At 48.2% G+C, this 230,686-nt stretch carries 206 protein-coding genes, 2 tRNA genes, 1 pseudogene and 1 riboswitch (1 of these 210 cut by a window edge); of the genes and pseudogenes, 131 read left to right on the top strand and 78 right to left on the bottom strand.

Annotated features, from left to right (window positions below; genetic code table 11):
• Both B5P39_RS13315 and B5P39_RS13310 read left to right on the top strand, forming a co-directional pair.
• Window positions 1-1,936 carry the 3' portion of an efflux RND transporter permease subunit gene (locus tag B5P39_RS13315; RefSeq protein WP_088211839.1) on the top strand. Its footprint begins 1,277 nt before the window's first position, so only the last 1,936 of its 3,213 coding nucleotides appear in the window; the start codon falls outside the window, past its left edge; it ends in the stop codon at window positions 1,934-1,936.
• Window positions 1,937-2,065: 129 nt separating this feature from the next.
• Complete coding sequence (locus B5P39_RS13310; protein WP_088211838.1) at window positions 2,066-2,389, top strand: antibiotic biosynthesis monooxygenase family protein; 324 nt, start codon at window positions 2,066-2,068, stop codon at window positions 2,387-2,389.
• Window positions 2,390-2,471: 82 nt separating this feature from the next.
• Here the strand turns inward: B5P39_RS13310 and mscL are convergent, their stop codons facing one another.
• Together mscL and B5P39_RS13300 are read right to left on the bottom strand one after the other, a co-directional pair.
• On the bottom strand, window positions 2,472-2,882 hold the full coding sequence (gene mscL / locus B5P39_RS13305) for a large-conductance mechanosensitive channel protein MscL (RefSeq protein ID WP_011621323.1): 411 nt from the start codon (window positions 2,880-2,882) through the stop codon (window positions 2,472-2,474).
• 184 nt (window positions 2,883-3,066) lie between these two features.
• Window positions 3,067-4,020 (bottom strand): LysR family transcriptional regulator, encoded by a 954-nt coding sequence (locus B5P39_RS13300; RefSeq protein WP_011621324.1) that lies wholly within the window; start codon window positions 4,018-4,020, stop codon window positions 3,067-3,069.
• A gap of 97 nt (window positions 4,021-4,117) precedes the next feature.
• On the opposite strand from B5P39_RS13300, the gene B5P39_RS13295 reads away from it, so the two are divergent.
• From B5P39_RS13295 to B5P39_RS13270, 6 genes are all read left to right on the top strand, one after another.
• Window positions 4,118-5,173, top strand: coding sequence for an HlyD family secretion protein (locus B5P39_RS13295; RefSeq protein WP_088211837.1), 1,056 nt, complete (start codon window positions 4,118-4,120; stop codon window positions 5,171-5,173).
• A 13-nt stretch (window positions 5,174-5,186) separates the two neighbouring features.
• Window positions 5,187-6,794, top strand: coding sequence for a DHA2 family efflux MFS transporter permease subunit (locus B5P39_RS13290; RefSeq protein ID WP_088211836.1), 1,608 nt, complete (start codon window positions 5,187-5,189; stop codon window positions 6,792-6,794).
• Between the two features lie 127 nt (window positions 6,795-6,921).
• Window positions 6,922-7,395 (top strand): GNAT family N-acetyltransferase, encoded by a 474-nt coding sequence (locus B5P39_RS13285; protein WP_088211835.1) that lies wholly within the window; start codon window positions 6,922-6,924, stop codon window positions 7,393-7,395.
• Window positions 7,396-7,438: 43 nt separating this feature from the next.
• Entirely contained in the window at window positions 7,439-7,765 is a 327-nt protein-coding gene (locus tag B5P39_RS13280) for a putative quinol monooxygenase (RefSeq protein WP_088211834.1), read from the top strand.
• Between the two features lie 431 nt (window positions 7,766-8,196).
• Complete coding sequence (locus B5P39_RS13275; protein WP_254915784.1) at window positions 8,197-9,510, top strand: sigma-54-dependent transcriptional regulator; 1,314 nt, start codon at window positions 8,197-8,199, stop codon at window positions 9,508-9,510.
• 199 nt (window positions 9,511-9,709) lie between these two features.
• A complete protein-coding gene (locus tag B5P39_RS13270) occupies window positions 9,710-11,425 on the top strand; it encodes a hypothetical protein (RefSeq protein WP_088211832.1) in 1,716 nt (571 codons plus the stop codon).
• Between the two features lie 60 nt (window positions 11,426-11,485).
• Here B5P39_RS13270 and B5P39_RS13265 read toward each other — a convergent pair whose 3' ends face one another.
• The gene (locus tag B5P39_RS13265) at window positions 11,486-13,447 is read right to left on the bottom strand and encodes an Ig-like domain-containing protein (RefSeq protein WP_088211831.1); all 1,962 of its coding nucleotides are present in this window, start codon (window positions 13,445-13,447) and stop codon (window positions 11,486-11,488) included.
• A gap of 456 nt (window positions 13,448-13,903) precedes the next feature.
• Between B5P39_RS13265 and B5P39_RS25175 the strand changes: the two are divergent.
• Window positions 13,904-14,141: pseudogene (locus B5P39_RS25175) on the top strand (hypothetical protein); the annotation flags it as partial.
• A 66-nt stretch (window positions 14,142-14,207) separates the two neighbouring features.
• Here B5P39_RS25175 and B5P39_RS13255 read toward each other — a convergent pair.
• Window positions 14,208-16,316 carry a TonB-dependent siderophore receptor gene (locus B5P39_RS13255; RefSeq protein WP_088211830.1) on the bottom strand — a complete coding sequence of 703 codons (2,109 nt, stop codon included), beginning with the start codon at window positions 16,314-16,316 and terminating at the stop codon, window positions 14,208-14,210.
• Window positions 16,317-16,624: 308 nt separating this feature from the next.
• Between B5P39_RS13255 and B5P39_RS13250 the strand changes: the two genes are divergently transcribed.
• From B5P39_RS13250 to B5P39_RS13225, 6 genes are all read left to right on the top strand, one after another.
• Window positions 16,625-16,969, top strand: coding sequence for a metalloregulator ArsR/SmtB family transcription factor (locus B5P39_RS13250; protein ID WP_011715734.1), 345 nt, complete (start codon window positions 16,625-16,627; stop codon window positions 16,967-16,969).
• Window positions 16,970-17,008: 39 nt separating this feature from the next.
• Entirely contained in the window at window positions 17,009-18,028 is a 1,020-nt protein-coding gene (gene arsB, locus B5P39_RS13245) for an ACR3 family arsenite efflux transporter (RefSeq protein WP_088211829.1), read from the top strand.
• A gap of 65 nt (window positions 18,029-18,093) precedes the next feature.
• Window positions 18,094-19,107 (top strand): ArsJ-associated glyceraldehyde-3-phosphate dehydrogenase, encoded by a 1,014-nt coding sequence (locus tag B5P39_RS13240; protein ID WP_088211828.1) that lies wholly within the window; start codon window positions 18,094-18,096, stop codon window positions 19,105-19,107.
• A 39-nt stretch (window positions 19,108-19,146) separates the two neighbouring features.
• Window positions 19,147-20,385: an organoarsenical effux MFS transporter ArsJ gene (gene arsJ, locus B5P39_RS13235; RefSeq protein WP_408733575.1), complete on the top strand. Its 1,239-nt coding sequence runs from the start codon at window positions 19,147-19,149 to the stop codon at window positions 20,383-20,385.
• A 4-nt stretch (window positions 20,386-20,389) separates the two neighbouring features.
• Window positions 20,390-21,253 (top strand): DUF2927 domain-containing protein, encoded by an 864-nt coding sequence (locus tag B5P39_RS13230; RefSeq protein ID WP_088211826.1) that lies wholly within the window; start codon window positions 20,390-20,392, stop codon window positions 21,251-21,253.
• 118 nt (window positions 21,254-21,371) lie between these two features.
• Window positions 21,372-22,814 carry an MBL fold metallo-hydrolase RNA specificity domain-containing protein gene (locus B5P39_RS13225; protein WP_088211825.1) on the top strand — a complete coding sequence of 481 codons (1,443 nt, stop codon included), beginning with the start codon at window positions 21,372-21,374 and terminating at the stop codon, window positions 22,812-22,814.
• A gap of 43 nt (window positions 22,815-22,857) precedes the next feature.
• Here B5P39_RS13225 and B5P39_RS13220 read toward each other — a convergent pair whose 3' ends face one another.
• The gene (locus tag B5P39_RS13220; RefSeq protein ID WP_088211824.1) at window positions 22,858-24,213 is read right to left on the bottom strand and encodes a flavohemoglobin expression-modulating QEGLA motif protein; all 1,356 of its coding nucleotides are present in this window, start codon (window positions 24,211-24,213) and stop codon (window positions 22,858-22,860) included.
• Window positions 24,214-24,493: 280 nt separating this feature from the next.
• Between B5P39_RS13220 and B5P39_RS13215 the strand changes: the two genes are divergently transcribed.
• On the top strand, window positions 24,494-25,456 hold the full coding sequence (locus B5P39_RS13215) for a PDC sensor domain-containing protein (RefSeq protein WP_011715742.1): 963 nt from the start codon (window positions 24,494-24,496) through the stop codon (window positions 25,454-25,456).
• A 104-nt stretch (window positions 25,457-25,560) separates the two neighbouring features.
• On the opposite strand, the gene B5P39_RS13210 is transcribed toward B5P39_RS13215, so the two are convergent.
• Window positions 25,561-25,737, bottom strand: a complete 177-nt coding sequence (locus tag B5P39_RS13210; protein ID WP_011070882.1) for a PA3496 family putative envelope integrity protein — start codon at window positions 25,735-25,737, stop codon at window positions 25,561-25,563.
• Window positions 25,738-26,052: 315 nt separating this feature from the next.
• Between B5P39_RS13210 and B5P39_RS13205 the strand changes: the two genes are divergently transcribed.
• The 4 genes from B5P39_RS13205 (at window position 26,053) to rimK (ending at window position 31,443) form a co-directional block, all read left to right on the top strand.
• The gene (locus tag B5P39_RS13205; RefSeq protein WP_088211823.1) at window positions 26,053-28,212 is read left to right on the top strand and encodes a CHASE domain-containing sensor histidine kinase; all 2,160 of its coding nucleotides are present in this window, start codon (window positions 26,053-26,055) and stop codon (window positions 28,210-28,212) included.
• Window positions 28,209-28,643, top strand: coding sequence for a response regulator (locus B5P39_RS13200; protein WP_011715744.1), 435 nt, complete (start codon window positions 28,209-28,211; stop codon window positions 28,641-28,643). The genes B5P39_RS13205 and B5P39_RS13200 overlap by 4 nt, the downstream gene beginning before the upstream one ends.
• A gap of 9 nt (window positions 28,644-28,652) precedes the next feature.
• Window positions 28,653-30,371, top strand: a complete 1,719-nt coding sequence (locus B5P39_RS13195) for a putative bifunctional diguanylate cyclase/phosphodiesterase (RefSeq protein WP_088211822.1) — start codon at window positions 28,653-28,655, stop codon at window positions 30,369-30,371.
• 166 nt (window positions 30,372-30,537) lie between these two features.
• Window positions 30,538-31,443: a 30S ribosomal protein S6--L-glutamate ligase gene (gene rimK, locus B5P39_RS13190; protein WP_088211821.1), complete on the top strand. Its 906-nt coding sequence runs from the start codon at window positions 30,538-30,540 to the stop codon at window positions 31,441-31,443.
• 62 nt (window positions 31,444-31,505) lie between these two features.
• On the opposite strand, the gene B5P39_RS13185 is transcribed toward rimK, so the two are convergent.
• The 4 genes from B5P39_RS13185 to B5P39_RS13170 form a co-directional block, all read right to left on the bottom strand.
• Window positions 31,506-32,198, bottom strand: coding sequence for a TorF family putative porin (locus tag B5P39_RS13185; RefSeq protein WP_088211820.1), 693 nt, complete (start codon window positions 32,196-32,198; stop codon window positions 31,506-31,508).
• A gap of 289 nt (window positions 32,199-32,487) precedes the next feature.
• Window positions 32,488-32,760: an HU family DNA-binding protein gene (locus tag B5P39_RS13180; RefSeq protein ID WP_011715748.1), complete on the bottom strand. Its 273-nt coding sequence runs from the start codon at window positions 32,758-32,760 to the stop codon at window positions 32,488-32,490.
• 146 nt (window positions 32,761-32,906) lie between these two features.
• Window positions 32,907-33,704: a response regulator gene (locus tag B5P39_RS13175; protein WP_088211819.1), complete on the bottom strand. Its 798-nt coding sequence runs from the start codon at window positions 33,702-33,704 to the stop codon at window positions 32,907-32,909.
• A 74-nt stretch (window positions 33,705-33,778) separates the two neighbouring features.
• Window positions 33,779-34,162, bottom strand: a complete 384-nt coding sequence (locus B5P39_RS13170) for a hypothetical protein (RefSeq protein ID WP_088211818.1) — start codon at window positions 34,160-34,162, stop codon at window positions 33,779-33,781.
• A gap of 124 nt (window positions 34,163-34,286) precedes the next feature.
• On the opposite strand from B5P39_RS13170, the gene B5P39_RS13165 reads away from it, so the two are divergent.
• Window positions 34,287-34,796, top strand: coding sequence for a DUF4240 domain-containing protein (locus B5P39_RS13165; protein ID WP_088211817.1), 510 nt, complete (start codon window positions 34,287-34,289; stop codon window positions 34,794-34,796).
• Between the two features lie 6 nt (window positions 34,797-34,802).
• Here B5P39_RS13165 and B5P39_RS13160 read toward each other — a convergent pair whose 3' ends face one another.
• Both B5P39_RS13160 and B5P39_RS13155 read right to left on the bottom strand, forming a co-directional pair.
• Window positions 34,803-35,117 (bottom strand): hypothetical protein, encoded by a 315-nt coding sequence (locus B5P39_RS13160; protein ID WP_011715751.1) that lies wholly within the window; start codon window positions 35,115-35,117, stop codon window positions 34,803-34,805.
• 149 nt (window positions 35,118-35,266) lie between these two features.
• A complete protein-coding gene (locus tag B5P39_RS13155) occupies window positions 35,267-35,575 on the bottom strand; it encodes a hypothetical protein (RefSeq protein WP_011715752.1) in 309 nt (102 codons plus the stop codon).
• Window positions 35,576-35,847: 272 nt separating this feature from the next.
• Here B5P39_RS13155 and B5P39_RS13150 point away from each other — a divergent pair, with 272 nt between their 5' ends.
• Window positions 35,848-36,372: a DUF3016 domain-containing protein gene (locus tag B5P39_RS13150; RefSeq protein ID WP_088211816.1), complete on the top strand. Its 525-nt coding sequence runs from the start codon at window positions 35,848-35,850 to the stop codon at window positions 36,370-36,372.
• A gap of 15 nt (window positions 36,373-36,387) precedes the next feature.
• Here B5P39_RS13150 and B5P39_RS13145 read toward each other — a convergent pair whose 3' ends face one another.
• Together B5P39_RS13145 and B5P39_RS13140 are read right to left on the bottom strand one after the other, a co-directional pair.
• Window positions 36,388-38,142: a GGDEF domain-containing protein gene (locus tag B5P39_RS13145; RefSeq protein ID WP_088211815.1), complete on the bottom strand. Its 1,755-nt coding sequence runs from the start codon at window positions 38,140-38,142 to the stop codon at window positions 36,388-36,390.
• 138 nt (window positions 38,143-38,280) lie between these two features.
• A complete protein-coding gene (locus B5P39_RS13140; protein WP_011715755.1) occupies window positions 38,281-38,589 on the bottom strand; it encodes a hypothetical protein in 309 nt (102 codons plus the stop codon).
• Between the two features lie 48 nt (window positions 38,590-38,637).
• Here B5P39_RS13140 and B5P39_RS13135 point away from each other — a divergent pair, with 48 nt between their 5' ends.
• Entirely contained in the window at window positions 38,638-39,534 is an 897-nt protein-coding gene (locus B5P39_RS13135; protein WP_088211814.1) for a TraB/GumN family protein, read from the top strand.
• Window positions 39,535-39,676: 142 nt separating this feature from the next.
• Here the strand turns inward: B5P39_RS13135 and B5P39_RS13130 are convergent, their stop codons facing one another.
• Entirely contained in the window at window positions 39,677-40,462 is a 786-nt protein-coding gene (locus B5P39_RS13130) for a methyltransferase domain-containing protein (RefSeq protein ID WP_088211813.1), read from the bottom strand.
• 397 nt (window positions 40,463-40,859) lie between these two features.
• Here B5P39_RS13130 and B5P39_RS13125 point away from each other — a divergent pair, with 397 nt between their 5' ends.
• A complete protein-coding gene (locus B5P39_RS13125) occupies window positions 40,860-41,690 on the top strand; it encodes a MaoC/PaaZ C-terminal domain-containing protein (protein ID WP_088211812.1) in 831 nt (276 codons plus the stop codon).
• Window positions 41,691-41,743: 53 nt separating this feature from the next.
• Here B5P39_RS13125 and B5P39_RS13120 read toward each other — a convergent pair whose 3' ends face one another.
• Window positions 41,744-42,634, bottom strand: a complete 891-nt coding sequence (locus B5P39_RS13120; protein ID WP_088211811.1) for an aldo/keto reductase — start codon at window positions 42,632-42,634, stop codon at window positions 41,744-41,746.
• A gap of 241 nt (window positions 42,635-42,875) precedes the next feature.
• On the opposite strand from B5P39_RS13120, the gene B5P39_RS13115 reads away from it, so the two are divergent.
• Complete coding sequence (locus B5P39_RS13115) at window positions 42,876-44,588, top strand: formate--tetrahydrofolate ligase (RefSeq protein WP_088211810.1); 1,713 nt, start codon at window positions 42,876-42,878, stop codon at window positions 44,586-44,588.
• 79 nt (window positions 44,589-44,667) lie between these two features.
• Here B5P39_RS13115 and B5P39_RS13110 read toward each other — a convergent pair whose 3' ends face one another.
• The gene (locus tag B5P39_RS13110) at window positions 44,668-46,320 is read right to left on the bottom strand and encodes a mechanosensitive ion channel family protein (RefSeq protein WP_088211809.1); all 1,653 of its coding nucleotides are present in this window, start codon (window positions 46,318-46,320) and stop codon (window positions 44,668-44,670) included.
• 221 nt (window positions 46,321-46,541) lie between these two features.
• On the opposite strand from B5P39_RS13110, the gene B5P39_RS13105 reads away from it, so the two are divergent.
• From B5P39_RS13105 to rraB, 7 genes are all read left to right on the top strand, one after another.
• Window positions 46,542-46,871 carry a hypothetical protein gene (locus B5P39_RS13105; RefSeq protein ID WP_088211808.1) on the top strand — a complete coding sequence of 110 codons (330 nt, stop codon included), beginning with the start codon at window positions 46,542-46,544 and terminating at the stop codon, window positions 46,869-46,871.
• Between the two features lie 461 nt (window positions 46,872-47,332).
• A complete protein-coding gene (locus B5P39_RS13095; RefSeq protein WP_088211807.1) occupies window positions 47,333-47,623 on the top strand; it encodes an ABC-type zinc uptake system zinc chaperone in 291 nt (96 codons plus the stop codon).
• An 81-nt stretch (window positions 47,624-47,704) separates the two neighbouring features.
• On the top strand, window positions 47,705-48,886 hold the full coding sequence (locus B5P39_RS13090) for a hypothetical protein (RefSeq protein ID WP_088211806.1): 1,182 nt from the start codon (window positions 47,705-47,707) through the stop codon (window positions 48,884-48,886).
• Window positions 48,870-49,778, top strand: a complete 909-nt coding sequence (locus B5P39_RS13085) for a metal ABC transporter solute-binding protein, Zn/Mn family (protein ID WP_088211805.1) — start codon at window positions 48,870-48,872, stop codon at window positions 49,776-49,778. Before B5P39_RS13090 ends, B5P39_RS13085 begins: the two co-directional genes overlap by 17 nt.
• A gap of 4 nt (window positions 49,779-49,782) precedes the next feature.
• Window positions 49,783-50,550, top strand: coding sequence for a metal ABC transporter permease (locus B5P39_RS13080; RefSeq protein WP_088211804.1), 768 nt, complete (start codon window positions 49,783-49,785; stop codon window positions 50,548-50,550).
• Between the two features lie 195 nt (window positions 50,551-50,745).
• Window positions 50,746-51,489 (top strand): 1-acylglycerol-3-phosphate O-acyltransferase, encoded by a 744-nt coding sequence (locus B5P39_RS13075; RefSeq protein WP_088211803.1) that lies wholly within the window; start codon window positions 50,746-50,748, stop codon window positions 51,487-51,489.
• 43 nt (window positions 51,490-51,532) lie between these two features.
• Window positions 51,533-51,940: a ribonuclease E inhibitor RraB gene (gene rraB, locus B5P39_RS13070; RefSeq protein ID WP_088211802.1), complete on the top strand. Its 408-nt coding sequence runs from the start codon at window positions 51,533-51,535 to the stop codon at window positions 51,938-51,940.
• Window positions 51,941-51,995: 55 nt separating this feature from the next.
• Here rraB and B5P39_RS13065 read toward each other — a convergent pair whose 3' ends face one another.
• Window positions 51,996-52,967 (bottom strand): GGDEF domain-containing protein, encoded by a 972-nt coding sequence (locus B5P39_RS13065; protein ID WP_088211801.1) that lies wholly within the window; start codon window positions 52,965-52,967, stop codon window positions 51,996-51,998.
• 18 nt (window positions 52,968-52,985) lie between these two features.
• The gene (locus B5P39_RS13060; RefSeq protein WP_011621374.1) at window positions 52,986-53,981 is read right to left on the bottom strand and encodes a response regulator; all 996 of its coding nucleotides are present in this window, start codon (window positions 53,979-53,981) and stop codon (window positions 52,986-52,988) included.
• Window positions 53,982-54,559: 578 nt separating this feature from the next.
• On the opposite strand from B5P39_RS13060, the gene B5P39_RS13055 reads away from it, so the two are divergent.
• The gene (locus B5P39_RS13055; RefSeq protein ID WP_088211800.1) at window positions 54,560-55,366 is read left to right on the top strand and encodes a crotonase/enoyl-CoA hydratase family protein; all 807 of its coding nucleotides are present in this window, start codon (window positions 54,560-54,562) and stop codon (window positions 55,364-55,366) included.
• Window positions 55,367-55,430: 64 nt separating this feature from the next.
• Here the strand turns inward: B5P39_RS13055 and B5P39_RS13050 are convergent, their stop codons facing one another.
• Window positions 55,431-56,465: a DUF3530 family protein gene (locus B5P39_RS13050; protein WP_088211799.1), complete on the bottom strand. Its 1,035-nt coding sequence runs from the start codon at window positions 56,463-56,465 to the stop codon at window positions 55,431-55,433.
• Between the two features lie 242 nt (window positions 56,466-56,707).
• Window positions 56,708-59,614 carry an RNA polymerase-associated protein RapA gene (rapA, locus tag B5P39_RS13045; protein WP_088211798.1) on the bottom strand — a complete coding sequence of 969 codons (2,907 nt, stop codon included), beginning with the start codon at window positions 59,612-59,614 and terminating at the stop codon, window positions 56,708-56,710.
• A 402-nt stretch (window positions 59,615-60,016) separates the two neighbouring features.
• Here rapA and B5P39_RS13040 point away from each other — a divergent pair, with 402 nt between their 5' ends.
• The 3 genes from B5P39_RS13040 to B5P39_RS13030 all read left to right on the top strand — a co-directional run bounded on the left by B5P39_RS13040 (window position 60,017) and on the right by B5P39_RS13030 (window position 67,828).
• Window positions 60,017-61,411 carry a PhoH family protein gene (locus B5P39_RS13040; protein WP_011627270.1) on the top strand — a complete coding sequence of 465 codons (1,395 nt, stop codon included), beginning with the start codon at window positions 60,017-60,019 and terminating at the stop codon, window positions 61,409-61,411.
• Between the two features lie 219 nt (window positions 61,412-61,630).
• On the top strand, window positions 61,631-65,341 hold the full coding sequence (locus tag B5P39_RS13035; RefSeq protein ID WP_088211797.1) for a response regulator: 3,711 nt from the start codon (window positions 61,631-61,633) through the stop codon (window positions 65,339-65,341).
• An 84-nt stretch (window positions 65,342-65,425) separates the two neighbouring features.
• Entirely contained in the window at window positions 65,426-67,828 is a 2,403-nt protein-coding gene (locus B5P39_RS13030; RefSeq protein ID WP_088211796.1) for a zinc-dependent metalloprotease, read from the top strand.
• Window positions 67,829-67,868: 40 nt separating this feature from the next.
• Here B5P39_RS13030 and B5P39_RS13025 read toward each other — a convergent pair whose 3' ends face one another.
• Window positions 67,869-69,677 (bottom strand): protein kinase domain-containing protein, encoded by a 1,809-nt coding sequence (locus B5P39_RS13025; RefSeq protein ID WP_011715773.1) that lies wholly within the window; start codon window positions 69,675-69,677, stop codon window positions 67,869-67,871.
• Between the two features lie 247 nt (window positions 69,678-69,924).
• Between B5P39_RS13025 and B5P39_RS13020 the strand changes: the two genes are divergently transcribed.
• Both B5P39_RS13020 and B5P39_RS13015 read left to right on the top strand, forming a co-directional pair.
• Window positions 69,925-70,263, top strand: a complete 339-nt coding sequence (locus tag B5P39_RS13020) for a hypothetical protein (protein WP_011715774.1) — start codon at window positions 69,925-69,927, stop codon at window positions 70,261-70,263.
• Between the two features lie 107 nt (window positions 70,264-70,370).
• Window positions 70,371-71,027 carry a thiopurine S-methyltransferase gene (locus B5P39_RS13015; RefSeq protein ID WP_088211795.1) on the top strand — a complete coding sequence of 219 codons (657 nt, stop codon included), beginning with the start codon at window positions 70,371-70,373 and terminating at the stop codon, window positions 71,025-71,027.
• A 199-nt stretch (window positions 71,028-71,226) separates the two neighbouring features.
• On the opposite strand, the gene B5P39_RS13010 is transcribed toward B5P39_RS13015, so the two are convergent.
• A complete protein-coding gene (locus B5P39_RS13010; RefSeq protein ID WP_011715776.1) occupies window positions 71,227-71,418 on the bottom strand; it encodes a bacterioferritin-associated ferredoxin in 192 nt (63 codons plus the stop codon).
• Window positions 71,419-71,666: 248 nt separating this feature from the next.
• Here B5P39_RS13010 and B5P39_RS13005 point away from each other — a divergent pair, with 248 nt between their 5' ends.
• Window positions 71,667-73,241, top strand: coding sequence for a methyl-accepting chemotaxis protein (locus tag B5P39_RS13005; RefSeq protein WP_088211794.1), 1,575 nt, complete (start codon window positions 71,667-71,669; stop codon window positions 73,239-73,241).
• Window positions 73,242-73,383: 142 nt separating this feature from the next.
• Here B5P39_RS13005 and B5P39_RS13000 read toward each other — a convergent pair whose 3' ends face one another.
• A complete protein-coding gene (locus B5P39_RS13000) occupies window positions 73,384-74,316 on the bottom strand; it encodes a D-2-hydroxyacid dehydrogenase (RefSeq protein WP_088211793.1) in 933 nt (310 codons plus the stop codon).
• 90 nt (window positions 74,317-74,406) lie between these two features.
• Between B5P39_RS13000 and B5P39_RS12995 the strand changes: the two genes are divergently transcribed.
• On the top strand, window positions 74,407-74,742 hold the full coding sequence (locus B5P39_RS12995; protein ID WP_011621386.1) for a DUF3392 domain-containing protein: 336 nt from the start codon (window positions 74,407-74,409) through the stop codon (window positions 74,740-74,742).
• Between the two features lie 23 nt (window positions 74,743-74,765).
• On the opposite strand, the gene B5P39_RS12990 is transcribed toward B5P39_RS12995, so the two are convergent.
• The 5 genes from B5P39_RS12990 to rsgA all read right to left on the bottom strand — a co-directional run bounded on the left by B5P39_RS12990 (window position 74,766) and on the right by rsgA (window position 81,698).
• Window positions 74,766-75,488, bottom strand: coding sequence for a glycerophosphodiester phosphodiesterase (locus tag B5P39_RS12990; protein ID WP_088211792.1), 723 nt, complete (start codon window positions 75,486-75,488; stop codon window positions 74,766-74,768).
• 15 nt (window positions 75,489-75,503) lie between these two features.
• The gene (locus B5P39_RS12985; RefSeq protein WP_088211791.1) at window positions 75,504-78,707 is read right to left on the bottom strand and encodes a mechanosensitive ion channel domain-containing protein; all 3,204 of its coding nucleotides are present in this window, start codon (window positions 78,705-78,707) and stop codon (window positions 75,504-75,506) included.
• 68 nt (window positions 78,708-78,775) lie between these two features.
• Window positions 78,776-79,660: a DMT family transporter gene (locus tag B5P39_RS12980; RefSeq protein WP_088211790.1), complete on the bottom strand. Its 885-nt coding sequence runs from the start codon at window positions 79,658-79,660 to the stop codon at window positions 78,776-78,778.
• A gap of 14 nt (window positions 79,661-79,674) precedes the next feature.
• A complete protein-coding gene (gene asd / locus B5P39_RS12975; RefSeq protein ID WP_011627258.1) occupies window positions 79,675-80,553 on the bottom strand; it encodes an archaetidylserine decarboxylase in 879 nt (292 codons plus the stop codon).
• Between the two features lie 80 nt (window positions 80,554-80,633).
• Window positions 80,634-81,698: a small ribosomal subunit biogenesis GTPase RsgA gene (rsgA, locus tag B5P39_RS12970; RefSeq protein ID WP_088211789.1), complete on the bottom strand. Its 1,065-nt coding sequence runs from the start codon at window positions 81,696-81,698 to the stop codon at window positions 80,634-80,636.
• Window positions 81,699-81,810: 112 nt separating this feature from the next.
• On the opposite strand from rsgA, the gene orn reads away from it, so the two are divergent.
• From orn to B5P39_RS12840, 26 genes are all read left to right on the top strand, one after another.
• Window positions 81,811-82,356, top strand: coding sequence for an oligoribonuclease (orn, locus tag B5P39_RS12965; RefSeq protein ID WP_086902935.1), 546 nt, complete (start codon window positions 81,811-81,813; stop codon window positions 82,354-82,356).
• Between the two features lie 116 nt (window positions 82,357-82,472).
• Window positions 82,473-82,548 (top strand) — tRNA-Gly (locus tag B5P39_RS12960).
• 123 nt (window positions 82,549-82,671) lie between these two features.
• Window positions 82,672-82,747: transfer RNA gene (locus B5P39_RS12955), tRNA-Gly, on the top strand.
• 541 nt (window positions 82,748-83,288) lie between these two features.
• The gene (locus tag B5P39_RS12950; protein ID WP_011621393.1) at window positions 83,289-83,744 is read left to right on the top strand and encodes a hypothetical protein; all 456 of its coding nucleotides are present in this window, start codon (window positions 83,289-83,291) and stop codon (window positions 83,742-83,744) included.
• A 244-nt stretch (window positions 83,745-83,988) separates the two neighbouring features.
• The gene (locus B5P39_RS12945; RefSeq protein WP_088211788.1) at window positions 83,989-85,488 is read left to right on the top strand and encodes an NAD(P)H-hydrate dehydratase; all 1,500 of its coding nucleotides are present in this window, start codon (window positions 83,989-83,991) and stop codon (window positions 85,486-85,488) included.
• Window positions 85,489-85,567: 79 nt separating this feature from the next.
• The gene (tsaE, locus tag B5P39_RS12940; RefSeq protein WP_011621395.1) at window positions 85,568-86,026 is read left to right on the top strand and encodes a tRNA (adenosine(37)-N6)-threonylcarbamoyltransferase complex ATPase subunit type 1 TsaE; all 459 of its coding nucleotides are present in this window, start codon (window positions 85,568-85,570) and stop codon (window positions 86,024-86,026) included.
• An 8-nt stretch (window positions 86,027-86,034) separates the two neighbouring features.
• Window positions 86,035-87,426, top strand: a complete 1,392-nt coding sequence (locus B5P39_RS12935; protein ID WP_088211787.1) for an N-acetylmuramoyl-L-alanine amidase — start codon at window positions 86,035-86,037, stop codon at window positions 87,424-87,426.
• Window positions 87,427-87,439: 13 nt separating this feature from the next.
• A complete protein-coding gene (gene mutL / locus B5P39_RS12930; protein WP_088211786.1) occupies window positions 87,440-89,386 on the top strand; it encodes a DNA mismatch repair endonuclease MutL in 1,947 nt (648 codons plus the stop codon).
• Window positions 89,379-90,305, top strand: a complete 927-nt coding sequence (miaA, locus tag B5P39_RS12925; protein ID WP_041412536.1) for a tRNA (adenosine(37)-N6)-dimethylallyltransferase MiaA — start codon at window positions 89,379-89,381, stop codon at window positions 90,303-90,305. Before mutL ends, miaA begins: the two co-directional genes overlap by 8 nt.
• A 92-nt stretch (window positions 90,306-90,397) precedes the next feature.
• Window positions 90,398-90,670, top strand: a complete 273-nt coding sequence (gene hfq, locus B5P39_RS12920; protein WP_011070934.1) for an RNA chaperone Hfq — start codon at window positions 90,398-90,400, stop codon at window positions 90,668-90,670.
• A 23-nt stretch (window positions 90,671-90,693) separates the two neighbouring features.
• A complete protein-coding gene (gene hflX, locus B5P39_RS12915) occupies window positions 90,694-92,001 on the top strand; it encodes a ribosome rescue GTPase HflX (RefSeq protein ID WP_011715789.1) in 1,308 nt (435 codons plus the stop codon).
• A gap of 36 nt (window positions 92,002-92,037) precedes the next feature.
• Window positions 92,038-93,183, top strand: coding sequence for an FtsH protease activity modulator HflK (hflK, locus tag B5P39_RS12910; RefSeq protein WP_011715790.1), 1,146 nt, complete (start codon window positions 92,038-92,040; stop codon window positions 93,181-93,183).
• Between the two features lie 3 nt (window positions 93,184-93,186).
• On the top strand, window positions 93,187-94,080 hold the full coding sequence (hflC, locus tag B5P39_RS12905) for a protease modulator HflC (RefSeq protein ID WP_023268786.1): 894 nt from the start codon (window positions 93,187-93,189) through the stop codon (window positions 94,078-94,080).
• 369 nt (window positions 94,081-94,449) lie between these two features.
• On the top strand, window positions 94,450-95,040 hold the full coding sequence (petA, locus tag B5P39_RS12900) for a ubiquinol-cytochrome c reductase iron-sulfur subunit (protein ID WP_011715792.1): 591 nt from the start codon (window positions 94,450-94,452) through the stop codon (window positions 95,038-95,040).
• Window positions 95,040-96,254 (top strand): cytochrome b, encoded by a 1,215-nt coding sequence (locus tag B5P39_RS12895; RefSeq protein ID WP_011715793.1) that lies wholly within the window; start codon window positions 95,040-95,042, stop codon window positions 96,252-96,254. The genes petA and B5P39_RS12895 overlap by 1 nt, the downstream gene beginning before the upstream one ends.
• Window positions 96,254-96,952: a cytochrome c1 gene (locus B5P39_RS12890; RefSeq protein WP_011715794.1), complete on the top strand. Its 699-nt coding sequence runs from the start codon at window positions 96,254-96,256 to the stop codon at window positions 96,950-96,952. The genes B5P39_RS12895 and B5P39_RS12890 overlap by 1 nt, the downstream gene beginning before the upstream one ends.
• A gap of 96 nt (window positions 96,953-97,048) precedes the next feature.
• Window positions 97,049-97,678: a stringent starvation protein SspA gene (gene sspA, locus B5P39_RS12885; protein ID WP_011715795.1), complete on the top strand. Its 630-nt coding sequence runs from the start codon at window positions 97,049-97,051 to the stop codon at window positions 97,676-97,678.
• Window positions 97,678-98,115, top strand: coding sequence for a ClpXP protease specificity-enhancing factor (locus tag B5P39_RS12880; RefSeq protein WP_011715796.1), 438 nt, complete (start codon window positions 97,678-97,680; stop codon window positions 98,113-98,115). The genes sspA and B5P39_RS12880 overlap by 1 nt, the downstream gene beginning before the upstream one ends.
• A gap of 156 nt (window positions 98,116-98,271) precedes the next feature.
• On the top strand, window positions 98,272-98,847 hold the full coding sequence (locus tag B5P39_RS12875; protein WP_088211785.1) for an anthranilate synthase component II: 576 nt from the start codon (window positions 98,272-98,274) through the stop codon (window positions 98,845-98,847).
• 174 nt (window positions 98,848-99,021) lie between these two features.
• Window positions 99,022-101,502 (top strand): S9 family peptidase, encoded by a 2,481-nt coding sequence (locus tag B5P39_RS12870; RefSeq protein ID WP_088211784.1) that lies wholly within the window; start codon window positions 99,022-99,024, stop codon window positions 101,500-101,502.
• A gap of 199 nt (window positions 101,503-101,701) precedes the next feature.
• Window positions 101,702-102,847 carry an HDOD domain-containing protein gene (locus tag B5P39_RS12865; protein WP_088211783.1) on the top strand — a complete coding sequence of 382 codons (1,146 nt, stop codon included), beginning with the start codon at window positions 101,702-101,704 and terminating at the stop codon, window positions 102,845-102,847.
• Window positions 102,848-102,902: 55 nt separating this feature from the next.
• Window positions 102,903-103,814 (top strand): alpha/beta hydrolase, encoded by a 912-nt coding sequence (locus B5P39_RS12860; protein WP_088211782.1) that lies wholly within the window; start codon window positions 102,903-102,905, stop codon window positions 103,812-103,814.
• Window positions 103,815-104,122: 308 nt separating this feature from the next.
• Window positions 104,123-105,340 carry an aspartate aminotransferase family protein gene (locus tag B5P39_RS12855; protein ID WP_088211781.1) on the top strand — a complete coding sequence of 406 codons (1,218 nt, stop codon included), beginning with the start codon at window positions 104,123-104,125 and terminating at the stop codon, window positions 105,338-105,340.
• 127 nt (window positions 105,341-105,467) lie between these two features.
• A complete protein-coding gene (gene astA, locus B5P39_RS12850; RefSeq protein ID WP_088211780.1) occupies window positions 105,468-106,487 on the top strand; it encodes an arginine N-succinyltransferase in 1,020 nt (339 codons plus the stop codon).
• Window positions 106,488-106,496: 9 nt separating this feature from the next.
• Complete coding sequence (gene astD, locus B5P39_RS12845; RefSeq protein ID WP_088211779.1) at window positions 106,497-107,960, top strand: succinylglutamate-semialdehyde dehydrogenase; 1,464 nt, start codon at window positions 106,497-106,499, stop codon at window positions 107,958-107,960.
• A 165-nt stretch (window positions 107,961-108,125) separates the two neighbouring features.
• Entirely contained in the window at window positions 108,126-108,929 is an 804-nt protein-coding gene (locus tag B5P39_RS12840) for a DUF1338 domain-containing protein (RefSeq protein ID WP_011715801.1), read from the top strand.
• A gap of 110 nt (window positions 108,930-109,039) precedes the next feature.
• On the opposite strand, the gene B5P39_RS12835 is transcribed toward B5P39_RS12840, so the two are convergent.
• From B5P39_RS12835 to crp, 4 genes are all read right to left on the bottom strand, one after another.
• Window positions 109,040-110,368 carry an ATP-binding protein gene (locus tag B5P39_RS12835; protein WP_088211778.1) on the bottom strand — a complete coding sequence of 443 codons (1,329 nt, stop codon included), beginning with the start codon at window positions 110,366-110,368 and terminating at the stop codon, window positions 109,040-109,042.
• Window positions 110,365-111,039, bottom strand: a complete 675-nt coding sequence (locus B5P39_RS12830) for a response regulator transcription factor (protein WP_011715803.1) — start codon at window positions 111,037-111,039, stop codon at window positions 110,365-110,367. The genes B5P39_RS12835 and B5P39_RS12830 overlap by 4 nt, the downstream gene beginning before the upstream one ends.
• Window positions 111,020-111,367, bottom strand: coding sequence for a PepSY domain-containing protein (locus B5P39_RS12825; protein WP_011621417.1), 348 nt, complete (start codon window positions 111,365-111,367; stop codon window positions 111,020-111,022). Before B5P39_RS12825 ends, B5P39_RS12830 begins: the two co-directional genes overlap by 20 nt.
• Window positions 111,368-111,449: 82 nt before the next feature.
• The gene (gene crp, locus B5P39_RS12820) at window positions 111,450-112,085 is read right to left on the bottom strand and encodes a cAMP-activated global transcriptional regulator CRP (protein WP_011070954.1); all 636 of its coding nucleotides are present in this window, start codon (window positions 112,083-112,085) and stop codon (window positions 111,450-111,452) included.
• A 419-nt stretch (window positions 112,086-112,504) separates the two neighbouring features.
• Here crp and B5P39_RS12815 point away from each other — a divergent pair, with 419 nt between their 5' ends.
• Window positions 112,505-113,284, top strand: coding sequence for a tetratricopeptide repeat protein (locus tag B5P39_RS12815; RefSeq protein WP_039978780.1), 780 nt, complete (start codon window positions 112,505-112,507; stop codon window positions 113,282-113,284).
• Window positions 113,285-113,416: 132 nt separating this feature from the next.
• Here B5P39_RS12815 and thpR read toward each other — a convergent pair whose 3' ends face one another.
• The gene (thpR, locus tag B5P39_RS12810) at window positions 113,417-113,989 is read right to left on the bottom strand and encodes an RNA 2',3'-cyclic phosphodiesterase (protein WP_088211777.1); all 573 of its coding nucleotides are present in this window, start codon (window positions 113,987-113,989) and stop codon (window positions 113,417-113,419) included.
• A 172-nt stretch (window positions 113,990-114,161) separates the two neighbouring features.
• Between thpR and B5P39_RS12805 the strand changes: the two genes are divergently transcribed.
• The 10 genes from B5P39_RS12805 (at window position 114,162) to B5P39_RS12755 (ending at window position 126,481) form a co-directional block, all read left to right on the top strand.
• The gene (locus B5P39_RS12805) at window positions 114,162-116,351 is read left to right on the top strand and encodes a putative bifunctional diguanylate cyclase/phosphodiesterase (protein WP_088211776.1); all 2,190 of its coding nucleotides are present in this window, start codon (window positions 114,162-114,164) and stop codon (window positions 116,349-116,351) included.
• Between the two features lie 203 nt (window positions 116,352-116,554).
• Window positions 116,555-118,561 (top strand): TonB-dependent copper receptor, encoded by a 2,007-nt coding sequence (locus tag B5P39_RS12795; RefSeq protein ID WP_088211774.1) that lies wholly within the window; start codon window positions 116,555-116,557, stop codon window positions 118,559-118,561.
• Window positions 118,562-118,730: 169 nt separating this feature from the next.
• Window positions 118,731-121,238 (top strand): ATP-dependent helicase HrpB, encoded by a 2,508-nt coding sequence (hrpB, locus tag B5P39_RS12790; RefSeq protein ID WP_088211773.1) that lies wholly within the window; start codon window positions 118,731-118,733, stop codon window positions 121,236-121,238.
• A gap of 78 nt (window positions 121,239-121,316) precedes the next feature.
• The gene (mrcB, locus tag B5P39_RS12785; RefSeq protein WP_088211772.1) at window positions 121,317-123,611 is read left to right on the top strand and encodes a penicillin-binding protein 1B; all 2,295 of its coding nucleotides are present in this window, start codon (window positions 121,317-121,319) and stop codon (window positions 123,609-123,611) included.
• Window positions 123,612-123,689: 78 nt separating this feature from the next.
• Window positions 123,690-123,968, top strand: a complete 279-nt coding sequence (locus B5P39_RS12780) for a peptidylprolyl isomerase (RefSeq protein WP_011627235.1) — start codon at window positions 123,690-123,692, stop codon at window positions 123,966-123,968.
• Window positions 123,969-124,141: 173 nt separating this feature from the next.
• Window positions 124,142-124,579 (top strand): hypothetical protein, encoded by a 438-nt coding sequence (locus tag B5P39_RS12775; RefSeq protein WP_088211771.1) that lies wholly within the window; start codon window positions 124,142-124,144, stop codon window positions 124,577-124,579.
• A 143-nt stretch (window positions 124,580-124,722) separates the two neighbouring features.
• A complete protein-coding gene (locus tag B5P39_RS12770; RefSeq protein WP_140418334.1) occupies window positions 124,723-125,160 on the top strand; it encodes a hypothetical protein in 438 nt (145 codons plus the stop codon).
• 60 nt (window positions 125,161-125,220) lie between these two features.
• A complete protein-coding gene (locus B5P39_RS12765) occupies window positions 125,221-125,550 on the top strand; it encodes a DUF2185 domain-containing protein (RefSeq protein WP_088211769.1) in 330 nt (109 codons plus the stop codon).
• Between the two features lie 169 nt (window positions 125,551-125,719).
• Window positions 125,720-126,130 (top strand): DUF2391 family protein, encoded by a 411-nt coding sequence (locus B5P39_RS12760; protein ID WP_088211768.1) that lies wholly within the window; start codon window positions 125,720-125,722, stop codon window positions 126,128-126,130.
• Window positions 126,131-126,250: 120 nt separating this feature from the next.
• Complete coding sequence (locus B5P39_RS12755) at window positions 126,251-126,481, top strand: hypothetical protein (RefSeq protein WP_011621428.1); 231 nt, start codon at window positions 126,251-126,253, stop codon at window positions 126,479-126,481.
• Between the two features lie 68 nt (window positions 126,482-126,549).
• On the opposite strand, the gene B5P39_RS12750 is transcribed toward B5P39_RS12755, so the two are convergent.
• Entirely contained in the window at window positions 126,550-128,733 is a 2,184-nt protein-coding gene (locus B5P39_RS12750) for a TonB-dependent receptor family protein (protein ID WP_088211767.1), read from the bottom strand.
• A 258-nt stretch (window positions 128,734-128,991) separates the two neighbouring features.
• Between B5P39_RS12750 and B5P39_RS12745 the strand changes: the two genes are divergently transcribed.
• The gene (locus tag B5P39_RS12745; RefSeq protein ID WP_088211766.1) at window positions 128,992-129,693 is read left to right on the top strand and encodes a DUF3581 domain-containing protein; all 702 of its coding nucleotides are present in this window, start codon (window positions 128,992-128,994) and stop codon (window positions 129,691-129,693) included.
• A gap of 292 nt (window positions 129,694-129,985) precedes the next feature.
• Here the strand turns inward: B5P39_RS12745 and B5P39_RS25150 are convergent, their stop codons facing one another.
• The 4 genes from B5P39_RS25150 to dsrO form a co-directional block, all read right to left on the bottom strand.
• Complete coding sequence (locus tag B5P39_RS25150) at window positions 129,986-131,284, bottom strand: methyl-accepting chemotaxis protein (protein WP_088211765.1); 1,299 nt, start codon at window positions 131,282-131,284, stop codon at window positions 129,986-129,988.
• Window positions 131,285-131,538: 254 nt separating this feature from the next.
• Window positions 131,539-134,646: a tetrathionate reductase subunit A gene (locus tag B5P39_RS12735; RefSeq protein WP_088211764.1), complete on the bottom strand. Its 3,108-nt coding sequence runs from the start codon at window positions 134,644-134,646 to the stop codon at window positions 131,539-131,541.
• 50 nt (window positions 134,647-134,696) lie between these two features.
• A complete protein-coding gene (gene nrfD / locus B5P39_RS12730; protein WP_088211763.1) occupies window positions 134,697-135,797 on the bottom strand; it encodes an NrfD/PsrC family molybdoenzyme membrane anchor subunit in 1,101 nt (366 codons plus the stop codon).
• Complete coding sequence (gene dsrO, locus B5P39_RS12725) at window positions 135,787-136,542, bottom strand: sulfate reduction electron transfer complex DsrMKJOP subunit DsrO (protein WP_088211762.1); 756 nt, start codon at window positions 136,540-136,542, stop codon at window positions 135,787-135,789. The genes nrfD and dsrO overlap by 11 nt, the downstream gene beginning before the upstream one ends.
• 217 nt (window positions 136,543-136,759) lie before the next feature.
• Here dsrO and B5P39_RS12720 point away from each other — a divergent pair, with 217 nt between their 5' ends.
• Window positions 136,760-138,775 carry a PhnD/SsuA/transferrin family substrate-binding protein gene (locus tag B5P39_RS12720; protein ID WP_088211761.1) on the top strand — a complete coding sequence of 672 codons (2,016 nt, stop codon included), beginning with the start codon at window positions 136,760-136,762 and terminating at the stop codon, window positions 138,773-138,775.
• The gene (locus B5P39_RS12715) at window positions 138,772-139,392 is read left to right on the top strand and encodes a response regulator transcription factor (protein ID WP_088211760.1); all 621 of its coding nucleotides are present in this window, start codon (window positions 138,772-138,774) and stop codon (window positions 139,390-139,392) included. The genes B5P39_RS12720 and B5P39_RS12715 overlap by 4 nt, the downstream gene beginning before the upstream one ends.
• A gap of 183 nt (window positions 139,393-139,575) precedes the next feature.
• Here the strand turns inward: B5P39_RS12715 and B5P39_RS12710 are convergent, their stop codons facing one another.
• Window positions 139,576-140,475, bottom strand: a complete 900-nt coding sequence (locus B5P39_RS12710; protein ID WP_088211759.1) for a dioxygenase family protein — start codon at window positions 140,473-140,475, stop codon at window positions 139,576-139,578.
• Window positions 140,476-141,032: 557 nt separating this feature from the next.
• On the opposite strand from B5P39_RS12710, the gene B5P39_RS12700 reads away from it, so the two are divergent.
• From B5P39_RS12700 to B5P39_RS12680, 5 genes are all read left to right on the top strand, one after another.
• On the top strand, window positions 141,033-144,704 hold the full coding sequence (locus tag B5P39_RS12700) for an ATP-binding protein (RefSeq protein ID WP_088211757.1): 3,672 nt from the start codon (window positions 141,033-141,035) through the stop codon (window positions 144,702-144,704).
• Between the two features lie 8 nt (window positions 144,705-144,712).
• Window positions 144,713-145,366, top strand: coding sequence for a condensin complex protein MksE (locus B5P39_RS12695; RefSeq protein ID WP_037422308.1), 654 nt, complete (start codon window positions 144,713-144,715; stop codon window positions 145,364-145,366).
• A 42-nt stretch (window positions 145,367-145,408) separates the two neighbouring features.
• Entirely contained in the window at window positions 145,409-146,629 is a 1,221-nt protein-coding gene (locus B5P39_RS12690) for a hypothetical protein (protein WP_037421933.1), read from the top strand.
• On the top strand, window positions 146,617-147,489 hold the full coding sequence (locus B5P39_RS12685; RefSeq protein ID WP_088211756.1) for a DUF7281 domain-containing protein: 873 nt from the start codon (window positions 146,617-146,619) through the stop codon (window positions 147,487-147,489). Before B5P39_RS12690 ends, B5P39_RS12685 begins: the two co-directional genes overlap by 13 nt.
• Before the next feature lie 390 nt (window positions 147,490-147,879).
• The gene (locus tag B5P39_RS12680; RefSeq protein WP_088211755.1) at window positions 147,880-149,130 is read left to right on the top strand and encodes a dicarboxylate/amino acid:cation symporter; all 1,251 of its coding nucleotides are present in this window, start codon (window positions 147,880-147,882) and stop codon (window positions 149,128-149,130) included.
• Between the two features lie 62 nt (window positions 149,131-149,192).
• Here the strand turns inward: B5P39_RS12680 and B5P39_RS12675 are convergent, their stop codons facing one another.
• Window positions 149,193-149,663, bottom strand: coding sequence for a hypothetical protein (locus B5P39_RS12675; protein ID WP_088211754.1), 471 nt, complete (start codon window positions 149,661-149,663; stop codon window positions 149,193-149,195).
• Between the two features lie 435 nt (window positions 149,664-150,098).
• Window positions 150,099-150,587 carry a TIGR00645 family protein gene (locus B5P39_RS12670; protein ID WP_088211753.1) on the bottom strand — a complete coding sequence of 163 codons (489 nt, stop codon included), beginning with the start codon at window positions 150,585-150,587 and terminating at the stop codon, window positions 150,099-150,101.
• 653 nt (window positions 150,588-151,240) lie between these two features.
• Between B5P39_RS12670 and B5P39_RS12665 the strand changes: the two genes are divergently transcribed.
• The 3 genes from B5P39_RS12665 (at window position 151,241) to B5P39_RS24960 (ending at window position 153,458) form a co-directional block, all read left to right on the top strand.
• On the top strand, window positions 151,241-151,810 hold the full coding sequence (locus B5P39_RS12665) for a DUF7010 family protein (protein ID WP_088211752.1): 570 nt from the start codon (window positions 151,241-151,243) through the stop codon (window positions 151,808-151,810).
• A gap of 590 nt (window positions 151,811-152,400) precedes the next feature.
• Entirely contained in the window at window positions 152,401-153,120 is a 720-nt protein-coding gene (locus tag B5P39_RS12660; protein WP_088211751.1) for a hypothetical protein, read from the top strand.
• A gap of 212 nt (window positions 153,121-153,332) precedes the next feature.
• Window positions 153,333-153,458, top strand: a complete 126-nt coding sequence (locus B5P39_RS24960) for a hypothetical protein (protein ID WP_254915782.1) — start codon at window positions 153,333-153,335, stop codon at window positions 153,456-153,458.
• Between the two features lie 201 nt (window positions 153,459-153,659).
• Here B5P39_RS24960 and B5P39_RS12655 read toward each other — a convergent pair whose 3' ends face one another.
• A complete protein-coding gene (locus B5P39_RS12655; RefSeq protein ID WP_088211750.1) occupies window positions 153,660-154,652 on the bottom strand; it encodes a class 1 fructose-bisphosphatase in 993 nt (330 codons plus the stop codon).
• Window positions 154,653-154,948: 296 nt separating this feature from the next.
• Here B5P39_RS12655 and B5P39_RS12650 point away from each other — a divergent pair, with 296 nt between their 5' ends.
• A complete protein-coding gene (locus B5P39_RS12650) occupies window positions 154,949-157,240 on the top strand; it encodes a S9 family peptidase (RefSeq protein WP_088211749.1) in 2,292 nt (763 codons plus the stop codon).
• A 340-nt stretch (window positions 157,241-157,580) separates the two neighbouring features.
• Here B5P39_RS12650 and arcA read toward each other — a convergent pair whose 3' ends face one another.
• Entirely contained in the window at window positions 157,581-158,297 is a 717-nt protein-coding gene (gene arcA / locus B5P39_RS12645) for a two-component system response regulator ArcA (protein WP_007644695.1), read from the bottom strand.
• 587 nt (window positions 158,298-158,884) lie between these two features.
• On the opposite strand from arcA, the gene B5P39_RS12640 reads away from it, so the two are divergent.
• The 3 genes from B5P39_RS12640 to B5P39_RS12630 all read left to right on the top strand — a co-directional run bounded on the left by B5P39_RS12640 (window position 158,885) and on the right by B5P39_RS12630 (window position 162,349).
• On the top strand, window positions 158,885-159,319 hold the full coding sequence (locus B5P39_RS12640) for a DUF3293 domain-containing protein (RefSeq protein ID WP_011621450.1): 435 nt from the start codon (window positions 158,885-158,887) through the stop codon (window positions 159,317-159,319).
• 239 nt (window positions 159,320-159,558) lie between these two features.
• Window positions 159,559-159,733, top strand: a riboswitch (Lysine riboswitch).
• Between the two features lie 143 nt (window positions 159,734-159,876).
• On the top strand, window positions 159,877-161,232 hold the full coding sequence (lysC, locus tag B5P39_RS12635) for a lysine-sensitive aspartokinase 3 (protein WP_011621451.1): 1,356 nt from the start codon (window positions 159,877-159,879) through the stop codon (window positions 161,230-161,232).
• Window position 161,233: 1 nt separating this feature from the next.
• Window positions 161,234-162,349 carry a succinylglutamate desuccinylase/aspartoacylase family protein gene (locus tag B5P39_RS12630; RefSeq protein WP_088211748.1) on the top strand — a complete coding sequence of 372 codons (1,116 nt, stop codon included), beginning with the start codon at window positions 161,234-161,236 and terminating at the stop codon, window positions 162,347-162,349.
• Between the two features lie 54 nt (window positions 162,350-162,403).
• On the opposite strand, the gene B5P39_RS12625 is transcribed toward B5P39_RS12630, so the two are convergent.
• On the bottom strand, window positions 162,404-163,369 hold the full coding sequence (locus B5P39_RS12625) for a zinc transporter ZntB (protein ID WP_037421970.1): 966 nt from the start codon (window positions 163,367-163,369) through the stop codon (window positions 162,404-162,406).
• Window positions 163,370-163,549: 180 nt separating this feature from the next.
• Here B5P39_RS12625 and B5P39_RS12620 point away from each other — a divergent pair, with 180 nt between their 5' ends.
• Window positions 163,550-163,924: a YacL family protein gene (locus B5P39_RS12620; RefSeq protein WP_037421973.1), complete on the top strand. Its 375-nt coding sequence runs from the start codon at window positions 163,550-163,552 to the stop codon at window positions 163,922-163,924.
• Window positions 163,925-164,012: 88 nt separating this feature from the next.
• On the opposite strand, the gene B5P39_RS12615 is transcribed toward B5P39_RS12620, so the two are convergent.
• Together B5P39_RS12615 and narQ are read right to left on the bottom strand one after the other, a co-directional pair.
• On the bottom strand, window positions 164,013-164,642 hold the full coding sequence (locus B5P39_RS12615; RefSeq protein WP_011621455.1) for a response regulator: 630 nt from the start codon (window positions 164,640-164,642) through the stop codon (window positions 164,013-164,015).
• Window positions 164,635-166,431, bottom strand: a complete 1,797-nt coding sequence (narQ, locus tag B5P39_RS12610; protein WP_088211747.1) for a nitrate/nitrite two-component system sensor histidine kinase NarQ — start codon at window positions 166,429-166,431, stop codon at window positions 164,635-164,637. Before narQ ends, B5P39_RS12615 begins: the two co-directional genes overlap by 8 nt.
• A 242-nt stretch (window positions 166,432-166,673) precedes the next feature.
• Between narQ and nrfA the strand changes: the two genes are divergently transcribed.
• On the top strand, window positions 166,674-168,077 hold the full coding sequence (gene nrfA, locus B5P39_RS12605; RefSeq protein WP_055647862.1) for an ammonia-forming nitrite reductase cytochrome c552 subunit: 1,404 nt from the start codon (window positions 166,674-166,676) through the stop codon (window positions 168,075-168,077).
• A gap of 173 nt (window positions 168,078-168,250) precedes the next feature.
• Here the strand turns inward: nrfA and B5P39_RS12600 are convergent, their stop codons facing one another.
• Window positions 168,251-170,191, bottom strand: coding sequence for a bifunctional diguanylate cyclase/phosphodiesterase (locus B5P39_RS12600; protein ID WP_088211746.1), 1,941 nt, complete (start codon window positions 170,189-170,191; stop codon window positions 168,251-168,253).
• A 253-nt stretch (window positions 170,192-170,444) separates the two neighbouring features.
• On the opposite strand from B5P39_RS12600, the gene B5P39_RS12595 reads away from it, so the two are divergent.
• Window positions 170,445-171,167, top strand: a complete 723-nt coding sequence (locus tag B5P39_RS12595; RefSeq protein ID WP_254915781.1) for a phosphatase PAP2 family protein — start codon at window positions 170,445-170,447, stop codon at window positions 171,165-171,167.
• A 52-nt stretch (window positions 171,168-171,219) separates the two neighbouring features.
• On the opposite strand, the gene B5P39_RS12590 is transcribed toward B5P39_RS12595, so the two are convergent.
• On the bottom strand, window positions 171,220-171,768 hold the full coding sequence (locus tag B5P39_RS12590) for a DUF2799 domain-containing protein (protein ID WP_088211744.1): 549 nt from the start codon (window positions 171,766-171,768) through the stop codon (window positions 171,220-171,222).
• 207 nt (window positions 171,769-171,975) lie between these two features.
• Between B5P39_RS12590 and B5P39_RS12585 the strand changes: the two genes are divergently transcribed.
• Window positions 171,976-172,311, top strand: a complete 336-nt coding sequence (locus tag B5P39_RS12585) for a hypothetical protein (RefSeq protein ID WP_254915780.1) — start codon at window positions 171,976-171,978, stop codon at window positions 172,309-172,311.
• 270 nt (window positions 172,312-172,581) lie between these two features.
• A complete protein-coding gene (locus B5P39_RS12580) occupies window positions 172,582-173,439 on the top strand; it encodes a PA4780 family RIO1-like protein kinase (RefSeq protein WP_011715841.1) in 858 nt (285 codons plus the stop codon).
• 722 nt (window positions 173,440-174,161) lie between these two features.
• On the opposite strand, the gene B5P39_RS12575 is transcribed toward B5P39_RS12580, so the two are convergent.
• Entirely contained in the window at window positions 174,162-174,395 is a 234-nt protein-coding gene (locus B5P39_RS12575; protein WP_011621463.1) for a transposase, read from the bottom strand.
• Between the two features lie 655 nt (window positions 174,396-175,050).
• Here B5P39_RS12575 and B5P39_RS12570 point away from each other — a divergent pair.
• A complete protein-coding gene (locus tag B5P39_RS12570; protein WP_011621464.1) occupies window positions 175,051-175,743 on the top strand; it encodes an OmpA family protein in 693 nt (230 codons plus the stop codon).
• A gap of 236 nt (window positions 175,744-175,979) precedes the next feature.
• Window positions 175,980-176,807: a molybdate ABC transporter substrate-binding protein gene (locus B5P39_RS12565; protein WP_088211742.1), complete on the top strand. Its 828-nt coding sequence runs from the start codon at window positions 175,980-175,982 to the stop codon at window positions 176,805-176,807.
• Between the two features lie 75 nt (window positions 176,808-176,882).
• Here B5P39_RS12565 and mgtE read toward each other — a convergent pair whose 3' ends face one another.
• From mgtE to B5P39_RS12510, 11 genes are all read right to left on the bottom strand, one after another.
• Entirely contained in the window at window positions 176,883-178,247 is a 1,365-nt protein-coding gene (gene mgtE, locus B5P39_RS12560; RefSeq protein WP_088211741.1) for a magnesium transporter, read from the bottom strand.
• 189 nt (window positions 178,248-178,436) lie between these two features.
• Complete coding sequence (locus B5P39_RS12555; RefSeq protein WP_011627201.1) at window positions 178,437-178,712, bottom strand: HPr family phosphocarrier protein; 276 nt, start codon at window positions 178,710-178,712, stop codon at window positions 178,437-178,439.
• On the bottom strand, window positions 178,699-179,553 hold the full coding sequence (gene rapZ, locus B5P39_RS12550; RefSeq protein ID WP_037422011.1) for an RNase adapter RapZ: 855 nt from the start codon (window positions 179,551-179,553) through the stop codon (window positions 178,699-178,701). Before rapZ ends, B5P39_RS12555 begins: the two co-directional genes overlap by 14 nt.
• Entirely contained in the window at window positions 179,550-179,993 is a 444-nt protein-coding gene (gene ptsN, locus B5P39_RS12545; RefSeq protein WP_088211740.1) for a PTS IIA-like nitrogen regulatory protein PtsN, read from the bottom strand. Before ptsN ends, rapZ begins: the two co-directional genes overlap by 4 nt.
• Before the next feature lie 2 nt (window positions 179,994-179,995).
• The gene (gene hpf, locus B5P39_RS12540) at window positions 179,996-180,283 is read right to left on the bottom strand and encodes a ribosome hibernation promoting factor (protein ID WP_007650503.1); all 288 of its coding nucleotides are present in this window, start codon (window positions 180,281-180,283) and stop codon (window positions 179,996-179,998) included.
• A gap of 28 nt (window positions 180,284-180,311) precedes the next feature.
• A complete protein-coding gene (locus B5P39_RS12535) occupies window positions 180,312-181,787 on the bottom strand; it encodes an RNA polymerase factor sigma-54 (protein ID WP_088211739.1) in 1,476 nt (491 codons plus the stop codon).
• A 105-nt stretch (window positions 181,788-181,892) separates the two neighbouring features.
• The gene (lptB, locus tag B5P39_RS12530) at window positions 181,893-182,624 is read right to left on the bottom strand and encodes an LPS export ABC transporter ATP-binding protein (protein ID WP_011621471.1); all 732 of its coding nucleotides are present in this window, start codon (window positions 182,622-182,624) and stop codon (window positions 181,893-181,895) included.
• Window positions 182,621-183,172 (bottom strand): lipopolysaccharide transport periplasmic protein LptA, encoded by a 552-nt coding sequence (lptA, locus tag B5P39_RS12525; protein WP_088211738.1) that lies wholly within the window; start codon window positions 183,170-183,172, stop codon window positions 182,621-182,623. Before lptA ends, lptB begins: the two co-directional genes overlap by 4 nt.
• Window positions 183,159-183,719, bottom strand: a complete 561-nt coding sequence (gene lptC / locus B5P39_RS12520; RefSeq protein ID WP_011715847.1) for an LPS export ABC transporter periplasmic protein LptC — start codon at window positions 183,717-183,719, stop codon at window positions 183,159-183,161. Before lptC ends, lptA begins: the two co-directional genes overlap by 14 nt.
• Window positions 183,716-184,267 carry a 3-deoxy-manno-octulosonate-8-phosphatase KdsC gene (gene kdsC / locus B5P39_RS12515; protein WP_023268678.1) on the bottom strand — a complete coding sequence of 184 codons (552 nt, stop codon included), beginning with the start codon at window positions 184,265-184,267 and terminating at the stop codon, window positions 183,716-183,718. Before kdsC ends, lptC begins: the two co-directional genes overlap by 4 nt.
• Window positions 184,267-185,244 carry a KpsF/GutQ family sugar-phosphate isomerase gene (locus B5P39_RS12510; RefSeq protein WP_011715849.1) on the bottom strand — a complete coding sequence of 326 codons (978 nt, stop codon included), beginning with the start codon at window positions 185,242-185,244 and terminating at the stop codon, window positions 184,267-184,269. Before B5P39_RS12510 ends, kdsC begins: the two co-directional genes overlap by 1 nt.
• Before the next feature lie 561 nt (window positions 185,245-185,805).
• On the opposite strand from B5P39_RS12510, the gene mlaF reads away from it, so the two are divergent.
• From mlaF to murA, 7 genes are read left to right on the top strand one after another with little or no spacing between them, the layout of a single operon-like run.
• Window positions 185,806-186,624, top strand: coding sequence for a phospholipid ABC transporter ATP-binding protein MlaF (gene mlaF, locus B5P39_RS12505; protein ID WP_011715850.1), 819 nt, complete (start codon window positions 185,806-185,808; stop codon window positions 186,622-186,624).
• Complete coding sequence (gene mlaE, locus B5P39_RS12500; protein WP_011715851.1) at window positions 186,621-187,406, top strand: lipid asymmetry maintenance ABC transporter permease subunit MlaE; 786 nt, start codon at window positions 186,621-186,623, stop codon at window positions 187,404-187,406. Before mlaF ends, mlaE begins: the two co-directional genes overlap by 4 nt.
• Window positions 187,407-187,460: 54 nt before the next feature.
• Entirely contained in the window at window positions 187,461-187,934 is a 474-nt protein-coding gene (mlaD, locus tag B5P39_RS12495) for an outer membrane lipid asymmetry maintenance protein MlaD (protein WP_011715852.1), read from the top strand.
• Window positions 187,935-187,945: 11 nt separating this feature from the next.
• Window positions 187,946-188,599, top strand: coding sequence for an MlaC/ttg2D family ABC transporter substrate-binding protein (locus B5P39_RS12490; protein WP_088211737.1), 654 nt, complete (start codon window positions 187,946-187,948; stop codon window positions 188,597-188,599).
• Window positions 188,600-188,604: 5 nt separating this feature from the next.
• Complete coding sequence (locus B5P39_RS12485) at window positions 188,605-188,889, top strand: STAS domain-containing protein (protein WP_011715854.1); 285 nt, start codon at window positions 188,605-188,607, stop codon at window positions 188,887-188,889.
• A 16-nt stretch (window positions 188,890-188,905) separates the two neighbouring features.
• The gene (locus B5P39_RS12480; protein ID WP_011621481.1) at window positions 188,906-189,157 is read left to right on the top strand and encodes a BolA family protein; all 252 of its coding nucleotides are present in this window, start codon (window positions 188,906-188,908) and stop codon (window positions 189,155-189,157) included.
• A 12-nt stretch (window positions 189,158-189,169) separates the two neighbouring features.
• Complete coding sequence (gene murA / locus B5P39_RS12475; protein WP_011621482.1) at window positions 189,170-190,429, top strand: UDP-N-acetylglucosamine 1-carboxyvinyltransferase; 1,260 nt, start codon at window positions 189,170-189,172, stop codon at window positions 190,427-190,429.
• A 97-nt stretch (window positions 190,430-190,526) separates the two neighbouring features.
• Here the strand turns inward: murA and B5P39_RS12470 are convergent, their stop codons facing one another.
• Window positions 190,527-191,105, bottom strand: coding sequence for a TetR/AcrR family transcriptional regulator (locus tag B5P39_RS12470; RefSeq protein ID WP_088211736.1), 579 nt, complete (start codon window positions 191,103-191,105; stop codon window positions 190,527-190,529).
• 80 nt (window positions 191,106-191,185) lie between these two features.
• On the opposite strand from B5P39_RS12470, the gene B5P39_RS12465 reads away from it, so the two are divergent.
• From B5P39_RS12465 to B5P39_RS12455, 3 genes are read left to right on the top strand one after another with little or no spacing between them, the layout of a single operon-like run.
• Entirely contained in the window at window positions 191,186-192,046 is an 861-nt protein-coding gene (locus B5P39_RS12465; protein WP_088211735.1) for an alpha/beta hydrolase family protein, read from the top strand.
• The gene (locus B5P39_RS12460; protein WP_088211734.1) at window positions 192,043-192,447 is read left to right on the top strand and encodes a hypothetical protein; all 405 of its coding nucleotides are present in this window, start codon (window positions 192,043-192,045) and stop codon (window positions 192,445-192,447) included. The genes B5P39_RS12465 and B5P39_RS12460 overlap by 4 nt, the downstream gene beginning before the upstream one ends.
• A 33-nt stretch (window positions 192,448-192,480) precedes the next feature.
• Window positions 192,481-192,921: a PaaI family thioesterase gene (locus B5P39_RS12455; RefSeq protein ID WP_088211733.1), complete on the top strand. Its 441-nt coding sequence runs from the start codon at window positions 192,481-192,483 to the stop codon at window positions 192,919-192,921.
• 181 nt (window positions 192,922-193,102) lie between these two features.
• On the opposite strand, the gene degS is transcribed toward B5P39_RS12455, so the two are convergent.
• Both degS and degQ read right to left on the bottom strand, forming a co-directional pair.
• Complete coding sequence (gene degS, locus B5P39_RS12450; protein WP_088211732.1) at window positions 193,103-194,185, bottom strand: outer membrane-stress sensor serine endopeptidase DegS; 1,083 nt, start codon at window positions 194,183-194,185, stop codon at window positions 193,103-193,105.
• 125 nt (window positions 194,186-194,310) lie between these two features.
• Window positions 194,311-195,663 carry a Do family serine endopeptidase DegQ gene (degQ, locus tag B5P39_RS12445; protein ID WP_011624007.1) on the bottom strand — a complete coding sequence of 451 codons (1,353 nt, stop codon included), beginning with the start codon at window positions 195,661-195,663 and terminating at the stop codon, window positions 194,311-194,313.
• A gap of 456 nt (window positions 195,664-196,119) precedes the next feature.
• On the opposite strand from degQ, the gene zapE reads away from it, so the two are divergent.
• The 8 genes from zapE (at window position 196,120) to rlmB (ending at window position 204,003) form a co-directional block, all read left to right on the top strand.
• Window positions 196,120-197,232, top strand: a complete 1,113-nt coding sequence (zapE, locus tag B5P39_RS12440) for a cell division protein ZapE (RefSeq protein ID WP_088211731.1) — start codon at window positions 196,120-196,122, stop codon at window positions 197,230-197,232.
• A gap of 296 nt (window positions 197,233-197,528) precedes the next feature.
• Entirely contained in the window at window positions 197,529-197,957 is a 429-nt protein-coding gene (gene rplM / locus B5P39_RS12435; RefSeq protein ID WP_011073682.1) for a 50S ribosomal protein L13, read from the top strand.
• A 14-nt stretch (window positions 197,958-197,971) separates the two neighbouring features.
• Window positions 197,972-198,364 (top strand): 30S ribosomal protein S9, encoded by a 393-nt coding sequence (rpsI, locus tag B5P39_RS12430; protein WP_006083052.1) that lies wholly within the window; start codon window positions 197,972-197,974, stop codon window positions 198,362-198,364.
• Window positions 198,365-198,477: 113 nt separating this feature from the next.
• Window positions 198,478-198,666, top strand: coding sequence for a DUF2065 domain-containing protein (locus B5P39_RS12425; protein ID WP_011715861.1), 189 nt, complete (start codon window positions 198,478-198,480; stop codon window positions 198,664-198,666).
• 66 nt (window positions 198,667-198,732) lie between these two features.
• Window positions 198,733-200,028, top strand: coding sequence for an adenylosuccinate synthase (locus tag B5P39_RS12420; RefSeq protein WP_086901986.1), 1,296 nt, complete (start codon window positions 198,733-198,735; stop codon window positions 200,026-200,028).
• Window positions 200,029-200,136: 108 nt separating this feature from the next.
• Window positions 200,137-200,793, top strand: a complete 657-nt coding sequence (gene motX / locus B5P39_RS12415; RefSeq protein WP_011715863.1) for a flagellar protein MotX — start codon at window positions 200,137-200,139, stop codon at window positions 200,791-200,793.
• A 39-nt stretch (window positions 200,794-200,832) separates the two neighbouring features.
• Complete coding sequence (gene rnr, locus B5P39_RS12410) at window positions 200,833-203,262, top strand: ribonuclease R (protein ID WP_088211730.1); 2,430 nt, start codon at window positions 200,833-200,835, stop codon at window positions 203,260-203,262.
• Window positions 203,263-204,003, top strand: a complete 741-nt coding sequence (gene rlmB, locus B5P39_RS12405; RefSeq protein WP_088211729.1) for a 23S rRNA (guanosine(2251)-2'-O)-methyltransferase RlmB — start codon at window positions 203,263-203,265, stop codon at window positions 204,001-204,003.
• A 69-nt stretch (window positions 204,004-204,072) separates the two neighbouring features.
• Here rlmB and B5P39_RS12400 read toward each other — a convergent pair whose 3' ends face one another.
• Window positions 204,073-205,497, bottom strand: coding sequence for an MFS transporter (locus tag B5P39_RS12400; RefSeq protein ID WP_088211728.1), 1,425 nt, complete (start codon window positions 205,495-205,497; stop codon window positions 204,073-204,075).
• Window positions 205,498-205,678: 181 nt separating this feature from the next.
• Window positions 205,679-206,422, bottom strand: a complete 744-nt coding sequence (locus B5P39_RS12395) for a DUF481 domain-containing protein (RefSeq protein ID WP_088211727.1) — start codon at window positions 206,420-206,422, stop codon at window positions 205,679-205,681.
• A 224-nt stretch (window positions 206,423-206,646) separates the two neighbouring features.
• Here B5P39_RS12395 and rpsF point away from each other — a divergent pair, with 224 nt between their 5' ends.
• Genes rpsF through rplI form a run of 4 tightly spaced genes read left to right on the top strand, consistent with a single transcriptional unit; the run spans window position 206,647 to window position 208,084 of the window.
• On the top strand, window positions 206,647-207,042 hold the full coding sequence (rpsF, locus tag B5P39_RS12390; protein WP_011715868.1) for a 30S ribosomal protein S6: 396 nt from the start codon (window positions 206,647-206,649) through the stop codon (window positions 207,040-207,042).
• Between the two features lie 8 nt (window positions 207,043-207,050).
• The gene (gene priB / locus B5P39_RS12385) at window positions 207,051-207,356 is read left to right on the top strand and encodes a primosomal replication protein N (protein ID WP_011073673.1); all 306 of its coding nucleotides are present in this window, start codon (window positions 207,051-207,053) and stop codon (window positions 207,354-207,356) included.
• Between the two features lie 11 nt (window positions 207,357-207,367).
• On the top strand, window positions 207,368-207,595 hold the full coding sequence (gene rpsR, locus B5P39_RS12380; RefSeq protein ID WP_006083042.1) for a 30S ribosomal protein S18: 228 nt from the start codon (window positions 207,368-207,370) through the stop codon (window positions 207,593-207,595).
• Window positions 207,596-207,631: 36 nt separating this feature from the next.
• Window positions 207,632-208,084 carry a 50S ribosomal protein L9 gene (gene rplI / locus B5P39_RS12375; protein WP_011623996.1) on the top strand — a complete coding sequence of 151 codons (453 nt, stop codon included), beginning with the start codon at window positions 207,632-207,634 and terminating at the stop codon, window positions 208,082-208,084.
• Window positions 208,085-208,240: 156 nt separating this feature from the next.
• Here rplI and hydF read toward each other — a convergent pair whose 3' ends face one another.
• The 8 genes from hydF to B5P39_RS12335 form a co-directional block, all read right to left on the bottom strand.
• The gene (hydF, locus tag B5P39_RS12370; RefSeq protein WP_176399934.1) at window positions 208,241-209,479 is read right to left on the bottom strand and encodes a [FeFe] hydrogenase H-cluster maturation GTPase HydF; all 1,239 of its coding nucleotides are present in this window, start codon (window positions 209,477-209,479) and stop codon (window positions 208,241-208,243) included.
• On the bottom strand, window positions 209,463-210,542 hold the full coding sequence (hydE, locus tag B5P39_RS12365; protein WP_088211726.1) for a [FeFe] hydrogenase H-cluster radical SAM maturase HydE: 1,080 nt from the start codon (window positions 210,540-210,542) through the stop codon (window positions 209,463-209,465). Before hydE ends, hydF begins: the two co-directional genes overlap by 17 nt.
• The gene (locus B5P39_RS12360) at window positions 210,542-211,180 is read right to left on the bottom strand and encodes a hypothetical protein (protein ID WP_088211725.1); all 639 of its coding nucleotides are present in this window, start codon (window positions 211,178-211,180) and stop codon (window positions 210,542-210,544) included. The genes hydE and B5P39_RS12360 overlap by 1 nt, the downstream gene beginning before the upstream one ends.
• Window positions 211,181-212,620, bottom strand: a complete 1,440-nt coding sequence (gene hydG, locus B5P39_RS12355) for a [FeFe] hydrogenase H-cluster radical SAM maturase HydG (RefSeq protein WP_088211724.1) — start codon at window positions 212,618-212,620, stop codon at window positions 211,181-211,183. It lies immediately after the preceding gene.
• 70 nt (window positions 212,621-212,690) lie between these two features.
• Window positions 212,691-213,374 carry a cytochrome b/b6 domain-containing protein gene (locus B5P39_RS12350; RefSeq protein WP_037427165.1) on the bottom strand — a complete coding sequence of 228 codons (684 nt, stop codon included), beginning with the start codon at window positions 213,372-213,374 and terminating at the stop codon, window positions 212,691-212,693.
• A gap of 13 nt (window positions 213,375-213,387) precedes the next feature.
• Window positions 213,388-213,708: an iron hydrogenase small subunit HydB gene (gene hydB, locus B5P39_RS12345; RefSeq protein WP_011715874.1), complete on the bottom strand. Its 321-nt coding sequence runs from the start codon at window positions 213,706-213,708 to the stop codon at window positions 213,388-213,390.
• Between the two features lie 12 nt (window positions 213,709-213,720).
• The gene (gene hydA, locus B5P39_RS12340; RefSeq protein ID WP_088211723.1) at window positions 213,721-214,953 is read right to left on the bottom strand and encodes an iron hydrogenase large subunit HydA; all 1,233 of its coding nucleotides are present in this window, start codon (window positions 214,951-214,953) and stop codon (window positions 213,721-213,723) included.
• 636 nt (window positions 214,954-215,589) lie between these two features.
• Window positions 215,590-217,788, bottom strand: coding sequence for a S46 family peptidase (locus B5P39_RS12335; protein WP_088211722.1), 2,199 nt, complete (start codon window positions 217,786-217,788; stop codon window positions 215,590-215,592).
• Between the two features lie 125 nt (window positions 217,789-217,913).
• On the opposite strand from B5P39_RS12335, the gene dnaB reads away from it, so the two are divergent.
• On the top strand, window positions 217,914-219,320 hold the full coding sequence (gene dnaB, locus B5P39_RS12330) for a replicative DNA helicase (RefSeq protein ID WP_088211721.1): 1,407 nt from the start codon (window positions 217,914-217,916) through the stop codon (window positions 219,318-219,320).
• A 75-nt stretch (window positions 219,321-219,395) separates the two neighbouring features.
• Window positions 219,396-220,472, top strand: a complete 1,077-nt coding sequence (alr, locus tag B5P39_RS12325; protein ID WP_088211720.1) for an alanine racemase — start codon at window positions 219,396-219,398, stop codon at window positions 220,470-220,472.
• A 172-nt stretch (window positions 220,473-220,644) separates the two neighbouring features.
• Here the strand turns inward: alr and B5P39_RS12320 are convergent, their stop codons facing one another.
• Complete coding sequence (locus B5P39_RS12320; protein WP_011715879.1) at window positions 220,645-221,109, bottom strand: chemotaxis protein CheX; 465 nt, start codon at window positions 221,107-221,109, stop codon at window positions 220,645-220,647.
• A gap of 568 nt (window positions 221,110-221,677) precedes the next feature.
• On the opposite strand from B5P39_RS12320, the gene B5P39_RS12315 reads away from it, so the two are divergent.
• The 8 genes from B5P39_RS12315 (at window position 221,678) to B5P39_RS12275 (ending at window position 229,438) form a co-directional block, all read left to right on the top strand.
• Window positions 221,678-223,873 carry a TonB-dependent receptor gene (locus B5P39_RS12315; protein WP_088211719.1) on the top strand — a complete coding sequence of 732 codons (2,196 nt, stop codon included), beginning with the start codon at window positions 221,678-221,680 and terminating at the stop codon, window positions 223,871-223,873.
• Window positions 223,874-223,948: 75 nt separating this feature from the next.
• A complete protein-coding gene (locus tag B5P39_RS12310) occupies window positions 223,949-224,623 on the top strand; it encodes a Fe2+-dependent dioxygenase (protein ID WP_088211718.1) in 675 nt (224 codons plus the stop codon).
• 1,018 nt (window positions 224,624-225,641) lie between these two features.
• Complete coding sequence (locus tag B5P39_RS25170; protein ID WP_088211717.1) at window positions 225,642-225,953, top strand: type II toxin-antitoxin system MqsR family toxin; 312 nt, start codon at window positions 225,642-225,644, stop codon at window positions 225,951-225,953.
• Window positions 225,954-225,964: 11 nt separating this feature from the next.
• Window positions 225,965-226,558, top strand: coding sequence for a type II toxin-antitoxin system MqsA family antitoxin (locus B5P39_RS12295; protein WP_088211716.1), 594 nt, complete (start codon window positions 225,965-225,967; stop codon window positions 226,556-226,558).
• A 2-nt stretch (window positions 226,559-226,560) separates the two neighbouring features.
• Window positions 226,561-227,046, top strand: coding sequence for a hypothetical protein (locus B5P39_RS12290; protein ID WP_088211715.1), 486 nt, complete (start codon window positions 226,561-226,563; stop codon window positions 227,044-227,046).
• 595 nt (window positions 227,047-227,641) lie between these two features.
• Complete coding sequence (locus B5P39_RS12285; RefSeq protein WP_088211714.1) at window positions 227,642-228,118, top strand: hypothetical protein; 477 nt, start codon at window positions 227,642-227,644, stop codon at window positions 228,116-228,118.
• Between the two features lie 125 nt (window positions 228,119-228,243).
• Complete coding sequence (locus B5P39_RS12280) at window positions 228,244-229,059, top strand: hypothetical protein (protein WP_088211713.1); 816 nt, start codon at window positions 228,244-228,246, stop codon at window positions 229,057-229,059.
• Complete coding sequence (locus B5P39_RS12275; protein WP_088211712.1) at window positions 229,049-229,438, top strand: HEPN domain-containing protein; 390 nt, start codon at window positions 229,049-229,051, stop codon at window positions 229,436-229,438. The genes B5P39_RS12280 and B5P39_RS12275 overlap by 11 nt, the downstream gene beginning before the upstream one ends.
• Window positions 229,439-229,499: 61 nt before the next feature.
• Here B5P39_RS12275 and B5P39_RS12270 read toward each other — a convergent pair whose 3' ends face one another.
• The 3 genes from B5P39_RS12270 to B5P39_RS24830 form a co-directional block, all read right to left on the bottom strand.
• The gene (locus B5P39_RS12270) at window positions 229,500-229,805 is read right to left on the bottom strand and encodes a hypothetical protein (protein ID WP_088211711.1); all 306 of its coding nucleotides are present in this window, start codon (window positions 229,803-229,805) and stop codon (window positions 229,500-229,502) included.
• Window positions 229,806-229,814: 9 nt separating this feature from the next.
• Complete coding sequence (locus B5P39_RS12265) at window positions 229,815-230,378, bottom strand: hypothetical protein (RefSeq protein ID WP_088211710.1); 564 nt, start codon at window positions 230,376-230,378, stop codon at window positions 229,815-229,817.
• On the bottom strand, window positions 230,375-230,686 hold a 312-nt coding region (locus tag B5P39_RS24830; RefSeq protein WP_441347615.1), incomplete at its 5' end, for a hypothetical protein. The genes B5P39_RS24830 and B5P39_RS12265, both read right to left, overlap by 4 nt.

The raw sequence follows: 230,686 nt of genomic DNA, 5'->3' as shown, positions 1-230,686 counted from the left end.
GAATATTTTCAAACATTTAACTCAGCCTGACCGCCGACACTTAGCTCAAGCGAGAAGCCGCGCGGATGGCGAAGCCGACCCATACCATGGTGATGAGGATGGTAGTGCTCACGCTGTAGAAGCGGATAATAGCATGGCCGTGCGCATCATGCTGGCGGCGAAAGAGGTATGCAGTCCGATCTTCTTCGCGACCGCCATCATCATTGTGGTGTTTGCGCCGCTATTTGCGCTAGAAGGGGTTGAGGGCAAGTTGTTCCAACCTATGGCGGTCAGCATTATTTTGGCGATGATTTCCGCTTTACTGGTGGCCTTAATTGCCGTGCCTGCACTGGCGGTTTATCTGTTTAAGCGTGGCGTTGTGCTGAAGGAGAGCGTCGTCTTAGCCCCTTTGGACTCGGACTATCGCAAGCTGCTGAGTGCAACCCTTGCTCGGCCAAAGCTGGTGATGATCAGCGCGCTGCTGATGTTTGCAATGAGTATGGTATTGCTACCAAGGCTAGGCACTGAGTTTGTGCCCGAACTAGAGGAAGGCACCATTAACCTGAGGGTGACGCTGGCGCCGACCGCGAGCCTTGGCACTTCCTTAGATGTGGCGCCAAAGCTTGAGGCCATGTTGCTGGAATTCCCCGAGGTGGAATATGCCTTGAGCCGTATCGGTGCGCCCGAATTAGGCGGCGATCCTGAGCCTGTCAGCAATATCGAAGTCTATATCGGCCTTAAGCCCATCGAAGAATGGCAATCGGCTAACTCGCGTTTGGAGCTGCAACGGCTGATGGAGGAAAAGCTCAGTGTCTTCCCTGGACTGCTGTTGACCTTCTCACAACCGATTGCGACGCGAGTCGATGAGCTGCTCTCTGGGGTAAAGGCACAGTTGGCGATTAAACTTTTCGGCCCCGAGTTAGACGTCTTATCTGAAAAGGGTCAAGTGCTCACCGATCTGGTGGCAAAAATTCCCGGCGCTGTGGATGTGTCCCTCGAGCAGGTGAGTGGGGAGGCGCAGCTTGTGGTGCGGCCAGACCGCGCGCAACTTGCCCGCTATGGCATCAGTGTCGATCAAGTGATGTCGCTAGTTAGTCAAGGGATTGGTGGCGCCAGCGCCGGACAGGTGATTGACGGTAACGCGAGATACGACATCAATTTACGCCTCGCAGCCGAGTATCGCAGCAGCCCTGATGTGATTAAGGATTTACTCCTTAGTGGCAGCAATGGTGCCACTGTGCGGTTAGGCGAAGTGGCCAGTGTTGAGGTGGAAATGGCGCCGCCGAATATTCGCCGTGATGATGTGCAGCGCCGTGTGGTGGTGCAAGCCAACGTGGCGGGGCGGGACATGGGATCTGTGGTCAAGGATATCTATGCGCTGGTGCCTCAGGCCGATTTGCCCGCGGGATATACTGTGATTGTGGGTGGTCAGTATGAAAATCAGCAGAGGGCACAACAAAAGCTGATGTTGGTGGTGCCAGTCTCCATCGCTTTGATTGCCTTGCTGTTGTACTTCTCCTTTGGTGCGGTGAAGCAGGTCTTATTGATCATGGCGAACGTTCCTCTGGCATTGATCGGCGGTATCGTGGCGCTGTTTGTCAGCGGCACTTATCTGTCGGTGCCGAGCTCCATCGGTTTTATCACGCTGTTTGGGGTGGCGGTGCTCAATGGGGTGGTATTAGTGGACTCGATTAACCAGCGCAGACAGAGCGGCGAGTCGCTCTATGACTCGGTTTACGAAGGCACGGTTGGCCGCTTACGCCCCGTACTGATGACGGCCTTGACCTCGGCCTTGGGTTTGATCCCCATCTTAGTGTCATCGGGTGTGGGCAGTGAAATCCAAAAGCCACTGGCGGTGGTGATTATCGGCGGGCTGTTTAGCTCTACGGCACTGACGTTATTGGTGTTGCCGACCCTGTATCGTTGGTTATATCGCCACGATAAGTCATCAGCTTAGTGGGATGCTGAGCCTTGACCTCATTTTGTGGCAAGGCTCAATGTTAAAGTTAAAAATCAGTGAGCTATCGTGCGCGATCTAGGCTAGGCTTAGCTCTGGTATTAAGGATTACTATCTTTGGAGAGCATTATGATCGCAGTCATTTTTGAAGTCGTGCCCACGAAAGAAGGCAAGGAAGAATATCTGCACGTGGCAGCCGAGATGCGCCAATATTTAGAAGGGCGTCAGGGGCTGATTTCAATTGAACGGTTTCAGAGCTTAACCGACGATGGCAAGGTGCTGAGCTTATCGTTTTGGGATGATATGGCCTCTCTTACCCAATGGCGTAATCAAATGGCCCACAGCATCGCTGAGCAATCTGGCATTGTGCCTTGCTTATTTAACTCTTATCGCATCCGCGTTGCTGAAGTGGTGCAAGACTATAGCGAAACTGTGCACGACGTGCCCGAGTAAGCTAAGCGCTTATATAAAAACAAAACCCATCGAAGTCGATGGGTTTTTTATTGCAATCAATCGGATAAAAAATAGCGTTAGCTTACTTTTCTTGCTGCGCTTTAAGCAGATCGCGGATCTCAGATAACAGCTCTTGATCTTTGGTCGGCGCTGGTGGAGCTTTCGGCGCTTCTTCCTGTTTGCGTTTTAGGCTGTTAATGGCTTTTAAGCCCATAAAAATCGCGAAGGCGATAATGGTAAAATCGATAACGGTTTGAATGAATTTACCGTAAGCAATCACCACCGCTGGTGCATCGCCCTGGGCGGCTTGCAACACTATGCTCAGATCGCTGAAATTCACGCCACCTAAGATGATCCCAATTGGCGGCATAATGATATCGGCCACAAAGGATGAGACTATCTTGCCAAAAGCGGCACCGATGATAATACCCACCGCCATATCGATCACATTGCCACGGGACGCAAAAGCCTTGAACTCTTTAATTAAGCTCATTAGGTTTCCTCCGAAATTAAAAATGAAATGTTAAATTTTATTGTGTTAACTGTATCAGGAAAACCTAAGGGTCTTTTGCTGCCTGTTACCTTGCCAAGCTTATAGGGGCTTAAGGATTAAGGCAATTCTGACATTCTGGATTTATCCTTCATCGGCTAATTTCAGCTCGGCAAGGTTACAATTGTTAAGTCGAACGAGGGTTATTGGGTTCTTGCTGGCCAATAAATTCCGGCACTTCTAATACCTGTGAACCCCAGCGTTTGAACAGGGCGGTATAAATAAACTCGATAAAGACACGGTATTTGCGCGGTAAATACGCCCGTTTGGGATAACTGAGCACTACTTTGGTTTGCACCATAGGGTAATCGTCGAGGAGTGGCACTAAATAGCCTTTCTCTATCGCCTCCTGCGCAATAATCGACGGCACGGCCGTAATGCCAAGCCCCGCAATGGCGGCTTCGCGGGCAATAGTGACATTGTTTACCGTGAGTTGGGTGACGGGTTCAATCACCACCCAAGACTGGCCATCAAACAGCTTCCACGCACCTTCGATATGCGCCGACTGTAAGCGGATCGCTTTATGCTTGGCTAAGTCCTGCGGCACTTTTGGCGTGCCATGTTCGGCTAAATAACTTGGGCTTGCCATCAAGGATTTGTAGGCGTTAACTAAGGAATAACTCTGCAGACGAGTATCGCTCGAGTCGGCGATTTGGAATAACAAATCGATACCTTCTTCTATCACATCCACCTTACGGTTAGTGAGCTCAGCCTCAATGGTGATATCGGGATAAAGGGTTAAAAACTGGGCGAAGATAGGCCCGAGGAACAATTGGCCTAATTCGATGGGGCACACTATTTTTAGGTTGCCTTTAATCAATTGTTGATGGGCGCTGAGCTGATTTTCGGCGCTCTGTAGATCGCTCAAGATCTTATTGATCCGATTGTAGTAACTCGATCCCGCCTCGGTGAGTTTGAGTGCGCGGGTCGTTCGGAATAACAATTGGGTACCAGTATCTGACTCCAGTTCGGCAATCTTGCGGCTGACAGTGGCCTTAGTTAAACCAAGGGCCTTAGCGGCGCCAGTGAAGCTGCCTTGCTCGACCACTTGGGCAAATATCTGCACACGATTGAGATCCATGATTGTTACACCTGTGAAACAGTGGGTTGACTTTTAGCTATCTAATAAACGTGATGAGACAGTAGTACACTAGCACTCACTAATCAAGGAGTCATTCATGTCCAAAAGTAAACTCATCATCGCCGTTCCACTATTGCTCGCCGCCGTTGCGGGTGGCGGTTATTACTGGTGGACGCAGGTTCGTTTTATCGAAACCACTGACAACGCCTATGTGGAGGCCGATATCTCCCATGTGAGCGTGAAAGTCCCAGGTTATGTGGTGTTATCCGATGTGACCGATAACCAACATGTGCGCAAGGGCGAGTTATTGGCGCAACTAGAAGATAATCAGTTTAGCGCTAAAGTCAGTCAAGCCGAGGCGTCACTCGCCAGTGCTAAGGCCGATCTGCAAACCTTAGCCGCTAAGGTGGAACTGCAGCACGCGTTGATCAGCCAAGCGAGTGCGGGCGTGGTGGCGGCGCAGGCCGACAAACTGCGTGCCGAGCAACAGTTAAGCCGAGCTAAAAAGTTAAAAGTCAGCAACTACAGCTCACAGGACGATGTCGACCAATTACAAGCAGGTTTTGATTCCGCTGCCGCTGGGCTAGATGAAGCCAAGGCACTGTTAGTGGCTAAAGAGCGTGAGCTGGCTGTGTTCAATGCCCAGCTTAATCAAGCAGGCTCTGTGGTTGAACAGTCGAATGCGGCATTGGAGCTGGCTAAAATTCAGCTTAATGATACCCGCGTGACCGCGCCTTTCTCTGGGGTGATTGGTAAACGCGGCGCTATGGTGGGGCAATATGTGCAACCCGGCCAGGCACTCTACAGTTTGGTTCCGGATGGGGCTGTGTGGATCACGGCGAACTTTAAAGAAACCCAAATCCAACATATGCAACCTGGACAGTCGGTGCAGGTCAGTCTCGATGCGTTTCCCGACAAAACCTTTACAGGTGTTATCGATAGTCTGTCACCGGCGTCCGGAGCCAAATTTAGTCTGCTGCCCGCCGAAAATGCCACGGGTAACTTCACGAAAATCGTGCAACGTATCCCTGTGCGGATCCGTTTAGATCTCTCAGAAGAAGAGGCGCGTGTCGTCCCCGGTTTAAGTGCCGTGGTTAAGGTCGATACTGCGTCGCATCCGACGACAGCCATCGCTGCAATCGTCGGTCGCTAAGTAGGTCGTTAACATGAGCACAATTGCTGCGGCACCTGAGGCTATCGCCGCGGGGGCTACACCGAGCGAATATGAGCGCGGTAGTCGCCGTTCGTGGATTGCCGTTTTCGGTGGTTTGATTGGCGCCTTTATGGCGATCCTCGATATTCAAATCACCAATGCCTCGATGAAGGAAATCCAAGGTAGTCTTGGCGCGACGCTGGAGGAAGGTAGTTGGATTTCAACGGCTTATCTTGTTGCCGAGATGATTGCGATCCCGCTCTCGGGCTGGTTAAGCACTGGGCTTTCGGTCAGGCGTTACCTGCTGTGGACCACCGCTGCCTTTATCTTTGCCTCTATCCTGTGTTCGATTTCGTGGAACCTCGAGGCCATGATCGCCTTTCGGGCGTTGCAGGGCTTCTTTGGTGGCGCGCTGATCCCACTGGCGTTTCGGCTGATCTTAGAATTTTTACCCGAGAATAAACGTGCCGTGGGGATGGCGTTATTCGGGGTGACGGCGACGTTTGCACCCTCGATTGGCCCAACCCTAGGCGGTTGGTTAACTGAGCATTTTAGTTGGCATTACCTGTTTTATATCAATGTGCCGCCCGGATTACTGGTGATGGCGATGTTGGCCTATGGTCTCGAAAAGCGCCCTGTGGTGTGGGACAAATTGAAAAATGCCGACTTAGCGGGCATTGTCACCATGGCGCTAGGCATGGGCTGCCTCGAAGTGGTACTTGAGGAAGGTAACCGCAAGGATTGGTTTGGCTCGGATTTGATCCGCAATCTCGCCATCATTGCCGCGGTGAATTTAGTGCTGTTTGTGTGGATCCAGCTTAAACGTAAAGATCCTTTAGTGAATTTACGCCTGCTCGGTAAACGCGATTTTGTGCTTTCAACCATAGCTTACTTTTTGCTGGGGATGGCACTCTTTGGTGCTATCTATTTGATCCCACTTTATTTGTCTCAAGTGCATGATTACACACCGCTGGAAATCGGCGAAGTCATTATGTGGATGGGTTTCCCGCAGCTCTTGGTATTGCCATTAGTGCCGCGGTTAATGCAACGTTTCGACGGGCGTTATTTAGCCGCCTTCGGCTTTTTTATGTTTGCCCTCAGTTATTACATGAATAGCCAAATGACCGCCGATTACGCCGGGCCGCAGATGATCGCCTCCCAAGTGGTGCGCGCTTTAGGCCAGCCCTTTATCTTAGTGCCCATTGGCATGTTGGCGACGGCCCATTTAAAGCCCCACGAGAATCCTTCGGCTTCGACCGTGCTGAACGTGATGCGTAACTTAGGCGGCGCCTTTGGTATCGCGTTGGTGGCGACCTTAACCGATAACTTGGCCCGCAGTCATTTGGCCCATGTGAAGGAGTCTCTGCCTGCGGTCAGCACACAGGCGCAGGACTATTTGAATCAGAGCGCCAGTATGTTGCAACAGGGCGGCTCAGATCCCTATACCGCCTCGATGCAGGCCAAGGCGCTATTAGGGCAAACCATGAGTCAGCAGGCCTATATTCAAGCCTATAACGATGTGTTTTTGATTATGGGTGCTCTGTTGTTAATTGCCGTGGTGGCTGTGCTGCTTATCCGTAAACCTCAAGGGCCAGTCGCCCACGATGCGGTTGTCGATTAAGACAGGCTTATTTCGTTTTCGCAATGCGTAACCCTTGCGCCTTAATTCCCCCAGGATTAAGGCGCTTTTTTATGTGTAGACCTGTGATAGACTCGAGCTCTTTTCCGGTCGTACGCAGAGCCTTTTTATGTCGATACAAGATTCAGTCGAGTGGCAAAATCTTAAATTTAATCAATTAACTGCTAACACTTTGTATGAGATTCTCAAACTGAGAGTCGATGTGTTTGTGGTCGAGCAAGCCTGTGCTTATCCAGAGCTTGACGATAAAGATAGACACCCTGAAACCCTGCATTTAATTGGCCTATCGCCAGCAGGCGAGTTACTCACCTATGCCCGCATTTTACCTCCGGGGCTGAGTTATCCCGAGGCCAGTATTGGCCGAGTCGTTGTGTCATCCGCTGGACGAGGTAAAGGATTGGCAATGCCATTGATGCAACGGGCGATTGAATCTGCACTCAGCACTTGGCCTGCTGCGGGGATCCAAATTGGTGCTCAGGATTATCTGAAAAGCTTCTACCAAAAACTCGGGTTTAGCACCTGTTCCGACATGTATTTGGAAGATGGCATTCCCCATATTGATATGCGCTACCAGCCTAAGTGAGCTTGTTTTAACTAGCTGAATTTACCCTTATCAAGGAAATCACATGACTACAGTTACGGACTATAAAATCAATCAACAACAACTCGTTTGCGTCGCGAGCTTTTTAGCGAAAGAAGGTAAAACCGAGGCCTTGATTGCGGCGCTCGCTTCGCTTATCCCCGATACGCGCCGCGAAGCGGGCTGCATCCGTTATGAGCTCAACGTCAGCCGTGATGAACCGCGCCGCGTGACTTTTGTGGAGAAGTTTGTCGATATCGCCGCGTTCGATGAGCACTGCGCTAAGGATGCCATTCAGCATTATTTCCATGAGGTGATGCCAGAGCTAGTCGAGTCTTTCCATGTGGAAACTTACCATCAAGTGATTGCTTAACTCACTGGTTAAGTCGCGTAGCGGCAGAGGCTTGCAGTAGCAAAAACCTTAATCTGTTGATTTATTCGAGGTGGATTTGATACTGCAAGCTCATCATAAGTGCTATGGGGAGGGCGTGATGGCTTAATCTCTATTCGATCAAAACTATTCACTGCAAAGTGTTAGCAGCGCGCAACAACTTGCATTATCGATTGTGTCATCGCGGTTTATTAATCCTTTCAATCCCATACTATGCTTTGTGCCTATCAAGTCGCTAAGCTTACTGCTTAACGTCAGCAATTACTGCGTTTAAGCCAGTTAACTCATGCTGGTCAGGTTTGTCGGGAGGCCATTGTCCTTCTAGACTTGATTAGTAATAGGCTCATCTCCCACCCCTTCCTATGGATGACATCGGTAAGCCTGCTCCCGCAAAAACACGTTGGAAACGGTGGTTGTTAGTACTCGACCCCGAGCAATGTCTGCCGGAGTGTAGTGAAGAACTGAAACAAGCGGCTTGGAACTGTGTAAAAGCAGTGTCGGCGGCCGAAGCTTTAGTATTGCTGCAAAAATATGAGTTGCGTGTCGCCATTGCGTTTATCAGCGACACTAACCAAACTGCGCTGGCGAAAGAAATTGCCATTATTCAAGCCGAATATCCCTCCTTGCATTGGATTGCCGTTACCGATAGCGCCTTGGAGCAGCATTGCAGCTGGCTCAGCGCCGCTAATTTTGTTGATTATTACCATCGTCCATTTGATTGGAATCGCTTTGCCGATACCCTTGGACACGCTTGGGGCATGGCGCAGCTGACGCCATCGAAAGGAGGGAAGGGGCCGGCAAAGGTTTTAACGACCATTAAGGGTGAACATCCCTTATTGCAGCAGCTGCGTCAGCGGCTGCATAAATTTAGTCAGTCGGATGAAACCGTATTACTGAGCGGTGAAACGGGCTCTGGCAAAGGACTATGTGCTAAAACTTTACATAGTTTATCTAAAAGGCACGAAGGGCCATTTATCACAGTAAATTGTGGCGCGCTGCCTACAGGGCTTATCCATTCCACCCTCTTTGGCCATGAGAAAGGTGCCTTTACCGACGCCGATAAACGGTATATCGGTCATTTAGAGCAGGCCCATGGTGGGACATTGTTTTTAGATGAAATTGCCGATCTCCCCTTAGACTTACAGGTCAACTTACTGCACTTTTTGGATGATAAACACATTATGCGAATTGGCGGTAATGCGCCCATAAAAGTGGATTGCCGTTTGTTATTTGCCTCCCATCAAGATTTAGAGGCCGCGATTGACGAAGGCCGCTTTCGTGATGATTTATATCACCGTATCAATGTGTTACGCCTGCATGTGCCAAGTTTGAGACAGTATAGTGATGAGGTCATGCTGCTCGCTGAACAATTCTTGTTAGAACATTCGGACAACTGTACTCAGTTTCATTTTAGTGACGACGCCCGCTGTGCGATGAAACACTACAATTGGCCGGGCAATGTGCGCGAGCTGCGTAACCGGATCCGCCGGGCTATGGTTTTAACCGATGACTGCATTATTACTGCGCAGTTGTTAGGGCTAGATTCACTCACGGCAAACCGTACCAGCCAAGATCTTGCGCGCTGCCGCGCAGAGCATGAGGCTGAAGTATTACTGAAAGCCATTAGCGATCATAAACATAATATTTCCGCCGCCGCCCGCTCCTTAAATATCTCCAGAGCGACCTTCTATCGACTCCTGAAAAAGTGTCAGATCAAGGTGCCTTAGTTCGTCTATTTATCCTGCGACAGTCTGCTTCATCGCTGTGACACACCTTATCCAGTCATCTCCTTTAATTTCTTATATATCAATGCATTAAATTTTGGCTTGTGGCTTGCTTAGTACAGATGTTCACAATCCGGAATGCGCATATGCAGAGGTTGGTGGGTGCAGCGGGATTCCGTCCACAGGAAATGAGGAGAATGTTATGAAACTCAAATTATTGTTTCGTACCCTTCTACTTTGGGTCTGCACATTGATGGTATACGGTGTACAGGCTACGGTAGATAAGGTCGAGCTGGATGGTAATATTGTCAAGCAGACTACACTCGATGATTGGCAAACGATTAACTTAGGTAGCAGTACAGCGAATGTCACCACAGGAGTGATTGCCGACTTGCCACCACAAACGATTTTTTGGAAAGGGGGCTCGAAAGACACCTTAGATGTGACCGAATGGTGGTACAAAGACGGTGCCGTACCCGATAAGGATGACCTGCGCAATGGATATGCAGCTGCCTATTTTATTAATAACGGCAGTGGTAGTGATGACTTAGTGTTTTACTTTGGTGCAGAGCGTTATGCCAACAATGGTGACGCTATTATGGGATTTTGGTTCTTCCAAGATAAAGTCGGCCCAGGCCCAGGTAATAAGTTTACCGGACAACACCAAGAAAACGACTTATTTATCATCATGGAATACCCTCAGGACTCGAACTCTGTGCCCTTTGTACAAGTGATGCGCTGGGTGAATTCGGGTGGTGATGTCTCTGAACATTTGGAATTGCTCTATGCCTCTGGCGATGCCGGAGCCAAATGTTTATCCGCTGGTGATACTGGCGTAGCCTGTGCCATTACCAATGAAAACTCCGAACTTGCTGGCGTGGCCAATGGTTTGTGGCCCTATGAAAACAAAGCGGGCATACCTAACACTTATCCCTATGAATCCTTCTTTGAAGGTCGTTTGAATGTAACCCAAGCCTTCTTGGCGGCGGGTGTGAATGAGATCCCTTGTTTTAGCAGCTTCTTGATTGAAACCCGGTCGTCTCGTTCTGAAACCGCCCAATTGAAGGACTTTTTAGGCGGCGATTTCCCTCTCTGTAGTATTGCGATTGCGAAAACCTGTAGTGCGACAGAGCTGACCGGCAGTAATCAATTCCGTATCGATTACACCTTGCAACTCACTAATACCGGGGTTGGTAGCATTGGTGCCGGTGAAACGGTCACCATCAACGATACACCTAGCAACGGTAATGCATTTAGCATTAGCCAAGCCTTGAGCGCGTTTGCTAATGGTGCTGATGGTTGGGCTCCTAACGAAATGCTGACCTATACAGGGTATTACATCTCTGATGTGAATGGTGGTACTAACACTGTCGATGCCAGTGTGAGCTTTGGCTCTGCTAGCATTAGTGCCGATCCCTACACTGCAACCTGCGATTCGTTGGCGTTGAGTCCTATGTTGTCCATTGTGAAAAACTGTAGCGTTTCATTGGCAGAAAACAGCGGTTTGGTCGCTCTGCGAAAAGACTACGACATTACCGTCTGTAACACGGGGGATGCACCGTTGGATGTCTCTCTGACCGACTCTGTGGACAGTAGTTTAAATGCCACATTCAGTTTGGATTTTGCGAAACAGTGCTTGACCAACAACGATTGTGGCTCGGGTTATAGCTGCGATGGTAACAGCCTAATGTGTACCAATACGGCGGGTGAAGTGGAAGGTAACTTTGGGGGAAATGTTTGTGAGTTAACCCAAAGCCATTACTTCCCAAGCACATTACCCACAGGTGCCGACGGTACTTTGTCTAACACCGCAACGGCGAGGGCGACTTCTCCTGTGGTCGATACGGGCGATTTAGCGACAATTGGTAACTCGGATACCGCGAGCTGCGACTTGTGTCCATTACCCGTGCAAGAATAGTTAACTGAGTTGTGTATTAGCAAAAAGGGCCGTCATTACGGCCCTTTTTATTTGCTCATATTATCTATTTTTACCTTTGCCACCAGTACCTGTGCTGGTATCCGTCGTGCCGCCGCTTGTGGTGCTAGGGCTGATAGTGACAGTTGCGACTGCGGTCAGTTTGCCATCACTCACTGTGTAGCTAAAGCTATCACTGCCTTTAAAGCGCTTAGAGGGCACATAGGTCAGGGTATTGTTAGCGTTTACAGTTACTTTTCCATTCAGTCCTTGAGTGGTGCCACTGATAAACAGGTTGTCTCCATCTAAATCGCTGTCATTGGTCAGCACATTCAATACAGTGCTGGCGCTGATATCGTTGAAATCATCATTCACAGCGAGTGGCGCAGTATTACTGGTTGCCGCAGTTAACAGTACGCTACCTGAACTCACCGCTTGCTGTGAGCTGGTTTGGTTGCTGCTAATCACTTTCCAAGTATTGCTACCGCTCGCTTGCAGCGCTTCTAACGACAGTGTCAGATGCAGATTGCTTTGTGGCGCAAGTGTCACATTGTTGTTTGCTAAGTTTGCGTATAAACCCGCATCGGCTTGGGTTGTCAGGCTGTAAGTGGTTTCTGGGCAGGCGCTGCTGTCATTGTTGGTGAGCAGCAAATCGACTGAACCTTGTTGCCCCTGTTGCAATTGTGAGACAGCCGCTTGTACCGTCAAGCTGCTAGTGCCACGGATACACTGAGCAGTACTGTTTTGCATGACTACATCTAAGGTGACAGAAGAAGCGTCTGATGCGACGACATCGATACGGACACCTTGCTGTTCAAAGGATTGTCCTGGAGCCAAGCTGATGTCATCCCAATCATAGCTGCTGCTGTTTGGTGTTGGGTCAAGCAAAAAGCTGCTAGCGGCATTGTTGCTAGCGCCTTCACGTAATCTTACGCCATTGAGCATAGCGGCAGCTTCGGTGGCCAGTGAGCTATCAAATCCGGTTGGCTGGCGATATTCAACATAGTAAAACAGCTCGTTACCTGAAGAATCTTGGCCATTGGGAATTTTTAACAGCAGGGGGAAGTTACCCTCAGCCTCTACGGGAGATAGGGTCACCCGAGAATCGGCAGTGACGGTTTTGATGCGATCGCCACTCAGCCAACCTAATTGCTCCTTATGGAATGCATTGAAATGCTTAGGTGTATTAGTACCACTCATTGCACTGAGATAGTCGCCATATTCAGTGATAGTGCATTGGCTGCTGTCAGCGGTGGTAACGGCACCACAATCCTTTTTATTGGCATGGAATAAGCCAAGGTTGTGCCCTAATTCATGGTTAATCGTGGATAACTGTACTCGTTTGATCCAACTACGCTTGCCTGCCACATTGGCCTTACCTGACCAAGTACACTTAGGGTGAGTCGGGATCAAGTACATGACATGGTCGTAATTATTGAGGTTAAAGCCACGGGCACTGAGTTCTTGGTCTGCGGCTAAGGCAACGGCGTCTGTGTTACATACAGAGACATCCACATCGACTGTAACTGGGCTGGTAGTGTCGCCCAAGAGGGAAACTGCGCCATAGGAGTTTTCTTCGTAGAAGGCCGAAGATTGATTAAACAACAGATCTTGGATCTCGGCTTCAGTCAGTTTTACGATCGGATTGATCGCAAAGTTGACTTCCGCCACTAATACGCTTCTGTTGCCACTGATCGGTGTGATGGCCGAGTTGACGGTTTGAGCCGAAGAAGTCGTTTCATTGCTTTGCAGTAAGCTGACGCTGCTATCACTCACCTGCAATTGTTTGCCATTAGCATGGCCAAACACACGGACGCTTTGACCGGGTTTTAACCAACGAGGTGTCGATGCTAAGGCTAAATCATGTACTTCGCCTTGTTTACCGTGGAGACGAAACGTTTCAATGGCATGCTCCGGGAAATCTTCCACCTCGAGGGACAGCGTGCCTTCAAAAGGACGTATATCTGCAGCGAGGACAGTGTTGGTGAGCAGTAAACTGCTTAGCATCATGGCAGAGTATTTCATTGTTTATCTCTTCAGGTTTAGGGCAAAACGTGAAACTTATGGGCACTAACGTTCAATTAGGGGACATAAGTTCCATTTAACAAGGCAAACAGTTTTTGAGCTGTTTCGCGGGGGCATTCTAGGATAGAGAAAAATGAATGTATATAGGCTAAAACCCAGTAAGAATGCGGGTTTAAGCTGATATCGTTGAAATGAAAGAAATAAAATTGTTCAAAAAATATACTGGTTAAACCAGGCTGAATTTTGACTGTTTTTCATTCATTTAGCAGTTAGTTTATTGTTGAAAATGTTTTTGGATACAGAAACAGCCAGTTATTGGTGTGAGTCAAATAAAAATGGCAATGTCTAAATTTTGACACCTATTTTTTGTCACTCGCTAGCGATGTTTGGCTTTTGTCTTCATGGCATAGTGAAAGTGGCTATGGCCCAGTGCAGGGCAAGAGCTAAGAGGGATAAACTTTCGAGTCATTGCTGGCGACGTTACAAAAAAGTTCGTGCTGCAGGGATGAAGTCCTAGGTCATGCTCTTCAATAGCTGAGGTGGTGTTGCGCTGTTGCAGCAACACGCTTGTAGTGACCTTGTCTTAAATGGAGTATTAGATAAGGACAAGACCAAATTACTGACACAGGTCAAACAGGCGATAAACGCGCCGCGCAGCATTCCCTTAAGACAGGAATGGCAGCGGGGTTTGTAATTGAGCCCGAGTAAAAAGCCCCTGGAAGATGCAGGGGCTTTTTTATTGGAAACGGATCAGCAGTGCTTAGAAATTATAACGAACGCTGACTTTGTAGCTGCGTGGCTCGCCAGGCATAGTCCACATCGATGAATAAGAGCTTTGATAGTAAACTTCGTCGAATAGGTTAGTGATATTAAATTGCAGACTAACATCCTGATTTAACGCGTAGGTGCTAAATAAATTCACTAAGGTATATGCCGGCAGTATGTAGTTTGGATCAATGGTTTCACCTAAGCGATTGCCCACATAAAGCAATGTCGCTCCCGCGGAGGCATCGGAACCAAACAATGAAGTATCATGTTTTAGCGTGAGATGACCATTGTGTTTTGGAATGTTGATTAAACGACTGCCTTCGGGAATGCTCACGCCCCAATCTGCGTTGAGAATATCGTTAGCAGTCTTGGCATCGGTATAGGCGTAGGATAGCAACAGCTGAGTATTGGCTGTTAGGTAGGCAGCCAAATCCAGCTCAATCCCTTGACTATCGGCTTTACCCAGTGCCGCTGAAAAACCTGAGTTCACAGGGTCTGCAGTTAGCACATTACTCTTTTCGGCGCGGAAGAGGGCGATAGAGCCTGTCAGGTTTTCTAACTCAAACTTAGTACCTAACTCATAGGATTTACTCTCTTCGGGTTCGAATGCGACACCGCGATAATCAGAACCTGTGTTAGGGCGAAAACCTCCAGAGTAACTGCCATAGAGGCTTAACCAAGGTTGCCATTCGTAAACGATACCAGCTCTTGGACTAAAGACATTTTGGGTTTGATTGGATTCTGTCTGATTTTTATGGTTTTCAATGCTTTGCTCGAAACTGTCAAAGCGGCCACCTAAGGTGAGCTTCCAATTTTCGCTGAGATCGAGTTGGTCCTGAAGATAGATCCCGTAGTTATCCTGAGTCTCTACTTGGTTGTAGAGCAGGGCGCCTTCGGGCGCAATTTGTCCATAAACTGGATTGTAAACATTGATGCTGTAAGTGGTATCGCCAGCTACTGGGCGGAAACGCTCCCAATATTTGTCGAAATGGAAGTGATAACCGTCTGCGCCAATGAGAAGGTGGTGGCTAATATCGCCGGTCTCGACTTTGCCGCTTAGCTCAACGCGGCCCGATAAGTCAGTTGAGGTGAAGTTACGGTAGTTATGTTGACGGCTGAGGGTTTCACCGTCGATGTTGAGCATTTGGCGACTTTTCACCAGCTCTGGATCGCTTGAGTAGCCTTCAAGTCCTGTGTCGCGGTAGCTAATACCCGATAACAAACTCCAATTACCAAAGTCATGTTCTAAGGTAAATTGGTGGGCTAACAAATCTATTTGGGTTGCACCATCGCTGGCTTCACCTAGATATCTATCAATGGGTAAGGCTTTAATGTCGCCATCAATAGCCACAATCCCGCGGTCGAAGGGGACTTTTTGGTTTGCATATTCCAGTTCATAGCTTAGGCGCGTAGTATCGCTGGCTACCCAAAGCAAAGAGGGGGTTAAAATCCGTTTTTCCGAATCAACGGGATTGCGGAAACTGCCCTTATCTTCAATTGCACCATTAACCCTAAAGGCTAAATCATCGGTAATGGCGTTAGTATAATCCCCCTCAAGACGGTAATTATCCCAGCGACCAGCACTGGCTTGCAGATAGCCTTCTTGGAAGAGTTTAGGTTTTTTGGTGATGATATTTATGGTGCCGCCAGGTTCTGCACGGCCATAAAGAGCAGATCCTGGACCTTTCATAATCTCGATACTTTCTACGTTCGCAGTATCACGGGTACCACCAAAACCACGTCCCGCATCATAACCATTAACTAGATAACCCGAGGGGACGTTTTCATCGCCCACAAAGCCGCGCACGGCGAAACTATCCCACATACCACCAAAATTATTTTGACGATTGACTGAGCTCGATAAATCCAGTGCATCCATCAGCGTCGATATACCTGCATCGCTAATTTGCTCCATCGACAGGCTTTCTACCGCCTGTGGCTGAGCTTTCAGTGGCACATCCCCCCGAAATGGTTGGCGAATACCTTTGACTTCGAGGTGTTCGATATTGGGCGTGGATTCTTCGGCATAAACTGTTTGAGTAAGCACACTTAAGATGGCGATTTGAATAAGGGATACACGAAAAATGCCTTTAGTAGACATATGGATTGGCTCCGGAGTTTGGCAATTACCTAATGTTTTTATGATTACAGAGCTTTGGTTTGATGATGTGGTAGAGAAGAGAAAACAACATATTGCACCATAACTTTTAGCTTAGTACGGATTTTAATAGTAACTATTATCATTTGCAATTGATGGTTTTTATATCCATTTAGCTGATGTGATCTTGTTCAAACAATATCCTTCTTAAATTTAAATAGGCTATAGACAGAATTTATTTTGATTATGCATATATGTTTTTTCATATATACTTTATTCCATATGTAATCTGATCATTTTGGGAGCACTCGATGCAACCCGTCGCATTTTTTAAAGCCCTTGCCGATGAGACTCGGCTGAAATGTTTATTGCTTATTCAGCGGGAAGGGGAGCTGTGCGTCTGTGAATTAATGGCCGCGCTGTCGGAGATCCAACCTAAGATCTCCCGGCATTTAGCGCAGTTAAAAAAAGCAGGGATCTTAGTCGATAGGCGCCAAGGCCAATGGGTGTTTTATCAAATTAATCCAGAGCTTAATGCTTGGTGCCAGCAAGTATTGGCGCAAAGTTGTGAGGCCAACAGCGCGTTTTTAGCTGAGAGTATGCAGAACCTGTGCAGTATGGGAGCTCGTCCCGAACGTGCTAAAGCTTGCTGTTAAGTTAAGTAATGGATTCGATAGAGATAAGTAGAGGTCGTTATGGGGATCTTTGAACGTTATTTAAGTGTGTGGGTTGGCTTGAGTATTCTCGCTGGGGTTGTGCTTGGTAATCTCGCACCAAATGTATTTGCTGCCGTTGCGGCGATTGAATTTGCCCATGTGAATTTGATCATTGCGTTATTTATCTGGGTGATGATCTACCCCATGATGGTGCAAATTGACTTTTCGGCGGTCAAAGATGTCAGTAAGACCCCGAAGGGATTACTGCTAACGCTGACCATTAACTGGCTGATTAAACCCTTTACCATGGCCTTACTCGGCTGGTTATTCTTTAAACTGGTGTTTGCCGATTGGGTCGACCCGCAAACGGCGGGTGAATATATAGCGGGGATGATTCTCCTTGGTGTCGCCCCTTGCACCGCCATGGTGTTTGTCTGGAGCCAACTGACGAAGGGCGATCCTAACTACACCTTAGTGCAAGTCTCTGTAAACGATATCATTATGGTGTTTTTATTTGCGCCGCTCTCTGCGTTGTTGCTGGGGGTGAGTGATATTCAAGTGCCGTGGGAAACCCTGCTGCTTTCAGTGGTGTTGTATGTCTTATTGCCCTTAGTCGCAGGCGTGCTGACCCGTAAACGTTTAGAGGCTCGCCATGACGCCACAGCTGTGCCGCAGTTATTGGCTAAACTCAAACCTTGGTCTGTGATTGGGCTATTAGCGACGGTTGTGCTGCTGTTCGGCTTTCAGGCCAAGACCATCCTTAGCCAACCGCAGAACATTCTATTAATCGCCATCCCATTGATTATTCAGAGCTATGGCATCTTTATCTTGACCTACTGGCTGGCGTTAAAGCTCAAACTGACCCATGCGATTGCCGCGCCCGCGAGCATGATAGGTTCTTCTAACTTCTTTGAATTAGCCGTGGCCGTGGCGATTTCGCTCTTTGGTTTACATTCGGGGGCCGCGCTGGCCACTGTGGTGGGCGTGTTGGTTGAAGTGCCAGTGATGTTGTCTTTAGTGTACTTTGCCAATCGCACCCGCCATTGGTTTACGACTTAATCTGTTTTTAAAACAAATAATATTAAAAATCAATTAATTGTAAGTTAACTAGGTAGTTATAAATCATGGCAATTAAAATCGGGATTAATGGATTTGGGCGCATGGGGCGTTTAGCTCTGCGCGCGGCGTGGGAATGGGATGATGTTGAGTTTGTGCAGATCAACGATCCCGCTGGGGATGCGGCTACCTTGGCCCATTTGCTTGAGTTCGATTCAGTTCACGGTCGCTGGCGTTATCCGGTCACGGCGAATCAGGATGGTATTCAAATCCAAGACAAAACCATTCGCACCACACGTAATAAGACGATTGCCGAGACCGATTGGTCGGGATGCGATGTGGTGATTGAAGCCTCTGGGGTGATGAAAACCAAAGCCTTACTACAAGCCTATTTAGATCAAGGCGTGAAGCGGGTGGTGGTGACGGCGCCAGTCAAAGAGGAAGGTGTGTTAAATGTGGTGATGGGAGTGAATCATCAGTTATACGACCCGGCTATTCATCCGATTGTGACCGCGGCTTCATGCACGACCAACTGTCTTGCGCCTGTGGTGAAAGTGATCCATGAGCAGATTGGCATCAAGCACGGCTCTATGACCACTATCCATGATATTACCAACACTCAGACGATTCTGGATGCACCGCACAAGGATCTGCGCCGCGCCCGTGCCTGTGGGTTAAGTTTAATCCCCACCACCACGGGCAGTGCGACGGCAATTACCCATATATTCCCTGAGCTTAAGGGTAAGCTGAATGGCCATGCCGTACGGGTGCCGCTCGCCAACGCATCCCTCACCGATTGTGTATTTGAGCTTGAGCGCAGCGTGACCGAAGCGGAAGTGAATGCACTGCTACAAACCGCCGCCGAAGGCGAACTCAAGGGCATTTTAGGCTATGAGGAGCGGCCATTAGTGTCGGTTGATTATAAAACCGATCCCCGTTCGAGCATTGTCGATGCGCTTTCGACCATGGTGGTGAATGGGACTCAGCTAAAACTCTACGTGTGGTACGACAATGAATGGGGATATGCCAACCGTACGGCAGAGCTTGCCCGTTTAGTCGGCCAGCTTGATTTGCCGCGTTAGGAGAGCACTGTGCCTGCTACCAAGCTATTTGAGCAACTGATGCAATTGCCCGCGGCCGTGCGGCAATATTTGCTGATCACCTTCAATTATTGGAGTTTTACCTTAACCGATGGTGCGCTGCGGATGTTGGTGGTGCTGCATTTTCACGATCTCGGTTATACGCCATTCGCGATTGCGATGTTGTTCTTGTTCTATGAGATTTTTGGTGTCGTGACCAATCTGGTGGGCGGTTATCTCGGCGCTCGCTTGGGGCTTAATCGCACCATGAATCTAGGCCTTGGTATGCAGGTGTTGGCATTAGGGATGTTATTGGTGCCTGCTGCCAGTTTACCGCTGTGGCTCGCGGGCGTACCCTGGGTGATGGCGGCGCAGGCTCTTTCGGGCATTGCTAAAGATCTCAACAAGATGAGCGCAAAAAGCGCGATTAAATTGTTGGTACCAAAGGGCGAGCAGGGCAGGCTTTACCATTGGGTTGCCCTGTTAACCGGGTCTAAAAATGCCCTTAAAGGGGCGGGATTTTTCCTCGGTGGCGCCTTGCTGGCGGGATTGGGTTTCAATATAGCGATTGCCGCCATGATGGCCGTGCTTGCGCTGGTGTGGTTAATGAGTCTGGTCTTGCTGAAAAAAGACTTGGGGAAAGCGAAGAATAAACCTAAGTTTACCGAGATTTTTTCTAAGAGTCGCAGCGTAAATATTCTCTCGGCGGCGCGACTCTTTTTGTTTGCCGCAAGGGATGTGTGGTTTGTGGTGGCTTTGCCCGTGTATCTGGCGAGTCAATGGGGCTGGGATCATTGGGCCGTGGGCGGCTTTTTGGCGCTCTGGGTGATAGGCTACGGCATAGTGCAAACCTTAGCACCGAAGATTACTGGTGCGAGCAAAGCGGAAGCTGGCACTTCGCAGCGCATCCCCGATGGTTATACCGCCTTAGTTTGGTCGACCTTATTAGCTTTTATTCCCGCGTTAATTGCACTCAGTTTGTATCTGGATTTCTCACCACAGCTCAGTCTGATCTTGGCGCTGATGTTATTTGGCGGACTGTTTGCGATTAACTCGTCACTGCACAGCTATTTAATTGTGAGTTACGCCAGTGAAGAGGCGGTATCCCTCGATGTTGGGTTCTATTATATGGCTAATGCCATGGGGCGTTTAGTGGGAACTGTGCTTTCGGGCTGGGTGTATCAGAGTTATGGACTGGTGGCCTGTTTGTGGATTTCGACGGCCTTTATTGCAATAACGGCACTGATCTCTATCAAGCTGCCTCGACAAGTCAAAGGATAGCAAGATGTTGAGCTGGCGAAAGCGTTTACCGGGCGTTAGAACTATTTGCCTTGTCTGCATGGCTTCGCTATTCGCTGTTTCGCCGCTCTTAGCATCGGTTACACCTGCTTCAAATTCCGCATTGGCTGAGAAACCAAATCTCGCGCCAAAGCCTATTCGAGATTGGAAAAATCCCGCCTATATTATTCAAGCCTTTGATGAGATAGCCCTTAAAAATGAATACGATAAAGATAAACATCGAGTACGGAAATGGCGTCAGCCCGTGCGCGTCTTTGTCGAGCATCAAGTGAGTGATAATGGGTTGCATGCACAATTAGTGCAAATGCATTTAAGTCATCTGGCACAAATCACCGGCCACAGTATTGCCAAGGTGGATACGCTCGAAGAGGCCAACTTACATTTAGTCTTTACCCGTCAATCCCAATGGGCCGATGTGGTGATGCGTCTTATGGGGGCAAGTGCGGCCAGTAATATTCATGGCTCTGTTTGTATGGGGAAATTTGCGCTTAATTCCCAGAGTGAGATTGAGCGCGCCTGGGTCGTTATCCCGGTCGACCAAGCGCAAATGCATGGCAAATTGGTGGCCTGCGTGGTGGAAGAAATCACCCAAGTGTTGGGCCTACCCAATGATTCGGTGAAAGTATTTCCTTCCATTTTTAACGATAAAACACCGCAGGATTTACTCACCGGGCTGGATTATATTTTGCTGAAACTGCTCTACAGTGCGGATATTCATGCCGGCATGACGGCCGCCGAAGTGCAACCCATATTGCAAAAACAACTCGAACAATGGCTGCGGGATGGCACGCTGACACAAGCCGATAAAACGGTTCGTCAGGGCCAGTTGTACCCTCTGTTAGGTTATTGATCTCCAAGCTTTTACATCGAAAGTTGGCTTTGATCATGCTTTACCAATTATTCCTTTTTCTTTTAGGAATAAGGGCATAGTCTATCTTTAAAAGAGATAAACATGCTGGAGGCAAGTTATGCAGATGACATTGCAGTTTTTGGGCGCGACCGAGGAAGTGACTGGCTCGTGCCACTTACTCACAGTGGCAGGTAAGCAAATGCTGCTCGATTGCGGCCTCATTCAAGGCGGCAAGGCCGATGAGTTGCGTAATCACGAACCTTTTAGCTTCGATCCCCTTGCGATTTCAGCCGTTGTCTTGAGTCACGCCCATATTGATCATTCGGGCCGCTTACCTCTGTTGGTTAAGGCAGGCTATACCGGGCCGATTTTTACCCATAAAGCGACGGCTGAGCTGTGTGCCATCATGCTGAAAGATGCCGCCATGTTGCAGGTGCGCGATACCGAAAGAACCAATAAAAAACGTGCGAAGCATGAGTTGGAGCCTTTAGAGCCGTTATTTACCGTAGAAGATGCGGAGCAGGCTATTACTCAGTTTGTGTCGCTTGAATATGGCCAAGTCACCCGAGTGCAGCCCCATGTGGATATTTGCTTATCGGATGCGGGGCATATTTTAGGCTCGGCACTGGTGGAGCTTTGGTTAGGTGAGGGGAAAGCGCAGAAGAAACTGGTATTTAGTGGCGATCTTGGCCGCGCTGGCATGCCGATATTACGTAATCCCACCTTAGTCGACACCGCCGATTTAGTGTTAATGGAAAGCACCTACGGTAATCGTTTCCACCGTAGTTGGACCGATACTCTGGCCGAGTTAAAGGCGATTTTCGCCAAGGCGGTGACCGAGAGTCACGGCAATATTCTGTTGCCTGCCTTCTCCGTTGGGCGTGCGCAGGAGCTTTTGTATCTATTTCATTTATATGCCAAAGAGTGGGATCTCTCCCGCTGGAAAGTCTGCCTCGATAGTCCTATGGCAATTGAGGCGACGCGGGTGTATGTCAATAACTACCCCTTAATGGATGATGATTTTAAGCGCTTTACGCGCCAGCATCCGGGGCAACATCCGTTATTGTCGAATGTAGAATTTATCCAAACGACTGAGGAGTCTATCGCCCTTAACGATGTGCACAAAGGATTGATCATTATTGCGGGCAGCGGCATGTGTAACGGTGGCCGCATCCGCAGTCACTTAGAGCACAATCTATGGCGTCCAGAATGCGATGTGATTATCTGCGGCTATCAAGCACTTGGTACGCCGGGACGCGCCTTAGTCGATGGCGCCGAGGAGCTCACTATCCATGGCAATAGCATCAAAGTTGCCGCTAAATTGCATACAGTCGGAGGCTTATCGGCCCACGCGGATCAGGCGGAGTTATTACGTTGGTATCGACATTTTGAAGCGCAGCCGCCCCTGGTGCTTGTTCACGGTGAGCCCGAAGCCCAGCAGGGATTAGTCGCTGTGATGAATCAAGACTCAAAAACCAAACCTAAGGCGCTGGCCATCGCTACCCGAGGCGATATATTGGATTTAAATGCCTTACCCAAATTAGTCTGGGTGACAGCTTAAGTGATTGCCCACAGCTCTGAGTTCTGTGGGCCACATTACAGTGTTAGTCCGAGTTATTATCAAATTCAGTGTCGTCGAGTAACTCGAGGCTTGGGTCGATACTGGGGACGTCTTTAAATAAGCGGGTGAAGTGACGTTGCACCCCTTTCAGATCGATTCCGGCTAATCCTGAGGCGAAACCAAACCAAGCATACAAGCCGCTGAAGTTGTCGAACATCGGCGGTAAATATTTAGGTGGTGTAAGAATCCCTTCTTGGCAAGCTTGATAGAGTACAGGGATATCTTCGATGGCCAGCTTGCCTAAAAACAGCATAGGGATCAGTTCGGGTAAACCCGATGTGATGGCGCTGCGGATAAAGTTGATGTTTTCAACATAGCCGCGCACATAGGAAATATCTTTGGTAAAAAAGCTGCCACCTTCGACCATGCCGCCACGAAACACCCTTTGCGTGACCCGATAACTGTCCTTAGCGCTAAGATTTAACTCCCTAAAATAGTTGAACACTTCAATAAAGTTCGCCCCCTTTTCCGCCATATCTACCGCAGCGACACGGTCGCTAATACGGCGTGCTCGGCCTGGATTTGAGCTCAAGGTGAGCATTTCGAGTAACACCGCAAGCCCTTCTTGGGTGGCTGCTACGCGGGGAGACCCGACGCTAAGCCAAGTAGCATGGGGCTGAGCACGGCCATTGAGGGTAGTGCCCACATGCACCCAGCCTTCATGGACTTCGTACACATTGAGATCTGACTCGCTGAACATAGCTTTGCTGTTGAGTTTGACCGTATCGCCACCGACTGCAGCATCGGACACAATCCCGTCACTCAAGCGCACCCGCATATCATCACTGTGGAAGTATTTTTCCAATCGCTGGCTCAGCACATTCACGGCTTCAGGGGCACTAATGATTTTGGGATGATGCTTATTCATATGCCGCGCGGCGGGCAATGAGAAAATATAACTGAGTTTATCGCCCAATTGGCGCAGGGTGTGGCGATCGCCATGTAGTCTGTGGCTGGCGCTGCCGTAGAGTTCTTGGCTCAGCTGACCAAAGACGGGTGTTCCTCGATGACCCAGCATATCGACAACCAAGCGATATTGATCGACGTTAGCAATTAAGATCTTACCCAGCTTGTCTTTTTTACCTAAACGGCGGTGGATTTCTTGTTTTAGGTCAAGCAGCTCGGCTTGAGTTTTAACGGGATCGAAGGGCAAGGCAATTTTTTGATAAAAATCTTGGCTAATCGCTGGCAGAACCGTGCCTTTACCGGAGAGAAAACGCTCTTCCATTTCCCGTGGCCATTTGATGGCATCTAAAATTTTAATCGGCGTTTGGATGCGGATAAGCTCATCGGAAAGGCGGCGTAAATCTTCTTGATACTGGGCTAACGACTCTGACATTCCCGTAATCCTGTTGCGACTTGGACGATAAAAATTAGCTTAATCATAGCGGTAAAGCCGCTGCATTTATAGGTTTCTCCCCTCAAGCAATTGAATATTGTCGATTAAATTACTGACAAGTTATCGGTTTAATGAATCATTTTGGTGCAATGCGACTTATTTTGGCGCGAGACAGTGCTGGCTTAATCTCATAACTCACTGTTAAACATTAACTTATTTTGCTGGCATCAAAGCTGCTTTGCGTGTGTGAGCAATCGGATAACGTCGATGGGAGAGAGTTATGGCTGCAATGAGCTATTTGAGTGTGATTGAGCGTTATCACGAGTATGAGGCCACAGTGCATGAGCTGATGGAGTCTATTTTAACGGGCATTGCCGATGCGGACTTATTTCACCAACCAAAAGTCGATATCAAGGCCATGAAGGGTATTGCGGGCAGTTATCCCTTTGTCGAGCTGATGTATTTGCTCGATACCCAAGGGGTGCAAATTAGCCAAAATATCGCAGTGGTCGATCAGCAGATCAAGTTAGTGCCCCTTGGCGGTAATCGCGATCGTAGTCAACGGCCCTATTTTACCAATAGGGATGAGTCTGATGGGGTTAATATCACTCGCCCTTATTTATCCAATGCCAGCGGGAACTTATGTTTATCGGCCTCCTTAGCGATTGTGCAGCAGGAGCAAAAGCTCGGCTATCTAGTCGTCGATGTGGATTTGACGCGAATGATTGAATTTATGATGGGCGACAGTGCTCGTCGGCGGGTCACGCCAGCGTTTAAAGCCGTGTATGGCGTGATAGTCGCGGGGCTTTTTGTGCTAGTCATGGTGCTACTTTGGACGGCGCTTAGGGATATTTATGGGTTATTTGTGGTGGAGCAAGTCGGGCAAGACCCATTGCAACCCTTTGGGATTATTATCTTTATGACTCTGGCATTAGCGATCTTCGACCTCGGGAAAACAATTCTGGAGGAAGAAGTATTAATGCATAAGGATATTTTTCGTCACAGCTCCACCCGCCGAACCATCACTCGATTTGTTTCAACGATTTTGATCGCCATTTCAATTGAGGCTTTATTGACCATGTTTAAGGCGTCACTGGGGGAGAAACAATATATCGAGCCGGCGATTTGGATGATGCTTGCTGTAGTGGGTTTATTAGTTGGATTAGGGGCTTATGTGTATCTTGGGGCAAAAGCGGAATGGCTACTGATCAAAACTCAGGCCTATAAGAGTGGCAAAAAGTAGTATCAAAATAATAGTAAATTGTACACCCAGCCCCTAGGAGCTGGGTGAGGCTTTTAGAAAAACGTCGGGTTTGAGAGACCTAACGCCTTAAGGGAACGGGAAGCTTAGAATAAGTCGTCATCTCCTAATGCACGTCTTAACTCGGCGCGTTCGAGGTAATCTTCTAAGCGTTTCTTTATCTCACGCTTATGTTGCATTGCCTCGGCTGCTTTGCTGTTTCTAGGGGTGGTCATTGCCTCAATTTCAGTATCGTTGGGCACGACTTCAGTAATATGAGCCATAACGAATTCCTCATTGTTGTTCCTAACGCCTTTCTATCTAAAAAGAGTGTGGCAGAAAAGCAAAAAATTTTACGACTGAACGTAAAATTTTCTTCCCGTAAAGCGGAGTATTGACCCTGTAAGCTTGTCATATTGTCACGCTATTTTTGTGCTCATTCAGCAACCGCTGAATTTTGTGATTTAGCGCATAACTCATTATTTTTATTTTCTAAGTTAATTCCTACTTAAATAGTCGGATAGACTTGAATTTGCCTAAAACACCAACAACACTTGGATCAGTGTTTAATCTTCTTCGGTGCTAGGGATTTAGCGGGTATGGACAAGGATAGTTTCCCTGATTCTTTCAACTTCAACAGCTCTAAAAGCTTTTATGCCAGTGTGATCAGCTCCAGTTGGTTGATGTTACTCGCCGCCGTCTTTTTTATGGGGCTTTCTTGGTTTGTGCTTGAAGAATATTTACGAGATCGGGGTGAAGAGCGTTTTAACAATAATGTTCAAGATCTTATTAGTGCCGTCAGCAGTCGTATGACTGCCTATGAGCAGGTATTGCGCGGCGGCGTAGGGCTATTTCTTGCCTCGGATGGAGTGACTCGCCGTGAATGGCAACTCTATGTTTCTAATGCTCGTTTATCCGAATATTACCCCGGGATTCAAGGCTTAGGCTTTGCCCAACTCTTAACGCCTGCAACTGTGGAGGCTTTTACTCAAGAAGTGCAAGAGGAAGGATTCGATGACTATAGAGTGACCCCTGTTGGGGACAGAGATCTCTATTGTGCGATTAAGTACTTAGAACCATTTGACTGGCGCAATCAACGGGCATTTGGCTTCGATATGTGCTCCGAATCAACCCGCAGGGCTGCCATCTTACACGCCATTGCCACAGGGCTCCCCACCGCATCGGGTAAAGTGACTCTAGTGCAAGAAACCCCTGATGATGCGCAAGCCGGTATTTTAATGTATGTCCCGTTATACCGCGGTCAGCCGATGACGGAGGAAGAACGTAAGCAACAGGCTATCGGCGTGGTGTACGCCCCATTTCGTATGAATGATCTGATGCAAGGCATTATGGGGAAACGTTTTTCGGGATTAAAACTGGCGATTTACGATGGTATGGAGGCCAACAACGAGAGCCTGATGTTTAGCAGCCATAAAGCCTTGCCCTCTACAAATGATGTGTTTTATCAATCCCAGCTAGAAACCATGGAAGGCCAAGTTTGGCGTTTAGAGGTGTCCTCTGAATCACGCTTTATCTCAAGCGCGGAACAAACCCAAAGTGTATGGCTTCAGGTGATTGGGAGTGCGTTTATCTTAGCCTTGTTTTACTCAGTGCTGACGATGGCGCGAAATCGCTATCAAGAGTCGAGGTTAACCGCAGAGTTAATTGCCAATGAAAAACGCTTCCGCCTCGTGATTGAAGCTTCACCTAGTGCGCTCTTTATGGTGGATAGAAAAGGCATTATCACCTTAGTGAACACCCATGCCGAACGCCTCTTTGGTTACGCACGGGATGAGTTACTCGGGCGTTCAATCAATATGTTATTACCCGAGGGGTTAAGGGAAATACATCAGCAACATATGGGCAGTTACCTCGCCCAACCGATTGCGAAAAACATGTCACTGCGAGACGACTTGTTCGGTTGTTGCAAAGATGGGACTCGCTTGGCGATTGAAGTTGGGCTGACCCCCATTCACTTCAGCAATGGCGTGTCGATATTGGCAACGATAAACAATGTGTCGGAGCGCAAACGGATCGAAGCGCAGCGGATTGAACATACAGCTGAACTTGAGCGCATCAACAAGGAACTCGACCAGTTTGCTTATATCGCTTCCCACGATCTTAAGTCGCCACTGCGGGGCATTGAACAGCTAACGAGTTGGTTAAGTGAAGATTTGTCCGAGAATACGGACGAAAACGTCCAAAAATACTTAGGATTAATCCAAAGTCGTATCCAACGTATGGTGTTACTACTCGATGGTTTGCTGATGTTTTCGCGTATTGGGCGAGTCGATGCGGAGATTGTCGATGTTGATTCACGGCAACTGATTGAGGATATGTTCGCCTTAGTCGCACCGCCGCAGGGCTTTTCCCTAGAGCTCGAAGGAAATTTCCCACAATTTAAAACCGTAAAAACTCTGCTCGAATTAGTGATAAGGAATTTATTCAGTAATGCGATTAAACACCATGATCAGGCTGAAGGTGTGATTAAAGTGGTGTGTAGTGCCTCCAACACCCATTACTGGTTTAGTGTTATCGATGATGGTCCAGGCATATCCACTAAATACCATGGCAAGGTATTTGAGATGTTCCAAACGCTTAGGCCGAGGGATGAAGTGGAGGGGAGCGGTTTAGGTTTGTCGCTAGTCAAAAAGACGGTAGAAAGTCTTGGTGGAAAAATTCAACTAGAATCAGAGGGACGTGGTTGTTGTTTTCGATTTAGCTGGCCGATGCGCATAGTCAACAAGGAGGGGATATGAGCAGCACTAATAACTACAAACAAGTGACGATTTTGTTGGTCGATGACGATGATGTGGATTATATGGCGGTGCAGCGGGCGATGAAGCAACTGAGATTGCTCAACCCCTTAGTACGTGCACGAGATGGCCTAGAAGCATTAAGTATTTTGACCCACAGCGAAGCGATAAAAGGTTCCTACCTCATTTTGCTCGATCTTAATATGCCCAGAATGAATGGGTTTGAATTCCTTGAACATATTCGCTCCGACCCAACCCTGTCTTCCTCCGTGGTATTTATGCTCACGACTTCGAGTACCGATGAGGATCGGATGAAGGCTTATAGTCACCATGTCGCAGGCTATATGGTGAAAACGGATATTAAGGATGGTTTCAACAACATTTTCAATATGTTGGAAGGTTATTGGCGCATAGTGGAGCTTCCAACCGTATAGGGTGTGTATATGGATTTACTGCTGATCGATGATGATGAAGTCGATAGAACTGCGATTATTCGGGCACTGCGACAGTCCAAATTAGCCTTCAATGTGGTTGAAGCAAATTGTGCTTTCGATGGCCTTAACTTGGCTCTTGAAAGGCATTTCGACGGTATCTTATTGGATTATCTATTACCCGATGCCAATGGTTTAGAGGTGCTGATCAAACTCAATTCGATGACTCAAGACCAAACTGTGGTGGTGATGCTGAGTCGCTATGAGGATGAGAAACTGGCGCAGCGCTGTATCGAGCTGGGCGCGCAGGATTTTTTGTTAAAAGATGAAGTCAATTCACGGATCTTAAGCCGTGCGATTCGGTACGCCAAACAACGTTCCTCCATGGCCTTAGCCCTCAGAAATAGTCATCAAAAACTCAAAGAATTGGCTGAGCATGATTCTCTAACCAAATTAGTGAACCGCTACGGGTTTGAACTGTGCCTAAATCGTGCCATCGCAAGGGCAAAACGCAGTAATGACTTTCTCGCCGTTATCTTGCTCGATCTAGATGATTTTAAAGCAATTAACGATACTTTAGGCCATCAAACTGGCGATATCTTACTCGTCAAAGTCGCCTCACGATTAAGCTCAGTGCTACGAGATGGTGATGTGATCGCCCGCTTAGGTGGCGATGAGTTTGTGGTACTCGTGACCGACAATGACTACAAATATTTCCCTATGATAGTCGCCAATCGCCTGCTTAAGGCCTTTGAGGAGGTTTTCTGCCTAGGTGAAAACGATGTGATGATTGGTGCCAGTATCGGCGTGGCTTTTTATAATGAGGCCGCTTCCGATAGCTCTGAGTTGATGAAATGCGCCGATATTGCCATGTATCGCGCCAAAAAAATGGGGCGCAACCAAATTCAGTTTTATTCTGAGGCCTTAGATAAAGAAGTCCGTTACCGTAATCATATCGAATCCAGCTTACGCATGGCGCTAAAGCAGAATGAATTCAAGGTTTATTATCAGGCACAAGTAGATTCTCAAACCCATCAAGTGATAGGGATGGAGGCGTTAATCCGTTGGTTGCATCCGCAAGATGGTTTGATTGCACCGGATCAATTCCTATCCATTGGAGAGGAAATTGGTCTGATGGAAGAAATCGGTGACTGGGTGCTTATCGAAGCCTGTCGTCAGGCGCAGGAATGGCTCACGCGGCTAACCCCCGTTGGACATAGCTTTACCATTGCAGTTAATCTGTCGGCATCGCAAATTGGACACATTGATCTATATGAAAAAATTGTTCATGCCCTCGAGGTCACGGGATTAGATGCGAAAGCGCTAGAGCTTGAGATTACCGAAAACAGCTTGATTGAAGAACCCCATGAACATGCCAAGGTACTCGATAGAATTGCGCAACTCGGAGTGCGATTTGCACTCGATGACTTCGGTACAGGCTTTTCATCCCTAGAACATATAAAACTCTTTCCAATCAGTGTATTAAAAATTGATAAGAGCTTTATTGCCTCCTACGATAAGGATGACAAAGATACTCGGTTACTCGCGGCATTACTCAATTTTGCCTATGGTTTTAACGTGACATCGGTTGCCGAAGGCATTGAAACGGCTGAACAAGCCGAGTTTTGCACCGCACGAAATTGCAATGTGCTCCAAGGGTATTTATTTTCGCGGCCCTTAGAAGCGAGCGAATTTGAGGCCAAGTACATTACTCCACTACTTACAAAATAATGACCCTAAATTGTGAAGATTATCTTACGTTTGGCTAAGGCTGAGGTTTTCGTCTGGTGAGGAATATTTTCTTGCTTTACACTCAGCAATAGACAAATATCAGCGCCCCTTTCTGATGCAGTGTGCACAGAGCTTCAATCACAGTGTTTAATTTGGTCATTTGGCAATGAAAATAGGTATCTTATCCCAGTTCCCTGAGTTGTATTCCACCCGACGCCTAGTGGCGGCCTGCGAGAGCCGTGGTCATGAGGCTGTGGTTATTAATACCTTGAATTGCTACATGAATATCAACTCCATCAAGCCGAGCATTCATTACCAAGGCCAAGAATTAACGGGGTTCGATGCCATTATCCCACGCATTCACGCCAGCGTGACCTTTTATGGCTGCGCGGTAGTGCGCCAGTTCGAAATGATGGGGGTATTTGCCGCCAACGACTCGATTTCAATCGCGCGTTCACGGGACAAGTTACGCGCGTTGCAATTGCTTTCCCGCAAAGGCATTGGCATGCCTATTACTGGATTTGCCAATAAACCCAATGATATTCCCGATTTAATTAACATGGTGGGCGGCGCGCCCTTAGTGATTAAGTTGCTGGAAGGCACCCAAGGGATTGGCGTGGTGTTGGCCGAGACCAAAACCGCCGCCGAGAGCGTGATCGAAGCCTTTTTAGGGCTGAAAGCCAATATCATGGTGCAGGAATATATTAAGGAATCCAACGGTAGCGATATTCGCTGTTTTGTGGTCGGCGATAAAGTGGTGGCTTCGATGAAGCGCCAAGGACCCGAAGGAGATTTTCGCTCTAACTTGCACTTAGGTGGCTGTGGTGAGAAAGTGAAAATCACCCCTGCGGAGCGCAAGATGGCGGTTGCCGCAGTGAAAGCCATGGGCTTAGTGGTGGCGGGGGTCGATATTTTACGCTCGAATCGCGGTCCCTTGGTCCTTGAGGTGAACTCGGCGCCTGGTATCGAAGGGATTGAGCAGACCACAGGGATCTCGGTCACTGAACCCATCGTAGAGTACATTGAGAAGATGGTATCGGCGCGTAAATCGAATCGCGCCGTGATTGCCTAATAAAAAACGCCGCGATTATCGCGGCGTTTTTGTTTTACTAGCGCTTAATTTAGTGCTTAATCTTATAAATCAAAGCCGTAGGAATAGCCTAAAACTACCTTGGCATCATCACCCTGCAGATCTGTATCCGACACCATAAATGAGACGGTTCCCATGCTGGTATCGGCACTCAGAGTAACGTTGTAATCTGCGTAGTTATCTTCGCCAAACCAAGATTCAACCACATCGCCACTGGAGTAGCCGTAGTGCAAAGACAGGCTGAGTTTATCCGTCAGCGGGAAAGATGCCGTGGCCGCTAGGTAACTCATGTCCTTGTTATCTAATGGCTCGGCTGCGACATCATCACCCGCATTGATCACCTGTGAGTAACTGAGTTCAAACCATTTCCAGGTGATAGCGCCATGCAGTTCACCAAAATCGATGCTGCCTTCAGCATCTGGATAGGCATAGTAAAGGTAGCCAATATCGTAGCTGAGGTCTTCGGTGATGTTGCCGCCGTAGCCTGCGTAGAGATCCAACTCATAGCTGGTATCGTCGCCAAAGTCGACATTCGATGCCCAAGTGCCGGCATAGAATCCGGAGTCATGGCTGTAGTCTATGCCTCCTTGGATAGCGACCGCATCATTGGTTTGAGTGACCCCGCGCCATAGATAGTTAGACGTGCCGCCAATATTGCCGGACACCGCCGCAAAGGCGTTGGTGGTTAGTAACAATCCCGTCGATAATGCCAAAACGCTGTACAGTGATTTTCTCATTCTCATCCCCTCGATTGACTTATTTATCGATTCACTCATGTCACCACCGAGCGGGTGACATTGGTGCATCATGGTTTTTTCTGATAAGGGAATTGCTAATCACATGCCATTATTTGAACATCATTAAAAACAAATGGTTACAAAATTATTGTTAATAAAATGTTTTAAAATGCTCAAAAATGGAGCGGTGCGCGCACTGTATTTGTGCAAAAAATCATCTTTCATGCTTTTCGCAGGGCAAAAAAAACGCCCCACAAAGGAGGCGTTTTATAGAATGATGTCGAGCGAATTAGTTCACACTATCACGCAAGGTTTTACCCGCTTTAAACTTAGGCACAGTGGCTTCAGCGATCTGGATTTCTTTACCTGTCTGTGGGTTACGGCCAGTACGAGCTGCGCGAGTCGTGGTTTCAAAAGAGCCAAATCCAACGATAGAGATCTTGTCACCGTTTTTCATTGATTCAGTAATAGCTGCTTCGAAAGATTTCAATGCACGTGCTGCTTCAGCTTTAGTGATATCGGCATTTTCTGCAATCTTGGCAATAAGTTCAGTTTTGTTCATCTTTATTGTCTCTTCTTTCCGTAGATTTATTAAGTCAGCGTGCCTAACATGCCACAAGGTTTAGTCGTTGGAAAGCCCTTTGCTGCGGGCTTGTGTCCTATAAGTAACAAAAATGCAGAATATTTGCCCCGTTCGTGACTTAGGTTTTATTCTTCGAGCAACTGATATAAGAGCTGCTTCACCAATTTGGGTTCGAAGGGTTTATCACACAGGGCATTGACGCCCGCCTGCGAGACGTTGCTCAAGTGAGCATCATTTGCCTCCGAAGACACCATGAGGATAGGCACATGGGATTGCTGGCTTTCATTACGGATAAATTGGGTGAGTGCCAGACCATCGACGCTGGGCATATTGTAATCGGTAATGATCAGGTCAAACATATTATTACGCATTAACTCAATGGCTTGAGCGCCATCTTCCGCTTCGGTGATCTGCTTGATCCCAAGGTTGCCAATAGTACGTTTAATCACATTGCGCGCCATGCGGCTGTCATCAACCACGAGCACACGCACGTCGTGTACATCGAAGTGACTCAGGTCGAGCTCATCATGGCTGAGTAAATCGATAGTTGCATTCAACGCCTTGCCTAAGTGTTCGGCATTAAAGGGCTTTGGCAGAATCGCGACCACGCCAGACTGACGAAAAATCTCTAATTGCTCACGGCGACATTCGCTCGAAACCAACATAAATTGAATGTCTTTGTATTCACTGTTGGTGCACAGGTAGCTTAAAAACTCGGTCGCGGTGCCATCTTCAAAATACATGGCGCTGGCGATGAGATCCGGTTTATGGCGGGCTATCAGTTCTTTCGCTTGAGCCAAATCAGCCGCATTTTGAATGCTGATAATGCCTTCTTGCTGTAAGCGCTTGATGATAATCCGGCGCTGGGTTTCCGATGGCTCAACAATGAGAATCGAGAGTTCGCTGGGCGATAAATGAGTCATAGTGGCTGGCTTTATCAGGTCTTTTAGGGAGCCGTTAACTTAGGCTATAAACAAGGGCTTAGCAATAAACAGGCTTATGCTTTTACCTTTGCGGTTAAATAATTATGGCTGACGCGGGAAAAGGCTATCCAATACTGCACAGATAACAGGGCGATGATGCTTAAGACTAAGGGCAACATAGGGATGTTGTGGCCTTCAACCACCACTTTGACGTCCTGCGGGGTAATTTGATAGGCGATAATCGCAGTAACCCCTAGTGCTGACAGGCCTAAGGTTTGTAATCCAATATAAATTTTCAGCACTAAGCTAGACCAAGGCGCCTGAGTGAGTATGCCAAACAAAACTGGCAAAACACCTAAGCTAAAGAGATCGAACGAACCTGTGGTAACGGCACGCAGTAGCGCGACTACGGCAAAGAGGGTGTAGAGGGCAATCAGTAGAATAAGGCGTTTAGGCATTGACTTGGGTTTATTGGTTATTTTAAGTGGAGCAAGTGTAGGAAAAGCCCTGAACTGAGTCCAGCATAACCGTATTATCATGTAGAATACGCCTTTGCTTGGGCATTCAATATTAGGTTAAGTGATGACAGAAGTAGAATTTTGGGACTTAGTGACCCGCAGTGAGCCAGCGCAATCCCAGGATTCTTTAGCGCAGGCATTAAAGCAAAAGTTGGAAGCGCTGAGTGACGAAGAGTTAAAAGCCTTCGATAAATTGTTTGGCCAACAGATGCGCCGAAGCTACTTATGGTCGGTGTGGGGAGCGGCTTATATCATCACGGGCTGTGATTCCGATTATGCTTTTGCCGAATTTCGCGCGTTTCTGATCTCACTTGGGCAGGCCCGTTATGAGGCGGTGATTGCCAATCCTGACACTTTGGCGCAGTTATCAGCATGGCCCGAGAAAGACGGCTATGCCTATCCTTTTATCGAAGATTACGACTTGATCGCGGGTCAACTATTTGAAGACAGAACGGGTAAGGAGTTGCCTTTTATGCCATCGGGTAAGGCGACACCTGCAGGTAAAAAATTTAGCACTAAGCCCAAAGATTTAAAGCAGCAATATCCTGAGCTTAGTGCGCGTTTTCCGTTTTAATTTGGCTTACGAGCGTAAGCAGGCATTGCGGCTGATATCGAAGGTCATGCCGTAGCGAGGGCAAGTCTGGCGCATCAGTTGATGCTCTTGCTCCACTAATTCGCGGCTAAAGTCTTGGTCGAGCTGCTCAGTCATGCGCTCTTCTGCCTGCTGTTGTGACTGAGCCAGTTTATCAAAGTGCGATTTCACCACTTGCTGCTGCGCAGCGCTGAGGGTAGTGGCATGGCTAGGTAAACTGATGAGTGTGCCTAGGGTGAGCAGTGTCAGTAAGGCAAGCTTTGCCATCATAGGTTGTTGTAGCTTTGCGGTTGTTAGTTTCATAGATCACTCCAAATTTAAATTACCGATAATCGGTTAGTCTTTAAATCGTCGTTTGGCTTTCATCGTGCATCCATGACAAACAAAACCAAAGGTATTGCTGAGAAATTAAGCATACTGGAGGGTTCTTGAACCTTGGCTGAACTGCTATCTTACTGCTCGTTTCGCATCTCTTGGCATTGAAAACCCTGTTTACGGGAATCGAAGCCGCACTTTAGACCACACTCCCAAGGCACATTATCGTAAAAGGAAGATTGCTCTTTGGCATAGTCTCGACAGGCTTCATAACTGTCGAAATTATCCATTTTCTTATACTTCCCAGAATCATAACCATGGGTATAAATAAAGGATGACCAGGTTTCGGGGCGCGTGTCTTTCTCTCCCGAAGAGATAAACCAAATGGCGCTGGCAAAGCATGTAAAGAGGATTAACACAAACACAGGTACAACGGGGAATTTCATTTTTGAGTCGTGGTCATAAAAGATTGAGCGAAGGATAATACTTTTTTAAGTAAGATGCGCGTTAAATGATCACAAATTAATAACTTTGCACTCGTTTGGTGCGTTAAGATACAAAAAGATACGGATTGATAGCGGTTAGCTTAAATTATTTACTAATCTATACAAAAGCTTACTTAGTCTATGCTGTCATAAATACGATTTTGCATTAAGCTGAAGTTCAGGTTAGATTTTGTACGGTATATGGCAGAAACAATGAGGCCTAGGAGGCAAAGATGAAAGTTCAGTTCCTATTACTCGCCAGTGTGTTGAGTTGCAGTGCTGTATGGGCCGCAGACGAGGCGAAAACCGATCCTGTGACAGAAGATGGGGTGGTTAAGATTGTTTGGCAAAACCCAAAAGATTTCCGTGATATTAAGTCATCGGGCGAAATTCAGTCCCGTTATGAACAGCGTTTATTCGATACTTTAACTACGAATATCAATAAAGAAGCGGCAAAAGTCTTAAAACCGAATCAAAAGTTAGAGCTGACGGTGACCGATGTCGACCTCGCCGGGGATATGCGTCCAACCTTTGGGGCAACCGCCGATGATTTACGCGTGATCAAAGAGATCTATCCACCGCGCATGACCTTTAGTTATCAAGTACTTGAAAATGACAAAGTGATCATCGCTGGGGATGAAAAGCTCTCCGATATGGGCTTTATGACGGGTATTCAGCCGCTAAATGACAAGCCATTTAATTATGAAACCAAAATGCTAAGTGATTGGTTAAAAAAGACTGTTGCACCGAAACTCTAGGCTGATAATTCCAGCCTAGGCACTTAATGCTTGAGGGCTCATGTCTCTCTCTTCTAACAGGCAAAATCCGTTACTCGCGGATTTTGCCTGTTTTTTTGCCTTGGCACTTAAGGTCGATAGGCTATGTTCATTGCAGTTATAGGTATGGGCGGGAGTAAGCACGCCGACACACAGGCTGATTAACTTGTGATAACAGGCTTGTCCTTGCCTATCATCGGCGAGCATTTCTTGGGCTTGCCAATGCTCTGCACTATAAAAGAGCGACTTGTTGCCCTCAAACTCCGTCAATATACGTTGGCAGCGCTCGATGAGTTGCTCACAGGTGCTGATCACCACAAAGTCATCGCCACCGACATGGCCGATAAAACAGTTGTCCGTCTTGTATTTCACTAACAGATTGGCGACTTCGCAGATCACCTCATCGCCGCGGCAGAAACCGTAAATATCGTTATAGGGCTTGAACTGACAGAGATCAAAATAGGCCAAGTAGAAGGGCTTTTGTTGGTTTCTGAGGCGTTTGAGTTCTTCCTGAATAGGCACATTACCGGGTAAATCCGTCAACGGATTGGCATGCCTTGCCATCTTGATCCTGTGCTCGGTGATCCGCTGTAGCAAATCTTTGGTGTGGCCAATGCCGAGCAATTTGCCCCGACGCAGAATGATAAATTGCTGGGCGACGGTATTGGCGCTCTCCGAGGTCAGTAATTGACTCACAATCGACAGGGGCTCGTTGGCTTCAATCTGCAACACTTGCGGGTCCATCACTTCACTGACGGCGTGGTTTTCATGCAGGGCTCGGCCATAGGGCGTGCTAAAAAGCTCCAGCAAAGTCGCTCTGCTAATAATCCCCAGCGGCAGTTGATCTTGCACCACAACCACGGCCTGTAAGGCGGGTTGAGAGCTAAAGGTATCGCTTAAGTGCTTAAGTTTGAGTGTTGGCACCACTGTAATGGCGCTGGTGCAGAGGCTTTCGGCGGATTCACTGTATCTGGGCTGAACCTGAGTATTATTCGGCACTAAGGTCGCTTTCATCGCGCGGCTTGGCAGCGCCTCGGGGCGTCCGAGTAAATAGCCTTGGCAATAGACTATGCCTAGCTGTTTGAGTACGGCGAGTTCCTCTTGGGTTTCAATCCCTTCGGCAATCACTTTGCAGGTGAGGCTTTGACACAGTTCGACAATCGAGCGCACAAATTCTTGTTTCACCGGGGTTGAATCAATTTGGTGGATAAAGTGGCGATCGATTTTCACATAGTCGGGCGATAACTCAGACCAGAGCCGTAAACCCGAATAACCTGCACCCAAGTCATCAATAGCCGTCATAAAGCCTTGGCTGCGATAGTGATTCAGGCAAGATTTCAGTAAGTCGATATCGTCGGCGGGATATTGCTCCGATAACTCAATCACCACCTGTGACGGGGAAATTCCCAATTGCTGTAGCAGTTGCAGCGTCATGCCCTTGGGATGGGTAGGATCGAGTAGGGCCTTAGGGGAAATATTGATAAACAAACGGCCTTGGAACTGACGCAGTTTGAATTGCTCCAGCGAAATGCGGCGGCAGAGTGTCTCGAGTTCGCTCAATTTGCCCTGATGTTCCGCGGTTTTAAACAGTGGAATGGGTGAGTAGAGCGGGCTATGCTCCGGCCCACGGCTGAGCGCTTCAAATCCGTGGATCTTGTGTTCCAAGATATTGAAAATGGGCTGAAAAAGCGGGCTGATTGCCCCCTTTGCGATTATCTTATCAAGCTCTTTTGCCAGATCTAAACTCGTCATTACTTCAGCCCCCACGACAATGTTTGCGGAGTCTATGACTTAGAAATGACAAAATGATGACAATTTTGTTTGCCGAAAATCCGTGTACAGGAAATGAGAGCAAACGCTGAAATTAATGATATTTCAGCGTTTATTGAATTAGCTCTGCTTTTTGAAGGCGTGCAGGGTTTTGAGTAGGGTGGCCAGTTGGCGCACTAAGGTTTCCAGTGCGGCGGGATCTAGGCTGCTCTGTTGTTGCAGCTTAGTGAGGTCGTCCACCAATTCTTGCACATAGGGCAAAAAGCGGTTGCTCGACACGATAAAGCCCTGTTCGGCGGTGAAGATGCTAGTGAATTTCCCATGGCCCGCTTTTTTCAATTCATCTAACTTAGCATCAGCGTCTATGGCTTGGCGATAGGCGATTTGAAGATTTTCTTTCAGTTGCTCTATAACCTTAGTGTGTGGCATAACAGCGTCTCATTGCAAAATTTGCAGGAATTATAAGGGGCAAAGGATATGGCAACAAGTCGGTGGCGACTATTACTGGCGCTGTGCGGCGTCGCAATGTTTACCAGTGCGTCGAGTTGGGCGGCGCCGACGGATAAACCGCCGTTTTATCAGGTGCAATGGCAGGGGAAATCCGCTTACCTTTTGGGTTCGATTCATATTGGCCGTGCCGATTTTTATCCTATGCCAGCGCAAGTGGAGGCGGCATTTGCCAAGTCCAAGGGATTAGTGGTTGAAATCGATACTAATAAAATCGACAGCCGTGCCCTATTGCAAAAGTATGGTATGGCGACTCACGCACAGGGGCTCGATTGGCAGAGCCGAGATAAACAAACGATAGAGGTAATGCGCCACTATTGTGAAGACAAGGCCAGCCTATGCCAGTCGATTCAAGCCTTTGCGCCTTGGTTGCAGGCATCTCAACTTAATCTACTGCGCTACAATAGCTTAGGTTTTAGCACCGACTATGGTGTCGATATGCAGTTGCTTGGCCGTGCGGGTAAGCCTGTGTATCAGTTAGAGACGGCTGAGTCGCAGTTCCAATTACTGTCCTCCTTCGATAGCCAAGTTCAGTGGTCTATGGTGCGCGAAGCCATTAATGCCTCTGATGCCGAACTACTCTCACTGGTTGAGGCGTGGCGCTCCGGTGATGAAACTGCGTTGGATACTTTGATGCAGGAGCAGCTTGGAGGGGAGGGCGACACCCTGATGCTGGATAAAATTCTCTGGCAGCGCAATAAAGTCATGGCCGATGGCATGATGAGGTTAATGACCGCAGAAGCCGCCAGTGAACCGCTATTTGTAGTGGTAGGCGCCGGCCATGTGGTGGGTGATAAAAGCGTGGTGCAGTTGCTTAAACAGAAGGGCGCAACCGTAACCGCCTGTTGGCGTGATCAATGTGACTGATATAGCTATATGACGGATGATTGGGGGGATTCTGGATTTGAACGCACAGGGGTTGAATACACTTAGTGAGCAGAACTAGGGTCGAATCATCTGGTGATGAAACAATAAAGGACGCCTTGGCGTCCTTTATTGTTTCGCGAGCTTATGCGGATGTGTCGGTTGCGGCGCTTTGCCCCAGAAAATGCACATAACGACCGAGCGAAATATAGGGCTCGCGTTGGGAATATTCGAGCTCCATCGTCAGCAGCTTTTGATAGTCAAAATCCGCAGGCTGATGTTTCTTCAAATAGTCGTGAATGACTCGCACGCCCGACTCGCGCAGCAGATCCATGTTCCATTCGGCAAACCATTGTTTAACATCATGAATATAAAGCGGGTGCGTGGGCGTGAGGCGCACCTTCTTCTTCACCTTAAGATCGGCGGCAACATAGTCGAAATTACCCGACACTAATGCATGGAAGCGCATCGCTTCTTTATTGTAAAACATCAGCGAAAACAGCCCACTGGGCTTAAGCATGGTCAGCAAGCCTTCCATGGTGGTTTTCGCATCGGCCAGCCATTCGACTACGGCATGGCAGAGGATAAGATCGAATCTGCCATGTTCGGCGACGGAGAGGGCTTGAATTGGCGCGTGCACCAAACGGATAGCCAATGGCGCGTCGCTGGCATCGATTTGTGTTTTCGCTTGGGCAAGCATTTCAGCGGAAATATCGCACAACACCACTTCATGGCCCAGACGTGCCAGCTTTTGGCTGAAATAACCAAAACCGCCGCCCGCATCTAAAATCCGCAGTTTTTTATCGCCAAATTGCGCCAAGGCGGGAGCGAGATCGCGCCATAACACGGCTGCACGGATTTCACCCTTAGGGGTGCCGTAAATGTTCTTCGCGAACTTTTGCGCGAGTTTATCGAAATTCTTATCTTGCACGGGTTAACTAAGTTAAAGACTGGGGGCGATAGTGTGGCACAGGCGTAATCTTTTCGCACTCGCAGTGTGGATAAGGCAAAGTCATACAGGGCCATGATTTTATAATATATTGATTTTTAATGGGATAAAAAATCACAGTAAAGTGGGGGATATCCAGAACTCTATCCGCTGGGGTATAATCACGCCGTTTTCGATAAACCTGACTCTTTAGCTGTCCATTCGGTGAGTCAGCATCAGCCCTTTTTAGACACAGTTTTGCCTGTTTTACACTCGTGAGCTTTTTGATTTTTCAGATGTTATGCATCTGTACGGGGTATTTCTGGTTATTCGTGCGTAGGGATAGTTAATTAAAAGGTACTCAGACTTGAATAATGCATATTGTGTTGAATTGAACGCGATGCCATCGCTGTTTTCTCTTTATCGCAAGATTTTCTTTGGTCGTAAACCCGGTTGGGATCAACAGCCCTTACCTTATATCAAGGTGTCGGCGCCCAATGTGCAAGTGTCCGAGGCCAAAGTTAGCCAATATGCCCAAGTGTGTGGTTTTGATTTCAACGGCAAAATATTACCGCCAACCTATTTGTATGTGATGGCATTTCGCCTACACGCGGTGATTTTTACCCACGATGGTATTACCTTCCCGCTGCTGGGGATGATCCATTTAAAGAACCGTATTCAAGTCTATCGTCCGACGACAGTCGATGAAGTGTTCTCCCTCGAATGCGCCTTAACCACCAGCCGTGAAACCGATTCAGGCGTAGAGTTTGAATTTGTCTCTAAGGCCTTTGTGGGCGAAGAGCTGGTGTGGGAATCGCTGTCGACTTACCTCTATCGTATCGAGACCGCTGGCCGCCGTGTTCGTCCACCTAAGGCGCTCGAGATGGCTTGGGACTCACCCCAATCATGGGAATTGAGTGAAGATTTAGGCCGCCGTTATGCCAAAGCATCAGGCGACTATAACCTGATCCACCTGCATCCCGTGCTGTCCAAACGTTTTGGTTTTGACCGTGTGTTGGCCCACGGAATGTGGTCTAAGGCGCGCTGCTTAGCAGAATTAATGCCTGAGATTGGTGAGCTCCCCTTCGTAGTCGATGTAGCCTTTAAGTTACCGCTGCTGATGCCCGCCGAAGTGGGATTTGGTTACGAAAAATCACAAGACAAGTGGGTATTTGAGCTACGCGATAGTAAAGGTCGCAGACCGCACCTCAGTGGTGAAGTACAGCTTTAAGCATGATGAAAACGGCGCCTAAGGCGCCGTTTTCGTTGGTGTTGTTTGCAGTGCTAAGGCACGCTGTGTCCGGTTGATGCTTGCCAGATACTAAACCATTGTTGCCTATCTAGGGTGAGTGACTGCGCGGTCACCGCCGTTTTTATCCTCGCGATATTGCCACTGCCAATAATCGGCACGGGCCGACTCGGTAACATCCGCACCCAGGCATAAATCACTTGGCTGATATCTTGGGCGCCAATCTCATCGGCGATGATCGCTAAGGTTTGTTGCAGGCGAATAGCCTGTGGATGGCTATTATCAAAGATTTTACCGCCGCCCAAACAGGACCAAGCCATAGGCCGAATGCGCCGCTCCTGACATAAATCGAGAGTGCCATCGTGCAAACTCGCCATTGTTAGCGGTGAGATTTCGATTTGATTGGTGACTAAGGGCTCTGTTAATCTCGACTGCAATAATGAAAACTGCGCGTTGGTGAAGTTAGATACGCCAAAGTGTTGTACTTTGCCCGCCTGTTTTAAGTCAGCAAAGGCGTCGGCCACTTGATCGGCGTCCATTAAAGGATCGGGTCTGTGGATCAGTAATAGATCTAAATAATCGGTTTTCAGCTGCTTTAGTGATTGCTCCACACTAGCAATAATATGTGCCTTGGAGGTGTCGTAGTGGTTTACATAGCGCTCGGGGCGACAATCGAAGGCGGGCTTAATGCCGCATTTGCTCACCAATTGCATCTGCTGCCTTAAGCCGGGTTTTAGCGCTAACGCCTCGCCGAACAGGGTTTCGCACTGGTATTGGCCATAAATATCGGCATGATCCATAGTGGTCACACCTAGGTCGAGATATTGCTCTATCAAGTTAAGCCGCTCGGCAGGTGACATTTGCCAACTGTGCATTCGCCAAAAGCCGGCAACAAACTCTGAAAAACTAAAAGGGGATCCGCTCATGTTGTTTCTCTTTTGGGAATCTGTATTTTGTAGGGGAAAGGACCCGAGTCGATTATTTGATGCAGATTAAGGAATCGCTCATTAACCCTTTCGATGGCTATATATCTTAAAGCTAATCACCTAATATCCGCCATATTCAATCAGCCATCGCTGATACCAACCGATTTTTGCGTACCTATTTTGTATTCCCTGCTCGCATGCCTAGCGTGGATATCAAAATACCCAAGGGAGAGATGACACCATGCTAACCGATATGGATATTTCGCGCCGCGCGCACCTAAAAGATATCGCCGCGCTTGGCGCCGAGTTTGGGTTATTGCCCGATGAGATGCAGCTATTTGGCACGACTAAAGCAAAGGTCGATTTGCGTGTGCAGCAGCGTTTAGCCGAGCAGCAACAGGGCAAACTGATCATTGTCACCGCCGTGACGCCAACACCCCATGGCGAAGGTAAAACCGTCACCACCATTGGTTTAACCCAATCCCTAAAAGCGCTAGGTAACAAGGTGTGCGCCTGTATTCGCCAGCCCAGTATGGGCCCGGTATTTGGGGTGAAAGGCGGCGCCGCTGGTGGCGGTTACGCCCAAGTGGTGCCCATGCAGGAGTTGAATCTGCATCTAACGGGTGATATTCATGCCGTCAGCAGCGCCCATAATCTTGGCGCGGCGGCGATTGCCTCTCGGCTGTACCATGAAACACGTTTAGGCAAGACCGAATTTGAGTTGCAGTCCGGATTAAGTTACTTAGATATAGCTCCAAATGGGATCCGCTGGCACAGGGTGGTCGATCATAACGATCGCTGTTTACGTGAGATTGAAGTCGGGCTAGGTGAAAATAATGGCCCCGCTTACACCTCTGGCTTTGATATTACGGCCGCCTCCGAGTTAATGGCGATTTTGGCGCTCAGCCGTAATCTGGCGGATATGCGCACGCGTATTGGCAAGCTCGTGCTGGCTGTGAATCGCCAAGGTGCGGCAATTAGCGCGGAAGATCTCGGGGTTGCCGGCGCGATGACGGCGATCATGGCGGATGCGGTAAAACCTACCTTAATGCAGACCTTAAACGGTGCGCCTTGTCTTATCCATGCGGGGCCATTTGCCAATATCGCCCATGGCAACTCGTCGGTGATTGCCGACGATATCGCTCTAAAACTGGCCGATTTTGTAGTGACGGAAGGCGGTTTTGGCTCCGATATGGGGTTTGAGAAGTTTTGTAATATCAAGGCGCGCCAGTCGGGATTAACTCCAAGCGCCGCGGTATTAGTCACTACCTTAAAGGCACTGAAGGCCAATAGCGGCTTAACTTCGGATGCGGATATCAATGCGCCCGATCAGGCCCGTCTCGAGGCGGGATTTGCCAACTTAAACTGGCATATTAACAATGTGGCACGTTATGGTATTCCCGTGGTTGTCGCCATCAATCGCTTTGCCACCGATACGCAAGCCGAGCTTAATTGGTTGATTGAGGCTGTTGCGGGCACTGCCGCCTTTGGCTGCGAACTTAGCGAGGCTTTCAGCCAAGGTGAGGCGGGGGCGTTGGCCTTGGCGCAAACCGTCATGCGCGCCTGTGAGCAGCCAAGCGAATTTACCCTGCTATATCCCGATGACATGGCGCTTGAGGCGAAATTATCAACCTTGGCCGAAGTTGGCTATGGCGCTGCTGGAGTGAGTTTATCTGAGACGGCTAAGCAGCAATTACAGGAACTCAATGCCCTCGGTTACGCCCATTTACCCGTCTGCATGGCAAAAACACCCTTATCCATCAGCCATGACCCGCAACTTAAAGGCGTGCCTCAAGGTTTTACCGTGCCTGTGCGTGAGTTAGTGTTAAATGCGGGGGCGGGATTTATTACCGCGCTGGTGGGGAATGTGATGACTATGCCTGGGCTTGGATTAGTTCCTGGCTATTTAAAGATTGATATCGCCGCCGATGGCGAGATTACCGGTTTAGGTTAATCTATTAACAGTTTGAATATAATGAAAAAGGCGCAATCTAGGATTGCGCCTTTTGTTTAGTTTTCGCGTGGGCTATGCGTTATTTATTGGTTTGGTAAATATGCACATCGCGCTGCGGGAAAGGAATGCTAATGCCCTCGGCATCGAAGCGCATTTTCACTTCGCGGGTAATATCCCAATACACATCCCAATAATCTTCGGGTTTAGCCCAAGGACGGACGATAAAGTCGACCGAGGACTCCCCTAAAACGTGCAGCCTAATGGTTGGTGCAGGGATTTTTTGCACCTTAGGATGCGCCTCAACAATCGACTTGAGCACGGCTTCGGCATGCTCAATATTGTCGCCATAGCCAATACCGAAGGTCATGTCGACGCGACGTTGATGCTCGGCGGTAATATTGTTAATGGTATCGCCCCAAATCTTATTGTTTGGAATGATAAGCCTTTGGTTATCTAGCGTTTTAATTGTAGTGGAGACTAGGCTCATATGGCTTACGCGCCCCGTAACACCTGCGGCGTTAATCAGATCGCCCACATCGTAGGGGCGATAGATCAAAATCATCATGCCTGAGGCAAAGTTAGAGAGTGAATCCTGCAGGGCGAAACCGATGATCACACCGGCGATACCAAAGCCTGCCAATAACGGGCCTAACTCTATGCCAAGCTGGGACAGGGCAATCAGCACGCCGATAGTAAAGACTGCTTTGCCCGAGAGTGAAGTAAAGAAATCTTGCAGTAACTTACTGAAATTTAATTTAGAGTTACTGACTGTATTACGGACAATCTTCTTAGCCAATTTGCCTGCAAGGCTTGCGACAAACAGGATCAGACAGAAGATAAATAGCTTAAAGACTAAGGTGGGGCCATGGTTGATGGCCTGCTCTTTAGCGGTATGTAGCCATTGTTCGACTAGGCTTGAGGCCACATCGATGCTTAAGACATCTTGGGTGATATCACCTGAGATACTGAACAGGGTCTTTTTCAGTGAGGCGGTGTTTTGCTCTAGCGCATCGAGTAAGTCGATATCTATGCTAAGGCTCTGGCTGTTGAGCGCCAATCTGTCCTTCAGTTGCATAACGCGACTGGTTTGCGCTGCAGTCACGTCTTTACCCGCATTGGTGGCAGCGTTGACTGCATTTTGTAACTGTTGTTGAGTGAAGGTAACAAAGCTATCGAAGTTATCGGCGCGGCTTAAGAGGATTTGAGTCAGCTCGGTTTTTTGTGCTGCGACATCTTCGCCCATTTGGCTGAGCCAGTTTAAGGTCTCGAGTCTTTGCTTGTAGTTATTGTCCTTATCGAGCTCGCGCTTTGAGATCTCGAGTAGGGTCGCCTCATCATCCGCCGTGCCGAGCTTGTGGGACAACTTGGTCACATTATCATTGAAGTAGTCGTTGATTTTTTCATTAAATTTAAGCTGCTCTTGCACCAATGCCAACATAAAGGCTTTGTCGTAGTTACCATCTTCGAGCAGTAATTTAATTTTATTGCGTAACTGTAAGGTCTTATTTTGAATGCGATATTCAACAATCGTACGCAATTCACCCTGGGACTGAGCTAAGCGCGCAATATCTTCTTTAATGGCTGCCTGTAATGTTGTGAGCTCAACTTGAGCTTCATTCGGGATTGGCGCAGTTTGCGTGGCGGCGACTGGTTCTGCATCCGTCGCGAAAACTTCGGTACTCAATAGCAGGGGAAAGCTTAGGGCAAGTATTAATATGAGTGAGCGGCGCATAGGCGTTATCTTCAATAAAAATAGGTAGGTACATAATAGGAGGTGCGCGAAACACTGTAAAATCGCAACAGCATAAAATGCTGCTTGAGTACAAAAATTGTGCGCTGCTTGGCAGCTTTAAGCTCTTGAGGGAGGTTTTGAAACTTGAGGGCTAATTAGTTCGACTGAATGGGATGAGGATCTGATAAACTTAGCGCCCCATAGTTAGGAATGTACCGTAAATGCTGTGCTCCCATTGCCATCAGTCAATTAAAATTGCTCAAATTACCCAACAGCGTGGCAAAGGTTTTCACGCTCAAGTGCAATGTCCCCATTGTTCAGCATGGCTGGGGCATAACCCTAAATTATTGAAGCTAAAACTTTTTGGCTTTTATGCGAGTGTAGCTACAGGCCTATACAGCTACTTCGATGCTTCGACCCGGCATTTTTTGATCCCTGTGATGATCTTCTGTGTGATGTTGCTGCTGGTAAGCCATTTTATGGATCAATTGCAAACGATTGAGGCACCAGAGAAAGAAGACGATAGCGATCAACGGCAAAAGTATCGCTAGAGGCGAGGGGATTGGATTAACCGAGTGGAGCCGCGCAGGTTTTATCGCACAGGCTCAACTTGGTTTAGACTAGAGCTTGGCTATTGAACAACCTGTTCTTGACTCTCTAATGAGTGTTCTACGTAATAAATACCACCCAAAATTACTGCGCCGAAAATCACTATCCCTAAGATTAATCCTAAGTTTTCACGAAAAAATGCTAGCATTTTGGTTGCCTTTTGCTGGATTGAATGGATTCTAGATTGAGCGGGTATCACACCGAGCACATCATAGTTTTACTGACTTAAGCTAATCTTAAATAACTCTTTTTGCCAACTTGAGCCGGTTTTTTGTTGTGCGTTTTTCATCCTAAAGTTGCAATGGTAAATATCTTGTAACGCATTGGGCGCCTATTACCTTATTGCAACTTGCTAGTGGCCTGACTTAAACTTGTGCCACTTTTTTACTATGGGGACGACTGAGTGAGACTGCACAGTCACATAAGACGCACAATTTCGATATGGCTTGCCGCCGTATTGGTGTTGCTGTCTTTTGTTGCCTCAGCCCATAGTGTGACCCACCTTGATGATGGGGCAAAGACGCACTGTACCCTGTGCTTCCATCAACATCAGCTGAATAAAATTCTGCTCACCCAGCCGCTTAAGCTTGATTTAGCGATACAGCGATTCGATGTTTGTGAGTTTGTCTTACCCATTACCTTCTCTAAACACGTCAGTGTTTACCTAAGCCGCGCGCCGCCAGCTCTCCGTTAAATCAACTTTTACATTTTAACTTATTGTATTTCTTGGTGACTTTATGCAGTCATCGAGTGCTAGTTGTATTTTGGAGATATCATGACTGTTTTGAACAACCGAATTTCTTTGGTGGCCTTGGCGTGCGCCTTCGTTTCGCCGGCACTGTTAGCGGAAGATTCGAGCCTTACCAACCCTGCGATTAGCGCAGTACTCAATGGCTACTACCAAACGGCCGAGCGCCCATTGGCTGAAACCGCCGAAGGCTTTGGCTTAGGTGAAACTGAGCTGGCGATGAGTGCCAATATCGACGACATGTTCTACGGCAAAGTGACCGCCGTTGTTGAGATGCACGATGGTGAAACTGAGCTCAATCTCGAAGAAGCCTTTATCCAAACCATGGCGATGCCAGCGGGTTTCTCAATCCGTGGCGGACGTTTCCTCTCGGATATCGGTTATTTAAATAACCAGCATTTACATACCGATTCATTCACCGATCGCCCGATTGCTTACCGCGCATTTTTCGGCGGCCATTACTTTGATGATGGTGTGCGCTTAAACTTTGTGGCACCAACGGATCTGTATTGGACCATAGGTGCCGAAGCCTTTAAAGGCGAGAGCATGCGCGCGGCCGATGAACACGGTGAGCGTGAGTTTAAAAACGTAGGCGTGTACACCTTATACTCAAAAATCGGTGGCGACATTGGTGACAACAGCTCATGGCAGGCGGGATTGAGCTACCTGCGTAACGAAAATGGTCAAGTTACAGCCCATGAAGAGGGTGACGAGCACGAAGACGAAGCGGCCGAGGAAGGCCATGACCACAGCCATGCGGCATCTTACACAGGTAAAAACACCTATGGTGCTGATTTTGTGTATAAATGGGCGCCAAATGGCAACTATAAATACCAAAACCTGACCCTGAGCGGTGAGTATTACCGCGTGACTGACTTTGTGCCGAGCGACCTGCATCCTGAGGATGCGCCGAGCAAGGACTATCATCAAGGTTGGTATCTAAGCAGCGTGTATCAATTCACGCCAAGCTGGTCTGCAGGTGTGCGTTACGGCGAGGTGGATACCCAAGAGCTCCATGGCGATCATTTCCATGGACAGAAGTTAAAGGAATCTGAGGTGAGTCTGGCGTGGCATTCGAGCCATTTCTCGACGGTACGTTTCCAGTACACCAATCAGAAGGGAACTAACTTCGATGGAATCGAAGACGACAATGTTTTCACTATTCAATACATTATGTCTCTGGGGGCTCACGGTGCGCATCAATTCTAATTTTGTTAAAGCGGCCGCAGCGGCCCTGTCTATCGCTTGTTCAGGCTTTGCCCACGCTGAGCTGAATGTGTTTGCCTGTGAACCCGAATATGCCGCATTGGCAAAAGAGCTGGCTCCAAATGCCAACATTTATTCGGCAACCACGGCCCTACAGGACCCGCATCAAGTGCAGGCGCGTCCGAGTTTGATCGCTAAAATGCGCCAAGCGGATCTGGTGGTCTGTGCGGGCGCCGATTTAGAAATCGGTTGGCTACCAATGCTGCAAATGAAGTCGGCTAACGCTAAGGTTCGCTCTACCGATCAGGGGCTGTTTTTCGCCGCAGAGCAAATCGATACCTTAGATAAATTAGCGAGTGTGGACCGCAGCATGGGAGATGTGCATGCCAAGGGAAATCCGCATATTCACTTCGATCCCAATCGTTTGCTCACTGTCGCCAATGCACTGAGTGCCAAGATGAGTCAGCTGGATCCTAGTGAGGCGGCGAATTATCAGAAGGCCTTAGCGGACTTTAGTTCACGTTGGCAGGCGGCTATTCCTCGCTGGGAAGAGCAAGCCAAAGCGTTAAAAGGCAAAAAAGTCATCGCTTATCACACCAGTTTTAGATACCTGTTTAACTGGTTAGGCATAGAACAAGTCGCTGATCTTGAGCCTAAACCCGGTTTGGCACCGACTAGCGGTCATTTAGCGAGTCTGCTCAGCCGCGCCGAGCAGAAAGATATTCTGGCGGTAGTTGTGGCTTCCTATCAGGATGAACGTGGTGCTAACTGGTTGGGCGAAAAGGCCAATCTGCCTGTGCTTATGTTGCCAATGTCGGTAGGGGGTAACGATGCCAGCCAAGATCTTTTTAGCCTCTACGACAATGCCATTTCCCTCTTAAACGGGGTGAAATAAGCCTATGTTGGATCTGGAACTGATGTCGATCCTGCTGCCAGCACTAGCAGCGGGGATCTTAGTGCTCTCAACGCATATTGTACTTGGTAAACAAGTACTTAAGCGTGGGATCATCTTTATCGATTTAGCCATTGCGCAAGTCGCCGCGTTAGGGGCGATTGTGGCACATATGGACCACAGGTTAGAGGATATGCCATTTTCTAATGTGTGGATGCCTGCCTTATTCGCCCTTGCGGGGGCGGGATTTATCGCTTGGTTATCCAAGCGGATGGCGGGCGAGCTAGAGGCGATGATAGGTTGCTTTTACGTGTTGTCAGCGGTGGCGGCCATGCTATTGCTGGCGAACGATCCCCACGGGGCCGAGCTGTTGAAGCAATTGATGTCAGGCCAGATCCTTTGGGTGAGTTGGTCGCAATTAGTGTTACCGACAGTGGTGTATGCGGCTGTGTTAGCGGTAATTTTTCTGCGGCCACAAATCTTAAACGGTGCAGGATTCTATCTGCTATTTGCGCTGGTGATCACCTTGTCGGTAGAGCTGGTTGGGGTCTATTTAGTGTTTAGCACTTTGATCCTGCCTGCACTTGCGCTCAACAAGTACCAAGGCAAGAACAGCCTATTTTACGCTTATCTGGTCGGCCTTATGGGTTACTTGCTGGGGCTGGTGCTCTCGGCAACGTTGGACTTACCGAGCGGCGCGGCGATTGTCGCGACTTTGGCCCTTAGTGCCTTGGTCTTCCGTTTAGGCCTAAGTAAAACCGCGGCAGTGCGCTAGGTCGCAAACTAGGTTTTTAGCTTAGCTGTTTAAGCTTAGATATTGATTTAAAAGCCCATCGTCGTGCATGATTGCGCGAGTGCCGGTGGGCTTTTGTTTGGATTGTTAGCAACTCAGCTTACAGATGTAAACATTATATTGAGTCCCTAGGGCTGGGTGGCTATACTGTCGCCACTTTCATCCTTGGAGTATGTCGTGCTGTTACTCGTCAGATCTGTGTTGTTGGCTGTGTCATTGTTACTCGCGTTTATTTTTGGTGGTTTGGTCTGCTTGTTGCGACCCCGTCACCGTGACAATGTACATATGTTCGCCAAGATCTTCTCATCCGTCGCCCCTATTCTAGGGCTTAAAGTCATAGTGCGTCGGCATAAAGAAATTCAGGATGGCCCTTATATCTTTTTAGGGAACCATCAAAATAACTTCGATCTGTTCACTCATACTAAAGCCGTGCCGAAAAGCACCGTCAGCTTAGGCAAAAAGAGCTTAGTGTGGATCCCGCTATTTGGGCAGATCTACTGGTTATCGGGCAATATTCTGATCGATAGAAAAAATCGAAACAGCGCCTTCGATACCATGGCTAAAACTGCAGAAAAGATTAAGCAGAACCGTTTATCAGTGTGGATTTTCCCCGAGGGTACACGCTCACGTGGCCGCGGCCTGCTCCCCTTTAAAGTGGGCGCGTTCCACACTGCGATTGCCGCAGGGGTGCCGATAGTGCCAGTGCTCGCCTCTTGCCAGAGCCATATTAATTTAAACCGTTGGGATAATGGTGTGGTGATCATCGAGATGATGGCGCCTATTCCGACCGAAGGGTTAGACAAAGCCGATGTGAAGGCCTTTTCTGCCCAAGTGTATGAGACTATGTCGGCAAAATTTAACGAGATAAATCGTGAAGCGGCAACATTAATGGGTAAAACTCTCGAAGGCGATGACGTATAATAGCGCCAATTTGAGCCAGTTTTACCTTAACGGAGACAAATCCATGTCTATTGAAAGTCAATTAAAAGCCCAACTTGCCGAGAATCGTGACATAGTGCAAGCCCTGCTTGACGATGGCTCAGAGCCAGATGCGGAATACACCATTGAGCACCATTTCTCATCTAGCAACTTCGACCGCTTAGAAAAAGCTGCCGTTGATGCATTCAAACTCGGTTTTGAAGTCAACGACGCCGAAGAAATGGAGTTGGAAGATGGCTCAGTGATTTTCTGTTTCGACGCTATTGCTTACCACAAGCTGGAAGTGGCATTACTGGACAAAGCGACCGAGCAGTTACTGCAACTCGCGGCTAAGCAAAAAGTGGATTACGACGGCTGGGGCACTTACTTCGTTGGCGATGAAATCGACGAAGAAGAAGGTGACGACGAAGAAGACGATGGTTTTCCGCACTAATTGCCGCAATTAAACGAATAATAAAAAGCCCATCTATGATGGGCTTTTTGCTTTATTAGGCAGAGGTTTGCGCCGTATGTAGGATGCTACAATTACGGCCTTTCTGTTTCGCTTCATATAAGGCTTTGTCTGAGCAGGAAATCCAGCCAGAACTACTAGTGATATGTTTGCCGATTTCACACACGCCTAAGCTGACGGTGACTTTTATTTTCAGCCCTTCATACACTATGGTGGAGTCGGCAATTCTTTCCCGCAAACGCTCGGTAAAGTTGAGGGCATCGGCGCCACAGGTATTGGGCATGACCACCGCAAACTCCTCGCCACCATAGCGGCCGACACAATCTGTCTCCCGCAGTGAATGGCTTAAGATATGGGCAATATGCTGAATAACCTTATCCCCTGCGACATGGCCATAGGTATCGTTGATATTTTTGAAATGGTCTATGTCTATCATGACCAGACTCGCCATCCCAGAATAACGGGCGTAGAGGTCAAATTCATGCTCTAAACATTGTTGCCAATGGCGACGATTATGCAGCTGTGTCAGGCCATCGGTTTGGCTGAGGCGTTCTAACTGCTCGTTGGCGGCCTTGAGCTGTAACTTGTTGACGGCGATATCGGTGACATCATAAATAATCACGCTGATATGGGTGATTTTTCCGGTTAATGAGGCCAGAGGCAATAGCGTCACGTTCTGGTACATAAAATCTGCCCGTCCGGTAATCGGGCGGTAGTTTTTAAACTGAAACACGTAGGGTCTTTGTTCCCAGCTGATAAAGGCTCGATTTTTCAGCATAAAAACCGATTCCATTTTTTGCTTTAACCAAGTCGCTGGCAGCTCGGGAAAACGGGTGAACAGGTTTTGCCCTTTAATCGAATTAGGGGATACGCCGCTATGGTTTTCCATAAAGCCGTTCCACAGTTGGATATTATAATCGCGATCTAATACCACTAGACCCACTTCGATGGTTTGCACCATATCGATAAGCCAATGGAGTTCGTTCATTGCGCTTTGATCGTTTGACATAAGATAAAATCCAACTGATTAATCGAGTAAATAACCGAGCTTATAACTGAGCGTCGGAATAGAGTCTTCGGTAAATAGCAGTAACAAATCGCATTGAACATTATGGTTTTCAATACGATAGTTAATCTCCATTGCTAAGGTTCTGTGCCATTTTTCCGAGTTATCATGGATTAGATCGTTCACCGTACAGTGGCGGCCTAATACCACAGGGTGAGCCTGGCTGAACTTCATATCGAGCTGCTCTGAGATCCCGTTCAGGAAGGCGCCAATCAATACGTTACCAGTGTCGATCAACACTTCTATCTCTGTGCTGATATCTTCGGGATTGGCCAGCCCCATGAGTTTTGCCATGTCTTGAAAGCTCGAATCGTGGAATAGCAGCAGGGCTTCTCCCGCCACGCCTGCGCCAATAAATCCTTGGCAGAGGGCTGATACTGTTGAGCTTTCTTCTGTCGCTTTGAGTGCCATCGTCAGCTCGCTGACTTCGAGCACGTTCACATTTGGGATAGGCAAGAGGACAAAAACATCGAGGAGCTTGGCTAACAGATCGGCGGCGCGCCCCATGGCGACGTTGGCGATCTCTTGGCAGGCGTCACGCATATCGACTTTGATCATCGGCGTTTCTTCCGCCTGATCTTTCTGCGTTAAGGTGAGGATGCCGTATTCCTGCAGGATATTACTGATGGCGTCGGCACTGACGGGCTTTTGAATAAAATCCAATGCGCCTAATGCTTTAACTCTTTCATGGGCTTTGATCTGAATATCACCCGAGACCACAATAATCAGCGCGGGAAGATCGTTTTGCTGCACGGTTTGCAGCACTTCATAACCATCCATGACTGGCATATTAAGGTCGAGGAAGACAACTTCGCCTTTACCTGCGCGAATGGCATCTAAACCTTCGGCGCCATTGGTGGCGTAGGTGATCTCGACATCCCATTCTTTCGGTAGGGTGCGAGCCATTTGTTTGCGCGCCATGGCGGAGTCGTCACAGATGAGTACAGAGATTGTCATGCTGACTACTGATCCTTAATTGCCCATTTATTGAAGATAACACTAATTCTAAATCTTTGAATGACGAATTAAGCTCTTCGGGCAAGTTTGATTTATAACATCTATATGTAACCTATAGATTTTATTTGTTAATTCAATTTATTTATCTCTCGAGCGCGAGGCGCTGGCAGTAAAAAGCCTTGGAGAATTAAATCAAATTTCGCGAATTTGTCGTAAGCAGGGCATCGATTTTTGCGAATAGCTCGATGCTCAATCCTGCAATAGGCTGTTTCCCCACGGGACCCATCTCGACACGATTTTGCAAATTTGTGGGTAAGCAGCGCCGTTGGTGATGCAACCGATGTTCAGAGAAGATGACTCGTTAAAACGACAAGTTGCACCCATGGTTGAACATAAGGGGTTAATACTTTTGAGGTTCTCATGCTTCAGCGCAAGCCTAGCATACTCACCCAGTAAAACTTAATGACAGTCGACAGTATTTTGACGCATGTCAAAATTTAGGCTTATGTTACATCCTTTGGTGAATTATTCCAAACGTGTTAACATTTGTTCTGGCCTGACCAGTAACGGAATATTTCATGAGTGAGCCTTGTGTGCAAGTAAGGATTGAGGATGGCATTGCATATGTCCAGCTCAATCGACCAGAAAAATATAATGCAATTAATTATTTAATGTTTAGCGAGTTGGATAGAGCGATCAAACGTATTAAATCAAATTCGCGGATTCGACTGGTTATTTTATCTGGTGCTGGAGGCCATTTTAGCTCGGGGCTGGACGTAAAGAGCGTGATGTCGGCACCGATGCAAGCATTCAAATTGTTGTTTAAATGGTTGCCTGGCAATGCCAACTTAGCGCAGAGAGTCTCCCTTGGATGGCAACGTTTACCCGTGCCTGTCATCGCGGTGTTAGAAGGCTGCTGCTATGGCGGTGGCATGCAAATCGCCTTAGGTGCTGATTTTAGAATAGCGAGCCCAGACAGCAAGTTATCTATTATGGAAGCCAAATGGGGATTAGTGCCGGACATGGCAGGCTTAGTGGCGCTGAGGCAAATAATGCCCAAGGATCAGGCGATGTTACTCAGCCTTACGGCCAAAGTGTTGTCGGGCGAAGAGGCTAGTCGTTTGGGGTTAGTGACTCAGTTAAGTGATCATCCGATGTTAAGCGCGCAGCAATTGGCTCAGGAGCTTCTCAATACTTCTCCCGATGCTGCGGCGGCGATCAAGTTGAGCATCAACCGTAGCTGGACGGCTTCGATTCGTGCACTTCTTTGCCGTGAGTCGTGGAGCCAAGTGAGACTGTTACTCGGTAAAAATCGCGCGATTGCGGCGACGCGTCAGCTAAAGGATCCCAGCAAAGCCTATCAAGATCGCCAATCGGGTTGGTAGCTGCGTAACTCTATTTCGATAACGCCCCATAACGGATTACTTAAGCTTTAGAAAGGCTTGCACCTCAATTGGCGCCGCTCATGCGGGCGGCGAATCCCCTTATGGCGTTTAAACAATTCTGCCATGCACTTTCGTTATCCAGATTTAACGCCAATGTCGTTTGCCGATAATTCGGCGCTTCTAACGTCACGGCAAGGCTTTTGCGTTGTTCTGCCGTTTCTAACGATGCGGGGTGACCATCGGGTGATTGAATATCTAGTATCGGCATAGTGAGCTTCGCCAGTTTCTCGGCAATGGCTTGGTTACGCGCCTCATCTTCACTGTAGGGATTGATGACGATTAAGACATCTGGATCGGCAATTTTCTTTTGGCTTAATAGGCTTATCAATAATCCCGCACTTTGATCGGCGGTGATCAGCACTCGTTTACCGGGAAAGTCTGTGCCAACGCTGTCGAGCTGTGACATGCTTTTGACTAAAAAATCTTCCTGTTCAAGCAGATGCTTATTGCTCTGCTCGGGTTTCACTTTTTGGCTCGGTTTATTCGAAGGGCTGCTTAACTGCGCCGAACCTGCGGAGGTCACTTCGGTCGCCGGAGTGGCAAAGTTGGGTGCGGGCGGCTCCGTTGGCGGGGTAAGGCTTAAACTGGCCCAGCCGGCCGCATTGATATTACGTCTGACAAAAGCCATTAATCCGGGCGCATCGGCGGTGCCATTGGTGGCGGGTAAGATAATTGCGGCGCCGAGTTTTTTGCGGCCTTCCCATGAGCGAACTAAGAGCTCGAGCGGCTGATCATCTATGGTGATCTGCTTGATTTCATTGGCGGGTAAATAGTTGCTCGTTCTTTTCGCCGCAGTTTGCCCCTTGGGCGCTGTGCTAGCTTGGCTCGTCTCGGTGTTCTGGGGAGTTGTCTCTGGCGCCTGAGTATTAGATTCTGGCGTCTGCGGGCTGGATTCAGGTGCAGATTCAGGTGCTTGAGTACTTGTTTCTGGTGCCTGAGTATTGGGGTCTGGCGCTTGAGTGCTGGGATCGGCGGCGAATAGGCTCGCACTGGCGAGAGCTAAGGTTAGGCCCAATACCGAGGGGATAATACGCGCCATAGAATTGATAACCACCTGTGTAGTCTCATAAATTCAATTAGCTAGAGTATAACCTGAAGCGGCGTAGCAGAAGCAATTTTTGCTTGAGCTCGTGACGGCGACCGCGCATCGCCCTAGATCCAGTCCACAGCCATACTTATCGAAAAGTCGAAAAGAGAAAATAAAAACGCCCAGCATTTGCTGGGCGTTTGCATATTCGCTTAAGCGAATCTGAGGAGGTTCTTGCTTACCGTTATTACGGATTAGACATGGCTCACCAATACCATACGAATCGCGTCGAGCTGTAGCTGACTCGCGTCGAGGTAAGTGCTCAGTTCCTGCATTTGATTACGCAGGTATTCTAACTCTTCCTCACGGATATTCGGGTTAACCGCTTTCAAGGATTCTAAACGGTCTAATTCGCCCGTCAGTTGGCTGGTCATTTTCTCACGCGCCTGCGCCACTAACTCGTTCACCGCGGCTTGGGCATATTCTTCACCCTTAGCAAATAACGGATGCAGGATCGGTTGTGAAGCTGTGACTAACTTGCTGCCAATATGGCGGTTAACCGCGCTTAACTGTTTGTCAAAGCTGGTGTAATCCACCTTAGCTGACAAATCGTTACCGTTTTTATCCAGCAGTACGCGGATAGGCGTCGGTGGCAGATAACGATATAACTGGCTCGATTTAGGCGCCGAAGCATCTGCCATGTAAATCAGTTCTAAGAACAGGGTGCCTGCGGGTAAGGCTTTGTTTTTCAAAATCGCGACGCTAGTCGTGCCAGTGTCAGAGCCAGTGATTAGATCTAAACCTGTTTGTACTAATGGGTGCTCTTGGGTGATCAGGGCGATATCGTCGCGGGAGAGCGCAGTATCACGGTCGAAGGTGACCGTCACGCCATCCTCATGCAGGCCCGGATAGGTTGGGAACATCATGTGTTCGCTTGGACGCAGGATGATAGAGTTTTCACCTTTATCTTCTTGATCAACACCGATAATGTCCCACAAGCGGATCACCGAACCAATCAGCTTAGTGTCCTGATCGCTTTGGGCTAAACGCTCGACAATCGCCTTGGCCTTATCGCCTCCGTGGGAGTTGATTTCCAGTAGCTTATCGCGGCCTTGCTCCATAGCGTGTTTCAGTTCTTTGTATCGGCTTTGGGTATGATTGAGCAGATTGATTAGCTCATCTTCATCCCCGCCAACGAGAACGTTTAACAGATCTTCGGCAAATTCACTGTACAGCACATGGCCACTTGGACAGGTCAGCTCGAAGGCATTCAGGCCTTGATGATACCAGTTGAGCAGACGCTCCTGCGCCGTATCTTGCAGATAAGGCAGATGAATTTGGATATCGTTCTTTTGACCAATACGGTCTAAACGGCCGATACGTTGCTCTAATAAATCTGGGTTTAATGGCAGATCGAACAGCACTAAGTGGCTGGCGAACTGGAAGTTACGCCCTTCGGAGCCGATTTCAGAACAGATCAGCGCTTGGGCGCCGCCTTCTTCCTGAGCGAAGTAGGCTCCCGCCTTGTCGCGCTCGATGATCGACATGCCTTCGTGGAAGACTGTGGCTTGGATGCCTTCACGGGTACGCAGGGCTTCTTCTAAGCTCAGGGCGGTATCGGCGCCGCTGGCGATGATCAGCACTTTCTTGCTGCGATGCGACTTTAAAAACTCGATTAACCAATCCACGCGAGGATCGAATTTCCACCAACTGGCGCTGTTATCTTCAAATTCTTGGTAGAGTTTTTCAGGGCTTAGGGCTTGTGCCGCTTTTGCTTCTAAGGTCTTACGGCCACCCATCATCTCGTTCACACGGGCAGCGGTAAGATACTGCTCAGGCATTGCATGGGGATAGGCGTTGAAAATACGTTTCGGGAAGCCTTTTACCGAGGCGCGGCTGTTGCGATAAAGCACGCGGCCAGTGCCGTGGCGATCGAGCAATTCTTGCAGCAACTCGCTGCGGGCCGCTTGTTGCAGCTCGCTGTCGATATCTTCGGCTTGAATTAACCGAATGCTCGGCGCTATGTCTTTCTCGCTGAGTAATTCGGTGAGGCTGTTGATGGCGGCATCGGATAATTTTCCGTCGCCCGCTAAGGCTTCGGCGGCAACGGCGACATCTTTGTAGCTGTTTTCTTCGGCGAGGAAGGCATCGTAGTCGTAGAAACGATCCGGGTCGAGTAGGCGCAGGCGCGCAAAGTGGCTCTCATGGCCGAGTTGATCCGGCGTTGCGGTCAGCAATAATACGCCTGGCACCACTTCGCTTAATGCTTCAACCACTTGGTAGGCACGGCTCGGAGCCTCTTCGGTCCACTCTAAGTGATGGGCCTCGTCGACGACCAGCAAATCCCAGTCGGCATCGAGTGCTTGGTCGAGACGTTTCTTTTTACGCAGTAATTCGAGGGAACAAATCACTAACTGCTCGGTGTAGAAAGGATTGTCATGGTCGGCAAAGGCTTCGACACAACGGTCTTCATCAAATACTGAGAAGCGCAGGTTAAAGCGGCGCAGCATTTCCACTAACCACTGATGGCGCAGGGTATCCGGCACAATAATCAACACCCGCTCGGCGCGGCCAGTGAGCAGTTGTTGATGGATAATCAGACCCGCTTCGATGGTTTTACCTAAACCCACTTCGTCGGCCAGCAATACACGCGGCGCATAACGGCGACCCACTTCATGGGCAATCCACATCTGGTGGGGGATAAGGCCGACGCGTGGACCTTGTAAGCCGAGTAAATCTGAGGTCGCCAGTTGATGACGCAGTAACTGGCATTGATAACGAATACCGAAACGGTCGAGGCGGTCAATTTGACCGGCAAACAGGCGATCCTGCGGTTTGTTAAAGCGAATATTGTGGTTTAACAGAGTCTCACGCAGGCTGGCTTTTTCGCCCGTTTCGCTGTGGATACCGTGGTAGACGACGAGGCCGTCTTTTTCGGTGAGTTCTTCAACCGCGAGGCTCCAGCCTTCATGGCTTTCAACCGTATCGCCAGGGTTGTATATGACACGGGTCAGGGGGGCTTCGTTGCGCGAGAACATGCGGTTCTCACCAGTCGCAGGGAATAACACTGTGACCATACGGCCTTCAACTTGTACGACTGTTCCTAAACCAAGCTCTGACTCGGTATCACTTATCCAACGTTGTCCTAAGGCAAACGGCATCTTAAATTCTCATCTCTGGGCGGACTCTAACAAAGGGCGCGTATGTTATATCAATACTAGGGATATTTGAATCGCCCTCTCACCCGTTAGAGCCTAATTCCCCACACACTAGATTACAAATTGAACAGTGAAGAAAATTCTCTATAGTCCTTCGATGATTTGTCATGCTACTGTCATATCGAGGGACCTACACTGCCCTCGAGTCACCGACTTAAACACGGGTTCGTTCGGTTGGCATTCAGAGAGAATGGTGCCAATATTAGTTTAAGCCGCTAGCCGTCTTTATTAAGTAGAGGCTTGAACTTTAAGATCATTCTTTACCTCGCCAACTGACATAGGAGCCATATCCACTCACCGGGAAAGAGATGTAGCATAAAAACAATCGAGCACTCTGGAGGCGCCATGGAACAAGACGACAGAAAGTTGTTTGTACTGGATACCAATGTGTTACTACATGAACCTTTGGCGATCTATTCGTTTAAAGAGCACGATGTGGTCATTCCGATGACAGTGCTAGAAGAGCTAGACCAGATTAAAGATCGAAAGAGTGATGTGAGTCGGGATGCTAGGGTCGCCATACGGGCACTGGAAGATACCCTAGGCGGTGATACAACACCGGAACAAATCATTAATGGTGTCCCTTTACCGAGTCGAGAAGGGCATGCCGATGCGATAGGGGCGCTGTCTATTTTCCCTGACCATCTTGTCGATTTTACCCTAGGCGCCCTGCCGGGGGATGGCAACGATAACCGCATTATCAACACAGCTCTGCACCTGCAAAACCTCCACCATCCACGTACTGTGGTGTTAGTCACTAAAGATATCAATATGCGTCTTAAGGCCAAGGGCGCGGGTATTCAATTGGTTGAGGATTATCGGACCGACCAGCTGATCGATGATATTCGTTTCCTCAGCAAGGGCTTTTATCAATTCGAAGGAAATTTCTGGGAGCACTTAAACAAGGTATCCACCGAGCGCCACGGTCGACATACGATTCACGAAGTCCCACTGAAAGATTTAGACAACGAACCTTTCTACATTAACCAGTATCTGATTGATACCGAATCTGATTTTTGTGGCCGCGTCACTGAGCGTAGCGATACCCATCTGCATATTTTAGATCTGGGCCGCGAACGCTTAAAAAACCTCGAGGCTTGGGGAGTAAAACCTAAGAATGTTTACCAAGGTATGGCGTTGCAGGCGCTGCTCGATCCCGATATCGATCTGGTGATCTTAACGGGGCCAGCGGGTTGCGGTAAAACCTTATTGGCAATGGCGGCGGCGCTTGAGCTGGTGGTGGAGCGCAATCGCTACGATAAGGTGATTGTGACTCGTAATACGCCGGAAATTGCTGAATCGATAGGTTTTTTACCCGGCACCGAAGAAGAGAAGATGATGCCATGGCTGGCGGCGATTACCGATACCTTAGAAGTGCTGCATAAGAATGATGTGAATCCGACCGGCAGTTTGAACTACATCATGGAGAAGGCGAATATCCAATTTAAGTCGATCAACTTTATGCGCGGTCGCTCGATCCAAAACTCCATCGTGCTCTTGGATGAATGTCAAAACCTGACTGCATCGCAGATCAAAACCATGATCACTCGGATGGGCGAAGGCACAAAATTGATTTGTTGCGGTAACTTAGCGCAGATCGATTCGAACTATCTCACCGCGGTGACCTCGGGGTTAACCTACATAGTGGAACGTTTTAAAGACTTTGAAGGCAGCGCTAACCTGTACTTGAATGGGGTGGTGCGTTCACGCTTGGCCGAATACGCCGAAGAACATCTCTAACTATTTACTTTATTGTTACAAAAGGTCTCACTCGTGGGACCTTTGTTTTTACGCATTTCTATGTTTTTCAATTAACTAATCATAGACTTTGACAGCCTTCGTACGGCAATTATTTGATGCGACTCGGGGTTTCTTCCTGCTAATATATGAAGCCATAAATGAACTCAGTCACTTTTGCCACCGATGGCTAAAATCAAGCGCTGCAATCAAGGGTAGTGGATGAAATCGAGTGAGCCGGATCTCCAGCTAAAATCGCCGATCCAAAAGAATTATAACCGTGCTGTTTTTTATACTTATATCGGCGTGATTGTCCTGTCGTTGCTGACGGCATGGATGTTTTTCGATCGCCAAAAAACTCAGCAGATGGATCAGCGTGAAGAGCAGGTCGAGCGTCACGTATTGCAAATCGATTTGCTGTTGGAGTCGAGCATCCGCGCGGTGAAGAGTTTGCGGGATGTGGCCGTGGATCACCTGCGCTTAGGTGAGCTGGTGCGTAAAGAGCGTTTACCTCAATACGGCAAATTTAACGAGAGTGGTCAGTATTTTACCTTAGAGCCTAACTACGCCAAGGGCGGTAAACCCTTTACCAACATGGGGCGGATCACGGGCGCGGGTTCCCTCGATGGTCGCAGCGATAAGTTCTACCAAGAGCTGGAAATGCTGTTTGAATTGTCACTGTCTTTCCCTGTCGCGAAGGAAGCCGCACCTAAAGCCTCGGCGATTTATTATTTATCGCGTCAGCGGATGATGTCCTACTTCCCTTGGACCAACGGTGATCAGCGTTTTAGGGACGAGCTACTCAATAAGAAACAATTCCAATACGCCACCCCGGCGATGAACCCGCAGCGCAGCGTGTTTTGGAGTGAGGCCTACGTCGATTCGACGGGCAAAGGCTTGCTGACCACCTTAGGTGTGCCCGTTTATCTCGACGATGAGTTTATGGGCTCAATTAACCTCGATATGACCTTGGCCTCATTGGCGCGGCAAATTCGGGTGTACTTCAAGATGCCGGGGACGGTGATCCTACTCGATCAGCAGAACAATATTTTGTCCCACAGTGACTTCGATGGCTCTGATATCAATCGGGTGTACCACATCAGTCAGCGCATTCCGTCTGAGCTGCATTCGCTCCCCGAGTCCGAATTGTTCGATGCCCACGAAGGCATTATTCGCAACGGTTACTATATTCACTCGGTCGCGCTGCATAACGCGCCGTGGCGCTTGTTGTATCTGCAGAATGAAGACGACCTGTTCCAAGATTCGGTCGAAAAACTGCAACTGACCTTTATCCTCGTAGTCATCGCCCTGTCGGTGCTGGTGACCATAGTGCACTGGCAAACGCGCCGCTCCTTCGTGAGCCCTGCATCGCGCCTATTGTCGCACTTAGAGGGCTGCTCCCAGGAGCCGCGTAAACCGCCAGAAAAGATCACTCCTGGGTGGGAGCCTTGGTTCCTGCTGGTGAGCCGCATTTTTGAGGAAAACAAGCAATATACCCATCATTTGGCCGAGCAAAATAAGCGACTCGACAAACTGGTCGCGCGCCGTACCGAGCGGTTAAAAGATGCGACCGAACGCCGCGAGCGTGAGTATGCGTTGCTTCGATCCTTACTCGACTCCATCCCAGAAGCTATTGTCTTTAAAGATAAAGAAGGCAATTACCTCGGCTGTAACAAGGCCGCCGAGCGTATGCTGGGCTACACCGAAAGCGAGATGATCGGTCTGTCGTCGGAGGATTTAACCTCGCCAGAAATGGGCATTCGTATTCGCGCCGAGGATGAGCAGATCTTAAAAGATCGCACGCCGCTGCGTTATCAAGAGAAGGTCGAGTTAGCGGGCAAGCCTGTATTGCTCGATACTCTTAAACTGCCTTTCTATAACCGCCGTGGCGAGCTACAAGGCTTGATTGCCGTGTGGCGCGATGTGACGCGTGAGTACGAGTCCGCCGAGCAGTTGCGTTTGTCTGAGGAGCGTTACCATTTAGCCATGGACGCGGTGGAAGACGGTCTGTGGGACTGGTATCTGGATTCGGAGCATATTATTTGCAACCCATCCTACTATTCGATGCTGGGGTATAAACCCAATGAATTCCCTGCGTTAGTATCGGCAATCGATCAACTGACGCACCCCGACGATAGAATTCGGGTCGAAGAATACCGTAATCAGTATCTGCAAAATCCCGTCGATGCCTATGAGATCGAGTTTAGGATTTTAGGCAAAAACGGCAGTTATCACTGGGTGCTTTCCCGCGGTCGGGTGGTGGAGTTTACCGCCGATGGTCAGCCTAAGCGTATGGTCGGTACCCATAAGGACATTACGCGCCATAAGAGCAACGAAGTGGCACTGCTTGAGGCGAAGCAGGACGCGGAACTGGCAAACCTGTATAAGAGTGAATTCTTGGCGAATATGAGCCACGAAATCCGCACTCCAATGAACGCCATTATCGGCATGTTGCAGTTAGCGCAGCGCACCTCGTTAACGGCGCAGCAGAAGGATTACCTCGAAAAAGCCGGGTTCTCGGCGCAGTCATTACTGCGGATTATTAACGATATTCTCGACTTCTCTAAGATTGAGGCAGGCAAGTTAGAGTTGGAGCGGGTGCCGTTCCCACTGGATAAAGTGCTCGACCATGCCCTCGATCTCAACGCGCTTAAGGCGCAGGAGCAAGGCGTTGAGTTATTACTGTATGCGCCAGTAACGGCAGGCCTCATTCTTAAGGGCGACCCACTTCGCTTAGGCCAAGTGCTGATCAACCTGTTATCGAATGCAGTGAAGTTTACCCAATCCGGTGAGATTGAACTGGGTTGCGAAGATGTCGGCGAGCGCGACCATCGAATTACCTTAAAATTTTGGGTGCGGGATACGGGGATTGGGATCAGTAAAGATCAGCAGGAAAAACTGTTCGATGCCTTTGCCCAGGCCGATGGTTCGACGACCCGTAAGTACGGTGGCACGGGATTAGGTTTATCGATCAGTAAGCATTTGGTCTCCATGATGGGTGGCAAGATGCAGGTGCAGAGTGAGTTAGGCGTTGGCAGTACCTTCAGCTTTACAATCAGCTTTGAGATTGCCGAAGAGGCCAAGGTTGAGCCCTTAGTGGTGCCTGAAAAACTCAATAATTTACGCACACTTGTGGTGGATGATAACCCGACGGCGCTGCAAATTTATTCGGCATTGATGCGCGATTTCCACTTCGAGGTGGATACTGCTGCAAGCGGCGCCGAGGCGCTGTATAAGTTGTCGCGGGATCCTATTGATTTATTATTGCTCGACTGGATGATGCCAGAGATGGATGGTGGCGATGTGATCACTGCCATCGATACCATGGTGGCCGAAGGCCGCATCGCGAAACGGCCCATTATCATCATGATGACCGCCTATGCGGCGGAACCTTTACAGCACGAAGTCGACAGTGCCAATGTGTTTGCCGTGTTGCAAAAACCCTTTAAGGCATCGAGTCTGTTCGATGAAATTATCGCCGCCTTTGCCGATGAACCAAGGCTCAATGTGGTGCAGCCGATTGCCGAAGTGCCTGTCGAAGAGGGCGAACACACAGGGCTTGTGCTCTTGGTGGAAGATAACTTTATCAACCAACAGGTGGCGACTGAGCTGCTAAAGAGCGCGGGATACGAAGTCGTGGTGGCCGGGAATGGTCAAATTGCCCTTGATATTATCGACTCGCGCCCCTTCGATGCGGTATTAATGGATATTCAAATGCCAGTGATGGATGGTTTAACCGCGGCGCGGGCACTGCGTGAACGCTTTAGTGCCGATGTGCTACCTATTATCGCCATGACGGCCCATGCGATGTCAGGCGATCGGGAAAAGAGTCTCGCGGCGGGGATGAATGCCCATATTACTAAGCCGATAGTGTTAACTGAGCTGTTTGAAACCTTATCGCATTGGATAAAACACAAGAATAATCATCATTAATTGTTTGCCCGGGGCCAATGATGGCCCCGCGTGGTTTAGATTTTGTGTAACATGACCACGTAGACAGCCCTATCAGGAGGAAAGATGAAACCCCATAGCCTAGCCCTTGCCATCCTACTCTTAGGTTTACCCACACTCAGCGTTGCTGCGAATTTACCGAGCACTAAAGTCGTTAAGCAGAGCCAAGCCGCTAAGGGATTTCTTAATCTTTACTATGAGCCAAGCGAGGGCGAGTTATACCTCGAGGTGAGCCGCTTAAATCAACCCTTTCTCTTGGTGACTAGCCTGCCAGAAGGGGTCGGTTCTAACGATATCGGTCTCGACCGTGGTCAATTAGGTCAAACCCGCATGGTGCAGTTTGAGCGCCAAGGTCCCTATATCCAGCTTAAACAGCTGAACACTCAGTATCGCGCCAATACTCAAGATGCGGCCGAAAAGCGCGCCGTGAATGAGGCCTTTGCCGATTCAGTATTGTGGCAGGGCAAATTGCTCGACGGTAAGCCAGATATGGTGGCGATTAGCGAGCTGGTGCTCAATGATTTACACGGTGTTGCCAGCGTACTGCAACACACTGGGCAGGGGAGTTATCGCCTCGATTTAACCCGCTCGGCGATTTTACCCGCCGGGGTGAAATCCTTCGAAAAGAATAGCGATGTGGATGTGCAGCTTACCTTCAAAGCCGATGCGGCGGGTGAGCAAGTGGCTAAGGTCACGCCCGATGGCACTTTAATGTCGGTGCGGATGCGCTATTCCTTTGTCGAACTGCCCGAGGAAGGCTACCAAGCACGCGCCTATCATCCCATGAGCGGCTATTTATCCGATGAGTATCGCGACTATGCCACGCCGTTTTCGGCGCCACTGGTGCAACGGTTTATTTTGCGCCACCGCCTGCAAAAGGTGAATCCTGGCCCTGCGCCCAGCGAAGTGGTTAAGCCCATCACTTATTACCTCGACCCTGGCGTACCAGAGCCTATCCGCTCGGCGCTGCTTGATGGCGCACGCTGGTGGGAAACGGCCTTCACCCAAGCGGGATTTATCAACGGCTTTAAAGTTGAACTCTTGCCGCCCGATGCCGATCCGCAGGATATTCGCTACAACATGATCCAGTGGGTACACCGCGCTACGCGTGGATGGTCCTACGGCGCGGCGCTAACCGATCCGCGCACCGGTGAAATCATCAAAGGCCAAGTGACCTTAGGTAGCTTGCGGGTGCGCCAAGATTACTTAATTGCCAAAGGCTTAACCGCAGGCTGGCGTGATAGAAGCGCCGCCGAGCAAGCGGCTAATGACTTAGCCTTAGCGCGTATTCGCCAGCTCGCCGCCCATGAGGTCGGCCATACCTTAGGCTTAGATCATAACTTTGCCGCCTCGACCAATCAGGATGCCTCTGTGATGGATTATCCCCATCCTAAGATCCTGCTGAAAGGTAATGACATTGATATATCAGCACCCTATGGCGTAGGTGTCGGACCATGGGATAACTTTGCTATCGCGTACGGCTATAGCGATGAAGGCGATGCCACCGCTCAGCATGCGCTGCAAAATCAGTTGCTTGCCGAAGTGGCCCGCAAAGGGCTGCGCTATATTGGCGAAGCCGATTCGCGCCAGAAGGATGCCAGCCAAGCCTATGCCAGCCTATGGGATAGCGGCGATGACCCTATCGCGCAGCTACTGGATTTGAACCGTATTCGCGCTAAGGCCATCGAAGGTTTTAGCAGTACAGCACTGTTGCCGGGTGAGCCACTAGGTGAGCTAGCCGATGCCTTTGTGCCTATCTATTTACTTAGCCGTTACCAAATCGATGCGGTCAGTAAGTTTATTGGCGGCACAGACTACAACTATCTCTCCGTCGGCGAGGGCGCTCGCTGGAGCTATATCGCGCCGCAGTTACAATTGTCGGCCCTCGATGCGTTGCTCAGCACCTTAGATGCGGCCAGCTTAACGGTTCCGCAAACCTTACTCGATACGCTGGTGCCTAAAGCGGGTAATTATCAAGCGACGCGGGAGTCCTTCGAATCAGGGCTTGGGGTGGTGAGCGATCCCCTCGGCATGGCGGAAGTGTTAGCGCGTCATACCGTGGGTCAGATGCTGATGCCGCAGCGCTTAAATCGCGTCAGCCAAGGGGCGATGGCGGATAATGAGCAGCTCTCGGTCGAAACCTTACTCAATAAGCTGTTTGCCGCGACCCTTTATCAAGAAGATAAACTCGCTCTGATTGAAGGTGTGTGGATGCGGGTGAATGCGGTGGTGATTGATGAACTCTTGTCTGCCTATCACGATCCGCAAACCTCGGCAGAGGTGAAGGCGGCTATTTACGAACGCGCCCAATTCGTGATGAAACAGCTTAAAGCCAAAGCCAATCGCGCGAATGCCAAGGTGGCCTCCCACTACACTTGGTTGCAACAGGGGCTGAGTGCAGGGCTGACGGATGCTAACAGCAAACTGATCCCTAACCCCTTGAAACTGCCACCGGGTTCACCTATCTAGGCTTAGTTTTCAGCATCATAGGCGCTAACGAGGTGAGTCGTTATGCGCCTATTTCTTTTGGGTTTCTAGGATAAAAATGTTCGGCTTTACGCTCAATATGGGTAAAGCGGCGAGTATTTTTATAGGGCAGTTTCATAAAGCCCGAGACCCCATGGCCTTGAATTTTACCAACATAATGCAAAATGCGGTCGAGGCTGGCGCGAAACGCCGCCTGTTTGCGCGGGTTGAGCAGTTTTAAGTAACTGTGGATCTTTAAGTGATTCGGCAGGGCCTCAAAAATGATGCAGCCCGTGTGATGGATCTGGTTGATACGCGCCAATTCTTCCATGATTTCACTCGGTAATTCGAGGTTTTCGTCCGGATCCTTACCGTCTTCAAAGTAAGAGTGCAGCCGCGATTTATCTTCGAGGGTCGGCACATCTCCGACTTCGAAGGGCAGTTGCAAATCAGCGCTGGCGACAAAGGGTTCGCTGGTGTTTTCGCGCTCGATATGCAGCGTATCCCGAGCGTTAAAGAAGCAGGCCTTAAACACCCCGATACGCTTAATTCCCCGCGCGAGCGTCACCATATTATTGACGGCGATGATGAGGGCACTCTTTTGTTTAGCATCGTAAATGGCGAGGTTGGAGTCGATAAACACGCCGGTTTCTTGCCAATGGATGGCAAGGCCGCCCACTATGGGGTATTGGCCGAGGCGACCCACGGCGGCGATAAAACCTTTTTCAGTATCGCCCATGCCGGCTAAGAAGTTGCGATAGTATTTTTCGAGCTGAATGTCATCCATCTTAGCGATGGGATCCTGCGCGTTATGTTCCTTTAAAAAGGATTTGCGCGAGCTGTAACTGACGGTTTCGACATCTTTTTCGCGGGATTGCACCCAAACGGGGATTTCGCCCAGCAGTTCGGTTTTGGGCAGCTCGGGTAAATGGATTCTATGGCTGTGGCGCATGCTTTTGAGAAAATAATCCCCCGCCAGATTGCGCTGCACGGCATCGCTACTGAGCATGCCTTCCAAGGTGCGCGCCAACTCCATGGGTAAGCCTATGCTGGTGGGCGGGATAACCTGTGCGCCGAAGCGACTCGCCTGTCCAGAGGCCAAGGCATACAAGGTCGCCGCCACGCCTTGCTCGTCGAAACGCGGGCTGGAGAGCGCGCCATTTAGCTGCTCTTCACCGATAAAATATACGTCTCCCATGCGGGCATTGGTGTGCTGCTGATCGCTCGACATCAATGTCATCACATTGTCTTCGACGGCCTTGTTATGTTCATCCCGTTGTGCGAATACGGCAGAGCCCCAGTCGATAAGGGATAAGTGCTGACTTTCAATATCATAGACAAGGTTTGAAGGCTTAATGTCGCCATGCACTAAGGGTTTACCCGTGCGCAGATAGTAGAGAATATCGGCCAGTTGGCGGGCAATGCTCATCACCATGGCGGGGGGCAGGGCGCCTAAGCGGCGGCAAAGCTGCTCGAGATCTTCGCCCTTAGCCCGCTCCATCACTAAGATCCCTTGTTTACCGACCCGCTCAAATTTGATCGCCCCCGGAATGTTGGGGTGTTTGAGCAAGGACAGCATAAAGGCTTCTTCCTCTAAGCGGTCTTGAATGTGCTGCGGCAAATTAATTCTTGAGAATTTAAATACATGGGCTTCGTCGGCTTGGTTGATTCCCGCAAACACAAAGCCATAAGCGCCCTTACCGATAAACTCAATGTCTCGATAACCCAACTTACTTAACTGTTGTTTACATAAACGGATCCACGCCTTGTGCTTACGGGCATCGTTGGCTTTGAGCAAGTAAATAGATTGCTCTTCGGAAATGTAAAAATGTTGTAGTTGGGGTGTTTGCAATGCGCGACTCCTTGTTTTGGTTATTTAAACAGTAAGCGAGGCAGATAAGCAAATCGGCGTTGGAGGCTGTGACTGGTGTTGCCTGCGATAAACTTGTGATTTTTAGGGCTTACCTATCCCATCATTTCGTCGCTGACTTTGATTTATATCAAGTTAAATCGTATGGAGTCTAGGTAATCTTAAGCACATTGGATGGGATACATTTTTGTTAAATTTCCCGTGGACAAAGTGGATGAAAGGAGGGCATATGCCCGCCCCTGATAAGGCTTTATTGATCGAGTTGTTAGAGTTTCCGCGTAAGCGAATTTTGCAGTCAATGGAAGTGACCCATTGTCCACATGCGGTATTTTTTAATGATCGCGATGAGCAGTGTCTCACTTGCCACCAAGGCATGGAATGTATTTGGATGAACCAGAACGATGAGCTGGTAGCTGTCGAGCAAAAATCCGTCGCCGAACTTAAGCAGCAGTTGCTGATTGCCGTCGACTTTATCGACTCTTCCTTAAGCCCGCACCATTTGTCGCGCCGCCAATGCCAGTGTGACAATTGCGTTTGGCTGCGCCGGGTACAAACGGCATTGGCTTAGTCATTAACTGTTTACATCTCTATGATTAACTTACGGTATCTGAGATTTTGCATCCACCCGGGAATGCCATTAGAGTAAGGATAACTTTAGTCATTTGAGATATACCTATGGAACCCGGTTTTTGGCATGAGAAGTGGCAGCAACAGCTGATTGGTTTTCACCAGCAAGATATCAATCCCTTTCTCGTAAAGTATTGGCATACCTTGGCATTGCCCGCCGAGGCGCAAGTCTTTGTTCCCCTGTGTGGCAAATCTTTAGATATGTGCTTTTTAGCCGAGCAGGGGCATCAAGTGATTGGTTGTGAGTTAAATGAACTCGCAGTGCAGCAGTTTTTCGAAGAAAACCAATTGCCTATGCAGCAAAGCGCGCTGGGTGAGCATCAGCATTATCACACCGAGCAGGTCAGTTTATATCAAGGGGATATCTTCACTTTACCTGCGTCTATTACGGCGCAAGTGAGTGGTTTTTATGATCGCGCCGCCTTGATAGCTTGGCCTGAGAGCATGCGGGCGCAATACGCCAAGCAATTAGCGCAGTTATTGCCACAGGGCAGCGTAGGTTTATTAGTGACTCTCGATTACCCGCAGGAGGTCTTAAGTGGGCCGCCTTTTGCGGTGTCGCCGACTTGGGTGGAGACACATTTAAGTGACGATTTTGACATCCAACTCTTGGATTGTCAGGACGTGCTTGCGGACAACCCAAGGTTTGTTAAGAAAGAAGTTCCTTGGCTGAATGAAGCGGCTTATCTATTAAGACGCAGATAATCAGATTGCATCCCATTGAGCTCAAAGCATTTATGCTTTTGGGCTGAGTGGGATGTGTCATTAAGGGGTCATAAGATTATCGCAAAATAGGGGTATGCGCTGAGATTTGCGGTAGCCCCATGAAGGCGAGTGCCTCGCTCAAGGAGCAAGAATTGAAATACAGATGTAGTTTGACAGAAAAAGAGCAGGAGGCTCGAAGTTAAGCCACTTCGTAGTAATTAGGTTCAATTTCTAATTGGTTCTGAATAATTTGTACGGCCATTCTGGCGCACTTACCGCATTGATCGGCAACGCCTAAACGCTTTTTAACGTCAGCAAGGCTAGAGTCGCCCTGACTTACCGCGTTTTTGATTTGCGTATCTGTGATGGCATGGCAGAGACAAACGTACATTTTTTCGACTCCAAAACGAATTGAGCTAATTCTAAATGAAAACGCTTATCAAATGCAATCCTAATGGTGTACTTGTTGTGTTGGTTATCTATTTTGTTACTCATCGCACATTTTCTAGGCTATGCTCAGAGTTCTGGAGGCGGGAAAAGGAGAGATGATTTTAGCGGTAATGGATCATTGGACACGGTCAAGGATGGATAACTCATGGACGATGGAATAATAAATTCACAATAAATCCAAGGGTTATCATGAGAAAGAATTTACCAGTCACACAGCGGGAATACGATTATCCAGCGGATTGGATTTTGTTGTCGACGACCGACACTAAAAGTCATATTACCTATGCCAATCCCTCATTTTGTACCGTTGCGGGATATGAGCTCAGTGCCATGTTGGGCCAGCCCCACAATATGGTGCGTCACCCCGATATGCCACCCCAAGCTTTTGAAGATCTTTGGAAAACAATCCGTAAGGGCGAGCCTTGGAAAGGCATTGTCAAAAACCGCTGCGCCAATGGTGACCATTATTGGGTCGATGCCTATGTGTCGCCGATTGTGGTGAATGGTCAGGTGGCCGAGTTTCAGTCGGTACGTACTAAACCCAGCCGTGAACAGATCAACAGAGCTGAAGCGGCCTACGCCGAGTTAAATAAAAACGGTCAAGTTAAGGCGCTAAAACGCACCTTAGAGATGCCGACTAAGTTGGCGTTACTCGCCTTAGTTGCTCTGTTGCCCATGTTGTATTTGGCGCTGCAGATTGGAGTGGTGGGATTTGTGGCACTTGCCATTAGTGCACTCGCGTTGTTTATCGGTGGCAATCTGATCCTAGGCCGTTATCGCACTCTGGTCGCTAAAGCGAAGAAAATCTACGACAACCCTTTGATGGCACACATTTATACGGGGCAATCCGACGATTTAGGGGCTATCGATCTCGCGCTGCAAATGCAAAATTCTGAGCTTAAATCCGTGCTTGGCCGCGCGCGCGATTCCTGCGATAACGTCAGTCAGCAAGCGAAAATCTCTGCGGCGAAAGGTGAAGAAATTCAAGGGACAAGCCAGTCACAACTGGCCGAGATTGAACAAGTGGCCACGGCCATGCAACAGATGACGGCAACCCTTGGGGATATGTCCTCAAATTGCGCCGATGCGGCGAGTGCGTCACAGATGGCGTCACAGCAGACAATCAACGGCGATAAAACCGTTGTCAGTACTATTCAGTCGATTCAGGCGATGGCGCAGCAGTTACAGGAAACCTCGCAGGTGATCACTGAGTTAGAAGGGCATAGCCGGGATATAGGCAGAGTGCTGGATGTGATCCAAGGTATTGCCGAGCAAACGAACTTACTGGCGCTCAACGCTGCGATTGAAGCGGCGCGGGCGGGCGAACAGGGGCGGGGCTTTGCCGTGGTTGCCGATGAGGTGCGGGCGTTAGCGCAGCGTACCCATGATGCCACCAAAGAAATCCACACTATGATCAACCTGTTGCAGCAAGGTACTCACAAGGCGGTGCGCAGCATGCAAGAGGGCGTGGATGCGGCTGGCGAATGTATTACCACGGCGGATCTTGCAGGCGCTGCGCTGCGTACCATACGTGAAGCGATCACTACCATTACCGATATGACCCACCATATTGCCAGTGCGGTGGAGGAGCAGTCGAGCGTAGCGAATGAGATGAACCGCAGTGTGGTGAATGTGTCGCAATTTACCCATTCCAGCCATCAACTTGGTTGCGAAATGGTGAGCCTTAATGATGAAGTGATAGGCGAGATGAACTCCCATACTGTGTTAGTCGGACAATTTTTAAAGCGCAGTTTTAAAGTTTAACCTTTGTCGCAATCGTGAGTGACTTAATTAGATAGTAGCTAAATTAGAAAGTGGCTTAATCAAAAGGCAATCATGCACTGATTGCCTTTTGTTTTTGCCTGAGTGACTGTAGGGATTCGTTATCTTTAACTATTCATCCCAACTAATAGCCCTGAATAAAATCGACCTGATTTTGTAGCGGTTCTGCTGCGATATAGCGGCGATAGTTATCGCTAAAAATACGCACGATTTGCTCTGGATGACTCGGCGCCGAGATATGGGGCGTGATGATGGCGTTGGGTCTTTCCCAAATCGGATGACTCGCAGGAAGCGGCTCCTGCGTGAACACATCGAGAATGGCTTGCTGCGCAGGATGCGCAATCAACTGAGTATTGAGGGCATCGAGGTCGAGCACATCACCACGGCCCACATTCACTAAAATCGCATCGGCTTTGAGTTTGGCGAGCATGTCTGCATTTAGCAGCAAACGTGTGTCTGGGGTGCTGGGCAGTAAATTGGTGACTACATCGCTTTGGCTTAAGCATGGCGCGAGCTGCGAGAGCGGCTGGATCGCATCAAAGCCTTCGACCTCCCGGCCGCTGCGGTTTATCCCTGTAACATGCATGCCAAAGTGCTTGGCGGTTTTGGCTACATGCTGGGCGATGGAGCCTGTGCCTAGGAGTAATAATCGCATCCCTTGTAAGCTGCTACGTGCAGCACTTTGCACTTGCCAAGATTTTTGCCTTTGCTGCGCTTGGTAGAACTGGTGTCCTCGCACGTGGGCGAGCAGATAACCAAACAGATACTCACTCATCAAGGGGCCGAAAATACCTTTAATGTTAGTGAGTTGATAATCTTTTCTCGCACTAGGCCCCATTAGGGCATCAATGCCAGCAAAACTGGATTGCAGCCATTTTAGCTGTTTGGCATGGGGCAGCAGCGGCGCGGCAAGCTTAGGTTCGGCAAGCCAAATGTTGGCCTCTGCAATATTCGCGGGATTATCATCGAGCAACTCAAGCCCTGGCAACTGCTGCGCCTCAATGAGCTGGCGATACTGTTCATTCGCCTTGGTCAGTAAGAGTAACTTGTGCCCCATGTCGTCTCCCTTTATGCTTGGTTGTCGTTATTTTTCAATACGCTGCTGTAGTTGTTTTGATTTTGCAGCGTCATTTTAGGTTGAGTGATTATGTTTGATCAGTTAGTCGCCATTATTGGCCATTTAGGAAATATGCTTCGTCCTTGGTCCTTCGATATCGCCACGGCCATGGTCGTGTGTTTGATTTTAGTGTTTTCAGCCGATGTGAATCGTATCCTTAGACGGCATTTACTGGGCCATTCGTTTATCCTGCGAACCTTTGTTTTTATTATTGTGAATGCCTTTGGCTACGGACTGCTGATCGTCAAAGCTACGCCTTGGGTGGCAAGGCAAATCGTTGCCATGCCATCCCATTGGATGTTCTTGCTAATCGTCGCCATGTTTATTTTTATCGGCTATTGGGCGCAGCGAAATAGCCAAGCCTGAGCCGTTAAATCCGCGCTAAGGGATTATTCGAAGTAGCCGCAGTAATCCGTATTGGTGGGTTGTAATAGGGCCTGCATGGCGCGGTCGGGGTAATTGCTAAAGATCCCATCGACACCCAACTGCTTAAGGGCATGGATATCATCGCGATGATCGACAGTGTAAACATACACCTTAGCGCCCCGCTGGTGGGCGTCATCCACTAGGGCCTTGCTGATAAAACTCACATCTAAATGCAGGGAATAGGCGTTTAGCTCGCTCACCACCGCTGCACCATCGAGGGGAATACTGGCAAGCAAGGGGGCCACTAATGCCTGTGGCAGCGCCTGTTTGACTTGTTGTAAATAGGGATGATTGAAGGATGAAATCAACAATTGCTCCGCGCTGAAACCCAGTTCGGCAATCGCCTTAGGATAAAGCGCGAGTAGCGGGGCTACTGTATTCACCCCTTTCAGTTCGATGTTGATTGTGGCGCGGCCACCAACCAGTTCGAGCACTTGCCAGAGCGTGGGAATGGGCTCGCCTTTGACTGTGACTGTGTCCAAATACCCTTTATTGACCAAATGGATGATGCCTTGGCCCGAGCTTTTACTGTCGAGTCTGCGGTCGTGAAATACCACTAACTCACCTTCGACATTATGCACATCCAGCTCAATGGCTGTGGCGCCTAACTCAATGGCCTTAGCCATGGCGGCTAAGGTATTTTCCGCCACATAACCGCTGGCACCACGGTGAGCAAAAATAAGCATCTGATTTTCGTCCTATTAACTGCGGATTATGCCGACCTGATCGCGAGTCTGGCCATTTTTAAGATGGATTTCCATTTGCGGATAGGCGAGTTCTAAATTGTTTTCTTTAAGCTTACGGGTAATGCGTTTATGCAGATCGTGGCGCAGCGGCCAACGGGCCGACATCTCTTTTGCATAGGCACGCACTTCGTAATCTTGGGTATGTTTACCAAAGCCTGCAAACCAGACTTCTGGCTCTGGATTAGGCAGCGCATCTTCGCATTCCTGCACCGCTTGGTACAGCGTCGCCTCGACTTTGGCCGGATCCGAATCGCGGGCAACCGACACATGCACTATCACCCGGGTGATGGGATCCGACAGTGACCAGTTAATCAATTGCTCGGTAATAAAGGCCTTGTTCGGAATGATAATTTCCTTTCTGTCCCAGTCGATAATGGTGGTGGCACGGATCTGGATTTTACTCACGGTTCCCGTCAGATCGCGGATCGTCACCGTATCGCCAATACGCACTGGTTTCTCGAACAGAATAATCAGGCCCGAGATAAAGTTGGCAAAAATCTCCTGCAAACCAAAACCTAGACCCAGTGACAAGGCGGCAATCAACCATTGTAGTTTTGACCATTCCATCCCGAGATTCGAAAAGCCAATCAGCAGGCCTAAAAACACCACTAAATAACGGCTTACAGTGGTGATAGCAAAGCCTGTGCCGGGTGTTAAATCGAGCCGTTGTAAGATCATCAGCTCGAGCAGACCGGGTAAATTGGTCGCAATCATCAGTGAGAAGCCAACGATGACTAAGCCTAATAACAGCGATTTCATGGTGATAGGCAGCTGCTGCTCAACGCCATTGACGCTGGTATTGGTAGTCCAGAGAGTGATGCCATCTAAGAAGGAAAATAGCGCAGTATGGGTTTGCGTCCACAGGCCAATCAAGCTAGCTAAAAACGCCAATAGCAATAGGGAGCGCACTAAGCCGAGGGACTGACTCGAAATAGTTTCAAGGTCGACCACAGGCTCTTCGTAGGTATCTAGGCCATCGCTAGAAACATGGTGAGTCTCGCCCTTTTCCCGCTGCGCTAACCGTTCGGCCCGCTTGGCCTTGGCGCGATCGAAGGCAATGCGGCGGCGCTCGATGAGCATCCAACGTTTAATTAATTGATAAAGCAGTAAGAAACTTAATCCCAATACGATGGACAGTTGTAACTGCAACAGCATTTGGAAGGCGGTGAAGTAGTAACCCCTAAAGGCAAGTACGGCACTGAGTAGCGGGACCGAAATCAGCAATGCCCAGAGCATTTTTTGCAGCAGTCGTTTGTTTTTACCATCCTTTTGAGTGTCGCTATTCTGGCGGCTTAGCACCAAGATATCCTTGTATAACAAGAATAACACCACGCAAAAACAGATAAATGCACCGCGGCCAATACTATTACGGATAAGGGATGCGTCGAGGACTTCGGTAAAGCCCATAATGCCGAGCAGGGGGCTGGCGACAAACACAAAGTGTTTGAGCCTGAGCTGGCCTGCTTGGATGAGTTTTGAGGGGCGTTTGAAGTGGCCGACTAAGACCCCTTTGTCGAGGGCGAGAATAAATATCAAACGATACAATAGGTAAACTAATCCTATCGCTAAAATCCCCATGCCGACGGCTTGCACAAAGTTACGTTCGGATTGATAGAAAATCCACCCTGCCGCGACTATGGGTAGCGGTTTGATCAGGGCATAACCTAGGCTGAGGACTAAGGATTTAAAGGTGTAGATAAATTTATCCTGCGTCACATTACCCACGTAGGTGACATAGTGGGTGAGTAAGCGTTTGAACTTAGGCCGGATTAAATCTTGGATTACTAAGCAGAGCACTAACAGGATGATCCACCATGACCAATAGTCATTTTGCTCCTGCCAGGCTTTACCCAATTGTCCCCACTGCGCCTCTTGCACTAACCACAGGGCGCTGCGCTGCAAGTCGGTGAGCCAGAGTTTATTGATGCTCGCGGCGTTGGGCACCCAAAACAGGTGCTCGTTGAGGGTGTTTTTTAAGGTCAGATGCTGCTGACTAAGTTGCTGATAATTGACTTTGAGTTTGCCGAGCTCACTCAAATATTGGTCATAACTCTGCATCAACTGCGTCAGCAGCGCCTGTTGTGATCGCAGTAGTTTAATCTGCCCCTCGTTGTAGAGGTTGGTCTGCTCTAACTCTTGCTCGTTAAGTGCCTGTTGTTGCTCGAGGTGGTATCTATCGAGGCGAGCATCGGCGATCAGCGTTTGCAGCTTCTCATGGTTTGGCGGCTTAGGCAGAGATTGCAGCATCTGCAAAAAACGCTCGCCAAAGGCGGAGTTCATTTTGACCCAAGTGATTTGCTCTTGGATATTCGCTAACTGCTTGGCTTGGGATTGATATTGTAGCTCGGCCTGCTCTTGCTGCTCAACCACGTTGTTGATTTGCAAGGTTAAGGTTTGGAGTTTTTGGCCGTAAATCTGGTTAGTGTCGGCAATATTGCGGGTCACAGGATCCACGACCTTGGCGGTATCGACTAAATTCTTCGCCAAGGTTGCATCGGTTTGTTGCTGACGCTGTTTATTCATCGCCTTATTGATGGTTTCAATAAAGGCTTCTTGCTGGCTTAATTGTTGGCGAACCAATTGTAACTGTAGCTGGGTGAGTTCGATGCGCTTTTGGCTGCTGGCAAGCTCGGCCTCATTGGTGGCTAGGCTTTGCTCGAAGAAAACTCGTTGCGTTTGCTGTAACTCGCCAGCTGGCGTGTCCAGCGGGGCTAATTCGGTTTTCTTATTTTGCAGCACATTCTGCCTAGCGTTGGCGATGACGGAGGGCAGCAGATTGTGGCGCTGTAACAGTTCGCTGACTTGATTACCGAGGGCGGTTTCGCTCTCTTTTAATTCCGACAGCCGTAAATAAGCCATCGAGGCTTGCTGGTTTAGATCTGTTCCTTTATACAGCTTTAAGGGCTTAGCGGCCTCTTTTAAGCCGTGGTCGATGACCTTTTTGTTTTCTTCAAAATCGAGCTGCGCCTGCTGAAAACTGCTCGCATTCGCTGCCAGTCTGTCGATGTTGTTTTTAAGCTCAACAATTTGATCGTCAATGCTAATATTTTGTTGCTGATTTTGGTTGTTTAGGCCAAGGCGCTTGTCCAATTGCAGTGGCGAATTGGCATGGAGAGAAAAAGACAAAAAAGCAATAACGAACAATAAAATACGTGGCATATAAGCAAAAGCAATTAGGGGCGAAAGACGCACCCATCTTAGCCAACTTAGGCCAAGATTGGTATGTTTCAGACGTTCTTTTTTCGCCGTTGTGACTGGTGGGATTGATGGGTTTCGAAGATGGCGGTGGCGACTATGATGGTTCCGCCTATCAGGGTGTTGAGATTCAGTGCTTCGCCTAAGATCACTAATGCCAACATGGCTCCGTAGAAGGGTTGTAGGCAGGAGACTAACCCCACGGTTTTAGCGCTTAATTGGCGTAATGCCGAGGTGAATAAGGCATGGGGCGCGGCGGTAAACACCACTCCGAGCAGCACTATCAAGCCCCAAGTCTCGAGGGAGATAGTCTGTAACTCGGTTTGATGCCAAGGCATAAGAAACACTGCCGCCACTAAGGTCTGATAAAACATGGCGTGGGGGCCGCTATATTGGGAAAAATAGCGTTTTTGCAGCAGGTTACGGGCGGTAAATAACATCGCCGAGACAATCCCGACCGCAATCCCTAGGGTTGTATCATTGCCAAGATTGGCTTCGGGGATCAATAGCACCACGCCTATCAGCACTAAAACACCGCTGATAATATCCATCAGTTTGATTTTATTGCCTGTTAATAACGGCTCGGCAATGACTGTCATCACCGGATAGGTGAAGAAGGCAATCATACCTATGGCGACTGATGAGAGTTGCATCGCGGCAAAGTAGGTGACCCAGTGTAAGCTGACTATCACACCTAAGCCGATAGCAACCAGATAATCCTGTTTGCTGGCAAGGCTTAAGTATTTACCGCGGAATTTGATGAGTAATGCCAACACCAAGGCCGCGACCACACATCGTAAGAAGGTGATATCGAGTGCGCTTAAGGGGATTAACTTTGAAAACAAAGCTGTGCCGCCAAACATCAGCACAGCTAAGTGTAATTCGATTAATCCCGAAGGTTTAGCGGTCTGGCTCAATTGGGGCGCCGTAATTAGTCGGCTGACGCCTGATTTTTCAGATTTGCAAAGGCTTGACCCATACGCGTGACGGCTTCGGGTTCAACGCCTTCGGCGAAGGTGTCGATAGCATCTTTAGCAAACAGCATGACGACGGTACTGCCAAGCTTGAAGCGGCCCATTTCTTCGCCTTTATCTAAAGTAATGGCGTCTGGTCCTACCGTTGGGTATTCCCACGTGAAGACTTGCTTGCCCGTTGGCGGCGTAATAGTGCCTGCCCAAACGGTTTCGATGCTAGCCACAATGGTCGCACCCACTAATACCATGGCTAGCGGGCCAAGTTCGGTTTCAAAAATCGCCACAACACGTTCGTTGCGGGCAAACAGGCCTGGCACATGGCGTGCCGTTAAGGGGTTAACGGAAAATAACTCGCCCGGTACATAGGTCATCTTTGACAGTGTGCCCTTAATCGGCATATGGATGCGGTGATAATCCTTGGGAGCCAGATAAATGGTCGCAAAATCCCCACCTTCGAAGCGTTTGGCATCTTCGGCTTGGTCGCCCAGCAGAGTGAGTGAAGAATAGTGATGGCCTTTAGCTTGGAAAATACGACCATCCTTGATGGGGCCGAGTTGGCTGACGGCGCCATCCACTGGGTGCACCATGATGTTGGCCGCAGTATTAATTGGGCGAATACCAGGCTTAAGTGCGCGGGTAAAAAAGTCGTTGAAGCTTTTATAGGCTTCGGGTTCGCTTTGAGCCGCTTCGCTCATATCGATTTTATATTGCTTGATAAACCATTTAATCGCGGCAGTCGTTAATGCGCCAGCTTCGGAAGCGGCAAGTTTACCGACTAAGCGAGATAACAGGTGCTTTGGCAGCATGTACTGCAGCGCAATTTTAACTTTATCCAATTTATGTTCCTTTCCTTTATGTTGCTCAACTTCGGCTGAGACTTGTTTTACGTTAATTTTATGCGAGGCGATGGCGTTAATTATTCATCGCTTTGGGCGCGAAAATGCCGTGCATGGCGCTGCTCATCTAGGCTTGCGATAATACGATGGTAGTTATTAAAGCGATCTTCGCTAATTTTACCCGCATCGACGGCGGCTTTTAAGGCGCAGCCCGGGTCATCACCATGCTTACAATCGCGGAATTTGCAGCCACCTAAAAAGTTTCTAAATTCGATAAAACACCAACCAACACGTTGGGCGGGTAAATGCCAGAGGGCAAATTCGCGCACACCGGGGGAATCAATTAAATCACCACCGCTGGGTAAATGCAGCAACTTAGCCGTGGTGGTAGTGTGTTGACCCAGCCCCGAGTTGTCGGAGACATCGCCCACCAATAATTCGGCTTCGGGCAGTAAGGCGTTGACCAGTGAAGATTTACCTACACCGGATTGGCCAGCAAATACGCTCACTTTATCTTTCAGCAAGGCTTTAATGGTATCTAACCCCTCGCCTAATTTACTGCTGACCTTATACACGGGATAACCTATGGCTTCGTAGCGCTTTAAGGCGGCTTCGATGGCGGGGGCTTCTTCTGGCGTTAGCAGATCGATTTTATTCAAAATGATGATCGGCGGAATATCCGTGTCTTCGGCCGCCACTAAGTAGCGGTCGATAATCTGGGTGGTAAAGCTAGGCAATACCGAAGACACAATCAAAATTTGGTCGATATTCGAGGCGATAATTTTCACGCCATCGTATAAGTCGGGGCGCGAGAGGGAAGAGCGTCTTGGGTGTACTGCTTCTACAATGCCAGCAATGCCACTGTTGGCTTGGGTTTCAATGGCGAGGCGTACAATCACTTTATCGCCGGTGACTAAGCTCTTAATGGTGCGGCGAATATTGCAGCGCACGATTTGGCCATCTTCGGTTTCAATATCGGCATGTTGGCCAAAGCGGGAGATCACGGTTCCGCTCTGTTCTGGGCCGAGTGAGCTATCCTGTAACTCAGGCGCATTTTTATCACCATTGTCACGATTGAGGCGTTTCTCGTGATTGGCGCGCATACGGCGTAATTGGCCTTGGCTTAGGGGTTTCTTTTTACTCACTGATTTGTCTTCGTCAATTAGATGATTTTTTGTGTCTGAAAAAAGCAGTATGATACACGCTCTTGAATAAAAAAGCCTGAATTTAGGCTAACTGACATGATAAGGCTGAATTATGGCGGCGGACGCGAATAATCTCATTTGGATCGATCTCGAAATGACAGGGTTAGAGCCCGATGTCGATAGAGTCATTGAAATTGCTACCTTAGTAACAGACCAAGAGCTCAATATTATCGGTCAGGGGCCTGTGATTGCTATTCATCAATCGGATGATGTGCTGGCGGCCATGGATGATTGGAACCAAAAACACCACGGTGAATCGGGTCTAATAGATAGAGTGCGTGCCAGCCAAGTGAATGAAGCACAAGCGGTTGCACAAACCATCGCATTTTTAGAGCAATATGTGCCTAAGGGCGCCTCGCCCATGTGTGGTAACAGCGTGGGTCAGGACCGTCGATTCTTAAATCGTTATATGCGTGAACTGGAGGACTACTTCCATTATCGCAATCTCGACGTGAGCACGGTAAAAGAGTTAGTGAAGCGTTGGAGCCCAGAAACCATGGCGGGTTTCAAAAAGCAAAATACTCACCAAGCGCTGCAAGATATCCAAGAGTCGATCGCGGAATTACAGTATTACCGCAGCAAAGTATTTAAAATTTGACCGATCAGCAGATAAATCTGCAAGAAGGGGTTGCAGCCGCATAAATTTTTCATATAATGCGGCCTCAACTTTTTGATGCGGACACGAAGCGCTGCTCATATAAGTGATTAGTGATTGCGACATTAGCTCAGTTGGTAGAGCGATACCTTGCCAAGGTATAGGTCATCGGTTCGAACCCGATATGTCGCTCCAAATACAAATTTAGTGATTCACCAAGTCATTAAATACAAAATTATGCGACATTAGCTCAGTTGATAAAGGTTAATAGACGATACCTTTGTGAATGTTGAAAGCGGATGTGACAGCGATAATTATGCGACATTAGCTCAGTTGGTAGAGCGATACCTTGCCAAGGTATAGGTCATCGGTTCGAACCCGATATGTCGCTCCAATTTTCTGAATCTCCCCATAATCAAGTTCTCAATTAGCATTAGCTAAGTTGTGGTTTTAATATTGCGATACCTTTCTTTTTCAAGGTATAGGTCATCAGTTCGAACCCGATATGTCGCTCCAATTTTTCTCGTAAGTTTCCCCATAAAATCTTCTCCATTTCAAACTGATATATCACAACTTACGTAGCGACTTAGTATGACTGTTTCGTTCTTGATTGTTCGAAGCGCTTTTTTAGCACTTCATCGCTGTAATTTATTAATCTTTGTTTGCACGGTTATTTTTAATACTAATGCGGTCAAGTGCTGCAGGATTTGCCTGCTCTGCGGCTGTTATCGCTGATGTTTTCTATTTTGTAAAAAATAAAACAGCAAGGTTAATGCGTGATCTGCGCCTTGTTTCTTCAAGATTTCCTAAATTAGGTGGCGTTGCGAAAGTTAAATTATGACCTTGTTCAAATATTCGCAACGCTTTTACTTACATAATGAATCCAGACAAAGTTAATAGCGCCAAGTAGTTGGCTTAACACTGGAGTGCATTATATGCGTATTCAACAATTGCGTGATTTACTTGAGTATGTGGCAAACTGCCGCTTAGATATGGCGCAACTCTATGGCCGACTGAACAATCAGGCCGATTCTGCCCGCGTGAAGATGATGCTGGAATATTTTGAGTCTCACCAAAAACATGTGGCTGAGAAATTGCGTGATTATATGGATGAGGCGCCGGTTAGAGTATTAGATACTTGGTATAAAGACTTTGTATTTGAAGACTTTACTAAGCGCTGCCAAGACACTATGTTGCCCGCCAACATGACCGAAGATGATGTGCTAAATCTGCACCTCGATTTAGAAAATCGACTGATTGGCTTATTGGAAAAAACCGTTAACTCAACGACTGCCGAAGATGCCCGCACTGCACTTGAGGGCCTAATCCGGGTAGAGAAAACTCAGCAGCAACGTCTGGTGCATAGCACGATTCGGATGGATGATATCTAGTCCGATACCGAATGACCTTTCAAAGCCAGCGCAATGCTGGCTTTGTTGTCTTTACCGGATGAGTATTTTTCACTTTGGACGCTTTTTGCATGGCAACTGATTTACGTCATAATTTTTTGGGGCGGTTTTTGCTACTTTCTTGATCTCATTGGTTGATTTGACCTTGTAATGCTTGGTTCTCACCAATAACAGGGTGTGTTAGGTGAGCAGTTCTTTTGATTATTTGTCGCGCAGGAGATCCTCTATGGCACAAGATTTATCGAGTTTACCCACGGCGCTTTATACGCAGCAGCAGGTGAGAACCGCCGAATTGCTCGCTGTTTCAGAAGGGGAAACCACTTTATATCAATTAGTTGAACGTGCTGGACGCGCGGCATTCGAGTGCTTCACTCAACAGCGTGAACGGCATCCTCAGCTTGAAGGAATGCCTTTACTCGTACTGGTGGGCAGCGGCAATAATGGCGCCGATGCGCTCGTTTGCGCGCGCCTAGCCTTAGAAGCAGGGCATCAGGTCAAGGTTTACTTGCTCAAGACTCAAGGCACTGTGGAGTTCGAGCAAGCACTTTCTGCCTATCTTAACCAGGGCGGTGTTATCGATTCCCCCAATATCGAAGCAATACAGCAGGCGCCAGTCATTATCGATGGGCTACTGGGCACAGGCGTACAGGGCGCCGTGCGTGAGGAATTGGCCGCACTGATCCATGCGGTCAATCAGAGTGACGCTTGGGTGCTGAGTTTAGATCTGCCTTCGGGGATTGATGCCGATACTGGTGTTGCCCTTCACGTCGCCGTGATGGCGGATGTCACTCTGTGCTTTGGAGGGTTAAAGCAGGGGCTTTTGACCAGTAAGGCGAGACACCACTGCGGCCATTTGACCTTTGCCGATCTGGGATTAACGCCTTTTTTCGATGCTGAAAGTGCAACGCGAGTCGGCGGTGAAATGTTAAAAAGCCATTTTGCCGCAAGAGCACGGGACAGCCACAAGGGGCAATCGGGCAAGGTAACACTGATCGGTGGTGATTTTGGTATGGCAGGAGCCATTCGCCTCGCCAGTGAAGCCTGTTTACGTGCGGGCGCCGGATTGGTGACTGTGATCAGCAGGCCTGAACATCAATTAACAGTGAATGTCTCGCGCCCCGAATTGATGTTTTGGGGTTGTGAGCTGGTCGATATGGAAGTCTATCTGCGCCTAGGTTGGGCACAGGTGGTGGTACTTGGCCCCGGTTTAGGAAAACACGACTGGGGTTATAACTTGTTTAAAGCCGCGGGCTTAAGTGATAAACCCTGTGTGCTCGATGCCGATGCTCTGAATCTATTGAGTCAAGAACCGCGCAGGCAAACTAACTGGGTACTCACGCCCCATCCTGGGGAAGCAGCGCGGCTCTTGGGATGCAGTGTCGCCGACATTGAGCAGGATAGATTTGCTGCCGTGCGTGCTCTGCAGCAAAAATATGGTGGTGTGGTGCTGCTCAAAGGTGCGGGTACAGTCATTTTTGATGGAAAACAGATGGTCGTTGCACCTGTTGGTAATCCGGGGCTTGCGAGTGGTGGGTGCGGCGATGTGTTATCTGGTATTATAGGCGCACTTATGGCTCAAGGAATGGATAACATGCAGGCGACCGTTGTTGGGGTTGTCGTTCATGGCTGCGCGGCGGATCTGGCTGCAGTGCAGGGTGAGCGGGGCATGTTAGCCAGCGATTTGATGCCTTTTATTCGCCAATTAGTAAATAGTGATTTACTCTAGGCGCTGTAAAACTTAAGCGCAGGACATTCCCGCGCTTAAGTTGCCTCCTCCATCCATAACAGCAGTGATAAAAGCGGAAATGACAGAGTTAACCTTTCAATTAAATAACGAAGACGAGACTATTGCAGTTGGGCAAAAATTGGCCCGCCATATTCAAGCGCCTTTGACTCTGTATTTGACGGGGGATTTAGGGGCGGGTAAAACCACTCTGAGCCGCGGGTTAATCCAAGGATTAGGGCATAAAGGAGCGGTAAAGAGCCCGACCTACACTTTAGTTGAACCTTATGAGCTAGACGGTGTCGAAGTTTATCATTTTGATTTGTATCGTTTAAACGATCCTGAAGAACTCGAGTTCATGGGGATCCGTGATTACTTTACCGATAGCAGCCTGTGCATTGTGGAATGGCCCGACAAAGGTCATGGACTCTTGCCCGATGCCGATATTCACCTGCATTTAAATTATGTTAACCAAGGACGTGAAATCCAAATTCGAGCCTTAACAGAATCAGGTAAAAAGCTATTAGCCGCAATAAAATAAAAACAAAGATGACTAAAAATAAGCATTACTTTCAAACTATTACTTTTTTTCTGTGCGCTTTTTTTGCTGTAGCAGCCCACGCGGCTAACCAGCTTGAGGGCGTGCGTATTTGGGCTGCCCCCGAGTCGACCCGGGTGGTGTTCGATTTGAGCGAAGCGCCTAATTACACTTATTTTTCCCTCGATGGGCCTAATCGTTTGGTGGTCGATCTTAAAAAGGCTTCGACAAAACTGAGCCTGAAAAATATCGATAACAACAGTAAATTGGTTAAAGGGGTTCGCGTCAGCAAATCACCCACTAAAGGTGATTTACGTTTGGTGATCGATCTGGTTAAGCCATTAAATGCTAACCTGTTTTCCCTACCGGTGACGGCGCCCTATGGTAATCGTCTGGTGGTCGATCTTGAGGATAAAACCTTAACCACGGCGACTGCTGTGGTGAGTTCAACCCCAGTGAAAACGGTTACTCAATCGGCGCAATCGTCCCGTGATATTGTGGTGGCTATTGATGCGGGCCATGGTGGTGACGATCCTGGTTCTATTGGCCCTTCAGGTGTTTACGAGAAAAAAGTCGCACTGGAAATAGCAAAAAGAGTGGCCAGCAAGATCAACGATACGCCGGGTATGCGCGCCGTGATGATCCGTACCGGCGATTACTTTGTGAATTTGAACAAGCGCTCCGAGCTAGCCCGTAACAGTAAGGCCGATTTACTGATTTCTATCCACGCCGATGCCTTTACCTCGCCTCAGCCAAAGGGGGCGTCTGTGTGGGTTCTGTCGATGCGCCGCGCGAATAGTGAAATTGGTCGTTGGTTGGAGCAAAAAGAGAAACACTCAGAACTCTTGGGTGGTGCTGGGGAAATTATCCAAAATACCGATAATGAACAGTACCTTGCAATGACTCTGCTCGACATGTCCATGAACAGTTCGATGGCAATAGGTCACTCTGTTGCTGGGGATATTCTCAAGGATCTCGGTTCAGTGACTGAGCTGCATAAGAGTCGCCCCGAGTCTGCGAGCCTTGCGGTATTAAAATCCCCCGATATTCCCTCCATTCTGGTGGAGACAGGATTTATCTCGAATCCGAAGGAAGAAAGATTACTTAATAGCAGTCGCCATCAGGAAAGTATCGCAACCGCTATCTATAAAGGCGTTAGCCGTTATTTTCACAATAACCCGCCGGCAGATACCTTGCTCGCGAAGCGTAATAGCGGTGGCACAACGGCTAGCTCGAGCGCGAAATCCTCCTCGGGAAATATTAAGCACAAGGTGAGCCGCGGCGAGTCACTTTCGGCGATTGCTCAGCGTTATCAAGTGCCTATGGCTAGCATTAAGCGCGCCAATGGTATGAAGACGGATGTGGTACAACTCGGGCAAACACTCGTTATTCCTGAGAGTTAATAGGATGAAGTCTATGGGGATCCAGATCCTTCCGCCGCAATTAGCCAACCAAATCGCCGCCGGAGAGGTGGTTGAACGGCCTGCTTCTGTGGTGAAGGAGCTTGTCGAGAACAGCCTAGATGCTGGGGCGACGCGTATCGATATCGAAATCGATAAGGGCGGCAGCAAGCTGATTAAGATCCGCGACAATGGTTCGGGGATCCCAAAGGATGAGCTGGCCTTGGCCTTGTCGCGTCATGCTACCTCGAAATTACATTCCCTTGACGACCTTGAAGCGATTCTTAGTTTTGGTTTTCGTGGTGAGGCATTGGCGAGTATCAGTTCAGTATCCCGCTTAACCTTGACCTCGCGCACGGCCGAGCAAACGGAAGCTTGGCAGGCTTATGCTGAAGGCGTCGATATGGCAGTTAAGGTCATGCCGGCCGCGCATCCTGTTGGTTCAACTATTGAAGTTGTCGATCTGTTTTTTAATACGCCTGCTCGCAGACGTTTTCTAAAAAGCGATAAAACCGAATTTACCCATATCGATGAATGGTTAAAACGCATTGCATTAGTGCGCGGGGATATCTACTTTACCTTGACTCACAATGGTAAAACCGTACGCAACTATCGTCCGGCGATGAATGAGCCGCAGTATTTGCAGCGATTGACTCAGGTTGCTGGGCGCCAATTTGCCGATGAGGCGTTGCGGGTTGAATGCCAGCACGATGACCTGCGTTTAAGTGGTTATTTACAGTCGCCTTGGTCAACGGTGTTAACCGACACCCATTACTTTTATGTGAATGGCCGCTTAGTACGCGACCGTTTAGTCAACCATGCGGTGCGCCAAGCATTTGCCCAAAAAGCCGAGGTCGAACAGCCGGGTTATGTGTTGATGCTGGATATCGATCCCCATCAGGTGGATGTGAACGTGCATCCAGCGAAACATGAAGTGCGCTTTCATCAGAGCCGTTATGTGCATGATTATATTCTGCAAGCGCTGCAATCGGCGCTCGAAGAAGCGGGGGAACTGGGTTTTGAGCGTCCTTTTGAGTCGAGCTCGCCACAGGTTAAGGATGAGATTTCTCTCTCTGAATCTGGGGCGCAGACACAAACTGCACATCTTGCCTTCGAGCTGCAATCGCCTGAATCTAAAACTCATTCAACTTGGGATGAAGCTTCACGTGCAGATACTTCTCGTGCCGAGATGTCACGGGAAAACCGAATCGATTCGCCGCTAGGTGAGCGTGCTCGGGATATTGCTAGCGCGCGTCCGTATTCTGGCGTGCAGAGCAATGCCTACGGCAGTATGGCCGTTCCGCGGGAGTCACGCAGTGGTTCGGCAGGGGAAAGTCGTGCCCGAGCCGAGCTTCCTTCTAAAGCGGCTATCGCCAGTTACGGTGAATTATTGCAGACGCCATCCTACAGCGTGCAGGACAAGCCGTATCAACCCGTGCTTGCAATGCCCGCCATACTCAATGGTCAATATTGGATGTTGGTGCAAGGGCAAAACTTGAGTCTGTTGTCGATTCAATCTGTGGCATTAGCGACCCGTAGCCATGAGATTGAAACAAAGCTGGCAACCGGCTTGATAGGTCAGCCCTTATTGATGCCAGTATCGATTGCCGCTGATACGGATTGGCCTGCATTACTTGAAGAACATGAGACACTTATCCGGCAATTAGGATTAGAACTAACAATTCGCTATCAGCAGTTGATAATTAAAAAAGTGCCCCCATATCTCAGGGATAGCCAGTTAGCGAAGGTGATCCCCGAGTGGTTGCAGTCGCTACGTTTTGAAGCGCCAGCACCGAATGCATTGGCTGTGTGGCTGGCAGAGCAGAGTTTAACTGGATTTACCTCGGCACCGGATATTTGGGCGGCCTATTGCCAGTTAACTGAAGAGAAAAGACAGCAAATTGCCGATAAAGCAGTATCCTTACCTTGGCAATCGTGGCTAGAAGAGCAAGCAAGTGAATAAAGAATTACAGCCAAAAGTGGTATTTTTGATGGGACCAACGGCGTCCGGAAAAACCGCTTTAGCACTCGAATTAGCCGAAAAGCATAATTGCGAGATTATTTCGGTTGATTCAGCATTGATCTATCGTGGCATGGACATTGGCAGTGCTAAGCCCTCTGCCGAGGAATTAGCGCGAGGTCCGCATCGACTGATCGACATCCGCGATCCGGCAGAGAGCTACTCCGCCGCCGATTTTAGGGCCGATGCGCTGCGCGAGATTGAACAGATTATTAGCATGGGCAAGACCCCGGTATTAGTGGGTGGGACCATGATGTACTTTAAGGCGCTTTTAGAAGGATTATCGCCGTTACCGAGTGCCGATGAGGCGATTCGGGCCGAGATCCAAGCCGAAGCGGACGCAAACGGATGGGAAGCACTGCACGAGCAATTAAGGGAGATAGATCCCGTATCGGCAGAAAGAATTCATCCTAATGATCCACAAAGGCTTTCAAGAGCGATAGAAGTATATAGAATAAGCGGTAAGAGTCTGACCGAGTTAACTCAAACCAAGTCGGCTCCTTTACCCTACGATGTGGTGCAATTTGCCATTGCGCCCCGTGAGCGCAAAGTGCTGCATGAGTTAATTGGGCAGCGTTTTCGGATAATGTTAGAGCAAGGTTTTATTGATGAAGTCGCCCAGCTGAAAGCGAGAGGTGACCTACATTTAGATTTGCCCTCAATGCGTTGCGTGGGATATCGACAATGTTGGCAGTATCTCGATGGTGAATTTGACTATGATACTATGGTCGAAAAAGCCGTTGCCGCTACTAGGCAATTAGCTAAGCGTCAATTAACATGGTTGCGTAGTTGGCCAGAGTTGAATTGGCTTGAAAGTGGTGCTGAGGGGAATTTAGTTACACTTATGCGTCAATGCCGCTAGCTTATTAGCCCTTGCTGTATAATACTAAAACTAAACAAAAAACTTCACTGATAACGATTTATTTTTATATAAATTAAAAAGGAAATAATAAAATGGCTAAGGGGCAATCTTTACAAGACCCATTTTTGAACGCACTACGCCGCGAGCGCGTTCCTGTATCAATTTACTTGGTAAACGGCATTAAACTCCAAGGACAGGTAGAGTCGTTTGATCAGTTTGTCATTCTGTTGAAAAACACAGTGAGCCAAATGGTTTACAAACACGCTATTTCTACCGTAGTACCTGCTCGTCCATTTAACGTTGCTGGCCATCAAAATGCCCAGGGCGGTTATGGCGCGCAAGACGATATGCCAAGTGGCGAATAAGTTTTAATTGAGGAGTTTGCTTCTTGTTTGATCGTTATGAGGCGGGAGAAACAGCGGTTCTTGTCCATATCGACTTTTCTGATGAGGAACGCCGGGAAGACTTAGTCGAGTTACAGCTATTAGTCGAGTCAGCTGGAGCACGCTCAGTCGGGGTCATTACTGGAAGTCGACGCTCACCAGACCGTAAGTTTTTTATTGGTTCTGGTAAAGCCGAGGAGTTAGCTGCATTAGTGGCTGCGACCGAGGCGAATGTGGTTATTTTCAATCACGCCTTGAGTCCTGCTCAAGAGCGAAACCTTGAACAGGTGTGCCAGTGCCGAGTATTGGACCGAACCACGCTGATCTTGGATATTTTCGCTCAACGTGCTCGGACCCATGAAGGTAAGTTACAGGTGGAGCTAGCGCAATTGCGCCACATGTCGACGCGTCTTGTGCGTGGTTGGACTCACCTTGAGCGCCAAAAAGGCGGTATCGGTTTACGTGGCCCGGGTGAAACCCAGCTCGAAACCGATAGACGTTTGCTCAGGGGCCGTATTAAAAATATCAATAAACGCTTAGAGCGTGTTGATAAACAACGTGAGCAGAGTCGCCGCGCCCGTAAGCGTAGTGACATGCCAACAGTCTCATTAGTGGGTTATACCAACGCGGGCAAGTCAACGCTGTTTAATGCCTTAACCTCATCTGATGTTTATGCAGCCGACCAGCTATTTGCCACACTCGATCCCACATTGAGAAAGTTAGATCTGCCCGACGGTGCCGTGATTTTAGCGGACACTGTAGGTTTTATTCGCCATTTACCACACGATCTGGTTGCCGCGTTCAAGGCAACATTGCAGGAAACGCGTCAAGCGGATTTATTGCTGCATATTGTTGATTGTGCTGATGAAAATATGGCGGATAACTTCGAGCAGGTGCAAAACGTGCTCGAAGATATCGATGCTGCCGAAGTGATGCAGTTGGTCGTTTGTAATAAAATCGACCTGCTTGAGGATGTCACGCCGCGCATCGAATACGATGAACATGGTAAGCCCGTGCGCGTCTGGCTTTCGGCACAAAAACGTTTGGGATTTGATCTGCTCCTGAAGGCAATCACCGAGTTGATTGGTGAAGTTATTCATGAGTTTACACTTAAGATTCCGGCAACTGCTGGACATTATCTTGGCCAGTTTTATCGACTGGATGCGATACAGCAGAAAGAGTACGACGATCTGGGGAACTGTATTTTGTCTGTTCGTTTATCGGATGCCGATTGGCGCCGATTAGCTAAACAGAGTCAGGGTGAGTTAGAAACCTTTATCTTCGATCCGTCGACAGAAAAGGCTGTTTGTTAATAATCTAATTTATTTCATCCACTTATGGAGTGCTAAATGGCTTGGAACGAGCCCGGTAACAAGGGTAATGATCCTTGGGGAAATAAAGGTGGTAACGACAAAGGACCACCAGACCTTGATGAGGTTTTTCGTAATCTTTCAAAACGCTTTGGCGGCAAAGGCAATGGCTCATCAGGCCAGAGCTTTAGTTCGTTCAGCTTAATCATCATTCTTGCCATCGCTTTTGTTGTTTGGGGACTCTCGGGTTTTTACACCATTAAAGAAGCTGAGCGTGGTGTTGCGCTGCGTTTTGGTCAGCACATTGGTGAGGTGGGACCAGGTCTGCATTGGAAGGCTACATTTATCGACCAGATTTATCCCGTTGATGTGCAGTCTGTTCGCTCCATTCCTGCTTCTGGCAGCATGTTGACCTCAGATGAAAACGTCGTGAAGGTCGAGTTGGATGTACAGTACCGCATTTTAGACGCGTACTCTTATCTGTTCAGTGCCGTTGATGCGAATGCCAGCTTACGTGAAGCCACAGACAGTGCGCTGCGTTATGTTATCGGCCACAACAAGATGGACGATATTCTGACCACGGGTCGTGATGCGATTCGTCGCGACACTTGGAAAGAACTCGAGCGCATCATTGAGCCGTACAAATTAGGCTTAGCCATTGTTGACGTTAACTTTTTGCCAGCGCGTCCACCTGAAGAAGTGAAAGATGCTTTCGACGATGCGATTGCGGCGCAAGAAGACGAACAACGCTTTATCCGTGAAGCCGAAGCTTATGCCCGTGAAGTAGAGCCTAAAGCGCGCGGTGAAGTTGAGCGTATGGCGCAACAAGCGAATGCCTATAAAGAGCGTGAAATTCTTGAGGCTCGCGGTAAAGTGGCTCGTTTCGAGTTACTGTTACCTGAGTACCAAGCGGCACCTGAAGTCACCCGTAAGCGTTTGTATCTCGATGCAATGCAGCAGGTGATGACAGATACCAACAAGGTACTGATCGACGCCAAGAACAATGGCAATTTAATGTATTTGCCTTTAGACAAGTTAATGAAAGAGAAGCCTGTGACTACGCCAGAGGTTGAGCATAAGGCTCAGCAGAACGTCAATTCTTCATCTATGTCAACGACTCGCATTGGTGAGCCTTTGAGTGGACGCCCTTCTCGCGAGGACCGTGCTCGCCAAGGGAGGGAGTAATACATGGGTAGATTAAGTATTGTTCTGATTGCCATCGTATTAGGCATAGGTCTGTCATCTGTGATGGTCGTTAACGAAGGCGAACGTGCGATTGTGGCGCGTTTCGGTGAAATCGTTAAAGACAAAGTTGACGGCAAACCAGTGACCCGCGTTTTCGGCCCAGGCATACACTTTAAAGTGCCAGTGATCGATAAAGTGAAGTTACTCGATGCGCGTATCCAAACCTTAGATGGTGCGGCCGATCGTTTCGTCACCTCTGAGAAAAAAGATTTGATGGTCGACTCCTATGTGAAGTGGCGTATTTTCGACTTCGAAAAATACTACCTCTCCACTAACGGTGGTATTAAGTCGAATGCTGAGACCTTACTACAACGTAAGATCAACAACGATTTACGTACCGAGTTTGGTCGCCGCACTATCAAGGAAATCGTTTCTGGTAAACGCGATGAGCTGCAAAATGATGCGTTAGAAAACGCCTCTGAAAGCGCTAAAGACTTAGGTATTGAAGTGGTTGACGTGCGTGTGAAGCAAATCAACCTACCTGCAAACGTGAGTAACAGTATTTACCAACGTATGCGTGCCGAGCGTCAAGCGGTTGCTAAAGAGCATAGAGCACAGGGTAAAGAGCAGTCTGAAATTATCCGTGCGACCATTGATGCCAACGTGACCGTGAAGATTGCCGAAGCCGAGCGTAAAGCCTTAACCATCCGCGGTGAAGGTGATGCGCAAGCCGCGAAAATTTATTCTGATGCTTACAGTAAAGATCCTGAGTTTTTCAGCTTCTTACGTAGCTTAGATGCTTACCGTGCGAGTTTCTCCGGTAACTCTGACGTCATGGTATTAGAACCTGATAGCGAGTTCTTCAAATATATGAAGAGCACTTCACCTAAGAAGTAAGCAATCAATAGTGTATTGAAATGGGTCCTGAAAACAGGGCCCATTTTTTTATCTGCAAGGAAAATGTAAAGTGACAAAATGGGAGTTGGAGTTATATTAGCAATGCATGGATTATGCCGACCTCACAGTCCATTTGCTCAAAAAGTATATCAAAACGATTAAAATCGCTTAATAGTTGTGCTTTTTTTGTCCATTTTTTAAAAAACACGCAATCTCCCTAACTTAGTTGAGTGTTTTCACTATGATCTGCTTCTAATTTTTAGCTATAATGAGCCCCGCTTCAAACTTCGATTTTTGCCCATGGTGATAACTAGGTGGCAGAAAGTCTTTGAAAAACAAAAATTCCAACACCCTCTGGGAGATAAGTGGATGAGCAATGCGCCAGTCGATACCGGACGTCGCAGATTCCTGACAGCCGCAACCGCCGTAGTAGGTGGTGCTGGTGCCGTCGCTGTAGCGGTTCCTTTCATCAAGTCATGGAATCCGAGTGCCAAGGCGAAAGCTGCAGGTGCGCCGGTAGAAGTAAATATCAGTAAAATTGAGCCAGGTCAGCTGATCCGTGTTGAATGGCGTGGTAAACCTGTATGGGTTGTCCGTCGCACAGAAGCAGTGATTAATGAACTGCCAACACACGACGATAAGCTAAGAGATCCAGCGTCTGCAGAAATGCAACAACCTGAATATGCAACAAATCCTCTGCGTTCTATTAAGCCAGAGTATTTTATTGCCGTCGGTATTTGTACCCACCTAGGATGTTCACCAACTTATTTACCAGATTCATTTGGTGAGCAAGTTCAAGGCGTGACTTCTGGTTTCTTCTGTCCATGTCATGGTTCTAAGTTCGATATGGCGGGCCGCGTATTCCAAGGCGTTCCAGCTCCATTGAACCTAGTTATCCCTCCACATCAATACGTTGATGATGGCACCGTTATCATCGGTGTAGATAAAGGAGTGGCGTAATGGTTAAGAATTTAATTAATTGGATCGATGCGCGTATCCCAATGACGGCGACTTATAACCGTCACGTGGGTCAGTATGCGACGCCAACTAACTTTAACTTCTGGTACTTCTTCGGTTCATTAGCCATGTTGGTATTGGTTAACCAATTACTGACGGGTATCTGGTTGACCATGAACTATGTACCAACAGCAGAAGGTGCGTTCGCCTCTGTTGAATACATCATGCGTGACGTAGAGTACGGCTGGTTATTGCGTTATATGCACTCAACTGGTGCGTCTGCATTCTTCGTGGTGATCTACTTACATATGTTCCGTGGTCTGATTTACGGTTCATATCAAAAGCCTAGAGAACTGCTGTGGCTCTTCGGTATGTTGATTTTCCTCGTGCTGATGGCTGAAGCCTTTATGGGTTACTTGCTGCCATGGGGACAAATGTCTTACTGGGGCGCGCAGGTAATTATTTCTCTGTTCGGTGCTATCCCTGTTATCGGTGATGACTTAACCCTGTGGATCCGTGGTGACTACGTGATCTCTGGCGCGACACTGAACCGTTTCTTCGCTCTGCACGTTATCGCACTGCCATTAGTGTTAGTGGTTTTAGTGTTCTTACACTTAATCGCTCTGCACGAAGTGGGTTCAAACAACCCAGACGGTATCGAAATCAAGAAGAACAAAGACGAGAATGGCTGGCCAGTCGATGGTATTCCATTCCACCCATACTACACAGTTAAAGACATTATGGGTGTTGCGGGCTTCCTGATCGTGTTCTGTTACGTACTGTTCTTCATCCCTGAAGGCGGCGGTTACTTCCTTGAGAAGCCAAACTTTGAAGCGGCTAACCCAATGAAGACACCAGAGCACATTGCACCTGTATGGTACTTCACTCCATTCTACGCCATCTTACGTGCTGTTCCCGATAAATTGGGCGGTGTGGTAATGATGGGGCTGTCGATTGCAGTACTGTTCGTATTGCCTTGGTTAGACCGTTGTAAAGTGAAGTCAATTCGCTACCGCAGCACGCTGCACAAGTTGAACATCGCTCAGTTCGCTGTATCGTTCATCGTCTTAGGTTACTTAGGCGCTGTACCTGCAACACCAGAGCTGACTATTGTTGCACGTATCTTCACTGTGACGTATTTCGGCTACTTCTTATTACTGTGGTTATACAGCAAGAATGAGAAAACTAAGCCTGTTCCAGCGAGGTTGACACACTAATGAAAAAATTACTGATTGCATTAGTTACATTGATCCCGACGCTGGCGATGGCCGCGAGTGGACACAATGTACATTTAGAAAAAGCCAATGTTGATCTGCATGATAAGGCTTCTTTAGAGCGTGGTCTGGACATGTTCCAACACTATTGCTCTGGTTGTCACAGCACTCAGTATCAACGCTATGAGCGTGTGGCGAACGATATCGGTATTTCTGCCGATGATATGCGTAGCAAGTACATGTTTACCGATGCCAAAATCGGTGAGCTGATGCAAAACGCGATTCCACACAAAGATGCAGCTAAGTGGTTCGGTGCAACACCACCAGACTTAACCTTAGTCGCACGTGTTCGTGGCGAAGACTGGGTGTATTCATACCTCAAAGGCTTCTACAAAGACCCAAGCCGTCCATTCGGCGTAAACAACACTGTCTTCCCATCAGTGGGTATGCCACACGTTCTTGAAGAACTGCAAGGCACACCTGTTAAGCAAGAAGATGGCACTATTGTGGTCTCTGGTGGTAAGTTAAATGCAGAAGAGTACGATCAAGCAGTACGTGATATCACTGGCTTCTTAGTCTATTCGGCTGAACCTGTTAAGTTAGAGCGTCAAGCTTTAGGTTGGTGGGTACTTGGATTCCTATTTATCTTCTTTATTGTGGCCTACCTCTTGAAGAAAGAGTACTGGAAAGATGTACACTAGGCACCAATAACGGGTAAAATATAGTATCCGCATAGTGTAAACGGGGGGCTTTGCCCCTCGTTTACTTTTGTTTTATTTCGACTCTGGAGGGTATCAATGGCTGTTGCTGCCAACAAACGCTCTGTCATGACACTGTTTTCAGGTGCTGATGATCTGTATAGCCATCAAGTGCGTATCGTGTTAGCTGAGAAAGGGGTTACTGTTGATGTTTTACAGGTCGACCCAAACGAAATGCCTGAAGATTTACTTGAAGTAAATCCTTATAACTCAGTGCCAACCTTGTTAGATCGTGAACTCGTTCTGTATGAATCACGTATCATCATGGAATACTTGGATGAGCGTTTCCCTCATCCGCCGTTGATGCCTGTTTACCCTGTATCTCGCGGCCAAAGCCGTTTGATGATGCACCGCATCGATACTGACTGGTACTCACTCGTTGACCGTATTCGCAAAGGCGACCGTGCTGAAGCGGCCCGTAAAGAACTGACTGAAAGTTTACTTTCAATCGCGCCAGTATTTGGTGAAATGCCTTACTTTATGAGCGAAGAATTCGGTTTAGCGGATTGCTACCTCGGCCCATTATTATGGCGTTTACCTGTATTAGGTATCGAGTTAGACAGCCGCGTAGCGAAAGACATCAAAGCTTACATGACACGTATTTTCGAGCGTGAATCATTTAAAGCTTCGTTGACTGAAGCTGAACGCGAAATGCGCATGGGAATGTAATGAAAGCGTTGACTCCAAATCGTCCTTATTTACTCAGGGCTTACTACGATTGGTTGATGGACAACCAATTAACGCCTCACGTTGTCGTGGATGCCTTTGTGAAAGGCACCCAAGTACCACAGCAGTACGTGAAGGATGGCCAGATCGTATTAAATATCGCGGCCAGCGCGGTGGGCAATTTGCAAATTGGTAATGAATTTGTGGAGTTCAATGCGCGTTTCGGTGGTGTACCTCAACAGGTATTATTGCCAATGGCCTCGATTGTGGCCATTTACGCCCGTGAAAATGGCGCAGGGACTGTCTTCGATATTGAAGATGCGTACTTAGTGGAAGAGGAAGCCGAGTCGACCTTGTCTGTTATCGAGACAAACGAGAAGCCAACCGAACCAACGGATGAGCCGCCTAAGCGTCGCAGTCATTTAACCTTAGTTAAATAGGTTACTTGCACCCTGTTCTATACTCTTGAAAGCCAGTCTATCGACTGGCTTTTTTATTGGATAAAGGTTTAATCCGCGCAAAGGCCTGTGGTAGCATTTGCGCCGCATTTCAACCGTGGAGTGCATCGACTTACCATTTGAGCCAATGGATTTTGTATGTTGCTTATGATCGACAATTACGACTCTTTCACCTTTAACTTAGTGCAGTATTTTCAGCAGTTAGGGCAAGAGATCGTGGTTAAACGCAATGATGAAATCAGCTTAGCGGAAATCGAGGCACTGGCACCGAGCCATTTAGTCATATCTCCTGGCCCCTGTTCGCCCAATGAGGCGGGGATTTCCCTCGCGGCGATTGAGCATTTTGCCGATCGTTTACCTATCCTCGGTGTGTGTTTAGGGCATCAAGCCATGGCGCAGGTGTTTGGTGCTAGGGTTGTGCGAGCGCAGCGAGTCATGCATGGTAAAGTCAGTGCGATTACTCATACTGGCGAGCGCCTGTTTAAAGGGTTAAATCAGCCATTAACTGTAACCCGATACCATTCACTGTTGGTCGATGCTGTACCAGAGGGATTTGTGCTGGACGCTTGGTTTGACGACCCAACCCATGGGCGCGAAATCATGGCCATGAGCCATAAGCAGCTGCCACTCTTTGGAGTGCAATTTCACCCCGAATCAATTTTGACCGAGCAAGGCCATGAATTGTTGGCAAATTTCTTGTCGCAATCGGCTTAGATTAAATCCAAAAGATCTATTCAGCTCTAATCTTTGTTACAAGATTTCTCCTCCTTTTAAGCAAATATGTCGCCCAAGTGTGATATAACTGCCGCAAAACGACGCTTGCCCACTCGCGTTGGAGTCTACTCTATAGTGTTCCTGGGGCTGCGATAACAATAAAAGGAAGGACGAATGAACAGCGTAATGCGAAATTTGGGTTTAAGTGCGTTAGCCGTTGCGGTATTGACGAGTTGCGCCGCCACCTCAACTGAAACGGCGACTCCCGCGACCACACCACAGGCATATCAAGTCCCTTTAGCTCAGCCTCCCCAAGTTTCACAATCCCTTACGCTGAACCAAATTATGGCGAACCCCGATTGGATGGGGATTTTCGCCAAGGAAGCCTACTGGAGCGATGACAGCCAGAGCGTTTTCTTTGCCCGCCAACCTAGCGCATCGCCGCTACGGAATTACTATCAGCAGGGCATTAATGACAGCCGCGCCGTTGAACTGGCCATCGATAAACTACACGCGGCGGACCAACAGTTTGGCGTGTTAGACAGTGCTAAGGCCAACAAGGCCTATCTCTATCAAGGCAATATTTTTGTTAAGCATTTAAGCTCAGGCAAAATCACCCAGCTTACCCGCCAGCGCACGGCGATCAGTGGCCTGCGTTACCTCAACAATGGCGATATCGCCTATTGGCAAGGGGATAATGTTTTCCAAATCCATCAGGACAGTGGATTAGTGGAGCAGTTGGCTGAAATCAAAATGGCGAAAGCGCCCGAGGGCGTAAAAGAACCGAGCAGCTACTTAGCCAAACAGCAGCACAGACTCATCCAATATGTGGCGTTGCAGCAAGAAAATGCCAAAGCCAAAGAACAGTTTAAGAACGAGCTGCAAAAGAGCGATCCGACCCTCGCCGCCAACACTTGGTATCTCGGTGATGCCGAGGTGGTGTCTGAGCTGAGTCTGTCGCCAGACGGTCGCTATCTGTTTGTGGCCTTAACCGATAAAAACTACACCGGCAGCAGTGAACACGACATCATGCCAAACTACCTCGGTAGCGAAGGCTATATCGACCCTGTACCAGTCCGCGCCCGTGTTGCAGAAGATACGCCTCCGGGACAACGCTTTGTGGTGCTCGATCTCAATGAGCATAAACAGATCGATGTGACTATCGAAGGCTTAACAGGCTTCGATGAGGACGTTTTAGCTAAGGTGAAGACTGAAAACGCCAAGGCAAAAGGTGAGTCGTATCAAAGCACTAAAGCTCCCCGTAAAATCCAGCTGATGCAGGATTGGGGCTGGACTCAAAGTGCGATTCAATGGCATGAGTCTGAGGACAAGCTGGCGGTGATGGTCGAAGCGACCGATAACAAAGATCGCTGGATTGCCAGTGTCGATCTGGCAAAGGGCAAGTTTATCACTGAGCACCGCCTCCATGATGATGCTTGGGTGAACTACGACTATAACCAATTTGGTTGGTTACCTGGAACAGACACCCTGTATTATCTCTCTGAAGAAACAGGCTATTCCCAGCTTTATATCAAGGCCCGTGGCGAAAAGCCCCGCGCCTTGACTCAAGGTAAGTTTGTGGTGAGCGATATTACTCTATCGCCCGATGCAAACTACATCTACTACAAGGCTAACCAAAGCCACCCCGGTATTTACAATGTTCATCGTGTGAATATCGCTTCGGGCAAAAATGAGCAATTAACCCAGTGGGACGGTAACTTAGATTACAGCTTAAGCCCCGATGGCACTAAGTTGCTGCTGAATGCGTCTCGCCGTACAGAGCCGAATGAGCTGTATGTTCAGCCGATTGGCGGTGAGTTAAAACAGCTCACGTCATACACCAGCGATGCCTTTAAGCAATATCCATGGCAAGCGCCTGAAGTGGTTGCAGTTCCTTCAAACCATGGCGCTGGCCAAGTATATGCGCGGGTTTATTTGCCGCAGGGTTATGACAAATCACGCGCTGAGAAATACCCCGCCGTTATCTTTAACCATGGTGCGGGCTACTTACAGAATGCCGATTATGGTTTCAGTGGTTACTTCCGTGAGTTTATGTTCCACAACCTACTGACCCAGCAGGGTTATGTGGTGATGGACATGGATTACCGTGGTTCTAAAGGCTATGGTCGCGACTGGCGTACGGCGATTTATCGCAACATGGGTCACCCTGAGGTCGAAGACTTAAAAGACGGCGTGACTTGGATGGGCCAAAACGCCAACGTGGATATTAAGCGTGTCGGTACCTATGGTGGTTCTTACGGCGGCTTCTTAACCTTTATGTCCTTGTTTACTGAGCCTGAGTTATTCCAAGCAGGCGCTGCATTGCGCCCTGTGGCGGATTGGGCGCATTACAACGCGCCATACACCTCCAACATCTTAAACACACCGGATGTTGACCCTATCGCCTACGAGCGTAGCTCGCCCATCGAGCACGCCCAAGGTCTGACTAAGCCATTACTGATCATGAGTGGCGTGATGGATGACAACGTGTTCTTCCAAGATAGCGTGCGTATGGTGCAGCACCTTATCGAGCTGGAAAAACCTATGTTCGAAACCGCGATTTATCCGGTTGAGCCCCACGGCTTCCGTCAGCCATCGAGCTGGTTAGACGAATATCGCCGTATTTATAAGTTGTTTGAACAAGAGCTTAAGTAAATCGCGCGATAATATGAAGGCCTCTATATGAGGCCTTTTTGTTGCGCGGATTTCGGCGGCTGTGAATCTAATCAGGGCTGTAAAATAGTCACCTGTTTGCTTATTGCCAAGATGTAACCTATATGCTGAAATTGTCATGTTTTTAACGATTTTAGCGTATGCGCGCCACTTAGCACGGGCGAGATAGGAAAGATAAACTGTGGCGATATCGGTAGCGGGCGGCGTTAGACCCGGCAAAATTATAGAGATAGAACATAGGCTCTATCAGCAACTGATCCTCGGTAAGCAAAAGGCCGGTCCTACCTTATTGGATGATTTAGACCGAGAGCTTGAGGCCGATGCCAATAAACTCGATGTCGAGCGAGAGGCGATTCTGTCGCGGCTACTCAAACAAATTCAGGCCCGTGAAGTCTTTGAGGCCATTTCCAAGCAACTCATCGAAACGGTCAATAATGCCATTGAGCATCAACTGGCATCCCCAGAGTTAGTGCTGGCAAAGTCGGATATTAACGAGTCACAGATCCTGTTACTCGAGCTGTTGCTGGCAAAAAACCTCGATGCGACCCGGTTAAGACCTTTAATCAGTAATTTAAGCTGGTTATGCCGCGATTTAACCAATATGGTCAATAGTCCTGCATTTCGGGCGCGCCGCCCGCAGAGCTCTGATGTGCGCGTCACTGATATCAAATTAGTGATGAATTACATTGGCATCGAAAACCTGCGCACTATTATTCCTTACTTTTGCCTGCGTAATTGGCTGCCCAGTGGCAACGCTAAGTTACTCTGGACCACCCGTAAGTTGTGGCGCTATAGCATTGTGAGCGGAATAGCAGCGAATGCATTAGCGCAGCTTCATAATACTGACTCAGCCTTAGTTTATAGTGGCGCATTATTGAATCAGTTAGGCACCTCGGTTGTGCTGAGTCTCAGTGCTCGCTTATTCGATAAAACTTGGGGCAATTGGATCCGCGAGGCTAGCTCGAGTCGCGATAAAGAAGTGTATGATGCGGTCATTGCCACTGAGTTTCCGGCCAAGGCGGTATTTGAGCAAGTGCTGAGCCATGGGCATAAGCTTAATTGGCAACTATTAGAGTTACTTAAGTTTGAACAGAGTCCGTTAACTCAATTGCTTAAAGAGTTGGACCAAACCTTAACTTACCGCGAACTCTCTATGCCAGCCGCATTAGTGGCACGGGCGAATTGTTATGCTAAGGTGCTGTTGCTCGAAGAGATGCGCCAAATCGAACCTCAGGAGAGACGTCTGATGTTCGATTATTACGAGTTGAGCGAACAGGAAGTACTGCGCCTAAAAGCACAGAATTATCGGAAGTTGGATCTGCTGTAATCTGCACGCCGTTCCCATCGGTGTCCAATTGCGGCACTGATGTGGAGGACGGGAAATGCCAAGCTGGCAAGCTTCTGTATTAAATACTATTTTATCCTATGTGGCGCGGCCCTCTATCAGCCGAGGTAAGGCCAAACTCCCTCTAAATCAAGTGCGGCAACGCTTATTAGAGCTGGATAAGCGCTGGCTGCCGTGGCCCGAAAAACTCGTTACCGCCTCGATTCCCTTACAACATTCCACCCTGTTGCATTATGTGCTGCTCAATGACACGCCGCGTTTGGGCAATCTATTTTACATTCGTGGCGGCGGTTTCTGTTTTAAAACTCCCCATGCCCACGCAAGACTGGTGGCCGATATCAGTGAGCGTTGTCGCCTCGATACGTTTATCCCGGATTATCGTTTAGCGCCGGAGCATCCGTATCCCGCGCCCTGTGACGATGTGCTCGAGGCTTATCTGCACTTAATTGAGTTGAAAGGCAGCGATAATCTGGTGTTGATGGGCGATTCTGCCGGCGGCAATTTAGCCTTAAGTTTGTTGCTCGAACTTAAAAAGCGCCATCTGCCCATGCCTAAAGCCTGTGTGTTGTTGTCACCCGCGCTCGATTTAGCGATAACTGGCGATACCGAGCTGATTTTGGGGGCGGATGATCCGTTCTTTACCATTGAGTCGCTTTTGCGGCTGCGCGGAGCGTATCTTGCCGGGGCGAATCCTATGTCTGAACGGGTTTCACCTTTACAAGGGAACTTGGCTGACTTGCCGCCACTCTTAGTGATTGCCGGTACGCGCGAGTTGCTTTTACAGGACTCAGAACGACTGGTTATGCAAATTAAGGCCTGTGGTGGTGCGGTCGAATCGCGTTTTTATCATAACATGCCCCATGTTTTTCCCCTGTTCCATCTGTTGCCAGAAGCGCTTGAGGCGAGGGAGCAAATTGCAGATTTTGTGCTTTCACAGCTGATTCGTTAAAATTGTGTAGTTATTCATATTCAGTGAATAGCTAGCAAAAATAGGGGTAAATAACTTTTTTTCTGACTAAATATGCTAAAGGCCTCTAGCGTAAACGCTTGTATAGTTCTTAAACTACAATCTTTATGCACTTTGACCCAAAGCATGGCGAATGTTGTTTGTGAAAAACTGGTATTTTGATCACAATTTCGCTAATAATGGCTATTAATAGACACAAGCATACCCTGTATCACTAACTCAAGATAAAGATACGTTGGGGACTCAGACGGCTCCCGAGGCCGTTACATTTAAACAAAGGATGAAGAAGAATGAGCGTTGATATGAAGTTGAATCGTGCCCAGTTTGATGCGGTTATGGTGCCTAACTATGCGCCTGCTGCCGTGATCCCTGTACGTGGCGAAGGAAGCCGAGTATGGGATCAAGAGGGTAACGAGTTTATCGATTTTGCCGGCGGTATCGCGGTAAATTGCTTAGGTCACTGTCATCCCGCCTTAGTAAATGCCTTAAAAACGCAAGGCGAAAAATTATGGCACCTGTCTAACGTGATGACCAACGAGCCAGCGCTTGAGCTTGCGACTAAGTTGGTTAACAGCACTTTTGCTGAGCGTGTGTATTTTGCCAACTCTGGTGCCGAAGCCAACGAAGCGGCACTGAAATTGGCCCGTCGTTACGCCTTAGAAAAATTTGGCGTAGAGAAAGATGAAATCATCGCCTTCGATAAAGCCTTCCACGGTCGTACTTTCTTCACCGTGAGCGTTGGCGGTCAAGCGGCCTATTCAGATGGTTTTGGTCCAAAACCGCAAAGTATCACCCACTTACCCTATAACGATGTTGCGGCATTAGAAGCGGCCGTATCGGATAAAACCTGCGCCATTATGCTTGAGCCACTGCAAGGTGAGGGCGGTATTATCGATGCCGATCCTGCATTCTTAAAAGCGGTTCGCGAACTGGCCGACAAGCACAACGCACTGGTGATTTTCGACGAAGTACAAACCGGTGTCGGCCGTACTGGTGAACTCTACGCTTACATGGGCACCGACATAGTGCCGGATATCCTGACCACGGCTAAAGCGTTGGGTGGCGGTTTCCCTATCGCCGCTATGTTGACTACCGCTGAAATTGCTGAGCACCTGAAAGTGGGTACTCACGGTTCTACTTATGGTGGTAACCCATTAGCTTGCGCTATCGGTAACGCAGTATTAGACGTGGTTAACACACCAGAAGTCTTGAACGGTGTGAAACATCGCGAGCAGTTATTGCGCGATGGTCTGAACAAAATTAATGAAAAATATCATGTTTTCTCTGAAATTCGCGGTAAAGGCTTGCTGTTAGGGGCGGTTCTAAACGAACAGTACCAAGGTCGTTCACGTGACTTTTTAGTAGCGTCTGTTGCGGAAGGCTTAATGAGCCTGATGGCGGGTGCTAACGTGGTACGTTTTGCTCCTTCACTGGTGATCCCTGAGGCAGATATTGCAGAAGGCCTAGCACGTTTTGAGCGTGCTGTGGCGAGCATCGCTGCTGCCTAAGCGACCAAAGGAGTGCTGAATCTTATTCGCACTCCTTTTTTGTCAGGGAATACTTGCGTGCATCCATCCTGTCTTTTTCAAGATAGGCGCTTTGTTGCACAGCAAGCTTAAGTGAGGAGACACTAAGATGTTAATCATACGTCCTATTCAGGCAGGCGATTTTGAATCTCTATATCAAATCGCCGAAGAATCTGGCCATGGCTTTACCTCATTGCCAGTCAATGCCGATTTGCTGAGGCATAAAATTGCCCGCGCAGAAGCCTCATTCGTTAAGGTGATTGATAAGCCCTTCGATGAAGGCTATTTGATGGTGCTTGAGGATACCGCGACCCGCGAAGTGGTCGGTACCTGTGCCATTGAAGCCGCCGTAGGTATGGAAGATGCCTTCTACCACTATCGCCTCGGGACCGAGGTTTATCATTCTGAGCAAATCGAAGTTCGCAACGAGGTGGAAACCTTAACCCTGTGCCACGATTACACTGGCGCCGCCGAGCTTTGTACCCTGTTTTTGCGTGAAGGTTATCGCAAAGGGAATAATGGTCGGATGTTGTCCCGCAGCCGTTTTCTGTTTTTGGCACAACACGCTAAACGCTTTGGTGAGACAGTGATTGCCGAAATGCGTGGCGTGAGCGACACCGCTGGCAATTCTCCCTTCTACTGCTGGTTACAGAAAAACTTCTTAGGCATTGATTTTATTCAGGCGGATTACCTGTCTGGTCTAGGCAAAAAAGCCTTTATGGCGGAGATGATGCCCCGTAACCCTGTGTATGTTTGCCTGCTGCCCGAAGAAGCGCAAAAAGTGATTGGCGAAGTACACACCAATACGCGTCCCGCCTTGAGTTTGCTGCAGGCCGAAGGTTTTAGATGCCGTGGTTATGTGGATATTTTCGATGGCGGTCCAACGGTGGAATGCCGTCTCACAGATATTCGCGCCGTGCGTGAAAGCCGTCTGCTGACCGTGGATATTGGTGAAATGCTTGAATCCGATAAGCAATTTATTGTCTCTAACACTCAATTAGCCAATTACCGTGCGACCTCCGCTTGTCTTGCTGTCGATGACAACACCGAGCAGGTGGTAATTAGTCCAGAACTCGCCGAGGGTTTGTTACTCGCAAAAGGCGATCAAATCCGTATTTTGGCAATGTAGGAATAGCAAATGACACATTTTATTAAAGGCCAGTGGCAAGCTGGCAAGGGTCATGATGTGGCCTCTAGCAACCCAGCAAATGGCGAAATCATTTGGCGTGGTCAAACGGCAACGGCCGATCAAGTCAACGCCGCCGTTGATGCCGCCCGTGAAGCTCAGTTCGATTGGTTTATGTTAGGTTTTGATGCGCGTTTAAAGATAGTTGAAGCTTATCGCAGCCAACTCGAAGCGAACAAAGCCGAATTAGCCGAAACGATTGCCCAAGAAACCGGTAAACCTCAATGGGAAACGGCGACAGAAGCTGCGGCCATGATTGGTAAGATTGGCCTGTCGGCAACGGCTTATAACAAGCGTACCGGCACTGAGGCCAATGACACGCCAGCAGGGCGCGCGGTACTGCGCCATAAGCCCCACGGTGTGGTTGCTGTGTTTGGGCCTTATAACTTCCCTGGGCATTTACCCAATGGTCATATAGTGCCAGCGCTGCTCGCGGGCAATACCGTGGTGTTTAAACCCTCAGAGTTAACCCCAAAAGTGGCCGAGTTGATGGTTTCTCTGTGGGAAAAGGCGGGTCTGCCTGCGGGTGTTATCAACTTAGTGCAAGGTGAAGTCGATACGGGTAAAGCGCTGGCGTCGCACCCACAACTCGACGGCCTGTTCTTTACCGGCAGCTCTCGCACTGGTCACCTGTTGCATCAACAATATGCGGGTCATCCGGGTAAGATCCTCGCCTTAGAAATGGGCGGTAATAACCCACTGATTATTAAAGGCGTCGCCGATATTAAAGCGGCGGTGCACGATATTCTGCAATCGGCCTATATTTCATCTGGCCAGCGTTGTACCTGTGCACGTAGGCTCTATGTTGAGCAAGGTGAGCAGGGCGATGCCTTAGTCGCCAAGCTAGTTGAAGCGGTGAAGCAGATTAAAGTCGGTCCTTGGAACGCGCAGCCACAGCCATTTATGGGTTCAATGATTTCCGAAGGAGCTGCGAAAGGCATGGTTGCGGCGCAGGCTAACTTGCAGAACTTAGGCGGCGTTTCACTGGTTGAACTTACTCATTTGCAAGCGGGCACGGGCTTAGTCTCACCCGGGCTTATCGATGTGACTGCGGTGAGCGAGTTACCCGATGAGGAATACTTCGGACCACTGCTGCAATTAGTACGCTACAGCGATTTTGACCAAGCGATTAAGCTGGCTAACCAAACCCGTTATGGCTTATCCGCAGGTATCTTGGCCGATAGCCGTGATGATTATGACTACTTCCTCGCCCGCATTCGTGCCGGTATTGTGAATTGGAACAAGCAGATCACTGGTGCTTCTGGCGCAGCGCCCTTTGGCGGCGTAGGCGCTTCGGGTAACCACAGGGCGAGTGCATTTTATGCCGCCGACTACTGTGCTTATCCCGTTGCTTCCGTTGAGGCGGATGCGGTGAGCTTACCCGCAAGTTTAAGCCCAGGATTAAGTTTAGAGTGACATCATTGAGGAAGAACCTAGGTTCTTCCTTTTTCATCACAAGCAGTAACGTTACTTGGGCTGCTACTGAGCGCCGTTGTGCAGCAAGTGGCTAGGGTCGTTACATTGAGTGCGAGCGGCAAAACAATACGCACTATAGTCGCAGCACAATAAAAGGAGTTTTTTATGCACACAGATATCAATGCGTTATTTGCCGCTCTCTGGCAAGACTATATTCAAATGACCCCATCTGCGGCCAAGGTGCACGAGCTACTCGGACACGGTAAGCCGATTATCAACGACCATATCGCCCTGCGTACTTTTAACATCGCTAAGGTGAATTTAGCCGTATTGGCCGAGCACTTTACCTCTTTAGGTTATGTGGCTTGTGGTGATTATAAGTTTGAACAGAAAAAACTGGTGGCTAAGCATTTTGAGCACCCAGATGCGACTCAGCCAAAGGTGTTTATTTCTGAGTTATTGGTGGAAGAGTTTAGCCCATCATTGCAAAGCACTATCCAAGGTTTGATTGCTCAAGTGGATGAAGAGGCGACTAAAGCAGATAACTTTATCTATTCGGGTCGCCATTGGTCACTGGATGCTAAGACCTATGAGACGCTGCTCGAAGAGAGCGAATATGCGGCTTGGGTAGCGGCCTTTGGCTATCGTGCGAACCATTTCACTGTCTCTATCAATCACCTCGAGGGCTTCGAGACATTAGAGTCTGTGAATGATGCGCTTAAGCAAGCGGGCTTTGTGCTGAATAGTGCAGGTGGCGAGATCAAGGGTTCGCCAGAGGTGTTACTGGAACAATCATCGACCATGGCTGATAAAATCGCAGTGGCATTTAGCGATGCAACGGTTGAGATCCCAAGCTGCTTCTATGAATTTGCCCTGCGTTATCCCAAGGCGAATGGCGAGCTGTACACTGGGTTCGTGGCTGCATCAGCCGATAAGATTTTTGAGAGCACCAACGCGAAAAAGGGCTAATGAATTAAGGTAGTTGTTGAGTCATCTCAAACAAAAACGCCATCGATAGATGGCGTTTTTATTGGTAGCGCTTAGAGCAATTAGCTTAATACTTGTTCGCTAAGCACTCGTTAGTTAAAGACCAGTTCAATACTGAGGCCAGATAAATGGCTGCTGTGTTTAAACTTAAGCTCAATGCCATATTGCTCGGCAATTTCTTTTACTATCGATAACCCTAGGCCATGGCCCATAACAGATTCATCGAGTCGCGTACCCCTTTGGGTGAGTTTATCGAGTTCGTCATCGGCAACCCCTGGGCCATCATCATCTATGCTGAGGCAGAGTTTGTTTTGTTCCTTCCACAGTTTAACCGTGACTTGGCTACCTGCCCATTTAAAGGCGTTATCGAGCAGATTCCCTAAGAGCTCCATACCATCTTCCCTATGGATAGGCAGGCGCTGGATACTAGGGTCAAGCTCAAAGTCGCAGTTGATGCTTTTACTTCTATGCACTTTGTTGAGGGTATTGGCGAGGCTGTGAAGATCCCTCGGTACCACTAACTGGGCGGCAGGTAACATATCGCCGGTGATCCGCGCCGCTGCAAGTTTACGCTCGACCATTTTATGGATAGCATCGAGCTGCTGTTGCAGCGCAATGGCGGTGTCGGGATCTTTCAGCCCTAAGGCTTCAACCTGTTGTTGCATCACCGCCAGTGGGGTTTTTAACCCATGGCTTAAGTTACCTAAGTTATTGCGGCTACGCTCAATTTGCTTGGCGGTGTATTCCAATAACTCGTTGTAGGTCTTGGCCAGCGGTTGCACTTCGGGCGGAATGTTATTCAGCTCTAAGGCGTTAATCTCGCCCTCTTGCAGGCGGGAGAGCGCATGTTGGATCTGTTTTACCGGTTTAAATGATTGACTCAGGATCAAGAAGATCCCCGCGATCATGGCCACCAACATGGCGAGGTTAATCCCAAGCTTAGTGCCATAGACTTCACTAAATACGCGTCGACCGATACTCAAATCCTGCGCTACCGTTAGGGTTGCGGTGACATTGGCGCTGCTCGAGTTTAGCCCTAGGGATAATAGCTGCATATCATTGTTTTTCGGCCCTTTTGCCTGCCAGACGCGGGTCTGGTTTGGCGCTAAAGGTTCGATATCGAGCTGCATGTCCCACAGGGAGCGGGAGCGGATCACTTCATTGGGCAGGTTGAGCTGGAAATAACGCCCCGAATAGGCAGGGCGATAGAAGCTCGACAGTTGGCTCTGATCGATATGGATCTCCCCATTATTGATATGGGTTGCCAACATGATGTGCTCAAGATCTTCTTCTAAGCGGTTGATAATCGAGTCGTGAAACGCTTGGCGCAGCATGGACTCAAACAATATGAGTCCAATCACTGTGCCTAACACTAATAAGCCCGTTAACCATAAACTGAGCTTAGTGCGAATGGAGATCATGCAGTCAGGCCGTGGAAGATATAACCTTGGCCGCGGCGGGTTTCAATCGCGGTTTTGCCGAGTTTTTTACGCAGGTGAGTCACGTAAACTTCAACCACGTTACTCTCTTTCTCATCGTCAAACTGATAGAGCTTGTCCGTCAGTTGTGCCTTAGATAACAGCTTCTTAGGCGACATGAGGAAGATTTTTAACAGCCTGAACTCCATGGCTGTCAACTCGTACAAATGCTCGCCAACGCTAACGGTCTGCTCGGCCTCATCTAAGGTAACTCCACCATAACTCAATTGTTTGCTAGGGTTATTTAATCGGCCGTGCGCGCGGTGGATAAGCGCTTGGATACGCGCCAGTAATTCCTGTGCATGGAAGGGTTTGCCTAAATAATCATCGGCGCCGGCATTAAAGCCTTCGACCTTTTCATGCCATTGGCTGCGGGCCGTTAGCATGATAACCGGTGTGCTAATGCCTTGATTACGCCAACCTTCGAGTAATTCCAGTCCATTGCCGTCGGGGAGGCCAATATCTAAGATCACGCAGTCGTATTGGGTTTCTTTAACGAGGTAATCGGCTTCAAGTGCTTTGTCAGTAATATCGGTAACGTAGCCAGCCTGTTTGAGTTGTTTCTCCAGTTCGGAGACCAACATCGGATTATCTTCAACGAGTAGCAGTTTCATGTTTTCGACATTCGCTCGGTAGTGCGGTGGAGTGTTCGAGTTGACCATTGGTGGCATCAATACTCAGATTCACTATTTGGCCGCGTTGCACTTTGATTTGTAAATCATAGCGCCATTTATGATCTTCTTGATAGAGATGGGCGTCAATTAGTTCGCCTTGGCAAAATTGATTCACCACGGCAAGGGTGCCATTGAGGGATAAAATTTGCCCGGAATTGACTAAAGCCTTGGCTTGATAATGTTCTAATTCAATCGGTTCGGCGTGAATTATTGTTGGATGCACCAGCGTAAACAGACTGAAAAAACAGATAAAAAACAGCCGTTTCATTTATGCTCCCCAATAAAAAATGGCCTAGATTTTATGCTAGGCCACTTTAATGAAACAGGCTTAAATCAAGCTGAAGTCTATCTTAACGGGTACCATATACCACGATGGTTTTACCGTGTGCTTGGATCAAATTTTGCTCTTCAAGCATCTTTAAGATACGACCCACTGTTTCGCGGGAGCAACCGACGATCTGACCAATTTCTTGGCGAGTGATCTTAATTTGCATGCCGTCAGGGTGAGTCATGGCATCGGGTTGCTTAGCTAAGTGCAACAATGTCTGGGCAATACGGCCAGCGACATCGAGGAACGCTAAATTACCCACTTTTTGGCTAGTGCTTTGTAGGCGATACGCCATTTGAGCCGATAGCTTCATCAGAATTTCGGGGTTAACTTGGATTAATTGCTTGAACTTCTTATAAGAGATTTCAGCAATTTCACATGCTTGTTTTGCACGAACCCAAGCAGTACGTTCAGCTTGTTCTTCGAACAATCCTAACTCACCGATAAAGTCGCCTTGATTAAGATAAGAAAGGATCATCTCCTTACCTTCTTCATCTTTAATCAATACCGCTACAGAACCTTTTACGATGTAATAAAGGGTATCTGAGTCTTCACCAGCATGGATCAAGGTGCTTTTAGCGGGATACTTATGAATGTGACAGTGTGATAAAAACCATTCCAAAGTTGGGTCCGGTTTTGGCTTACCAATCAGAGCCATGTCGATGTTCCTCGATTGATTAAAACGAAAGTAAGAATATTCTAAATAAGCATTTTACGTCAATTACACTCATAAAAACTTGATACACCTCTTAGTTTAGAATGAGTGAATAAATGCAATTAACCACCTAAAATTAGAGCTTATTTTGCTACTTTAGTGATATTAGTCAACTAAATCGGTGCCAAACTCACTGGATTCACTTAACTCTGTAGAGTTAATCACATCTTATAAACGCATTTAAGGGTTTTTGTGAAGAAAATAACCTCAATATCGACGAATAAATAGGGGAAGTGGAATTATTGAGGGGCTTTGTGGTTATTTCTATTTAATATGGGTTCGATTATGCCGATTTAGGCTCGACTTATGGGAATAATTCAGGCTAACTTGAAGACGCGGTTGTTTTTTGAAAGAGGTACAAGGTGAAATACAGGCAATGGGTTTTAGGCGCAGGATTCACTCTATCCCTAGGGATGAGTGCTGCCGCGCACGCATTTTCTATTCCACAGCCAGCTAGTGAAGTTGCGGCGAGTAAATTTGTGCATATTCAAGTTCAGGCGGAGCAGGGCGATGCCGACGCACAATTTTTACTGGGGCTGATGTTTCTCTCTGGGCGTTATGTACAGCAAGAAGTGCCAACCGGATTACATTGGATGACCCTTGCCGCTGAGCAGCAACACGAAAAGGCGCAGCAAACCTTAGCGGATCTCTCCTTTGAAGGGCAGCTAGTGAAGCGTGACTTAGCCGTGGCCGAACGTTGGTATAAGGACATGGGTGAGCGCGGTAATCGCTGGGCGCAATTTCGTTTAGGCTTTATTTATGCCTCGGGTGGCGATGGCATTGCGCGTAACTGCGGTAAAGCCGTAGAGCAATTTACTCGTGTTGGGGATGATATTGCCCTTGGCAATGTGGCGTGGATTCTCGCAACTTGCCCTGAGGCCGAATATCGCGATGGTAATAAAGCGCTCGAGTTATCTCTTAAGCTGCTTAAAGTGAATGAGAACGATCCTACTAATCTTGATAACTTAGCGGCCGCCTATGCCGAAGTCGGTGATTTTGGTGCCGCGGTATCGACCCAGCAAAAAGCGATAGCCGCTTTAAAGATGACGGCTGAAGCCACCAAGACCGACGAGTTTCAGCAGCGCCTGCACAGCTATGAGCAAAAGCGCGCTTACCGTGAGACTTTACGTTTACTCGATTAACCCTGTCTGTGGTTGCTTGTCTTGTTATCAGCCCGAGCCATGCTCGGGCTGATTGTTTTTATGGATTGCTTTTACGGATTATTTTTGCGGATTGCTTCTGGCGCAATATTTATTCGCGTTAGCGGATTGGGCTTATGCGAGCGGCCAAGAATGTAAGATCTGATACTCCACACCGCGTCCGCCATTGGTGGAAAGATACAAATGCAGCTGCTCGGGTGCGAGCGTGAGTTCAAGCATCGAAGCTTGGATGACTTTCTGCTGTACCAATTCCTTGAGCGTTAGCTCACTCGCCAAGGTAGCTGACGGCTTTGCTTTTCTAAACAAGCTGATATGGGGCCGAAACGGATGCTCACTGAGATGTAATTGCAACTTCTGTGCTAAATCCTGCGCCTGAGAAGCTAAGAGGGCTAACTCAGGACTGATGCTTTCCCCCTTTAAACAACAGACTTGCGCCTTAGGCCACACGGCGATGCTATTCAGCGTGACGCTAAATTGGGGTTTAGCTAGCTTATCGACGCCATCGAGCAACTGTGCCACTTGAGTCGGATTGACGAGCCCTAAAAAGGCGAGGGTTAAGTGCAAATTGTTTTGCGTCACAGCTTTGGCATTAGGCGCTAACTGCGACCTCAAGCTTTGCTGTAATTGCAGCAGTTGTTGCCGCTGTATGCTCGTGGGGGCAAATCCAAGGAAGAGTCGTTGTAACACCTGTTTATCTCCATCACCTACTCAAACGCCAAACATAAGCTATGCTTTTGTTTGGTATTACAGAAATTCCCGCTGTAATGGTTAATGATAGACTTTAGACGACTTGAGATTCATCGCGGGAAGTGTAGAAATAATACCTTAAATGGACTTGTAGGTAAGGAAATCCCTTTTCATGTCAGATGGTTTAGCAAATCCACTCCAACAGGCATTAGTGACGATTTTTAGCGAAACGCCACTAGAAACCCTAGAGCAAAATGTTGATCAAGCCTTAGAAGCAATCACATTACAACTTCACTGTGATGGGGTATTTGTGCTGACAGGCAGTTTAGCCCTAGACCATCTGCGTACCCGCAATTTGTACTTAAAACCGCAATTTAGCCAGGGTCAGCAGACACGAGTCTGGCCGTTGGCGCGTATGTCGTTTTTTCGCTCCTTAGTTAGAACTCCTACGCTGCTGAATCTCCCCGATGTCGATACCTTGCCTTCGGAGGCCCAAGCGGAGCGTGCATTACTGCGGGATTGGAACGTTAAAAGCCTATTAGTATTACCGCCTGTGGTGTTTGGCGAAACCCGTATTGCCCTCGGCGCGGTCAATTGCTCCGAATGCTGCGAGTGGAGCGAGGAGTTTATTCAGGAATTTCAGCATGCGGCGGTGATGATTGGTTCGGCGATGGAACTCACCCGTATCGCCCACGATATGCTGGCCAGTGAGCACAGATACCGCGAAGTCTTTAATCAGCTGCCTTTAGCCTGCGCCTTGCTCGATAAACAAAATCAACTGACCATGCTGAACAAAGTGGCGTTGCAAACCCTGCCAGTGCAGCATGGATACGATTTATTCAGCATGGTGCGCGAAGAGGAGCATGCCATGCTCACCGACACGCTGCACATGGTGCGCGAAGGCGTATTGGGGCAAGCCTGGTGTGAGTTGCCCCTAAAATCGAATCAACAGCTTGATTGGCTGAGGTTAAGCTTTAGCCAAATCCACGGCAATAAAGACACCCTAGTGATGATTGCCGAAGATGTTAGTGAAAAATATCGCCTCGCCGATGAGCTATCCTTCCATGCGAATTATGATGCCTTGACTGGGTTACCGAATCGGCTGCATTTTGAGGCCTTGCTCGAAAACCTGCTGCAAACCAAAGATGATATGCCCACCTGCGTGGCCTTTATCGACGTCGATCAGTTTCAGGTGATCAACAATGTGAGCGGCCATCAGGCGGGTGATAAGCTATTGTGTCAGTTAGCATTACGTCTTAAACAACTGGTGCGTAAGGGCGATATTGTCGCGCGCTTGGGCGGAGATGAGTTTGGGATTTTAATGCATTATTGCAATGTGGATTCGGCGCAGCATATCGCGAATCGGATCTGCACTCAGTTAGCAACCCACGAGTTTATTTGGGAAAACCGTTGCCACAATGTCAGTGTTAGCATGGGGATCGCTAAGCTCGAAAAGTCTGCAACGGATATTTATACGGTAATGAGTCAGGCCGATGCGGCCTGTCGTCTTGCTAAGGATAAGGGCCGCAACGGCTGGCACTTGTACAGTGCCAAAGATCCTAAAATGACTCGCCTCTATACTGAGATGATGGCGTCGGTCGATATCGTCAGCGCCCTCGCACTCAATCAATTTGAGCTTTATTTCCAAAGCATTGCCCCGCTCAATCGCGAAGAGTCCGGCCTGCATTTAGAGGTGCTGCTGCGGATGGTGCAGGCCAATGGCACTATTGTTTCTCCGGCGATCTTTCTCCCTGCGGCGGAGCGTTACAACTTGGCGGCTAAGGTCGACTTATGGGTGATAGATAATCTGCTGAAGTGGGGCAGTAGCCATTTGGATATTTGGCAACAGCTGGAGTTGGTCTCGGTCAACCTGTCGGCGACCTCATTAGGTGACAGCGAGTTTATGAATTGGCTCGAAATGCGCCTGATGACCGAACCTGAGCTGGTGGATAAGCTCTGCATCGAGATCACCGAAACCGCTGCCGTTAGCCAGCTAGATCAAGCCACTAAACTGATTGAAGTGCTGCGGCCGTTAAACTGTCAACTCGCGCTGGATGACTTTGGCGCGGGTTTCTCAAGCTTTGCCTACCTTAAACGCTTGAACGTGGATTATGTCAAAATCGATGGTCAGTTCGTGATTAACCTGTGTGAGGATGAGGCTGACCAAGCCATCATCAAAGCCATTTGTCAGTTAGGGCAAGATATGGGCTTCGATGTGGTGGCAGAGTTTGTTGAATCAAAAGAAATCGCATTAAAGTTGAAAAGCTTAGGCGTGGATTATGCGCAGGGCTATGCCATCAATAAGCCCGCGCCACTACTGACCTTGACCTCAGGACTCGCTAGACCTTGGATGCTGGATTAGTCATATTTTCGATGGGCAATTTTTTAAAATCCGCAACTCTTAACCTATAAGTGATTAATTTATCAATATTAATCCGATTGTGACTCCACGCAATTTGGGCTGCGACAGATTGTCGCGCCCAGCCGACTTTTGATTGCGCTTCCTTCGCTAGTAACAACAATACCCCCACAAAAATCATTAAAAACAATATGTAGGGGAATGTCGTGCTGTATCAACCTATCAAATTAGCCGTTATTTTAGCGGGGATGTTGGGCACCGCTGTACCTCAATTGGCTTGGTCTGCTGAGGCGAGCGATTGTGGTGAAGATAAAAAATGTCAGGATTACCTGCGGGTCTCCGGCGATGTGATGCGCCAGCCCGTTCATCTTGTTAGCGATCCGAAACAGAACCGCTTGCCATTGCCTGCCTACGATGGTTCGGGATTTTTACGTTCTATCCCCGGATTTAATATCACTCGCAAAGGCGGCTCTGGTGGTGACCCTATGTTTCGGGGGCTGGGCGGTTCGCGTTTGAACATAGTCGATGATGGTCAGCATGTGTATGGCGCCTGTGGGGGACGTATGGACCCTCCGACAAACTATATTTATCCCGAAAGCTACGATCAGATAACGGTAATCAAAGGGCCGCAAACCGTGAAGTACGGTCCCGTCGGCAGCGCGGGCACGATTTTGTTTGAGAAAAACCGCCATCGCTTTAATCAAGTGGATCTTGAAGGACGGGCCAGCGCGACGGGCGGCAGTTTCGATAGGCGAGATGCCATGGTGGAGCTGAGTGCCGGGGATAAGAATTACTACCTCGATTTCGATATGAATCAATCCAGTAGTGACCATTATGAAGACGGAAGTGGCAATAAAGTACAGTCGAGTTACGACCGCCAAAACGCCAATCTTGCCTTGGGATGGACACCGACAGAGCGCACGGTACTTGAACTGGCCTATGGTGAGTCGAGCGGAGAAGCCGAGTATGCCGACAGGTTAAATAAGGCGCGTCAAATCGATAATCGTGATACGGCGCTACTGCTACAACACGAGTTTGAGTCGAGCTGGTTAACGGCGGTCGAACTGCAAGCCTTTAGCAATAAAAACGACCACATTATGGATAGGTTCGATGAAGGGGTTAATTCGGGCGCCAATGTGCGGCGGATGACCGACGGTGGCCATTTGTGGTTTGAGTTAGCGCCACTCGATGCTCTGGATGTCACTCTTGGGCTGGATTATATGTCGAGCAAACATGATGGCCGCAGTATGGCGCCCGGCGATGTCGGGCTAAACGACTTACTCAATAAACCTTTTAAAGAGGATATGCGCTATCAAAACTATGGTCTGTTTGCCGAGTCGCGCTATCGTTTTGAAGAGGGCGAGTTTGGGCGCAGTAGTTTGCACGCAGGGTTGAGGCTCGACGACTGGAATAGTGAACTTTTGATTGCCCAGCAGGGCGAGCGGGACGATACCCTCTATAGCGGATACCTGCGTTATGAGTTTCAAACCGCACAGTACCAATACTATGCAGGCTTTGGCTCGGCGCAGCGGATGCCGGATTATTGGGAGATTATGAAGGCTAGCGCCGATAACCCCGCACAAAAAGCCTTTGACCTTAAAGCGGAAACCACCAATCAGTTCGACATAGGTTGGATTTATCAGGGGCCTGTTGAGGCTTCGGTTTCACTCTTCTATGGTGAGATTGCGGACTATATCCTGATTGATTCCAGCGGCCAAGCCACCCTTGCCCTTAATATCGATGCGAGCCTCTACGGCGGCGAGGCCAGCCTAGATTATGCGCTTAATGAGCAATGGTCGAGCCAACTCACCGTAAGTTATACCCATGGTGAAAACGATACCGACAAGGTCGCGCTTGGGCAAATATCGCCGTTAGAGGCCAGATTAACCATTAACTATCAATGGCAAAGTTGGACCATGGCGGCGCAGTGGCGAGTGGTGGCCGCGCAAGACCGTTACACCTTAGGTCATGGCAACATTGTGGGCCAAGACTTAGGCCCGAGCAGCGGGTTTGGTACTTTGGCGCTCAATGCTTCTTGGTCATACAGCAAGGATTTATCCTTAATTTTGGGTGTCGAAAACCTGTTTGATACCGCCTATGCCGAGCATGTGAGTAAGGCGGGCACGGGGAACGAGCTGCCGGGCAGTGAGGCTATGTTTAGGGTCAATGAGCCGGGCCGTAATCTGTGGGCTAAGCTGACCTATCAGTTCTAACTCGGCTTATTTGTGCTATTAGCGCCCCGAGAGCCTTGCTGTCGGGGCGATGCTATTTTTAGCAAGCCAATGCCAAACTGCGACGTATCAAAGCTAAGGCCGCGGGAGGGACACTGCCTAAGGCCTATGTTAAACTTCCCCATCATTTTTATCTGTTGATACTGTTGCATTGAACAATCTACCCATTCATTCCTTATTGCCATCCCTGCGCGATGCCTTTGCGAAACATGCGCAAGTGATCCTCGAAGCGCCAACGGGGGCGGGTAAGTCGACCGCATTGCCCTTAGCCATGCTGGATTGGCCTGAGATTTCGGGACGGATTTTAATGCTGGAACCTCGGCGTGTGGCTGCGCGCAGCGTGGCGCAATTTATTGCTAGTTGTCGGCAGCAGGCGGTAGGGCAAGAGGTAGGTTATCGCGTGCGCGGCGAGTCAAAGGTCAGTGGTGAGACTCGACTTGAGATTGTCACCGAAGGGATTTTAACTCGCATGATCCAGCAAGATCCTGAATTAACAGGCATCGAGATGATCATTTTCGACGAGATCCACGAGCGGCATTTGACCACAGATCTCGGTTTAGCCTTGGCGCTTGAAGTGCAAAGCTCACTGCGGGATGACTTAAAAATCCTCGCCATGTCGGCAACCTTATCTGGCCTGACATTAGCCGAGTTGATGCCCGATGCAGCCCTGCTACAGAGTGAGGGGCGCAGTTTCCCGGTCGAAATTCGCTATCGCCCCATTGCTGGGCAGCAGCATTGGCTCGATCATCTGAGCCGTGTTGTGCTCGATGCCACAACATCACTAAGTCATAACGGTCCGCAGGATATTCTGGTGTTTTTGCCTGGTAAGGCTGAAATCCTTAGAGTGGCGCAGTATCTGGAAGAGCGCCTCGATAGCAGTCACGTGGCGGTGTACCCTCTCTATGGTGAGCTATCGGCGCAGGAGCAGGATAGGGCGATAAAAGCCGACAGCAGCAGGCGCAAGATAGTGCTTTCCACCAACGTGGCCGAGTCGAGCCTGACCATCGAGGGCATTGGCCTGGTTATCGACAGCGGTTATAAACGCCAAGCCAGTTTTAATTCTAAAACTGGGGTGACACGTTTAAGCCTTAAGCGCATCAGCCAAGCCTCGGCAACCCAGCGTGCAGGCCGTGCGGGGCGTTTGGCGGCGGGCGAGTGTATCCGTTTATGGGGCCAAGAGGAGCATCAACGTTTGCTCAAGGCCGATGAGCCCGAAATCAGCCAAGCCGACTTAGTTGCCATGGCCCACGACTGCGCCTACTGGGGCGCGAAATCCTTCAGCGACTTACTGTTATTGACTGCGCCGCCCACGGTAAATGAGGCATTAGCTTGGCAACTGCTTCAGCGTTTAGGCATGGTTGATGAACAAAACAAGCTGACTTTGCATGGCAAAGCGGCCTATGAGCTGGGGTGCCATCCGCGCCTCGCCCATATGTTATTAGTGGCCAAATCTCGTGACGAACATCAACTGGCAGCCTTAGCCTGTTTACTGGCGGGGATTTTAGAGGCGCGGGGATTACCACGCAAAGGCGCCGATATCATGAATTACCTGCATTTTGCCACCCAAGGCAGTGTAGGACAGCAGGCCAAGCAATGGCTTAAAAAGCTGGCGCTAGATAAGCAATTCTCTCAGGCCGATTTAGTAGCCATCGCCTCCCATGCCCATCATCAGGATGTCGGTTTGCTGTTGGCGCTGGCTTATCCCGACCGCATTGCCAAATCCCGTGGCGTTGAGGGCTATCAATTGGCTAATGGTACGGGTGTGGTGCTTAGCGCCGAAGATGCTTTAGCGCAAACGCCTTGGCTGGTGGTGGCGGATTTTCAAGAAACCGAAGGCAAGAATGCCGGGCGGATTTATCTCGCCAGTCCATTATCGCCAAGTCTGTTCGATGAGGTGTTGGCCGAGCTGGTGGAGCGCCACGATCAATGTGGTTGGGATGAAGCTAAGGGTCGTGCTGTGGCCGAACGCCAAACCAAAGTCGGGCAGATTTTATTGAAATCAGAGGCTATCCCTAATCCAAATCGCGGCCAAATTGTGGCGGCATTGCTGAGTTACATTCGCCAGCAAGGGCTACAAATCCTCAATTGGCACGATAACTTAGCGCAGTTTCAAGCGAGGTTAAAGTTAGCGCGTGATTTAGATCCGAATGCCGATTGGCCGGAGATGAGCGATACCGCGCTGCTGGCAAACCTTGAAACATGGCTGGCGCCCTACCTTGAAAATGTGAATAATCTGCCGCAATTACAAAAACTCGATTGCTTTAGTTTGCTGGTAAATCAATTAACTTGGTCACAGCAACAGGCGCTCGATGCGCTGTTGCCCACCTCATGGCCGTTAGCCACGGGGACTTCGGCACCGATTTTGTACGATGCCTCGGGACGAGCCTTGCTGCGGGTACGTTTGCAGGAAACCTTTGGCATGGCAGACAGCCCGCTACTGGCCCAAGGCAAGCTGAAGGTGACGATGGAATTGCTGTCACCAGCGCAGCGCCCCTTGGCGCTGACGGCGGATCTCGCCAGTTTTTGGCAAGGGCCCTATGTGGAAGTGAAAAAAGAAATGCGTGGGCGTTATCCTAAACACCTGTGGCCGGACGATCCTGCCAATACCCAGCCCACAAAATTTACCAAGAAGAAAACCTTAGGTTTATCTCAGTCATAGCCTTTAGACTGCTTTGATTTACAACCTCAGTGTTGTGCCTGTGACTGATGCCGTTAACGCATAAATGATGAAGTAGATATGACAACTAAGACGACAAAAAAAGCGAAAGCGAAGCGCAGCCGTGGCCTGTTTGGGCAAATTTGGTCGCTCACTTGGAAGCTCGCCTTAATCGGGCTAGCCGTTGTGACCTTCTACAGTATTTACCTCGATCAAATTATTGCCCGCAAGTTTGAGGGGCAAAAATGGCACTTACCCGCGCAGGTATTTAGTCGCTCGATGGCCTTATATCCCGGCGCTGCCGTGAGTCATCCACAGTTAATGGCCGAACTCAAACTCTTAGGTTATCGCAAGGTCGCCAATCCCCGCGAAGTGGGTGAGTTTTCGGCATCCAGCACCAAAATCGAATTATGGCGTCGCCCCTTCTTACATCCCGAGGGCGATCAGGCCGAGCAACGGGTGATGATTAGCTTCGACAGCGATGGGATCAGCTCGATTGCGCGTATGTCAGATAAGCGCCAGTTGGCGGTATTCCATTTAGAACCCGTCTTGCTCGATCGCATTATTGCGGGTGACGGCGAAGACAGATTGTTTGTTCCCACTGAAGAAATGCCCAAGGCGATCGTAAAAGCCTTGCTGCTGGTGGAAGACCGCAGTTTTTACGAGCATCATGGGGTGAACCCCTTCGCGATTCTGCGCGCGGCTTTTGTGAATATCAGCGCGGGTCGTACTGTACAGGGCGGCTCGACACTGACCCAGCAGTTGGCGAAAAACTTCTTCCTCTCCAGCGAGCGCTCTTTGCTGCGTAAAATTCGCGAAGCCTTAATGGCGGTGATTATCGATTTTCGTTACAGCAAGGAAGAAATCCTCGAGGCCTACCTCAACGAAGTGTATATGGGACAAGATAAATCCCGCGCCGTGCATGGGATGGGCTTGGCTTCACAGTTCTATTTTGGTCGACCCATCGGCGAGCTAACCACGGCGCAGCAAGCGTTTTTAGTGGCGGCGATTAAGGGGCCTTCCTATTACAATCCTTGGCGTTATCCTGAGCGCAGCCAAGAGCGTCGCGATTTAGTGCTGCGTCTCTTGATGGAGTCGGGTGAGCTGAGCACCGCGCAGTACAAGGTGGCGGTCGAGTCCCCCTTAGGCTTACGTAATGCCAATAAACCAGTGCATCAAAAATTACCTGCGTTTTATGCCTTGGTTAAACAAGAGCTTAACGAGCGCTATGGTGACGAATTATTAAAACAATCTGGGGTGAAGATTTACACTACCTTAGATCCAATGGCGCAGGAAGCCGCCGAAATCGCCGTGACTCAAACCTTTAAGAGCTTAGATAAAGGCAATAAGTCGTTGCAGATTGGTATGGTGGTGACGGACAAATATACTGGCGGTATCGCGGCTATGGTGGGTGATAAGACGCCAGGCTTTGACGGCTATAACCGCGCGGTTGAGATCCGCAGACCCATTGGCTCGCTCATCAAGCCATTTGTGTATGCGACCGCATTGGCGCCAAATAGCCAGTTCACCTTGGCTTCGCCACTTAAAGATCAGCCGATTACCCTAAAGAATGAGCAGGGTAAAACCTGGTCACCGCAGAACTTTGATAAGAAGTTTAGCGGACAAGTCTCCTTGTTAACGGCGCTGAAAAAGTCGATGAACGTACCTACGGTGAACCTCGGGATTGCCGTGGGTGTGGATGCGGTGGCAACCACCTTGGCTAAGTCAGGCTGGCAAGAGCCACTTAACGAATATCCGTCTATGCTACTGGGCGCCGTGAATGGCTCGCCTCTAATGGTGGCGCAGGTTTATCAGACGCTGGCCGATTATGGTGCCTATCGCAAACTCACCACAGTGACGGCGGTACTCGACAGTCACAATCAGCCATTACCTGTGACCCGCTCACCGAAGGAGCAAGCTATCGCGCCGGATACAGACTTCCTGGTGCAATATGCCATGCAGCAAGTGGTGCGTTCGGGTACGGCAACACGTTTAGGTAATGCTTTCCCAGGCGTTGCTTTAGCGGGTAAAACCGGTACCAGTAACGATAGTCGCGACTCTTGGTTCGCCGGTTTTGACGAGCGTAACGTCGCGGCGATTTGGGTCGGACGCGACGATAACGGTAAGACGACTCTTTACGGCAGTAGTGGTGCCATGGCCGTGTATCAGGCCTTCTTGAAGGAACGTCCACCGATTGGGCTGCGCTCGATTCCGCCAACGGGCGTGATCCAAGGTTATTTTGACCGTGATACCGGTGAAGCTAAGGAGGCGGGATGTCGCAATACCGAGGCATTGCCCGCCCTGCGCGGCACCTATAACCCGGCGAAAAACTGTGGCGAGCCGTTGCAGTGGTGGCAGAAGATTTTAGGTCAGTAATACTTATTCTTGATAGGTAAAGCGATAACGGCGGTGCAGCAAGATGGCACCGCTGTCTTTGATAAAAGAGAGTACCAGATGTATAAAACCGCAGCCGCAGTACATATCCTTGTTAAACACAAAGAGCAGGCGGAAGATATTATTAAGCAATTGAATAAAGGCGCGAATTTTGGTGCGTTAGCCAAGCGCTATTCCTCATGCCCATCGGCTAAAAAGGGCGGCGATCTCGGTGAATTCAAACGTGGGCAAATGGTGCCACAGTTCGATAAAGTCGCTTTTTCTGGTGAGTTATTAGTGCCACATCTGGTTAAAACCAAGTTTGGTTGGCATGTAGTGAAGGTGCTGTATCGCACTTAATCAGGTTGCGTTGATTGAGTCAATAAGCTGACCTATCGACGCATTAAGCTGCATCTCAACACCAATCTAAACGCTTATTTTCAAAAAATAGTTAACTGTGCGCGTTTCCAGTGTTCTCACGGGATAAACGCGCAAATGCACGAATAAGACGTTAGCTTCTGTGGTATGTGTAAATGGATTTAAAACAAACAAATTTGCAGAGCATTCTCGACAGACTTTATAAGACTGCGTTGTCACTACTCCTCCCACAATTAGGATTACTCACCATCGTTGGTTCAAAAAGTGACCAATATACTTTTTTGCTGATGTTTATTGTTTTTCTAGCTGTGAATATTCTCATTCCCGTATGGTTACTCCTATTCAACACTGGGAATTCAAAAATTGATTCATTTTCAATTACAATAGACGACCAGAAAATGCTTGTTTCGACCTATGGTGAAGTCCAGCAAATAGATAAAGCTTCATATTGTGGCTATAAAGTTACCTCGCAGTATCCAAAGCAAATACAGCTATTAGAGGCTAATGGCGAACATATAGAGTTTAGTTACTACGCGTTAAATAAAGAGCAAAGGAATCGCTTGTTTGATTATTTGGGACCTGCGAAAAGCTAAAATCTGATCTAGTCGCTCCCTTCGAACGCAGGGACAAAATATGGGGCCGCTGGGCGAATATGGTCCATATTCTTATCCCTAAGCGGGGTGTCAACGGACGGCCATTTATTTCAACCTTAGGTGTACCACATTGGGGAGGCATATTGATTCAGTTAGCCCGTAAAGAAGGAATAGAATTGTATAACTATTCTATGGCAAGGATGTATTTCGTAGGCGAAACATTATGGTTTGATATTAAGGGTTCTGCCGAAGATGCCAAATGTAATCCTGATACTGTAGATTGTGGAATGTATCCCGTGATCGAATTAGGTGTGCAAGCGCCTGGTCTTGATATAAGTAAGCTCGCTGGCACAGAGTTCTTCCATAAGGGAATAGAAAACGATGAGGATGACTCCTGTGATGCTCTCATCTATTACTTTGAGCATGAGCCGATTATCAATGCAACTATCAAAATCAGTGAATCCCAATATCAGGACAAATATAAAGTCATTATGTCCTTCATAACCAATGATATTGTCGATTGGGAGCTTGGTCCCATGAGAGTGAACATTGATGCACTATTTGAAATTACCACAAATTAACCAGTAAGCATGGATATGCTCTGCACGCCAATTATAGAGACATAAAGTGCGAGAAAAAGCATGAAGAAATATAAGCTGCCAAATGATCAAATTGAAGATTTAGTCTCTATGGGTGGGTGTTTAGCGACTGATAGGATCACTGTAGATGGTTGCAAGGTGGGCTATATGTATAGGGATAAGCCCATCAATATCGACGATAGTGGTTGGCGCTTTTTCGCTGGTGACGAGGATGAAGATTACATGGCAGACAACGATAATCATGGTGTTTACGCGGTAAATACAATCGTAAACTATGACCGAGATATTATTGGGCTTTTGAATGAACCCATCGGCTCAGAATACGAAAGAGACTACTATACGGGAAAATTTAAAAAGGCAATTACGCACTAGATACGCAGCAAGCTAATTCGCGCAGTGCAGTGACTTTCCACAGCTTTTAAGGTATTAGCCTACGCATTAAAAACGCAATTGAAGTAGCATCAATCGGTAAATTTTTACGGGTTAGATTTGCTTATTCAATGTGCGATGATGATTTGCCATGAAATCACAGGGAGGCGCGATGAGCTTTAACTTTGATACCTACCGTTTTAACACTGAAGATGCGATTCAAGTCTGTGTTGGCGCCTTTGCACTCGCTGTGCCTATTGGGTTTTCGGAGGAGGCATGGCAACTCGGGGAGACCTTGCCGCTGCTGAATCTGTTGATGTTGTTTAGCTTGTCGTTACTGTTCCTCGGGGTATTTACTTACCAGAGCGTGTTCCAACAGAATATTCGTCACCGCCTGCCGGTATTTATTTTTCGGATTGTTATGGCCTATCTGATTAGTGCCTGTGTGGTGAGTTTGGTGCTCCTTTGCCTCGATAAGCTGCCCTTTATTGACGATCCTATGACCTCCATAAAGCGGATTATCGTGATTACCATGCCGGCCTCTATGGGGGCGATTGTGGTGGATAGTTTCGATAAGGAGTAGCGCGGGACTTCACAAAGAGTCGCTCAACTACTTGGGTGGCAACTCATGACTTTTGTCACTGGTGCATTTAGGTTATGTTGCACATACTGGATTAAGAGATAAATTCGAAAAGGACCCGTTATGAACGCAGCAACGCTTGCATTACTTATCCCTATTTTTGCCATTGTCGGCGGATATACAGTCGCGATTATGAAGATCCGCGAGCGCGGCAATTCGGTCAGTAATAAGCTTCAGGCCGAAAACCAACTGTTACGCATTGAGCTTGATAAACTGCGCGAGCGGGTTGAAGTGTTAGAACAACTGGTGACTGACGAGAGTTTTCAGTTAAAGCGCGAATTTAAGCGAGTTTAGTCGCAGTGGTTGTTGATAGATGATTTACAAGGGCAAACTGGGTTTGCCCTTGTTAGTTTTACGAGAGATTAAAATTTATAGCTGTAACCGAGTGTGACCGTTTGAGGTTTTCCGGCAAAAATAGAGCCGTGTACTCGCGTCGTCATATAGGTTTCATCGAAGAGGTTGTCTACGGTTAAGTACACTTCCTGACTGTGAGTGACAAAGTAACGCGCCGATAAGTCCACTAAGGTTTTAGCCTCAATCACTTCATCTGCGGGAATGGCACCTGCACCTGCTTTTGTTCGCATCTCATCGGTATAACGCGCCGCCACTATGACTTGCCAGTTTTGCGATTGTACGCCTGCAGAAATATACAATTGGTTTTCAGGTAGATAGGTTAACTTGTAACCCGCTTCAACTTTATCCCAAGTTTCAAACTCAGATTCGAAACTATTGCCAAACTCGGCATCCGTGTAGGTGTAGGCGAGTTTGACTGGAAAACTCATCGCTCCAGCGCGGTTAAACTCGTGGGCGAGGCTGAGTTCGAGGCCTTTGACTTCCACTTCGCCAGCGTTGTACTGGTTGTCGAGTTTAGTGTCATCACAACCCTGCGCCGCGGTGCAGTTGCCATGCATGTTACTGTAATCGCTATAGAAACCGATTAACTCTGCATTAAATGCATCTTGATGGTAGCGAACGCCAGCCTCATAGTTCCAGCTCTGCTCTTCTTGTCCCTTGGCATTGCCGGGCGCGGCGGGCGAGAAACCTTTCTGTACCCCAGCCAGAATTAATACTTGCTCATTAATCTGGTAAGTTGCTGATAACGAAGGCAGCAGCGCATTGAACTGACTTTCAACCTGTTTATCGGGATGCCCCTCGCGGCCCGGGTTCTTCTTGCCCCAATCGCGGCGTTGAGTCTCGACATCTTCCCAGCGCAGGCCGGCGGTAATGGTGAGCGCGTCTAAGCTGATTTTATCCTGCACATAGGCCGCAAATGCCGTGGCGCTATCGACACGGTTGGAGTCGGTGCCCGGGACACCACTCTTAGTGCGTAACATGACACTATTGGCGTCCATTGAATAACTGTCGGCCCATTGGTATCTGTCCATTTCATCGTCATGGTAGCGAAGACCAAAGGCGAGGTCGTGATCCCCGAGTAACCAATTGAGTTCCGTTTGTATCCCTTGGGCGAGGTAACTGCGATTATTGGCTTTGACATTGACCTCAAGCTCAGAGAGCAAACCCGCATCAAAGTCGGCAGCATTTTGGATCCCTTTGCCACTTAATGATTCACCACCAACCTTGTCGGCCTTATACCAATTTCGATGAAAATCATTGTAATAGCCAATGCTGCTAAGGCTTAGCGTGTCGCTAAAATCGATAATATGGTTGAGCTGTACTTGCTTATGCTCTGTGGTCATCTGGTCTTTTTGCGAGGCAGAATAGCGACGATAGGGCGAGGCCTGATAATCCGCATCGGTCAGACCCATATAGGTTTCATTAGAGGTCTCATCGGCAAATTTCAATTTAAGTTCAAGGGATTGCTGGTATGCAGCCGTGCTGTCGGTGTTAACTCTGACCTTGGCTAAGGCATCATTTTTAGTAAAGCCAGTGTCGCCTCCGACCGTGTTTATCTCCCTAAATCCGTCGGCTTGATAGCGATAAATCTCGGCCACTGCGCCAATCCGCTCGCCTTGTCCGCCCGCATAGGTGTGTAATTTGCCGAAGCCATCTTGGCCTAAGGCAAGATCAATTTTGCCGGCTAATGCCTCTTGAGGAATTTGCCGAGACAGCATGTTAATCACCCCACCTGTGGTACGTGGACCATACTTTACTGTTGAGCTTCCCTTAAGGATTTCAACCGATTGCATTCTGCCTGAGGTGGGGAAGTAGTAAGCCGCAGGGGAGGCATAGGGGGCGGGAGCGGCGAGAACACCATCTTCCATCACGGTAATTTTTTCAGAACGATTTTGCCCAGTGCCACGCATACCAATGTTTGGGCGTAGGCCATAACCATCTTCTTCTTGAATATAAACGCCGGGCACAGAGGCCAAAGTGCGCATAATATCGGAATATTTAAAGGTTTCTAATTCGGCTTCGGTAATTTGATGGGCGCTACCAGGCGTGGTATCGAGGGGATTTTTACTGCCGAAAATACTGATCTGTTCTATTTTTGCGGGGGCTTGGCTGGGCGAATTGGCTTGCGCATTGAAGGCGGTAGTTAATGCGCAGGCCAATAAGCTAAGGCGCATTGGGCTAAGTTGGGTCATTGGACTCTCCGAATCGGACATGGTGCTTGTCTTTATTTTTTTGCAAACAGGAATTGTTCTCGTTTGCGGCCGCGGAGCTTAGTTTTATTAACTTAAAGCCAACTTAAAATTCTTTATCTTTACAAATGTAAGTCAGATGTTACTTTGTTCGTTACCCTAAGAGGATAAGTCATCGGGTGAGTGAAATGCCGAAACTGAGGTAGACTCGTTGCACCTTTGTTATTCGCCCAATATTGAGCCAGTTAAGATCGAGTTTATATGTTCCTATCGCCGTATTTTTCTACGCAAAATCAATCAATTTCTGTATCTGCACAACAAGCCAGTGACTTCGCCAAGAAAATCGCCCAAGACTTCAACCCTATCCACGATGTGGGTGCTAAGCGCTTTTGTGTGCCCGGCGACTTGCTGTTTGCCCTCGTCTTAACCCAGTACGGTTTAAGCCAGAACATGAAGTTTACCTTTGCTGGCATGGTCGGTGATGGCGTCGAGCTGCAATTTCCCGAGCAGGTGAACGACAGTTTTTCGATTTGCGATAACCGCGAGAAAACCTATTTGCAGGTCAGTCGTCAGGGCGATGTGAGTCGCTGTGACGCGCAAACCGAATCCTTTATTCGCAATTATGTGGCGTTTTCGGGGCACAATTTTATCGATATCCTGGTGCCTTTGATGAAACAGCATCAAGTGATGATCAATCCCGAGCGTCCCTTAGTGATCTACGAGAGCATGTCATTCGACTTAACCAGTCTCGACTTTGTGGAAGTAAAATTATCGCTAGTACAACAAGAGCTTAAGATTGATGGTAAGCGTGGCGATGTGACACTGCACTTCGAGCTGCATAGCGGCGACACCCTCGTCGGCACTGGGATTAAAACCTTAGTCATGAGCGGCCTACGCCCCTACGAAGAGGCGCAAATGCAGCAAATGTGTGCCGCCTATGAAGGGCGCAAAACCGATTTTTAAGCGGTATTTTGAGTCGACCTGTTTTAACCAAGACCTGTTTCAAGTAAGGCCTGAGTGATCCGGTAAGTGTGGCGCCTAGGATGAACCAAGGCGCCGATAATGGATAAGGCTCAATTTAAACCACATGGGATAACAACAGCTTTAAAGCCTGTTATCCCAAGAGCTTAGCTAGGTTATTTAACTTGCTACCCTCGCTCTCCAGCCGTTTTCCCACTTCACTTATCAACTCTGCCTTTCTGTTTAGCCATAGGTTAAGCCTCTCGCTTATCCATTAACGCTTAGCCAAAATAGGTTAATCAATAGACAGTTGCGAGACTGTCTCGGCGACATTCTCTGCGCCAGTGCGAATATCGCCCATCACGGCGGTGACTTCCGCTAATTGCTGTTTGCCTTCCTCGGCGATGCGCTCAACCTCATTCATCATGCTGGTGGCACTGGCCGTCAGTTGGCTGTTCTTATCAACCACGGCGGCAATTTCGCCGGTCGATTTACTGGTTCTCGCCGCTAATTGGCGTACCTCATCGGCCACTACGGCAAAGCCTCGGCCTTGTTCGCCCGCGCGGGCAGCTTCGATAGCGGCATTGAGGGCCAGTAGATTGGTTTGATCGGCAATCGCACTGATGGTTGCCACAATCGCTTGAATACTTTGGGATTGCTCGTTGAGCTTCAGCATAGACTCAGTGGTTTTGTGGGTCTGCGCCGCAATAGCATTAGAGGTGTTTACCGTCGCGTCGAGCAATTGCACGCCGCGGTTAGCCTGTTCCACCGTGCTCTGCGAGGTGGCATGGGCGATATTGGCCGCATCCCGAATCGCATGACTCTTGATGATCCTTTGGGTAATGTCACTGGCAAACTTGATCACCTTCACCACTTTGCCGTGATCATCCATCACGGGGTTGTAGACGGCCTCAAGCCAAATCGAATCCCCGTAGGCATTTTTACGTTGGAATAGGCCTTTCTTGTATTGCCCGCGTCGTAGGTCATCCCAAAAATGCGGATTATCCTGATAGAAGTTATCGAAGCAGAACAGACGGTGATGCTTGCCCTGCAGTTGCTCCTTGCGATACCCCATGGTTCTGAGGAAGTTGGCATTGGCATTGAGGACATTACCCTCGGGGCTGAACTCGATAATCGCCTGGGATTTTTGCAGGGCGGTAAACAGTGCCGCCTGAGCATCCAGTTGGTATTTATCCTCAGTGATCACCGCTGCGGTTTTCATGATCTTAGTGATTTTACCATCCAGCTTGATGGGGAAATAGGTCGCCCTAAGCCAGATCTCTTGGCCATTCTTATGCACGCGGGGGAATTTGCCTTCCTTCGCCTGTCCTTGCTTTAACTCGCGCCAAAACTGTTGATACTCAGAGGAGTTTACATAGTCTGCGGCACAAAATAATTTGTGGTGTTTACCGACAATTTCGTCCAGTGAGTAGCCTACAGCCTTTAAAAACAGCGGATTCGCGTCGAGGATGATGCCATCGGGAGTAAACTCAATCGTTGCGATACTCGCCTTGATTGAATCGACAACGGCTTCGGCTTCCCTGCGCTTTATTTCGCTTTCTGCTAGGTCTTTACGTAGTGAAGAATTAAACACTGAATACTCCTGATGAGTGGGTTAACTCAAAAACGGCGTTGAGTGCCTAAGCTGCTGATTTAGGCATAGTGTAAATATAGCCATGATTTTACGCGTAAGTGGCTTTTCAACGAAACTTAATGCTGTGAGATAGATACCAATTATCGTCAAAATAAGATCACGCTGAGGATAAAAAAGAGCGACATGTGTCGCGCTTCAAAGGCGGGTTATTTATCCAAGGCGCCGCTGCAAGCGCCTTGGATGGCGAGCCTAGGTTAAGCGATTTTCTCTATCTTGGCGGGCAGTCCTTGCCGCGCCGATGCGCCGCTGGCCCAGTCCACCAGCGGATAGCGACCATGGCGGCTTGGATCGAACAGATTCAAGTCGTTCATATTGATTCCGACGCGGATCAGCTGATTGGCGGCGATTATTTTGTCATCGATAACTATGTCCCGTGCGCCTAACTCCTTATGGCCATAGCCGTGCTCGATGGCAATGCAGTCGGGATGCACGCCCGCCACACATTCCACTAAAGCCACCACGCTGCCATTAGGTGTGCTGATCTTAACCGTATCACCGGTTTTAATGCCAAAGCGCTTGGCAGTTTGCTCATTGATGCGCACCGGATTATTGGGGTGCACTTGGCGTAAACGATCCGAACCTATGCTCATCGAACTCATGGTATGCGACTTATAACTGCTGATCAGCAGCGGCCACTGTGACTTATCGAATGCTTGCTCCAAGGGCGTGCCGTCGGCGAGCGCTGGGTGATAACGTCGTGGACAGCCACTCATATATTCACCACTTAAACTGTTGCGCCGACTGCCCACCTCTGGGTTCCACAGCATTAAGGGTTTTGGCCAAACCTTGCTAGGGTTGCCCGCCTCGTCGCGACCCGCGCTGATATTCTCAAAGCGGCCGCCACGGGCAAATAAGTAACTGACTTTTTTGACTTCTTCGGGTTTGAGTCTGGCATTCAGTTCCGCTTGAATGCGCCCAACCCCACTGAAGTACATATCCTCGGCATTGATATCGGCAACGGGTTTACCGAGGTAGGCCACGTTTGCCGCGCCGTAGAGCGAGAAGTCCGCCGCACGGCTAAGGGGATGTAAGCTGCCATCGGCGGCCTTGACCGCATTGTCACCAAAACCGGGCAGATTGAGCTTTATTGCCACTTGGCTAAGGAAGGATTCCATACAAATCACATCGCCGTCGGCGGTTTTTGCGACCCTAGGTTCGACAATCGGCCAGCGGCCTGTGGCTTCTTTGGTGAGGGTGCCATGCCACGCGGCGCTCCAGCCCCAAGATTCATAGGTTAAGGTGTCGGGCACTATGTAGTCCGACAGCGCCGAGGTCTCATTGATAAAGCTGTCGATGCTGATAAATAACGGTAAGACTTTGGGATTTTTTAATTGTGCACCAATGGCTTCGCCGAGTCCCGCCTGACCATAAATCGGGTTACCCATATGGTTGATCCATGCCTTGAGTCGATAGGGATAACCATGCACTGCTGCGGTTAAGTGTTCACCGAGCAGGGGCGATGAGATGGGAAACCAAGGTTCCTTCGACGGATAGGGCGACTCTCCTGCCTCGATTTTACGGCGGTACTCAGAGGTTTTTTCGTAGGGGAACTTAGAGCGGGAAAGGAATACGCCCTTAGGTTCGACCATGCCGCCAAACTCCTGCAAATTGTACCTTGGGCCAGGTCCAAAGGCGGGGAAGGTGCCGCCCTTAGCTATAGCGCCGCCCTTAAGATTTAAGTTACCTATCATGGCGTTAAGCATCATAATCGCCCATGCGCTGTAAAAACCGTTAGCACTCATGGTGCCGCCGTGGGAAATCACCGCCGCCTTAGTGCCATGGCTAGTAAACTTGTGGGCGAGGGCGGCAATTTGCGCCTCGCTAATATCGCACTCCTTGGCGTAGTCGGCCATCTCGACGCTGCGCGCGGCTTCACTGAGCAGCTGGAAACAGGATTTCAAGCTCAGCTCACCCTTTGGCGTATTCATGCTTTGCTCAACCTCAAGTTGCGCCTTGGCGCATTGTCCCGCTAGTAGGATCTGCCCAGTAGCGGCATCGACAACCAGTGGAGAATCCTGCTCGCCATAAGGTTTGCCTTCGAAGGGCAGGCCGAGATCGCTGGCATACAAATATTGGCCGTATCTGGGGTGATTCGGCGTGCTGATGATTAAGAAGCTGGCATTACTAAAGCCTCGGTAGCCTGCTGCTTTCGCCGCCTCGGCATTGGGCGCGGTTAAAAACGCACTGGCGTAGCGCTGGTTATCGATAATCCAGCGCAGCATGCCCATGGCGAGGGCGGAGTCGGTTGCGGGGCGAATGGGCAGCCAAGTATTATAGCCTGCACAGGGTTGGTTCGAGGTGTTGGGCAGCATGGGCGACACCACCACATAACTGAATTCCCGCCCGTCGACCCGAGCGTTGGCCAATTGCCGCGCTTGGCGTTTAAAAGGGTTGCCCGATTGCTGCGGTGAAGTACCGATAAACAGTAGAAACTCGCTATTGTCCCAATCGGGTTTTAGGTGGGCGTATTTCTTTAAATCGTCGAGCAGGGCACCCGCCCCTGCGCGATAGGTAAAGCCGCAATAGGCACCGTGGTTGGCAAAATTTCGCGTGCCGAAGCTATTGAAGGTAAAGCGTTTAATAATGACATCTCGGCCTTCATCCGAGGCGTTCGACACCAATAATTGGTTGGCCTTGGGGCCATATTCAGGATTATTGGCATCGAGTGGCGTGCTGATATCGCGAATTGCCCTTAAGCCTTCGACATGCCCCTCACCAAATAAGTCACCACCATCGACGACCTCGGTCAGCAGTTGCTCGAAACTGATGCTTTGCCATTGCCCACTGCCGCGCGGCCCGACCCGTTTAAGGCATTGGGTGACGCGATAGGGGCTATCTAATTGTTCCAACATGGCATTGCCACGGGCGCAGGCGGTAGAACGCCCCTGTAAGCCCTGCTCTTGATAGGCACTTAAGCCGACTAAGGCGGTTTTGATCGGGGTATCGAAGTCGATATGTCCCCGCGCCGAGAGCGGATGATAGGGATTGCCGCTGATGCGGAGGATCTTATCTGTCTTATTGTCGATACGGGCGCGCTCGCCGCATTTGGTCCAGCAGCCGAGACACATGGTATTAGCGATGCGTTGTTCATCGTTGCCAATCAGCTGGCCTGAGGTTAAATCTACTTTATATTCAGGGGCTAGCGAATTGCCATGGATGGGATTTTGGGTGTTTTTTCCCGAACTGCCATTCACCACACCTTTGCCCATTTGCGCTAAGGTATGGCTGTAACCTGCGGCAAATAATCCCACGCCACCCGTCACAGCAGCGCCTTTGATAAAACGACGTTTACTCTTATCCATTACGGACTCCTTAATGCGGTAACTTCTCTTGATATGGACGATGCTGTGTCTCAAGAGGCCAACTTAGTTGAGCTGGGTTGATAGCGAATAAATTCAGACACTAACACCATCAGTGCGAGCCACAGGCCGAAGGTGCCCGCGATACCTAATAGTCCCTCTGGCCCCAATGGCAATTGATAGAAATAAGTGCCCGCGCCGTATTTAGGGTCGGTTTGCGCTTGGATAAGTACAATCCAGCGAAATCCCCATGCCAGATGCACCGCCGTTAAACTGACGACTAACATCAATACCGAGGGGAGACGGCGCACTGCTAATACCAATGCCAGCAAAGCGAGGGTGACCAATACCCAGATGGCGGCCAGTTGCCAGCTTGGGCTGGTGTCTAATAACTGCGCGGCTTCGTGCGCCGAGCCTTTATCGAATAAGGCCCAGCCGATAAGACACAGGGCGAAGAGACCAAAGCTTGCCCTGACCCATTGCAGCAATCTGTCTTGGGTACTGGCTTGATAACCGTGCAAAATGCGATTGAGCAGTGCGAGTGTGCCGCAGGCGGCGAGCAGGGCACTGGTCGCCATCAATGGCGGTAACCAATAGGTATGCCAGAGCGGCCGCGCTTTGATCGCCATGGTTTCCATTCCGGTATAAAGCGCGATGGAACACGCACTCAATGTGGCGATGAGCGCAATGGGTTTTAACCATTTATCGCTGCTCCAATTACCGAATCTGAGCCATTGACCGATACGGCTTAACCAATCCGCTTCTTCAGCTGAACTAGTAAGAGAAGATTGCGCCTGAGGCAAATATGGCCGCAGTAATAACCAGGCAAACACTAGACTCGTGCCCGAAAATATCGGCAGTAAAAAAGCGCCGTACCACATCCACGAATACGGTCTGATTTGGGCATAGAAATGCCATGCTCGCAGCGGTTGGTGAAGGTCTGCAAGTAGCGCAATCGGCGCGACTATACCTGCGGAGAGCATCAAGCAGGCGCAGAGCTTGAGCAGTCTGGCATCGGTTTGTTTCGCACTAAATAAATGAATGGCCGCCACCCACACGCTGGCGTAGGCCAAACCCATTAAAAAGAAGTATTGCACTGCCCATGGCAGCCAAGTGATGGCGATATCTGGGGTAAAGATTTCTTTAATGACCATGGTGGATCTCCTCGCCAGTGTCTGTCAGTAGGGTGCGAACGGGGGCTTGGCCGCTGATCCTGTGTTCGAAGGCGCTGTTCATGCCGATGTAAAACACTCTCGGCGCCGTGTTGGCATCGGGCTTGAGCACCTTGATATCCGCTTGATTCGCTTTGAGTAGTTGGCTGATATGGCTGTGAGGATCGTTAAGATCGCCAATCACCCTCGCTTCGCCGACACAGGTTTCGACACAGGCGGGTAAGAGTCCTGCTTCGAGCCTGTGGGCGCAGAAGGTGCATTTATCGGCGGTGTTGGTCTCATGGTTGATAAAGCGCGCATCATAGGGGCAAGCCTGCACACAATATCCGCAGCCGACGCACCATTCGTTGTTGACGATCACAATGCCATCTGGGCGTTGGAAGGTGGCACCCGTGGGGCAAATCGGGATGCAAGGCGGGTTTTCACAGTGATTACACAGTCTTGGCAACATCAAAAATGCGGGCGGCGTAGCTGCATCCTGTTGCGACACTTCGTATTGCTGCACTGTGGTACGAAATTGCCCCAAGGGCGGCAGGTTTTCGAAGGTGCACGCCACGGTACAGGCCTGACAGCCGACGCAGCGGCGCAGGTCAATCACCATGCCGTAGCGTTTGCCCGTAGCTGCAGTTTGAGCCTGCTGGGCTTGCACTTGCACGACGGGAATGAGCGCGGCGCCGACACTCACACTGGCCATTTTTCCGAGAAACTGACGTTTACTCTTGTCCATAGGAATTTCCTTCACTCTTACAGATAAAACGGGTCGAAAGACTTAAGGTTTAGCGTTAGGCGCATTCTGTAAAAGGCGGGGTGGCATCTCTATAGTGGTTTTCCACATATCCGATAGGGACTTGATCTAGCGCAACAAATATCAGTTAGAATGACCTCTCAAAAATTAGGGTTTATGATTTAGCAACAAAATGGATCTCATCCTAGGGCTAAGGAGTATGGGCACAGTGTTGAGTGTTGTCGTATCAACTATCGTATCAATCAAGAGTTGGCGAACGGGATTAACATTCGTCATCGTCTTATTTGGCCTGCTGAGTCTTTCAGTCATGGCTGAAGTTTCGGCCGCTCAAGCAACTGAGCTAGGTGCATTAACGGTTGCGCCCGCGGGAGCGTTGATGGATGAAGCTGGTGCTAACTATCAAGTGGTCGATGTGGGCGTATTGGCTATTCGTGGCTATAAGGGCACTATCAATCGTTGGCAACCGCTGATGGGCTGGCTTGAGTCACAAATTCCCAATAGTTACTTTAGGTTGCATCCCTTAAGCCTTGAGGAGCTAGCCAAAGGGGTCGAAACCGAGGGCCTCGATTTTGTGATCACTAACCCCGGACAATCTGTGATGTTGGCACGGCAGTATTCCCTGTCTTGGCTCGCCACCCTACGAAGCCCTATCAACAATGGAGCGGCTATGCAGGTGGGTTCGGCGCTGGTGGTCAGGGCCGATTCCCCCTATCAAACCTTGCAGGATCTTAAGGGCAAGCGCCTTGGTATTGTCTCTAAAAATGCCTTCGGTGGTTATCTCACTATGGTCTACGAGGCGCAGCTAAAGGGCATAGATTTACCTGATTTTGTTGGGGAAATTGTTCCCTTAGGTTTTCCACTCGATAACTTGGTTTATCAGCTCGGCGCTATAGGTCAGCAGGGGGGGACAAATGAGCTGAGTGGTACAGATGAACCAAGCGGTAAAGCACTAAGCGGTAAAGTACCCAGCGTTAAAGCTCCAGGCTTAGATGCGGCGATTGTGCCCGTGTGTCAGCTTGAGCAAATGCAGGCTGAAGGCTTGATCAACATAAAGGATTATCGGGTACTCGATAATCAGGCGCCCGTTGGGTTCCATTGCCAAGTGTCGAGTCGACTCTATCCCAACTGGTCTATGGCTAAGACCAATCGTGCGACGCAATCCTTAGCCAAGCAGGTGACTCAAGCCCTACTGGCCTTACCCGAAGACAGTCCCGCCGCGAGAGCTGCCGAGTCCGCGGGTTGGACTACGGCCGTGAGCCAACTGGCGATCGATCAACTGCTTAAAGACCTCGATATGCATCCTTTGCAAACCCCGTGGTGGCAGCGGGCGTGGCAATGGGTGAAGCTGCATCAGCATTGGGCTTGGCTAGCGTTGGCGATTTTAGTGCTGCTTAATGTGTACCACTTCTGGCTCGAATATCGTTTTAGTCGCCGTGGACGTGAGTTGATAAACACCCAGAGGCAACTCAGTGAAAACCGTGCCCTGTTGGAACATGCCCAGCGCATCGCGATTGCCGGGGAGTTAGGGGCGAGTCTATCCCATGAGCTCAATCAACCACTGGCGGCGATTGGCCATTACTGCCATGGCGCCGAGGTGCGTTTGCAGCGAGGATCGAGTCCAGAAGAATTACAATCCGTGCTGAATTTGATTCAGCAAGAGGTCAGCCGCGCCGATAGTATTATTAGCCGTTTGCGTAATTTATTGAAAAAACGGTCAGTATCCAAACAACCCTTATATTTGCACCAGCTTGTGAACGACACTGCGCCGCTGCTCGCCTATGAGCTGGAGCAGCATCAGATCTTGCTTTCCACCAATATTAGCGGCGAAGCCTATCCATTGCCCTTGGACGAAGTCGGCATGCAGCAGCTGCTGCTCAACCTATTGAAAAACGCCGCCGATGCCTGTGTACAGCGTCAGCAGAGTGAGAGCGATGCGGCAAAAACCTATCTGCCCACTATCGATATCGACCTTAGGTATCAGGACCGTAAGATACTGCTCACGGTCACAGACAATGGTACTGGGCTGACCGAGGATGCCAATCTGCTGATGCAGGCCTTTTATTCGACTAAGTCTGAGGGACTAGGGCTGGGGCTGGTGATCTGCCGAGATATTGCCGAGAGTCATGGTGGCCGCTTTAGTCTCGAAACCGCCCTAGGTGGTGGCTGCCAAGCACAGGTTTCTTTACCCCGTAAGCTTGAGGGAGTACCAGCATGAGCCAACAATTGCCCGTGTATTTAATCGATGACGATGAGTCAGTGCGCCGCTCGCTGCGGTTTATGCTCGAAAGCTATAGCCTGAATATCCACGATTTTGATAGCGCCGAGGCATTTTTTGCCGCCATCGACTTGAGTGAGCCAGGTTGCGCTTTAGTCGATGTGCGTATGCCGGGCTTAAGTGGACCGCAATTACATGCGCAATTAGTGCAGCATAATAGTCCGCTGGCAGTGATTTATCTTACTGGCCACGGCGATGTGCCCATGGCGGTGGAGGCGTTAAAACTCGGGGCGGTAGATTTTTTCCAAAAGCCCGCCGATGGCGCCAAATTGGCCGACGCGGTAGTGAAAGCGTTAGAACATGCCAAGGCGCATTATCAAGATAATCAATATGTAAAAACCTATCTGGCGCTTACGCCACGTGAGCGGGAAATCCTCAACCTCATAGCCAAAGGCTATAAAAATCAGGAGATTGCCGATACGCTGTGCATCGCTATGCGTACGGTCGAAATTCACCGCTCCAATCTCATGCGGGGCATGCAGGTTGGCTCGCTCGCCGAGATGATCTTAATCTATGGCCGTATCGCCGAACATTTAAAGGCCTTGGACTCTGATTAATGGCGCGAGAAACAAAGCTTTGCCGCCAAGCCTTTGCAACCAAATACTTGTAACCAAGCAGTAGCAACCAAAGATTTAACAGGAAAAAGCGCATCGAAAGATGCGCTTTTTCTATCGGGCTCAATCATGCTAGCGAATGGCCTTATCCAACTGGATTCGCTCAACGAGATTAATTCAACTCGATTAATTCAACTGGAGTGTGCGCCACGCCAGTAATGAGCCATCGTCATTTTGGCTGGTATTAAATAGAAACGCGCTGTAATTGCTACCAAAAATATTGTCGCGACTCAGGCTAGTATCTTGCTGGCCACGGGTTGAATACTCGGGATGGCTGGTGCAAATCTCGGTCGTCAAATTCTCACTAAAGCCCAGTTGGGAGACCAACTGGTCGTTATTGTTGTTGCGAATCCGAAAGTGCACATGGATAGTGCGCCCCGAGTACCAGCTCGGAAAGCAGGATTTAAAATTAACTCGCCCCTCGCTGTCGGTCACTTGGGTGCCTCTAAACCATTGGGATTGCAGTGCTTTGCTCGAGTTTCCGGTGCAGTAGCCACTGTTAAAACGGCTCTTATCCGCGCTGCCACTGGTGTCGCCTGAGTAAACGCCAGCGACATTACAATGCCAGACTTCCACCTCTAATCCGCTCAATGGGTTGCAATCTTTATCAATCACTTGAAAGCAAATCTGCATAGGCAAACCCGATTCGGCATCCGAAATATCATCCCGATTATCGACTTGGAAATAGCAAGGGCCTTCCACCGCCGATTGGGTTAATGCCAAGGCACAGGCACCACTGGCGGTGAAGAGGCTGGTGTCGGGAAAGTTGACCGTCATGCTGGCGGTGCCACCACTGGCCCAATCGCTCGGGGTTGTTACACCTGTGCCTGCGCCGGTATCCGTATTGCTATTGCTACTGTCGTTGGTACTTTCTTCGGACTCCGAACCGCAGCCGACTAAGCCGACCAAGGGGCTCGCGACCAATGTCCAGCTGATGGCTTTGAGTAAGGTGCGGCGCGGGGCGTTGTCTATCGTGGTGTTTAGCGCCGTTTTATGCGCTGAAGGGGGGCAGGTATTTTTTGTCATTTGGGCTACTCACTTAGCAGGGTTTTATTGTTAACGCTTGCAGTGATTAGTGAATGAAATGTGATTTTGGTTCGGCGGTGAGGCCGAGTCTTTCACTGTTTTACCCAAGTTGACAGTTGCTGAAAATGTTAATGGCGGCTAATGCCTCTATATCAGCTTGGAGCGCCGACATCGGCCGTTTTCCCCTGAGCTTTTATACCCAATTGTGATCTACTGACGTTTTGTTAACCGTTAAATGGACGGGAATTGAGGTAACATTGAGCAGACTTGTTTCGCGAAGGTGAAAGACTCGGGTGCTCGATTGCTTATGCCCCCTATTTGCCTTATTTTAGGGGCACAAAATGGGACTTTACCTCGCAATTTTCGCAAAGATGATTTCGCAAGGATGATTACCCGTCACACGCTTTTGTCCATTGAGACTGACCGCCCTTTTATTGTGTTGAGCTTAGGTGTGTTGAACTTAGGTTTTACGCCTCGGCGTTTAATCTTGAGTCATGGTCTCGATTTGGGCTCGATTTATCTGGGTTAGCTTTGACCCCGTTTGGATAAGGAATGAAATGCCAAGCTTGATTCGTATTGTGCTGATTGATACGCACCTTCCGGGCGTTGTGGAACTCGCCCTCAATGGCCATACCAATATTTGTGGTACTAACGCCTCGGGTAAAACCACTCTACAACGTTTAGTGCCTGTATTTTATGGCGAATATCCTAGCCGCGTGGTGCCTTCAACCCGTGACAGTTTCGAGCGTTGGTACTTGCCACACGATTCAAGCTACATCATTTACGAATATCAAAAGGCCGATGGCTTGCTCTACCAAGCCGTGCTGGCGTCGGCGGGCGATGGTAAAGGGGTGAACTACCGCTTTATCGGCAAAGGTTTCGAGTTAAGCGATTACATTAAAACCCAAAATGGTGACACCATTTTATGCCACACCATGGCAGAACTCGGCCGCGAATTAAAACGCCAAGGCGTAGCCACCACTAATTTGCTCAACACCCGCGAATACCGCGCGATTATTCAAAACGATCGCACCCTGTTAAGCACGGGCAGCAACCGCAGCGAACTGCGAGCCTATGCGCACCAATTCGCCCTGTGTGAAGGTGAGCATTCACTGCGCCACATCGAAAAACTCGCCAAGGCGGTGCACTCCAAAGAAGGCAAAATGGAAACGGTCAAATCCATGATCGCCGCCATTTTGGAAGAAGACGGGGTAAATCCACCTAGTTCACGCCTCAATCCGCAACGCGTCGAGGCGTGGATCCGCGAGAGTCAATTAATCCAAGGCTTTGAAGTGATCCGCCCCGAGTTTGAAAAGCTCGAGCAGGAATTTAACCAATTGCTCAGCGCCGAAATGCGTCTCTCTAGCCTGTCCCGTGGTTATCGCAACGACGAAAGCCTAGAGGCCGATCGTTTAGAAATCCAACAAACCCTGTCTAAGGAGCTGAATTTAAAGCTTCGAATGTTGGACGACGAATGGAAAGAAGTGCGTGACGAGCTTAACCTCGACCTATCCGCCGCCAAGGGCGACGTGGCTAAGTGCGAGTACGAGCTAGATGCGATTGAAGATCAGCACGGCGCCTTTTTAGATGCCAATATCGAGCAAGCCAAGGCCGACTTGGACATGCTGCCGAACTGGCGCGCGGACATGGAAAACCTAAGCGAGCGCCATAAGTTACAAACCGAAAAACACCAAGATATTGAAGCGGCTTACAATGCCCGCCGCAGCAAAATTGGCGAGCAGTTAAACCGCGAGCTCGAAGGATTACACGCGGATCAGGACAAGCAACGCGAAGCGCGCGACAAACAGCGTGAAGTGGCAAGGGCCGATCTCGATGCACTCGAAGCCCAATGGCGTAGCCAAATGGATGCGGGCAAGGCGAGCTTTAGTGAGCAGGAATATCAATTCAAACTCAATGCCGCCGAGCTTAAATTACGTGTCGATGGCGTAACCTACACCGAGGAAGAAAAGTTAAGCCTCGCGATTTTCGACGAGCGGATTCACCGCGCCGACGAAGAGCAAGAAAGCTGCAACGCTAAGGTTGAGCGCCTCACAAGTGAAGAGCGTAAGCTGCGCGCCAAACGCGACCAAGCCAATGAAGCGCTGCGTATCGCCAGCCTGCGCGTAAACGAGCGCCAAACGGCGCTCGATGAACTGCACCATATGTTGTTCCCGCAGTCCCATACCTTGCTCGAGTTCCTGCGTAAGGAAGCTCAAGGTTGGGAACAGAGTCTGGGTAAAGTGATTGCCCCCGAGTTACTGCACCGCACCGATTTACACCCGAGTGTAACAGGGGCGAGCGACACCCTGTTTGGGGTGCATTTGGATCTTAAAGCCATTGATGTGCCTGAATATGCCGCCTCCGAGCAGGAACTGCGCATTCGTTTAAGCAAGGCCGAAGAGGCGCTGCAAAGCGCGCAGGAATTACAGGCCGAGGCCGAATCACAGCTGGTGGCGATTAACGGCGAGCTGGATAAACTCAGCCGTGAACTCACCTTTGCCCGCACGGCTTACAAGAATAGTCGCGATGATTTGCGTCGTTTGTTCGATGAAAAACGCAGTGAGCAGGACAAGATCAATAAGACGCTGGCCGAGCGTAAAGCCTTTGCCCAGCAGCGCTTAACTCAACTCGATGGAGAGCTAAAGCAGCTTAAGCATCAACACCAGCTCTGGCTCGAAGAGCAAAAAGAGCAGGCGCTCGAAGCGCGGATGGAAAAACAAGCCTACTGGCAAGAAGTGATTGGCGCGCTCGACAATCAACTGGGGCAAATCAAGGCCACTATCGACGCCCGCCGCGAAAGCGCTAAGGCCGAGCAGAAAGCCTGCGAAACTTGGTACAAAAACGAGCTTAAATCCCGCGGTGTGGATGAGGACAATATCCTTAAACTCAAGCAACAAATCCGTGAGCTTGAAACCAAAATCAGCCGCGCCGAGCAGCGCCGCAGCGAAGTACTGCGCTTTGACGATTGGTATCAACACACTTGGTTGCTGCGTAAGCCTAAGTTGCAGACCCAATTGAGCGATGTGAAACGTGCCGCCTCGGAAATCGACCAGCAGCTTAAAGCCAAGACGCAAGAAGTGAAGACCCGCCGCCAACAACTCGAGACTGACCGTAAGGCCTCGGATGCGGCGCAGATTGAAGCCTCTGAAAACTTAACTAAACTTCGCGCCGTGATGCGTAAGTTGGCCGAGCTGAAATTGCCAGCCAACAATGAAGAAGCCCAAGGTAGCCTCGGCGAGCGTTTGCGTCAGGGCGAAGATTTACTGCTAAAACGCGATTATTTGATGGGCTCGGTTAAGCAATATGTGGAGCATTTCGACTCTGTGATTGCCAGCAAGTCAGGTTCAGGCTTAGCCGAAACCTGGGAGCGTGCCCGCGAAGAGTCGAGCTTTATCAACGATAAAGGTATTCGCCTGCTGGATTACCGCAAGCTAGTGCCGCAGCTAGAACAGCTACTCAATGTGATTGTGCCGCAATCCATTATGGCGCTGCGCGAGCAGGGGCGGATCTTCGGTGTTGATTTAACCGCCTTTTACGATGTGCTTGCCGATATTGACCGTCGCATCGCTTCGCAGAGTGCGCGCATTACCCGCGAAGTGGGCGAGGAGTTATTCCTCGATGGCGTGTCCGAATCTGCGGTTCGTATTCGTTCTAAGATCAGTGAATTAGAGTTCTGGCCCGAGCTTGAGCAGTTTGTTAAAGCCTTCAAAAATTGGAAAGCCGACGGCTTTAATGGTCTGCCCGATGAGGAATACACCAACAGCATGCGCCGCGCCTTGGATATTATTGGCCGCGCGGCACTGACGGGTGGCATTTCAAAGCTGCTGGAAATCGAGCTGCGCCTTAAAGAGGGTAATAGCGATTTGATTATCCGCACCGACAGACAGCTGAACGAATCATCCAGCCACGGTATGGCTTATTTGATCCTGTGTAAGTTCCTGTTGGCATTTACGCGCTTGCTACGTGGCCGTGCCGATGTGACCATTCACTGGCCAATTGACGAGCTGGGCACGCTGCACCACACCAACGTGAAGAAGATTTTCGATGCCTGTGGTAACAACAATATCAGCGTGTTAGGCGCCTTCCCGAACCCAGAGTCAGAAGTGCTGAACCTGTTTGAGCACCGTTACATTATTAATAAACAAACTAAGAAGTTGCAGGTGGTGAAGCCCAAAGCCAATCCGATTGCCGATTTGTTGAGTAAACGCCTGAGCAAGGAGGCCATCTAATGAGTGCCATGAACGAATCTAACCAAACCGTCTTAGTCGGCACTGGCGCCATTATCGAACTCTTGCTCAAGGGCGAATTTATTTGCCGCACCACCAATGAAGATGGCTGGCGCGCATTGAAAAATAACAGCACTCGAGAGCGGGTTGAAGCCTATCTGAACCAAATCAACCGCACCGTGGCTTCGGCCGCCGAGGGCGATGTGTTTTTCTGCGGTTATTTGCAGTTAGGCGAGAGCGAGCGTAAGGTGATTTCATCGCAGTTTAAGGATATTTGTCAGGCACTTATCCCCATGGTGGAGTGGCTGGTATTAGTGCAGGAAGCCAGCGGCCAAGATGCCCCCTTAAGCGAAGGTGCGCCAGTACGGTTAACCGAGCTGCAAAGCCGAATTGAAGATACGCCCGCGTTTCGTGAGCAGTTGGCCAAACTCAGCCAATACCGCTTATTCGGCTCAACCAGTACCAATAGTGATGCGCAAATTAAGTTAGTGTTCAAACGCTTAGTGGAGCTTGGCTATCTAGTGCGCCCTAACGTTGAAAAGCAAATTTATATCGCGACGGGCAAGCTGGATTATCTGTACGAAGTGATCCGTTTTATTGACGAAACTGAAGGCCTAAGCCTAGAGGCGCAGGCGGAAACGGCGACCCAGCGGGATTTACTATGATGCTTTGGACAATCATCCGCGGTGTAAACCAAGGAGGCCATGATGAGCAGTAACTTACATCAGGCTGGGGTTAAGCTACTCAAGCAGTTAGGCCGCCATGCTGACATCATTATGGACGCCTATTTAGCGGGCTCGCTCAATGAAGATGCCCATGATCCTGCCGTGGTTGAAAAACTCAAACAGGCAGGGATTTTATGGCGCCCAGAGCCAGACCAAGAGCTGCGCCTTAAACGCTCGGTGCGTGCCTTGCTCGAAGAAGGTTTAAGTGATGAGCGCAATCGCCAAATCGACTCCAACGTCGGCTCGGCGCTCGCCACCATTAAAACCTTGGCCGACCATTATAAAGAAGCGCGCCACAGCTCAGATTACAGCGCTGCCGAGGCGTATCTGTCTGATTTAAGTGAGCATGTGTATAGCTTTGCCGACAGTTTGCGCTATTCGATCCGCGTGTTGTGGGGGCGGATCAATAACGAGTTCGGTTATGTCGGTACCATTAACGCTAAGATCCGCGAAAACGAACTCGCCCAGAGCCAAGTGTCTGAATTGCTAAATGGCTTGGAGATGTTCCAGTTTAGCGAATTAGGCGAAATCGCCGGTGATATTCGTGAGCTGCGTAAGCTGCTGGTGACCACCTTGCAGGAAACCATGAGCGACTGCGCTCAGGAGCTCAGTGTGGTGCAGGGCAGGTTGTTGGAACTACTCGGCCGCTTTAGGCAAATTCGCGGCCGTACTCGCTTGCTTAAGGGTTGGTTACTGTACACCGATTTGCATCCGGATTACCGCCCTGCGGACCATGTGTCCCACAAGGAAATCCCGAGTCTTTTCAATCGCGCCGAAGTGTTATTGGCACCAGCGTCTGTGGATGTGCATAACGCCAGCCAAGAGCTTGAGCTGATGAATATCGTCGCCCATATCAAGTCGATTAGTCGTCAGGGCATAGTTGAGACTGTACGCGAGCATGATGTCAGTGTATCGCTTACCCAAAGCGAAGACTTTGATATTCCTGATAATCCACTCAAGCAAGCGGTTGATACTTACTTCGTCGATGTGATTGAGTCGGGCTTACGTCAATCGGCGCTCGATTACTTAGTCGAAAAAGCCCTGCCGTGGGATGCCGAAAGCTGGATTTATCAAGTGATTGGCGGCTACGAAGGCTTACCCGATGAGCATAAGGCTTACTTCGAGTTAGAGCCCTTAGGCGAACCCCATCCGATCTACAGCGGTAACTTTATTATCCGCGATGTGGAATTATGGTTAGCTTAACGCCGCAACAATTTCGGTTATTGAAGAACGCTGTAAAAAAGCGTTCTTCAAAGATTAAATTGACACCTAACTGGAAAGCTATTTACCGTGAATTAGAGATAGGACAACTTGATGAGTCCGAAAAGCATCTACTTTTTACTTCACAGGATTTAACCGATCTTCGCCAATTGGTGAGAGATTGTTCTGGGCTTGATTTGTTCTATGATGATTTAAACGTCGATCGCATGGCGATGTCAGCCAAAAGTCATAATGAGAAACTCGCTAAGATCCGCCCCGAAGCCGAGTATGTTTTGTTGAAGTATCTCGGTTTTGAATCGCCGCCCTTTGGGATTTCAGCACGGGCCTCGTTACGTACTCCCTTAGATGAGGCGCAAATCCATTGCGATGAGCTTGATGTTAACGCCATCTTAGTGGTTGAAAACCTAGATATATTCGATGCAATAACCCAAGCGCGCTTACCTGAAGAGCTTAGCCGCATTATGGTGATTTACCGTGGTAGCGGCCACCATTCCCCCATTGGTGTGCGGCAGTTTTTGAAGGCGATGGCGGGTAAAATGCCGATTATTGCCTTTACCGATCTCGACCCCGCAGGGCTGCAAATTGCCCATACTTTAACGGGCATGACCCATTGTATCGTGCCGCAGTTAGCGCTTTTTGCGCCCAGCGAGTTACTCGCTATCCCACAGATTAATTCCGCTGATGACTTTGCCAAGCAAGCGCCTCAGGCTAAATATTTACAGTCAGCCGACTTAAAAAATTGGCAGCAATTAAGCCGTTGGTTAATTCAGCAACGCATTAGCATTAAACAGCAGCACCTGCTGTCACATCGGCTTGAGCTAGTGCTACTGGCATATTGTTAGTTGTTATCCTTCCCCATCTCTCTGTTAAGTTCGACATCTGTAGTTTTTAATACTATTTAAAGTATTTATTCAGTTTTTAAATCTAGTCTTATTCGGTATTAATCGATTAATTGTGTTTATTTGGTTTAAATAGTGTTTAATTTTTGATTTTTTAACTTATGTATTAATAGCGTGATTATTAATCTATGATTTTATTTTTGTTATAAATCAGGATAATACAAAATTTTTGTGATGAGTTTGGCTTAATTGAAAATGAAATAAGTAAATTTATTCATTGAATTTGCTGCCAGCATGTTTCACTATCCCCGCCTGAACTTAAAAGGGAATGGCGATGTTGCTCATTAGGGAAGATGAATATCAAAAGATGAGCTATCTGGGAAAACGATCAGCATGATGAAATCACTTTCGACACGGATCTTTATCGGTCTATTTGCGGGACTTATTCTTGGCACCTTAGTGCAATATTTTCTAAACGATATTGGCTTCTTTTCTGGCAATTTAGTCGAACTGGCTGGCGGCGTCGGCACTATGTTCGTCAATATGATCATGATGTTGGTCGTGCCTCTAGTGTTTGTCAGTATCGTTTGCGGCGTGTGTGAGCTGCAGGACTTAAAAAGCTTTGGCCGCCTTGGCGGCAAAACCTTCGGCTTTTACATCGTCAATACCCTGGTCGCTATCTCAACCGCCCTGTTAGTGGTGCTATTGCTCGACCCAGGTAAAGGCGTCGATATGAGCAGCACCGATGGTGTGGCCATTACCGCGACCGAACTTCCCAGCTTGATGGCGCTGCTGATTGATATAGTGCCGCGCAACCCGGTGGCGGCTTTTATGTCGGGCAATATGCTGCAAGTGATCTTTATGGCACTGATGCTGGGCGGGGTGATTAAATCCCTCGGCGAGCATGTGGCTGGTGCGGTACAAGGTTTTCAAACCGCCAATAAAATCATGATGAAACTGATTTCTGTGGTGATGAGCCTTGCGCCTTATGGGGTGTTTGCGCTGATGTTTAAGTTAGGCGCCACCTTAGATGCGGCGGTATTTATCAGTGTGCTCGAATATGTCGTGATCATTCTGGCGTTGTTATTACTGTGGATTTTTGTGGTCTATCCGCTGGCGGTGGGATTCTTCACACCTATTTCGGCCAAGAGCTTTCGCGAGAAAACCCAAGAGCAAGTGCTGTTTTCCCTGTCTACCGCCAGCTCTAATGCCACGATTCCTGTAACCATGCGCACCCTAACGGAAAAGCTTGGAGTTAATCGCGCCGTGGCAGGCTTTGGTGTGCCGCTCGGGGCGACCATGAACATGGGCGGCGTGGCGATTTATATCACGATTGCGATTTTCTTTGTCGCCAATGCCTTCGGCATGCCAATCACCAGCGAGCAATTGCCATCGCTGCTGTTTAGTATCTTCCTGTTATCCGTTGGCGCGGGTGGTGTGCCCGGTGGCGGCATGGTGATGATTGGGGTATTAATCCATCAAATGGGCTTGCCGATTGAAGCCTTTGCGATTGTGGCCGCGCTGGATCGCATTATCGACATGGTGCTGACCTCCTGCAACGTAGTGGGGGATACGGCGGTGTTGACCATAGTCGACCAAACCGAAAAGACCCATCAAGTCGAGCTGGTCGATAGCGAGTCTTAAATCGCACAACTAAAAAAGCCACTGATTACAGTGGCTTTTTTGTATCAGGACGAGACATGGCCTTACTGGCTACACTTCTGTTTTAGCTGGCTGACCGCTTCACTAAATCCCACGGCCACTAAGGTTGAGCTAGTGTATTTGCTGGAGCGAAACGAAACGGCCTCAAGGCTTAATTCTTGGGTCTGCAGCTCAGCCAACGCCTGCCACAGATCGTCATCCGCCTTTGGCAGACTGGTAAAGTTCATCAAGGTCGCGGTGCCGCGAAATTTCACACTGTGTTGTTTGTCACTGCGAATTATCAACACGCTCGGATCGCTACCAAATGCAAAGGATTCGCCCATAGTCACGTTTAATATGGGTTGGGTTTCGCCTACGGAGCAGCTTAAGCTCAGCCTGAGGCCTTTATCGATAAAGTCGATGCTATGGCTCTTAGGGGCGGGCTCTGCGATATCTAAGGTTGTGGCTAAATCTTCCTTGGCATATGCGTAGCCTAAATGACTGACAAGCATGAGGGCCAGTAACTGTGTTTTCACTTTACTACCTTGTTAATTGTGCGGACGAATACCGATGATGATGTGTAGCTCTTTGTCAAAATGTTGGCGATTATAAAGAATTTTGACACGTTTGAATAACCCTTTTGGGCTATTTAGTCTTGAATTTGATTCAAAAGCTTAGCCTTTGGTATCAAGCGTTGTTTAGGTTAAGACTCGGGCTATTATCTCAAGCAATAATTTCAATTTAAACATGAGGTTATGTAGCTCAGCTTAAATTAATACCAAAGTGCGAGGCACAGTTTTTATTCAGAAAATAAAAAAGCCACTCTTATCAGTGGCTTGTTTTAATCTTTGGCACTCGGCATTGTTTGGCAATGGCTGGTTTAGTGACGCTTAGCACTCACATTTAAACAGCACTGATACTTAGACAGCATTGATACTTAAACTGCGCAGGCTCCTACGGGCGATGCCGCATTACTTACGAGTCATCTTATCCAAGTAACCCATAGCAAAGGCCGACAGCACAAAGGTAATATGGATAAGCAAGTACCACATGATTTTGTCGTTATCGATATTCTTCACATCCATAAAGATTTTTAGCAGGTGGATAGACGAAATCGCCACAATGGAGGCGGCCACTTTGTTTTTCAGTGAACCCGAATCCAATTTACCCAACCAAGCGAGCTTCTCACTGTCTTCGCCGACATCCAGCTGTGAGACAAAATTCTCATAGCCAGAAAACATCACCATTACAATCAGACCGCCCACTAGGGTGATATCAATCAAGGACAGGGTGACCAGCACCAGATCGACTTCGGTCATCTCGAAAATAATCGGCAAAATATGGAAGATCTCTTGGAAGAATTTAATGCCTAAACCCAACAGCACTAGACTCAACCCCAAGTAGATGGGCGCCATAATCCAGCGTGATGCGTACATTAGCCTTTCAAATATTTTTTCCATATGGAGCAAATCCTTAGTGGTTAAAGCTTGATAATCGAATCTATGAAACCAAAACAATAACATACTGGGTTAACGCCGCGCTATCGGCCAATCGCAAAGGCGTGAGGTATATGCAGCTAAGCCCAAGTTACGGGCATAGCTGATTTGATTTTGAGGCCTTACAGCCGAGATGAGTTAGGTTAGTGGGGGCACCCGCACCTGATTATGCTGATGTTTAGTTATTACGGCCTGACGGCCGAGGTAAGTCAAAGTCGTGGGTCTTCAACCCACACCCGACCAAGAGGGGATCAACAGCAATTCCCTCTTGGATCTCCCTTGCCGCCCCTAGCGAAGTTACATGCATTGGTTAGTGGCTTTGTGCTTATTCGAAAATCACTAACGCTTCCGATGGTACATCCTGTACCCCGAAAGCTAACTCGGCATTCATGCCTCGCTCACGTGATTTTCTTCAACGCCCTTCAGCAACTTCGCAGGGGAAGGTGAACTTCTGTTGCCTTGGTGTTAGCTGTTAGTCCTAAAGATTTGTGCCTGCCTATCTTTCCCCTCTCCTGTTTTTTGAATGACATTTGTCATCCGTAATTGCTGACAACTCACACTGCCGTGATTTAGCGGATGCGGGGATACTTAAGCCATACCAACAAGGAGGCTTAATCATGCAACATAAATCACTGGATCAACAACTTATCGAATACCGCCAAAAACGTGCTTTAGCTATGCCCTTATCTGGCATGATGGTCTGGGGACTATTGTTTATCTTGAGTTTTATGCTTCCAGCATCGCAAATGGTGATGGCAACGTTTATCGGCACGGGTTCTATTGTCTATCTTGCTATGGGAGTCTCGCGTCTTACGGGCGAGAATATCTCCTTTAAGAAAAGCACTGACCGTAATTGGTTTGAGACAGTGTTTTTGGCTGCGCTGGGGATGAGCTTTTTAACCTTTAGCATCAGTATTCCCTTTTTTATGGAAAACTATTTAGCCTTGCCCTTCGCCCTTGCTGTGCAAACAGGATTAATGTGGTTGGTTTTCGGCGTGTTAGCGGCGCAAAAGGTGGCGATTGTGCATGCAATTGTGCGCACTGTGGCTTGCGTAGCAGCCTTTATGTTGTGGCCTGAGTTGAGTTTTCAGCTTCAACCTTTGATTGTGGTGGTGTGTTATGGATTTTCGATTCCACTCATGGAACGTCGTTGGAAGATTCAGCAAAATCTTTGTGTTGCAAGTTAGTTGGGTGTTTCAGTTTCCACTGACGTGTAGAAGAGCAATACGGCCTTCGGCCGAGGTAAGTCAAAGTCGTGGGTCTTTAACCCATACCTTATGTAGAAGTTTAGTGATTGCGGCCTAACGGTCGAGGTAGGTTAAAGTCGTGGGGTTTCACCCCCTGATTTGTAATCAAGAGTCGACCAAGGAGGACTGCTCGTCCTATCCTCCTTGCCTATTGCTTTCACATCAGCCAAGACGCCCCTAGCGAAGTTACATGTATTGATTAGTGGCTTTGTGCTTATTCGAAAATCCCTAACGCTTCCGATGGTACATCCTGTACCCCGAAAGCTAGCGAGGCATCCATGCCTCGCTCACGCGATTTTCTTCAACGCCCTTCAGCAACTTCGCAGGGCAAGGTGAACTTCTGTGATCTCGGCGTTTGCTGTTAATCCTAAAAGAGTTATGCCTGCCCCATATTTCTTAACAAATCCATTTGACTGATTCGCAAAACTTTACGGCTTTGCTCAATTCCACTTGAGTATTTACTATGTAATTAATTCTGTTATAAATTTGAACAATAGATAATGAGATGTAAGCATGCTTGAGGTAGAAATTTGACTTGGTATATAAAAAAGCTAGAGGATGATGTAGCTACTTTGTTTGGTCGGGAGCAAGCTTCATTATTATCAAGTTCTTTGGCTTCAATATTTGAAAACTATGACTTTGCTCGTTATCACTATCAGGAGGTTAAGCGTTTAATCAATAATCATATGACAGGTAAAGAACACCCATCTGAATATGTTATGTTGGTACTAACAAGAGACATTCAAGTACTTAGTTCTGAGCAAGAATTCAAGTTGGCATATCGTGCTAATGTTCTAGCTTTATTAAAAAATCTTCATAGCATATCGGACTTTTTAGCTCACGTTATTTATTATGCATTTGGCCTGAATATTGATAAAAACACTTTTATTCAATCTGAAAAGCTTAATTTGTATCAAGTAAAAATGAGTTTGAAAAAACGTAAAGAATTTGGCGAAATTTTGGATGTTTTGGAACAGCTAACTAATCATCATGACTATCACTATTTGAAAAAAGTTGTTAATTACACTAAACATCGTTCAAATATACTATCGAACCTTAGTTACGACCCTAACAAGTATGGTGAGGAAATATATAAGTTTTCTTTTAAGTCATTTGACCTGTATGAGGAGGTACCAGTTAACGACTTTTTAACCCGTGAGTATAACCGAGAAAATGCACTAATCATTGAACTTGGTAATAAACTCAATCAATCTGTGAGCGGCATGTTAGCAAACTTGAAAGCAGTTTAATTTGGACATTCATTGATAAATTTTAGAATGATGGAGTGCTGATTAGTAGTTTGCACAGTAGTGACAGGAATACACCTTCCCCTGCGAAGTTGCCGCGGGGCGTTGGAATAAATTGCGTGAGTCCGGTCATGGATGACCGGCTAGCTTTCGGGGTACAGGATGTACCATCGGAAGCGATAGCAATTTATCCATAAGACCAAGGCTAGTCTCTAATGCATGTAACTTCGCTAGGGGCGGCAAGGGAGATCCAAGAGGGAATTGCTGTTGATCCCCTCTTGGTCGGGTGTGGGGTGAAGCCCCACGACTTTGACTTACCTCGGCCGTTAGGCCGCAATTAATATAGCATTGTGCTAAACAGCACGAATATCAGCCAGAGGGTTGAAGCCCCACGACTTTGATTCACCTCGGCCGTTAGGCCGCAATTTCTTCAGCGGTAAAGCCGAATAAAACTCAAATGTCGCATTCTGCGACAACAAAAAAGCCACTGTGGTCAGTGGCTTTTATCAAACAAATCAAAATCAAAGCGTAAGCGATTCGGCTTAATCCAGAGTTGGTTCTTCGCTGTAATCGATACCATGGTAGCTTAGGCAAGCGTCCACTTCATTGGCGCTACCTAGGATAACCGCAACGCGTTGGTGAATTTGCGTCGGTTGAATATCCAAAATGGTTTCATAACCCGTAGAGGCTTTACCGCCAGCTTGCTCGACTAACAAGGCCATTGGGTTGGCTTCGTACATTAAACGCAGTTTGTATGGCTTTTTCGGATCTTTATTGTCGGTTGGGTAAGTAAAGATACCGCCGCGAGAAAGTACGCGGTGCACGTCACCGACCATGGCGGCAATCCAGCGCATGTTGAAGGATTTTTCGCGTGGGCCAATTTTGCCTAGCAGTAAATCGGCGATATAGGTCTGCATTGGCGCTTCCCAAAAACGTTGGTTCGACATGTTAATGGCGAACTCTTGGGTGTCTGGGCTGATGCTCATGGCCGCGTTGGTCAGTAAAAATTCGTTGGTTTCGGGGTGCAGGGTAAAGAGTTGTACGCCTTGGCCTGTGGTGAGGGCGAGCATGGTTGATGGGCCGTAGAGCACATAACCTGCGGCTAACTGATGGCGACCAGATTGCAGGAAGCTCGCCTCGGTTAACTCACCCTGTGGTGCTGGTAAAACAGAGAAAATGGTGCCGACTAGCGAGTTGATATCGATATTCGATGAACCATCTAAAGGGTCGAAACATACCAGATACTGACCATTGGTGTTGACTTCAACCACATGATCTTCTTCCTCAGAGGCTAAGCCGCGCACTGTTCCGTCGGCTTTTAATGCATCTTTGAGCATATCGTTGGTGATGATATCCAGTTTTTTCTGGGTTTCACCTTGCACGTTTTCCTGTTCGGTCGCGCCTAACACGCCGGCTAAGGCACCGTGGCGCACGGCATGGCTGATGGCTTTGGAGGTGTCGGCTAAGGTCAAAATCAGTTGCGAGAGGGATTCGTTCACTGCCTTTGAGGTTAAGTGCTGGGCAAGAGTCTGCATGTTAGGTCCTTTAGGGGTTCAACATTGAGGTCAATTTCATTATTTGCCGCGAATAATAACTCAGTTAGTCGACAATTTCAGCGATGTTGCTGTGGGTTTTAATCAATTTAAGCCAAGATGGTTATCCCTTTGTGTCAGACTGAGTGGGTTATCTTGAAAATTGAGCTAACCGCAGGAGTTCGCCAGCTAATTTGTATCTGTATATTGCCTGCGCTTTTTATTTAGGCTTTGCCTTGGCACAATGACGGCAGTTTTTGATCGCCACCTTAAGGCGAGTATGCTTCCAAGGAATAATAATGACTAAAAATGGGTTAGCTTCTTCCCTGCGCTCGGTGACATTGGGCGCCTCATCCCTACTGATAGCGAGTCAACTGGCCATGGTTTCTAGCGCGATATTGACCCCTGCCTATGCGCTTGAAGGCGGCACAATGCCGCTGACTATCGAGCGCATGAATGCTTCGCCTGCCTTGGCGGGCACGAGTCCCCGTGGATTAAAGTTATCCCCAGATGGTCAAAGGGTGACCTATCTTGCGGGACGTAAAGACAACCAAAACTTTTACGATCTCTGGCAGATGGATGTGAAGACGGGCGAATCTAGCCTGTTGCTAAACGCCGATAAACTGGCGAGCAATGAGTTATCCGATGAAGAAAAGGCTCGCCGCGAGCGCCAACGTATTTATGGCGAAGGCATTATGGAATATTTCTGGGCGGACGATAGCAAGGCGCTGTTGATCCCTGCCTCGGGGAATCTGTATTACTTCTCCTTAGCGGATTACAGCGTTAGCCAACTGCCGATAGGCGAGGGCTTTGCCACCGATGCGCGCCTATCGCCCAAGGGGAATTTCGTGTCCTTCGTGCGGGACCAAAATCTGTATGTGCTCAATTTAGCGACTAAAAAGCTTGAGGCCATGACCACAGACGGTGGCGGCGCAATTAAAAATGCCATGGCGGAATTTGTCGCCCAGGAAGAAATGGATCGCATGACGGGTTACTGGTGGGCGCCCGATGAGTCGGCCATCGCCTTTACCCGTATCGATGAGTCTGGCGTTGAGTTAGTCACCCGCAATGAAATCTATGCTGATGGTATTAAGCTTACCGAGCAGCGTTATCCGGCGGCGGGCAAAAACAATGTCGAGATCCAACTGGGTGTGGTGACGTTAAGCAATAAAGCCATCAATTGGGTGACCTTAAGCGATGATAAAAATAAGGATATTTACCTGCCTCGCGTCGATTGGTTGCCCGATAGCAAGCATTTATCCTTCCAGTGGCAGAGCCGCGATCAGCAAAAGTTAGATCTGCAACTGGTGGCTCTCGATGCGCTGACCAAGCCGAAAACCTTAGTCAAAGAGCGCAGCGATGCTTGGGTGAATCTTAACAATGACCTGCACTTCTTAAAGCAGCAATCGGCGTTTATCTGGGCCTCGGAGCGTGACGGCTTTAATCATCTTTATTTGTTTGACCTAAAAGGTAAGCTGAAGACGCAACTGACCAAGGGCAATTGGGCAGTCGATGAGCTGGAATATATCGATGAAACCGCAGGTTGGGTGTATTTTACTGGCCGCAAAGATACCCCTATCGAAAAACACCTCTACCGTGTGCCGTTAGCGGGTGGCAAGGTTGAGCGTGTGAGCAGCGAGGCGGGGATGCACAATCCGGTATTTGCCGATAGTCAAAGCGTGTATCTAGATTATTTCAATAGCTTATCTCAGCCACCACAGATCAGTTTGCACGGCGATAAGGGTCAACATCTGGCATGGGTGGAGCAGAACCAAGTCAAAGCAGGTCATCCTCTGTATGACTATGCAGGCCTTTGGCAACTGCCTGAGTTTAAAGAGCTTAAGGCGGAAGACGGGCAGGTCTTGCAAACGCGCCTCTTTAAACCTGTGCCCTTCGATGCGAACAAAAAGTACCCCGTAGTCGTGCGCGTTTATGGTGGCCCACATGCGCAATTGGTAACCAATAGCTGGAGTGAGCAGGATTACTTTACCCAATACTTAGTGCAGCAAGGTTATGTGGTATTTCAACTGGATAACCGCGGCAGCGCCCACAGAGGCACTCAGTTCGAACAGGTAATTTACCGTCACTTGGGCGAGGCGGAAGTGAACGACCAAAAGGTTGGCGTCGATTATCTGCGCAGCTTGCCCTTTGTCGATAGCGATAATGTGGCGATTTATGGCCACAGCTACGGCGGTTATATGGCCTTGATGAGTCTGTTTAAGGCGCCGGATTACTTTAAGGCGGCGATTTCGGGTGCGCCCGTCACCGATTGGCGCTTGTACGACACTCACTACACCGAGCGTTATCTCGCCCATCCCGCGAATAATGAACAAGGTTACGAAGCCAGTAGCGTGTTCCCCTATGTAAAAAACTATCAGTCTGGGCTATTGATGTACCACGGCATGGCCGACGATAACGTGTTGTTTGAAAACAGTACTCGCGTGTATAAGGCGTTGCAGGACGAAGGCAAACTGTTCCAGATGATTGATTATCCGGGTTCTAAGCATTCGATGCGCGGTGAGAAAGTGCGTAATCACTTATATCGCTCGCTGGCGGATTTCCTCGATAGACAGCTTAAAAGCGGCAAATAACCCACAGCAGAGCGCTATTTAACCACGCGTATGCAGTTAAACTTGCGCATGCAGTTATCCAAGAGTGAGGTTAACACCTCACTCTTTTTTATACTCGGTATTTGGCTAATACCTTAGCTAACAGCTGAGTTAACGCTGTGGAGAGCACTTAGTCGTGAGTAACTGCTCCATTCCAATCTATGCGCTTAAAGTCTGCGATGGCTATTTAAACTTGGTTATTCAAGTTTCGCGATTCAAGTTTGGCGGGGTGATAAAGCGGGGCAGAGGGGTTGCCATATTGCAGAGATAAAAAAACCAGATCCGAGGATCTGGTTTTTATTATTCAAACGGACTTAGAAGATTAGTCTTCTAAGTTACCGCAGAAACGGTAGCCTTCACCGTGGATAGTCGCGATGATTTCTGGCGTATCTGGCAAGCTTTCGAAGTGCTTACGGATACGACGGATAGTCACGTCAACAGTACGGTCGTGTGGCTTTAACTCACGGCCTGTCATCTTCATCAGTAGATCGGCACGAGTTAAGATTTTGCCTGGGTTTTCAACAAAGTGCAGCATAGCGCGGAATTCGCTACGTGGCAGTTTGTAAGATTCACCCTGTGGGCTCACCAGAGAACGGCTATTGATCTCTAGGCTCCAATCGTTGAAACGGTAGTATTCGACAGAGCTCTTTTCTTCGACTTCGTTACCAGCGCTATTCACACGAGTCAGAAGGTTGCGAGCACGAATCGTCAATTCACGTGGGTTGAACGGCTTGGTAATATAATCGTCCGCGCCAATTTCAAGTCCAAGGATTTTGTCGACTTCGTTGTCACGGCCTGTCAGGAAGATCAGACCGATGTTGTTGATTTCACGTAATTCACGTGCCAACAACAGACCGTTTTTACCTGGTAGGTTAATGTCCATAACCACTAGGTTAATTTTGTTTTCCTGCATAGCCTTATGCATTTCTGCGCCATCATTGGCCTCAGTTACCACATACCCTTCTGCCTCGAAAATACTTCTCAGCGTGTTACGGGTAACGGCTTCATCTTCAACGATCAGAATGTGCGGATTTTGCATATTAATTACCTAAATTTTAACCAATTTTATTCTAACCATAAGGACCGCTTACATCGGATCCTTATATTCATAAAATGTTGATACTTCCTCTAACTGCTCTGTGCTTCAAAGGAAAGATCTTTACGGCGACACATCAGGATGTATATAAAGTGCACGTTTAAAGTGTAATACGATAAAACGTAACCAGTATCAACTTCGATAAGCAATAGTTATAAATAGTTCCTTAACTATTGTTTTTTTTTAAAATGTTTAAATGATAACTCAAATGTAGAACACATTTTAAAAGATGTCTGGCCAGATTAGGGTGATTTCGCAGAGGAATCTAACAAACCCTTGTCAAGATTAAGCAAACTTAATGTTATCTGCTTAACTAGCCAATGGCGTCATTGTACTCGTTTTAGGCATTTGTTAACAAATGAAATGTTAACAAATTTCTGGTTGAGGCCCTGATTTACCATGATATTTACTTTAGTCATTGATTAGTATAACTAATGTATTTTTGATTCTTGTGAGCCAGTTCACGCCTCTTTGGATTTTTGAGGCGCTCTGCTACACTAACCCGGGTTCATTTTTCGACTAGACTACCAATGGACAACATGACTCAAGATTTGTGGCAGCATTACCAGAAGCCGTTGTTTTTGCTTACTCAAGCATTATCCTGTGATTTTTCCTTTGCTGTAATTACCGCCCATAATCCCGCTTCAACCCTCCTCAGTCCCAGCCAAAACCGTTTACTCGACCGCCAACTTCTCCGTGATATTGAATTAATCGGCAGCCCCTATCGTGCAATGGTGGGCGCATCGCCAGATTTATCCCATATGGAAAAGAGCTGGGCGGTGTTTGTCGATAGAAGCATGGCGCTGCAGCTAGGGAAAAAGTTTAATCAATATGCCATCTACATGGTGGAAAAGGGTGAGGTGAGTTTAGTGCCTTGTACCATCACCGGGCATGATGAAGTGTGTTTAGGCCTGTTTAATGATCACGTGCGTTTGGTTTACGAACTGCCCGATCTAGCGACCTAACCCGCGCGTTTTTAACTATTTTCTTATCCGGCTTTGTCTGTAAAGGGCAAGGCTAGGTCACTTCTTTTTTAATCCTTTTAATGTCTGTTCGATATCTCGCCGCCATTTTTTGCTTTGGCTTTACCGCTAAATTGCTCATTGTTTTTAAAAGCGTTTATTGAATTTGTTTATGCGATGTGAAATTAGCATTGACTTCATTAGGGGTTTATTGCTACTTTTTTCGTCCCTTTCCGGCGGAAAGGAACAGAAGAGGAGCGTTAACTAGGTAGTCAGTCAGAGGAGCACAAACTCCAGCGATGATTGATGAGGGAGATTAACGCCGAGGCATAGATGTGGTTGCTGCATGTTTATGTCGGTCGCTTAGGCTGAATCCTAACGATTGTCACCTGTAATTGGTGGAGAGCTTCTGGTGACGATTGCTGTTTCCCTTCTATTGGGGTGCGTATCATTGAGCACCAGGCTCTTCGAACGAAGTTGGTTCGGAGCGTAATCATGTTAGTTAATCAAGATCTTATTCTAGTTTGTGCCGTGTCTTCTGTTTCTGCGGAGGTACGATAATGTCTCTTGTTGTCGCAAAATTTGGTGGTACCTCAGTCGCCGATTACGGTGCAATGAATCGCTGCGCCGATATCGTACTGGGCAATCCCGATTGTCGTTTAGTGGTGGTTAGCGCCTCCAGTGGCGTGACTAACCTCTTGGTTGAACTCACTCAAGAGTCAATGAACGACGATGGTCGTTTACAGCGCTTAAAGCAAATCGCCCAAATTCAATACGCTATCTTAGATAAACTGGGTCGCCCCAACGACGTAGCTGCGGCATTGGATAAGCTGTTAAGCCGTATGGCGGTATTGAGCGAAGCGCTAGCATCCCAGCGCAGCAAGGCCACCATGGATGAGTTATTGTCCCTTGGCGAGCAGTGTTCGTCGGCATTATTTGCGGCGGTATTACGGGAAAAAGGCGCTAACTCGAGTGCCTTCGATGTGCGCAGAGTGCTGCGCACCGACAGCCATTTTGGCCGCGCCGAGCCACAGGTTGAGCAAATTGCCATTCTCTCACGTGAGCATTTACTGCCGCTGTTATCTGAACAAGTGATTGTGACTCAAGGCTTTATTGGTTCAGATGAGGCCGGACAAACCACCACGCTTGGCCGTGGCGGTAGTGACTATTCTGCGGCACTGTTAGCCGAAGCCTTAAAAGCCTCTGCCGTTGAGATTTGGACCGATGTGGCTGGGATTTACACGACCGATCCGCGCCTTGCGCCAAACGCCCATCCAATTGCTGAAATCAGTTTTAACGAAGCCGCCGAGATGGCGACTTTCGGTGCTAAAGTGCTGCATCCTGCGACGATTCTGCCTGCGGTGCGCCAACAAATTCAAGTGTTTGTCGGCTCGAGTAAGGAGCCTGAAAAGGGTGGTACTTGGATCCGTCATCAGGTTGAAGATGCGCCCGTGTTTCGCGCGGTTGCGCTGCGCCGCGACCAAACGCTACTCAATTTACACAGCCTGCAAATGTTGCATGCACAGGGCTTCTTGGCTGAAACCTTTGCCACACTGGCAAGGCATAAGATCAGTGTGGACTTGATCACCACCTCTGAAGTTAACGTATCGCTCACTCTAGATAAAACCGGCTCTGATTCGAGCGGCCAGGGGCTATTGAGCGAAGCGCTGCTACAGGAGTTATCACAGCATTGCCGTGTGCGTGTTGAAGATGGTTTAGCACTGGTGGCGATTATCGGTAACCGTATTGCGACCACAGCGGGCATTTGCCGCCGGGTGTTTGAAGTGCTTGAGCCACACAATGTGCGCATGATCTGCCAAGGTGCCAGCCCGCATAACTTGTGTGTATTGGTAGCCGAATCAGAAGCTGCGCAAGTGGTTAAAGCGCTGCACGAAAACCTGTTCGAAGGCGCGTAATATGCAACCGACTGCATCGTCTTTAACCATTGGGGAGCTTGCCGCAGGGCAGGCTCTGACGCTGCCGATTTATCACTTCAAGCCAAGTGGTCATGTATCTGGCCCTAAAGTGTATATTCAGGCTAATGTCCATGGTGCTGAGGTGCAAGGCAATGCGGTGATTTATCAATTGATGAAACAGTTGGAAAATTGCGACATCTTAGGGGAAATGACCTTAGTGCCCTTGGCTAATCCGCTGGGAATTAATCAAAAAAGCGGTGAGTTTACACTGGGGCGTTTTGACCCTATCACTGGCGTAAACTGGAATCGTGAGTACTTAAATCACGCGATAGATTTACCCGCTTGGTACAGTGAACATGCTGAGCTTAGCGATAGCGAACTTATTCAAGCATATCGCAGCACCTTGATTGAAGCTTGCCAGCAGCGGTTACGTAACGATTGGGGCGTGACCACGGGCCACAGATTGGCGGTTAGCTTACAGGCTATGGCCCATGCGGCGGATATAGTGCTCGATCTGCATACTGGGCCTAAATCCTGTAAACATTTGTATTGCCCTGAATATGATATTGCAGCGGCGCAGTTTTTCACGATTCCTTACACACTGGTGATCCCCAATAGTTTTGGTGGCGCAATGGATGAGGCGGCATTTTGTCCTTGGTGGCAATTGAGTGAAGTGGCAAAAGCGCAGGGGCGGGATCTCAATATCGCCGTTTCAGCTTTTACCTTGGAACTGGCGAGCCAAGAACGCATTTGCCTTGAGGATGCTTTAGTCGATGCTAAAGGCATTTTGGCCTATTTAAGTCATCGCGGGGTGATTGCCGAGCAAGTGGAACCCGTTAAGATGCCGCGTTTTGGCTGTTATCTTAAGGATTACAAAAAGTACCATGCGCCTATGGCGGGCTTGGTGGAATATGTGGCGCCCGTGGGAGAGCCGCTTGCGGCGGGTGAGACCTTAGTCAATCTGCTGCGACTCGACTTATATGGCAGTGAGCAGGAGCTGACGGCACTCAGTTTGCCCCAGGATTGTGTGCCTATACTCCATTTTGCTTCGGCGTCGGTGCATCAAGGCACAGAGCTCTATAAAGTCATGACCAATCTGTTTGAATTGCCATATTAACGGCAATCAGCAAAACAAAACGCCAATCTCGAGATTGGCTTTTTTTATTACAGTCTACAACCACTTAAAGCGATAGAAGAGCGCCATTTGCAGGGCAACCAGCGATATTAAAATGCCGCAGAAGGTCGCAAAAGCCCATGCGTTATCCGCACCGGGAATACCGCCGATATTGACCCCAAGCAAACCGGTTAAAAAGCCCAGAGGCAAGAAAATTGCCGAGACTAAGGATAAGAAATACAAGCGCTTGTTTAGCTGCTCCGATTGCTGGCTGAGTAACTCTTCCTGGGTCACATTGGCTCGGTCGCGCAGTGCATCTAAGTCTTCAATGGTGCGAATAAGCTTATCCGTGGTTTCGCGCATCTTAAGTTTTTCGGGTTCATTAAACAGCACAAATTGATCGGACAGCATCTTAGTGAAGGCTTCTTTCTGTGGGCCTAAATAGCGGCGCAAGGCTACGGTTTGTCGGCGTAGTTCGGCAATATCAGTACGTAAATCTTTAACATTGCCAGAAACAACTTGTTCTTCTAATTCTGAAAGTTGCTCCTCTAGCGTATCGATAAAATCGACTTTACGTGTAGTCAGTTTTTCACAAATGGCGAGGAGAAAATCTCCTGTGGTGGTTGGGCCTGTGCCTTCCATGATCAGTTCAGCCACATCTTTAACCGATTGCAACTCGCGATCACAGGTGGAGATAATGCGCTGTCTATCGGCGTAAATTCGCACGGCGACCATATCTTCAGGTGCTGAGTTTGGATTTAAGTTAATACCGCGCAGTGCCAGTAATACACCTTCCCCTGCCAATACGGCTCGAGGGCGAGTATCTTGGGCGAGCAGGGCATCGGTTTCGACTTTATTAAGACCGCTGTTTAACACCCAATGGCGAGCCTTTTTGTGGCGATAACGTAGGTGTACCCAAATCAACCCGTCCTTAGGGTCCCAATTTTCAAGTTGTTCTGGGCTTAAGGTTGAGCCAGCTCGTGCGCCGCTAAGCACTATGCTATAGATAAATCCTTCGTGCATGTCACATTCCATCTCATGCTAAATCATCGGGTAAAGCTAACTGATTTTACAGTGGAAATGAAGCCTAGCGTCGTTTCCTCTCACAATAACCTCAGCGCTAGATGAGTAAATTGCTGGCCAAGCAACTTATGATGAAATAGATTAAAATTAGCCTTAGTTGTAATGTATTGAGAAGATAAAATGGAATATGAATTTCGGCGTAACAGTTTGACTGGCACGTATTTAGCCAGCTTTAGCATGGACCATGAGGTACTGGGCCAATGGTTTTCAGAAGAGTTGGGGCCTGAGTTAGCCAAAATTCAGCAAGTGCTCGATATTATCAAAGAAATTCAAACAGGTAAGCGAGTTTCTTGGCGTTTTATCGGCAAAGATATTACCTTAGATCTGGATGAGGAGCAGGCACGAATTTACGCTAATGCTTTAGGATTTGAGCAGGATTATGAACTCGAAGAGGCGATGTCCCTCTATGATGCTGAATCTGAGGCTTACTGTGGGCTTGAAGATTTAGAAGAAGCGCTACTTAGTTGGTATGAATTTGTGCAAAAAGGGCTATAACCGCCCGCTGTGAATATCAACAAATAATAAAGGCAATCTATTGATTGCCTTTATTATTTAATGGAGTAAGTCTATCACTTATCCAATATCAATTGTTCAAATATCTTACCGCCATTTCGGTTCTCGACTTGGCATTAGCTTTACGCAACAGGTTTTTGACATGCACTTTCACAGTGCCTTCACTGATGTGTAAATGCTCTGAAATCATACGATTACTTAATCCTTCCGCCAGCTGTTGCAGGATCTGTAGTTCCCTTGGCGTGAGGCTTGAAATCCATTCCTGCTCATCGGCGGCATTTTTAAGCTCGTAAAGATATTCTTCGACCTCATCGCTGATCACTCTGTGGCCCAACATGGCATTTTTGAGCTTATCGAGCAGCAGATCCGGCTCGGTATCTTTAAGCAAATATCCGTCGGCGCCCGCGCGTAGCAGTCGAATAACATCTTGTTTGGCGTCCGAAACGGTGAGGATCACTATCCGTGAAGTCACGCCTTCCTGGCGCATGGCATTGAGGGTATCGAGTCCTGTCATTCCCTTCATATTCAGATCGAGCAGTACAATATCGGGCTCATCGGTGGCGACGGCGCTTAAGGCGTCTAAGCCTCCACCGACTTCGCCGAAGAGACTAAAATCCGGATCGGAGGCGATCAGCTGGCAGATCCCTTTACGTAGGAGGGGATGGTCATCGACCACGAGGACTGAATAAGGTTTACCCATGTGTAGGCTCCTGTTGGGAAGGGAAGATTAAAGTAACTTTGGTTCCCTGTGACAAATTGGATTTGTTATTAGACGCTAAGGGCACATCCGGTTGTTCTTGGTCTAGTTGTTCGGTAATTCCCTTGCTATTAGTGTGCGTATCATTGCTACTAAATACAACAGTACCGGCTAATTTACTGGCACGCTCGTGCATGATGCCTATGCCGAAGTGCTGATCCCGTTCTTTAATATGGCCAATGCCTACACCATCATCACTTACACTAATATTAACCATACCATGCTCATCTTTATAACAGCGAATATTGATATGGCTAGCACGGGCATGTTTGATAGCGTTGAGTGTTGCTTCTCGGGTGATCTGCAAAATATGGATATGTTGTTTCGCCTCTAACCATTGGGGGGAAAGCTTATAATCGAGGTGGATCTTGATATCGGTTTTTGCTCTGAGCTGCTCAAGCATAGCTTCCATCGCATTCTTCAGATTGGGTTCCTTAATGGTTAATCTGAAGGTGGATAGTAACTCTCGGAGTTGTACATAGGCTGTACTAACCCCTTCGTTGATCTCTGTGAGTTGTCCCTCAATGGTAGGATTGCGGCAGCTAAGATCTAAATTTTTGCGCAGCAAGCTAATTTGGATTTTTAGGAAAGAAAGCACTTGCCCGAGTGAATCATGTAATTCCCTTGCGATAACACCACGTTCTTCCATTAGGGCTAACTGTTGTCTTTGTTCGGTAGCGTTATGAATAACGATGGAGCGAGTAAGCATAATGGCAAAGTTTTTAAACAACGGAGTATTAATATCTTGGGTTGAGATAAGCTCTAAATAACCTAAATCAGCCTGCTCAAATTGTAGCGGAAAGCGGATGTTGTTGTGAGCGCCTTCTGGCCAGCCACCATCGGCTTCTACGACTTCGAGCTCCTGCTCAGGGTATTGGATAATCAGCCTCAAATACTCGATCGACTCATAATCTTTTAGCTGATTTAATGCTGCTTTGAGGGCCTTATAGTCCAGCTTATTGGCATTAAGTGTTAACAGAGTGTCGTATAAAAAGGCCAGTTCATTATTCGCCCGTGTCAGTGCTAAGGTTTTTTCGGCCACTTGTGACTCTAAGTTACCGTAGAGTGTGGCTAGCTCTCGCGCGGTTTTTTGCAGTGCATCGGTCAGAGCCGTGAGTTCAATATATTCGGTTTCGGGCATTTCGATCTCAAAGTTACCCTTAGAAATCGTATTGGCGGACTCCATCAATTGTTGCAAGGGTACAACGACTTTGCGTTTAGTAAAGCGCACCGCTAAAAAGGCGATAACTAGCATCAGCCCAAGCCCAAAAATTTGGCTCGCGGCGAGAAGGCGCAATTTAAAAGCGGCATGATGCTCCATTTCCAATACCAATAAATCAATAGTATCGACAAAGTCCTTGAGTGAGGCGGCGTAGTCGCGGGAGTTTTCCTGCTCGATGTAATATTTCATCACTAGCCACTTATCGATAACAAGTTGATATTGCTCGGCTATTCTTTTCTGACTGAGCCAGCCTGTGGAGGGTTGTAGTGCCTCAGAATGCAGCGTATTTTCAAATTCAGTGATTTTTTCTTGGGCAGCTTCACTGCCTGAGTTGGGGTAGAACATCAGCCGGTAGCTTTGCATCCGCAGTGAACCAGAGGCGTTGATGGCTTTTGCATCCCCTAGGCTGTAAGACAAATTGATGATTGCGAAGATGGCCAAGCTGCTAGAAAGCAAAATCAGTACTAACATTAAACCCAAAATTTTAGAGGTAAGGCTGCCTCGTTTCATATGTCCATTACCTAATATATGGGCCATTGATTTAATGGCACTTTAGTCGTGTTTTACATTAGAAAATAATGTACTACACTAACGAAAACATAAAAGTGTGAACAACAACACTATTACATTTTGATCTAGCGCAAACTTCGTTCTAGATACCCCCTAAGAGGTATGTCTTTGGTGGGGTTAAGCCACTAACTTTGGCCTTGGAGATGTCGTGATTTATTAAAATAATGTAACACGGAGATGAGATGATGAAGAAGATGACAGGTAAGTCCTTTGCACTGAGTGCACTGGTTGCCGCCAGCTTCATGGCGGCGGGCGCAATGGCGAGCGATAAAACTGAACCTCGCAATGAGGTTTATAAAGATAAATTTAAAAATCAATACAATAGCTGGCATGATACCGCTAAAAGTGAAGAGCTAGTGGATGCGCTTGAACAGGATCCTAATATGGTTATCCTGTGGGCAGGTTATCATTTTGCAACGGATTATAAAGCTCCGCGTGGTCATATGTATGCGGTAACCGATGTACGCAATACCTTACGTACAGGTGCGCCTAAAGACGCGGAAGACGGCCCATTGCCAATGGCATGTTGGAGTTGTAAAAGCCCAGATGTGCCTCGCCTGATTGAAGAGCAAGGTGAAGATGGTTACTTCAAAGGTAAATGGGCCAAAGGTGGTCCAGAAGTGACCAATACTATTGGCTGTGGCGATTGCCATGAAAAAGGCTCTCCAAAATTACGTATTTCTCGTCCTTATGTTGACCGTGCTATGGAGGCTATTGGCACTCCATTTGACAAAGCATCCAAGAAAGACAAGCAATCAATGGTTTGCGGTCAGTGTCACGTTGAATACTATTTCGAGAAGAAAGACGACCGTAAAGGTTTCGTGAAATTCCCTTGGGATATGGGCGTAACCGTTGAGCAAATGGAAGTTTACTATGATGGTATTGAGTTCTCTGATTGGACTCATGCACTGTCTAAAACGCCAATGTTAAAAGCACAGCACCCTGAGTACGAAACTTGGAAGATGGGTATTCATGGTAAAAATAATGTCAGTTGTGTTGACTGTCATATGCCTAAAGTGACTAGCCCTGAAGGTAAGAAGTTCACTGACCATAAAGTCGGTAACCCATTCGATCGTTTCGAAGAAACCTGTGCAACTTGCCATAGCCAAACGAAAGAATTCTTAGTGGGTGTCACTAATGAGCGCAAAGCTAAAGTTAAAGAAATGAAACTTAAAGCGGAAGAGCAATTAGTGAAGGCGCACTTCGAAGCCGCTAAAGCATGGGAATTAGGTGCTACTGAAGCTGAAATGAAGCCAATTTTGACTGACATCCGCCACGCTCAATGGCGCTGGGATTTAGCCATTGCTTCGCACGGTGTTGCCGCTCACGCTCCTGAAGAAGCGCTACGAGTGTTGGGTACATCTGTTAATAAAGCCGCCGATGCTCGTGTTAAGTTAGCACAGTTGTTAGCGAAAAAAGGTTTAACAGATCCTGTTGCTATCCCTGATATTTCGACTAAGGCGAAAGCTCAGGCGGTACTGGGTATGGACATGGAAAAACTGAATGCAGAGAAGGAAGCATTCAAAAAAGACATGTTACCTAAGTGGGATGCCGAAGCGAAAAAACGCGAAGCGACTTACAAGTAATTATTGTTGAATATGAGCTAACCCCTCATAGTAAAGCCCCCACAATCTAGGTTGCGGGGGCTTTTTATTTTAATGGCCGATTTGTTTGTGCTTATTCAAGCTAGATGCTTGTTTGTTTGGTATTAACAAGGCATGACGGCATCAAGTCACAGTGCTTTCTTTACAAAATGAATTTAAGCCTCTGGCTTGCGGATAAAATCCCGCTCAAACTGCGCTGGCGTCATGGGTTTGCCATAGAGATAGCCTTGGCCTAAATCGCATTCTTCACTGCGGATAAAACTGTCCTGATGGGTGTTTTCAACTCCCTCGGCAATCACCTTAAGTTTGAGCTTTTTACCTATGGCGATAATGGCCTTAGTTAACTCCCTGTCCTGCTCGCTGTTTTCGAGTTTGCTGATAAAGCAGCGGTCGATTTTTAGGGTATCGAAGGAGTATTTCTGTAGATAGCTTAATGAAGAGTAGCCAGTGCCAAAGTCATCGAGTGAGATGCGAATCCCCAGTTCCTGCAACTGCATAATGGCCTGGTGGGCCAAGTGTTCGTCCTGTAGCAACATGCCCTCGGTGATTTCCAGCTCCAGCGCCGTGGCGGGTAATTGGTACAGGGTTAATAGCTCGGCAATATGTTCGACAAAGCGGGGGTTACGCATTTGTACGGGGGAGATATTGATGGCGATTTTAAAGTCCCGCTGCAACATTTGGCACCAGTCGGCCGCTTGCTTAATGGCGCTGTGGAGCACGAAGTTACCTATCTCCATGATTTGTCCATTGCGCTCGGCCAAGGCGATAAATCGGTCGGGTGAAACCTGTCCTAACACCGGATTGTGCCAACGCAGCAACGCTTCAGCACCAATCACTTTGTGGGTCTTAAGTTCGATAAAGGGTTGGTAGTGCAGGCTTAATTCATTGTTTCTTAGGGCATCGACTAAGTGCGACTCGAGTTGATAGCGCTGGCTCAGTGCGATTTGGGTGTCTTGATTGAAAAAGCTATAGGGGATGCCTTCGGCCTTGCTGATGGTCATGGCGGCTCCGGCTTTTTGCAGCAGGGTTGCTGCATCGATACCGTCGCTTGGTGCCTGTGCTATGCCGATTGACGAGGGAATAGTGATCACGAAGTCTGCGATACCAAAGGGGGAATTGCAGCAGTTGATGATCTGATTCAGCAGTTTGTGGGTCTCTCGCTGCGAGGGCTTATGGGCTTGCACTAGCACAAACTCCGCCCCCGCAATGCGGGCAATAAAGGTATGGCCGTCTGTGCAATGTTGTAACCGCTGGCTCAAGATGGTGAGTATCTTATCGCCTATAAGATAACCATAGCTGTCATTAATGGACTTAAAGTTACGTAGCCCGAGGTAAAACACTGAGATTTTTTCTTTACGATTAATATCTTCCAGCATTTTCGCCAACGTATTGAGAAGATTGAGCCGATTGGGGAGGCCTGTCAGCGGATCGTAACTCTTATGGTACTCAAGTGAGCTTTCGGTGGTGGTGCGCGTTTCGATTTCACGGATCAATTTGGCACTCAGCTCGGCCAACTCGTGGGTGCGTTGCTGGACTTTTTGCTCGAGTTGCTGGTTATGGAGCTGCAATTTAGCCTGTTGATAAAGAGTGATCAGATTGGTTTCGATGGCATTTTGAAACCGCGCTAACAAACTGCGAAATTGCTGGCTGTAGTTGCGCTCCTTATTATCGAGCATACAAATGGTGCCGAAGGTGCTGTTATCGGGCCAATGTAACGGCAGGCCGCAGTAGGCAATCATTCCTAGCTTTATGTCGGGATTTTTATCCCAATTGGCATCCTTTAAGGCATTGGGGATGTGGAGTTCACGGCACTCTTTCATCACTGTCTCGCAATAGAGACCATGCCCTAAATGTTCTTTATCGTGGGGGTTGTAGGGATTCCCCTGACTATGGCTCGAAGCAAACACCTCTATCTCGGTGGGGTGGACACGCATGATAAGCGCGGCAGGTGTATCCACAATTTCGGAGAGCAGATCTAAGGTTTGTTGCCAATTCTCTAGCATCTCAGGTGGTACGGTAATTTTTCCTGTCTCAATTGCCATGTCGGCGAATATACGCTCTTTTTGAGATTGTTGGAGGGCAAACTTGTAGGGCATTTGAGGCTCATCCGAAAGCAGGTTGTTGTTTATAAACTATAGTCTTTTTCTCTCAGCGCGAGTTTACCCAAACAATTAAGTTTGCTTTACTTTGTAAATGGTATGTTAATTCCCATGTTTTGTATTTCTTAAGCTTTTGATAAGAATTCGACCGTAGTCTGGTGCTGGGTATTTTTGGCGAGTGAATAATTAAGTGCATCACAATAACAAAAGCGACGTTAGGACGACATTTTTCAGCTTCGCAAAGGGACATTTGCTTGCACCTTGGCTCGTGTTTGCGGTGATTATTTTTTGGCTCGAATTGACCCATGCCGATATGCGCTTCGCCAGCTTATTATTTCACTGGCAGGGTGGTGTCGATTCTTGGCCACTGCGCGGCCATTGGTTGACTGAGAATTTGCTGCATGTGACTGGGCGAAACTTGGTTATTTTGCTTGCCGTTGTCGTAGTTAGCTGCATTGGTTTAAGTTTTCGCATCGACAAACTGCGCCCCTACCGTAAAGGCTTTATCTATTTATTCTGCAGTGTGCTGGCCAGTGTGGTTTTAGTGCGCCTTGGTAAGAGTCTTACTCATATGACTTGCCCTTGGGATGTGCTTGAGTTTGGCGGTCGCATGATGCATTCATCCCTGTTTGCTCGCTTGCCAGAGGGTGCCGAGTTTGGTCAGTGTTTCCCCGGTGGACATTCGAGCGGCGGTTTTGCTTGGGTGGCAAGCTATTATGTGCTGAAGGAATACCGCCCAGCTTATGCCAAAGCGGGTCTCATCTTTGGGATAGTATTAGGTGCAGTGTTTGGTTTCGCGCAGGAGCTTCGTGGTGCCCATTTCTTGAGTCATGACCTCTGGAGTCTGGCCATCACTTGGACATCCGCCAGCTTGCTCTACTATGGCTTCTTCCTTCGTGTGCCCAAGGTTAAAAAGATTAAAGTCGCCAACCAAATCAGTATTATCAATACCAAAGAAGCCATCTCTAAGTGATGGCTGATCCCTCAAGCCATTGTTAACCCTCAAACTAGTCTGAGGCGAAGGCTTAGAAGCGAAACTCAAAGCGGATATCGCCTTGGCGCAATCTGAGTCTTTCGTCGAGGAGATGGTTTTTCTCGTTCAATAGGATGTTCTTCTGCCGCAGCAGATCGGCTTTATCGGTGAGATTGTTCAGCTTGTTGTTGATGCTGCCGATTTCGATATCGATGGCATTTAGGCGGTCGGCAATTTCAGCCAGACGCTTATTCACCAAATATTGCTCGTGTCCTTGGTTATAACGCTCAACAAACTGATTGTTGTTACAAACGCCGTAGTAACTTTCTCCAGCTAAACCTACGCGGTAGCCATTTTCGGGCAGACAATAGCTGATAAGCCCCTGCTGATACCCCTGTTGCCACTGGGCAGCATCCACCTTGAGGTTAAACTCATGACAATCCTGCTGATATTGATTGAGCAGGCTCGCGTTGGCGCCTCGATTACCATCGGCTAAGCCCGTGGCGTACCAGTCATTATCTCGGCATTCCTCGAGTGAGAGACTCGTGCATTGGGTGAGGGAGAGGGCGGTAAGAGCCAAAGCAAGGTTAAGATAGCGCATTTAAAAATCAGATCAGTCACAAAAGGGCATCAGCATAAAGCTTAGGGGAGGGGAGAGCCAGTGCTATATTGCGCCCGCAATACGGTTATCTGGCACAGCGCTTTGGCAGGCTTTTCCTATCTGAGTCACAACTCGCGTGATGCAATAATGCTAAGGCATTGAGTTAATGTTAGTTTTAATTTTTAACCCATTGTATTGGATATGCTTATGCAGGTTTTGCCACCTCCATCAGATAGCTCGCCCTTGGGGACAAAACGATCTGTACCACACAATGAGACGGCTTCTGTGCCAGCAAAAGAGCTGAAGGCGGAACTGAAGAGTAGTACAGGACCTCAAGAGTCGAGCGATAACAAGACTCAGACTGAGGTCGGCGCTCTGCAATCCTTTGCCCATGGCGCGCTTGGTCTGGCTGAGCCGCAGGGGCGTGAATCAGTCCATGAGCCGAAAGCATCGTCCCAAGAGAATGTTCAAGGCTATTACAAAGCCGGACAATTGCTCAAAGCTGCGGCAACGGTTGGCAGTGTGATTGCGCTCTTCGTATAAATCACGATGGATTTCATAGCCTTGTTGCTTGGGTCAATCGATGCGCTCGTTAAGCCAAGGTACAGGCAATCAGGGTTAATTTTCAGCAGCTTTACTGACGGTAAATCCACTGCGTTTTGCTATTGTGTTCCTGCACGAGGTGCTTTAGTTTTTACTGAAGTCAGGTATCTTTAACTGAATCTTTTTATCTATCCTCTTTATAAGGCTGCTTTTATATGAAGATTTGCCCGGCACATTCCATCTTACGCCTAAGTAAGGTATAAGGTCGGTATGAAAACTCCTAAACGAATCCAACCTCTGGTTGATGAAGGGCTGGTTGACGAAGTCATTAGCCAACTGATGAGCGGTAAAGAGGCTACAGTGTACGTGGTACGCTGTGGTGAGGATATTCGCTGCGCCAAGGTGTATAAAGAAGCGGAGAAACGCAGTTTTAAGCAGGCGGTGGTTTACCAAGAGGGACGTAAAGTCCGTAATAGTCGCCGAGCCAGAGCGATGGAAAAAGGCTCCAAGTTTGGCCGCGAACAAATGGAAGAGGCCTGGCAGAGCGCTGAGGTCGATGCGTTGTTTCGTTTAGCCGATGCGGGCGTCAGAGTACCAACGCCCTTTGGCTGTTTCGATGGCGTATTGTTGATGGAACTCGTCACCGACAGTGAAGGCCATGTCGCGCCCCGTCTAAATGATGTGAGTTTCAGTGCTGAGCAAGCCATCCACGACCATGGGTTAGTGATGACCTATGTCAAACGTATGCTCTGTGCAGGTTTAGTCCACGGCGACTTATCCGAGTTTAACGTCCTAGTGGATGCTAATGGCCCTGTGATTATCGATTTGCCTCAGGCTGTCGATGCCGCGGCCAACAACCATGCGAAATGGATGCTGGAGCGTGATGTTAACAACATGACGCAATATTACGGTCAGTACGCCCCTGAGCTGCTCAAGACCCAATATGCCAAAGAAATGTGGGCACTGTTCGAAGCGGGACAATTAAAAGCGGATACGCCGCTCACGGGTAAATTTACCGAAGTATTAGTCGATGCCGATGTCAATTCAGTGTTAGATGAGATCCAAGCCGCCTATGATGAGGCGCAGGAGCGTAAGCTGCGACTACAAGAGGCTAACGAAAACTATTAGCTGACATCACAATAAAAAAGACGCCAGATGGGCGTCTTTTTTATTGGACAAATCCTTTCGATGCAGTCATAAAAACAGTGGCATTACCGTCCTTGGCATGGGCACTCAGCCCCTTCCTTTCCATTGAACCACTCAATAAAAGGACAAGACCTAAGGGAGAAATATATTGATGGGTCACAGAGCCCTATCGACATATTAATCTTTGGGGGAGACAACTCCCTCGAGCCTTGCCGAAACCTTTGGTGTTGCAAGCAACACAGCCATCCATGGCGCGCTATCCTAGTCTAGCGCTGGATCGTCTTTGATCCGTGAATAAAAGGACAAGACCCAAGAGGGTAATATGTTCGTGACTTGGGGGAGCACAATTCACATATTTGATCTTTGGGGGAGATAGCTCCCTCTAAAGCCTTGTCAAAACCTTTCCTCTTTTGCTATCGCATACCCTTTAAGCATTAAGTTGACAGAGCCGGATAGTAAACTGCACAGTTATTATTGTTATTTGTACGATTTATATCTTAGGTCGTTGGGGAGCGATAATAGATACCCATCCGACCCTGTCTAAACTGTTATTGATCACTCATTCTATTCATTGGATGACAAGGCCGGACGTAAAAGGGCGCTGTTATTATTGTTTTTAGCACAACTTTCATACCGCGTTAGACCTACAGGGCAATATGCAATGGGGTCCGGCCTTGTCGATAAGGGCACTGGGCGAGGTTACCTCAACCTATAGTGCGTAATTCACTGTTTAGCTGTTTAATGCGTTTCTGCAACTGCGCAATTTCAGAGATTAAAGCGCACTCCCTTTGCTGCGGCTGTTGCTCACTTTCCCTTACCCATTGGTAAACCGCTTTAGCCGAAATACCGTACTGTCGTGCGACATCAGAGAGTAATCTGCCTTTGACTTTCACTTCAAAAATAACGTCAGGTTTAAGACTATGATTGGCGATTCCCATGGGTTATCCCTCTTACTCTATGTTTTGTCTGCTTGCTGGTTCTTTCGGTGCTTTCCTTGGTGATTAGTGACGCTGTTCTATATCCCACTGGCTGTGTCCTAGGTGGCGCAGGGACAACCATTCGTGGCGACAATGACTAATAAGTTTCATCAGATGTTTCATCTCAATTCTCCTCAATCCACTTAGGGATTGTGCTTCGATTACATGCCTCACAACGGGCACTTAGATTAACGTCCATTGATGTCAAACAGCTTACATAAGGTGTTGAGTGAGTGGCTTTGAGCGCCTCTGCTCTTCTACCTATTTATTAGTATGTAAAATCCGTGCCAACATTTATAAATTTATATTTTTATTAAAAATCATAGGCTTATTGAAATGTTTCAAACGGTGGCTTTTTTAAGCCATGTCTGAAACGGTGCAGCTTGCACTATTTCAGTGCTTTTACTCTAAATGTTGTACAGATGATCTTAAGATGTTTTTATTTAGTGTTGTTTTCGATTGAATCAGTCATAAACTGAGCAAAGAAGCGATTAAAGATTGTCTCAAAAGAGAATGCTTATATACTGCGATTTTTTATGGTGTCCTTTGGCGACTTGCCACGCCCTTTGCCTTTTGGCGGGCAAATACCATCATCAATCATGTTATGAGGTCATAAATGATGAAGCCTTCTCTGATCAAATCACTGCCAGCATCTAAGCTTGCGATTGTTGTGGTGACAGGCGCCTTGATTGCGTCTGGATGTTCTACAGTCAATCCCTATACCAATGAGCAACAAACGGCAAAAGCAACGACGGGCGCCTTAATTGGTGCGGTTGCCGGCGCGGCTGTTGGGGTTGCGTCCTCTAGCAAGAGCGACCGTGGTAAAGGTGCTTTAATTGGTGCAGCCTCAGGCGCCGCCGTCGGTGGTGGGATTGGTTACTACATGGATGTGCAAGAAACCAAACTGCGCCAACAACTGGCCTCGACAGGCGTGAGTGTAACCCGCGACGGTGACAATATTATTCTCAATATGCCAAACGAAGTGACCTTTGGTGTCGACCAAACTGAGCTGAGTGATGGCGCTAAACGCGTACTTAACTCAGTGGCGCTGGTGGCCAAGGAATACAGCAAGACTCAACTGAACGTATTAGGTTACACCGATAGCAGCGGATCAGATTCTTACAACCTACGTTTATCACAAGTCCGCGCAAGCGAAGTGGGCAACTACCTGATGAGCAAAGGCGTGGCTTCTGCTCGCGTTAAATCTAAGGGCATGGGTGAGGCGAGTCCTATCGCATCGAATGCGAATGCCGCAGGTCGCGCGCAAAACCGTCGAGTAGAAATTGTGTTAACCCCAACGGGGCAATAATTTCCATAAAATAAGAGTCGCCTACGGGCGACTTTTTACTCTCTGCACTCGGTGATTTTTATTAGGGAGCAATTTGCATTCGGGGACAATTTGTCCATTCACCTAAACGACTTAAGTGATCTTGGCCACAATCGTCCCGATTTGAATTTATCCAGCAGCGGTAATACTTGATCCGCTAAAGGTTTTGCCGTCTTGTATGCACTAGGACATTTTCCTGTGCAAACGGAGATAACAGCATGGCAAAACAGGGTTTAGTGTTAGCAATCAGTTTAGGGGCAACATTGATGGCGGGAATGGCACAAGGCGCGCCAATGAGCACTGCAGCGACAGCCCCTATTGAACTCAGGGCCGCAGGCAGTTTAAAGGCGGCAATGAACGATATTATTGCCGCTTATCAAGCGAAATCCGACGCTAAAGTTGTGGCGCAATATGCGCCTTCGGGCTTATTACTCAAGCGGATCCAAGAGGGTGAGCGAGTTGATATCTTCGCTTCGGCGAATATGAAACACCCGCAGGCCTTAGTCGATGCGGGAGCGGGTCAACAGGTGCAAATGTTTGCCCGTAACCAGCTCTGTGCCATTGCCCAGGCGGATGTACCACTCACCAGTGCGAACTTATTAGACACCCTGCTCGCGCCGCAAATGAAGCTTGGTACGTCAACGCCAAAAGCCGATCCCGCGGGGGATTATGCTTGGGCAGTGTTTGCGAAAGCCGAGGCCTTAAAAGCTAATGCAAAAACCACATTAGAAACCAAAGCATTGCAGCTAACGGGTGGGCCTGAGAGTGCTAAACCGCCCAAAGATCGTAATCCCTATGCTTGGGTGATGGAAAATAAGCAGGCGGACGTGTTCTTAACCTATTGCACCAATGCGGTGCTGGCACAAAAAGAAGTGCCGAGCCTCAAGATTGTCGATTTACCGCCAGAGTTAGCCGTTGGCGCCGACTATGGCCTATTGGTGTTGAAGGATGCCAATAGTGCGGCCGCGCCTCTGGCCGAGTTTATTTTATCCCCTGAGGGACAAGCGATTTTAACGGGCTATGGCTTTCAGCCACCTAAAAAATAGTGCTAATCGATCTATTAAAAATGGCGCCCTATGGCGCCATTTTTGTTGTTCGTTTTAGCAAGGCTTAGGCCTGTGCTAGTGCATTAAATACAAGGTCGCTAATCCTAGGAAGGCAAATAAGCCAATAACATCGGTGACTGTGGTGAGCACCATACCGCCCGCTAACGCCGGATCTACTTTTAAACGCTTTAAGATCAGCGGAATACTGGCGCCAGCCAGTCCAGCGACTGTCATATTGATGAGCATTGCACCGCCAATCAGGCTGGCAAGCGCCATATCATCTTTCCAAACTAAAACCGCGATAAACACCAAAATCGACCACATGAGGCCGTTCAAAAAGCCAATGGCGAGTTCTTTGCCAATCAGCCAGCGGGCATTACTCTGGCCAATATGGCCCAAGGCAATCCCGCGGATCACTAGGGCTAAGGTTTGATTACCCGCGACCCCGCCCATGCTCGGTACAATCGTCATTAAAATCGCAATCGTGGCGAATTGTTCGATTGTGCCTTCAAACATATTGCTGACAGAGGCTGCTAATAGGGCGGCAAACAGGTTAATCGTCAGCCAGAGTGAACGGCGGAAAGTACTCTTTACCACAGGGGCGAAGGTGTCTTCATCGTCGTCCATCCCCGCCATCCCCATCATGGAGTGCTCGGCGTCTTCACGGATAACATCCACCACGTCATCGATGGTGATACGTCCGAGTAACTTGCCATCACTATCAACCACTGGTGCGGATACCCAGTCATGGCGCTCGAAAAGTTGCGCCACTTCGCTGTCGGACATGCCCACGGGAATGCTCTCGATATCGGTATCGATAATGCTGCTGATATGAGTATTGGGATCGCAGGTGAGCAGATCCGCAAGTTTAACCCCGCCGAGTACGCGATCGTGTTTATCCACCACATATAAGGTGTCAGTGGTGTCGGGCAGATTGCCCCGTTGGCGCAAATAACGCAGTACCACATCGATATTCACATCGGGCCTTAAGGTCACTGTATCTGTGTTCATTAGGCTGCCCGCGGTTTCATCGGGGTAGGAGAGCGCCTGCTCGACCCGCTGGCGGTTTTGCAGGCTCATAGACTGCAATACTTGCTTATAGACGGTATCCGGCAAGCTTCGCAGGATATAAGCGAGATCGTCCGTATCCATACTGGCGGTCGCCTTGGCGACCCGTTCAGGACTCATGGCGCGGATCAATGGGTCTTTTAACTCTTCACTGAGTTCATCGAGAATATCCCCGAGCTGATCTTGATCGATAAGTTGCCATAACACTTGCCGCGCTTTAGGGGGCGAGGACTCTAGAATCAATGCGATATCCGATGCCGCCATGTTTTGCAGCATTTGCCTGACATGCACAAACATACCACTGTTGAGGGCTTGACTCAGTTGGTCGAGACGGTGTTCGGCTTGTAAACTGTCTGAGGCTTCTACAGGCATGTTTCCTCCATGGCGGCGGTGGATGGGTTGGCGTTTAGCTATTGAGGACTTAAGCCAAAGCGCAGCAGTACATTGTAATTTAGCGCACGGGAGGGCGTCGAGTCACAAATGTGTTTTACTGGTATAAGGTGCTGAAATCAAAACCAAACAGGATACTGAATACCGGCAGGGATCATCGAGATGATACCATCAGCAGGCTTCGTCAAACTTAGCGTCGATAAGGGCACAAATGGCATTAAGTGCAGGCTCGGCATCCGGGCCTTCGGCGATGAGGGTGATGGTTTTACCCATGCCCGTCTCGAGCATGAGTAAACCCAATACACTGGCGGCAGAGGCCTGTTTTTCACCTTGGATCAGCGTAATGCTGGCATCAAACTCAGAAGCAAGCACTACGAGCTTTGTGGCGGCGCGGGCATGTAAGCCGAGTTTATTGCAGATGGTGACTTGGCGCTCAAGTTTTGGCATGGCTCAACTCTCGATGGCGCGCATTGACTTTATGTTTGCCATTACTAAAACGTTTAGCTAGTTGCTCAGCTACATAGACTGAGCGGTGTTGGCCACCTGTGCAACCAATCGCAATCGTGAGATAGCTACGATTATTGCGCTCTAAATGGGGCAACCAGGTTTCGAGCAAATTCTCGATTTGCCAGATGAACTTATTCACCAGTGGCTGGCGATTTAAAAACTCCGCTACGGGTTCATCTAAACCGGTGAGAGGTCTAAGCTCCGGTTCCCAATGGGGATTTGGCAAAAAGCGCACATCAAACATAAAGTCAGCTTCGGTCGGCATACCATGCTTAAAACCGAAGGACTCGAAGTTGATCACCAGTTCCTTATCGACACTGCCAAGGAGTATTTGCCGCACTTGGTCGCTGAGTTCATAGATATTCAGATTCGAGGTATCTATATAGTGATCCATCTGCTGTGACAGCGGCTCGAGCAATTTGCCTTCAAGCTTGATGGCTTCTTGCAGTGACACTCGGCTCTTAGATAAGGGATGTAAGCGCCGCGTTTCACTGTAGCGTTTGAGCAACACTTTATCGCTGGAGTTTAAGAAGAAGCTGGTGAGTTCAGTGCCCGTAGGCAGGCTGGCAAGCTGTTTAACCAGCACTTTGTCTTGCTCTGGTAAATTGCGCACGTCAACACTGATAGCAACGAGATCGTTACTGCCTTTGAGCTGTTCAAGCAAACTGCCAATCAAAGGCAAAGGCAAATTATCGACACAATAGTAGCCGAGATCTTCAAGCACTCTAAGTGCGACCGATTTGCCTGAGCCTGAACGCCCTGACACTATGACCAGTTTCATCCAATGATTACCTGATAGAGTTCCGTTTCATCATGCGTCTTGCGCAATTGTTTTAATATTTGCTTGTCACTGAGCTTTTCAGCCATGCAGGACAAAGTGCTTAAGTGCTGTTGACATTGGTCAGCAGGCACCAGCAGCGCAAATAAAATGTCGACAGGTTGTTTATCGATAGCATCAAAGGCTATCGGCTCCTCACATTTCACCAATATGGCTATGGGTTGTGTTATATCGGTTAATCGACCATGTGGAATGGCGATGCCGTTACCTATACCTGTGCTCCCCATCTTTTCGCGCGCCACTAGGCTTTCGAAGATCTCTTGAGATGAGAGGGTGGGGTACTGGGCAGCGGCTAAGTCGCTGATAAGTTCCAGTACCTTTTTCTTACTGCCCGGAGTGGCGCAGGTCGTGCATTCCGGCCGCAGTATGGTACGAAGTTCCATTGCTAGTGTTTTGTTAACTTCTCTTTGTGTTTAATAACCTGACGATCAAGCTTGTCGATCAGGACGTCTATGGCAGCATACATATCTGCATGCTCTGAAGTCGCGAAGACTTCACCACCGGTGAGGTTGATTCTCGCTTCGGCAATTTGTTGCATTTTCTCAACATTGAGCACAACGTGCACATTATTGATCTGTTCGAAATGACGTTCAAGTTTTGAAAACTTTTCCTCAACATAAGCCCGTAACGATTCAGTAATCTCGATATGGTGTCCACTCAGGTTTATTTGCATATAAACGTCCTCCGATTTCCATTTTAGGCTATAAACTTTTACGCTGATTGGAAGGGGGAATAAGCATCGCTTCTCTGTACTTCGCAATGGTTCTGCGCGCAACGTTAATTCCCTGTTCTGCCAGAAGCTGTGCCATCTTGCTGTCGCTTAATGGTTTTTTCTGGTTTTCCGCTGCAACCAGTTTCTTAATGAAGGCTCTGATTGCCGTGGATGAGCACTCACCGCCATCATCAGTCCCGACGTGGCTTGAGAAGAAATATTTTAGTTCAAAAAGTCCCTTTGGGGTATGCATGTATTTTTGCGTCGTCACCCGTGAAATGGTGGACTCATGCATCTCTACCGCCTCGGCGATATCGTTCAGGACCATAGGTTTCATGGCTTCTTCACCGTATTCGAAGAAGCCCTGTTGATATTGCACTATGCAGTTTGCCACCTTGAGCAGTGTTTCGTTACGGCTTTCAAGGCTTTTGATAAACCACTTGGCCTCTTGCAGATGCCCGCGGATAAATTGGCTATCGGCTTGGCTTTTGGTGCTGCGCGCCATGGCTGCATATTGCTGATTAACATTGATTTTTGGCATGCAATCTGGATTTAACTCGACCACCCAGCGACCGTTTTTCTTCGATACCGACACATCGGGGATGACATATTCTTCATCAACAGGGGTGATGAGCAAACCGGGGCGAGGGTTTAAAGTTTGGATCAGCGCTATGCTGTCCCTTAACTCGTCCTCTTTAAGTTTGGTCTTACGCATCAACAACCTAAAGTCGCGGGCAGCGATCAGATCTAAATGATCTTTGATCAGCATACGGGCGTTTTCGAGGTGTGGGGTATCCGGCGAAAAATGGGAGAGTTGGATAAGCAGACATTCGCTTAAATCCCTTGCGGCGACACCAACGGGATCGAAGTGTTGAATACGCTTGAGCACGGCTTCGACTTCATCCAGTTCTATCTCTGGATTGCCCATGGCCTCGAGGATATCTTCAGTACTTTGAGTGAGATAACCTTGATCGTCGATGGCATCAATAATCGCGGTGGCGATGGCTAAATCGGTTTCAGAGAAGGGCGTGAGGTTTTTTTGCCATTCTAAATGTTCGTACAGGCCTTCACTGGTTTCCCCTTGGAAGGGCATGTCATCTTCACGGCTGGCGCCAGAACCTGAGTTTGGCGAGGCGGTAAAGACTTCATCCCAAGTAGTATCCATGGGCAGTTCTTCGGGCAGGGATTCTTTGGTCAGCGACTCGGCAATGTCCACGGTGGAATTGTCTTGTTCCTGTGGCTGGGCCGTCGTTTCGCTAAAGTCGGTATCGGCGATATCTTGCTTACGTTCGGTAGGCGCGTCGAACTGCTCCTCTTCCAGCTCGAGAAGAGGATTAGAGTCTAAGGCTTGCTGGATCTCTTGCTGCAGTTCCAATGACGACAATTGCAACAGACGAATGGCCTGTTGGAGTTGTGGCGTCATGGTTAACTGTTGACCCAGTTTGAGCTGGAGTGACGCTTTCATGTTACCGCTGATCCCTACGTTATTATTTTGAATTTAGGCCGCTTGTTATCATATTGATGGCGCTTATAAGCCAAAATTCAAGGCTAATTGGCTCTGTTTAAGTAACTATAGCCTGAATTGTTCACCTAAGTACACAGCCCTAACTTGCTGATTGTCTAAGATCTCTGCGGGAGTTCCTTCGGCAATCAGGTTTCCGTGACTGACAATGTAGGCATGTTCACAGACGTCTAAGGTCTCGCGTACATTGTGGTCTGTGATCAGTACCCCAAGGCCTCGGCTCTTGAGTTGTTCGATGATTTTCTTGATATCGATAACCGAAATCGGGTCGACACCGGCGAAGGGTTCATCGAGCAGAATAAACTTGGGATTGGCCGCTAAGGCGCGGGCAATTTCGACGCGGCGACGTTCACCGCCCGATAACGACATGCCTTGGCTATCGCGAATATGGGTGATATGGAACTCTTCGAGCAGATGTTCCAGCTCTTCTTCGCGTTGATCGCGATTGAGCTCTTTACGGGTTTGCAGTACTGCCATGATATTGTCGTGCACGGTCAGCTTGCGAAAGATACTGGCTTCCTGTGGCAGGTAACCAATGCCTTTACGGGCGCGCAGGTGCATGGGATCGGCGGTTAAATCATCATCGTCGATAAAGATATGGCCTTTATCGCTTTTGACTAAGCCCACGACCATGTAAAAGGTGGTGGTTTTACCTGCGCCGTTTGGGCCGAGTAAGCCGACGACTTGACCCGTTTTCACCGTCAGGCTGACATCTTTCACAACCTGACGACTCTTATAACTCTTAGCGAGATTCTGTGCTTTTAAGGTGATTTGGGTCATTTAGAGTCCTGTTTTTTCACAGGTTTGTCCGCGGGCTGGTTCTTGATCTCTTCCTGATAGTTATCAGGTTGAATAATGGTAATCACGCGATCATCACCGCTACCCGTACTTTCAGCGATCAATTTTTGCTGAATAATATCGTAACGGATGAGGTTACCCGTCACTTGGCTACCCGCTTGGTCTAGGCTCGCTGAGCCCGTCAAAGTTAGGGTGCGGGTCGCCATTTCGTAGCGAATTTCTTTCGCGCTCGCTGAAGCTGGGCGTCCATCGTCGAGGATCTGGCTATACGTCGCAGGATTACCGGTTGCCACTAAAATCTTGCTGTTTTCCCCTTCGGCAGAAAATGCACGTAGTTGATCTGCATGGATTTTGATCGATCCTTGGGTGACTTCAACCGGACCGAAGAAAATGATCTGGTTGTTTTTAATGTCCGCAGTTTGGCTAACGGCTTTAATTTTCACTTCTTGCTGTAAGTCACCAACCTTGGCGAAGGCGCTCATGCTGGTGATTAGCATTAGGCCGGCAAGTAATATGTTATTTTGCTTCATAGGTTCCTACTACCTGACTGGTCAATTGCACTTCCTGCGCGTTAAGGTCGGCATAAAGGCCTTGCCCTTGAATATTAAAATCTTTCCCTGTGACGTAAATGATGCGGTCAGAGGTCATTATCATAGTGTTGAGATCGAGTTCTAAAAAACTGGTGGACAATGTCTGTATGGGTTCACCAGGGCTGATGGCATCGATAATAACATTATTTTCTAATACAACCTTGCCGGTATCTTTGTTGAGTCGACCTTGATCGGCTCGGATCTGCCATTTTGCTTTACCTTGGTCGGGATAGACAAGATAAACGGGCTCAGTAAAGTCGGTTTGGTTTTTCAGCTCATAGTGTTCCATGTGCTTTGCCGTGACGCGACTGTTAACTTGCCCTTGCTCATTAAACTCAATGCTGCGCAGATCTTCGATAATGTAATCGGGTCTGTCACTGACGTTCAAGCTGTCATCCGTATCGCCACCGCGTTTTTGCTGCACTTGCCAATATAGCACCAGCGCAGTACCAAAAAAGGCGATAATGGCGAGGGTCACACGACTCATATGCTCATCCCATGGGCGGAAGTGAACTTATTTTGGCTCAGCAAGAGCAGATCCGTGAGTTCCCTGAGTGCGCCATGTCCACCATTCAAGTGAGTCACAAAATGGGCATGTTGACGGACATAGGGATGACCATCGGCAACACAGACGGCCAAGCCGACCACATTCATCACCGGCAAGTCGACAATATCATCACCGATATAGGCGACTTCTTCTGGGGTGACATTGTAGAGCGACAGCAGCTCTTCATAGGGAACGAATTTATTATCCACGCCCTGATAAATATGCGTCACACCCAGAGCCGTCATGCGGTTTTCGACAATTTTAGACTGACGGCCAGTGATGACCGCCAGATTAAAACCACTGGTCAATAATGAGCGCACGCCATAACCATCGCGGGTGTGGAAGGCTTTGAGTTCTTCCCCTGAGTTGCTCAAATAAATGCGGCCGTCGGAAAACACCCCGTCCACATCGCAGATCAGCAGTTTAATTTTTTGCGCCCTTTGCCAAACATCGTCGCTGATGGGGCCATAAAAACCTTGCTGTGGCATTAAATCACTCCCGCTTTAACCATATCGAGCATATTGAGGGCTCCGACAGGATGATGTTCTTTATCTATCACTATCAGGCCGTTGATATTTTTGGAATCCATCACTTGCAGCGCCTGCGCCGCTAAAACGTTTTCAGTAATTGTGACACAGTTTCGCGTCATCACATCGGCAATCGGCGTGGTGCGTAGGTTGACTTGGGCATCGATAACGCGGCGCAGGTCGCCGTCGGTAAAGATACCCACGAGTTTGTTTTGTTCATCGATAACCGCAGTCATGCCAAGGCCTTTCTTGGAGATCTCATACAGGGCATCGGTGATGCAGATATCGTGTTTAACCAGTGGTAAATCATCGCCGCTGTGCATCACGTTGCTGACTTTAAGCAGCAGCTTACGGCCTAAGGCACCGCCCGGATGGGACATGGCGAAATCTTCCCGGGTAAAGCCTTTGGCTTGCAGCAGCGCAATGGCGATGGCATCGCCCATGACTAAGGTTGCCGTGGTGCTGGAGGTTGGCGCAAGCCCAAGCGGGCAGGCTTCCTCAGGTACTTCAATACATAAATGAATTTTAGAGAGACGCGCCATGGTGGATTCTGGCTTGCCAGTCATGGCAATCACAGGGATGGCTTTACGCTGGATAACTGGCATCAGCGCGAGGATTTCGCTCGACTCGCCCGAGTTTGAAATCGCAAGAATCACATCATTGTCAGAGAGCACGCCTAGGTCACCATGGCTGGCTTCGCCTGGATGGACAAAAAACGCTGGGGTGCCTGTGCTGGCGAGGGTGGCCGAGATTTTATTGCCAATGTGGCCTGATTTCCCCATCCCCATCACGATCACTTTGCCGGTGCAGTTGAGAATTAACTCGCAGGCTTGGGCAAATTCAACGGAATCGACATATTGATAAAGATTGTCGAGGGCCGATTTTTCAATATCGATGACTTTACAGCCCCACTGGCGTAATTGTGATTGGTCTACCATGTCTATCTCTCTTCTTGCATTGTCTTTGTCGCCCCGTTCTGGGATTGGAATAGCACAATTTGGTACGCGATAAAGATGATAAAATTAACGGCTTCTTACTCGGAGTAGCGTCTTATTGTTCTGCCCTTGCCTATAGGGTTTGAGGCAATAGGGTAGGATAACCTGTTTAGCGATTGAATGCCTTGAGCAAAATCATCGTCTTGGTTGTTTTGTGCTGCCACTTTTATTGCTATGGCCGCCATGATAACCAGTTTGACATTCAATATGGCTTTTGAGTTAAGTTGTCTTGCCTAGTTCAGTGTTATTTCGCTTATCTTATTAGCCTTAACTAAACAATCCTGCTGATTAATCAACAAGGATGAAAACATTAAGTAACACTTTATCTTCACAGAGCGAAAACTTAGGGCGCATTCTCGCTGGAAATGAGGCAAATTGAAAGTATCGCAGGACGATAGTGTCGATTCTGTTGTAGGTTAAAGCGCAATTACGTACAATTTGCGGCTCTTCGATTGGTCTGGGCAGGAAGCGTAGGCCACCTCTTTTCAAATATCGGAATCAAGCATGACTCAAGAACAAACGCCGTTGGTTGAGATCCGTCATTTGGGCTTCAGCCGTGGCCAGCGTGTCATATATGAAGATATTAGCCTGTCTATCCCTCGGGGCAAAGTCACCGCCATTATGGGCCCCAGTGGTATAGGTAAAACCACTTTGCTTAAGCTTATCGGTGGCCAATTAACGCCCGATAGCGGCCAAGTGTTGTTCGATGGTCAGGATGTGCATGCCGCGAGTCGTAGCCAATTATTCGAACTGCGTAAGCGCATGAGTATGTTGTTTCAAAGTGGCGCCTTATTCACCGATATCAACGTCTTCGATAACGTCGCCTTTGCGCTGCGTGAGCACTCGGGTTTACCTGAAGAGATTATCCGCTCAATCGTATTGATGAAGCTCGAAGCCGTTGGCCTGCGTGGCGCCGCGCAGATGATGCCAAGTGAGTTATCCGGTGGGATGCAGCGCCGTGCCGCCCTTGCTCGGGCAATCGCCCTTGAGCCTGAAATGGTGATGTACGATGAGCCTTTTGCCGGACAAGACCCGATTTCCATGGGCGTACTGGTGAAACTTATCCGCGAACTCTCCGATGCGTTGAATCTGACCTCGATTGTGGTGTCCCACGATGTGGATGAAGTACTCGGAATTGCAGATTATGTGTATGTGGTGGCCGATAAAAGAGTGATCGCCCATGGCACGCCTGAGGAGTTAAAGCATGCGGACAATCCGCAGCTCAAACAGTTTATTCAAGGCGCGCCCGACGGCCCAGTGCCTTTCCACTATCCGGCGAAGGATTATCAGCAAGAATTAATGGCTAAAGGAGCTGGCAAGTGAAGTTATTCGACAGTATTGCCGACCTCGGCCGCAGCGCTATCGATTTAGTGCTCGGTTTTGGCCGTGCGGGCCTGATGCTCTGGGGCGCGATTTTTCGCTGGCCTCGGGTGCGTAAAGGTTTTCCATTATTAGTGCGCCAAATCTATGTGGTCGGCGTACAATCTATGGTCATTATTGTGGTCTCGGGCCTGTTTATCGGCATGGTGTTGGCGCTGCAGGGCTACAACATCTTAGTCGGTTTTGGTACTGAGGAGAGCTTAGGCCCCATGGTGGCCTTAAGCTTACTGCGCGAACTCGGTCCTGTGGTCACCGCATTATTATTTGCGGGCCGCGCAGGCTCGGCGCTGACCGCCGAAATCGGTTTGATGAAGAGTACCGAGCAGTTATCCAGCTTAGAGATGATGGCGATTGACCCGCTCAGGCAAATCATTGCGCCACGCTTTTGGGCGGGGGTGATCAGTATGCCGCTGTTGGCGCTGATGTTTACTGCGGTAGGCATTTATGGCGGCCATTTAGTGGGCGTGGAATGGAAAGGTATCGATGGCGGGGCTTTCTGGTCGATTCTGCAAGCCTCGGTCGAATGGCGCCAAGACATAGTGAACTGCCTGATTAAGAGCGGCGTGTTTGCCGTGGTGGTGACTTGGATTGCCTTATACCGCGGTTATCAAGTGGTGCCGAATCCTGAAGGGATCAGCCGTGCAACCACCTCAACCGTGGTGCAATCGAGCCTCGCCGTACTGGCATTGGACTTTTTACTAACAGCCCTGATGTTTGGCCGCTAACGGATTGCAGCGCCAAGGATACAGATAGACGGATTAACAGAGTGGTAACTGAGCATGTTGACACGAAAAATTGAATTATTAGTGGGTATGTTTCTCTTAACGGGCTTAGCGGCCTTTTTGGTGTTGGTGTTTAAAGTCGCCAATATTGAAGTGCAGACCAGCGACAGCAGCTATACCCTCACCGCCAACTTCACCAATATCGGTGGCTTAAAGGTACGCTCTCCGGTCAAGGTCGGCGGCGTAGTGGTTGGCCGCGTGAGTAAGATTGATTTAGACCCAGTCAAACTGGTGGCTGTGGTGACGATTGTGATGGACAAACGTTTCGATAAGTTCCCTGAAACCAGTAGCTTAGCTATTTTAACTTCAGGTTTACTCGGTGAGCAGTTCCTCGGATTAACACCGGGCTTTGTCGATGATGATGTGAGTATGCTTAAGGATGGCGACAAGATTGACGATACTCGCTCCGCATTAGTGTTAGAAGATCTGATTGGTCAGTTCTTATATAGTATGGGTTCAAAGGATAAATAGGGGTTACCGCTATGTTTAAACGCTTATCGCGCTTTTTACTGCCGTTAGTATGGATATTTACCGCAACGACCGCACTGGCGGATGATGCACCGATTAACACTATGGATCCGTACGCCATGGTGAAATCCGTTGCCAACAAAACCTTCGACCGCTTTCATCAAGATAAAGCCTTGATCGACGCCGATGCGGATCATTTAAAGGTGATCGTGCGCGAAGAGTTGATGCCTTATATCGACTATAAATACGCCTCTTACAAAGTGTTAGGCCAGTATTTAAAAGAGTCGACCGAAGATCAGCGCAATCGCTTCGTCGATGCCTTCGAAGGCTACCTAGTCTCAACCTATGCCCAAGCGTTTACCGAATACACTAACCAAAAAGTAGAGTTTTTTCCCGGTAGTGATTTCAGCAATGAGAAGATTGTCGATGTCAACGTACAGATTATCGAAGCGGGTCGTCCGCCGATTAAGCTGTTGTTTAAAGTGCGTCGCCTTAAGGATGACTCTTGGAAGGCGTTTGACTTAGTTGCCGAAGGCGTAAGTTTGCTGTCCTCTAAGCAATCTGAAATCTCGAATCTTATCCGCCAACAAGGGATTGATGCCGTGATCAAGATGCTGGAAGAGCGCACCAAAGACAAAGTGACTAAACAGTCTAAAGCAGGGAAGTAAGCGCCGTGGTTGAATTTGTGCAACAGGGTAAAATTTGCCACCTCAAAGGGCGTTTATCACAGGAGCAAGTGGTCGCACTTTGGCCGCAAAGGCAAAGCCTGTTAAGCCAAGATACCCAAATGTTGTCGCTCACTGAGCTGGAGTACAGCGACAGTGCTGGCGTGGCATTTTTGCTGGCGTTAGTGCGCCAGCATGGCACGCCATTGCAGTTGTGCTCAGCATCGGATCAGCTAAAAAAATTAATCGATTTATATGATTTACAGTCCTTCTTCACCGAAGAAGCGAATTGAAAAGGTAACGAATTTCATGGAATGCAGCTTAATAGAACAGATTTTACGTGACGCGTTAGCACTCGATGAAGTGCACGCCAGCTCCGATGGCAGCCACTACAAAGTGATCGCCGTCGGTGAATGTTTTGACGGCATGAGCCGTGTAAAACAGCAACAAGCCATTTATGCACCCCTGATGAGCTATATCGCCAGCGGTGAGTTACATGCATTAACGATTAAAACTTTCACGCCGACTCAATGGAAACGCGAGAAAATTTTCAACAGCTAGTAGTGAGGAAAAGTGGATAAATTAGCGATTCAAGCAAGCCCTCCGCTTGCTGGTGATGTGATTATTTCCGGCGCTAAAAACGCTGCGCTGCCGATTCTGATGGCAGGCGTGTTAGCCGAGACTGATTTTATTGTGTCGAATGTCCCCAATTTGCGCGATGTGAGCACCAGCTGTAAATTGCTGCGCTGCTTGGGCGCCGATGTGGATGAATTAGGCAATGGTCAAATCCGTATTTCGACCAAGAACCTTAACGAGTTCTGCGCACCTTACGATCTTGTTAAGACCATGCGTGCCTCGATTCTGATCCTTGGCCCGTTATTAGCCCGTTATGGCACCGCAGATGTGTCATTACCCGGTGGCTGCGCCATTGGCGCTCGTCCTGTAAACCTTCACTTACATGGCCTCGAAATGATGGGCGCCAAGATTGAAGTGAAAGAAGGTTATATCAAGGCCCGTGTCGATGGTCGCTTAAAGGGCGCCCATATTTTTATGGACATGGTGAGCGTTGGCGCGACTGAAAACCTATTAATGGCCGCGGCACTTGCCGATGGCGAAACCGTGATTGAAAACGCGGCCCGTGAACCAGAAGTGATTGACTTGGCAAACTGTTTGATTGCCATGGGCGCGAAGATCACCGGTGTTGGCAGTGCCACACTGCGTATTCAAGGCGTTGAGCGTCTACAGGGCTGTGAGTACCGCGTGATGCCTGACCGTATCGAAACTGGTTCCTTCCTCGTGGCCGCAGCTGTGACCCGTGGTCGTATCCGTTGCTTAAAGGCCGATCCTGCTTCGTTAGAGTCTGTTATCGCGAAACTTGAAGATGCGGGCGCCAAGATCACCACAGGTGAAGATTGGATTGAGCTCGATATGGAAGGCAAGCGTCCGAAAGCGGTAAATATCAAGACGGCGCCATATCCAGGTTTCCCAACCGATATGCAGGCGCAGTTCTGCGTGCTCAACGTATTAGCACAGGGCACGGCGACCATTACCGAAACCATCTTTGAAAACCGCTTTATGCACGTGCCAGAACTTATCCGTATGGGCGCGAACATGGAGCTTGAAGGCAATACCTGCATTATTCAAGGCATTGAGTCTTTGAGTGGGGCGCAGGTGATGGCGACCGATTTACGCGCTTCGGCAAGTCTAGTGATCGCAGGTTTAGTCGCCGATGGTAAAACCATCGTCGATCGCATCTATCACCTAGATCGCGGTTATGAGCATATCGAGCAGAAGTTCCAAGGATTGGGCGCGCATGTAGAGCGTGTGCAATAACATTTGCGTAGGATTCGCTCCCAATAAAAAACCAGCCAAGTGCTGGTTTTTTATTGTATTCATTCAGCTAAAAAGACAGGGGAATAATAAGAGTAAGTTAGAGAGTCCTCTCAACTAATTTAGGAATACATTCCAAAATAGCATCGAAGGGTTCAATACTTTGGTATCCCCGACACATCACAACCGCGCCTTCAATGCAGGCAATAATGCTAAGTGCTATGGCATTGGCTGAGGTCTTTGTGTGACCTAATGACTCAAAGTGTTGAGCTAATAATGATTGCCAATCACTGAATACTCGCGCTACTGCCGCTTTTATTTCTGAAGCTTCATCCTCTTCTGGCAGTTCTATCGCAGCTGCAACAATCGGACAGCCATGACGATATTGTGAACCAACAAGACGTTGGCGCCACAGTGATAAAAACAAATTAATGCCGTTGTTTCGATCTTTATCAAGACAAGCACTGAGTTGTGCGGATGCTTGAGCGCCTGCCCAAATAATAGCTTCAGTAATTATCTGCTGTTTTCCACCGGGGAAGTTGTGATACGCGGAACCAAGCGGAGTACCTGAAAACTTGACCACTTCACGAATGCTTATGGCTCGTAAACCGCTTGAAGCAAGCATTATTGCGGCAGCTTCAATGACCCGCTGACGACCTTCATTAGAGATTGTGCCCATGAAAATCCCACTTGTTATAACAGTTGTTATAGGCTAGCATCAAAAATACATTAAGACACTCGTTATAATTAGTGAGCACTATGATCTCAACATCGTTTTACACGGAAGATCGTTATTTACTCCGTGGTCAGCTGTTTTGCACAGAAAAAGCTATTCAAGGTCGAGTCATTGTTGCGGGGGCGACTGGTGTGCCGCAGGCGTTTTATCGCCGCTTTGCTCAATTTGCAAGTGAACAAGGATTTGAAACATTAACCTTTGATTATCGAGGAATAGGGCAATCCAAACCTGAAACGCTAGAGGGTTTTGAAATGAACCTTCTCGACTGGGGTAAACAAGATCTCGCTGCTGCAGTCCAGTTTATGAGTAAAGATGACGCTCCACTCTTTATTGTTGGCCATTCCTATGGCGGTCATGCATTTGGTTTACTGCCAAATCATCAAAAAGTCACAGGTGCTTATATATTTGGTACAGGCGCGGGTTGGCATGGTTATATGCCCTTGTTTGAACAAGTTAAAGTACTAACGATGTGGAATATCGTTCTGCCGCTCCTGACGTGGTGGAAGGGATACTGCGCTTGGAACCTATTGGGAATGGGCGAAGATCTGCCCAAAAACGTGTTTAAACAATGGCGGTACTGGTGTCGTTTTCGTCATTACTTTTTTGATGATCCCACCATGGATGGAATTGAAAAACTCTTCCAATCGGTACAGACCCCTATGGTTGCAGCCAATGCGCTAGATGATCTTTGGGCTATGCCTGCATCGCGAGATGCTTTTATTCAGCACTACAGTAATGCGCCATTAACCCGTCTTGATTTATCACCAAAGCTCTTAGGGGGCAAGATTGGGCATATGGGGTACTTCCGTAAAAATGCGATTCCTTTATGGCAAGCAAGTTTGGATTGGTTCACGGCGATTAATAAGGAAAATAAAGCCATATGAGTACATCGAGACCTTGGTTAATTTCCCTTAAATGGATACTGATCGCTACGTTCTTGAGCAGTGTTTTGCATTATGTCGACAACATCCTCTTTTTCGCCCATTATCCTGAGCCAAACTGGTTAAATCCTAAGCTTGTTGACCTCTTTTGGTTTGTTATGACGCCTCTGGCGCCGTTAGGATTCTACGCGATTAAAAAAGGGCACCATAATATAGGCGCACTGCTTCTTATCGCTTACGGGGCATGCAACATGCTTACGCTTGGACACTACAAGTTCGCTCCGCTAGAAAGTATTGCCGTCAAAATTCATTTGTTTATCGCTTTAGAAGCAATAATGGGATGCATATTGATCGGTTACATTTTGCTGCTTTATAAAAATTCGCTTCGTACTGTTACTCGTTAATTTACTAAACATAAATAATTTAAAGGATAAAAATTGAATATCTCTCATCTCAGCGGATTGGAGCATTTAAGCGCAATCATCAACGGCTACATACCACCTCCAACGATTTTTGACACTATGGGTATGTTTAATCTTCAAGTAAGCCCTGGAGCGGTTGTATTGGGTTGCCGTGCAACAGAGCAACATTGTAATCCTATGGGAGGGGTACACGGAGGGTTTGCTGCAACGATATTGGATTCTGTCACCGGATGTGCTGTACATAGCCTGCTAGAAGCCGGTGTTAGCTACGGGACTGTGGATTTAGCCGTTAAAATGATGAGACCAGTTCCCATGAATGAGCTGCTTATTGCTGAAGCGAAAGTGACACATATTTCTCGCTCGCTGGGTGTTGCCGAAGGCACGATTCGAAACAGTGAAGGTAAGTTACTTGCGAGTGGTTCTGCCACTTGTTTTATCAAGAGACCAAACCTCTAAAAGCGATAACTATCGCCGCAGCAACAGATACTCACTGTTTGAGCAAAGTCAGTGAAAAATCACAGTGCAAGATAAATAGCTTTGCTAATTGATGGGTGAGGTAATAGGTGATTTGGACGATGACTCAGAATGAGGTTTTATACATGCCTCATTCTGAGGTTAATAAGGTCAGCTACTGAGCTTAATTATCGACGACGACTTTCTCATCGATAATCACGGGTAGTACTTGCTCTTTGCCTTGGCGGATAACCGTCATCATTATTTTCTTGCCGGGTGTGGTCTCGGCAATTCTATCCATCAGCATTTCGACCCCTGGCACATCTTCGCCATCGTATTTGATGATCACATCCCTTGGTTGTAGCTGTGCCCGCGCTGCGGGGCCATTAGGATCGACACCTGTGACTAATACGCCACGTAAATCGGGCAGGTTGAGGATTTGCGCCACTACCGGGTTAATCGGTTCACCTGAGATCCCTAAGGCACCACGGATCACTCGACCATTTTTAATCAGTTTTCCCATGATGCTGTGGGCCAATTTAATCGGGATCGCGAAGTTAATACCATGGCCGCCACCTTCGCCGCCCACTTGGAAAGCGGCGGTATTGATACCAATCAGGCTGCCGTTAGTGTCGATTAAGGCGCCGCCTGAGTTACCGGCATTAATTGCAGCATCTGTCTGTAAAAAGTCTAAATAACCAGAACTTAAGCCATTACGACCCGTGGCGCTGATAATACCTTGGGTAATGGTTTGGCCGAGGTTATAGGGGTTACCAATCGCTAATACCACATCACCCACCTGCGGTGGGCTGTCGAGATTGACGGGCACAGTAGGAAGATTATCGCCTTCGATCTTAAGCACTGAAAGATCGGTTTCGGGATCAAAACCGACCACTTCCGAGGTGAATTTGCGGCCATCCTGCAGGGCTACCACGATTTCATCGGCTTTTTTAATCACATGATAATTAGTGAGAATATAGCCTTCTTTACTCATGATCACCCCAGAGCCTAGGCCTTGGAGGGAACCAGAGTTCAGTGGGCGGCTCTGATCGATACTTAAGCTATAAATATTGACTACGGCAGGGGCGGCGCGGCGTACGGCCTTAGCAAAGGAGAGTTCGACCGTGTTGTTACCACGGCTTTGCAGTAACGAGCTGCCGAGATTCTTATTGTCGAAGTAGTGTGTAACTAACAAAAACATGGCCGCCATGATAAGGCCGAAGAGCACGGCTTTACCGAGATATAACAGGGTTTCTTTTATTGTCATGGCAGGCTAAGTATTGAAAAAGGTGAGTTAGATTAACATGTTTAACAAGTTAAAGCATAGGGAACCCGCGTTCCCTATGCTGATCCGCATCTGATAATGGGATAAAGATCAGCGCGGCGTACCGATTAACGTAGCACTAAGTACAACAAGCTCTTACCACGGAGGATCTTCAGGGCGACAGCGCCTTCTTGATCTTTGAGCTGCTCCTTGAGTGATTTCAGATCTTTCACAGCCGAACGGTTAATGCCGACAATCACATCGCCTTTTTGTAAGCCGCTCATTGCCGCAGGTGAGCCTTGGGCCACCTCAGTAATTTCCACCCCTTTCGAAGCGTTTTCTAGCGAGGCACCTTGTAGCATGGGGTGCACAGCGCCCGCAGCTTTTTCAGTGGTTTGGCTTGCTTCACCTAAGGTGACATTCACGGTTTTCTTATCGCCATCGCGGATAAGTCCCAGTTCAACCTTGGCTCCCGCGCCCATAGTCGCGACTTTCGCCCGCAGCTCTTGGAACGATTTAATCGCACGGCCATCGACGCTGACGATAATATCACCTGCCTTGATGCCGGCTTTTTCAGCGGCGCTGCCCGCGGTCACTTCATTCACAAAACCACCGTGCTGGGTATCTAAGCCAAAGCCTTGGGCGAGTTGGCTATCTAGGTCGCGACCCGAAATTCCCAGTACACCACGGCGAACTTCACCATGCTCGGCAATTTGTGCCACGAGGTTTTTCACCATATTGGCGGGGATCGCAAAACCGATACCCACGTTACCGCCGCCTGGGGCTACGATCGCAGTGTTAATACCGATCAGCTCACCTTTAAGGTTAACCAGCGCACCACCCGAGTTGCCGCTGTTAATCGCCGCATCGGTTTGGATAAAGTTTTCAAGCATTTCAATGCCTAAGCCGCTACGACCTAAAGCACTGACGATCCCTGAGGTGACGGTTTGGCCTAAACCAAAGGGGTTACCAATGGCGACGGCAAAGTCACCCACGCGTAGTTCATCTGAATCAGAGGTTTTGATCGCGACTAGATTTTTTGCTTCAATTTGCAGCAAGGCAATGTCGGACTCTGAGTCGGTACCAATCAGCTTGGCTTTAACTTCACGGCCATCGTGCAGGCCGACTTGGATATCATCGGCACCGTCGATCACATGGTTGTTGGTGACGATATAGCCTTTATCTGCGTCGATAATCACGCCTGAGCCTAAACCTCTAAAAGGACGCTCTTGCACTTGTTCCTGCGGTGCATTGGGGCCGAAGAAATAACGGAACACATCGGGTACACGTTGTTTAGAGACGTGTGTGCCGGAAACCGCGACTGAAACCACGGCGGGGGTCGTGCGCTCTAACATAGGCGCAAGACTTGGAATGGATTGACCCTCAACAGATTGCGGAATAGCGGCCTGTGAGACAGCGGGCATCATTGTCAGAGTTGCGGCTAACATTGCGGCTGAAAGTACAGATAGTTTCGTTTTCATCTATTCATAACTCCAAATAAGGGATCAAGGATCTGGATGTAATGCGTCGTGAGTTGTGTCCGCACCAGATCGAATCTGTATCGTTACCGGCTATTTGCCTAGGTAACCATTCGGACACGCACCTCATTGAAAAAGTTCATCAATATTAACAAAGGTTAATTTCTTAACGGCTATTTTATCAGCATTTTATTGAGTGTATCTTAAGTGAAACCTGTGGGCTTTTAAGGTCTTTTTCAAGTCTTAAAATGTTTCAATCATCAAGTGAAATAAGTTAACAGCATAGCGCTTTATAAATAAGTTTTTATCCTTTCACGCTTAATCTTGCTTTGTTGTCGCCGAGTGCCGAAATATGGAATTCAGCGTCCTTTAGCTTGTTAGGGGATAAATATATGCCGCATCAGAGTGGCCGTGGTAATATCGACGCAGTTTTTCCAAAGGATAAAAGAGAATAATAACGTGCCCCAGTTAAGCCCTTGGCAGCATTACCAAAAAGATCTTAGTCGTGATGGTTTTTCCCATGATCCGGCGCAGGAAATGGCCGTAAAGGCGCTACAACGCGTCTACGAAGATTTAACCGCTGCCGAAGCGCCAAGCTCACTATTAGGCAAGTTATTGACCTCCTTTGGCCTTAAGTCTGCGCCTGTCGCGCCCAAGGGATTGTATCTGTGGGGCGGTGTCGGTCGCGGCAAAACCTATTTAATGGACACTTTTTTTGATGCGCTGCCAGGTAATCAAAAACTAAGGGCGCACTTTCACCGTTTTATGCATCAACTGCATTTGGATCTGGATGCGCTCAAAGGCACGCGCGATCCTTTGTTAGTGATTGCCAAACAAATGGCGGCTAAATACAGAGTCATTTGTTTTGATGAGTTTTTTGTCTCTGATATCACAGATGCCATGCTACTTGGCACCTTATTCCAAGCCCTCTTTAAAGAAGGCGTGGTCTTAGTCGCTACTTCAAACATCATTCCCGATGATTTGTATAAAAACGGGTTGCAAAGGGCGCGATTCCTTCCCGCGATCGCCTTGATCAATCAACATTGTGAAGTACTTAATGTGGATTCGGGCATCGACTATCGCCTGCGCACACTGGAGCAGGCTGAGATTTATCACCATCCACTCGATGAAGAGGCCGATACTAACTTGCTGCGTTATTTCCGCCAGTTAGCCCCCGAGGCCGAAGTATCAACCGATGCGATTGAAATCGAAGGGCGCGCAATCAGCATACGTCAACAGGCGCAAGGCGTGTTACTCGCGGACTTCAGGGCCTTATGCGATGGTCCCCGAAGTCAGCGGGATTATATGGAGCTTGCGCGGATTTATCATACCGTGTTGGTGAGTGGCATAGAGCAAATGGGCGCATTTTTAACGGGTGATGATATCGCCAGACGTTTTTTAGCCATGGTGGATGAGTTTTACGAGCGTAACGTTAAGTTGATTGTTTCCGCGCAGGTGCCGCTGGAAGAGATTTATGCCGATGGTTTATTGAGTTTTGAATTTAGGCGCTGTCGCTCTCGCTTAATCGAAATGCAATCCCACGATTACTTAAAATCAGAGCATTTACCTTAGGTTAGCGAGTGCCAATCATTGGAGGTTAGCGCGTTTTTTATGCAAACCTCCAGTGGCTCATCCATCCCAGTGAAAATCAGCCTCACAGATCGATTTTTTATGATTTTTGTCAAAATATCAGGTGATTTTTAGCTCACGTTTGTCTATAATCCGCCACCTGCCCACGTTACTCCACCAAATTAGGTGGAAGTTGTACGCCGAGTTAAGTACTCGAAGGGGTACTGAAAGGCAATTTTGTGTTGTTTACCATTGTAGGCAACATGTGAGACAGAAATTAACTTTGGGTTTTTGTAATAATGAAGACTTTTACTGCTACACCAGAAACTGTAACTCGTGACTGGTTCGTCGTTGATGCTGACGGCAAAACTTTAGGTCGTATCGCTACCGAAATCGCTCTGCGTTTACGCGGTAAGCACAAGCCAGAATACACTCCTCACGTTGACACTGGTGATTACATCATCGTTATCAACGCTGAGAAAGTTACTGTTACTGGTAACAAAGCGCAAGGCAAGACGTACTACTCGCACTCAGGCTTCCCTGGTGGCATCAAGCAAATCAGCTTTGAAAAGCTGCAAGCTCACAAGCCAGAAATGATCATCGAGAAAGCAGTTAAGGGTATGTTACCAAAAGGTCCTCTGGGCCGTGCCATGTTCCGTAAACTGAAAGTTTACGCTGGCGCAGAACATAACCACGCTGCACAACAACCTCAAGTTCTTGATATCTAAACGGGATTAAGCAAATGGCTGCAACTCAGTACTACGGCACTGGCCGTCGCAAAACCTCTACAGCACGCGTATTCGCTAAAGCTGGTAGTGGCAACATCGTTGTAAATCAACGTCCTTTGGACCAATACTTTGGTCGTGAAACTGCTCGTATGGTTGTTCGTCAACCATTAGAACTAGTTGAAATGACTGACAAGCTGGACATCTATGTAACTGTTAAGGGCGGTGGTATCACTGGCCAAGCAGGTGCAATCCGTCACGGTATCACTCGTGCTCTGATGCAATTAGATGAAGCTCTGCGTCCATCATTACGTTCTGCTGGTTTCGTAACCCGTGACGCTCGTAAAGTTGAGCGTAAGAAAGTGGGTCTACGTAAAGCACGTCGTAAGCCACAATTCTCTAAGCGTTAATACGTTTTGGAATCTCAAAAAACCCAGCTTATGCTGGGTTTTTTATTGCCTAAAATTGGCTATGCTCGCGTTAATGAAAGTGTTTTTTGCTGACAGTTCGAAGAGAGGGGAAGATGAGCTTACAGTTATTTATGCTGGCCGTGGCACTGGTGCTGATTTTAGAAGGGGTGGGGCCTTTGTTATTCCCCAATAAATGGCGCCGATATTTAAATGAACTTTCCCATCAAAATCAGCAAGTTTTACGCCGAATTGGCGGTTCTTTAGTCACCGCAGGGCTGGTCATTTTGATTATTTTTTCATAAATGCCTTACCACTTGCGGTTTAAAATCTGTTAGAATTCTTTTTTAACCACAACCTTGCAGCAAACAATGGGCAAAAACGTAGTTGTTCTCGGCACTCAATGGGGTGACGAAGGAAAAGGTAAGATTGTCGACCTTCTAACAGAACAGGCAAAATATGTAGTTCGCTACCAAGGCGGTCACAACGCGGGTCACACTCTAGTGATCAATGGCGATAAAACCGTACTTCATCTGATCCCATCAGGCATCCTACGCGACAATGTGAAATGCATTATCGGTAACGGTGTGGTGCTTGCACCTGACGCCCTGATGAAAGAGATCAAAATGCTCAAAGAGCGCGGCATTCCTGTTGAGGAACGTCTGCTGATCTCTGAAGCATGTCCGCTGATCCTACCATTCCACTGTGCCTTAGACATCGCTCGCGAAAAAGCGCGCGGTAACAAAGCTATTGGTACTACGGGTCGTGGTATTGGTCCTGCGTATGAAGACAAGATTTCCCGTCGCGGTCTGCGTGTTGGCGATCTGTTCAATGCTGAACTATTTGCTGAAAAGCTGAAAGAAGTTATGGCATATCATAACTTTATGCTGACAGAGTACTACAAAGTTGACGCCGTAGATTACGAGCAAACACTGAGCGACGCGTTAGCCTTAGCTGACTACCTGAAGAGCATGTGTGTTGACGTAACTGAGCTGTTGGATAACGCGCGTAAAGCGGGTGAGCCAATTCTGTTCGAAGGTGCACAAGGTACACTGTTAGACATCGACCACGGTACTTATCCGTTTGTGACTTCGTCAAACACTACCGCAGGTGGTGTGGCGACAGGCAGCGGCTTTGGTCCGCGTCATTTAGACTATGTCTTAGGTATCATGAAGGCATACACCACTCGCGTGGGAGCAGGTCCTTTCCCAACTGAACTCTTATGTGAAGTGGGTGATCATTTAGGGACTAAAGGTCATGAATTTGGTGCGACTACTGGTCGTAAGCGTCGTCCAGGTTGGTTAGATGCAGTGGCAATGCGCCGCGCAGTACAAATCAACAGTGTAAGCGGCTTCTGCTTAACTAAGTTAGACGTACTCGATGGCCTGAAAGAAGTGAAGATCTGTGTGGGTTACCAACATCCAGATGGCACTATCTCTAAGGTTACGCCATTAGCGGCTGAAGGTTATGAGCAGGTCACGCCTGTTTATGAAACTATGCCAGGCTGGAGCGAGTCAACTTTCGGTGCGACCTCTTTAGAGCAGTTACCGCAAGCAGCTATCAACTACATCAAGCGTATTGAAGAGTTGTTAGAAACGCCGATCGACATCATTTCTACCGGTCCAGACCGTAATGAAACGATGATTTTAGTTAGTCCATTTAACTAAAATCGTAGAGGCCGTGTTTCACGGCCTTTTCTTCCTTTGTTGTTCCTTCCTGTTTGTTTTCTGTGGTTAGAAATTCGGCTTGAGCTCAAGAAATAGGTTATACTGCCGATGCAAGTATTCACCCTATTGTCATTGAGAGTCGTTATGCTACGTACTGCATTAGTTGCGCTGCTGCCCTTAGTATCTTCAATGTGCTTTGCTGAAACACAGGCGGTGGATATTTATTCTCAAGATCAATTACTTGAAATGATCCGCGGCGAAAAATATCTGGCAAGAGTTAAGCAAGATGACTGTCAGTTAGTGCAAGATATCGAAGCGCGCGCAGAAGTCTTAAAGCAGCCCCTGTATCAGTTTCTGTGGGGGGAAATGCTCAACCATGGCACCTGCGTAAAAGCCAATGCAGTCAAAGGGATGGGATTATTGCAAGAGGCGGCCGAGCAGGGCAGCCCCGAGGCCATGGTGAAACTTGCCGAATATTATCAAAATGGTAAGTTTGTTATTCGTAATAAAGACCGTGCGGTCAATTATTTATTGCCAGCGGCGGCGAGTGGCAGTTTAGCCGCGCGGATGATGCTGGTTCGTTTATACGGTGAAGGTTATGGTAGTCCAAGGGACTATGAAATGGCCTATAACTGGTTATACAACAATGTATTTACCGATGAGGCGACCAAGAAAAAAGCCTTGTCATTACTGCAGGTGTTAGCCGCTAAAATGCCCGCTAGTGCAGTGGCGCGGGCCCAGCAAGAGCACTTGCGAACCCGTTGAGTTGTCTCTACTGATTGAGACAGAAATATTGGATATTGAATGATCAAAGACCCTCATTTCGAGCGTGAACAGGATAAGTACGAAAACCCTATCCCAAGTCGTGAGTATATTATCGAGTACTTACGTTCTCAAAAATCACCTATTACCCGTGACAGCATCGCTGTTGCACTGCAGATCCACGATGAAGAACAGTTAGAAGCCCTGCGTCGCCGTTTACGGGCGATGGAGCGCGACGGTGAACTGGTATTTACCCGCGGCCAAAGCTACGGCTTACCTGAAAAAATGGATCTGATTTCCGGCACTGTCCTTGGGCACAGAGAAGGCTACGGCTTCTTTAAACCTGATGAAGGTGGTGACGATTTATTTATCTCAAATCGCGATATGCTGATGTATTTCCATGGCGATAAAGTGTTGGCACAAAAAGCCGGTATGGACCGTAAAGGCCGCCGCGAGGCTCGTATCGTCCGTTTGATCCAACCGCGCAGTGCCGCGATTGTTGGGCGATTCCATGTCGATAGCGGCATGGCATTTGTGATTGCCGATGATAAGCGCATTACCCAAGAAATCTTAATCGCTACAGAAGATCGCAATGGCGCCCGTCAAGGCGATGTGGTCGTGGTTGAACTGACCCGCCGTCCGGGTCGATTCGTGAAAGCTGCTGGTAAAATTACTGAGGTGCTCGGCAAGCAAATGGCACCAGGAATGGAAATCGAAATTGCCCTGCGTAATTACGATTTACCCCACACTTGGTCGGCAGTGATTGAGAAAAAACTGCGCCGGATCCCCGATGAAGTGACCGAAGCCGATAAAGTTGGCCGCGTCGATCTGCGAGATCTGCCCTTAGTGACCATCGATGGCGAAGATGCCCGCGACTTTGACGATGCGGTATACGCCGAAGTCAAACCCAGTGGCGGATGGCGTCTGTGGGTGGCGATTGCGGATGTGAGCTACTACGTGCGTACCGATTCGGCCTTAGATACCGAAGCCCGTGCCCGTGGTAACTCGGTATACTTCCCATCGCAAGTGATCCCAATGCTGCCGGAGAAAATCTCTAACGGCCTGTGCTCGCTCAATCCCCATGTCGACCGCCTGTGTATGGTTGCTGAGATGACGATTTCGGCACGCGGTAAGCTGTCGGGTTATAAGTTTTATCCTGCGGTAATGCATTCACATGCGCGTTTCACTTACACCCAAGTGGCCGCCATGCTCGAAGGCGGACCGATTGCGCCTGAGCATGAAGCCCTATTCCCGCATCTGCAATGTTTGCAGTCGCTTTATTTGGCGCTCGATGAACAGCGCGCCGAGCGTGGTGCGATTGCCTTTGAGACCTTAGAAACGCAGTTTATTTTTAACGACCAGCGCAAGATCGATAAGATTGTGCCAAGAGCGCGTAATCAAGCTCATAAAATCATTGAAGAATGTATGATTTTGGCCAACGTATCGGCTGCTAAGTTTGTGAAAAAGCACAAGGGTGAAATCCTCTATCGCGTGCATGAGTCGCCTTCTGAGCAGAAATTGGCAAACTTTAAAGAGTTTTTGGCCGAACGTGGTTTAAGCATGGGCGGCGGTCTCGAGCCAACCCCTGCGGATTACCAGAATGTGATGCTGCAAATCGCCGATAGGCCCGATGCCGAGCTTATCCAAGTGATGTTGCTGCGCTCAATGCGCCAAGCTATCTACACACCTGATAACGAAGGCCACTTTGGTTTAGCACTCGAAGAATATGCGCACTTTACATCGCCAATTCGCCGTTATCCTGACTTAGTGCTGCACCGCGTGATCCGCTATTTATTGGCGAAGGAAAAAGGCGTAGCCAATGAGAAGTGGACATCCGATGGTGGCTACCATTATCAGATCGATGAGTTAGACCTCTTAGGTGAAGAATGTTCGAACACCGAGCGCCGTGCCGATGAAGCCACGCGTGATGTAAGCGACTGGTTGAAATGTGAATTTATGCAGGACCATGTGGGTGACACCTTCGAGGCGGTGATTGCCTCTGTCACTAACTTTGGTTTATTCGTTCGCTTAAATGACTTATTTATCGATGGCTTAGTGCATATTTCTAGCTTGGGCAGCGATTATTATCAGTTCGATCCTATGCGTCAGCGTTTGATTGGTGAGCATACGGGTCAAATCTATCAAGTGGGTGACCCCGTCACGGTAAAAGTGGCTGCGGTAAACTTGGATGATAGACAGATTGACTTAGTCATGCTTGGCGATAGCGGAAAAGGCGGTCGCCGTAAGTCTGCGCCGAGTCGAGAAAAACCGATGACAGCGCGTGAGCGGGTAAACCGTGAAGGCGCAAAAATGGCTAAGGCGGCTAAATCGACTGGCGCGAAATCGAAAGCAGGTTCAGATAAAGCTGGGGCGAGTAAGTCCAAGTCTAAAGCAGGCGCTAAGCCTAAGAAAAGCGTAAAAAATTCGGCGAAAAAGCCAAAGGCCGCGAAGCGGAGCACGAGAAAGAAGTAAATGAAGAAACAAGATATTATTTTTGGGATCCACGCGGTTGAAGCGCTGTTAAAACGCAGCCCTGAGCGCATTATTGAACTTTGGCTGTTGCAGGGCCGTGAGGATGAGCGTTTAACGCCGCTGATCCGCCAGGCTAAAGCCTTTGGCACTAGCATCCAAGTGACCTCACGCAAAGTATTGGACGATAAGGCTGAAAGCACTCAGCATCAAGGTATCGTTGCCCGTGTTAAGGCGGCTAAAATCCTTGGTGAGCATGACTTAGATGAGTTGTTAGCTAAAACCGACTTACCGTTTTTATTGATTTTAGATGGTGTTACCGATCCGCATAACCTAGGTGCTTGCTTACGTAACGCCGATGCCGCAGGTGTACAAGGTATTATTGTGCCTAAGGACAACTCAGTAGGCTTAACGGCTGTGGTGAGCAAAGTGGCCTGCGGCGCCGCCGAAACCGTGCCCTTATTCCAAGTGACTAACCTTGCGCGTACCATGCGTCATCTGCAGGAAAAGGGCGTGTGGATTGTCGGCACGGCGGGCGAGGCGGATTGCGAGCTATATCAAGCCGATCTTAAAGGGCCGCTGGCGATTGCGATGGGCGCCGAAGGCAAAGGCTTACGCCGCCTAAGTCGTGAATGTTGCGATACCTTGGTTTCGATTCCGATGGCGGGGAGTGTTTCTAGCTTAAACGTGTCGGTCGCAACGGGTATCTGCCTATTCGAAGCTGTGCGTCAACGCCGTAGCTAATCGATAGCTTTCAATAAAAAAGACGGGCTAGCCCGTCTTTTTTATTGTCTCGAATAACTGAAATCTCACTTAAGCGGTTTTTACCGCACCGAGATCTGATTCTTCTAGGTTGTTAGTTTCTGCCTCAACAAAAGTCGGCTCTGGATTGACGTCAAACTCGAATGTCAGCTGTTGTTCACTGTCAGTGTCATTATCCTCGAGGGCATCGGCACCTAAATCGTCTTCATCGTCGCAGAGTATGGGGGTCATTTGCTCCTGCACCGATTCGACATCAACCCTTGGATCGAGCGCGGCCGCCAAGGGGGATGAGACTAAGTCACCGGTTGCCATGATGTAGTCTTGAGTCACATTAGTTTCGGCCTTTTGTTGTGAGTGAACATAACGCAGGCGTAAAAACAGAATTAAGGTACAGGCCGACATAAAGCCATAAAGCATGCTATTGCCGAGCCATTGCATAAGGGTTGAGGCGATAAGTGGGCCGATACTCGCGCCAAGGCCGAAGGTCAGTAAAATAGTGGCCGACAGACCGACCCTTTCACTCTGCTCGACACGGGAGTTGGCCAGTGCCGTCGCTAAGGGGTAGAAGGTAAAGCCAAGAATACCGAACAGAAACGTCATCACCAGTGAGAGTGTGGGATGGTAAGGCGTGAGGGCGATAGCTAAGGCTAAGATCCCAAGCAGTACGCAGTTAATGCGGATAAGCCGACTGCGGGACATGATGTCGGATAATTTCCCCATAGGCCATTGCGCTAGCAGACCCGCGAGAATGGTAGCCGTCATATAGGTGGCGACTTTCTCGGGCGGTAAACCTAAGTTACTGGCATAGGCGGGTGCCAAGCCGTAAAAGGAGCCGACAATCATGCTGCCTATGGCGATAGTCGTCAGTGCTTGCGGGGCTTTTCGCCAATAGTGGGCTATTTTTAATGGCGCGGGCACCAGTGGCGCCGGGTGAATCCGGCGAGTCAATGAAATGGGGACAATACATAGGGCAAAACAGATGGCGATCAGTAATAGTGGCTCTAGGCCGAGTTCAGGATAGAGGCTGATGGCACCTTGGCCCAATATTAAGCCGAAGTACGAGACTATCATGTAGCTGGCAAACACAGTGCCGCGTTGGCTGCTTTCGGCCTGCTCATTGAGCCAGCTTTCGAGCACCATGTATTGGCACATCATGCCCATACCGACGATAAGCCTTAAGAGGAGCCAAACCGCTAGCTCATCCACTAAGGCGTGGCCGAGGGCAGAGGCAGCCACTATCCCGGCACTGGCGACAAAGGCACGAATATGCCCAACTTGAGCAATCAAACGGTGGCCAATCTTAGAACCCGCCACTAGGCCGATGTAATAGGCCGACATCATGCCGCCTATCCATAGCTGTGGAACGTGCATCACCGACAGGCGTAGGCCTAAATAGGTGGTGAGTAAACCGCCTGCCAACACAGTTAATAGAGTCGTGCTATATAAAGAGGCGAAAGTGCGTAGCGGATTTGCCATTAACTACTCCTTGTATGGTTGCAGGGAGAGTATATCAGGAGTTGGTGTGTATTCCGTGTTGCAAAATGTTGGGATTTAATGACTAACTTATCATTTTTGTGTGTGGGTCACTCAATTCGACTGAAATGGGGTTTGGCTGAGAGGGTGAACCTCGTTTCAGCCAAACCACTGAGTATCACGATTATCTAAAGGTGTAGAGCAGGTTAAAGGTGGTGACAGTGTCTGTCTGCTTACTGCCTTCGGGAACCACTTCGGTGTACTTGATGTTCATGCCGATTTTAAATGCCCAGTCCTGAAATACTAAATTCTTGTAGTTCATGTCGAGGGTGAGAGTATTGTTATTCTCGCCCACTTCGGCGGTGAGATCGGCATTGATGCTGGTGTATTCCTGCAATTTTTGCGAAAACTTTGCCGCAGTACGTAAAATCACATCCTTTTCGGCGGCGGGATCGGGCTCAGCGACCGATTCCGCTGGCAGGTTGTATCGATAACCCGGGCCGACTTCGAGGCTGAGTTTGGTCTTATAGGTACTGATGGCATTAAAACCATAACCCGAAGAAAGGGTTGAGATTTGGGTATAACTACCGAACTGGTCCCAGGTAAAGTCGCCACGGCCAAAGATATAGCCCTTGGTTAGTTTGTAGTTGCTCTGCAGTTGGAGTTCGTACTTCTCTGAAGTGGTTTTGTTTTTCTCTGAAGCAAAATACGCTTTTAGCGTGGCTTCTTGTTTTGTTTGTTTGGCATCGTAAATCAGCTGGGTGCGACCATTAAAACTGCTCGACTCGGTGTTACCCGTGTTCAACTGTAAGCCGGCTTCGACTTCTGCTGTAAAATCGCTTGGCGGCTCCTGATAATCGGGAGGTACAAGCGCAAGTGCCGGAAAAGATAGGCAAAAAAAACTCAAAGGGGCGATAACTTTTAGCATTGCTCGTAACATTAGTCAGGGTTCTTGAATGGCTGGTGTCTGATATCCGAATAGGGGTGAGGCGTCATCATACCCGTATTGAGAGGTGAGGCAAAGTTATTGCTTGAGTTTCACGTCTGCTTTCTGTACTATCTCGCGCTCGAATCAGTCACTATTTTCGTTCCTTGCCTCCACTTGGTCTGACTGAGCCAATAACGAGGCTACATAACCGTAAGGAGCAATAAATGCGTCATTACGAAATCGTATTTATGGTTCACCCAGATCAAAGTGAACAAGTACCAGGTATGATTGAGCGTTACACCGGTGCAATCACCGAAGCTAACGGCAAAATCCACCGTTTAGAAGATTGGGGCCGTCGTCAACTGGCTTACCCAATCCAAGACCTGCACAAAGCTCACTACGTTCTGATGAACGTTGAAGCACCAGCAGAGACGATTGAAGAGCTAGAAACTGCTTTCCGTTTCAACGACGCAGTTCTGCGTAACATGGTAATGCGTACTAAAGTTGCCGTTACTGAAGCATCTCCAATGGCGAAAGCTAAAGATGAGCGCGATTCACGTCGTGGCCCAGCTGGCGACCGCTCATATGATGAAGCTAACGCTGAAGAAATCGCTGAGTAAGTTTATCTGTGACCACCAATAACTTGGTGTTGTCAGGAACCATAACCCGTTCCAGACGCTTTAAAAGCCCGGCAGGCATCGCACACAGTGTGATAATGCTAGAACACAAATCGCAGCGTTATGAAGCAGATATGCTCCGCAACGTCTACGTACAAATACAAGTGATATTGAGTGGCCCACGCTTTGAAAGCGTGGCAGACAATCTGAAAGCAGGTGTGGAAGTACAAGTTCAAGGTTTTATGACGCTTCAACAGGGGCGAAATGGCCAAAATCGCTTAGTCATCCATGCCGAAAATGTCGAATTGAAAACTTAGGAGACTGTCAAATGGCACGTTATTTCCGTCGTCGCAAGTTCTGCCGTTTCACCGCTGAAGGTGTTGCAGAAATTGATTACAAAGATATCGTTACTTTAAAGAACTACATCACTGAAAGCGGCAAGATCGTTCCAAGCCGTATCACTGGTACTAGTGCTAAATATCAGCGTCAACTAGCTCGCGCAATCAAGCGTGCTCGTTATCTTTCTCTACTGCCATACACTGATTTACATCAGTAATTGCAGTATTCCTAATCGAATATAGAGGATTTGATAATGAACGTTATTCTGCTTGATAAAATCGCTAACCTGGGTAACCTGGGTGACCAAGTTGCAGTTAAAGCTGGTTACGCTCGTAACTACCTGCTGCCACAAGGTAAAGCTGTTGTTGCTAACGAAAGCAACGTTAAAGTATTTGAAGCTCGTCGCGCTGAATTAGAAGCTAAATTAGCTGCTGATCTGGCTGCTGCTAACCAACGCGCTGAAAAAATCGCTGCTCTGGAAGCTGTTGTTATCGCTTCTAAAGCTGGTGATGAAGGCAAACTGTTTGGTTCAGTTGGCACTCGTGACATCGCTGATGCAGTAACTGCTGCTGGCGTTGAACTGGCTAAAGCTGAAGTTCGTTTACCATTAGGCGCTCTGCGTACTACTGGCGACTTCGAAGTTGAAGTTCAGTTACACACTGAAGTTAAAGCTGTTGTTAAAGTATCTGTTGTTGCAGAAGCTTAATTACCAACTGCTTTAAATGAAAACACCGCTTCGGCGGTGTTTTTTTATGGGCGCAATTTAGCTCGTATTGCTGTGCAAGTGGCTGTTTGTCACGTATCAAGGATAAATAGGCTTAGCTACTTCATCGCTGCTAAGCCTGACACTAAGGCTCAAATATTACTGAGGACTGCTGTTAAAAGGCGCGAGCACCCGTGGCAGCACGCCCTGTAGCTTTGAAATCGCGACCCCATAGTTAGTGATAGGCACATTGCGACGCTGGCATTCGTGGATGCGACGGAGCATTTCATTGCGGTTAAACATACAGGCACCGCAGTGGATGACGAAGGCATATTGCTCTAAATCATCGGGAAAGTCGTGGCCGGACGTCACGATAAATTCGAGTTGTTTACCCGTATAGCTATGTATCCAGCGGGGGAGTTTGACTCTGCCGATATCATCTTCCTGTACATTGTGGCTGCAGGCTTCGGCAATCAGCACTTTATCGCCATCTTGCAATTGATCTAAGGCCTCTGCGCCTACGGCAAGGGTGGTCAAATCCCCTTTAAAACGTGCAAACAGAGTTGAGAAAGTCGTGAGTGGGATCGATGCTGGCACTAGAGCGGCGACTTGCTTAATCACCTGTGCATCGGAGACAACTAGTTTGGGTGTGACGACGGATAATGCCTTTTCTAGTTCAGTTTCTTTCACCACCATAGCGATCGCGCTGCGATCCAATGCTTCCCTAAGGATCTGTACCTGCGGCAGGATCAAGCGTCCTTTAGGTGCTGCCATATCGATTGGTACGACGCAGAGGATAACGTCCCCCGCTTGATAGAGATCGCCCGCTAGCAGGGGTTCTTGCTTATATTCCGCGGGGGCTAAATCGATAATCTGCTGCTTAAGTGTCTTAGCCGCAAGGCCTGTTGTGGCCGAGACCACAATAAAGGGTAAGGATTGCTGTTGGCAGAAGCCTATATCCTCGGCTTTAGGCGTGCAGATGTCGGCCTTGTTGAATACCACCAATATCGGCATTCGCATCTGCTGTATTTCGTTCACTAAGGCGATATCCGATGGATAAAGCCCTTGTTCATCCACCACCAAGAGTGCCATATCGGAGCGGAACAACATTTTACGAGTCGCCTTCACCCGCATGGCACCTAATTCTCCGTCATCATCGATCCCGGCCGTATCGTAAAAGGTTACAGGCCCCAGGGGCTGTAACTCATAGGCCTTGGCCACGGCATCTGTGGTCGTGCCCTTAATATCGGACACTATGGAGATTTGTTGCCCCGCGATCATATTGAGCAGGGATGACTTACCCGCATTGCGTCGACCGACTAAGGCGATATGGTAACGCATGCCCCGTGGTGCCGATTGGTTTTGGGAATGCTCTTGTGGATTAATGCCTTGACACATATTGAGTCCTTTTCGAATCACCACGGTTAAAGGAGGGGATTAGCCCATGGCGTTGAATTTGCTGGCAGACATGGTTAAGTCGCTCTGCTGCTGGGTTTTGTTGCTGGTTTTTTCCTGGATAGATGCTGTAGTCGGCACTCACTTGTGTTGGGGTAAAGGAGGGCATAATCACATTGCAGCCTCGCTTGAGTGCCTGTTCTCGAGTGCCTTTTTCGAGGGCATCGAGGGAGCTGGTCGCAGGGATATTCGCCCCAGGATTCATCAGTCGCAAAATCGCGCTCAGCCTATGACTCTTAAGGGCGCTGCCATTGGGCGATGTGGCAAATGGAGTCTGCGCATGGGCGATAAAGGGGCCGCAGGCCAACATATCGAGCTGCAGTTCAGTTAAGCATTGAATATCGCGGGCTAAGATAGCATCTGTCATCCCTGGCAAATCGATGATGATGCCGGAACCTGTCTGGAAGCCGAGTGACTTAAGGTGGGCAAGTCTTGCGATGCGCTCATCGAAATGGGCTTTCGGGCGACAGCGAGCAAAGAGGGCGCGGTCGAAGGTTTCCATCTTGAGTAAATAGCGATCGGCGCCCGCCTCACGCCAGTTTTCCAACTCATGATGTTTGCGATCACCGAGGGAGAGGGTGATTGCCAGGTTATGGCGTTGCTTAATTTCACTAATAAGGGCGCTGATGCGCTTGCTACTGTAGCTAAAATCATCCCCCGATTGCAGCACCACAGTGCCGAGGCCGAGTGCGGCTATGTTATTCACCGCGCTGAGGATTTCTTCGTTTGATAGCCGATAACGCTTTACCTGCCGATTCTTGCTACGCAGTCCGCAGTAATGGCAGTGGTTACGGCAATGATTCGAGAATTCAACAATGCCGCGTAAATAGACCTGTTGCTGAAATTCGAGCTCAGTGGCGAGCTGAGCACGGCTAAACAGCCATTCATCGTCCTGCCCTTGAAGCAGCTCAAGGATTTGGGCATAGCTGAGCGCCATAGGTTTGAGCAAACTGGGTTGTGGGCTGAACGATGCTTGCTGAATGATTGGGATATGGCTGGTATGCATCAGTGACGCTCCTTATCCAGCGCAATCACACTTTGATACCAGAGATCGCCCACGGCGCGGCGACATTCTTCCACGTAACGGCCAAGGGGTATTGCTACCGGCGAGTCTTGCTCTGCGGTGACGCCGGAATAAAACCAATCGATTAAGCTGTTTGGCGCAAGGCCTAAAGCAATAGCATCAAACTCTATCCAAAGCCCCTGAGCCGACGTGGTATGGCTATGGGCGTAATGACCGACAAAGAGCCTATCGCCAATCAGCAATATAGGTTGCAGTGGCAGCGCTTGGGTCGAGACTAGATTGACGACCTCTGGAAACTGCGTTTTAAGCTCGGCGCACCAGTGGCGGGAGTTTTCATAGAGTCGTTCCACTTCCGGCTGTGGCATCTCAGGTCTTAGGATGGTGGCAAACTCATCCCGCCATAGACGAGTGGGCTCAAGTTTAATCAGGGTGAGTTGCCTTAAGCTGGCGTTTTGTAGCCGCTGTAATAACAACTGCCCCACGGCATTATCGGCAAAATTACTGTAAATCGCCGCGTGTAACACGATTACATCAGCGCGCTCTATCGCATTCAGTAAGGCGCTAGTGTTAAGGCCAAAATGCAACTCTACGCCGGGCTCAGAAAATAAATAAGGTGCCATTTACAGATAGATATCCCGTTCACCCGCATCGGTTTTTTGCAAACAACCACGTACATTACGTTCCCGTGATGGACTCATTTTGGCGAGTTCTCGCTCTATCAGGGCGTTACCGGCCTCACGGGTTTTATCGCTAGCGTAGTCGTTCAGATATTCCCTAAAGGTGATCAAGGCATTGGGTTGGCAGAATTTGCCAATAAACTGTTGTTTGGCTAATCCCATAAAGTGGTCGCCAGTGCGCCCTTTACGGTAACAGCCCGTACAGAAGGAGGGGATGGCATCCGAATCCGTAACCAATTCATAGATGATCTCATCCATGGCGCGATGATCGCCAAGGCTAAATTGTTCGGCATCGTGTTGATTTTGTTTACTGTCTTGATAGCCACCCGGTGCGGTGCGTGAGCCTGCACTGATCTGTGAGACGCCAAGCTCTAACAATTCTTTACGCAGCGCAGCACTTTCCCGCGTACTCATAATCAGCCCGGTATAAGGTACGGCGAGGCGGGTAATGGCAACGATACGCTTGAAGCATTCATCATCAACCTCATAGGGAGGCTTTTCACTGAGGGCGGAGCCATGGGCGGGTTCAATCCGCGGGAAGGAGATGGTATGTGGGCCAACGCCACAGTCTTTTTCGAGTTGTTGAACATGGGTGAGCATGGCGAGCAGCTCAAATCTATGGTCATACAGGCCAAAGAGGGCGCCTATACCGACATCGTCGATTCCTGCTTCCATCGCCCTGTGCATGGCGTAGAGGCGGTATAAAAAGTCGGTTTTTTTACCTTTTAGGTGCACTTCACTGTAGGTATCTTGATGATAGGTTTCTTGGAAGCATTGATAAGTGCCTATCGCCGCGGTTTTAAGCTGTTTAAAGTCTTCCACACTCATTGGCGCGCAGTTGACGTTGATTCGGCGAATTTCGCCACCCTTGCCCTGCTTAACGCTGTACATGGTTTGAATACTTTCAACAATGGCTTGCACATTGTTGCGTGGATGTTCGCCATAAACGGCCAAGATCCGTTTGTGGCCCATTTCTTCGAGGATGCTGACTTCTTGGCGGATCTCATCCTGTTTTAAGGTCTTGCGTTTTAGCTCATGGTTATCGGCGTTAAAGCCGCAGTAACTACAACTGTTGGCACAATGGTTGGACACATAGAGCGGCGCAAACATCACAATACGATTACCGTAGATGGTGTTTTTAATTTCACGGGCGACGGCAAAGAGTGCTTCATCCAGCGCTTTATCTTGATTTTGTAGCAGGAGAGCAGTTTCGCGAATGCTTAAGCCTTCGCATTGGCGCGCTTTGTCGAGAATGGCGAGGACTTGCTCGCGACTTGGATTGCAGGCGTCTTCAATGGCCTGCCAAATCGCCTGATTGTCAATAAAGCTGACGTTGGGATTATAGTCAGAGACGGTAATGGAATGATGCTCGTGTGTGCTCATGGTTATCTATGCCCTTGAATATGAATGCAGAAATGCGGCAGTTGTTGAGCAACTGCCGCAGGAGACTTAGCTATTTGCTGGTCAGTTGTTCGCCGTTTGTGGCAACGGGGGCAATTTCATTTTTGACCCATAGCGGGGTGTACTCGGCGGCATCATGGTAGGGCACATTGCCGTGGATCATCATGGCTTTGAAGTCATCGAAGCGGTACACCGCGAGGAATAAATGCACGGGTAAGAAAGCGGTTAACACTAGGCCTGAGACCAAATGGGCTTGACCTAAAAACCACACTATATCCCGCGGTGCGGCGTGGGGGATAAGCCACAGCACTAAACCGGAGAGGATAAGCACTGTGCCGCCAATCAGTACACAGGCACCAAATAGCTTCTGGCCAGAGTTGTACTTGTTCATCGGAGGGATCGGCACTTTTTTACCCAGTAAGAATTTCTGTGGGTAACCGCCTAACACCATAAACCATTTCACGTCGCGTCCGGAGAAGCTGAACACGCGGGCGATAAATAACACCACTCGGTCGAATGCCATGATGGTAAATGCCACGGCATCGAGGGCCATAACAATCCCCGCAATGATGTGCACATCATAGGTTAGCTGCATGCCTTCCTGGGAAAGCGGTTTAAAAAACAATAACAAACCCGTCGCGGCTAACGGCAAAAAGCTCAGTAGCAGAATGTAGTGGAAGATCCTGACGTTTAACGGATGTTTTAAAATGGGTCTCATATCATGTTCTTGATGCATTTTTCATCTCCAATCAAGAGCTTAATTTGGTGCGGTCGACAAAATGGGTGTGCAGTAGCTCATGGGACATATGTCCTAAAGGCTCGCCACCGAATTCTTTGTAGTATTTCTCTACCGCGGGGTTGGCGTGGCTAACACGTTTTTTCGCTAGGCTGTCGTCCTTATATAAACCTTGGCTTCTGGCCTTTATGTACTCATTGCGGCGCTCAAGCTTGCTGCTAAACCAACCAATAGGAATGGCTAAGGCGGCGACAAAGGCAGCGCCTACGGCCATAAACTTACGGCGTGACAGAAAGAAACTGTCCTCGGCAAATAGGTGTTTTTTCTTGTTCATTTCTGTTTCCCGTTAAATGTTACCAAGCCAAGAAGAGCCTTTACCTTCAATAGGTTGGCCTCCACCGTTGACGCAGCCGCCAGCGCAGTTCATCACTTCGATAAAGTGATAGGGCGAGGTGCCAGCCATTACATCGCGCAGCACGGGTTCGATGTTATTGCCCATGTCGTGTACTACTGCGACATTGACGGTTACATTCTGGTTGAGCTGAGTATCAAACAGGCTGACGGAAGCCGATTTGACGCCTTTTAGCCCGCGTACGGGTTCAAATTCCAACTTGGCCATTTCAGTGCCAGTGAGCACTTTATGGGCGGTACGTAATGCCGCTTCCATCACACCCCCTGTGGTACCAAAGATAGTGCCCGCGCCAGTGTATTCAGAGAACAAACTATCGCCTTGATATTCGGGGGTATTAGCGAGGTCGATATCGAGCATTTTGAGCAATTGAGCCATTTCTCGGGTGGTCAGCACGGCATCAATATCTTGGTACGAAGGCGTGTTAGCCCCATGTTCCTGATGGTATTGCCAAGCCGAGTTAAATTCGGGGCGTGAGGCTTCGAGTTTTTTCGAGGTGCAAGGCATCACAGAGACAGTGAAAATATTCTCTGGCTGCATTTGATACACCTTAGCGCCATAGGTTTTGGCGACCGTTCCTGCCATTTGCTGAGGGGATTTAGCGGTGGATAGGTTAGGCAGTAGCGCTGGATAGCGGGTTTCGAGGTAACGCACCCAACCTGGGCAGCAGGAGGTGAACTGCGGCAGCGCACCCGCATTTTCTTCACCTTTGACATTGGCATGGAGTCGATGAATAAACTCACTGCCTTCTTCCATGATGGTGAGATCGGCGGCAAAGTTACAGTCGAAAATCTTAAAGCCTGCCTGATTCATGGCACCATAGAGCTTACCTGTGACTAGCTCGCCCGTGCCTAAACCGAATTCTTCACCAATTGCGACCCGCACGGCAGGGGCGATAATGCCGACGACGGTAGTATTTTTATCGGCGAGCTTTTTAATGACGGTTTCAAGGGCGCTGTGGGTTTCTTCAATGGCACTAAACGGGCAGTTAATTAAACATTGGCCGCAGCTTAAGCATTTATCTTCATCGATAGCGTGTACTGCACCCGAGGCGCCATTAATGGCATGGGTTGGGCAGAACTGTTTACAAGCATCACATCCTTTACATTTAGATGCATTTATCTTGATCAGCCCTTGGATTTCTCCCGGTTGATAAGTTGTCGCTGTCATAGGATTTCGCGTTCCTCATTTTCAACCTGAATTATATTTTCAGTGTTATTTAATGTATTTATTTAGCAGCTTATGCCTCGGGCAAAAGCGTATTGGTAAGTTTTAGACGGCTGGATAATAGGAAATTGATTCTGGAAAAAACTTGAGAGCGATCAAGTTTTATTCTTTTTGATAAAATAGACGTTTTTAATGGTTTTATTAGTCGTTTTTGATAATTTTTTAGAAATAAAAATAGGATTTTCCGTTTGTGCTTTATCTGGTATTTTTAAGTTTATTCTTTATATACAGTGTGTTGTAGCATTGTTCTTAGTTGCCTAACACTGTTTGTTGTATTTTAAAGGCTTACGGTGTGATTTATTGCATTATGAGGGTGTTATCACTCGTTTTGATTTTGTGCTTGGACAAATTGTCCATGGTCACTCTTGATTTAAATAATGCTAATTAAGATGGTTGATGAACTATTATGGCGAATGGAAAATGTAATAGATCACAAATTAGTAAATTGCTTAAAATAAAAAACCGTCCAAAGATTATTCTTTGAACGGTTTTTAAATATGCTTAATTTATATCGGTTAAATTAATTGAGTTAATATTGGCGAATTTTATTATCCATTAATGCTGAATATTAACTTAATATTAATTTCTCACTAACTCGAGTTCTTTAATTAAATTATCAGCATGGTCGACTTCATCCATCATCCACAGGATATATCGAATATCCACGTGCACGGCACGGGTGATGGTAGGGTTGAAGAACCAGTCCTTGGTAATGGCTTCATAGGTGGAATCGAAGTTAAGACCGACGAGTTCGCCTTTACCGTTAAAGACGGGCGAGCCCGAGTTGCCGCCTGTGGTATCGACACTCGACAGGAAGTTAACTGGCACAGAGTTAAACTCTTCTGGCTTGTCTAAGCAAGAGAACAGACGGCAAATCCAGCCGCGTGGATCTTGGTAGACAGATTTCACTAAGTGATCGCCAAAACGCTGCTCATGGATTGCATCGAGCAGTTTTTTCGGAGCGTTATAGGGCTCAACGCCGGTGTGCTTAGCGACTATGCCATCGAGGCGGGTGAAGGGCTGTTTGTACAGGGCATCACGGGATTGATAACCATCGACCATGCCGTAGCTGATACGTAGGGTACCGTTTGCATCGGGATACACTGGCCAGTTGTTGGCTTTGTAGTAGTCGATAACGGCAGCCATGTAGGCCGGGCGAGCGGTAGACAGTTTACCCGCCAGGATTTTTTCTGCCTTTTCCTGCGCCATATTAGTGTCGTACAACGCGACAGCGAGGCGGATAAATGGATCGCTGCTGGTTTCAAAGGCTTTGGCATCGGCATCCATCCACGCCAGACGTTGCGCTTGGTCGGTTAGCGTCGTGAGTGAATACAGGCCATCGAGTTTTGCTTCTAGGCTGACGTTTTTATCGTCCAGATTCAGCATATTGTCTAAAGCAGCAACGCGATTAGGTTGCGACAAGTAGGCATTTAAATCCTGTAACCACAGGGTTTTATCGACTTTAACGTCAAAGCTGGAGTCGATACGCTTCAGGCGCGAGCTGAACATGGCAAGGTCACGCTCTTGGTAACCGATTTCACGCTCGGCATCGCTCTTTTGCTTTTCTTTGGCTAAGCGATAGAGGCTATTGGCCGCAGTGAGCAGTGTGCTCGATTGGGCGTTGGTGAAGTAATAATTGGTTTGGGTCTGCAGTTGCTGCTCGGCCAATAAAACTTCTAGCTCGGTGATAAGGTTTTGATTAAGGCTAGGGTTTTTCTTTAACCAAGCCAGAAAATCATCTTCGCGTTGCTGCTTAATGCCGACGATATCCGTGGCTTTAAAGCCAGCCAGCAGGCCGTTGAGTTTTTTCATCCGGTTCGCCATTGACGCCATATTGCCCGCATATTTAATGGCGATGTCGGCATCTTCCTGACCCATGGCTTCGATAGTATCAATCTGTAATTGATAGCGTTTTGCCTGAGTGGGATACAGCCAATCACTGGCAAATTTAAGCTCGCTGGTGAGGTTATAACGGCTAGTGGTGCCAGGGTAGCCCGCCACAAACACGCCGTCGCCCGCTTTCACGCCATCGGCGTTTACTTTCAGGTAACTCTTTGGCGTGTAAGGAATGTTATCTTCGCTGTAGGCCGCAGGCTTGCCATCTTTACCTACATAGGCACGCAGGAAGGCAAAATCGCCCGAGTGGCGCGGATACTCGTAGTTATCGATATCACCGCCGTAAGCGCCAACGCTTTCAGGTGGCGCGTACACTAAGCGCACATCGCGGATCATCAATTGCTTGATAAGGTAATATTCCAAACCATTGTGGAAGCTGCGAACGTTACAGCGGTAGTTATCATCGGCCTCACAGCTTTTGATCAAGGCTTTGCTGTGGTTTTCGATGTCTTCGTAGCGTTTGAGCGGATCTTGACTTAGGTCTTTGGTGACATCGCTGGTGACGTTAGTCACAGCTTCTGTGATGTATAAACGCTCGTTAGGGCCCGCCGACGGTTCTTTATCCATCGAGGTGGCTAAAAAGCCCTGTTCGAGATAGTTATGTTCTTTCTTAGTGTTATATTGTATCGCCTTGTAGGCACAATGATGGTTTGTCACAACTAGCCCTTGGGGCGAGACAAAACTGGCGGTACAATAGCCCAGCCCGACAACGGCATTCATAGGATAACTGGTGAGATCGGCTAATTTGTCAGCGGGAATATCGATTCCACGCGCGCTGAGTTTGTCCGCAATTGAAGGCATTTGGTAAGGTTGCCATTGTCCTTCATCGGCTGTTGCTACGCCTGAGGTCAGTACTAAGGCTGCAACCAATGCAATACGCATGTTCTTTCCTTATTTTTAGTTAGAGTGTCCGTTGGAATGAGGTAACAGGCGAATGTAAACAGCCTGTTTGCTTGACGCGGGTTTTATATCATATTTTGTTAAGTTGTTGGAAATCGGGAGTGTTAATGTCACAACAAGGTGCGTTTAAACCTAAGAATAAGCCGACAGATGTGCAGGTCGATAGCTTAAAGCTGCCGCCGCATTCGATAGAGGCTGAACAATCGGTCTTAGGTGGCCTAATGTTAGACGCCGACGCTTGGGATAAAGTGGCCGAGACTGTGGTGAAAGAGGATTTTTATTCCCGCTCGCACCGAATGATTTTTGCGGCCATGCACCGTTTAGTCGAAAGTGGTCAACCCATCGACTTGATTACGGTTTCTGAACAGCTTGAAGTTGAAAACCAGCTTGAAGAAGCGGGCGGCTTTGCCTATTTAGGCGAGATTGCCAAAAACACCCCGAGCGCGGGTAACATTGTTTCCTACGCCGAGATCGTGCGCGAGCGCGCCGTGGTGCGGGAGATGATCCGTGTCGCCCATGAGATTGCCGATGCGGGTTACAATCCCGAAGGGCGTGATTCCAGCGCCTTGCTCGACTTGGCCGAGAGTAAAGTCTTTAAGATTGCCGAGCAGCGCACCAATGCCAACGAAGGTCCAGAAGGCATTAAAACCATTCTCGAAAAAACCGTCGATAAGATTGAGCAGCTCTACAACAACCCACACAACGGTGTGACTGGGGTGTCGAGTGGCTTTAGCGATCTCGACCGCATGACTGCTGGCTTCCAATCCGGCGACTTGATTATTGTCGCGGCGCGTCCTTCTATGGGTAAAACCACCTTCGCGATGAACCTCTGCGAACAGGCGGCGATGAATGAAGACAAGCCAGTGCTGATTTTCAGTCTCGAGATGCCCTCGGAACAGATCATGATGCGTATGTTGGCCTCCTTGGGCCGCGTCGACCAAACCAAAATCCGTACCGGACAACTCGATGATGAGGATTGGGCGCGGGTATCCTCGACCATGGGGATTATGCTCGAGCAGGGCAAGATGTATATCGACGACGGCTCTGGCTTAACGCCGACCGAAGTGCGCAGTCGTGCCCGCCGTATTGCCCGTGAATATGGTGGGTTGTCGATGATCATGGTCGACTACTTGCAGCTGATGCAAGTGCCGGCCTTATCGGACAACCGTACCCTAGAAATTGCCGAAATCTCTCGCTCTCTCAAGGCATTGGCTAAAGAGTTAGAAATCCCCGTGATTGCACTTTCTCAGCTTAACCGCTCGCTCGAACAACGTGCCGATAAGCGCCCAGTGAACTCGGACTTACGTGAATCGGGTTCTATTGAGCAGGATGCGGACCTCATCATGTTTATTTACCGTGATGAGGTGTATAACAACGATTCTCCCGATAAGGGCACAGCAGAAATCATTATTGGTAAGCAGCGTAACGGCCCCATTGGACGTGTGCGCTTGACCTTCCAAGGCCAGTTTTCCCGTTTTGATAATTACGCTGGCCCGCAGTTTGAAGAAGATTAATTTCTGGTGTTAGAAGCTAAGCACTGCTTATGTATTCTTTTTATTTCCTGACTTTTCAAATAGACAAGGCAAATTTTGAAACCTTTTCCCCGAGCAGAAATTAGCAGTAGTGCACTGCAAAACAATCTCGCCGTCTTGCGTCAACAGGCGAGTCGCAGCCAAGTAATGGCGGTGGTGAAAGCCAATGGTTATGGTCATGGATTATTAAATGTCGCCAATTGTTTAAATAATGCCGATGGCTTTGGCTTGGCCCGTTTAGAAGAGGCGTTAGAGCTACGCGCTGGTGGCGTGAAGGCGCGCTTGTTATTGCTTGAAGGCTTCTTTCGCAGCACGGATTTACCTTTGTTAGTGGCCCATGATATCGATACTGTGGTGCACCACGAGTCGCAAATCGAGATGTTAGAGCAGGCGATGCTCTCAAAACCTGTCACAGTATGGTTGAAAGTGGATTCTGGCATGCATCGGTTAGGCGTAACCCCTGAGCAATTTACGCAGGTGTATGCGCGCTTGATGGCCTGTGACAATGTCGCCAAGCCCATCCATTTGATGACTCACTTTGCCTGTGCCGATGAGCCTGAAAATCATTACACCCAAGTGCAAATGCAAACCTTTAACCAGTTAACCGTGGATTTACCTGGGTTTAGAACCTTAGCCAATTCTGCGGGTGCCCTGTATTGGCCTAAGAGCCAAGGGGACTGGATACGTCCTGGGATCGCACTCTATGGTGTGTCTCCGGTCACGGGGGATTGCGGCGCCAATCATGGTCTGATCCCAGCGATGAATTTAGTCTCGCGTTTGATTGCGGTGCGCGATCACAAGGCGGGACAACCCGTTGGCTATGGTTGTTATTGGACGGCGAAACAAGATACTCGCCTTGGCGTTGTGGCGATTGGTTACGGCGATGGTTATCCCCGCAATGCACCAGAAGGCACGCCCGTGTGGGTTAATGGTCGCCGAGTACCGATCGTTGGTCGTGTATCTATGGATATGTTAACTGTTGATTTAGGCGCCGATGCGACAGACCTTGTGGGCGATGAAGCATTGCTCTGGGGCGCCGCTTTACCCGTTGAGGAAGTGGCTGAACATATTGGCACCATCGCCTATGAGTTAGTGACTAAACTCACCCCAAGGGTCGCTGTTTGCCTTGCATAAGTCATTGGAGTGAATACCAAAACGGCGCATTTGCGCCGTTTTTTATGCCCTGAAAGCGGATGATTGAGAGAATTGTCAGCCGTTCTGCACTTGGTTATTGCACCTTGGAGGCAATAATCAAGCTTGCAGAGCGACGTGAAAGGAAGGCTAAAGGGGAGTCAGCGGTAACGGATTAATTCTCAAAGCAGATTTCAATAAAGGCAGTGCCGTATGGGCTGCTGAAGGGCATGATAATTTTAGTGCCATTCGCTTTGTGGGAAATGGTATGCCCTTTACCCGAGACCACCATAGGGGTTGCCATTTCGAACTCGTAACCCTTTTGCCCTAAAAGATTTTTTGCTCCACCCGTGACCATGTTGGTGATTTCACCCACGAGATCGGTGACTTCTTCATTTATCTTACCTGGGTTTTCCCCAAGCATATTTTGCATGATCTGCAGTACCAGTTTTTGTTCAAAGGTAATAGATAACGACCCTTTAGTCTGTGGCCCAACCATACCAATTAACCCAGACACATCACCCTTGGCTAAGTTGTCGGTTTTAATTTGGGGCTTGCCCGGAGTGAGATCCATGCTTGCCATCGTCGAAATGACATTGAGCAGGGATTGCAGAAAAGGGTTAATAAAATTGACGTTCATGCTTCAGTGTTTCCTCTTATGAACTTAAGCCTTATGGTCACCATGTCATTAAGGTTAGACGAAAAGTCGCTGAACCACAGCAATCTTAATCACACTCTATCAGCTTAGATGACACAAATGGAAATGTGAGGTTAATTTCACGATTTTATTGTTATTTATCCTCGAAACAGCTTAAAACCACATCACTCAAGAGCCGCATTTTCGATATTTTTAGCTCCGATTATCGATACGCGATTTTGTCAGCCTAAGTTTGCTTACTCCCTGCGGATCAGCCAATTTCAGCTAAATAAAGATGGGTAGTTCCTGAGAGTATTCTCGATTGTCACTGTTATATAAGTTTAATTGTATTAATTTTCATGGTGTTAGTTTGAATTCGGTATGGAAATCTTACTTGTTCAATCGTCAGTAAGACCTAGCACGCATTTCAGTTTCAAATTGTGATCAAGATTAAATTGTAATGTAAATGATAATAATTATTGATTGCAATTTGTGTTTTGCATATATTAGCGGCGATTAACAGATGGGGGACATCTGTTACAGAGTTTACTCCGCAACAGGAATGCTTTTGATGAAATTTGCAAAACGCCGCAATGGCCGAGTTACGCTCGGTGCCCATGTTTTAGGTTCGTTAACGATTGGTATGGCGGTTTCAGCCGCTCCGGCTATGGCGACGGAGCCACAGTCACAAGTCGTTGATAAGAAAGTTGAACATATTGAAGTGAACGGTGAGTACTTAGGTTACAACACCCGTAAAGTGCAATCGGGTAAATTTACCGAAGATCTGCTCAATACCGCTAAAACCGTTACCGTTATCAATCAAGATCTCATCAAGGATATGGGCGCCCAGAGTTTTACCGATGCACTGCGTGCAACACCCGGTATCACACTAGGGACAGGTGAGGGCGGCAACCCTTACGGTGATAGACCCTTTATCCGTGGTTACGATGCTCAATCTTCAACCTTTATCAATGGTATGCGTAATGTGGGCTCACAAAGCCGCGAAACCTTTAACATTGAACAAATTGAAGTTCTGAAAGGCCCAAGCTCTGTATACAACGGTCGTGGCGCCGTGGGTGGTAGCATCAACATTGTGACTAAAAAGGCCCAATCCGAAGACTTTATTAATGCCGATGTTGCCGTTGGAACGGATTCGCTTAAACGCGCCAGCGTCGATGTTAACCATGTGCTTGCCGATGAGGCTGCAGTTCGTATCAACATGATGGCCCACGATGCCGATACTCCAGGACGGGATGAAGTCACGGGTAATCGTTGGGGTGTAGCGCCTTCGGTGACCTTTGGTTTAACTACGCCAACCAAAGTGACACTCGAATATTATCACTTTGAAAATCATGATATTCCTGATTATGGCATTCCTTACGATCAGGCAACGGGTCAACCCGCGGATGTCGACCCTGATAACTTCTACGGTTTGTTGTCGCGTGATTTTCGCGACACTATGGATGATACGGCGTCAGTGTTGATCAGCCATGATTTTAACAACGATATGCAGTTCACTTCGACCTCCATCTATAGCCGTAACAGCAATTACTATATTGTGACCAACCCGGACGATACCACGGGTAACGTGGCTAATGGTTATGTTTGGCGAAACACCAAGTCGCGCCATTCGGTCACTAAGACCTTAGCGACTCAATTGCAGCTTTCGGGTGAAGCAAAACTTGCGGGAATGACTAACCGTTTTGCCGTTGGTACTGAACTCAGTAACGAACGTACCAGCAACTTGAGTTACACCGTCGATACGGGCAATGGCCGCAACGCGGGTTGTAATCAGGCGATGCTAGATAACTACAACTGTACGCTGTTGGATAATCCAAATCCGCACGATCCTTGGGTTGGTACTATCACCCTCGGTACCGATGCGACAGTTACAGAAACCGATACTCGATCGCTTTATGCCTTTAACACCATTGAGTTAACCGAAGCGTGGATGGTGAACGCCGGGATCCGTTGGGATGATTACAGCACCAGTGCTGAGAATTCGACTTCTGAATTCAGTAACGATACCGACTTCTTTAACTATCAATTATCAGTACTTTATAAGCCTGCCGAAAACGGCAGTATTTATGCCGCGTGGGGCACTTCTTCTAACCCTCCAGGGACCTCAAATGGTGATGGCGCGGATCGCCTCGGCAGTACCAACGCCGATTTAGAGCCGGAAGATACGGAAAGCTATGAGTTAGGCACTAAGTGGGACTTCTTTGCTGGACGTTTATCTCTGAATGGTTCGGTATTCCAAATTGAGAAAAACAACGCTCGAGTTGCGACCTCTGGCGATCGTAACTCGCCGCAGGAAAACGTTGGCGAGCAAAAGGTGAAAGGTTTCGAACTTGGCTTCTCCGGTGACTTTACTGAGCATTGGCACGGTTTTGGTGGTTACACTTATTTGGATGCGACCTTGGAAAGCAATGGTTATAACCAAGCGCAAAATGGTAACCGCTTCCCCAATACCGCTAAAAATAGCTTAAGTTTATTCACGACTTACGATGTGACTGAGGATTTTACTGTTGGTACGGGCGCGTACTACATGGGTAAAGTTTATGGTAATACGGCTAACACGTTATCGATTCCATCCTACTGGCGTTTTGATTTGACTTCATCTTATAAAATGAGTGAATTCTTGACCTTACGCCTGAACGTGCAGAATCTAACGGATGAGCGTTATTACGATAAGGCGTACACCGCGCACTTTGCTAATATGGCCCCTGGTCGCTTAGTGATGTTAAGTGCCGATATGCACTTCTAAGCTGTATTAATCGAAATCTGAATGGCAGCCCTAGGGCTGCCTTTGATGTTTATGCTATTCCAATAGGATTTTGAAATGCTTATTGAAATTCCGAATGTTTTTTCTAAAGAAGAAGTCAATCAGCTAAGGGAACAGCTCGATGCCCGCAATTGGATTGATGGCAACCAGACCTCGGGCGTAATGGCGAGCACCCGCAAGCGTAACCAGCAGTTAGACAAAGATGACCCTGTCGCACTGCAAATCGGCGAGCTGATCATGGCGCGCTTGTTGGCCCACCCTTTATTTGTCTCGGCGGCGCTGCCGTTACAGTTTTATCCTCCCTTGTTTAATCGTTATCAAGGTGGCGAAACCTTTGGCTATCATATCGATAATGCGATTCGCTCGACCAGCGAAGGCATGGTGCGCACCGATCTATCAGCCACCTTATTTTTAAGTGAACCAGACACTTATCAAGGTGGTGAGCTGGTGATCCAAGATACCTATGGCCAGCAAAGCATTAAGCTCGCGGCGGGCTCATTGGTGTTGTATCCCTCGACAAGTCTGCATCAGGTTACTCCTGTTATCTCGGGTGAACGTACCGCTGCTTTTATGTGGCTGCAGAGTATGGTGCGCGATGAGGGACAGCGCCGCTTGCTATTTCAACTCGATCAATCGATTCAAGCGTTGACGGCGCAGGCCGCGCCAGAACAAGAGTTGTTTAATCTGACGGGGGTTTACCATAACTTGCTCAGACGTTGGAGCGAGTTGTAGTGATTCTAAGCTAGGCTTCTCTCCTCGCTTCATCTCCCCAAAGCGGGCGGTTTAGGGTATAATCCCGCCAGCTCTGAGGGGGCAACAAAACAGTAAACGTTAACTCGTTTACTGTTTTTGTATTTTTACGCTGGCGCTGCATTGCTCATCAGCGGCTTAAATTAAGGCGCTTTATCCCTCTAAGCTTGAACTTACTGGCAAATTTTAATTACTTGAGTCGATAGTCACGTGTTGAAAAATAATCTTAATGATGGTCTACAGCTCGACCGCACCTTTTCCATTGCGCCCATGTTGGATAGGTAAGATTTAAATTTAACTAATTGATTTTGTTTAATACGTAAAACGTGTGGTTCCCTATTGGTTCCCCGATTTTAAATAGTTGTTTCATGGTTCCCCGCTGATGATATGATGGTTTTATCAACGTTGAGGTGATCTATGGATAGAAAATCTCTAGCTGTACAGGTTGCTATTCTTGTAACAATCGCGACGTTAATCCTTTCTTTTTCGGTGAATGCCGAAGTCTACAAATGTGCCGATGGTAAATACTAGGCAGACCCTTGTGATGATTCCTGTAAACAATAGAAAAGTAGCTTTATCGACAGACAACGGGTAGGGCGAGAGATTGCTAAGCCTGAGAGTGAGCGCAAACGGGTCATTGTTAGACGCTAATAGAGGTTCCGTGATCTGCAGAATGGTAGGCGATATGGCAATAACAATTTAGCTGGCTCGACTTGGCAACAAAGTTTGGCACTGGAAATGCGGGTGGTTGCACTGCAAAGCCGCTGCTCTGGTGGCCTCGATTAATAGGCTGATTGAGCTCCTGCGTGAAGATATTAGATAACAAGTCAGTGCATACTACTTAAATTACAATGTGTTATTTTTGCTTGAATTTTGAATCGCAGGCGTTAATCTTGTGTAAAAATTGTGTGACTTACCTTGGCTGTTTGCATATGTTCTTAAAACTGCCTAGAATTCACGTTCGAAAATCAACCATTATGGTTGATATTGGAGATAGCTAGTGCCACACTATGATTTAAATACAGTAAAAGCATTGGCTATTTCCACGCTTAACATAGTCATGAGCCGAAGTAGCCGAAGAGATAGGACAAACCTTGGTTATGAAATGATTGATGTCCAAGCGTGTATACTTGGTCTAAGTGAAGACCAGTTTCACAAGACATATGACTATGAGCCGCATCCGGCCGACTCCTACAAAATTTCTTATTTACTGAATGGGCAGGAACATCCTGATGATCTGTATATCAAATTTTATATAGGTTCAAACCAACAGTTGATACTTCAAGTGTTGTCATTTCACAGTGACAGATAAACGGGCTAGATATGAAAACGTGCACCTGCATTTCTTGTAACTCTAAGAATTTGAAAGAGTTATCTGAAGAACTGCCAATGAGATACAAAAATTCTCAACTAAATGTCATAAGTAAGTTCACTGTATGCGAAAGCTGTGGTGAAGAATTTGAACTGCCTGAACAAGCAGCTGAAAATGACATTGCAATGCGTGAAGTAAAGAAGGAGCATGATGGTTTACTAGGAAGGCATTTTCTGAAAAACATCAGGATATCTTTAGGACTGACCCAACAACAAGCTGCCATTGTTTTTGGCGGCGGAATTAACTCATTTTCTAAATACGAACGAGGTGAGGTTACTCAAAGTGACAGCTTAGATAAATTAGTTAGGCTTTGTTACTCTGATAATAGTATTTATATTAAGCACTTAGAATTAATTAACCGACTTGATCTCGCTCCACCAAAAAAGAACATGCGGTTAATTGTGCGTAATGTTGGAAGTTCAGCTAAAGAAATTGCAGATGTGTTTATATCAGATCGTGAAATTCCTGATTTCTCTACAAAGATTGCTGGAGTTAAAGGTGTTCGTAAAGTTGTTACTTTTGGTGATTTGCAATACGGAACTTAAAAATGGATATGGAAGCTGTAAAAGAAGCTATAGATAATCTTGAGCTTTTGAACATAAAGCTTAGGAGTTCTGAGTTCCAAGTTAAAGATGCGATTGATGGTGTTGTCAGAACTGATATGCAACAACAAAGTTTGTGGCATGTGGAAGCTGAAGTGGTAAGTTTTGCAGGGGACATAGTAACTAATTCAACTGCTGAAATGCTGCAAGTAGAAATTACTTTTGGCACTCGATATATTCAAAAATCACCAAATGAAAAATCATCACAAAGCACTAATGAAGATGCTGTTGAACTAGCAAAAATTGGTGCTACTTACAGACTTGAATACCTAATAAAGAAGACTATTCCAGAAGAATCTATTAAAGCATTCTGTGAGTTTAATGCTGTGCATAACTGTTGGTCATTCTGGAGAGAACATGTTTTTAGCACTTGCCAAAAAGCTCAGATTCCTACATTTGCGATTCCATTTTTTAAAAGCCCTACTAGATAGATTGTCTTTACCATTTTATAAAAGGCACCATGAAGGTGCCTTTTATGTTTCTGGGTTAAGCCGTTTTTTGTGAGCATGGTTTAAGCAATTCCTGAGCTTGCTCCAACCCAATCGTAGCTCCTATTTTGGTAAAGGCAGTCGGCTCCGTGTATAATACTTTATCTTTTTCTTTAAAGCGTATTGAGTAGTGATGGTGAATTGAACCGTCTCTTTTCTTGCGTGTTTGAATGCTATTTGGTGCTTTTTTATTGTTTTTTAAACCTTAAAATCCAATTTTTTTGGGATCACTATTGGTTCCCCGATGCAGTAAAACGACTGCAGAATACTTAAAAATAAGCAAAAATTAGTAAGAATATTTGATTAACGGAATTCAATGAATTTAGAACAACCCATTGAAATTAATAAATTTCAAGAGAAATCAATAGATAGAACCTTTTCCATTGCGCCCATGTTGGATTGGTTTGATTTTTAATTAAGATATTGATTTTTATAATGCTGTTTATTTTGTGGATTCCTATTGGATACCCAAGTTTTTTTAAATAGTTTTTGGATACCTGACAGAGTAATATTGAGCAAACGCAAATTGAGGTGATCTATGGATAGAAAATCTTTTGTATTGCTGGCCTGTGTAGCAATTGGCATCCCTTCTTTTTCGGCCGTGGCCGAAGTCTATAAATGCGCTGATGGTAAATACCAGGCGGATCCCTGTGATGAAACAAGCAAGCCTGTTGATCTGAGTAATGTCGGCAGTGTGGTTAAAAGTGGTAGCAGTTCTGCCTATGGCGCTACTGATTACGGTAAGAAGCAGGAGATAAGCTCTTACATTGATAATCAGCGGATCAGCCGTGAGATAACCAAGTTAGAGAACGACCGTAAGCGGGTGATTGAGCGCCGTGATCAGCGTATGCGTGACTTGCAGAATGGTAGGCGCTATGCCAATAACAACTTAGCCGGTGCAACTTGGCAGCAAAGTTTGGCGCAGGAAATGGCAGCGGTAGCCCAACAGGCCGATACTCAAGTGGCGTCTATTGATCGGCAGATTGAACAGCTGAAAAGTGCTGCAATAAAATAAAGTTTTTGACAGTTTAACTTGATGCATAATTGCGCAAAACATATAGATGAGTAATAATTCAGCTCCTTGATTGAAATAGTAAGCAACTTAGATAGCTAAGAGAAATTGCAAGTAGGGAGTTTTGATTGACTCAACCGGTTCCGAAATCTTCGATTTACTTTGAACAGATCAGTCGAATGATAACAAACGACGTAAAATTCAATGATTTGGATTTTAAAAGGTTTCAATTTGAGGTATCAAAAATTGACTCAGCAGTCTCTCGTTTTGAGTTGTTAGGGTGGGCTCACGCGATACAAGGTAATCAAAGTGAGGCTATATCAAGCTACAAGAGTGCTTTATCAAGCTCTTATGCTGGATTCAACACGAATGGTAACTATTACTTACTGCTTAAACGCTTTGGCTTATATCGTGAAGCGCTTGAAGTTGGCAAGGCTATTTCAATTACTTACAATGATCCTTACTTTCTAAATGATTTTTTCCTTGAAAATATCATTGCATTAGATGTTGATGGGGCAAAAACTGTTTTTGATAAGCTCAGACGAATGAACAAATTAGATCTAAGAGAAGTCATGACGGAGGCTTCGAAAGAGATGGATTTAATGAATGAATTATCTAATGACTTTATCAGCAAAGACCAGTTGTTGGCTCTCGGAAAGGTAGTCCTTGAAGTAGCCGAAGTAAATGATTGTACCCTAATTGGGAATAGAGTTCGTCATATTAAGGAAAGTAATCACTTATCTATCAGCTATGTTCTTGACAGCGAAAAGGTCACTTCTGAGAGACTTTTTGATGTAAACCTTGCATTATTTGAGAATCTAATCAGCAGAAATTTAGATAGCCTGCCTGCGGTAGTGCAATTTGTAAGATTGCACAGGCCTGAATCTAACCTTTCTGATGTAAGTAAGGTATTGAAAGCTGAAGGAGTAACTGATGCCAGTTAGCCATAATTGTTTTTTAGTATCTGCTATTGAATCAATGGCTACTGAAACGGAAATGGGATATAGAAATTGTATAAGTCGTTCTTACTACTCAATGTATCATTCTGTTTTAGCAATTCTTAAGAATGATATTCCTCACTATACTCAAGGTGGGGTTCATTCTAACCTTATAAAATACCTTGAGCTTTCTGGTAGTACTGAGCCACATTGTTCACAAAAGCTTAAGGTTATTGCGTACATTCTAAAAGCTGCTAAAGATGTACGTTGTATGGCTGACTATGATTTGAAATGCACTGAAATTACTAAAGAAACCGCCGAAGATGCAATTACTCGCGCTAATCGTGTTATTGATATGTGTGATAAGTTAGATGCCGCAGCATAGTTTTATATGAACAAAAATAAGGCGCAAATTTAGCGCCTTATTGTATTAGAAGTATTAGTAACTAATCTTGCACCTGCCTTAAACAACCTTCGTTTTCATCTTCAATCCACTCACCAGAGTCGAGTAATTCCTTAGTGCACTGACTACAAATCTGGCGGGTATCTCCCTCATGCTCGATATATGTTGGCCTGTGCTGCTCACAAAAATAACCTTCGCAGCTGATCTCGCCTTTGCCATGCATGCCGCCACATGCATAAGCAAGACCTCGGTCGATTTGAGTATGGCAACCTGGGTGATCACAGGTTGCTGTAAAGACATAGCCAATTGGCCTGCCTTTACTGTCGGTACCACAGTTAGCCCATCCCATAATTCACCCCTATTGTTGAACTAATACAACTTCATCATCAGAAAGAATGGCACCAGTAACTTGCCAGTTACCGAACATCACTCTATACCCTTGGTTTTCACACGCTTGTATGGCGTCACGTAAGCCTTCAAGTTCATTGCCTGCTGTAGCGTTTAAATTTGCGATAGCATCAACCAACAAACTTGGCGATTCTTTGCGTTGGTGCAGCATCATTGCGAAGTTGGCAACGTCCTCGAATGTGCCTTCGTTGCCTTTGGTTAAGTGCTCGACCAATGCCGCGGCTAATTGCTCGCCTGAGCACTGCGCTGGATCATCCCAACCACTGCGGCCTTTAGCTCTGGCGTAGGCCATTTTTGAGCGCATCGCATTGGTGAATCTGTCGATGCCTATATCATCGATATGGGTTGAGCGATCCAATTCCATGGCTTTAATTTGGTCTTTCAATTGCTGAACCTCGATGCCAAGCTTTTGCTTAAGCTGTGCGAGCTCGTTGGCAGGAACGTAAACCCCAAGGCCTTCTACGTTGATTTGGCTTGTGCCGTTGCCATCTAATAACACTCTGCGTTTTGTCATGCTGCATCCTCCCGCGCGATTTGATCTTCAATATCGAGCTGATCATTGACTTGATGCTCAATGATTGGCTGGCCTTTTACTAAAACATTGAATGCGGCTTCATCCATGTATTTGTTTAAAGCATTTCTCATACCTTGCGCGGTAGCATCTGAGCGCGTTTCAATGGTTTTTTGCTCTGGCCTTAATGGAATATCGATCGAGCCTTTTACCTCGTTACCAAACACATCCCAACCTTTGGTTTTGGTTCTGGCGAACATTTCAAGGCGCGGAACGTCACCCATGAGTTCGACGCATTTATCGCGAAACTC

This window comes from Shewanella sp. Shew256, assembly GCF_002196695.1.
In the GTDB taxonomy this organism is placed as follows: Bacteria; Pseudomonadota; Gammaproteobacteria; order Enterobacterales; family Shewanellaceae; genus Shewanella; species Shewanella mangrovisoli.
Note: the sequence above shows the minus strand (reverse complement) of the source record. Positions and strands in the feature narration are given on the sequence as shown.

Coding starts and splice junctions, on each gene's coding strand:
- rpsI (WP_006083052.1), top strand. CDS start 197,972: ATGGCTGCAACTCAGTACTACGGCACTGGCCGTCGCAAAACCTCTACA.
- B5P39_RS12510 (WP_011715849.1), bottom strand. CDS start 185,244: ATGGTAGACCAATCACAATTACGCCAGTGGGGCTGTAAAGTCATCGAT.
- B5P39_RS12745 (WP_088211766.1), top strand. CDS start 128,992: ATGTTCCTATCGCCGTATTTTTCTACGCAAAATCAATCAATTTCTGTA.
- degS (WP_088211732.1), bottom strand. CDS start 194,185: ATGACAATAAAAGAAACCCTGTTATATCTCGGTAAAGCCGTGCTCTTC.
- B5P39_RS12350 (WP_037427165.1), bottom strand. CDS start 213,374: ATGCATCAAGAACATGATATGAGACCCATTTTAAAACATCCGTTAAAC.
- B5P39_RS13005 (WP_088211794.1), top strand. CDS start 71,667: ATGAGAAAGAATTTACCAGTCACACAGCGGGAATACGATTATCCAGCG.
- B5P39_RS12875 (WP_088211785.1), top strand. CDS start 98,272: ATGTTGCTTATGATCGACAATTACGACTCTTTCACCTTTAACTTAGTG.
- B5P39_RS12840 (WP_011715801.1), top strand. CDS start 108,126: ATGCACACAGATATCAATGCGTTATTTGCCGCTCTCTGGCAAGACTAT.
- B5P39_RS12805 (WP_088211776.1), top strand. CDS start 114,162: ATGTCAGATGGTTTAGCAAATCCACTCCAACAGGCATTAGTGACGATT.
- nrfD (WP_088211763.1), bottom strand. CDS start 135,797: ATGGTCATTAAAGAAATCTTTACCCCAGATATCGCCATCACTTGGCTG.
- tsaE (WP_011621395.1), top strand. CDS start 85,568: ATGACAGAGTTAACCTTTCAATTAAATAACGAAGACGAGACTATTGCA.
- B5P39_RS13280 (WP_088211834.1), top strand. CDS start 7,439: ATGACTACAGTTACGGACTATAAAATCAATCAACAACAACTCGTTTGC.
- arcA (WP_007644695.1), bottom strand. CDS start 158,297: ATGCAAAATCCGCACATTCTGATCGTTGAAGATGAAGCCGTTACCCGT.
- B5P39_RS12860 (WP_088211782.1), top strand. CDS start 102,903: ATGCCAAGCTGGCAAGCTTCTGTATTAAATACTATTTTATCCTATGTG.
- B5P39_RS12950 (WP_011621393.1), top strand. CDS start 83,289: ATGCGTATTCAACAATTGCGTGATTTACTTGAGTATGTGGCAAACTGC.
- B5P39_RS12460 (WP_088211734.1), top strand. CDS start 192,043: ATGAGTACATCGAGACCTTGGTTAATTTCCCTTAAATGGATACTGATC.
- hydA (WP_088211723.1), bottom strand. CDS start 214,953: ATGACAGCGACAACTTATCAACCGGGAGAAATCCAAGGGCTGATCAAG.
- B5P39_RS13105 (WP_088211808.1), top strand. CDS start 46,542: ATGCTGTGCTCCCATTGCCATCAGTCAATTAAAATTGCTCAAATTACC.
- B5P39_RS12825 (WP_011621417.1), bottom strand. CDS start 111,367: ATGAAACGGCTGTTTTTTATCTGTTTTTTCAGTCTGTTTACGCTGGTG.
- B5P39_RS12720 (WP_088211761.1), top strand. CDS start 136,760: ATGGGCACAGTGTTGAGTGTTGTCGTATCAACTATCGTATCAATCAAG.
- orn (WP_086902935.1), top strand. CDS start 81,811: ATGGCGGCGGACGCGAATAATCTCATTTGGATCGATCTCGAAATGACA.
- B5P39_RS12470 (WP_088211736.1), bottom strand. CDS start 191,105: ATGGGCACAATCTCTAATGAAGGTCGTCAGCGGGTCATTGAAGCTGCC.
- B5P39_RS12935 (WP_088211787.1), top strand. CDS start 86,035: ATGACTAAAAATAAGCATTACTTTCAAACTATTACTTTTTTTCTGTGC.
- B5P39_RS13110 (WP_088211809.1), bottom strand. CDS start 46,320: ATGCGCCGCTCACTCATATTAATACTTGCCCTAAGCTTTCCCCTGCTA.
- B5P39_RS12490 (WP_088211737.1), top strand. CDS start 187,946: ATGTTTAAACGCTTATCGCGCTTTTTACTGCCGTTAGTATGGATATTT.
- B5P39_RS13240 (WP_088211828.1), top strand. CDS start 18,094: ATGGCAATTAAAATCGGGATTAATGGATTTGGGCGCATGGGGCGTTTA.
- B5P39_RS12270 (WP_088211711.1), bottom strand. CDS start 229,805: ATGGGATGGGCTAACTGTGGTACCGACAGTAAAGGCAGGCCAATTGGC.
- rimK (WP_088211821.1), top strand. CDS start 30,538: ATGAAAATAGGTATCTTATCCCAGTTCCCTGAGTTGTATTCCACCCGA.
- mlaD (WP_011715852.1), top strand. CDS start 187,461: ATGTTGACACGAAAAATTGAATTATTAGTGGGTATGTTTCTCTTAACG.
- B5P39_RS12690 (WP_037421933.1), top strand. CDS start 145,409: ATGAGCAGTAACTTACATCAGGCTGGGGTTAAGCTACTCAAGCAGTTA.
- B5P39_RS13210 (WP_011070882.1), bottom strand. CDS start 25,737: ATGGCTCATATTACTGAAGTCGTGCCCAACGATACTGAAATTGAGGCA.
- B5P39_RS13255 (WP_088211830.1), bottom strand. CDS start 16,316: ATGTCTACTAAAGGCATTTTTCGTGTATCCCTTATTCAAATCGCCATC.
- B5P39_RS13185 (WP_088211820.1), bottom strand. CDS start 32,198: ATGAGAAAATCACTGTACAGCGTTTTGGCATTATCGACGGGATTGTTA.
- B5P39_RS12285 (WP_088211714.1), top strand. CDS start 227,642: ATGGATAGAAAATCTTTTGTATTGCTGGCCTGTGTAGCAATTGGCATC.
- B5P39_RS12765 (WP_088211769.1), top strand. CDS start 125,221: ATGAAGAAATATAAGCTGCCAAATGATCAAATTGAAGATTTAGTCTCT.
- rlmB (WP_088211729.1), top strand. CDS start 203,263: ATGAAGAAACAAGATATTATTTTTGGGATCCACGCGGTTGAAGCGCTG.
- B5P39_RS13265 (WP_088211831.1), bottom strand. CDS start 13,447: ATGAAATACTCTGCCATGATGCTAAGCAGTTTACTGCTCACCAACACT.
- B5P39_RS13205 (WP_088211823.1), top strand. CDS start 26,053: ATGGACAAGGATAGTTTCCCTGATTCTTTCAACTTCAACAGCTCTAAA.
- B5P39_RS13120 (WP_088211811.1), bottom strand. CDS start 42,634: ATGAGCGGATCCCCTTTTAGTTTTTCAGAGTTTGTTGCCGGCTTTTGG.
- B5P39_RS13300 (WP_011621324.1), bottom strand. CDS start 4,020: ATGGATCTCAATCGTGTGCAGATATTTGCCCAAGTGGTCGAGCAAGGC.
- B5P39_RS12715 (WP_088211760.1), top strand. CDS start 138,772: ATGAGCCAACAATTGCCCGTGTATTTAATCGATGACGATGAGTCAGTG.
- B5P39_RS13170 (WP_088211818.1), bottom strand. CDS start 34,162: ATGCCTAAACGCCTTATTCTACTGATTGCCCTCTACACCCTCTTTGCC.
- nrfA (WP_055647862.1), top strand. CDS start 166,674: ATGATGAAGAAGATGACAGGTAAGTCCTTTGCACTGAGTGCACTGGTT.
- B5P39_RS12615 (WP_011621455.1), bottom strand. CDS start 164,642: ATGGGTAAACCTTATTCAGTCCTCGTGGTCGATGACCATCCCCTCCTA.
- B5P39_RS12775 (WP_088211771.1), top strand. CDS start 124,142: ATGGATTTAAAACAAACAAATTTGCAGAGCATTCTCGACAGACTTTAT.
- B5P39_RS12640 (WP_011621450.1), top strand. CDS start 158,885: ATGGACAACATGACTCAAGATTTGTGGCAGCATTACCAGAAGCCGTTG.
- B5P39_RS13030 (WP_088211796.1), top strand. CDS start 65,426: ATGAAACCCCATAGCCTAGCCCTTGCCATCCTACTCTTAGGTTTACCC.
- dsrO (WP_088211762.1), bottom strand. CDS start 136,542: ATGGACAAGAGTAAACGTCAGTTTCTCGGAAAAATGGCCAGTGTGAGT.
- motX (WP_011715863.1), top strand. CDS start 200,137: ATGCAAGTATTCACCCTATTGTCATTGAGAGTCGTTATGCTACGTACT.
- lptC (WP_011715847.1), bottom strand. CDS start 183,719: ATGAGTCGTGTGACCCTCGCCATTATCGCCTTTTTTGGTACTGCGCTG.
- B5P39_RS12655 (WP_088211750.1), bottom strand. CDS start 154,652: ATGCAGACTCTTGCCCAGCACTTAACCTCAAAGGCAGTGAACGAATCC.
- B5P39_RS13175 (WP_088211819.1), bottom strand. CDS start 33,704: ATGACTCATTTATCGCCCAGCGAACTCTCGATTCTCATTGTTGAGCCA.
- B5P39_RS12395 (WP_088211727.1), bottom strand. CDS start 206,422: ATGCTAAAAGTTATCGCCCCTTTGAGTTTTTTTTGCCTATCTTTTCCG.
- B5P39_RS13180 (WP_011715748.1), bottom strand. CDS start 32,760: ATGAACAAAACTGAACTTATTGCCAAGATTGCAGAAAATGCCGATATC.
- narQ (WP_088211747.1), bottom strand. CDS start 166,431: ATGAAACGAGGCAGCCTTACCTCTAAAATTTTGGGTTTAATGTTAGTA.
- B5P39_RS12335 (WP_088211722.1), bottom strand. CDS start 217,788: ATGCGTATTGCATTGGTTGCAGCCTTAGTACTGACCTCAGGCGTAGCA.
- kdsC (WP_023268678.1), bottom strand. CDS start 184,267: ATGCCACAGCAAGGTTTTTATGGCCCCATCAGCGACGATGTTTGGCAA.
- hydE (WP_088211726.1), bottom strand. CDS start 210,542: ATGCATACCAGCCATATCCCAATCATTCAGCAAGCATCGTTCAGCCCA.
- B5P39_RS12990 (WP_088211792.1), bottom strand. CDS start 75,488: ATGCTTATTTTTGCTCACCGTGGTGCCAGCGGTTATGTGGCGGAAAAT.
- B5P39_RS12400 (WP_088211728.1), bottom strand. CDS start 205,497: ATGGCAAATCCGCTACGCACTTTCGCCTCTTTATATAGCACGACTCTA.
- B5P39_RS13285 (WP_088211835.1), top strand. CDS start 6,922: ATGTCGATACAAGATTCAGTCGAGTGGCAAAATCTTAAATTTAATCAA.
- B5P39_RS12760 (WP_088211768.1), top strand. CDS start 125,720: ATGAGCTTTAACTTTGATACCTACCGTTTTAACACTGAAGATGCGATT.
- lysC (WP_011621451.1), top strand. CDS start 159,877: ATGTCTCTTGTTGTCGCAAAATTTGGTGGTACCTCAGTCGCCGATTAC.
- B5P39_RS12420 (WP_086901986.1), top strand. CDS start 198,733: ATGGGCAAAAACGTAGTTGTTCTCGGCACTCAATGGGGTGACGAAGGA.
- B5P39_RS12670 (WP_088211753.1), bottom strand. CDS start 150,587: ATGGAAAAAATATTTGAAAGGCTAATGTACGCATCACGCTGGATTATG.
- B5P39_RS12835 (WP_088211778.1), bottom strand. CDS start 110,368: ATGATCTCCATTCGCACTAAGCTCAGTTTATGGTTAACGGGCTTATTA.
- B5P39_RS13000 (WP_088211793.1), bottom strand. CDS start 74,316: ATGGGGCACAAGTTACTCTTACTGACCAAGGCGAATGAACAGTATCGC.
- B5P39_RS12585 (WP_254915780.1), top strand. CDS start 171,976: ATGCAGGTTTTGCCACCTCCATCAGATAGCTCGCCCTTGGGGACAAAA.
- B5P39_RS12295 (WP_088211716.1), top strand. CDS start 225,965: ATGAAAACGTGCACCTGCATTTCTTGTAACTCTAAGAATTTGAAAGAG.
- B5P39_RS12310 (WP_088211718.1), top strand. CDS start 223,949: ATGCTTATTGAAATTCCGAATGTTTTTTCTAAAGAAGAAGTCAATCAG.
- B5P39_RS12555 (WP_011627201.1), bottom strand. CDS start 178,712: ATGCCAAAACTTGAGCGCCAAGTCACCATCTGCAATAAACTCGGCTTA.
- mscL (WP_011621323.1), bottom strand. CDS start 2,882: ATGAGCTTAATTAAAGAGTTCAAGGCTTTTGCGTCCCGTGGCAATGTG.
- B5P39_RS12695 (WP_037422308.1), top strand. CDS start 144,713: ATGAACGAATCTAACCAAACCGTCTTAGTCGGCACTGGCGCCATTATC.
- hflC (WP_023268786.1), top strand. CDS start 93,187: ATGGGTAGATTAAGTATTGTTCTGATTGCCATCGTATTAGGCATAGGT.
- B5P39_RS13250 (WP_011715734.1), top strand. CDS start 16,625: ATGCAACCCGTCGCATTTTTTAAAGCCCTTGCCGATGAGACTCGGCTG.
- crp (WP_011070954.1), bottom strand. CDS start 112,085: ATGGCTCTGATTGGTAAGCCAAAACCGGACCCAACTTTGGAATGGTTT.
- B5P39_RS12710 (WP_088211759.1), bottom strand. CDS start 140,475: ATGACAAAAAATACCTGCCCCCCTTCAGCGCATAAAACGGCGCTAAAC.
- B5P39_RS13290 (WP_088211836.1), top strand. CDS start 5,187: ATGAGCACAATTGCTGCGGCACCTGAGGCTATCGCCGCGGGGGCTACA.
- B5P39_RS12575 (WP_011621463.1), bottom strand. CDS start 174,395: ATGGGAATCGCCAATCATAGTCTTAAACCTGACGTTATTTTTGAAGTG.
- B5P39_RS12265 (WP_088211710.1), bottom strand. CDS start 230,378: ATGACAAAACGCAGAGTGTTATTAGATGGCAACGGCACAAGCCAAATC.
- sspA (WP_011715795.1), top strand. CDS start 97,049: ATGGCTGTTGCTGCCAACAAACGCTCTGTCATGACACTGTTTTCAGGT.
- B5P39_RS13230 (WP_088211826.1), top strand. CDS start 20,390: ATGTTGAGCTGGCGAAAGCGTTTACCGGGCGTTAGAACTATTTGCCTT.
- rpsF (WP_011715868.1), top strand. CDS start 206,647: ATGCGTCATTACGAAATCGTATTTATGGTTCACCCAGATCAAAGTGAA.
- B5P39_RS12870 (WP_088211784.1), top strand. CDS start 99,022: ATGAACAGCGTAATGCGAAATTTGGGTTTAAGTGCGTTAGCCGTTGCG.
- ptsN (WP_088211740.1), bottom strand. CDS start 179,993: ATGGAACTTCGTACCATACTGCGGCCGGAATGCACGACCTGCGCCACT.
- B5P39_RS12425 (WP_011715861.1), top strand. CDS start 198,478: ATGAGCTTACAGTTATTTATGCTGGCCGTGGCACTGGTGCTGATTTTA.
- B5P39_RS12570 (WP_011621464.1), top strand. CDS start 175,051: ATGATGAAGCCTTCTCTGATCAAATCACTGCCAGCATCTAAGCTTGCG.
- B5P39_RS13010 (WP_011715776.1), bottom strand. CDS start 71,418: ATGTACGTTTGTCTCTGCCATGCCATCACAGATACGCAAATCAAAAAC.
- hydB (WP_011715874.1), bottom strand. CDS start 213,708: ATGAACAAGAAAAAACACCTATTTGCCGAGGACAGTTTCTTTCTGTCA.
- B5P39_RS12735 (WP_088211764.1), bottom strand. CDS start 134,646: ATGGATAAGAGTAAACGTCGTTTTATCAAAGGCGCTGCTGTGACGGGT.
- B5P39_RS13155 (WP_011715752.1), bottom strand. CDS start 35,575: ATGAAATTCCCCGTTGTACCTGTGTTTGTGTTAATCCTCTTTACATGC.
- B5P39_RS13225 (WP_088211825.1), top strand. CDS start 21,372: ATGCAGATGACATTGCAGTTTTTGGGCGCGACCGAGGAAGTGACTGGC.
- hydF (WP_176399934.1), bottom strand. CDS start 209,479: ATGTGTCAAGGCATTAATCCACAAGAGCATTCCCAAAACCAATCGGCA.
- B5P39_RS13310 (WP_088211838.1), top strand. CDS start 2,066: ATGATCGCAGTCATTTTTGAAGTCGTGCCCACGAAAGAAGGCAAGGAA.
- mrcB (WP_088211772.1), top strand. CDS start 121,317: ATGACAACTAAGACGACAAAAAAAGCGAAAGCGAAGCGCAGCCGTGGC.
- B5P39_RS13015 (WP_088211795.1), top strand. CDS start 70,371: ATGGAACCCGGTTTTTGGCATGAGAAGTGGCAGCAACAGCTGATTGGT.
- B5P39_RS13080 (WP_088211804.1), top strand. CDS start 49,783: ATGTTGGATCTGGAACTGATGTCGATCCTGCTGCCAGCACTAGCAGCG.
- B5P39_RS12315 (WP_088211719.1), top strand. CDS start 221,678: ATGAAATTTGCAAAACGCCGCAATGGCCGAGTTACGCTCGGTGCCCAT.
- B5P39_RS12600 (WP_088211746.1), bottom strand. CDS start 170,191: ATGCCCTACAAGTTTGCCCTCCAACAATCTCAAAAAGAGCGTATATTC.
- B5P39_RS12580 (WP_011715841.1), top strand. CDS start 172,582: ATGAAAACTCCTAAACGAATCCAACCTCTGGTTGATGAAGGGCTGGTT.
- mlaF (WP_011715850.1), top strand. CDS start 185,806: ATGACTCAAGAACAAACGCCGTTGGTTGAGATCCGTCATTTGGGCTTC.
- B5P39_RS13270 (WP_088211832.1), top strand. CDS start 9,710: ATGAAACTCAAATTATTGTTTCGTACCCTTCTACTTTGGGTCTGCACA.
- B5P39_RS12480 (WP_011621481.1), top strand. CDS start 188,906: ATGGAATGCAGCTTAATAGAACAGATTTTACGTGACGCGTTAGCACTC.
- arsB (WP_088211829.1), top strand. CDS start 17,009: ATGGGGATCTTTGAACGTTATTTAAGTGTGTGGGTTGGCTTGAGTATT.
- B5P39_RS13035 (WP_088211797.1), top strand. CDS start 61,631: ATGAAATCGAGTGAGCCGGATCTCCAGCTAAAATCGCCGATCCAAAAG.
- B5P39_RS13065 (WP_088211801.1), bottom strand. CDS start 52,967: ATGTCAAACGATCAAAGCGCAATGAACGAACTCCATTGGCTTATCGAT.
- B5P39_RS13090 (WP_088211806.1), top strand. CDS start 47,705: ATGACTGTTTTGAACAACCGAATTTCTTTGGTGGCCTTGGCGTGCGCC.
- hpf (WP_007650503.1), bottom strand. CDS start 180,283: ATGCAAATAAACCTGAGTGGACACCATATCGAGATTACTGAATCGTTA.
- B5P39_RS13020 (WP_011715774.1), top strand. CDS start 69,925: ATGCCCGCCCCTGATAAGGCTTTATTGATCGAGTTGTTAGAGTTTCCG.
- B5P39_RS12665 (WP_088211752.1), top strand. CDS start 151,241: ATGCAACATAAATCACTGGATCAACAACTTATCGAATACCGCCAAAAA.
- hflK (WP_011715790.1), top strand. CDS start 92,038: ATGGCTTGGAACGAGCCCGGTAACAAGGGTAATGATCCTTGGGGAAAT.
- rapA (WP_088211798.1), bottom strand. CDS start 59,614: ATGCCGTTTGCCTTAGGACAACGTTGGATAAGTGATACCGAGTCAGAG.
- B5P39_RS13200 (WP_011715744.1), top strand. CDS start 28,209: ATGAGCAGCACTAATAACTACAAACAAGTGACGATTTTGTTGGTCGAT.
- B5P39_RS12320 (WP_011715879.1), bottom strand. CDS start 221,109: ATGAACGTCAATTTTATTAACCCTTTTCTGCAATCCCTGCTCAATGTC.
- rraB (WP_088211802.1), top strand. CDS start 51,533: ATGTCTATTGAAAGTCAATTAAAAGCCCAACTTGCCGAGAATCGTGAC.
- B5P39_RS13060 (WP_011621374.1), bottom strand. CDS start 53,981: ATGACAATCTCTGTACTCATCTGTGACGACTCCGCCATGGCGCGCAAA.
- degQ (WP_011624007.1), bottom strand. CDS start 195,663: ATGAAAACGAAACTATCTGTACTTTCAGCCGCAATGTTAGCCGCAACT.
- astD (WP_088211779.1), top strand. CDS start 106,497: ATGACACATTTTATTAAAGGCCAGTGGCAAGCTGGCAAGGGTCATGAT.
- B5P39_RS12755 (WP_011621428.1), top strand. CDS start 126,251: ATGAACGCAGCAACGCTTGCATTACTTATCCCTATTTTTGCCATTGTC.
- lptB (WP_011621471.1), bottom strand. CDS start 182,624: ATGACCCAAATCACCTTAAAAGCACAGAATCTCGCTAAGAGTTATAAG.
- mutL (WP_088211786.1), top strand. CDS start 87,440: ATGGGGATCCAGATCCTTCCGCCGCAATTAGCCAACCAAATCGCCGCC.
- B5P39_RS12685 (WP_088211756.1), top strand. CDS start 146,617: ATGGTTAGCTTAACGCCGCAACAATTTCGGTTATTGAAGAACGCTGTA.
- B5P39_RS13150 (WP_088211816.1), top strand. CDS start 35,848: ATGAAAGTTCAGTTCCTATTACTCGCCAGTGTGTTGAGTTGCAGTGCT.
- B5P39_RS13220 (WP_088211824.1), bottom strand. CDS start 24,213: ATGTCAGAGTCGTTAGCCCAGTATCAAGAAGATTTACGCCGCCTTTCC.
- B5P39_RS12360 (WP_088211725.1), bottom strand. CDS start 211,180: ATGGCACCTTATTTATTTTCTGAGCCCGGCGTAGAGTTGCATTTTGGC.
- petA (WP_011715792.1), top strand. CDS start 94,450: ATGAGCAATGCGCCAGTCGATACCGGACGTCGCAGATTCCTGACAGCC.
- B5P39_RS12880 (WP_011715796.1), top strand. CDS start 97,678: ATGAAAGCGTTGACTCCAAATCGTCCTTATTTACTCAGGGCTTACTAC.
- B5P39_RS13115 (WP_088211810.1), top strand. CDS start 42,876: ATGCTAACCGATATGGATATTTCGCGCCGCGCGCACCTAAAAGATATC.
- B5P39_RS12995 (WP_011621386.1), top strand. CDS start 74,407: ATGTTTGATCAGTTAGTCGCCATTATTGGCCATTTAGGAAATATGCTT.
- hfq (WP_011070934.1), top strand. CDS start 90,398: ATGGCTAAGGGGCAATCTTTACAAGACCCATTTTTGAACGCACTACGC.
- rpsR (WP_006083042.1), top strand. CDS start 207,368: ATGGCACGTTATTTCCGTCGTCGCAAGTTCTGCCGTTTCACCGCTGAA.
- B5P39_RS12620 (WP_037421973.1), top strand. CDS start 163,550: ATGGAATATGAATTTCGGCGTAACAGTTTGACTGGCACGTATTTAGCC.
- B5P39_RS13215 (WP_011715742.1), top strand. CDS start 24,494: ATGGCTGCAATGAGCTATTTGAGTGTGATTGAGCGTTATCACGAGTAT.
- lptA (WP_088211738.1), bottom strand. CDS start 183,172: ATGAAGCAAAATAACATATTACTTGCCGGCCTAATGCTAATCACCAGC.
- B5P39_RS13195 (WP_088211822.1), top strand. CDS start 28,653: ATGGATTTACTGCTGATCGATGATGATGAAGTCGATAGAACTGCGATT.
- B5P39_RS12830 (WP_011715803.1), bottom strand. CDS start 111,039: ATGAAACTGCTACTCGTTGAAGATAATCCGATGTTGGTCTCCGAACTG.
- B5P39_RS12650 (WP_088211749.1), top strand. CDS start 154,949: ATGACTAAAAATGGGTTAGCTTCTTCCCTGCGCTCGGTGACATTGGGC.
- B5P39_RS12275 (WP_088211712.1), top strand. CDS start 229,049: ATGCCAGTTAGCCATAATTGTTTTTTAGTATCTGCTATTGAATCAATG.
- B5P39_RS13295 (WP_088211837.1), top strand. CDS start 4,118: ATGTCCAAAAGTAAACTCATCATCGCCGTTCCACTATTGCTCGCCGCC.
- rplM (WP_011073682.1), top strand. CDS start 197,529: ATGAAGACTTTTACTGCTACACCAGAAACTGTAACTCGTGACTGGTTC.
- B5P39_RS12895 (WP_011715793.1), top strand. CDS start 95,040: ATGGTTAAGAATTTAATTAATTGGATCGATGCGCGTATCCCAATGACG.
- B5P39_RS13140 (WP_011715755.1), bottom strand. CDS start 38,589: ATGCCACACACTAAGGTTATAGAGCAACTGAAAGAAAATCTTCAAATC.
- B5P39_RS13125 (WP_088211812.1), top strand. CDS start 40,860: ATGCCATCGCTGTTTTCTCTTTATCGCAAGATTTTCTTTGGTCGTAAA.
- B5P39_RS12590 (WP_088211744.1), bottom strand. CDS start 171,768: ATGCGCTATCTTAACCTTGCTTTGGCTCTTACCGCCCTCTCCCTCACC.
- B5P39_RS12465 (WP_088211735.1), top strand. CDS start 191,186: ATGATCTCAACATCGTTTTACACGGAAGATCGTTATTTACTCCGTGGT.
- B5P39_RS13050 (WP_088211799.1), bottom strand. CDS start 56,465: ATGGCGCGTATTATCCCCTCGGTATTGGGCCTAACCTTAGCTCTCGCC.
- B5P39_RS12700 (WP_088211757.1), top strand. CDS start 141,033: ATGCCAAGCTTGATTCGTATTGTGCTGATTGATACGCACCTTCCGGGC.
- B5P39_RS24960 (WP_254915782.1), top strand. CDS start 153,333: ATGCATGTAACTTCGCTAGGGGCGGCAAGGGAGATCCAAGAGGGAATT.
- B5P39_RS12780 (WP_011627235.1), top strand. CDS start 123,690: ATGTATAAAACCGCAGCCGCAGTACATATCCTTGTTAAACACAAAGAG.
- B5P39_RS12565 (WP_088211742.1), top strand. CDS start 175,980: ATGGCAAAACAGGGTTTAGTGTTAGCAATCAGTTTAGGGGCAACATTG.
- B5P39_RS12890 (WP_011715794.1), top strand. CDS start 96,254: ATGAAAAAATTACTGATTGCATTAGTTACATTGATCCCGACGCTGGCG.
- B5P39_RS12945 (WP_088211788.1), top strand. CDS start 83,989: ATGGCACAAGATTTATCGAGTTTACCCACGGCGCTTTATACGCAGCAG.
- B5P39_RS12985 (WP_088211791.1), bottom strand. CDS start 78,707: ATGCCACGTATTTTATTGTTCGTTATTGCTTTTTTGTCTTTTTCTCTC.
- astA (WP_088211780.1), top strand. CDS start 105,468: ATGTTAATCATACGTCCTATTCAGGCAGGCGATTTTGAATCTCTATAT.
- B5P39_RS12625 (WP_037421970.1), bottom strand. CDS start 163,369: ATGCACGAAGGATTTATCTATAGCATAGTGCTTAGCGGCGCACGAGCT.
- B5P39_RS13135 (WP_088211814.1), top strand. CDS start 38,638: ATGGCAACAAGTCGGTGGCGACTATTACTGGCGCTGTGCGGCGTCGCA.
- B5P39_RS12750 (WP_088211767.1), bottom strand. CDS start 128,733: ATGACCCAACTTAGCCCAATGCGCCTTAGCTTATTGGCCTGCGCATTA.
- B5P39_RS13055 (WP_088211800.1), top strand. CDS start 54,560: ATGAGTGAGCCTTGTGTGCAAGTAAGGATTGAGGATGGCATTGCATAT.
- B5P39_RS13160 (WP_011715751.1), bottom strand. CDS start 35,117: ATGAAACTAACAACCGCAAAGCTACAACAACCTATGATGGCAAAGCTT.
- B5P39_RS12290 (WP_088211715.1), top strand. CDS start 226,561: ATGGATATGGAAGCTGTAAAAGAAGCTATAGATAATCTTGAGCTTTTG.
- rplI (WP_011623996.1), top strand. CDS start 207,632: ATGAACGTTATTCTGCTTGATAAAATCGCTAACCTGGGTAACCTGGGT.
- B5P39_RS13165 (WP_088211817.1), top strand. CDS start 34,287: ATGACAGAAGTAGAATTTTGGGACTTAGTGACCCGCAGTGAGCCAGCG.
- rapZ (WP_037422011.1), bottom strand. CDS start 179,553: ATGAAACTGGTCATAGTGTCAGGGCGTTCAGGCTCAGGCAAATCGGTC.
- B5P39_RS12535 (WP_088211739.1), bottom strand. CDS start 181,787: ATGAAAGCGTCACTCCAGCTCAAACTGGGTCAACAGTTAACCATGACG.
- rnr (WP_088211730.1), top strand. CDS start 200,833: ATGATCAAAGACCCTCATTTCGAGCGTGAACAGGATAAGTACGAAAAC.
- hydG (WP_088211724.1), bottom strand. CDS start 212,620: ATGAGCACACACGAGCATCATTCCATTACCGTCTCTGACTATAATCCC.
- B5P39_RS12855 (WP_088211781.1), top strand. CDS start 104,123: ATGAGCGTTGATATGAAGTTGAATCGTGCCCAGTTTGATGCGGTTATG.
- dnaB (WP_088211721.1), top strand. CDS start 217,914: ATGTCACAACAAGGTGCGTTTAAACCTAAGAATAAGCCGACAGATGTG.
- B5P39_RS13145 (WP_088211815.1), bottom strand. CDS start 38,142: ATGACGAGTTTAGATCTGGCAAAAGAGCTTGATAAGATAATCGCAAAG.
- B5P39_RS12680 (WP_088211755.1), top strand. CDS start 147,880: ATGATGAAATCACTTTCGACACGGATCTTTATCGGTCTATTTGCGGGA.
- B5P39_RS12630 (WP_088211748.1), top strand. CDS start 161,234: ATGCAACCGACTGCATCGTCTTTAACCATTGGGGAGCTTGCCGCAGGG.
- B5P39_RS13040 (WP_011627270.1), top strand. CDS start 60,017: ATGGAACAAGACGACAGAAAGTTGTTTGTACTGGATACCAATGTGTTA.
- mgtE (WP_088211741.1), bottom strand. CDS start 178,247: ATGCCTGTAGAAGCCTCAGACAGTTTACAAGCCGAACACCGTCTCGAC.
- arsJ (WP_408733575.1), top strand. CDS start 19,147: ATGCAATTGCCCGCGGCCGTGCGGCAATATTTGCTGATCACCTTCAAT.